General features: G+C 54.7%; 221 protein-coding genes, 1 tRNA gene, 1 other RNA gene and 1 other annotated feature (2 of these 224 cut by a window edge). Of the genes, 114 read left to right on the top strand and 109 right to left on the bottom strand.

Annotated elements, in window-relative coordinates:
* Window positions 1-1,125 carry the 5' portion of an ATP-dependent RNA helicase DbpA gene (gene dbpA, locus WFL93_RS04915; protein WP_008105991.1) on the bottom strand. It extends 255 nt beyond the left edge of the window, so only the first 1,125 of its 1,380 coding nucleotides appear in the window; the start codon lies at window positions 1,123-1,125; its stop codon lies off the left edge, out of view.
* 388 nt (window positions 1,126-1,513) lie between these two features.
* On the opposite strand from dbpA, the gene WFL93_RS04910 reads away from it, so the two are divergent.
* Window positions 1,514-1,792: a hypothetical protein gene (locus WFL93_RS04910; RefSeq protein WP_336777369.1), complete on the top strand. Its 279-nt coding sequence runs from the start codon at window positions 1,514-1,516 to the stop codon at window positions 1,790-1,792.
* Between the two features lie 174 nt (window positions 1,793-1,966).
* On the opposite strand, the gene WFL93_RS04905 is transcribed toward WFL93_RS04910, so the two are convergent.
* Both WFL93_RS04905 and WFL93_RS04900 read right to left on the bottom strand, forming a co-directional pair.
* Window positions 1,967-3,328 carry an amidohydrolase family protein gene (locus WFL93_RS04905; RefSeq protein ID WP_336777368.1) on the bottom strand — a complete coding sequence of 454 codons (1,362 nt, stop codon included), beginning with the start codon at window positions 3,326-3,328 and terminating at the stop codon, window positions 1,967-1,969.
* An 88-nt stretch (window positions 3,329-3,416) separates the two neighbouring features.
* Complete coding sequence (locus tag WFL93_RS04900; RefSeq protein ID WP_007887097.1) at window positions 3,417-4,277, bottom strand: LysR substrate-binding domain-containing protein; 861 nt, start codon at window positions 4,275-4,277, stop codon at window positions 3,417-3,419.
* Window positions 4,278-4,364: 87 nt separating this feature from the next.
* Here WFL93_RS04900 and WFL93_RS04895 point away from each other — a divergent pair, with 87 nt between their 5' ends.
* The 5 genes from WFL93_RS04895 (at window position 4,365) to yniD (ending at window position 8,345) form a co-directional block, all read left to right on the top strand.
* On the top strand, window positions 4,365-5,537 hold the full coding sequence (locus WFL93_RS04895; protein WP_336777367.1) for a cyanate transporter: 1,173 nt from the start codon (window positions 4,365-4,367) through the stop codon (window positions 5,535-5,537).
* 153 nt (window positions 5,538-5,690) lie between these two features.
* Window positions 5,691-6,479: a transcriptional regulator LldR gene (gene lldR / locus WFL93_RS04890; RefSeq protein ID WP_336777366.1), complete on the top strand. Its 789-nt coding sequence runs from the start codon at window positions 5,691-5,693 to the stop codon at window positions 6,477-6,479.
* The gene (gene lldD / locus WFL93_RS04885; protein ID WP_336777365.1) at window positions 6,476-7,666 is read left to right on the top strand and encodes an FMN-dependent L-lactate dehydrogenase LldD; all 1,191 of its coding nucleotides are present in this window, start codon (window positions 6,476-6,478) and stop codon (window positions 7,664-7,666) included. The genes lldR and lldD overlap by 4 nt, the downstream gene beginning before the upstream one ends.
* Window positions 7,667-7,729: 63 nt before the next feature.
* On the top strand, window positions 7,730-8,158 hold the full coding sequence (locus tag WFL93_RS04880; protein ID WP_049850782.1) for an OsmC family protein: 429 nt from the start codon (window positions 7,730-7,732) through the stop codon (window positions 8,156-8,158).
* Window positions 8,159-8,237: 79 nt separating this feature from the next.
* Window positions 8,238-8,345 carry a small membrane protein YniD gene (yniD, locus tag WFL93_RS04875; protein WP_021507251.1) on the top strand — a complete coding sequence of 36 codons (108 nt, stop codon included), beginning with the start codon at window positions 8,238-8,240 and terminating at the stop codon, window positions 8,343-8,345.
* Between the two features lie 114 nt (window positions 8,346-8,459).
* Here yniD and WFL93_RS04870 read toward each other — a convergent pair whose 3' ends face one another.
* Window positions 8,460-8,693, bottom strand: coding sequence for a hypothetical protein (locus WFL93_RS04870; protein ID WP_007887092.1), 234 nt, complete (start codon window positions 8,691-8,693; stop codon window positions 8,460-8,462).
* Window positions 8,694-8,804: 111 nt separating this feature from the next.
* Window positions 8,805-8,975, bottom strand: coding sequence for a hypothetical protein (locus WFL93_RS04865; protein ID WP_007887091.1), 171 nt, complete (start codon window positions 8,973-8,975; stop codon window positions 8,805-8,807).
* 198 nt (window positions 8,976-9,173) lie between these two features.
* Between WFL93_RS04865 and WFL93_RS04860 the strand changes: the two genes are divergently transcribed.
* Entirely contained in the window at window positions 9,174-9,356 is a 183-nt protein-coding gene (locus WFL93_RS04860) for a hypothetical protein (protein WP_036620354.1), read from the top strand.
* Between the two features lie 33 nt (window positions 9,357-9,389).
* Here WFL93_RS04860 and WFL93_RS04855 read toward each other — a convergent pair whose 3' ends face one another.
* Window positions 9,390-9,770 (bottom strand): winged helix-turn-helix transcriptional regulator, encoded by a 381-nt coding sequence (locus WFL93_RS04855; protein WP_336777364.1) that lies wholly within the window; start codon window positions 9,768-9,770, stop codon window positions 9,390-9,392.
* 99 nt (window positions 9,771-9,869) lie between these two features.
* On the opposite strand from WFL93_RS04855, the gene WFL93_RS04850 reads away from it, so the two are divergent.
* Entirely contained in the window at window positions 9,870-10,601 is a 732-nt protein-coding gene (locus WFL93_RS04850) for an SDR family NAD(P)-dependent oxidoreductase (protein ID WP_007887085.1), read from the top strand.
* A gap of 50 nt (window positions 10,602-10,651) precedes the next feature.
* Here WFL93_RS04850 and WFL93_RS04845 read toward each other — a convergent pair whose 3' ends face one another.
* The gene (locus WFL93_RS04845) at window positions 10,652-11,299 is read right to left on the bottom strand and encodes a CPBP family intramembrane glutamic endopeptidase (protein ID WP_049851201.1); all 648 of its coding nucleotides are present in this window, start codon (window positions 11,297-11,299) and stop codon (window positions 10,652-10,654) included.
* 218 nt (window positions 11,300-11,517) lie between these two features.
* Between WFL93_RS04845 and WFL93_RS04840 the strand changes: the two genes are divergently transcribed.
* The 3 genes from WFL93_RS04840 (at window position 11,518) to WFL93_RS04830 (ending at window position 15,231) form a co-directional block, all read left to right on the top strand.
* The gene (locus tag WFL93_RS04840) at window positions 11,518-14,106 is read left to right on the top strand and encodes a bifunctional diguanylate cyclase/phosphodiesterase (protein ID WP_336777363.1); all 2,589 of its coding nucleotides are present in this window, start codon (window positions 11,518-11,520) and stop codon (window positions 14,104-14,106) included.
* Window positions 14,107-14,442: 336 nt separating this feature from the next.
* The gene (locus WFL93_RS04835) at window positions 14,443-14,742 is read left to right on the top strand and encodes an I78 family peptidase inhibitor (protein ID WP_007887079.1); all 300 of its coding nucleotides are present in this window, start codon (window positions 14,443-14,445) and stop codon (window positions 14,740-14,742) included.
* A gap of 171 nt (window positions 14,743-14,913) precedes the next feature.
* Complete coding sequence (locus WFL93_RS04830; RefSeq protein WP_336777362.1) at window positions 14,914-15,231, top strand: hypothetical protein; 318 nt, start codon at window positions 14,914-14,916, stop codon at window positions 15,229-15,231.
* A 12-nt stretch (window positions 15,232-15,243) separates the two neighbouring features.
* On the opposite strand, the gene WFL93_RS04825 is transcribed toward WFL93_RS04830, so the two are convergent.
* Window positions 15,244-15,495 (bottom strand): biofilm development regulator YmgB/AriR family protein, encoded by a 252-nt coding sequence (locus WFL93_RS04825; protein WP_007887077.1) that lies wholly within the window; start codon window positions 15,493-15,495, stop codon window positions 15,244-15,246.
* A 392-nt stretch (window positions 15,496-15,887) separates the two neighbouring features.
* Here WFL93_RS04825 and WFL93_RS04820 point away from each other — a divergent pair, with 392 nt between their 5' ends.
* Complete coding sequence (locus tag WFL93_RS04820; protein ID WP_049850786.1) at window positions 15,888-17,192, top strand: multidrug efflux MFS transporter; 1,305 nt, start codon at window positions 15,888-15,890, stop codon at window positions 17,190-17,192.
* Here WFL93_RS04820 and WFL93_RS04815 read toward each other — a convergent pair.
* Window positions 17,131-20,211, bottom strand: coding sequence for a beta-galactosidase (locus tag WFL93_RS04815; RefSeq protein ID WP_336777361.1), 3,081 nt, complete (start codon window positions 20,209-20,211; stop codon window positions 17,131-17,133). The two genes, WFL93_RS04820 and WFL93_RS04815, sit on opposite strands and share 62 nt — an antisense overlap.
* A gap of 252 nt (window positions 20,212-20,463) precedes the next feature.
* On the opposite strand from WFL93_RS04815, the gene WFL93_RS04810 reads away from it, so the two are divergent.
* The 7 genes from WFL93_RS04810 (at window position 20,464) to WFL93_RS04780 (ending at window position 26,899) form a co-directional block, all read left to right on the top strand.
* Window positions 20,464-20,610: a hypothetical protein gene (locus tag WFL93_RS04810; RefSeq protein ID WP_162838734.1), complete on the top strand. Its 147-nt coding sequence runs from the start codon at window positions 20,464-20,466 to the stop codon at window positions 20,608-20,610.
* Between the two features lie 209 nt (window positions 20,611-20,819).
* The gene (gene iraP / locus WFL93_RS04805; protein WP_007887073.1) at window positions 20,820-21,074 is read left to right on the top strand and encodes an anti-adapter protein IraP; all 255 of its coding nucleotides are present in this window, start codon (window positions 20,820-20,822) and stop codon (window positions 21,072-21,074) included.
* Between the two features lie 102 nt (window positions 21,075-21,176).
* The gene (locus WFL93_RS04800; protein WP_007887071.1) at window positions 21,177-21,479 is read left to right on the top strand and encodes a PsiF family protein; all 303 of its coding nucleotides are present in this window, start codon (window positions 21,177-21,179) and stop codon (window positions 21,477-21,479) included.
* A gap of 290 nt (window positions 21,480-21,769) precedes the next feature.
* Window positions 21,770-23,293, top strand: a complete 1,524-nt coding sequence (locus WFL93_RS04795) for a sodium:solute symporter family protein (RefSeq protein WP_336777360.1) — start codon at window positions 21,770-21,772, stop codon at window positions 23,291-23,293.
* A gap of 1 nt (window position 23,294) precedes the next feature.
* Window positions 23,295-24,068: a glucosamine-6-phosphate deaminase gene (locus tag WFL93_RS04790; RefSeq protein ID WP_336777359.1), complete on the top strand. Its 774-nt coding sequence runs from the start codon at window positions 23,295-23,297 to the stop codon at window positions 24,066-24,068.
* Window positions 24,061-25,227, top strand: coding sequence for an N-acetylglucosamine-6-phosphate deacetylase (locus tag WFL93_RS04785; protein WP_336777358.1), 1,167 nt, complete (start codon window positions 24,061-24,063; stop codon window positions 25,225-25,227). The genes WFL93_RS04790 and WFL93_RS04785 overlap by 8 nt, the downstream gene beginning before the upstream one ends.
* Before the next feature lie 145 nt (window positions 25,228-25,372).
* Window positions 25,373-26,899: an FAD-dependent oxidoreductase gene (locus WFL93_RS04780; RefSeq protein WP_336777357.1), complete on the top strand. Its 1,527-nt coding sequence runs from the start codon at window positions 25,373-25,375 to the stop codon at window positions 26,897-26,899.
* A 172-nt stretch (window positions 26,900-27,071) separates the two neighbouring features.
* On the opposite strand, the gene proC is transcribed toward WFL93_RS04780, so the two are convergent.
* Window positions 27,072-27,884 (bottom strand): pyrroline-5-carboxylate reductase, encoded by an 813-nt coding sequence (gene proC, locus WFL93_RS04775; RefSeq protein WP_336777356.1) that lies wholly within the window; start codon window positions 27,882-27,884, stop codon window positions 27,072-27,074.
* Between the two features lie 147 nt (window positions 27,885-28,031).
* On the opposite strand from proC, the gene WFL93_RS04770 reads away from it, so the two are divergent.
* The gene (locus WFL93_RS04770) at window positions 28,032-28,475 is read left to right on the top strand and encodes a YaiI/YqxD family protein (RefSeq protein WP_007887063.1); all 444 of its coding nucleotides are present in this window, start codon (window positions 28,032-28,034) and stop codon (window positions 28,473-28,475) included.
* Here the strand turns inward: WFL93_RS04770 and WFL93_RS04765 are convergent, their stop codons facing one another.
* Window positions 28,476-29,174 (bottom strand): DUF2076 domain-containing protein, encoded by a 699-nt coding sequence (locus WFL93_RS04765; RefSeq protein ID WP_336777355.1) that lies wholly within the window; start codon window positions 29,172-29,174, stop codon window positions 28,476-28,478.
* Between the two features lie 284 nt (window positions 29,175-29,458).
* On the opposite strand from WFL93_RS04765, the gene aroL reads away from it, so the two are divergent.
* The 7 genes from aroL (at window position 29,459) to ppnP (ending at window position 35,159) form a co-directional block, all read left to right on the top strand.
* A complete protein-coding gene (aroL, locus tag WFL93_RS04760; protein ID WP_007887061.1) occupies window positions 29,459-29,983 on the top strand; it encodes a shikimate kinase AroL in 525 nt (174 codons plus the stop codon).
* A 108-nt stretch (window positions 29,984-30,091) separates the two neighbouring features.
* Window positions 30,092-30,283, top strand: a complete 192-nt coding sequence (locus WFL93_RS04755) for a YaiA family protein (RefSeq protein WP_007887060.1) — start codon at window positions 30,092-30,094, stop codon at window positions 30,281-30,283.
* 356 nt (window positions 30,284-30,639) lie between these two features.
* Window positions 30,640-31,392, top strand: coding sequence for an IclR family transcriptional regulator (locus WFL93_RS04750; protein WP_049850794.1), 753 nt, complete (start codon window positions 30,640-30,642; stop codon window positions 31,390-31,392).
* Between the two features lie 190 nt (window positions 31,393-31,582).
* Window positions 31,583-33,142 carry an OPT/YSL family transporter gene (locus tag WFL93_RS04745; protein ID WP_049850795.1) on the top strand — a complete coding sequence of 520 codons (1,560 nt, stop codon included), beginning with the start codon at window positions 31,583-31,585 and terminating at the stop codon, window positions 33,140-33,142.
* 15 nt (window positions 33,143-33,157) lie between these two features.
* A complete protein-coding gene (locus WFL93_RS04740; protein ID WP_336777354.1) occupies window positions 33,158-34,090 on the top strand; it encodes a DUF1177 domain-containing protein in 933 nt (310 codons plus the stop codon).
* Between the two features lie 2 nt (window positions 34,091-34,092).
* Window positions 34,093-34,770 (top strand): AroM family protein, encoded by a 678-nt coding sequence (locus WFL93_RS04735; RefSeq protein ID WP_036620377.1) that lies wholly within the window; start codon window positions 34,093-34,095, stop codon window positions 34,768-34,770.
* A 104-nt stretch (window positions 34,771-34,874) separates the two neighbouring features.
* Window positions 34,875-35,159, top strand: a complete 285-nt coding sequence (gene ppnP / locus WFL93_RS04730; RefSeq protein WP_007887052.1) for a pyrimidine/purine nucleoside phosphorylase — start codon at window positions 34,875-34,877, stop codon at window positions 35,157-35,159.
* A 203-nt stretch (window positions 35,160-35,362) separates the two neighbouring features.
* On the opposite strand, the gene rdgC is transcribed toward ppnP, so the two are convergent.
* Window positions 35,363-36,274, bottom strand: coding sequence for a recombination-associated protein RdgC (gene rdgC / locus WFL93_RS04725; protein WP_049850796.1), 912 nt, complete (start codon window positions 36,272-36,274; stop codon window positions 35,363-35,365).
* Between the two features lie 145 nt (window positions 36,275-36,419).
* Here rdgC and mak point away from each other — a divergent pair, with 145 nt between their 5' ends.
* The gene (gene mak / locus WFL93_RS04720; RefSeq protein ID WP_336777353.1) at window positions 36,420-37,331 is read left to right on the top strand and encodes a fructokinase; all 912 of its coding nucleotides are present in this window, start codon (window positions 36,420-36,422) and stop codon (window positions 37,329-37,331) included.
* Window positions 37,332-37,510: 179 nt separating this feature from the next.
* Here the strand turns inward: mak and eat are convergent, their stop codons facing one another.
* Window positions 37,511-38,875: an ethanolamine permease gene (gene eat / locus WFL93_RS04715; protein ID WP_336777404.1), complete on the bottom strand. Its 1,365-nt coding sequence runs from the start codon at window positions 38,873-38,875 to the stop codon at window positions 37,511-37,513.
* Window positions 38,876-39,134: 259 nt separating this feature from the next.
* On the opposite strand from eat, the gene WFL93_RS04710 reads away from it, so the two are divergent.
* Window positions 39,135-40,139: a phosphotransferase enzyme family protein gene (locus WFL93_RS04710; protein ID WP_007887045.1), complete on the top strand. Its 1,005-nt coding sequence runs from the start codon at window positions 39,135-39,137 to the stop codon at window positions 40,137-40,139.
* Window positions 40,140-40,705: 566 nt separating this feature from the next.
* Entirely contained in the window at window positions 40,706-41,803 is a 1,098-nt protein-coding gene (gene qhpR / locus WFL93_RS04705; RefSeq protein WP_082204263.1) for an AraC-like transcriptional regulator QhpR, read from the top strand.
* Here the strand turns inward: qhpR and WFL93_RS04700 are convergent.
* From WFL93_RS04700 to sbcD, 3 genes are all read right to left on the bottom strand, one after another.
* Window positions 41,727-42,137, bottom strand: a complete 411-nt coding sequence (locus WFL93_RS04700; RefSeq protein WP_161804870.1) for a cell envelope integrity TolA C-terminal domain-containing protein — start codon at window positions 42,135-42,137, stop codon at window positions 41,727-41,729. The genes qhpR and WFL93_RS04700 overlap by 77 nt on opposite strands.
* A 111-nt stretch (window positions 42,138-42,248) precedes the next feature.
* Entirely contained in the window at window positions 42,249-45,929 is a 3,681-nt protein-coding gene (locus WFL93_RS04695) for an AAA family ATPase (protein ID WP_336777352.1), read from the bottom strand.
* A complete protein-coding gene (gene sbcD, locus WFL93_RS04690; RefSeq protein ID WP_336777351.1) occupies window positions 45,926-47,143 on the bottom strand; it encodes an exonuclease subunit SbcD in 1,218 nt (405 codons plus the stop codon). Before sbcD ends, WFL93_RS04695 begins: the two co-directional genes overlap by 4 nt.
* Window positions 47,144-47,340: 197 nt before the next feature.
* Here sbcD and phoB point away from each other — a divergent pair, with 197 nt between their 5' ends.
* The 6 genes from phoB to proY all read left to right on the top strand — a co-directional run bounded on the left by phoB (window position 47,341) and on the right by proY (window position 54,790).
* Entirely contained in the window at window positions 47,341-48,030 is a 690-nt protein-coding gene (gene phoB / locus WFL93_RS04685; RefSeq protein WP_007887040.1) for a phosphate response regulator transcription factor PhoB, read from the top strand.
* 20 nt (window positions 48,031-48,050) lie between these two features.
* Window positions 48,051-49,361: a phosphate regulon sensor histidine kinase PhoR gene (gene phoR / locus WFL93_RS04680; RefSeq protein ID WP_336777350.1), complete on the top strand. Its 1,311-nt coding sequence runs from the start codon at window positions 48,051-48,053 to the stop codon at window positions 49,359-49,361.
* A gap of 86 nt (window positions 49,362-49,447) precedes the next feature.
* The gene (locus WFL93_RS04675) at window positions 49,448-50,374 is read left to right on the top strand and encodes a PstS family phosphate ABC transporter substrate-binding protein (protein ID WP_007887037.1); all 927 of its coding nucleotides are present in this window, start codon (window positions 49,448-49,450) and stop codon (window positions 50,372-50,374) included.
* Window positions 50,375-50,541: 167 nt separating this feature from the next.
* Window positions 50,542-51,645: a cobalamin-independent methionine synthase II family protein gene (locus WFL93_RS04670; protein WP_007887036.1), complete on the top strand. Its 1,104-nt coding sequence runs from the start codon at window positions 50,542-50,544 to the stop codon at window positions 51,643-51,645.
* A 402-nt stretch (window positions 51,646-52,047) separates the two neighbouring features.
* Window positions 52,048-53,367 (top strand): branched-chain amino acid transporter carrier protein BrnQ, encoded by a 1,320-nt coding sequence (brnQ, locus tag WFL93_RS04665; protein ID WP_007887035.1) that lies wholly within the window; start codon window positions 52,048-52,050, stop codon window positions 53,365-53,367.
* A gap of 67 nt (window positions 53,368-53,434) precedes the next feature.
* On the top strand, window positions 53,435-54,790 hold the full coding sequence (proY, locus tag WFL93_RS04660) for a proline-specific permease ProY (protein WP_007887034.1): 1,356 nt from the start codon (window positions 53,435-53,437) through the stop codon (window positions 54,788-54,790).
* An 83-nt stretch (window positions 54,791-54,873) separates the two neighbouring features.
* On the opposite strand, the gene WFL93_RS04655 is transcribed toward proY, so the two are convergent.
* The 5 genes from WFL93_RS04655 to WFL93_RS04635 form a co-directional block, all read right to left on the bottom strand.
* Complete coding sequence (locus tag WFL93_RS04655; protein WP_336777349.1) at window positions 54,874-56,826, bottom strand: acyltransferase family protein; 1,953 nt, start codon at window positions 56,824-56,826, stop codon at window positions 54,874-54,876.
* 292 nt (window positions 56,827-57,118) lie between these two features.
* The gene (locus WFL93_RS04650) at window positions 57,119-58,363 is read right to left on the bottom strand and encodes a histidine-type phosphatase (protein WP_336777348.1); all 1,245 of its coding nucleotides are present in this window, start codon (window positions 58,361-58,363) and stop codon (window positions 57,119-57,121) included.
* Window positions 58,360-59,169 (bottom strand): inositol monophosphatase family protein, encoded by an 810-nt coding sequence (locus tag WFL93_RS04645; RefSeq protein WP_007887028.1) that lies wholly within the window; start codon window positions 59,167-59,169, stop codon window positions 58,360-58,362. The genes WFL93_RS04650 and WFL93_RS04645 overlap by 4 nt, the downstream gene beginning before the upstream one ends.
* A gap of 190 nt (window positions 59,170-59,359) precedes the next feature.
* Window positions 59,360-60,610 (bottom strand): mechanosensitive ion channel family protein, encoded by a 1,251-nt coding sequence (locus WFL93_RS04640; protein WP_336777347.1) that lies wholly within the window; start codon window positions 60,608-60,610, stop codon window positions 59,360-59,362.
* Between the two features lie 92 nt (window positions 60,611-60,702).
* Window positions 60,703-61,284, bottom strand: a complete 582-nt coding sequence (locus tag WFL93_RS04635; RefSeq protein WP_007887024.1) for an ACP phosphodiesterase — start codon at window positions 61,282-61,284, stop codon at window positions 60,703-60,705.
* Window positions 61,285-61,511: 227 nt separating this feature from the next.
* Here WFL93_RS04635 and queA point away from each other — a divergent pair, with 227 nt between their 5' ends.
* The 5 genes from queA to secF are packed head-to-tail and all read left to right on the top strand — an operon-like array spanning window position 61,512 to window position 66,948.
* Complete coding sequence (gene queA, locus WFL93_RS04630) at window positions 61,512-62,582, top strand: tRNA preQ1(34) S-adenosylmethionine ribosyltransferase-isomerase QueA (RefSeq protein WP_049850805.1); 1,071 nt, start codon at window positions 61,512-61,514, stop codon at window positions 62,580-62,582.
* 32 nt (window positions 62,583-62,614) lie between these two features.
* Window positions 62,615-63,739 (top strand): tRNA guanosine(34) transglycosylase Tgt, encoded by a 1,125-nt coding sequence (gene tgt, locus WFL93_RS04625; protein WP_007887022.1) that lies wholly within the window; start codon window positions 62,615-62,617, stop codon window positions 63,737-63,739.
* A 24-nt stretch (window positions 63,740-63,763) separates the two neighbouring features.
* Window positions 63,764-64,096, top strand: a complete 333-nt coding sequence (yajC, locus tag WFL93_RS04620) for a preprotein translocase subunit YajC (RefSeq protein ID WP_007887021.1) — start codon at window positions 63,764-63,766, stop codon at window positions 64,094-64,096.
* A 25-nt stretch (window positions 64,097-64,121) separates the two neighbouring features.
* Complete coding sequence (gene secD / locus WFL93_RS04615; RefSeq protein WP_180823165.1) at window positions 64,122-65,969, top strand: protein translocase subunit SecD; 1,848 nt, start codon at window positions 64,122-64,124, stop codon at window positions 65,967-65,969.
* 10 nt (window positions 65,970-65,979) lie between these two features.
* A complete protein-coding gene (gene secF / locus WFL93_RS04610; RefSeq protein ID WP_007887019.1) occupies window positions 65,980-66,948 on the top strand; it encodes a protein translocase subunit SecF in 969 nt (322 codons plus the stop codon).
* Between the two features lie 58 nt (window positions 66,949-67,006).
* On the opposite strand, the gene WFL93_RS04605 is transcribed toward secF, so the two are convergent.
* A complete protein-coding gene (locus WFL93_RS04605; RefSeq protein WP_336777346.1) occupies window positions 67,007-67,570 on the bottom strand; it encodes a DUF3251 domain-containing protein in 564 nt (187 codons plus the stop codon).
* A gap of 14 nt (window positions 67,571-67,584) precedes the next feature.
* A complete protein-coding gene (gene lysM, locus WFL93_RS04600) occupies window positions 67,585-68,022 on the bottom strand; it encodes a peptidoglycan-binding protein LysM (RefSeq protein WP_007887016.1) in 438 nt (145 codons plus the stop codon).
* A gap of 203 nt (window positions 68,023-68,225) precedes the next feature.
* Between lysM and nrdR the strand changes: the two genes are divergently transcribed.
* The 5 genes from nrdR to thiL all read left to right on the top strand — a co-directional run bounded on the left by nrdR (window position 68,226) and on the right by thiL (window position 71,806).
* Window positions 68,226-68,675, top strand: coding sequence for a transcriptional regulator NrdR (gene nrdR, locus WFL93_RS04595; protein ID WP_007887015.1), 450 nt, complete (start codon window positions 68,226-68,228; stop codon window positions 68,673-68,675).
* A 3-nt stretch (window positions 68,676-68,678) separates the two neighbouring features.
* Window positions 68,679-69,782, top strand: coding sequence for a bifunctional diaminohydroxyphosphoribosylaminopyrimidine deaminase/5-amino-6-(5-phosphoribosylamino)uracil reductase RibD (gene ribD, locus WFL93_RS04590; protein WP_007887009.1), 1,104 nt, complete (start codon window positions 68,679-68,681; stop codon window positions 69,780-69,782).
* 90 nt (window positions 69,783-69,872) lie between these two features.
* On the top strand, window positions 69,873-70,343 hold the full coding sequence (gene ribH / locus WFL93_RS04585) for a 6,7-dimethyl-8-ribityllumazine synthase (protein WP_007887008.1): 471 nt from the start codon (window positions 69,873-69,875) through the stop codon (window positions 70,341-70,343).
* Window positions 70,344-70,362: 19 nt separating this feature from the next.
* Entirely contained in the window at window positions 70,363-70,782 is a 420-nt protein-coding gene (nusB, locus tag WFL93_RS04580) for a transcription antitermination factor NusB (protein ID WP_007887007.1), read from the top strand.
* A gap of 46 nt (window positions 70,783-70,828) precedes the next feature.
* Entirely contained in the window at window positions 70,829-71,806 is a 978-nt protein-coding gene (gene thiL, locus WFL93_RS04575) for a thiamine-phosphate kinase (protein ID WP_049850807.1), read from the top strand.
* A 72-nt stretch (window positions 71,807-71,878) separates the two neighbouring features.
* Here thiL and WFL93_RS04570 read toward each other — a convergent pair whose 3' ends face one another.
* The 4 genes from WFL93_RS04570 to xseB all read right to left on the bottom strand — a co-directional run bounded on the left by WFL93_RS04570 (window position 71,879) and on the right by xseB (window position 75,967).
* Complete coding sequence (locus WFL93_RS04570; protein ID WP_007887004.1) at window positions 71,879-72,853, bottom strand: aldo/keto reductase; 975 nt, start codon at window positions 72,851-72,853, stop codon at window positions 71,879-71,881.
* 87 nt (window positions 72,854-72,940) lie between these two features.
* Entirely contained in the window at window positions 72,941-74,806 is a 1,866-nt protein-coding gene (gene dxs / locus WFL93_RS04565; RefSeq protein WP_049850809.1) for a 1-deoxy-D-xylulose-5-phosphate synthase, read from the bottom strand.
* A 19-nt stretch (window positions 74,807-74,825) separates the two neighbouring features.
* The gene (gene ispA / locus WFL93_RS04560) at window positions 74,826-75,725 is read right to left on the bottom strand and encodes a (2E,6E)-farnesyl diphosphate synthase (protein ID WP_007887002.1); all 900 of its coding nucleotides are present in this window, start codon (window positions 75,723-75,725) and stop codon (window positions 74,826-74,828) included.
* The gene (xseB, locus tag WFL93_RS04555; protein WP_007887001.1) at window positions 75,725-75,967 is read right to left on the bottom strand and encodes an exodeoxyribonuclease VII small subunit; all 243 of its coding nucleotides are present in this window, start codon (window positions 75,965-75,967) and stop codon (window positions 75,725-75,727) included. The genes ispA and xseB overlap by 1 nt, the downstream gene beginning before the upstream one ends.
* A gap of 236 nt (window positions 75,968-76,203) precedes the next feature.
* Between xseB and thiI the strand changes: the two genes are divergently transcribed.
* Window positions 76,204-77,652, top strand: a complete 1,449-nt coding sequence (gene thiI, locus WFL93_RS04550; protein WP_336777345.1) for a tRNA uracil 4-sulfurtransferase ThiI — start codon at window positions 76,204-76,206, stop codon at window positions 77,650-77,652.
* Window positions 77,653-77,720: 68 nt separating this feature from the next.
* Here thiI and yajL read toward each other — a convergent pair whose 3' ends face one another.
* Together yajL and panE are read right to left on the bottom strand one after the other, a co-directional pair.
* A complete protein-coding gene (gene yajL, locus WFL93_RS04545; protein WP_180823170.1) occupies window positions 77,721-78,329 on the bottom strand; it encodes a protein deglycase YajL in 609 nt (202 codons plus the stop codon).
* The gene (gene panE / locus WFL93_RS04540; RefSeq protein WP_336777344.1) at window positions 78,283-79,203 is read right to left on the bottom strand and encodes a 2-dehydropantoate 2-reductase; all 921 of its coding nucleotides are present in this window, start codon (window positions 79,201-79,203) and stop codon (window positions 78,283-78,285) included. The genes yajL and panE overlap by 47 nt, the downstream gene beginning before the upstream one ends.
* Window positions 79,204-79,328: 125 nt before the next feature.
* On the opposite strand from panE, the gene WFL93_RS04535 reads away from it, so the two are divergent.
* A complete protein-coding gene (locus WFL93_RS04535) occupies window positions 79,329-79,820 on the top strand; it encodes a YajQ family cyclic di-GMP-binding protein (protein ID WP_007886994.1) in 492 nt (163 codons plus the stop codon).
* Here WFL93_RS04535 and WFL93_RS04530 read toward each other — a convergent pair.
* Complete coding sequence (locus WFL93_RS04530; protein ID WP_336777343.1) at window positions 79,817-81,589, bottom strand: sigma-54-dependent Fis family transcriptional regulator; 1,773 nt, start codon at window positions 81,587-81,589, stop codon at window positions 79,817-79,819. The two genes, WFL93_RS04535 and WFL93_RS04530, sit on opposite strands and share 4 nt — an antisense overlap.
* Before the next feature lie 289 nt (window positions 81,590-81,878).
* Here WFL93_RS04530 and exaC point away from each other — a divergent pair, with 289 nt between their 5' ends.
* Together exaC and adhP are read left to right on the top strand one after the other, a co-directional pair.
* Entirely contained in the window at window positions 81,879-83,399 is a 1,521-nt protein-coding gene (gene exaC / locus WFL93_RS04525; RefSeq protein ID WP_336777342.1) for an acetaldehyde dehydrogenase ExaC, read from the top strand.
* 30 nt (window positions 83,400-83,429) lie between these two features.
* A complete protein-coding gene (gene adhP, locus WFL93_RS04520) occupies window positions 83,430-84,470 on the top strand; it encodes an alcohol dehydrogenase AdhP (protein ID WP_007886989.1) in 1,041 nt (346 codons plus the stop codon).
* Window positions 84,471-84,503: 33 nt separating this feature from the next.
* Here adhP and WFL93_RS04515 read toward each other — a convergent pair whose 3' ends face one another.
* From WFL93_RS04515 to WFL93_RS04480, 8 genes are all read right to left on the bottom strand, one after another.
* Entirely contained in the window at window positions 84,504-85,868 is a 1,365-nt protein-coding gene (locus WFL93_RS04515; protein ID WP_007886988.1) for an MFS transporter, read from the bottom strand.
* A gap of 130 nt (window positions 85,869-85,998) precedes the next feature.
* Entirely contained in the window at window positions 85,999-86,886 is an 888-nt protein-coding gene (gene cyoE, locus WFL93_RS04510; RefSeq protein ID WP_007886987.1) for a heme o synthase, read from the bottom strand.
* Between the two features lie 11 nt (window positions 86,887-86,897).
* Window positions 86,898-87,227 carry a cytochrome o ubiquinol oxidase subunit IV gene (locus WFL93_RS04505; RefSeq protein ID WP_007886986.1) on the bottom strand — a complete coding sequence of 110 codons (330 nt, stop codon included), beginning with the start codon at window positions 87,225-87,227 and terminating at the stop codon, window positions 86,898-86,900.
* Window positions 87,227-87,841: a cytochrome o ubiquinol oxidase subunit III gene (locus tag WFL93_RS04500; protein ID WP_007886985.1), complete on the bottom strand. Its 615-nt coding sequence runs from the start codon at window positions 87,839-87,841 to the stop codon at window positions 87,227-87,229. Before WFL93_RS04500 ends, WFL93_RS04505 begins: the two co-directional genes overlap by 1 nt.
* The gene (gene cyoB / locus WFL93_RS04495) at window positions 87,841-89,823 is read right to left on the bottom strand and encodes a cytochrome o ubiquinol oxidase subunit I (RefSeq protein WP_007886984.1); all 1,983 of its coding nucleotides are present in this window, start codon (window positions 89,821-89,823) and stop codon (window positions 87,841-87,843) included. The genes WFL93_RS04500 and cyoB overlap by 1 nt, the downstream gene beginning before the upstream one ends.
* 4 nt (window positions 89,824-89,827) lie before the next feature.
* Window positions 89,828-90,754 carry a cytochrome o ubiquinol oxidase subunit II gene (cyoA, locus tag WFL93_RS04490; RefSeq protein WP_007886978.1) on the bottom strand — a complete coding sequence of 309 codons (927 nt, stop codon included), beginning with the start codon at window positions 90,752-90,754 and terminating at the stop codon, window positions 89,828-89,830.
* A 438-nt stretch (window positions 90,755-91,192) separates the two neighbouring features.
* The gene (gene ampG / locus WFL93_RS04485; protein WP_336777341.1) at window positions 91,193-92,680 is read right to left on the bottom strand and encodes a muropeptide MFS transporter AmpG; all 1,488 of its coding nucleotides are present in this window, start codon (window positions 92,678-92,680) and stop codon (window positions 91,193-91,195) included.
* A 54-nt stretch (window positions 92,681-92,734) separates the two neighbouring features.
* Window positions 92,735-93,313, bottom strand: a complete 579-nt coding sequence (locus WFL93_RS04480; RefSeq protein ID WP_007886975.1) for a lipoprotein — start codon at window positions 93,311-93,313, stop codon at window positions 92,735-92,737.
* Between the two features lie 264 nt (window positions 93,314-93,577).
* On the opposite strand from WFL93_RS04480, the gene bolA reads away from it, so the two are divergent.
* The 9 genes from bolA (at window position 93,578) to WFL93_RS04435 (ending at window position 103,967) form a co-directional block, all read left to right on the top strand.
* Complete coding sequence (gene bolA, locus WFL93_RS04475; protein ID WP_176519194.1) at window positions 93,578-93,895, top strand: transcriptional regulator BolA; 318 nt, start codon at window positions 93,578-93,580, stop codon at window positions 93,893-93,895.
* Between the two features lie 300 nt (window positions 93,896-94,195).
* Window positions 94,196-95,500: a trigger factor gene (gene tig, locus WFL93_RS04470; protein ID WP_007886973.1), complete on the top strand. Its 1,305-nt coding sequence runs from the start codon at window positions 94,196-94,198 to the stop codon at window positions 95,498-95,500.
* A gap of 335 nt (window positions 95,501-95,835) precedes the next feature.
* Window positions 95,836-96,459 carry an ATP-dependent Clp endopeptidase proteolytic subunit ClpP gene (gene clpP, locus WFL93_RS04465; RefSeq protein ID WP_007886971.1) on the top strand — a complete coding sequence of 208 codons (624 nt, stop codon included), beginning with the start codon at window positions 95,836-95,838 and terminating at the stop codon, window positions 96,457-96,459.
* A gap of 129 nt (window positions 96,460-96,588) precedes the next feature.
* Window positions 96,589-97,860 (top strand): ATP-dependent protease ATP-binding subunit ClpX, encoded by a 1,272-nt coding sequence (gene clpX / locus WFL93_RS04460; RefSeq protein ID WP_007886970.1) that lies wholly within the window; start codon window positions 96,589-96,591, stop codon window positions 97,858-97,860.
* Window positions 97,861-98,048: 188 nt separating this feature from the next.
* Window positions 98,049-100,403 (top strand): endopeptidase La, encoded by a 2,355-nt coding sequence (gene lon, locus WFL93_RS04455; RefSeq protein WP_007886968.1) that lies wholly within the window; start codon window positions 98,049-98,051, stop codon window positions 100,401-100,403.
* 213 nt (window positions 100,404-100,616) lie between these two features.
* The gene (gene hupB / locus WFL93_RS04450) at window positions 100,617-100,889 is read left to right on the top strand and encodes a nucleoid-associated protein HU-beta (RefSeq protein ID WP_036620343.1); all 273 of its coding nucleotides are present in this window, start codon (window positions 100,617-100,619) and stop codon (window positions 100,887-100,889) included.
* A gap of 237 nt (window positions 100,890-101,126) precedes the next feature.
* Entirely contained in the window at window positions 101,127-102,995 is a 1,869-nt protein-coding gene (gene ppiD / locus WFL93_RS04445; protein ID WP_336777340.1) for a peptidylprolyl isomerase, read from the top strand.
* Window positions 102,996-103,134: 139 nt separating this feature from the next.
* Window positions 103,135-103,458 (top strand): ComEA family DNA-binding protein, encoded by a 324-nt coding sequence (locus WFL93_RS04440; RefSeq protein WP_007886961.1) that lies wholly within the window; start codon window positions 103,135-103,137, stop codon window positions 103,456-103,458.
* Window positions 103,459-103,559: 101 nt separating this feature from the next.
* The gene (locus tag WFL93_RS04435) at window positions 103,560-103,967 is read left to right on the top strand and encodes a YbgC/FadM family acyl-CoA thioesterase (RefSeq protein ID WP_007886959.1); all 408 of its coding nucleotides are present in this window, start codon (window positions 103,560-103,562) and stop codon (window positions 103,965-103,967) included.
* A 37-nt stretch (window positions 103,968-104,004) separates the two neighbouring features.
* Here the strand turns inward: WFL93_RS04435 and queC are convergent, their stop codons facing one another.
* Both queC and WFL93_RS04425 read right to left on the bottom strand, forming a co-directional pair.
* Window positions 104,005-104,700, bottom strand: coding sequence for a 7-cyano-7-deazaguanine synthase QueC (gene queC, locus WFL93_RS04430; RefSeq protein ID WP_180823175.1), 696 nt, complete (start codon window positions 104,698-104,700; stop codon window positions 104,005-104,007).
* Between the two features lie 196 nt (window positions 104,701-104,896).
* On the bottom strand, window positions 104,897-106,591 hold the full coding sequence (locus WFL93_RS04425; RefSeq protein WP_336777339.1) for an SgrR family transcriptional regulator: 1,695 nt from the start codon (window positions 106,589-106,591) through the stop codon (window positions 104,897-104,899).
* Between the two features lie 93 nt (window positions 106,592-106,684).
* Here WFL93_RS04425 and cof point away from each other — a divergent pair, with 93 nt between their 5' ends.
* Complete coding sequence (gene cof, locus WFL93_RS04420) at window positions 106,685-107,506, top strand: HMP-PP phosphatase (protein WP_336777338.1); 822 nt, start codon at window positions 106,685-106,687, stop codon at window positions 107,504-107,506.
* Window positions 107,507-107,540: 34 nt separating this feature from the next.
* Here cof and WFL93_RS04415 read toward each other — a convergent pair whose 3' ends face one another.
* Window positions 107,541-108,575 (bottom strand): PLP-dependent cysteine synthase family protein, encoded by a 1,035-nt coding sequence (locus WFL93_RS04415; protein ID WP_049850818.1) that lies wholly within the window; start codon window positions 108,573-108,575, stop codon window positions 107,541-107,543.
* 115 nt (window positions 108,576-108,690) lie between these two features.
* Between WFL93_RS04415 and WFL93_RS04410 the strand changes: the two genes are divergently transcribed.
* The 5 genes from WFL93_RS04410 (at window position 108,691) to amtB (ending at window position 114,634) form a co-directional block, all read left to right on the top strand.
* A complete protein-coding gene (locus WFL93_RS04410) occupies window positions 108,691-109,152 on the top strand; it encodes an Lrp/AsnC family transcriptional regulator (RefSeq protein WP_336777337.1) in 462 nt (153 codons plus the stop codon).
* A gap of 23 nt (window positions 109,153-109,175) precedes the next feature.
* The gene (locus tag WFL93_RS04405; RefSeq protein ID WP_049850819.1) at window positions 109,176-110,945 is read left to right on the top strand and encodes a SmdA family multidrug ABC transporter permease/ATP-binding protein; all 1,770 of its coding nucleotides are present in this window, start codon (window positions 109,176-109,178) and stop codon (window positions 110,943-110,945) included.
* Window positions 110,938-112,713, top strand: a complete 1,776-nt coding sequence (locus WFL93_RS04400; protein WP_336777336.1) for a SmdB family multidrug efflux ABC transporter permease/ATP-binding protein — start codon at window positions 110,938-110,940, stop codon at window positions 112,711-112,713. The genes WFL93_RS04405 and WFL93_RS04400 overlap by 8 nt, the downstream gene beginning before the upstream one ends.
* A gap of 259 nt (window positions 112,714-112,972) precedes the next feature.
* Window positions 112,973-113,311, top strand: a complete 339-nt coding sequence (gene glnK, locus WFL93_RS04395; protein WP_007886947.1) for a P-II family nitrogen regulator — start codon at window positions 112,973-112,975, stop codon at window positions 113,309-113,311.
* Between the two features lie 33 nt (window positions 113,312-113,344).
* Entirely contained in the window at window positions 113,345-114,634 is a 1,290-nt protein-coding gene (gene amtB / locus WFL93_RS04390) for an ammonium transporter AmtB (protein WP_007886945.1), read from the top strand.
* Between the two features lie 71 nt (window positions 114,635-114,705).
* Here amtB and tesB read toward each other — a convergent pair whose 3' ends face one another.
* A complete protein-coding gene (tesB, locus tag WFL93_RS04385) occupies window positions 114,706-115,569 on the bottom strand; it encodes an acyl-CoA thioesterase II (RefSeq protein ID WP_180823179.1) in 864 nt (287 codons plus the stop codon).
* Window positions 115,570-115,774: 205 nt separating this feature from the next.
* Here tesB and WFL93_RS04380 point away from each other — a divergent pair, with 205 nt between their 5' ends.
* Window positions 115,775-116,332, top strand: coding sequence for a YbaY family lipoprotein (locus WFL93_RS04380; RefSeq protein ID WP_007886942.1), 558 nt, complete (start codon window positions 115,775-115,777; stop codon window positions 116,330-116,332).
* Window positions 116,333-116,512: 180 nt separating this feature from the next.
* Here WFL93_RS04380 and WFL93_RS04375 read toward each other — a convergent pair whose 3' ends face one another.
* On the bottom strand, window positions 116,513-116,824 hold the full coding sequence (locus WFL93_RS04375; RefSeq protein WP_180823180.1) for an MGMT family protein: 312 nt from the start codon (window positions 116,822-116,824) through the stop codon (window positions 116,513-116,515).
* Window positions 116,825-117,002: 178 nt separating this feature from the next.
* Between WFL93_RS04375 and ffs the strand changes: the two genes are divergently transcribed.
* Window positions 117,003-117,099, top strand: an RNA gene (gene ffs / locus WFL93_RS04370) — signal recognition particle sRNA small type.
* A 130-nt stretch (window positions 117,100-117,229) separates the two neighbouring features.
* On the opposite strand, the gene WFL93_RS04365 is transcribed toward ffs, so the two are convergent.
* The 3 genes from WFL93_RS04365 to WFL93_RS04355 all read right to left on the bottom strand — a co-directional run bounded on the left by WFL93_RS04365 (window position 117,230) and on the right by WFL93_RS04355 (window position 118,350).
* Window positions 117,230-117,448 carry an HHA domain-containing protein gene (locus WFL93_RS04365; RefSeq protein WP_007886938.1) on the bottom strand — a complete coding sequence of 73 codons (219 nt, stop codon included), beginning with the start codon at window positions 117,446-117,448 and terminating at the stop codon, window positions 117,230-117,232.
* Window positions 117,449-117,472: 24 nt separating this feature from the next.
* A complete protein-coding gene (gene tomB, locus WFL93_RS04360) occupies window positions 117,473-117,850 on the bottom strand; it encodes an Hha toxicity modulator TomB (RefSeq protein WP_007886936.1) in 378 nt (125 codons plus the stop codon).
* A 146-nt stretch (window positions 117,851-117,996) separates the two neighbouring features.
* Window positions 117,997-118,350: a hypothetical protein gene (locus tag WFL93_RS04355; RefSeq protein WP_336777335.1), complete on the bottom strand. Its 354-nt coding sequence runs from the start codon at window positions 118,348-118,350 to the stop codon at window positions 117,997-117,999.
* 340 nt (window positions 118,351-118,690) lie between these two features.
* Here WFL93_RS04355 and WFL93_RS04350 point away from each other — a divergent pair, with 340 nt between their 5' ends.
* From WFL93_RS04350 to WFL93_RS04340, 3 genes are read left to right on the top strand one after another with little or no spacing between them, the layout of a single operon-like run.
* The gene (locus WFL93_RS04350; protein ID WP_336777334.1) at window positions 118,691-119,347 is read left to right on the top strand and encodes a metal ABC transporter ATP-binding protein; all 657 of its coding nucleotides are present in this window, start codon (window positions 118,691-118,693) and stop codon (window positions 119,345-119,347) included.
* The gene (locus WFL93_RS04345) at window positions 119,344-120,183 is read left to right on the top strand and encodes a metal ABC transporter permease (RefSeq protein WP_336777333.1); all 840 of its coding nucleotides are present in this window, start codon (window positions 119,344-119,346) and stop codon (window positions 120,181-120,183) included. The genes WFL93_RS04350 and WFL93_RS04345 overlap by 4 nt, the downstream gene beginning before the upstream one ends.
* 23 nt (window positions 120,184-120,206) lie before the next feature.
* Complete coding sequence (locus tag WFL93_RS04340; RefSeq protein WP_336777332.1) at window positions 120,207-121,085, top strand: metal ABC transporter substrate-binding protein; 879 nt, start codon at window positions 120,207-120,209, stop codon at window positions 121,083-121,085.
* Window positions 121,086-121,129: 44 nt separating this feature from the next.
* Here WFL93_RS04340 and ykgO read toward each other — a convergent pair whose 3' ends face one another.
* From ykgO to WFL93_RS04320, 4 genes are all read right to left on the bottom strand, one after another.
* Entirely contained in the window at window positions 121,130-121,270 is a 141-nt protein-coding gene (gene ykgO / locus WFL93_RS04335; protein WP_007886922.1) for a type B 50S ribosomal protein L36, read from the bottom strand.
* Between the two features lie 15 nt (window positions 121,271-121,285).
* Window positions 121,286-121,543 carry a type B 50S ribosomal protein L31 gene (locus WFL93_RS04330; protein WP_007886920.1) on the bottom strand — a complete coding sequence of 86 codons (258 nt, stop codon included), beginning with the start codon at window positions 121,541-121,543 and terminating at the stop codon, window positions 121,286-121,288.
* Between the two features lie 149 nt (window positions 121,544-121,692).
* The gene (locus WFL93_RS04325; RefSeq protein WP_007886918.1) at window positions 121,693-124,842 is read right to left on the bottom strand and encodes a multidrug efflux RND transporter permease subunit AcrB; all 3,150 of its coding nucleotides are present in this window, start codon (window positions 124,840-124,842) and stop codon (window positions 121,693-121,695) included.
* 17 nt (window positions 124,843-124,859) lie between these two features.
* The gene (locus WFL93_RS04320; protein WP_049850825.1) at window positions 124,860-126,050 is read right to left on the bottom strand and encodes an efflux RND transporter periplasmic adaptor subunit; all 1,191 of its coding nucleotides are present in this window, start codon (window positions 126,048-126,050) and stop codon (window positions 124,860-124,862) included.
* Between the two features lie 142 nt (window positions 126,051-126,192).
* On the opposite strand from WFL93_RS04320, the gene acrR reads away from it, so the two are divergent.
* A complete protein-coding gene (acrR, locus tag WFL93_RS04315; protein WP_336777331.1) occupies window positions 126,193-126,831 on the top strand; it encodes a multidrug efflux transporter transcriptional repressor AcrR in 639 nt (212 codons plus the stop codon).
* On the opposite strand, the gene rsmS is transcribed toward acrR, so the two are convergent.
* From rsmS to priC, 3 genes are read right to left on the bottom strand one after another with little or no spacing between them, the layout of a single operon-like run.
* A complete protein-coding gene (gene rsmS / locus WFL93_RS04310) occupies window positions 126,818-126,976 on the bottom strand; it encodes a pleiotropic regulatory protein RsmS (protein WP_007886913.1) in 159 nt (52 codons plus the stop codon). The two genes, acrR and rsmS, sit on opposite strands and share 14 nt — an antisense overlap.
* 8 nt (window positions 126,977-126,984) lie before the next feature.
* Entirely contained in the window at window positions 126,985-127,230 is a 246-nt protein-coding gene (locus WFL93_RS04305; RefSeq protein ID WP_336777330.1) for a GlsB/YeaQ/YmgE family stress response membrane protein, read from the bottom strand.
* Between the two features lie 51 nt (window positions 127,231-127,281).
* Window positions 127,282-127,794 carry a primosomal replication protein PriC gene (gene priC / locus WFL93_RS04300; protein WP_180823183.1) on the bottom strand — a complete coding sequence of 171 codons (513 nt, stop codon included), beginning with the start codon at window positions 127,792-127,794 and terminating at the stop codon, window positions 127,282-127,284.
* Between the two features lie 57 nt (window positions 127,795-127,851).
* On the opposite strand from priC, the gene WFL93_RS04295 reads away from it, so the two are divergent.
* From WFL93_RS04295 to htpG, 6 genes are all read left to right on the top strand, one after another.
* Complete coding sequence (locus WFL93_RS04295; RefSeq protein ID WP_336777329.1) at window positions 127,852-128,241, top strand: DUF454 family protein; 390 nt, start codon at window positions 127,852-127,854, stop codon at window positions 128,239-128,241.
* A gap of 143 nt (window positions 128,242-128,384) precedes the next feature.
* Window positions 128,385-128,936, top strand: a complete 552-nt coding sequence (gene apt / locus WFL93_RS04290; RefSeq protein ID WP_049850827.1) for an adenine phosphoribosyltransferase — start codon at window positions 128,385-128,387, stop codon at window positions 128,934-128,936.
* A 151-nt stretch (window positions 128,937-129,087) separates the two neighbouring features.
* Window positions 129,088-131,094 carry a DNA polymerase III subunit gamma/tau gene (gene dnaX, locus WFL93_RS04285; RefSeq protein ID WP_336777328.1) on the top strand — a complete coding sequence of 669 codons (2,007 nt, stop codon included), beginning with the start codon at window positions 129,088-129,090 and terminating at the stop codon, window positions 131,092-131,094.
* Window positions 130,436-130,497 (top strand) — a sequence feature (DnaX frameshifting element). Its footprint overlaps the gene before it by 62 nt.
* Before the next feature lie 50 nt (window positions 131,095-131,144).
* On the top strand, window positions 131,145-131,474 hold the full coding sequence (locus tag WFL93_RS04280; RefSeq protein WP_007886899.1) for a YbaB/EbfC family nucleoid-associated protein: 330 nt from the start codon (window positions 131,145-131,147) through the stop codon (window positions 131,472-131,474).
* A complete protein-coding gene (gene recR, locus WFL93_RS04275) occupies window positions 131,474-132,079 on the top strand; it encodes a recombination mediator RecR (RefSeq protein ID WP_007886897.1) in 606 nt (201 codons plus the stop codon). The genes WFL93_RS04280 and recR overlap by 1 nt, the downstream gene beginning before the upstream one ends.
* Before the next feature lie 99 nt (window positions 132,080-132,178).
* A complete protein-coding gene (htpG, locus tag WFL93_RS04270; RefSeq protein WP_049850829.1) occupies window positions 132,179-134,053 on the top strand; it encodes a molecular chaperone HtpG in 1,875 nt (624 codons plus the stop codon).
* Between the two features lie 41 nt (window positions 134,054-134,094).
* On the opposite strand, the gene WFL93_RS04265 is transcribed toward htpG, so the two are convergent.
* Window positions 134,095-134,964 (bottom strand): LysR substrate-binding domain-containing protein, encoded by an 870-nt coding sequence (locus tag WFL93_RS04265; RefSeq protein WP_007886894.1) that lies wholly within the window; start codon window positions 134,962-134,964, stop codon window positions 134,095-134,097.
* A 188-nt stretch (window positions 134,965-135,152) separates the two neighbouring features.
* Between WFL93_RS04265 and WFL93_RS04260 the strand changes: the two genes are divergently transcribed.
* The 4 genes from WFL93_RS04260 to WFL93_RS04245 all read left to right on the top strand — a co-directional run bounded on the left by WFL93_RS04260 (window position 135,153) and on the right by WFL93_RS04245 (window position 139,220).
* The gene (locus WFL93_RS04260; protein ID WP_336777327.1) at window positions 135,153-135,983 is read left to right on the top strand and encodes a DUF6024 family protein; all 831 of its coding nucleotides are present in this window, start codon (window positions 135,153-135,155) and stop codon (window positions 135,981-135,983) included.
* A gap of 151 nt (window positions 135,984-136,134) precedes the next feature.
* A complete protein-coding gene (adk, locus tag WFL93_RS04255) occupies window positions 136,135-136,779 on the top strand; it encodes an adenylate kinase (protein WP_336777326.1) in 645 nt (214 codons plus the stop codon).
* Between the two features lie 121 nt (window positions 136,780-136,900).
* Entirely contained in the window at window positions 136,901-137,860 is a 960-nt protein-coding gene (hemH, locus tag WFL93_RS04250; protein WP_007886891.1) for a ferrochelatase, read from the top strand.
* 58 nt (window positions 137,861-137,918) lie between these two features.
* The gene (locus WFL93_RS04245) at window positions 137,919-139,220 is read left to right on the top strand and encodes an inosine/guanosine kinase (protein WP_007886890.1); all 1,302 of its coding nucleotides are present in this window, start codon (window positions 137,919-137,921) and stop codon (window positions 139,218-139,220) included.
* Between the two features lie 81 nt (window positions 139,221-139,301).
* Here WFL93_RS04245 and ybaL read toward each other — a convergent pair whose 3' ends face one another.
* A complete protein-coding gene (gene ybaL, locus WFL93_RS04240; protein ID WP_336777325.1) occupies window positions 139,302-140,990 on the bottom strand; it encodes a YbaL family putative K(+) efflux transporter in 1,689 nt (562 codons plus the stop codon).
* Between the two features lie 458 nt (window positions 140,991-141,448).
* On the opposite strand from ybaL, the gene ushA reads away from it, so the two are divergent.
* Window positions 141,449-143,203 carry a bifunctional UDP-sugar hydrolase/5'-nucleotidase UshA gene (ushA, locus tag WFL93_RS04235; protein WP_336777324.1) on the top strand — a complete coding sequence of 585 codons (1,755 nt, stop codon included), beginning with the start codon at window positions 141,449-141,451 and terminating at the stop codon, window positions 143,201-143,203.
* Window positions 143,204-143,282: 79 nt separating this feature from the next.
* On the opposite strand, the gene WFL93_RS04230 is transcribed toward ushA, so the two are convergent.
* Window positions 143,283-143,714: a multidrug/biocide efflux PACE transporter gene (locus WFL93_RS04230; RefSeq protein ID WP_007886887.1), complete on the bottom strand. Its 432-nt coding sequence runs from the start codon at window positions 143,712-143,714 to the stop codon at window positions 143,283-143,285.
* Between the two features lie 90 nt (window positions 143,715-143,804).
* Here WFL93_RS04230 and WFL93_RS04225 point away from each other — a divergent pair, with 90 nt between their 5' ends.
* Window positions 143,805-144,674, top strand: coding sequence for a LysR family transcriptional regulator (locus tag WFL93_RS04225; protein WP_007886886.1), 870 nt, complete (start codon window positions 143,805-143,807; stop codon window positions 144,672-144,674).
* Here the strand turns inward: WFL93_RS04225 and ybaK are convergent.
* The 3 genes from ybaK to copA form a co-directional block, all read right to left on the bottom strand.
* A complete protein-coding gene (ybaK, locus tag WFL93_RS04220) occupies window positions 144,671-145,150 on the bottom strand; it encodes a Cys-tRNA(Pro)/Cys-tRNA(Cys) deacylase YbaK (protein ID WP_049850832.1) in 480 nt (159 codons plus the stop codon). The two genes, WFL93_RS04225 and ybaK, sit on opposite strands and share 4 nt — an antisense overlap.
* 297 nt (window positions 145,151-145,447) lie before the next feature.
* Window positions 145,448-146,248 carry a TraB/GumN family protein gene (locus tag WFL93_RS04215; RefSeq protein ID WP_336777323.1) on the bottom strand — a complete coding sequence of 267 codons (801 nt, stop codon included), beginning with the start codon at window positions 146,246-146,248 and terminating at the stop codon, window positions 145,448-145,450.
* 73 nt (window positions 146,249-146,321) lie between these two features.
* A complete protein-coding gene (gene copA, locus WFL93_RS04210; RefSeq protein ID WP_336777322.1) occupies window positions 146,322-148,841 on the bottom strand; it encodes a copper-exporting P-type ATPase CopA in 2,520 nt (839 codons plus the stop codon).
* 89 nt (window positions 148,842-148,930) lie between these two features.
* On the opposite strand from copA, the gene cueR reads away from it, so the two are divergent.
* Window positions 148,931-149,359 (top strand): Cu(I)-responsive transcriptional regulator, encoded by a 429-nt coding sequence (gene cueR, locus WFL93_RS04205; RefSeq protein ID WP_180823193.1) that lies wholly within the window; start codon window positions 148,931-148,933, stop codon window positions 149,357-149,359.
* On the opposite strand, the gene WFL93_RS04200 is transcribed toward cueR, so the two are convergent.
* From WFL93_RS04200 to tesA, 6 genes are all read right to left on the bottom strand, one after another.
* Window positions 149,356-150,219: a hypothetical protein gene (locus tag WFL93_RS04200; RefSeq protein ID WP_336777321.1), complete on the bottom strand. Its 864-nt coding sequence runs from the start codon at window positions 150,217-150,219 to the stop codon at window positions 149,356-149,358. The genes cueR and WFL93_RS04200 overlap by 4 nt on opposite strands.
* A 282-nt stretch (window positions 150,220-150,501) precedes the next feature.
* Window positions 150,502-150,720, bottom strand: coding sequence for a hypothetical protein (locus WFL93_RS04195; RefSeq protein ID WP_336777320.1), 219 nt, complete (start codon window positions 150,718-150,720; stop codon window positions 150,502-150,504).
* A 123-nt stretch (window positions 150,721-150,843) separates the two neighbouring features.
* The gene (locus WFL93_RS04190) at window positions 150,844-152,445 is read right to left on the bottom strand and encodes a hypothetical protein (protein WP_336777319.1); all 1,602 of its coding nucleotides are present in this window, start codon (window positions 152,443-152,445) and stop codon (window positions 150,844-150,846) included.
* 485 nt (window positions 152,446-152,930) lie between these two features.
* Window positions 152,931-153,785, bottom strand: coding sequence for a co-chaperone YbbN (locus WFL93_RS04185; protein ID WP_007890783.1), 855 nt, complete (start codon window positions 153,783-153,785; stop codon window positions 152,931-152,933).
* A gap of 79 nt (window positions 153,786-153,864) precedes the next feature.
* Window positions 153,865-154,638 (bottom strand): SDR family oxidoreductase, encoded by a 774-nt coding sequence (locus WFL93_RS04180; RefSeq protein WP_336777318.1) that lies wholly within the window; start codon window positions 154,636-154,638, stop codon window positions 153,865-153,867.
* Between the two features lie 31 nt (window positions 154,639-154,669).
* Window positions 154,670-155,296 carry a multifunctional acyl-CoA thioesterase I/protease I/lysophospholipase L1 gene (gene tesA, locus WFL93_RS04175; protein WP_180823199.1) on the bottom strand — a complete coding sequence of 209 codons (627 nt, stop codon included), beginning with the start codon at window positions 155,294-155,296 and terminating at the stop codon, window positions 154,670-154,672.
* Here tesA and ybbA point away from each other — a divergent pair.
* The 3 genes from ybbA (at window position 155,264) to WFL93_RS04160 (ending at window position 159,179) form a co-directional block, all read left to right on the top strand.
* Window positions 155,264-155,950 (top strand): putative ABC transporter ATP-binding protein YbbA, encoded by a 687-nt coding sequence (gene ybbA / locus WFL93_RS04170; protein ID WP_336777317.1) that lies wholly within the window; start codon window positions 155,264-155,266, stop codon window positions 155,948-155,950. The genes tesA and ybbA overlap by 33 nt on opposite strands.
* On the top strand, window positions 155,947-158,364 hold the full coding sequence (gene ybbP / locus WFL93_RS04165) for a putative ABC transporter permease subunit YbbP (RefSeq protein WP_336777316.1): 2,418 nt from the start codon (window positions 155,947-155,949) through the stop codon (window positions 158,362-158,364). The genes ybbA and ybbP overlap by 4 nt, the downstream gene beginning before the upstream one ends.
* Window positions 158,365-158,435: 71 nt before the next feature.
* On the top strand, window positions 158,436-159,179 hold the full coding sequence (locus WFL93_RS04160) for a class I SAM-dependent methyltransferase (protein ID WP_336777315.1): 744 nt from the start codon (window positions 158,436-158,438) through the stop codon (window positions 159,177-159,179).
* Window positions 159,180-159,277: 98 nt separating this feature from the next.
* Here the strand turns inward: WFL93_RS04160 and purK are convergent, their stop codons facing one another.
* The 4 genes from purK to ppiB all read right to left on the bottom strand — a co-directional run bounded on the left by purK (window position 159,278) and on the right by ppiB (window position 162,190).
* Window positions 159,278-160,342 (bottom strand): 5-(carboxyamino)imidazole ribonucleotide synthase, encoded by a 1,065-nt coding sequence (purK, locus tag WFL93_RS04155; protein WP_336777314.1) that lies wholly within the window; start codon window positions 160,340-160,342, stop codon window positions 159,278-159,280.
* Window positions 160,339-160,848: a 5-(carboxyamino)imidazole ribonucleotide mutase gene (purE, locus tag WFL93_RS04150; RefSeq protein ID WP_007890776.1), complete on the bottom strand. Its 510-nt coding sequence runs from the start codon at window positions 160,846-160,848 to the stop codon at window positions 160,339-160,341. The genes purK and purE overlap by 4 nt, the downstream gene beginning before the upstream one ends.
* Window positions 160,849-160,979: 131 nt before the next feature.
* The gene (lpxH, locus tag WFL93_RS04145) at window positions 160,980-161,696 is read right to left on the bottom strand and encodes a UDP-2,3-diacylglucosamine diphosphatase (RefSeq protein WP_336777313.1); all 717 of its coding nucleotides are present in this window, start codon (window positions 161,694-161,696) and stop codon (window positions 160,980-160,982) included.
* Window positions 161,696-162,190, bottom strand: a complete 495-nt coding sequence (gene ppiB / locus WFL93_RS04140) for a peptidylprolyl isomerase B (protein ID WP_049850842.1) — start codon at window positions 162,188-162,190, stop codon at window positions 161,696-161,698. Before ppiB ends, lpxH begins: the two co-directional genes overlap by 1 nt.
* Window positions 162,191-162,525: 335 nt before the next feature.
* Between ppiB and cysS the strand changes: the two genes are divergently transcribed.
* Together cysS and WFL93_RS04130 are read left to right on the top strand one after the other, a co-directional pair.
* Window positions 162,526-163,911, top strand: a complete 1,386-nt coding sequence (gene cysS / locus WFL93_RS04135) for a cysteine--tRNA ligase (protein ID WP_336777312.1) — start codon at window positions 162,526-162,528, stop codon at window positions 163,909-163,911.
* Window positions 163,912-163,943: 32 nt separating this feature from the next.
* A complete protein-coding gene (locus WFL93_RS04130; protein ID WP_336777311.1) occupies window positions 163,944-165,053 on the top strand; it encodes an AAA family ATPase in 1,110 nt (369 codons plus the stop codon).
* Window positions 165,054-165,127: 74 nt separating this feature from the next.
* Here WFL93_RS04130 and ybcJ read toward each other — a convergent pair whose 3' ends face one another.
* Window positions 165,128-165,340, bottom strand: coding sequence for a ribosome-associated protein YbcJ (ybcJ, locus tag WFL93_RS04125; protein ID WP_007890771.1), 213 nt, complete (start codon window positions 165,338-165,340; stop codon window positions 165,128-165,130).
* Window positions 165,340-166,206: a bifunctional methylenetetrahydrofolate dehydrogenase/methenyltetrahydrofolate cyclohydrolase FolD gene (gene folD / locus WFL93_RS04120; protein ID WP_336777310.1), complete on the bottom strand. Its 867-nt coding sequence runs from the start codon at window positions 166,204-166,206 to the stop codon at window positions 165,340-165,342. Before folD ends, ybcJ begins: the two co-directional genes overlap by 1 nt.
* 175 nt (window positions 166,207-166,381) lie before the next feature.
* On the opposite strand from folD, the gene WFL93_RS04115 reads away from it, so the two are divergent.
* From WFL93_RS04115 to WFL93_RS04100, 4 genes are all read left to right on the top strand, one after another.
* Window positions 166,382-166,885 carry a DUF1198 family protein gene (locus WFL93_RS04115; protein WP_336777309.1) on the top strand — a complete coding sequence of 168 codons (504 nt, stop codon included), beginning with the start codon at window positions 166,382-166,384 and terminating at the stop codon, window positions 166,883-166,885.
* A gap of 95 nt (window positions 166,886-166,980) precedes the next feature.
* A tRNA-Arg gene (locus WFL93_RS04110) sits at window positions 166,981-167,057 on the top strand.
* 292 nt (window positions 167,058-167,349) lie between these two features.
* Window positions 167,350-168,480 carry a DNA cytosine methyltransferase gene (locus tag WFL93_RS04105; protein WP_336777308.1) on the top strand — a complete coding sequence of 377 codons (1,131 nt, stop codon included), beginning with the start codon at window positions 167,350-167,352 and terminating at the stop codon, window positions 168,478-168,480.
* Window positions 168,437-169,417, top strand: coding sequence for an HNH endonuclease (locus WFL93_RS04100; protein ID WP_336777307.1), 981 nt, complete (start codon window positions 168,437-168,439; stop codon window positions 169,415-169,417). Before WFL93_RS04105 ends, WFL93_RS04100 begins: the two co-directional genes overlap by 44 nt.
* Before the next feature lie 310 nt (window positions 169,418-169,727).
* On the opposite strand, the gene WFL93_RS04095 is transcribed toward WFL93_RS04100, so the two are convergent.
* The 26 genes from WFL93_RS04095 to WFL93_RS03970 form a co-directional block, all read right to left on the bottom strand.
* The gene (locus WFL93_RS04095; protein WP_336777306.1) at window positions 169,728-170,441 is read right to left on the bottom strand and encodes a hypothetical protein; all 714 of its coding nucleotides are present in this window, start codon (window positions 170,439-170,441) and stop codon (window positions 169,728-169,730) included.
* A gap of 637 nt (window positions 170,442-171,078) precedes the next feature.
* Window positions 171,079-171,438, bottom strand: a complete 360-nt coding sequence (locus WFL93_RS04090; protein WP_336777305.1) for a hypothetical protein — start codon at window positions 171,436-171,438, stop codon at window positions 171,079-171,081.
* 223 nt (window positions 171,439-171,661) lie between these two features.
* Window positions 171,662-172,702 (bottom strand): type VI secretion system baseplate subunit TssG, encoded by a 1,041-nt coding sequence (tssG, locus tag WFL93_RS04085; protein ID WP_336777304.1) that lies wholly within the window; start codon window positions 172,700-172,702, stop codon window positions 171,662-171,664.
* Window positions 172,699-174,483: a type VI secretion system baseplate subunit TssF gene (tssF, locus tag WFL93_RS04080; protein WP_336777303.1), complete on the bottom strand. Its 1,785-nt coding sequence runs from the start codon at window positions 174,481-174,483 to the stop codon at window positions 172,699-172,701. Before tssF ends, tssG begins: the two co-directional genes overlap by 4 nt.
* Before the next feature lie 7 nt (window positions 174,484-174,490).
* Window positions 174,491-174,892 carry a hypothetical protein gene (locus WFL93_RS04075; protein WP_336777302.1) on the bottom strand — a complete coding sequence of 134 codons (402 nt, stop codon included), beginning with the start codon at window positions 174,890-174,892 and terminating at the stop codon, window positions 174,491-174,493.
* Complete coding sequence (locus tag WFL93_RS04070; RefSeq protein WP_336777301.1) at window positions 174,874-176,196, bottom strand: phosphatase PAP2/dual specificity phosphatase family protein; 1,323 nt, start codon at window positions 176,194-176,196, stop codon at window positions 174,874-174,876. The genes WFL93_RS04075 and WFL93_RS04070 overlap by 19 nt, the downstream gene beginning before the upstream one ends.
* Window positions 176,189-177,952 (bottom strand): bifunctional alpha/beta hydrolase/class I SAM-dependent methyltransferase, encoded by a 1,764-nt coding sequence (locus WFL93_RS04065; RefSeq protein WP_336777300.1) that lies wholly within the window; start codon window positions 177,950-177,952, stop codon window positions 176,189-176,191. The genes WFL93_RS04070 and WFL93_RS04065 overlap by 8 nt, the downstream gene beginning before the upstream one ends.
* Window positions 177,953-177,954: 2 nt before the next feature.
* Window positions 177,955-178,581, bottom strand: a complete 627-nt coding sequence (locus WFL93_RS04060; RefSeq protein ID WP_336777299.1) for a lysophospholipid acyltransferase family protein — start codon at window positions 178,579-178,581, stop codon at window positions 177,955-177,957.
* A 9-nt stretch (window positions 178,582-178,590) separates the two neighbouring features.
* Complete coding sequence (locus WFL93_RS04055; protein ID WP_336777298.1) at window positions 178,591-179,520, bottom strand: phosphatidate cytidylyltransferase; 930 nt, start codon at window positions 179,518-179,520, stop codon at window positions 178,591-178,593.
* Complete coding sequence (locus WFL93_RS04050; RefSeq protein WP_336777297.1) at window positions 179,513-180,115, bottom strand: CDP-alcohol phosphatidyltransferase family protein; 603 nt, start codon at window positions 180,113-180,115, stop codon at window positions 179,513-179,515. Before WFL93_RS04050 ends, WFL93_RS04055 begins: the two co-directional genes overlap by 8 nt.
* A gap of 31 nt (window positions 180,116-180,146) precedes the next feature.
* Window positions 180,147-180,668 carry a type VI secretion system lipoprotein TssJ gene (gene tssJ, locus WFL93_RS04045; RefSeq protein ID WP_336777296.1) on the bottom strand — a complete coding sequence of 174 codons (522 nt, stop codon included), beginning with the start codon at window positions 180,666-180,668 and terminating at the stop codon, window positions 180,147-180,149.
* Window positions 180,665-184,000 carry an ImcF-related family protein gene (locus tag WFL93_RS04040; RefSeq protein ID WP_336777295.1) on the bottom strand — a complete coding sequence of 1,112 codons (3,336 nt, stop codon included), beginning with the start codon at window positions 183,998-184,000 and terminating at the stop codon, window positions 180,665-180,667. The genes tssJ and WFL93_RS04040 overlap by 4 nt, the downstream gene beginning before the upstream one ends.
* The gene (locus WFL93_RS04035; RefSeq protein ID WP_336777294.1) at window positions 183,981-185,117 is read right to left on the bottom strand and encodes a hypothetical protein; all 1,137 of its coding nucleotides are present in this window, start codon (window positions 185,115-185,117) and stop codon (window positions 183,981-183,983) included. The genes WFL93_RS04040 and WFL93_RS04035 overlap by 20 nt, the downstream gene beginning before the upstream one ends.
* The gene (locus tag WFL93_RS04030; protein ID WP_336777293.1) at window positions 185,114-185,377 is read right to left on the bottom strand and encodes a PAAR domain-containing protein; all 264 of its coding nucleotides are present in this window, start codon (window positions 185,375-185,377) and stop codon (window positions 185,114-185,116) included. Before WFL93_RS04030 ends, WFL93_RS04035 begins: the two co-directional genes overlap by 4 nt.
* Window positions 185,374-187,686, bottom strand: a complete 2,313-nt coding sequence (locus WFL93_RS04025; RefSeq protein WP_336777292.1) for a T6SS phospholipase effector Tle1-like catalytic domain-containing protein — start codon at window positions 187,684-187,686, stop codon at window positions 185,374-185,376. Before WFL93_RS04025 ends, WFL93_RS04030 begins: the two co-directional genes overlap by 4 nt.
* Window positions 187,671-188,192, bottom strand: a complete 522-nt coding sequence (locus tag WFL93_RS04020) for a DUF3304 domain-containing protein (protein ID WP_336777291.1) — start codon at window positions 188,190-188,192, stop codon at window positions 187,671-187,673. The genes WFL93_RS04025 and WFL93_RS04020 overlap by 16 nt, the downstream gene beginning before the upstream one ends.
* Window positions 188,189-188,974 (bottom strand): YceK/YidQ family lipoprotein, encoded by a 786-nt coding sequence (locus WFL93_RS04015; RefSeq protein ID WP_336777290.1) that lies wholly within the window; start codon window positions 188,972-188,974, stop codon window positions 188,189-188,191. Before WFL93_RS04015 ends, WFL93_RS04020 begins: the two co-directional genes overlap by 4 nt.
* 5 nt (window positions 188,975-188,979) lie before the next feature.
* Window positions 188,980-189,723: a DUF4123 domain-containing protein gene (locus WFL93_RS04010; RefSeq protein WP_336777289.1), complete on the bottom strand. Its 744-nt coding sequence runs from the start codon at window positions 189,721-189,723 to the stop codon at window positions 188,980-188,982.
* A gap of 2 nt (window positions 189,724-189,725) precedes the next feature.
* Window positions 189,726-192,110, bottom strand: a complete 2,385-nt coding sequence (locus WFL93_RS04005; RefSeq protein ID WP_336777288.1) for a type VI secretion system Vgr family protein — start codon at window positions 192,108-192,110, stop codon at window positions 189,726-189,728.
* A gap of 38 nt (window positions 192,111-192,148) precedes the next feature.
* Complete coding sequence (gene tssL / locus WFL93_RS04000; protein ID WP_336777287.1) at window positions 192,149-192,805, bottom strand: type VI secretion system protein TssL, short form; 657 nt, start codon at window positions 192,803-192,805, stop codon at window positions 192,149-192,151.
* A gap of 574 nt (window positions 192,806-193,379) precedes the next feature.
* A complete protein-coding gene (locus WFL93_RS03995; RefSeq protein ID WP_007890739.1) occupies window positions 193,380-193,847 on the bottom strand; it encodes a hypothetical protein in 468 nt (155 codons plus the stop codon).
* Window positions 193,848-193,934: 87 nt separating this feature from the next.
* Entirely contained in the window at window positions 193,935-194,888 is a 954-nt protein-coding gene (locus WFL93_RS03990; protein ID WP_336777286.1) for an HpcH/HpaI aldolase/citrate lyase family protein, read from the bottom strand.
* Complete coding sequence (locus WFL93_RS03985) at window positions 194,888-195,967, bottom strand: cysteine protease StiP family protein (protein WP_336777285.1); 1,080 nt, start codon at window positions 195,965-195,967, stop codon at window positions 194,888-194,890. The genes WFL93_RS03990 and WFL93_RS03985 overlap by 1 nt, the downstream gene beginning before the upstream one ends.
* Window position 195,968: 1 nt before the next feature.
* The gene (locus WFL93_RS03980; protein WP_336777284.1) at window positions 195,969-196,742 is read right to left on the bottom strand and encodes a hypothetical protein; all 774 of its coding nucleotides are present in this window, start codon (window positions 196,740-196,742) and stop codon (window positions 195,969-195,971) included.
* A complete protein-coding gene (locus WFL93_RS03975) occupies window positions 196,735-197,862 on the bottom strand; it encodes a phosphoribosyltransferase domain-containing protein (RefSeq protein WP_336777283.1) in 1,128 nt (375 codons plus the stop codon). Before WFL93_RS03975 ends, WFL93_RS03980 begins: the two co-directional genes overlap by 8 nt.
* A gap of 10 nt (window positions 197,863-197,872) precedes the next feature.
* Window positions 197,873-198,931, bottom strand: a complete 1,059-nt coding sequence (locus WFL93_RS03970; RefSeq protein WP_336777282.1) for an ATP-grasp domain-containing protein — start codon at window positions 198,929-198,931, stop codon at window positions 197,873-197,875.
* A 320-nt stretch (window positions 198,932-199,251) separates the two neighbouring features.
* Here WFL93_RS03970 and WFL93_RS03965 point away from each other — a divergent pair, with 320 nt between their 5' ends.
* The 7 genes from WFL93_RS03965 (at window position 199,252) to WFL93_RS03935 (ending at window position 205,153) form a co-directional block, all read left to right on the top strand.
* On the top strand, window positions 199,252-199,836 hold the full coding sequence (locus WFL93_RS03965; RefSeq protein WP_007890733.1) for a TerD family protein: 585 nt from the start codon (window positions 199,252-199,254) through the stop codon (window positions 199,834-199,836).
* The gene (locus WFL93_RS03960) at window positions 199,836-201,017 is read left to right on the top strand and encodes a TerD family protein (protein WP_336777281.1); all 1,182 of its coding nucleotides are present in this window, start codon (window positions 199,836-199,838) and stop codon (window positions 201,015-201,017) included. The genes WFL93_RS03965 and WFL93_RS03960 overlap by 1 nt, the downstream gene beginning before the upstream one ends.
* Window positions 201,018-201,037: 20 nt before the next feature.
* Entirely contained in the window at window positions 201,038-201,493 is a 456-nt protein-coding gene (locus tag WFL93_RS03955) for a tellurite resistance TerB family protein (RefSeq protein ID WP_007890731.1), read from the top strand.
* 23 nt (window positions 201,494-201,516) lie between these two features.
* Window positions 201,517-202,554 (top strand): TerC/Alx family metal homeostasis membrane protein, encoded by a 1,038-nt coding sequence (locus tag WFL93_RS03950; protein WP_336777280.1) that lies wholly within the window; start codon window positions 201,517-201,519, stop codon window positions 202,552-202,554.
* Window positions 202,555-202,604: 50 nt separating this feature from the next.
* Window positions 202,605-203,183: a TerD family protein gene (locus WFL93_RS03945; protein WP_137385348.1), complete on the top strand. Its 579-nt coding sequence runs from the start codon at window positions 202,605-202,607 to the stop codon at window positions 203,181-203,183.
* A gap of 69 nt (window positions 203,184-203,252) precedes the next feature.
* On the top strand, window positions 203,253-203,828 hold the full coding sequence (locus WFL93_RS03940; RefSeq protein ID WP_049850873.1) for a TerD family protein: 576 nt from the start codon (window positions 203,253-203,255) through the stop codon (window positions 203,826-203,828).
* Window positions 203,829-203,911: 83 nt separating this feature from the next.
* Window positions 203,912-205,153, top strand: coding sequence for a vWA domain-containing protein (locus WFL93_RS03935; RefSeq protein ID WP_336777279.1), 1,242 nt, complete (start codon window positions 203,912-203,914; stop codon window positions 205,151-205,153).
* A gap of 18 nt (window positions 205,154-205,171) precedes the next feature.
* Here the strand turns inward: WFL93_RS03935 and WFL93_RS03930 are convergent, their stop codons facing one another.
* Both WFL93_RS03930 and WFL93_RS03925 read right to left on the bottom strand, forming a co-directional pair.
* The gene (locus WFL93_RS03930) at window positions 205,172-205,852 is read right to left on the bottom strand and encodes an HAD family hydrolase (RefSeq protein WP_007890726.1); all 681 of its coding nucleotides are present in this window, start codon (window positions 205,850-205,852) and stop codon (window positions 205,172-205,174) included.
* A gap of 111 nt (window positions 205,853-205,963) precedes the next feature.
* Window positions 205,964-207,088: an AI-2E family transporter gene (locus WFL93_RS03925; RefSeq protein WP_007890725.1), complete on the bottom strand. Its 1,125-nt coding sequence runs from the start codon at window positions 207,086-207,088 to the stop codon at window positions 205,964-205,966.
* A gap of 281 nt (window positions 207,089-207,369) precedes the next feature.
* Between WFL93_RS03925 and WFL93_RS03920 the strand changes: the two genes are divergently transcribed.
* A complete protein-coding gene (locus WFL93_RS03920) occupies window positions 207,370-207,609 on the top strand; it encodes a DUF1272 domain-containing protein (RefSeq protein WP_336777278.1) in 240 nt (79 codons plus the stop codon).
* Here WFL93_RS03920 and WFL93_RS03915 read toward each other — a convergent pair.
* Window positions 207,561-208,073 carry a DUF523 domain-containing protein gene (locus WFL93_RS03915; protein ID WP_180823238.1) on the bottom strand — a complete coding sequence of 171 codons (513 nt, stop codon included), beginning with the start codon at window positions 208,071-208,073 and terminating at the stop codon, window positions 207,561-207,563. The genes WFL93_RS03920 and WFL93_RS03915 overlap by 49 nt on opposite strands.
* 765 nt (window positions 208,074-208,838) lie before the next feature.
* Here WFL93_RS03915 and WFL93_RS03910 point away from each other — a divergent pair.
* On the top strand, window positions 208,839-209,330 hold the full coding sequence (locus WFL93_RS03910) for an RcnB family protein (RefSeq protein WP_336777277.1): 492 nt from the start codon (window positions 208,839-208,841) through the stop codon (window positions 209,328-209,330).
* 109 nt (window positions 209,331-209,439) lie between these two features.
* Entirely contained in the window at window positions 209,440-210,273 is an 834-nt protein-coding gene (locus tag WFL93_RS03905) for a Cof-type HAD-IIB family hydrolase (protein WP_049850878.1), read from the top strand.
* A gap of 42 nt (window positions 210,274-210,315) precedes the next feature.
* Here WFL93_RS03905 and WFL93_RS03900 read toward each other — a convergent pair whose 3' ends face one another.
* Window positions 210,316-211,461 (bottom strand): iron-containing alcohol dehydrogenase, encoded by a 1,146-nt coding sequence (locus tag WFL93_RS03900; protein ID WP_336777276.1) that lies wholly within the window; start codon window positions 211,459-211,461, stop codon window positions 210,316-210,318.
* A gap of 290 nt (window positions 211,462-211,751) precedes the next feature.
* Between WFL93_RS03900 and gntT the strand changes: the two genes are divergently transcribed.
* Complete coding sequence (gene gntT, locus WFL93_RS03895) at window positions 211,752-213,068, top strand: gluconate transporter (protein ID WP_049850880.1); 1,317 nt, start codon at window positions 211,752-211,754, stop codon at window positions 213,066-213,068.
* Window positions 213,069-213,107: 39 nt separating this feature from the next.
* Here gntT and WFL93_RS03890 read toward each other — a convergent pair whose 3' ends face one another.
* Window positions 213,108-214,190 carry a malate/lactate/ureidoglycolate dehydrogenase gene (locus WFL93_RS03890; RefSeq protein WP_336777275.1) on the bottom strand — a complete coding sequence of 361 codons (1,083 nt, stop codon included), beginning with the start codon at window positions 214,188-214,190 and terminating at the stop codon, window positions 213,108-213,110.
* Window positions 214,191-214,297: 107 nt separating this feature from the next.
* Window positions 214,298-214,543 carry a hypothetical protein gene (locus WFL93_RS03885; RefSeq protein WP_007890717.1) on the bottom strand — a complete coding sequence of 82 codons (246 nt, stop codon included), beginning with the start codon at window positions 214,541-214,543 and terminating at the stop codon, window positions 214,298-214,300.
* A 141-nt stretch (window positions 214,544-214,684) separates the two neighbouring features.
* Here WFL93_RS03885 and WFL93_RS03880 point away from each other — a divergent pair, with 141 nt between their 5' ends.
* The 4 genes from WFL93_RS03880 (at window position 214,685) to WFL93_RS03865 (ending at window position 217,218) form a co-directional block, all read left to right on the top strand.
* On the top strand, window positions 214,685-214,885 hold the full coding sequence (locus tag WFL93_RS03880; protein ID WP_336777274.1) for a hypothetical protein: 201 nt from the start codon (window positions 214,685-214,687) through the stop codon (window positions 214,883-214,885).
* A 601-nt stretch (window positions 214,886-215,486) separates the two neighbouring features.
* Window positions 215,487-216,074: a lipid IV(A) palmitoyltransferase PagP gene (pagP, locus tag WFL93_RS03875; protein ID WP_180823242.1), complete on the top strand. Its 588-nt coding sequence runs from the start codon at window positions 215,487-215,489 to the stop codon at window positions 216,072-216,074.
* Between the two features lie 150 nt (window positions 216,075-216,224).
* Complete coding sequence (gene cspE / locus WFL93_RS03870) at window positions 216,225-216,434, top strand: transcription antiterminator/RNA stability regulator CspE (protein WP_007890714.1); 210 nt, start codon at window positions 216,225-216,227, stop codon at window positions 216,432-216,434.
* A gap of 358 nt (window positions 216,435-216,792) precedes the next feature.
* On the top strand, window positions 216,793-217,218 hold the full coding sequence (locus tag WFL93_RS03865; RefSeq protein ID WP_336777273.1) for a GNAT family N-acetyltransferase: 426 nt from the start codon (window positions 216,793-216,795) through the stop codon (window positions 217,216-217,218).
* Here the strand turns inward: WFL93_RS03865 and WFL93_RS03860 are convergent.
* Window positions 217,202-218,557: an aminotransferase-like domain-containing protein gene (locus WFL93_RS03860; RefSeq protein ID WP_336777272.1), complete on the bottom strand. Its 1,356-nt coding sequence runs from the start codon at window positions 218,555-218,557 to the stop codon at window positions 217,202-217,204. The two genes, WFL93_RS03865 and WFL93_RS03860, sit on opposite strands and share 17 nt — an antisense overlap.
* Before the next feature lie 137 nt (window positions 218,558-218,694).
* On the opposite strand from WFL93_RS03860, the gene WFL93_RS03855 reads away from it, so the two are divergent.
* The 6 genes from WFL93_RS03855 to tatE all read left to right on the top strand — a co-directional run bounded on the left by WFL93_RS03855 (window position 218,695) and on the right by tatE (window position 223,384).
* Window positions 218,695-219,654 (top strand): ABC transporter substrate-binding protein, encoded by a 960-nt coding sequence (locus WFL93_RS03855; protein WP_180823243.1) that lies wholly within the window; start codon window positions 218,695-218,697, stop codon window positions 219,652-219,654.
* 3 nt (window positions 219,655-219,657) lie between these two features.
* A complete protein-coding gene (locus WFL93_RS03850; protein ID WP_049850886.1) occupies window positions 219,658-220,452 on the top strand; it encodes a deaminated glutathione amidase in 795 nt (264 codons plus the stop codon).
* 19 nt (window positions 220,453-220,471) lie between these two features.
* Window positions 220,472-221,359: an ABC transporter substrate-binding protein gene (locus WFL93_RS03845; RefSeq protein WP_336777271.1), complete on the top strand. Its 888-nt coding sequence runs from the start codon at window positions 220,472-220,474 to the stop codon at window positions 221,357-221,359.
* On the top strand, window positions 221,356-222,315 hold the full coding sequence (locus tag WFL93_RS03840; RefSeq protein ID WP_007890708.1) for an amino acid ABC transporter permease: 960 nt from the start codon (window positions 221,356-221,358) through the stop codon (window positions 222,313-222,315). Before WFL93_RS03845 ends, WFL93_RS03840 begins: the two co-directional genes overlap by 4 nt.
* Window positions 222,312-223,082 carry an amino acid ABC transporter ATP-binding protein gene (locus tag WFL93_RS03835; protein ID WP_007890707.1) on the top strand — a complete coding sequence of 257 codons (771 nt, stop codon included), beginning with the start codon at window positions 222,312-222,314 and terminating at the stop codon, window positions 223,080-223,082. Before WFL93_RS03840 ends, WFL93_RS03835 begins: the two co-directional genes overlap by 4 nt.
* Before the next feature lie 98 nt (window positions 223,083-223,180).
* Complete coding sequence (gene tatE, locus WFL93_RS03830; RefSeq protein WP_007890706.1) at window positions 223,181-223,384, top strand: twin-arginine translocase subunit TatE; 204 nt, start codon at window positions 223,181-223,183, stop codon at window positions 223,382-223,384.
* An 84-nt stretch (window positions 223,385-223,468) separates the two neighbouring features.
* Here tatE and WFL93_RS03825 read toward each other — a convergent pair whose 3' ends face one another.
* The 5 genes from WFL93_RS03825 to dacA all read right to left on the bottom strand — a co-directional run.
* Window positions 223,469-224,449 carry a hypothetical protein gene (locus tag WFL93_RS03825; RefSeq protein WP_336777270.1) on the bottom strand — a complete coding sequence of 327 codons (981 nt, stop codon included), beginning with the start codon at window positions 224,447-224,449 and terminating at the stop codon, window positions 223,469-223,471.
* A gap of 198 nt (window positions 224,450-224,647) precedes the next feature.
* Window positions 224,648-225,613 carry a lipoyl synthase gene (gene lipA / locus WFL93_RS03820; RefSeq protein WP_007890704.1) on the bottom strand — a complete coding sequence of 322 codons (966 nt, stop codon included), beginning with the start codon at window positions 225,611-225,613 and terminating at the stop codon, window positions 224,648-224,650.
* A 176-nt stretch (window positions 225,614-225,789) separates the two neighbouring features.
* On the bottom strand, window positions 225,790-226,440 hold the full coding sequence (lipB, locus tag WFL93_RS03815; protein WP_336777269.1) for a lipoyl(octanoyl) transferase LipB: 651 nt from the start codon (window positions 226,438-226,440) through the stop codon (window positions 225,790-225,792).
* Between the two features lie 69 nt (window positions 226,441-226,509).
* The gene (ybeD, locus tag WFL93_RS03810; protein ID WP_007890702.1) at window positions 226,510-226,773 is read right to left on the bottom strand and encodes a DUF493 family protein YbeD; all 264 of its coding nucleotides are present in this window, start codon (window positions 226,771-226,773) and stop codon (window positions 226,510-226,512) included.
* Window positions 226,774-226,869: 96 nt separating this feature from the next.
* Window positions 226,870-227,073 carry the 3' portion of a D-alanyl-D-alanine carboxypeptidase DacA gene (dacA, locus tag WFL93_RS03805; RefSeq protein WP_007890701.1) on the bottom strand. The gene runs 1,008 nt beyond the window's last position, so 204 of the gene's 1,212 nt are visible here — the last part of the coding sequence; the start codon falls outside the window, past its right edge; its stop codon occupies window positions 226,870-226,872.

The following is a 227,073-nucleotide window of genomic DNA, read 5'->3' as shown; positions in this document are numbered from 1 at the left end:
GGTGCCTTTCAGCGTGCTGGAGGAGACCCAGTTGAGCTTCTGCTGCAGATACTCTTCCAGCGCATTGGCGCGCACCATTTCGTCTGGGGCGACAAAGCTCACCGCCAGACCTTTCTCACCGGCGCGACCGGTACGGCCGATGCGGTGGATGTGCACTTCCGGATCCCACGCCAGCTGAAAGTTCACCACCAGCGCCAGCGATTTGATATCCAGGCCGCGCGCCGCCACATCGGTGGCGATCAACACGCGGATGCTGCCGTTGGCGAAGCGAATCAGCACGCGCTCGCGATCGCGTTGTTCCAGATCGCCATGCAGGGCTAACGCACTGATATCCCGTTCGTTCAGCGCGGCGGCCACGTCGTCACATTCGCGTTTGGTGTTGCAGAACACCACGCAGGAGGCCGGTTGCTGCTGGCTGAGCAGGGCACCGAGCAGGCTGTGACGCTCTTTGGCGCTGGCTTCAATAAACTGCTGCTCGATGGTCGGTAATTCAGTTTTATCTTCGGTGGCAACCGCCAGCGCATCACGCTGAAAACGCTGGCTGAGGCTGGCGATGGTGTCCGGCCAGGTAGCAGAGAACAGCAGCGTCTGGCGCGTCTCTGGCGTAAAGCCAATGATTGCTTCCATATCGTCGCGGAAGCCCATCTCCAGCATGCGATCCGCTTCATCCAGCACCAGCGTTTGCAGCTGGCTAAGATCGAGGTTGTCGCGCTTGAGGTGATCGAGCAAACGACCCGGCGTGCCGACCACGATGTGCGGTGCATGCACCAGTGAATCTCGCTGCGCGCTCATCGGTTGGCCACCGCACAGCGTCAGAATTTTGATATTGCGGGTAAAGCGCGCCAGCTGGCGCAGCACATTGCTGACCTGATCGGCCAGTTCGCGCGTTGGGCACAGAATCAGCGCCTGCGTATGGAACTGGCTGTTATCAATACGGTTCAGCAAACCCACGCCAAACGCGGCGGTTTTGCCACTGCCGGTTTTTGCCTGCGCACGCACGTCGCGCCCTTCCAGAATAGCGGGCAGGGATGCGGCCTGAATCGGCGTCATGGCGTCGAAACCCATCTCGCGCAGGTTATCGAGTTGGCTGGCAGGCAGTTGCGTCAGGGTAGAAAAAGCAGTCACGGGAATGTCTCTAATTGCGGGTAGGATTGCGGCGGTCAGTCTGGCAGAAAGGGCCGGGATCGGCAATGGCAAAAGCGTGGTTGGTTTAGGCGTGAAATCAGTTAGCAATGCGATCGTTTTGTTCATTTTATCAGCGAGAACTATCGCATAGTTCTAATGCTTTTCCGGTTGCTTTTACGCTAGCGCGTTGCGGGAAAAACAGACATCTTTAATGAAAAGGTGGGATTACCCTTGATAAATAAGCCTTATCGCATCTTTTCGTCGCCTTTTAGCGGGGGTAACGCTTATGTGTCGCTCCGGTTGGGTAAAATTCTGATTAAAAAACACCGTCGATTTGCTTTATATTTAGCGCGCCATTTGGCTAATTATAAAGTACCCGAAATAATTCATGATGCAGGAAGGCGGCAAACGAGAGCAGCCAAGGCACCTGCAGCGTGAAGGAGGAAGGGTAAATTCAGAGGTCATTTCATTGAGTCATCATGTCCAGGGACAAAACGAAGACATTCTGAAGATCGTCGGCCGCGCCGTGTTAACGCTGCATCTGCATGGGGAAACTTTGTCATCGGATAAAGTCAGCTCCATGATTGCCTGTTACGCGGAAGAAGAGCCTGTCAGCGACGATGAAAACCAGCGGCTGTATGCGCTGGCGATTCAGATGCTTTCGTAAATCCAGCACTCATCGGGTGTGCGCATGCCGCCCTTTTTATGTCGTACGTAAAGCCTCCTTGCGGAGGCTTTTTTGTTTATGGCGTCAATATGATTCGCGCATTGAGTGGGACGGTCGCCATAAATGGCGATCCTACAACAGCGGAGGGTGCGCATTCATGCGCACCTGAGAACATCAGGCGCTGAACACCGGCAATCCGCGGTGGAAGGTAGCGCGTACCGGGGAAATGCGCGCCACGGCTTCGGCGGAACAGCTGGCCTCAACCAGCATCATGCTGGCTTCATCCGCCACCTGCGGCCATTGGCGCTCGCCCTGATTCGATAGCGGTAAAATGCCGCCGGTGGCGATATGCAGCGCACGGCTTAAACCAAACTCATCGGAACCGCGATACAGCTGCGCGTACAGATTGGCTTTTTCCAGCATGCTGCCGGTGCCAAACGGCGACCAGTGATCGATCACGCTATCGGTCCCGGTCATCACCGTGATGCCCGCCGCTTGCAGCTGCGGCAGTGGCATGGTCAGTTTGCCAATCGGAATGGTCGAGGCCACGCTCATCTGCTGCTCCGCCATGCCGGCAATCATCTGATCCAGCGCCTTGCCTTCCAGCGTAGCGAGCGCAAAGCCGTGGCTCAGCGTCACTTTACCTTTCAGCTGTGGATTTTTTGCAATGGTATCAACCATGTACTGAATCGCCGCCACGCCAGCGGGCGAGGTTTCATGCAGGTGGATATCCACGCCGCGCTGGAAATCGATAGCGATCTGGAACATGGCATCCAGCGACGCCTGCATCGCGCCATCCACGTTGGTCGGATCGAGTCCGCCAACGAACTCCACGCCCATTTGCATCGCTTCACGCATCAAACCATCGACTTTCGAGTGCAGCAAACCGTGCTGCGGGAACGCGACAATTTCACAGGGAAATTCCGGGTGATCGGCCAGCGCCAGCTTCAGATGCTCAAGACTTTTCAGGCCGCTAACCGGATCGATATTGCAGTGGCTGCGCGCTTCGGTGGTGCCTTTACTGTGCAACAGGCCAATGATCGCTGCAGCACGCGCCTGCGAGGTCGGCAGCAGCTGCGGGATCAGCACCTGCTCACGCGCAATCATATCCATGATGGTTTTGCCCTGACGCGGACGCGGCGCTTGCCACGGGCCACCATAGAAGGTTTTGTCGAGATGAATGTGCATATCGCGGGTGCGGGGCAGCAGCAGGGCGCCGTTGGCATCCCACTGCGTGAGCGCGGCATTGCGCGCTTTGCCAGCAGCATCAATTGCAGCGAAAGCGCCATCTCTGATCGTGATGTCGTACAGCGCGGTGCGCGTAGCGATGATTTCACTGCCGTCGCGCTCAAAGCCCTCTTCGAGACGCACGTTAAGCAGTTGGTAGTGGGCGACGCGCGGCGGTGGCGTGTGCGGTTGCGTGCTGTTTGACAGCAGCGGAGAGGCTTGTCCGGCATAGCTCATACCGGCTGCCATCAGGCTGCCAGCAGCGGTCAGGCTAAGAAATTCGCGACGGCTGGGAGAAGTGAGTTGCATCAGAGGTTCCATCAAATGAGAAACGCTTAATCTGGCAAAACCTGACGCGGCGCGCTGCGATATTTTCCACTGATGAGCAGTGGAAAAATCACTGCCACTGCAACTGGCAAAACGTCACGAGCGCGGCGGCCAGCGCCTGCTGCAACGCATCCTGCGGCGTACGACAAAACAGCGCCAGTTCAAAATGGCTGATGCTCGGCAACCCGTCGGCTTCGCTTAGTACGCGATGCTCCGGCAGGCGGCAGCTGGCGGGCAGCAGCGTCACACCTAATCCGGCGGCGCTGGCGCTGGCAAGGGCCACTAAACTGGCGCTGCTATAGCTGATGCGCCAGCTGCGGCCGAGGCTATCCAGCGTCTGCGCCATCTCTTCGCGGTACAAACCGAGCTGTGGAAACACCACCAACGGCACCGGCGTTTGCTCAAAGCAGGGATGGGCGGCACTATCCAGCCACAGCAGCGGCTCCGGACGTGAAGCCAGCGGGCGCTCGCCGCCGGGCTGTTTAATCAGCAGGATATCCAGCTCTTCGCGCTGCCATGCGCGATGCAGATCGACATACATGCCGCTCATCACGTCAAGGCGCAGCTGCGGGTGTTCGCGGCTGAATTCCGCCAGCAAACCGGCGGTCGGCGCGGCGAAATCTTCCGGCACGCCGAGGCGTAAAACGCCGTCACGCCATTTGTCGCTCAGCACGTCGTGTGCTTCGCCGTTCAGCGCGATAATACGGCGCGCATAGCCGAGCAGTTTTTCGCCCTCTTCGGTTAACGCGACCTGATGCGAAGTGCGCTCCAGCAGCGCTTTGCCAATCATCTCTTCCAGCCGACGTACCTGCTGGCTGACGGTAGATTGCGACAGATGCACGCGATCGGCGGCGCGCGTAAAGCTGGCGGTTTCGCATACCGCGACGAAGCTCAGCAGCTGCTGCGGGGTGAACATCGGCTGACGATTCATTATTCCACTGGTCACTATGGTGTTATTTCATTTCCAAATAGTAACCACTGCTGCGATGCTGGCAACTCTTTTACAGCAGGATTGTGTATGAATCGACATTATAACGGACTAACACTCGGCGCTTTGGTGCTGGCTGGGCTGAATATGCGTCCGTTTCTCACTTCTATTAGTCCATTACTCGGCCAGCTGCGCCAGGCGATGGGACTCTCTTCACTGGCGGCCTCGCTGCTTCCCGCGGTACCGATGGTGATGATGGGCGCGGTGGCGCTGCTAAGCGCTTCATTGATGCAACGCGTGCCGCTGCAACGCTTGCTGCTGGCCGGATTAATGCTGCTACTGCTGGCGCTGGCCGCGCGCGGCATTATCCATGACGGCAGCTGGCTGGTGGTGAGTGCTCTCTTTGGCGGCCTTGGCGTGGGCGTGGTGCAGATGGCGATGCCAGGCTTGATTCGTCAGCGGTTTGCCCAGCGCAGCGCGGCAGTGACCGGACTGTGGGCGGGTGCGCTCATGGGCGGTGGCGGCTTGGGCGCCGCACTGTCACCGTGGCTGAGCGAGCATTATGGTTGGTCGCTGGCGTTGACCGGCTGGACGCTGCCGGTGCTGCTGGCGATTGGCCTGTGGCTCTACGTGCGCGTGCCGACTGCCGCAAGCACGAAAAACATTGCGCTGCCGTCGCTGTGGCGCAAACCGCGTGCCTGGACGCTGGCGCTGAGTTTTGGCCTGGTGAACGGCGGTTATGCCACCTGTGTCGCCTGGCTACCGGATGCTTATCAGCAACTGGGCTGGTCAGCGCAGGCCGGCGGTTCGCTGCTGGGCGTGATGATTCTGTGCCAGGTGGCGGGCGCGCTGCTGATGCCGCTGCTGGCGCGCAAGGCCGATCGCCGTCCGCAGCTGATTATTAGCCTGGTTTGTCAGTTGATCGGCATGAGCGGTTTTCTGCTGGCACCGCAGTTGGCACCGTGGCTGTGGGCGGCGATTGCCGGTTTTGGCCTCGGCGCGGCGTTCCCATTGGCGATGGTGCTGGCGCTCGACCATCTGCCCCATCCGCAGGCCGGTGCGCGGCTGGTGGCGTTCATGCAGGGCGCGGGGTTTATCATCGCTGGCAGCATGCCGTTTATCGCCGGTCAGCTGCAGGCGTTGACCCACACTTTTAGCAGCGTCTGGCTAATGCAAGCGGCGGTGACCGTCGGGCTAATCGTGCTTAATCTGCGCTTTCATCCTCACAGCTACCGTCGCGCCTTTGGTCAGACATCGGTGTGATTGGTCCTACCAAATGAGTGAAATTGCACCGCATTATCACATAACGGGAAAAATCACGCGCCTTTCGTTGCGTTGAGTTAACAATGCATTAACTATCTGGAACCTGAAATCCCGACCAAACGAATATTGGTCCTACCAATGGTGGAGGGTTCCATGAATGATAACTCGCCGCGCTTAGCGGATACGCTGCGCGCGCGGCTCTGCACGTGGATCAGTGAACATCAGCTGGAGCCGGGCATGCGTTTGCCCTCCGAACGCGCGCTGGCGGCGGAATTTGGTGCCTCACGTTCATCGCTGCGTGAGGCAATTCAGCAGTTGATCAGCAGCGGCGTGCTCGTTAGCAAACGCGGAGGCGGCACCTGGTTACGCCAGCCGCAGGCGCCGTGGTCGGAACAGCGTATCGTTGAGCCGATTCGTCAGCTGCTGGCCGCCGATCCCGACTATCGCTATGACATCCTGGAAGCGCGTCATGCCATTGAGGCCAGCACCGCCTGGCACGCGGCGTTACGCGCCACCGAATCCGATAAAGAGCGGTTGCGCTACGCCTTCGATGCGCTGTTGAAGATGAACGAGAGCGACGATCCCGATCTCGCGGCGCAGGCCGATCTGCGCTTCCATCTCGCCATCGCCGAAGCCTCGCACAATGTGGTGTTGCTGCAAACCATGCGCGGCTTCTTCGATCTGCTGCAATCCTCGGTGCTGCACAGCCGCCAGCGCATGTATACCCATCCGGTGATTTTCAATCGCTTGCACGAACAGCATCAGGCGATGTTTGAGGCGGTGATGAGCGGTGACGCGGAAGCGGCGCGCCAGGCGGCGATGGATCACCTCGGCTTCGTGCATACCACCATGAAAACCCTGCATGAAGATGAAGCGCGTCAGGCGCGGATTACGCGTCTGCCGGGCCACGATTTACCTCAGCATAAGGAAAACAACGGATGATCATCTCTGCTGCCAGTGACTATCGCGCCGCGGCGCAACGCATCTTGCCGCCGTTCTTGTTTCATTATCTGGATGGCGGCGCCTATGCCGAGCACACGCTGAAGCGCAATGTCGCCGATCTCTCCGACGTGGCGCTGCGCCAGCGCGTGCTGAAAAACATGTCGGAATTGAGTCTTGAGACAAAGTTGTTCAACGAAACCTTATCGATGCCGGTCGCGCTGGCACCGGTGGGCTTGTGCGGCATGTACGCGCGCCGCGGTGAAGTGCAGGCGGCACGCGCAGCGGCACTGAAAGGCATTCCGTTTACGCTCTCTACCGTGTCGGTTTGCCCGATAGAAGAAGTTGCGCCGGCAATTAATCGCCCCATGTGGTTCCAGCTCTACGTGCTGCGCGATCGCGGCTTTATGCGCAATGCGCTGGAGCGCGCCAAGGCTGCCGGTTGCACCACGCTGGTGTTCACCGTCGATATGCCAACGCCGGGCGCGCGTTATCGCGATGCGCATTCGGGCATGAGCGGCCCGAATGCGGCACTGCGCCGTTATTGGCAGGCGGCAACACATCCACAATGGGCATGGGATGTCGGGCTACATGGCCGTCCGCACGATCTCGGCAATATCTCCACCTATCTTGGCAAACCGACCGGGCTGGAAGATTACATTGGCTGGCTGGCGAACAACTTCGATCCCTCCATTTCATGGCAGGATCTGGAGTGGATTCGCGAATTCTGGGATGGCCCGATGGTGATCAAAGGCATTCTCGATGCGGAAGATGCGCGTGATGCGGTGCGGTTTGGCGCCGATGGCATTGTGGTATCCAATCACGGCGGTCGTCAGCTGGATGGCGTGCTCTCCTCGGCGCGTGCGTTACCGGCGATTGCCGATGCGGTAAAAGGCGATATCACCATTCTGGCCGACAGCGGTATTCGTAGCGGTTTGGATGTGGTGCGCATGATCGCGCTCGGCGCCGACAGCGTGCTGCTGGGGCGCGCGTTTGTCTATGCGCTGGCCACGCACGGCCAGCGCGGCGTCGAGAACCTGCTCAATCTGATTGAGAAAGAGATGAAAGTGGCGATGACGCTGACCGGTGCGAAATCCATTAAAGAGATTACTCAGGCTTCGCTGGTGCAGGCCAATGCGCTGCTGAGCGAGGCAGGATTAAGCCCGGCACGTCCACGCGTGGTGAGCTGAGAAAAGCAAAATCAGTCACGTTGTCTATACTCATTACCTGTCGAACTAAACAGGAGGAATGACATGACCATTCATAAGAAAGGATCGGCCCATTGGGAAGGCGACATTAAAGGCAAAGGAACGGTAAGCACTGAAAGCGGTGTGTTGAGCAATCAACCATACGGTTTCAATACCCGTTTTGAAGGGCAGAAAGGCACCAACCCGGAAGAGCTGATTGGTGCAGCACATGCTGCTTGCTTCTCCATGGCGTTGTCGCTGATGTTGGGCAATGAAGGGCATAAAGCGACCAGCATCGATACCACTGCGGATGTGTCGCTGGATAAAAAGGGCGACGGTTTTGCCATCACCAAAATCGCGCTGACCAGCGCCATTGTGCTGCCAGGCATTGATGATGCCAGGTTCGATGAGATTATCCAGAAAGCCAAAGCGGGCTGCCCGGTGTCTCAGGTACTGAACGCTGAAATCACGCTCGACTACACGCTGAATAAATAATCGCCCTATTGGGTGACCAGCGTTAGAATTAACGGTGCGCCTGAGGGCGCATCGTTGCTTTCTGTCGTCTGGAGGATGCGTGGCAAAAAAACTGGCTGCAACTAAACACTGGAAAATGATTGTGGTGCTGTTGTGCATCTGCGGTGCGCTAATGCTGATTCGCTGGGCTGCGATGATATGGGGATGAAGGACTGGATTGGCAGTCACAAGCTCGGCGTGCTGGTGATGGTGATTTTGGTACTGGAGTTACTGCATTATCTGCTCACGGCGTCATGGTTGCCGTGGCAGCTTGGCTAATCAATCAGGCGTATTCGCCATCGGTATGACGAACGTTACGCACACTGCTGCGCGCAATGCGATAGGCCTTGCGCGGATCGCCCGCCACGAACTCAAACGTGGGCGAGAAGTAGAACGGCAGCCAGCCGCCGAAGCCGCTTTCCCACTCCCAGCGCACGGGGCAGGGCCACAGGATGCCATCATACAAAATGTAGTAAACCCAGCGTCCGTTTGGACGACGGGGGCGAGATGTTTTCATTGGATTCACAACGATAATAGTGAAAAGCAGCTTATATTTTGAACGCTACAACCCATTCTTGCAATGCCGTCTGGCTGTTTTTTGCGCGACTGTAATAAAACTGGCACCGAATTAACGGTGCACTTCGCCACAAAGTAAGACCACGTTTGGCCGGACTTTATGGATGCGATCGGCCATCTGCTCACAGGCCACTTTGGTCGGATAGATGCGCTCCGAAACCGGCAAGGCGTCACAGGCATCATGCCCACACGCGCTCACTAACAAAACAAAACCAATCAGCATAATCAGACTCCTTTAACACCTTCTCGCTGGTACGGAATGTGTGGCTGGTCGTTCCCTTTTTTGATCCAGTATAGCTAAACGCGTCGGGAGTCAATTATCACCCTGAGCGGCTTTCTTGTCCGGTCGGCAAGATTATACGCTGCGCGGCGCGCATCCGTAGCGTAATCTGGGCTAAACTGTGCGGCCCTGATAAAAACGATGAGTGAGTTAACCATGTCGAACGAAATTGCCCATCCGGCCAGCAGCCCAAAACAAGCCGCCCTGCAGCTGGTGATTGAACTGGTCCGTGCAGGAAAGCTGAGCCCGCTGCACGGCGATGCTTCCAATATGATCTCTATCTACGAGCAGTTTAAAAACCATTTCGAAGCGGAAAAAGAGTAGCTCTTGCGCCTGCGGTCGCCATCATTGGCGGCCCTACGCTAGCTCATCCGTATGGGTGCGATCGTACTCTTCCTGCGCACGCTCCAGTGATGGACCATGTTCCAGCGCCCAATCATACAGGGCGATAAACGGCTGCTGCAGCGTCTGCGCCAGCGGCGTCAGGCTGTATTCCACACCGATTGGCGCCGTGTTCAACACTTCACGATTCACCAGCCCATTGCGCTCCAGCCGCTTTAACGCATCCGCCAACGCTTTGTGGGTGATGCCGTCCAGCCGACGACGAATCTCGTTGAAACGCGACGGCTTAGTACAGAGCACGGTGAGAATTAAAATCGACCATTTATTGGTGATGTGCTCCAGCACCGGACGAGTTTTTCCTACATCTCTCAAGCTGTTACCGTCGATCTCTGCCATGGCGATATACTCCGCGATATCTGGTATAAACAAAGTGCGTAATTGTTATTAAGTATAAAATATATACCATCTGTTTTCTACCCAAACAGGAGAGTGCAGATGAGCAGACTGGAAAACAAAGTAGCGGTGGTGCTGGGCGGTGCGAAGGGGATTGGACTGGCAATTAGTCAGCGGTTTGCCCGCGAAGGCGCCACGACCTGGTTTACATCGCGTCGTGATGAAGAATTACAGGCCGCCAGCAGCACCATTACCGGCAATGCGCACCCGTTGCGTGCCGATGTGAGCCAGCAGAGTGAACTGATCCGTGTTATTGAGACGATTAAGCGTGAGTCCGACCAGATTGATGTGCTGGTGATTAACGCCGGAATGGCCGAGTACGCCACCATTGATGAGATTGGCGCGGAGCATTTCGACCAGATCTTCGGCCTCAACGTGCGCTCGCCGGTGTTTGCGCTGCAGGCGGCGCTGCCGCTGCTGAAGCCCGGCGCCAGCGTGGTGCTGATAGGGTCGATCGCTGATGTCATTGGCACCCAAGGGTATGGCGTTTACAGCGCCAGCAAAGCCGCGCTGCGCTCCTTTGCCCGCACCTGGACGCGCGAGCTTTCGGCGCGCGGCATCCGCATTAATGTGGTGGCGCCGGGCCCGATCGATACCGAGATGATGCAGGCGGCGTCCGAAGAGGTGCGCATTGGCATCACCAGCACCATTCCGCTCAGTCGCATGGGCCAGCCGGAAGAGGTGGCCAACGTGGCGCTGTTCCTCGCCAGCGATGAGAGCAGCTACATTGCCGGTGCCGAGATTTGTGTGGATGGCGGGCTGACGCAGGTGTGAGGGAATTGAGGCAACTCAACGGCCATCGCAGGATGGCTGTTTTTTGGGTATCAGGCGAAATACCAGGCGGGCAGGATAGCGATCAGGTTATTTAGCGTATGCAGGAAAATTGGCAGCGCCAGGCTGTTACTGCGTAGGCGTGCATAACACAGCAGCAGTGAAAACAGCGTTAACGCAACCAGCGTTTCCCAATGCACATATTGGGTATGCATGGCGGCGAACAGCAGAGAAGTGAGCAGCATGCAGGCAAAGCGGCTTCGCGGCGCCCACAGCAGAAAACCTTGCAGCAGGAATCCCCGGAACAACACCTCTTCAAACACCGGCGCCAGTAATACCGCAGTGAGCAGCAGAATCAGCATTGAGCTGCGTCCCTGCTGCGACTGGGCGATCAGCCAGCCTTCCGGCTGCAAAAACTGAGTCTGCGCCACCATCAAAGCGAACAGCAGGCCGATAAACAGCAGCCCCTGCATCGGGCGCACAAATCCAAGCGGAATATCACTACGACGCTGGCAGTAAAAGCGGTATAGCGGATAGATCACTGCAAACTCTACCAGGCAGAGCACCGGCATCAGCAAGCCATTGGTGCGCAGCATCCCATAATTGGGAAACAGCGTAACCAGCATGGTCACGAGGTAATAGACCACAAAGCTACCCACGTAAAACAGCGTTAACGTAACTTTGTCGGATTGGGTGTCCATAGGCGACTCAGCGAGCAGAGGAGAGCGCATAGTAGCAACGCCGATCACCGCTGTCGAGGTGGTGTGCTGCACATTTGCGCTGCTCAAATATTCCACCAGCAAGACTAAATCTGCGGCGCGCCGGGCCGATAACCGATCAAACCCTTACAGGGTGGAGATGTGCGCCGTGTTCGTCATCATCCGCCTTTTTTGCTGCCTGTATTCTACGAGCATTACGCATGAATTCTGAGTTTCACCGTCACGCGGGCCTGGCCGCCAGGGCTAATATGGAAGCACACACGGTTAAGGTGACGCGGCGCAGCCTACGCACCTTATCCTCGCTGCTGTTTGGCGTGCTGCTGCTGTCGGTGATGATGGTGCTGGTTATCGCGCATCGCCAAAACCGCGACTCCATTCAGCAGGACGCCAATCTAATGCGTCAGGCGTGGCAGCAGCAACAGCAGGAGATGATTGTCGATGCGCGTGATTACGCTAACTGGGGCGAAGGCTGGAAAAACCTGCATCTGACGGTCAATAAAGTCTGGGCGTGGGACGAAGAGAACTTTGGTCCTGGGCTTTATAATGAGTATCACTACGACGGCGTGTTTGTGGTCGATGGCAGCGGGAAAACCCGCTATGCGGTGATTCGCGGTAAATTATCTGATGCTTCTCTCGAGAGTTGGTTAGGCGGGCAAAGTTCGCTGTTGCTGAACACGGCGCGCACGCAACGCGATGGTATCGCGCGCAATGCGATCGTTGAGAATAACCCGGCGATTATCGTCGCCGCGCCAATTACACCGGGCAAAGTGCCCGATCTTCCTACTATTGCTGGCCCCGCGTCGGTGATGATTTTCGTCAATATTTTTACCCCGGATAAACTGCAAGCGTTAGGCAAATCTCTTAACGTGATTGAACCGCGCATTGCCAGCGGTTTAAACGATGCCCTGTTTGAGCCACGTCTGGTTGAACCGGTGCTGCAGGGCGAATCATTGGTACTGCGCTGGAAGCCGAAAGATCCCGGATTTGGCGTGATCTGGATGATGATGCCGCTGTTGCTGTTTACGGCGCTGGCCGTGACGCTGGTGACGCGCCGCGTGATCCGTCACGCGTTACACAACGCGGTCATTTCCGATCGTCGTTTTGAAATGCTGGCTGTCAGCCAAAGTGAACTCGCTGATAGCGAAGAACGTTTTCGCGATTTGGCGGAAGCGGCATCGGACTGGATTTGGGAGATCGACGACCAGGGCCGCTTGCGCTATCTCTCGTCACGCTTTACTGCGGTTACTGGCCATCAGGTAAAGAGTTGGATGGGACGCTCACTTGATCAACTCATCAGCCATCCCAGCCATTCGTTGGTGTCATGGTTGATGCATCAAGAGGAAGAAGTGCAGCGCGTGCCGTTGCGCTGCCAGTTTATGTCGGCCAGCGGTGAACGGCGCATTGGGCAATTAATGGCGAAAACAATTCGTCGTAATGGCCTGCGTGCCGGTTTCCGCGGCACGGTTTCAGATATCACTCATGAAGTGGATGCCGAAGCGCGAATTCAATTCCTGTCACGTCACGATATGCTGACGGGATTGGCCAATCGCGTTCAGCTGCAGGAGTATTTGACCACTTATCTGGAGAGCGTTAGCGAAGAGGATCCGCTGTTTGTCATCAGCTTTGACCTCGATGAGTTCAAACCGATTAACGATACCTGGGGCCACTCGGTGGGCGATGCGGTGCTGAATGAGATCTCACAGCGGTTGAAAAATCTGCTGGCGCCGAATGAGCTGGCGGCCCGGCTTGGCGGCGATGCCTTTATTCTGCTGCTGCGCGAAACTACCCGTGCTGGCGTTGAGTACCGCTGTCGTGCATTGCAACGCACCGTTCATCAACCGATTATCAGCGGATCGCATCAGATCAATTTAACCGCCAGCATGGGTATCGTCTCTGCGCCGCAAGATGCAGCACAACCGGAAGCGCTATTGCGACTGGCAGACATCGCGCTCAGCCAGGCACGCAGTGCCGGGCGCAATCAATGGATGTGGTATTCCAGCGATATGGCAAATCACCTGCAATCGAAGCGTGACATGGCACAGGCAATAGAAGCGGCATTGAAAAATAAAGCTTTTTCACTGCACTATCAGCCGCGCTATCAGCTGCAGAGCGGAAAGCTGGCTGGCGCGGAAGCGCTGATTCGCTGGCAGCTGGAAGATGGTCAATGGATCACGCCGGATCGCTTTATTCCGTTGGCGGAAGAAAAAGGATTAATAACTGCGATTAGCGATTGGGTGCTGATGCGTGCCTGCCTCGATGCCTACCATTGGGGTGAACAACGTTACGTCTCAGTTAACATTTCACCGGTTGAGTTCCGAGCCAACGATCTGGTGCAGCGCGTGGCGCATGCACTGCGTATCAGCGGATTACCCGCCACGCGGCTGGAACTGGAGATTACCGAAAACGTCACCTTCGAGAATCCGGATCGCGCGCTGGAGATCATGCAAGGTTTACGTGCGCTTGGCGTGCGGCTAACGGTGGATGATTTTGGCACCGGCTATGCGGCATTGGGTTATCTGAAAACCTTTCCGTTCAATGGGCTGAAAATCGATCGCTCCTGGATGAAGGAGTTCCCGGAATCGCAGCAGGCGCAATCAGTGGTGGCGGGGATTGTTGGATTGGCGCGCGCGTTTGCACTCACCATCACGGCAGAAGGCATTGAAACTGAAGCGCAGTTAAAAGCGCTCAAAGCGCTCTCTTGCGAAGAAGGGCAGGGATATTTTCTGGGACGGCCTATGCCGTTAGCCGCGTTTAATGCCCGGCTCAGGGAAGAAGTTTTAATCAATTAATGTTGCACATCGTAGCTACCGTCTTGAACGTCAACCGGTAGCTACAAATGTGCCTTACGACTAACGCACTCTAATGGCAACAAAAGTCATCAGCGCGGCGAAGCCGACAAAAATAACCAGTTCCATAATCGCCTCCAACTCAGAAAATTCTTAGTTAATTGTAGTGTCTGGCAGATTGATTTTTAGACAGCTTGTGCGATTAATCCTAATTTATGCGAAGAAGATCGCGCTTTTTCCCTCATTTCTGCGACCAATCTGCTGTAAAAGTTTCCGTTTCACGGTCACGCTTTGCTACTCTCAGAAACCGGTTGTCTATTAATCCAGGAGGAGAAACTTGTGACCCATTATGGAAAAGCGCTACTGGTTACGGCCTTTTTTGCCCTGACCGCTTGCCAGTCTGCCAGCAAACCTGACACCAGCGCGGCGGCCAGCCACGATCCCGAAACCGATCAGTGCGGCGCATCGCAATATCAAAACTATGTAGGGCAGCCGCTATCGGCGCTCGACAATAAGCGCTTCGAAGTCCCGGTGCGTGCTATACCGTGGAATTCAGCGGTCACGATGGATTTCAATCTGCGTCGGGTAAATTTCGCGGCGGATCAGAGCGGTAAGATTTCCCGGGTGTACTGCGGTTAACACCAAAACGACATTGCATTGTCATCTGGCTGTCACAGCGCCGGGCGAGGATAGCTGCGCACTACGGAGATTTCCTCGTCACTCTCGAATATGCAATGCTCGTCTTATTTCTTCCCGCTACGGCGGGAATTTTTTTATCTTTCGGCCTGCAAAGCTGATTGAGGAGTGATGATGAAAAAGAGCGGAACGTTGCTGCTGTTAACGCTGTTATTAAGCCCGCTGGCGAATGCCTCGAGCGAAGCGGCGTGGCAGCAAAACGACAAAAATATGCAGCAAAGCTGCCTCAAGGCCAGTGGCCTGAAGACAGCTAAAGTGGTGGGTAAGCCGATTCATTATGATGACCGCGTGGGTTTTGATGCGCTGCTGCTGGAGGGTCGCTATCCGCAAAAGCACATGAAAAACCAGCTCGGCCGCGAACTGTGCCTGTACCAGCGTCAGAGCGGCAAAGCGTTTGTCAGCGAAGCCGACCATCTGCGTGCGGTAAAATAGTGCCGTGGGCCGCTACTTCTGCGGCCCCGATTCCAGCAGTTTCGCCAGCAGATTGCGATAGCTCTGCAGCTGCTGTTCATCCCCTTCAAATTCCAGCTTGTCGATCACCCGCGCAATAATCGCTTTGCTGGTGGCAGGCTGCCCGTCATCCATCAGTTCGCGCATGATCGCCGCCAACACATCGCTTTCATGCGGTGCATGCCAGGCGGGGCTATTGAAGTAGTCGGTAATCGCCCGACTGGCGCTGTTTGGCTGGGTTCTCATAGCTGACCTCCGCAGAGACAACGATGCCCGCCGCCAGATAATGGCAGCATGGGTAAATATGGGTTAATCATGCGGACTGTCCAGAACGGGCAGCACGTCGCCAGTGATCACTGGTGGTTTTTTAAACATAGATGCGGTGATGAATAATGTCAGTAACGAGTAGACATATTTTTTCACGTTTGCCGGGCGTTGCGATGCGCTTATCTTGCGGCAGGCATTGTTTCAGCACATAAAGACACTAAAAAACGGGCTTCTGGCATGATTTGCTGTGAGCAGAATCACGCTCAACAGCGGAAAACTGCGTTTTTTACCCCATGCCATGTTTTGCCGTCCGGTAATGTTACGAGATTGTTAGACTTAAGCCTCGTTCTATTCTGCTGATGCTCACGCCCATGTTACGCTCCATCGAGTCCTGGAAAGTTAATCTGATATCAGTCTGGTTTGGCTGCTTTTTCACCGGCCTCGCCATCAGTCAGATCATTCCCTTCCTGCCGCTGTATGTTGAAGAACTCGGGATTCGTGGCGGTAACGCGCTGAGCGTATGGTCAGGACTCACCTTCAGCGTCACCTTCATTGTTTCTGCCGCCGTGGCGCCATTATGGGGCAGCCTTGCCGACCGCAAAGGGCGCAAGCTGATGCTGCTGCGCGCGTCATTCGGCATGGGCGCGGTGATTCTGTTGCAGGCGTTTGTTACGCAGGCGTGGCAACTGCTGCTACTGCGTGCGCTGATGGGACTCACTTCTGGCTATATCCCCAATGCGATGGCGCTGGTGGCGGCGCAGGTGCCGCGCGAGCGCAGCGGCTGGGCGCTGAGCTGCGTCTCTACCGGGCAAATCAGTGGCGTGATCCTTGGACCGATGATTGGCGGGTTGCTGGCTGACTGGCTCGGTTTGCGCATGGTGTTTATCGTCACCGCGGTGTTGCTGATGGTGAGCTTCCTCGTCACGCTATTCCTGATTAAAGAGACCGGTTATACACCGGTGAGCAAGAAGGACAAACTGAGCGGCCGCGAGGTGTTTCGTAGCCTCGATAACCCGCGCCTGATGATGTGCCTGTTTGTTACCACCATGGTGATTCAGATGTGCAACGGCTCGGTAAATCCGATTTTGACGCTGTTTGTACGCGAGCTGGCGCCGAATGCGCAAAACATCGCCTTTCTCAGTGGCGTGATTGCCGCGCTGCCGGGCGTGTCGGCGCTGATCTCCGCGCCACGGCTCGGCAAGCTCGGCGATCGCATTGGTACGCAACGTATTCTGATCGCCACCATGATCGTTTCGCTGGTGCTGCTGGTGGCGATGTCCTTTGTCACCAGCGCCACGCAACTTGGCGTGCTGCGTTTCCTGCTCGGTTTTGCCGATGGCGCCATGATGCCCGCGGTGCAGACGCTGCTGGTGCGTCATTCGCGCGATAACATCACCGGCCGCATCTTCGGCTATAACCAATCGTTTATGTACCTGGGAAATGTTGCGGGGCCGCTGCTGGGCGCGGCGGTATCAGCGGCCACCGGATATCGCTGGGTGTTCTTCGCCACGGCGATGGTGGTGTTAGTGAACGTGGTGTTGCTGCGTCGCTTCTATCGCCGCCCGAAAACCACGCTGACTCCACCGCGGAGCCAGCGTGATGCGGCGGAAAAACCTACTGACGCAACTTCAGCGCGTAGTGCCAGCGCTGCTGAGAAAGCAAAAACTCCGGGCTGACGCTCGGGCTCCAGGAGTCGTCACCGCCGACGCCCATATGGAAGCCGTCGAGGTGCAGCCAGCAGCCATCCTCTTCCTGTAATAAGTGGCGATGCGAGGTTGCACTCAGCTGTTCAAGGCTGTAACGACTGAGCGAGAAAGCGAAGTCGCCGCTGACCTGCAAGTCACCGCTCTGCAACTGACGCGTGCCGCAGCGCAAGCCATTTTCACCCGGGAATACGTAGGCGGTGCTCAGCGCGGCCAGCGGCAACTGCCAGCGCGAGAACTGCGCTGCTAGCTGGCGATCTGGATAGTTCTCGTGCGGGCCTAAGCCGAGCCAGCTCACCTGCTGTGGTGCTTTCACCCACTGACAACGTAGACCGATGCGGGCCGGTGGCGGCAAGCCGGGCGCCTGCTCCACGCTCACGCTTACCGACAACTCCCCGTTGCTGCCGATTTGATAACGTTTGTGACTGGTGAAGATCAGTTGCCCGTTGGCCTGCCACTGATGCCAGGTTTCAATCAGCACGCTGTGTTTCAGGCTATCGACCTGCATATCCACCAGCACCGCTTCCAGCTGATCATATCCCGCGCGTTTCCAGCGCTCGATCCACGCATTGGGATCAACGTTGGCGGCTTCGCTGGTACCAATGTCGTTATCAATTGGCGCACGTATAAAGCACTCTTGCAGCGGCGTTAACAGCGTTTCGGCATCATCAACAAACCATTGCACCAGCTCGCCGCTGCGGCGGGAGAAGTGCCAGCGCTGCTGCGGCAGCACCACCGCGACCAGATCGTGATTAGCGATCAGCTCGGGCGCGGTGGTGCTAATTTCAGCTACGCGCTCAGGTAACGCGGCGGGCAGCGGCCACTGATCCCAGGCGACGCGCGCCTCGGCCTCAGACCACGGCGTGGCGTTGAGCTGATAAACCGCCAGGTTCAGCCAGGCGTTGCCCTGCAGGTTCTCACTGGCTGGCAGCGTAAACGACTGGCTACCTTGTGGCGCGAGGTCGAGCGGCAATTCACCGCTGGCGAGGGCGACGCCATCTTGCTCAATCGACCAGCGCAGCACTTCATTATCGCTACGACGGAACAGATATTCGCTGGTGACGGTAAAGCGCCAGGCATCCTGGCTATCGCGTTGAAACTGGAAGAATTGCTGTGCGCGTTGGGCTTCAAACAGCGCCGGATGTGGTGAGCGATCGGCAAACACCAGGCCATTCATGCAGAACTGGCGATCGTTCGGCGTGTCGCCAAAATCGCCGCCGTAGGCTTGCCATGGCTCGCCATTATCGTCGTATCGCGTCAGGCTTTGATCGACCCAGTCCCAGACGAAGCCGCCTTGCAGGCGCGGGAACTGACGGAAAGCCTGCCAGTATTTGGCGAAACCACCCAAACTGTTGCCCATCGCATGCGCATATTCACACAGAATCAGCGGGCGCGTTTCGCCCGGCAGGCCAATCCATTTTTTCAGTGACCACTTCGGCACGGCCGGGAAGGGCTGATCCTGATCGACGCGCGCGTACATCGGACAGACGATATCAGTGGCTGCGGTATTCGCACCGCCGCCTTCGTACTGCACCGGACGTGTAGGATCGCTGCTTTTCACCCACTGGTAGAGCGCATCGTGCGTGCTACCGTGCCCGGATTCATTGCCCAGCGACCAGATAATGATGCAGGCGTGATTGCGATCGCGCTGCACCATGCGCGTCACGCGCTCGCTGTAGGCCGCGAACCAACGCGGATCGCTCGAGAGCCGGTTCATCGGCTGCATGCCGTGCGTTTCAATATTGGCTTCATCCACCACGTACAAACCGTACTCATCGCACAGCCGATACCACAGCGGATGATTAGGATAGTGAGCGCAGCGCACCGCGTTGAAGTTGTGGCGCTTCATCAGTTCGATATCGCGCCGCATGCTGGCTTCATCCACTACCTGCCCATTTTCCGGATGATGTTCGTGGCGGTTCACGCCGCGAATCAGCAGCGGTTTGCCGTTCAGGCACAGCTGGCCGTTCTCAATGCTGACGCGACGGAAGCCAACGTCATACGCTTCGGCTTCCAGCAACGCGCCATTTTCATCCAGCAGGGCAACCACCGCGCGATAAAGATGCGGCGTTTCGGCGCTCCACAGCAGCGGCTGAGTGATGGGCAGCACTAGCAACGCACGTTCGGGATAATGACCGCGCTCATCAATGATGTCGCTGCCCGGCGCCTGCTCCTGCTCAGCAACGCATTTTTCACCGAGCCACAAACTGACGCGTAATCGACACTGCGCAGGCTGACGTGTGCCCGGCTGGATCCTGACGTTCACACGCAGGTCACCGCGCAGATATTCCGGGCTAAGTGCGGTTTCAAGCTGCACATCGGCGAGCTGGGTTGCTGGTTTATGCAACAGGCTGACGTCACGGAAGATGCCGCTCATGCGCCACATATCCTGATCTTCCAGATAGCTGCCATCGCTCCAGCGCAGCACCATCACCGCTAAGCGATTCTGACCTGGCTGCAGCGCGCGGCTGAGGTCAAATTCAGCGGGCAGGCGGCTGTCCTGCGAATAGCCGATCCATTGTCCGTTGCACCACAGGAAGAAAGCTGAATTCACGCCATCAAAGATAATGCGCGTCTGGCCCTGCTGCAGCCAGTTATCATCCACTTTGAATGTGAGCGAATAACATCCGGTGGGATTTTCTTTCGGCACAAAAGGCGGTGTCACCGGAATCGGATATTGCACATTGGTATAAATGGGGGCGTCGAAGCCGTGTAGCTGCCAGTTAGCGGGCACCGGCAACGTTTGCGCGTCCGGCAGATTCTGCAGCAGCCAGCTTTGCGGCACCGCTTCAGGTTGGGTGAAGTAGCTAAAGGTCCATTGGCCATTCAGCATCAGCCGCGAGGGAGAAGGACGATCGTCACGCGCCTGGGTTTCATCGCGCCAACTGGCAAACGGGGGATGCGCATCCAGCCGGTTTAGGCTGGTGATCACCGGATTTTCCCAGTCACGGCGCGCCAGAATTTCGCTGAGGGACACAGCAGATAAGGTCATGATGAGATCTCATATTTTGTAATGCGCTCACATTGCGTGAAATTGCCTCGGCTGTAAAGCCATCTGCCGCGATTTTGCGCGCTGAGTGGCAGGCCGTGATGGCGCCTCTGTGATGTTTTAGCCGCTTTAGTGCCAGTAAATTGTTAAGCGTGGTGAGCGGAGATGAATAGCGCCGGGTTGCGGAGAATTCTGTATTGTCGCGCCCGGTGCGGCCTCATACACTCAGCCCGATTTCACCATTCCGAGGTAATTATGGTTCGTATTATTAAATTCGCCGCAGTTGCGGCACTGGTCACCGCGCTGAGCGGTTGCATTTTCCCCCCTCCGGGCGGCGGCTGGGGCGGCGGTCATGGGCATGGCGGTGGCGGGCCGGGACGTGGCTTTATGGGGCCGCAATAATGAGCGCCAGGGTTAATTAATCTAGCCAGCGAAACGTTTCAATAAATAAAGGACTCGCCAGTGAAACGTTTCGCCGTTACATATTGATATTGCATCTCTTTTTTCGCGCTGCGGCTAATCTATTTTTTACGCAAAATACCGAATAATTGTTGTTGTTTTATTCCGCTCAATGCTAACGTCTGTTTTTCTTCTCTCATTGAGCTTGTCGCATGAAAAACCTGATTGCGGAACTCCTTCTAAAGCTGGCTGAAAAAGAAGAAGAGTCTAAAGAATTAGTGGTTCAGGTAGAGGCGTTAGAGATCGTGGTCACCGCGATGCTGCGCAAACTGAACTCCGAACAATTCCATGAAATTGCCACCGGTATTAAATTAGCGATGCCGCCCGTGGCGCCTGCCGCTGAAACGCCTGATACCACCCTGCTGCGTAATTATGTTGAGAAGCTGCTGGACCATCCGCGGGTATAAAGATTTTCGCCTGTTTTTACCGGCGAATGTCGTTATCGATTTCTCGTATTGACTTATTCCGTGCCATGCTTAGTGGGCAATAATGCTATGGAGAATCCGGTAATGAAATCGTGTCTTTTGGCAATAATGACAGCAGGCTTGCTGATTGCAGGCGGAGCGAGCGCGGCAGAGAAAACCGCGCAGCAGGAAAAAATGACCACGTGTAACCAAAGTGCCGGTACACAAAATCTGAAAGGCGATGCGCGTAAAAGCTTTATGAGTGACTGTCTGAAAAAAGACAGCAAAATGGGCAATATGACGCCGCAACAAATGAAGATGAAAACCTGTAATGCTGATGCGGGCGATAAAAAGCTCACTGGCGATGCGCGTAAAACCTTTATGAGTTCATGTCTGAAGAAGAGCTGATTTAATTATTGGCTGAAGTGTGCGATGCCTTTAGATAACGGCAGCTTAAATATATTAAGGGTTCATGTTTATCATGAACCCTTTCTTATTGCAGTTAACCGCAGCGTAGATATATTCAGGTTTACTTATCACGTCAGAGGAAAAACTCATACCAGGATGTTCATCACAAAAACGCCGCCACAACGCTGGCAGGATGCATTAGTCCTAAGTGATGACTAATTCAGTCAAACCCGCTCAATCCCTGCGAAGCCAGACCGTTCGTTGGGCAGCCTTTATCTGTGGAGTCTGCTATGAATGTGCTTGATTATGCTGTGATGGCGCTGTACGCGCTGATGATTGTGGCTATTACCCTGTGGGCGATGCGCAAGGTGGGCAGCACGCGCGATTTTTTTGCCGCCGGCGGAAAAATGCCGTGGTGGTTGTCGGGCGTGTCGCATCACATGTCGGGCTACAGCGCTGCGGTATTTGTGGCTTACGCGGCGGTAGCTTACAACATGGGCATCACCATCTATTTCTGGTGGGCCTTTCCGATAGCCATCGCCGTGTTGATTGGCTCGCGTCTCTTTGCCCCGCGCTGGGCGCGACTGCGCATTTATATGAATATCGAATCGCCGATGGAATATCTCGCCACGCGCTATAACCTGCCAACGCAGATGGTGCTGGCGTGGAGCGGGGTGCTGCTGAAAACCTTCGATGTCGGCGCGAAGTGGGCGGCGATTGCGGTGATTATCAACGTCTTCACCGGGCTCGATCCGCTGATAGGTATTTGTGTTTCCGGGGCGCTCAGCTTGTTTTACACCGTGATGGGCGGCTTGTGGGCCGATGCCTGCAACGATTTCGGTCAGTTTGTGGTGCAGTTTGTCGCCGCCATTGTGATGGTGGTGGCGGTGGCGATGCATCTTGGCGGTTTTGGCGAGCTGTTCACCATTTGGCAGCGGCTGCCGCCAACCCATACGCAGATCATTCAGGAACCCTATACCCTCGGCTTTGTGCTCGCCTATTTTGTCATCTATACCCTGAGTTACAACGGCGGTACCTGGAATCTGGCACAGCGTTTTATTGCTGCGCCCGCCGGCCGCGATGCCCGCAAAGCGGCGCTGCTCTCCTCGGCACTCTATCTTATCTGGCCGTTAATTCTGTTCTGGCCGATGTGGGCAGCGCCGCTGCTGTTTCCTGGCCTGAGCGATCCGTCGCGCTCTTATTCGATGATGGCGATGGAACTGCTGCCGAATGGCTTAGTAGGGCTGGTGCTGGTGGCGATGTTCACGCATACGCTATCGATGACCTCCTCTGATGCCAACGCCATTACTGCCGTCGTCACGCGCGATATTCTGCCGGGCATGCTGCCGAGGCGCTTTCAGCGCGGTAAAAGTTCGCTGCTGGTGGCGCGACTCACCGCCTTTCTGTTCATTATCACCACGCTGGTGATTGCCATGAACGCCAGCCATTTCGGCGGCGTGCTGTCACTGCTGATCGTCTGGTTTGGTGGTCTGGTCGGTCCGATATCAATCCCGATGCTGCTCGGGCTGCTACCAGCCTTTCGTCGCAGCGGTAGCGCCGCCGCGCTGGTGAGTTGGGCGGTGGGGGTTGGCACCTTCTTCTGCGTGAAATTTATCTTTACCGATGTCAGCACCGCAACGGTGGTCGCTGCGCCGGTGATGTCATCGCTGGTGCTGTTTATCGCCATGGGTTGGCTGCGCCGTGCGCCGGTTCGCCCGGAAGTGGATCAACTGCTGAACGCCCTGAATCAGGATCAGGATGCGACCGCCGATAAGCGCTGGCCGCAGAAAACCAATGTTTCTCAGGAGGGATAACATGACGCTATTACAACAGGGAAAAAAGGAGCGTTTGGAGGTCAAACGCTTCGCCAGTCGCGCTGCGCTAGGCGCTGAGGCAGCCCAGGACGTGGCGATGTATCTGCGCCAGCGGCTGAGTGCACAACCGCTGGTGCGTATGGTGTTTGCCGCTGCGCCGTCGCAAAACGAGTTTCTTGCCGCGCTGGCTGCGGCGCCGGACATCGACTGGTCACGCATTCACGCCTTCCACATGGATGAATACATCGGACTTGATCCCGCTGCGCCGCAGCGTTTCAGCCAGTTTCTGCGTCAGCACCTGTTTGATGTGGTGCGGCCGGGCGAAGTCCATCTGATTCCCTCCAGCGGCGATCCGGCGGCAATCTGTTCTGCATATAGTCAACAGCTTAACGCCGCGCCTATTGATGTGGTGTGTCTGGGGATTGGCGAGAACGGCCACTTAGCCTTTAACGATCCGCCGGTGGCAGACTTCAGCGATCCTTACAGCGTTAAGGTGGTGCAACTGGATGATGCCTGCCGCCAGCAGCAGGTCAACGATGGCTGTTTTGCCACCTTCGCAGCGGTGCCGACGCATGCGGTGACGCTGACCATTCCGGCCTTGATGAGCGGGGGGCGCCTGTTCTGCATAGTGCCGGGCGCCAGCAAACGTGCGGCGGTGCAGGCAACGCTCAATGACGCTATCTCCACGGCTTGTCCGGCAACCCGGCTGCGCCAGCATCCGCACTGCACGCTGTATACCGATAGCGCTGCCTGCCCGGAGGTGACATTTGACTAACGCCATTTTGCGCGGCCGTGATTACCGCACGTTGCAACCCATCGAGCTGGAGATTCAGCACGGCAGCATTGCTAAGGTGCGCGCGCTGAACGCACTCGATGACGATATTATCCTCGCGCCGGGTTTTGTCGACCTGCAGGTCAACGGTTTTCAGGGCGTCGATTTCAACCACTTTCCTTTTAGTGAGCAAGATGTACTGCACGCCACGCGCGCGCTGTGGCAGCAGGGCGTGACCAGCTATTTGCCGACGGTAATCACTGCCAGTCCGCTAGAGATTACGCACGCGATGCAGCGGCTGGCCAGCGCTTGCCAGCAGCATCCTGAGGTGGCGCGTGCGGTGCCGGGTTTTCATCTGGAAGGTCCGTTTCTGTCGCCAGAAGATGGGCCGCGTGGTGCGCACCCGCGCGAGGCGATTCGCGCGCCGGATATCGCGCTGTTCGATAGTTGGCAGCAGGCGGCGCAGCGGCGCATCCGGCTGTTAACGCTGTCGCCGGAGTGGCCGCAAAGCGACGCGCTGATCCGGCATTGCGTGGCGCAGCAGGTGCGCGTTGCGATTGGTCATACTGCGGCAACCTCTGAGCAGATTCACGCAGCGGTAACTGCCGGCGCTACGCTTTCCACCCATCTCGGCAACGGCGCGCATCTGCAGCTGCCGCGTCATCCAAATTACATCTGGCAGCAGCTGGCCGAAGATGCGCTGACGGCCACGCTGATTGCCGATGGCGACCATCTGCCGCCGGACGTGCTGAAAGTGTTTTTGCGCGCCAAAGGCGAGCAGGCGCTGCTGGTCAGTGACGTGACGTCCTTCGCTGGGCAGCCACCGGGCATTTATCACACTGCCATCGGTGGCCGCGTGCAGCTTAGCGCCAGCGGTCGTTTGAGTCTGGCGGATGCGCCGCAGTTGCTGGCGGGTTCTGCGCGCGGGCTACTGGACGGGGTCAACTTCCTGCTGCGCGAGAAGTTGGTTCCGCTGGCGCAAGCCATTGAGATGGCATCGATACGACCAGCGTGCCAACTCGATCTGCCGCAGCAACAGGGTTTGGCTGCCGGAGCGCCCGCCGATCTGCTGCTGCTGGCACCGCAAACGGATGGCAGCGTGCAGCTGCGCGGCTGTGTAAAACAGGGCGAGTGCGTGTGGCGACATGACGCAGCGGCCTGACAATCGCAGATTATCTTTTACTATTTAACAACCAGTTAGCTACCGTTGCGCTTTGCTATTGCGGACAAATCACCACGCTTTGCCAGGCTTACTCTTTGTAGGGATTTGCTGTCTACATCAAAAACCAGAAGAAAGGAGGCCTATCGTGAGCTATCAAACCGTCGTGGAACTCAAGTCGCTGGCGCAGCGCAAACCCACCAAATTTACCGTTGGCGACACCGATGTGGTGTTGATTCGTGACGATGAGCGCGTGCAGGCATTTCAGGCCAAATGCCCGCATGCCGGTGCGCCGTTAGAGCAGGGCGCGGTATGTGGTGACAAGCTAATCTGTCCGTGGCACAAAGCAGTGTTTCAGCTGCAGGATGGCCAGATGTGTGAGCCGCTGGCATTAGCCAATTTGAAACGTTATCCGGTGCGGGTTGAACAGGGCAAAGTGCTGGTCAATCCGCAGGCGATGGCGCCCGCCAGTGCACCATCCGCCCAGGGAACTTCGCCAGTGTGCGTGATTTTAGGTTCGGGCGCGGCGGGCAGCGCGGCGATCTGGACGCTGCGTGATGAAGGTTTTAGCGGGCAGATTGTGTTGATCGAGCGTGAATCAGAGGCACCTTACGATCGCACGGCGCTAAGCAAGTTTGTGCCGTCCGGCAAAATGGCAATTGAAGAGGTGCCGAAACTCCTCAAGCAAGATGTCCTGGGCGCGGTACAGCGCATTCAGGGGGATGTGGAGCAGCTGAAAGCGCTGGAGCAGACGCTGATCCTTAAGGGCGGTCAGCAGGTGAAGTTCGATCAACTGCTGATTGCCAGCGGCGGCGTGCCGCAACCGCTGGACATTGCAGGCAAGGATCTGGACGGCGTGCATCTGCTGCGCTCTCTCAATCAGGCCGATGAACTGCTGAAAGAGGTGGATAAAACCGAACAGCTGGTGATTATCGGCAACAGCTTTATTGGCATGGAGATGGCCGGATCGCTACGTAATCGTGATGTTGAGGTCACGGTGATTGCGCGTCATCCGCTGCCGTTTGCCAAACAGTTTGGCGAAGAGATTGGCCGTCACTTTTACGATCTGCACCGCAGCAACGGGGTGAAATTTGTTGAGGGCGATCCAGTGGCGCTGGAAGGCGAGGGCAAAGTCAGCGCTGTGCGCCTGAAAAGTGGCAAGACGGTAGAGGCCAGCCTGGTGCTGTTCGGTACCGGCGTGGTGCCCGCAACCCAATTCATTCACGACCTGCCGCTCGAAGAGGATGGCAGCTTACTGACGGACAGTCAGCTACGCGTGGCGGATAACATTTGGGTGGCCGGTGATATCGCCAGCTACCCTTCGGTGCGTGGCCCGCAACGTATTGAGCACTATCGCGTGGCACATCAGCAGGGGCGTATCGCGGCACTGAATATGTTGGGTAAACAGATATTGTATGACCGCGTGCCATTCTTCTGGACCGCGCACTACGGTACCCGTTATGAGTATTTGGGGCATGCGGAGGAGTGGGATGATTATCGCCTGCTGGGATCGCTGCAGGATAAGCGCTTTATCGCTTTCTATTGCCGCGAAGGGATGATTGCGGCGGTGTGTTCTGCCGGGCTGTATACGTTGACGGCAGCGCTGGTGCACGAGATGCAGCACCCGATGACGCTGGCGCAGGGGATTGCGCTGTATGAGGCGTATCAGGGGTAGAGTGCAGCGCGCGCTGCCCCTCATCCAACCTTCTCCCGCCAGCGGGAGAAGGGGCCGCCCGAGCTCACTATTTCCTCTCCCGCTGGCGGGAGAGATAGATGCGGCAACATGCTCGATCGGTTCCCTCTCCCGCCTGCGGGAGAGGGTTAGGGTGAGGGGCAAACCGCTCCGATCACTGCTTACTCAACGCCTCTGACTTCGCCATGCAAGCCTGCATCGCGTTAATCACTGCGGCGCGGAAGCCTTTCTCTTCCAGCACTTTTACCGCTTCAATGGTGGTGCCGCCTGGCGAACACACCCGATCTTTCAGCACGCCCGGATGCTCGCCGGTTTCCAGCACCATCTGCGCTGAGCCTTTTACTGCCTGCGCCGCGAACTGATACGCCTGTGCACGCGGCATGCCGCCGAGCACCGCGGCATCCGCCATCGCTTCAATAAACATAAACACATACGCCGGTGCCGAACCGCTTACGCCAACTACCGCGTGAATCAGATATTCATTCACCACCGCCGCTTTGCCGAAGCTCTCGAAAATGGCGACCACTTCATCCACTTCATGCGCTTCCACCAGCACGTTAGGCGTCACCGACGTCATGCCTTCATTCACCAGCGACGGCGTATTGGGCATCACGCGAATGATTTTGCGATCGTGGCCTAAAACAGAAGCCAATGAATCGAGCGTCACACCCGCCGCAATCGATACCACCAGCACATCTTTTTTCAGTTGACCGGCAACATCTTTCAGCACTTTGAGAATCACATTGGGTTTCACCGCGCCAAACAGGATATCGACTTCACGCGCCAGGCTTTCAACGCTCTCTGCGGCGGTGATGCCGTACTGTTGCGCCATCGCCTGATTGGTGGCCGGTTTGCGGTCAAATACCAGGATATTGGCCGGGGCGATCTGCCCGCTGTTCACCAGTCCGCTGATGATAGCTTTCGCCATATTGCCGCAGCCGACAAACCCGATTTTTTTCTCCAGCATCGCTTTATCCTCTAAGTGGTTCATTTTCTGTGGGGCTAAGCTTACGTCAGCGAGGATTAATAACAAGGCAGGCAGACAGCAAAAACAGTTGCCATTCTGCCGCAGCACGGCAAGATCAGCCTCATTGTCTGCGAAAAAGGAGTCATCATGTCGATTTGGGTTGATGCGGATGCCTGTCCCAATGTCATCAAAGAGGTGTTGTACCGCGCTGCGGAGCGCACCAAAGTCACCGTGACGTTTGTCGCTAACCAGCCGCTGCGCGTGCCGCCTTCGCCGTGGCTGAAAACGCTGCAGGTGGCTGCCGGTTTTGACGTGGCCGATAATGAGATTGTGAAACGCGTGCAGCCTGGTGAGCTGGTGATTACCGGCGATATTCCGCTGGCAGCGGAAGTGCTGGAGAAAGGCGCTGCGGCGTTGAATCCGCGCGGTGAACGCTATTCGCCGGATACCATCCGTCAGCGCTTAACCATGCGTGACTTTATGGAAACGATGCGTGCCAGCGGGATTCAGAGTGGCGGTCCGTCGACGTTGAGCCAACGCGACCGCCAACTGTTTGCTAATGAACTGGATAAGTGGTTACGCCAGCGCTAATCAGACGAAGCTGTCATCGTCGTCAAAGTCGCCACCGCTGCTAAAATCGCCGAAATCATTGTTATCCGCCAGGTTGTTATCCCAACCCGAATTATCATTGAGAAACGCGTTGTTACTGTCGTTGCCGTTGAAGGTATCGAGGCTGTTATCGACCTGCGGCAGCGCCGGTTCGTTAATGATGTTAACGATCTCTTCCGGTTGCGAATGGTGGAACATGCTGGTCAGCATATCCGCCATCACCACGCCACCCGCCACGCCAACTGCCGTTTGCAATGCGCCGCCGAGGAAGCCGGTGCCGCGCGCCGGCGCTGCACCGTATTGCTGCTGTGGCGGGGGCGCATACTGCTGCTGAGGCTGCGGCGGTGGCGTGCCCCAGGCTGGTGGTTGCTGAGAGGCTGCTGGACGCGAACCGCCGCCAAACAGGCTTGAAAGAAAACCGCCGCTGCTCTGCTGTGGCGCCTGTTGCTGTTGCGCCTGCGCCAGACGATTTTCCAGATCCGTGACCTGTGCATTGAGCTTTTTCAGCGCCGCTTCCTGAATCAGGATCGCCTGCGACATGTAGTAAGGCGCGCCAGGCTGATTCTGTAAATGCTGTTTGATCAACTGCTCTGCGCCTGCATCACGCGGGCCGCTTTGGCTTTCAGCCTGTTTCAGTCGGCTGAACAGGCTTTCAATCAATTGTTGTTCTTCGTTTTTCATGGGAAACCTCCATTTACGGTATGACTCAATATATGAGGGCGCGACCCAGGAAAGTAAATCAGCGGCCTGGTAAGGAAATGTTGCCCGCTCTTACATTTTCGGCGATGCACGATTCATGCATTGTTTTCCGCTGGTTAATCAATCGAATAGCCCAGGATGTGACTGAAATACGCGTAAATCGTGCCTCGCGGGTGGCTGATAAAATAAAATCCAGGTATTATGCGACGCATTATTGACCTGATGACGTTGCCCGTGCGGCACATTACGGCGGAGGATGAGCCTGGATGTCATTACCCATCTATCTGATCGGCGCACGCGGTTGCGGTAAAACCACGGTGGGCCAGGCGCTGTCGCAAGCGCTGGGCTATGCCTTCAACGATACCGATCACCATCTGCAACTCACCACCCAGCGAAGCGTGGCCGAGATTGTGGCATCTGAAGGGTGGGAGAGCTTTCGCGCCCGTGAGACCGAATCGCTGCGTGCGGTTACCGCGCCAAATACGGTTATTGCCACCGGCGGCGGCATGGTGTTGGCCGAAGCCAACTGTCGCTTTATGCGTGAACATGGTCAGGTGATTTGGCTCAATGCGCCATCGGACGTCTTAGCGCAACGTCTCGAACATCAGCCGGAAGCGGCGCAGCGTCCGACGTTAACCGGCCGTCCGATTGCCGAAGAGATGGGCGATATCCTGCGTGAACGCGCGCATCTGTATCGTCAAACCGCGCACCATGAAGTGAATGCGATGCAATCACCCGAGCGCGTGGTTGAGCAAATTTTGCAGTCGCTGTCACTGGCGCGCGCCAGCTAAACCCTCAGATTTTTCTCTCTTTTTTTGCAGCGATCCTCCGTTGTCTATACTTCACGGTAGGCAGAGGATCACGGCTGCCCGTGGACAACTGAGAGAAGAGGGAAAATTATGCCAACGAAACCACCCTATCCGCGTGAAGCGCGCATCGTCACTGTTGAAAAAGGCTCGTCAGATCAAACCGTGACCTGGTATGAATTACGTGCCGACCATCCCAAACCCGATACGTTAATTAGTGAACATAAATCTCAGGCCGAAGCGCAGGATGCTAAAGAGCGCTACGAGGATGCCGAAAAAGATTAACGTTATCCGTCATATTTCAAGCTGTAGATACGTTGGCTTGATGTGTTCTCCCCAGTCACTGACTAAAGTAAGCGCCTGGGGATTTACACATTTGCCGCCTTTCTGCAGCTTGAACTATTCAGGATAAAGAAACTCAACCAAATACTGCGCATTACCCAATAAGCTCTATCCCTTCCTGCTAAATATCTTTCTCGCCTGATAACGTCATTCAATTCTGTTTTTCTGCCGTATTTTCTCCTGCCTTAAATTCCATAAGTATTGTCCGGCTAAAAATTTGCGCTTGACGCATAAAGCCACGCGTTTTACTTTCGGGGTCTTGATAAAGGAACTCGGTTCCACATAGTGAAACAGGCGCCATGACCACACTCGAAAATGCCTCTGCCGTACTGAAGCTGTTCCAGCGCTTTGGCGTGGCGCAGGGCCATCCGGGCTTAACGTTTACCGAGGTGGTGGATGCGTTGGGGTTGCCGAAAAGCACCGTATCGCGCCTGTTAGCGACGATGGAAAGTGAAGGCTTACTTGAGCGTGATGCCGAGAGCCGCTGCTTCCAGATTGGCCGCGTGCTGCTGTCGGTTGCTGGTCACTATCTCTCGACGCCGTTGGTTGATAGCGCCTCGGCGCCGATGGCGCGTCTGGCGGCCAGCAGCGGTTGCATGGGCTACATCTCGGTGCTGGACGGTGACGATGTGCTGGTGATGCGGATGTATCACGGTCGCTTCTTCACCCAGCTCGTTACGCCGCCGGGCACACGCGTTTCATTAACCGGCACTTCGACCGGACGCGTGCTGTTAGCGCAGTTAAGCGATGAAGAGGTTCGCGATCGTTTTGCCAGTAACTGGCAGGCGGCTTCGCTGAACTCACCGCTAACGCTGGATGATTTGTGCAAAGAGTTAGCCGTGATTCGACAGCAGGGCTGGGCAATGGCGCGCAATGAGACGCTGCCGGGCATCAGCTCACTGGCGGTCGCCGTGACCAATAAACATCGCGGTGAAAGTGCCGCGCTTTGTCTCTCGTTTTTATCGCAAGAAGCGGCGCCCGGTTACCCGGAAGCACTGCTCAGCGAACTACGTGCCACCGCCGCCCTAATGGCGGAAAAGTACGGCGCGTAACCCTGAATCAATCAGGGAAACCCTCTTAACGATTTTAAGGCGTAATACTTCGCGCCACACCAGGGAAATAGCAGGTCTTCGGACCTGCTTATTTCAATAATCAGGGAACGATTAAATAAATATGTGGATGTCCCGCGTGTCGGGCATTGCATTTTAAGGCGTTTCTACAGGGTGAAAATACGGGGATCTCATGCGTCAAAATAATCCAATAAAAAGTGTTGGCGTTGCCTTAATGCTGGTTCTGCTATCCGTTGCAGGCGCCATTATTGGGGTACAGCTTATTACCACCATTGGGGTGACACCCAATACCTCTATTATCGGCGCGCTGTTTGCCATGCTGCTGGCGCGCATTCCACTGCAATGGTTTCGTCGCTACCGTTCGATTGAAGTACAAAACCTCGCGCAAACCGCTATCTCTTCTGCCACCTTTGGCGCCGCCAACAGCCTGCTGATGCCGATTGCGGTGCCGTGGGCGCTGGGTGAACCGCAGCTGGTGCTGCCGCTGTTTGTTGGCGTCAGCGCGGCGATGCTGCTTGATGCTTATCTGCTCTATCGTCTGTTCGATACGCGCGTGTTCCCCGCCAGCAATGCGTGGCCGCCGGGCGTGGCGGCAGCGGAAGCGATTAAAGCCGGGGATAAAGGCGGTCGTCAGGCGTGGCTGCTGGTGGTGGGGATTGTCGGCGGCATTGTCGGTTCGATGCTGAAGATTCCGATGTCGGCGTTTGGTACCGCGTTTATCGGCAATATCTGGGCGCTGAGTATGCTGGGTATCGGTTTTCTGCTGCGCGCGTATGCGCAACCGGTTGCTGGTATTGATATCAACGCCCTTTATATTCCGCACGGCGTGATGGTCGGTGCCGGTTTAGTCGCGCTGATTCAGGTGGTGCAGGTGATTCGCAGTCGCCGTAATGACCAGATCAACGTCAGCCGCAGCGATAGCGAAGTGAAGCGCTCGCTTGGCTTTGGCACCGTGGGTTATATCGTTATCTCCACGCTGCTGGCGCTGGCAGGTGGCTTGTGGAGCCAGATGGGCCTGCCGATGCTGGTGTTGTTTATTGTTTACGCCGCCTTTGCTGCCTTTGTACATGAACTGATTGTCGGCATCGCCGCCATGCACTCCGGCTGGTTCCCGGCCTTTGCGGTGGCACTGATTACGCTGATTCTCGGCATTCTGCTCGGCTTCCCGCCGCTGGCGCTGTGCCTGCTGTGTGGTTTCACCGCCGCAACTGGCCCGGCATTTGCCGACATGGGCTATGACCTGAAAGCCGGCTTTATCCTGCGCGGTAATGGCGCAGATATGCAGCAGGAGCTGTGGGGCCGCCGCATCCAGCTGATCGCCGCCATGATCGCCTTTGTCATCTGTATTCCGGTGGTGTGGTATGCGCATACTATTTTCTTTGCCGAAAATCTGCTGCCGCCGGTGGCGCGTGTGTACGCGAAAACCATTCAGGCCGGGGCGGAGCCGGGTATCGCCGGTAACCTGCTGATGTGGGCAATTCCGGGCGCCATCATCCAGTTAATCGGCGGACCCAAACGTCAGCTCGGCGTGCTGCTGGCGACCGGTTTGCTCATCAATAACGCCGCCGCCGGTTGGGCGGTGATGATCGGTATCGCGCTGCGAATCATCATTTTGCGTGTATGGGGCGAACGTGGACGTTCACCGATGGAGGTGATGGCCGCTGGATTTATCGCCGGCGACGCGCTCTACAGTTTCTTCCATTCACTCTTTGCCAGTAGCACTAAGAAATAATCCAGGGAATTCATTATGAGTTTACAGCAGACACTGCAGGTCTTTGAGTTACTCGATAGCGCCTACATTGATGGCCAACAGGTGGTGGATTTGTTCGCTGCTTATCCGGGCGTTAGCGCCAGCACTACCCGCGTCAGTGGGCCAAAAGGGCGTACCGATTTCGTCCGCATCGATATTCCCGGCGCGCAGGGCAAGCGCAACGGCGGCAATGCGCCAACGCTGGGGATTATTGGTCGTCTTGGCGGCATCGGTGCGCGTCCAACGCGGATTGGTATGGTGTCTGACGCGGATGGTGCCGTGGCGGCAGTCAGCAGTGCGCTGAAGCTGGCGCAGATGCAAACCAAAGGCGATGTGCTGGCGGGCGACGTGATCATCACCACCCACATCTGCCCGGATGCGCCCACTCGTCCGCACGAACCGGTCGATTTCATGGATTCGCCGTGCGACGACATCACCATGAATGACAATGAGGTGATCGCTGGCGTTGATGCGATTCTGTCGATCGACACCACCAAAGGTAACCGCATCCTTAATCACAAAGGCTACGCGCTGTCGCCTACGGTGAAAGAGGGCTACATCCTGCGCGTGTCGGAAGATTTACTGCGCATCATGGAGATGACCAGCGGCAAACCGGCGGTCACGTTCCCGATTACCACGCAGGACATCACGCCCTACGGCAACGGGGTTTATCACCTCAATAGCATTCTGCAGCCCTCCACCGCCACCGATGTGCCGGTCGTGGGCGTGGCGATCTGCGCGGAATCGGTGGTGCCGGGCTGTGGTACCGGCGCCAGCCACGAAGTGGATATCGCCGCTGCGGTGAAGTTTGCGGTGGAAGTGGCGAAAGAGTTCGGACGCGAAACCTGCCAGTTCTATGACGCGCAAGAGTACGCTGTGCTGCTATCTTTGTATGGTAGTCTCAGCCACTTGCGTAACCGGAAAGTCTGATGATGAATACCTCCCTGGTCACACTTACCATTGGTCAATCACCGCGCAGCGACATCTTGCCGCTGCTGCAGGAACATCTGCCCGCCGATCAGATAGCACATGCCGGGCTACTCGACGGCCTGACGCTGGCCGAGGTCGAGCAGCAGTATGCACCCGCGCCGGGCGATAAAGTGCTGGTCTCGCGCATGACCAGCGGCGAGCAGGTGCGTCTGTCGGGACCAAAAGTGGAGCAGGGACTGCAGCGTAAAATCACCGCGTTGGAACAACAGGGCTACGACACCATTCTGCTGCTGTGCACCGGCGAGTTCGGCACGCTGAAAACGCAATCCGCTTTATTGCTGGAGCCGGATCGCATCATCCCGCCGCTGGTGCGCGCGATTGTGCAAGAGCATAAAGTCGGCATCGTGGTGCCGGTCGAAGAGCAGATTGCCGAGCAGGCCAACAAGTGGCGCAACCTGACGAGCCCACCGTGCTTTGCCGTGGCCAGCCCGTATCTGGCCGAGCAGGCCGATTTGGTAGAAGCCGGGTTGTCGTTGCAGGAGCAGGGCGCGGATGTGGTGGTGCTGGATTGCATCGGTTATCACCAGAAGCATCGGGATTTCCTGCAAAAAATGTTGGGCATTCCGGTACTGCTGTCGAACGTGCTGGTGGCCAAGCTGGCGGCAGAGTTGATCGTCTAAGGCGGATAGATCACAACTTACGATCGGTGGCGCTATTTCGCGTGACAGATCAGCGAGTTCCTTAGTAATCTGCCAGTCACGATAATGTGCTGTGAGGAAGTAATATGCTCAATACGAGTGAGTATTTCGACGGAAAAGTGAAATCCATTGGTTTCGACAGCGTGACCATTGGCCGTGCCAGCGTTGGCGTGATGGCGGAAGGTGAATACACCTTCGGTACCGCTCAGCCGGAAGAGATGACGGTAGTCAGCGGCGCACTGAAAGTGCTGCTGCCGGGCGAAACCGAGTGGAAATGGTACGAAGCCGGTTCCGTCTTCAGCGTTCCGGGCCAGAGCGAATTCCATCTGCAGGTAGCCGAGCCTTCTTCTTATCTGTGCCGCTACCTCTGATTTACCCGTCATACTTCGCGCTGCAGATGCGTTGGCTGCGTGTGCTCACCCCAGTCACTTACTTTAGTAAGCTCCTGGGGATTCTCACCCTTGCTGCCTTCCTGCAACGCGAATTATTTAGGGTAAAATTCTGTGCGCTAGATGGTTTTAAACCTGCGATTCTGTTTTGGATTGCAGGTTTTTTGCTTTAATTATGCACCGTTTTAACGCTTCGCTTCGCCGCCTAACGCTTCTACCAGGTTAGCGATCAGCGCGGCCAGTTCGCTGCTCATCAGAATGAAATCAGCATCGAAACGTTGAGCGAAATCGTCGCGATCGATGTCATCATTCTGCTCACGCAGCGTGTCGCTAAACTTCAGGCGTTTCACCGAAGCATCGTCGGCAATGACAAACTGAATGCGCTCCTGCCAGTCGAGCGCCAGCTTGGTGACCACTTTACCGGCTTCAATATGCGTGGCGATTTCATCGGAGATCAGATCCTGTTTCTTGCAGCGGATCACGCCGCCATCTTCCAGCATCGCTTTCAGCTCGGCTTCATCCATCAAGGCAAAACCAGCCGGCAATTCACCGGAACGCACCCATTCGGTCAGCGTCAGCTCGATCGGATTCTCCAGCGTCAGCGGCACCACCGGCAATGAACCGAGGCTTTTACGCAGCAGTGCCAGCGTATCTTCGGCTTTTTTGGCGCTGGCGCAGTCAACGATGATCAGATTGTTTACGGTGTCGATCCACATAAAGGTCTGGCTGAAGCGGCTAAATGCGCGCGGCAGCAGGCTATGCAGCACTTCATCTTTCAGCGAGTCTTTCTCCGTCTTCTTCAGCTTGCGGCTCTGTTCCGCCTCAAGCTTGTCGATTTTGGCTTCCAGCGCCTGTTTCACCACCGGCGATGGCAGGATCTTTTGTTCGGTGCGCGCACAGATTACGATCTGACCGTTAATCTCATGCGTCAGCGCTTCGCTGCGGTTGCCCATCGGTGATACCCAACCGGTTTTCGCCATATCCTGGCTGCCGCACGGTGAAAAGGTGAAGGCGTCGAGCTGCTTTTCCAAATCGTCTGCGGACAGCGGGATGTCACGATTCAGACGATAAACCATCATATTTTTAAACCACAACATCGGGATTCCTTACCGTGGGTGCGATCGGGCGCACAAGTCTCAAAGTCAGCGCGCATGATAGCGAAACATCGGATTCGTTTCATTGCCTTTCCCGATTCAGCCTTCTACTGTATTTGTCACCAGAACGAATAATGAGGAATAAATCGTGCGTATTGGGATTGATTTAGGCGGCACTAAAATTGAAGTGATTGCCCTGTCCGATCAGGGACAAGAGTTGTTCCGTCACCGCGTCAATACGCCGCGTGATGACTACGCTGCCACGGTTCAGGCGATTGTCGATTTGGTGTTGCTGGCGGAGGAGAAGACCGGACAGCAGGGCACGGTGGGCATTGGCATTCCCGGCACCCTTTCGCCTTATACGCAGCGGGTGAAAAATGCTAACTCCACCTGGCTGAACGGACAGCCGCTGGATAAGGATTTGGCGCAGGCGCTGAATCGTGACGTGCGCATCGCCAATGACGCGAATTGTCTGGCGGTTTCCGAAGCGGTGGATGGTGCAGGTGCGGGCCAGCCGCTGGTGTTTGCAGTGATCATCGGCACCGGTTCAGGCGCGGGCGTGGCGATTAGCGGCGAGTCACGCATCGGCGGTAACGGTAACGCCGGCGAATGGGGCCATAATCCGCTGCCGTGGATGGACGAAGATGAATTGCGTCACCGCGCGGAAGTGCCATGTTATTGCGGGTTGCAGGGCTGTATCGAGACATTTGTTTCGGGCACCGGCTTTGCCATCGATTATCAGCGTTTGAGCGGTAAGGCATTGAAAGGCGCCGAAATCATTAAGCTGATTGAGCAGCAGGATCCCGTGGCGGAGCTGGCGATGAATCGCTACGAAATGCGTCTGGCGAAATCGCTGGCGCAGGTGGTGAATTTGCTTGATCCGGATGTGATTGTGCTGGGCGGCGGGATGAGTAATAACGATCGGCTGTATCAAACCGTGCCGGCGCTGATGAAACAGTGGGTGTTTGGCCGTGAGTGTGAAACGCCGGTATTGAAGGCGGTGCACGGTGATTCAAGCGGTGTGCGCGGGGCCGCATGGCTGTGGCCGGTGAAGGGTTAGGATTCTGTGTGTGCTGGCTGTCCCCCTCTTCGTACCGTGCTGGTTGCCCCCCACCTCGGTCCTCCCCCATAAATGGGGGAGGAAGATGCTGCTATATGTGAGTTAAGAAGCTGCATATGGCAGCGTCTCCTTCCCCCGCTTGCGGGGGAAGGCCGGGATGGGGGAAAGCCAGCACATACTCACTCACCCACTAACATCGAATCCTGCGGCGCGTTGTCGCGCTGTGATTTAGTTGCCAGGAAGTAGACATACCCCACCGCCATAATCGCCACAAACAATCCGCCAATCACCGGGTTAAACCACAGCATCGCCACCAGACACACCAGCGACAGCACCAGCGCAATACCCGGCACAATCGGATAGCCCGGCGCGCGGAAGCTGCGTTCCATCTCTGGAGCGGTGCGGCGCAGTTTAAACAGGCTCAGCATGCTCATCAGATACATCACAATCGCGCCGAACACCGCCATGGTGATCATCGCGGCGGTCAAGGTCATGCCCTGCAAATTGATGAAGCCATCGCTGTAAATCGCGGCGATACCAATCAAACCACCGGCGATAATCGCGCGGTGCGGCGTCTGGAAGCGTGACAGTTTCGCCAGACTTTGTGGCAGATAACCGGCGCGGGCGAGAGCGAAGAACTGGCGTGAATAGCCAAGAATAATGCCGTGGAAGCTGGCAATCAGACCAAACAAACCGATCCACACCAGCATGTGCATCCAGTTGGAGTTCTCACCAACAATCATCTTCATCGCCTGCGGCAGCGGATCGTTGATATCCGACAGCTTGCGCCAGTCACCTGCGCCACCGGCCAGCAGCATCACGCCAATCGCCAGTACCACCAGCGTGATAATGCCGGTGATATAGGCCTTGGGAATGGTGCGCTTCGGATCTTTGGCTTCTTCGGCCGCCATCGCAGCGCCTTCAATCGCCAGGAAGAACCAGATGGCGAACGGAATGGCGGCAAAAATGCCCGACATCGCTGGCATACCGAAGCTATCGCTACCCGCCCAGCCATTAGCGGCAAAGTTGGCAAGGCTGAAGCCCGGCGACACCACGCCCATAAACACCAGCAGCTCGAGCACCGCCAGCACGGTGACCACCAGTTCAAACATCGCTGCCAGCTTTACGCCAAGAATGTTCAAGGTCATAAAGACGATATAAGCACCTACCGCTGCCGTTTTCGGATTGAGGTCGGGATATTGCACGTTAAGGTAGGCGCCAATCGCCATGGCGATGGCGGGCGGCGCGAACACGAACTCAATCAGCGTCGCCAGGCCGGCAATCAACCCACCAGTTTCGCCGAACGCTCGGCGGCTATAAGCAAACGGGCCGCCCGCATGCGGAATCGCCGTGGTCAGTTCGGTAAAGCTGAAAATGAAGCAGGTATACAGGGTGGCGATCATCGCGGTGGTGATCAGAAATCCCAGCGTGCCCGCCACGCCCCAGCCGTAACTCCAGCCGAAATACTCACCGGAAATCACTAGTCCAACCGCGATGCCCCACAAATGCAGGGTGCCCAGCGTGGGTTTGAGCTTATTCGTCATCATCTTCTCCCCGTCGTCGTTGTTGGTGCGGCAGCTTCACCGCGCTTTTTTATCTTTGCGCTACAGTGAAGTGATAATGCCGCTGCCGTACGCGGGAAAACTTGACGCGGGCGCAGTGAGTTTTGTCCTCCACGGTCAACTCGCCAGCAAGAAAAGTGCCAGATGCACGCTGCGGTCAACTTTGACTGGTCTGCGGTCAAGCAGTCAGGACGACGTCATCCCATGCTGATAACACCTGCTTGATGCTGGAGACTGATGAATGAGTGCCGAACAATCCGATAGCTTAACCGATGCTGAAATCACCCGGCTGGCGCATCAGGCGCTGGCCGCTTATCCCGCCGCGCTGCGTGGCGACCTGAAGCTGCTGTGCCGCTCGGAAAATGCCACTTTTCTGTTGCAGGCGGCGGGCAAGCGTTATGCGCTGCGTTTGCATCGCCCCAACTATCACAGCAAAGCAGACATTCAAAGCGAACTGCTGTGGCTGGATGCGCTGCGCGATATCGGCATCATGGTGCCGCAGGCGATTGCGGCCAGCGATGGCGAAACCGTGTTGACGTTAGCGATGGCCAACGGCGCCGAGCGCTACGCGGTGCTGTTCCACTGGATCGAGGGCGAGATGCCAACCACGGATGTCGATCCCAAAGCCTTTCAGCAGCTCGGTCACATCACCGCGCGCCTGCACCAGCACAGCCGCAGCTGGCAGAAACCGGCCGGTTTCCAGCGCATCATCTGGGATCATCACACCATGGTCAGCGATCGCAGCCATTGGGGGCGCTGGCAGGACGCGCCGAATCTCAATCCGGCCGATCATGGCATCGTCGCTGCCGCGGTGGCGCGCGTGGGACAGGAGCTGCAAGGCTTTGGCAAAGGCGCGGATCGTTATGGTTTGATCCACGCCGATCTGCGTCTGACCAATCTGCTGCTGCACAAAGGCGAAACGCGGGTGATCGATTTCGATGACTGCGGGCTCGGCTGGTATCTGCACGATCTGGCGGCAGCGATCAGTTTCGTGGAGCATCATCCGCGCGCCGCCGAATGGGTGGATAACTGGATCCTCGGTTACGAAAAAGTGGCGCACATCAGCGATGAAGAGATGGCGCTGGTGCCGACGCTGTTGATCCAGCGCCGTATTCAGATGACGGCGTGGATGGGATCGCACGCGGAAACGGAGATGGCGCTCAGTCTGGGGCCGCAGTGGGCCGATCATTCCGTGCGTCTCTGTCGTCGTTATCTGGAAACCAATCAGCTGCCGGTCGGCGTCTGATGCACCAGCAGTGAGCAGCGCTGCGTCGTTGCGGCGCACGGAAGGCCGCCATTTATCGCGTAATGCTCGTCAGTTAAGCAGCGCACTGGCTCAGTTGGGGTTCCCTGGTCGCCATGAATGGCGACCCTACAGGCGTTATAGCGATGACGAGTCAGTAAGACGCATTGATGCTGCAGCGTGGGGTTGAGGCGACATCCCAGCCCGCTGAGCGAGTGAGGGATTCCAGGGCGAGCCGCAGGGATGCGGCGAGAGGCGGCGCTGAGCAGGAGCGAATCGCCGCCGGTCCGTCAGGAATCGTGAGGGAGCGAAGGCACCGCGAAGCGGCGGGATGGGCTGGCGCAAGGCCCGGGAGTGAAGAGGGCGTGGCGCAAGGCCCTCTTCTCGGTCGCCGCACGGCGTAGATGAAACTGCCTCAGCCGATAGCGAACGAAAGTCGCTCAGCGCTTAACTGATCGGCATTACGCCATTTATGGCGGCCTCACATCAGAATCCACCGATTACCCGCCTGGTACGAAAATTGCTGGAATCCTCTGCCTGTTTCACTCGCGCCATCCTGAGAGGTTCCGATGCCATCACTGATAACCCCCACCGAAGCCTTTAGCGCCTTGTCCATCAACGCCAGTAATCGTGGCGTGCTGGCGGCGGCCGCTACCGGCCTGAGCGCATTTATTACTGACAAGGGCGGTGATGTCGATCGCATCTTCGGCATCAGCGGAATCAACTCGGAGCTGCTGGCGAGCCCAACCTTAAGTCTGGGCTTGGTGAATTATTGTCGCGTGATGGAAGAGGCGGCGCGCCACGCCGATTTTGATAACTTCGGTTTGCACTACGGCAAGCAGTTCAAACCGCAGTCATTAGGCTTGATTGGCTACATTGGCCTGTGTTCGCCGACGCTGGAGCAGGCGCTGCACAACGTGGTGAATGCCTTTCCGTGGCACCAGCACGATACGCTGACGCGGCTGGTGGATAAAGGGGATTGCTGGCGGCTCGATTATCAGGTGCGCCACGGTGCCATCCTGTCGCGTCGCCAGGATGCGGAGCTGACGCTCGGCATGTTCCTCAATTTAATTCGCCACGTTGCCGGCAAGAATTGGGCGCCGCGCGAAGTGCATTTTGAGCATCCGCGCCCTGAGCAGTGGCACGAGCACTGCAAAGTGTTTGATGCGCCGGTCTGGTTCGATCAACCGTTTAACTCGTTACTGATCCCGAAACGCGATCTGCTGCGCAGCATGCCGGAGCACGATCCGATGCTGCTGATGGTGATGCAGGATGCCATTCGCCGCCTCAACAGCGCCGCCAGCCTGCAAAGCGTGGTGGAACAGGCACGATCACAGGTCAATCTGTCGCTGATGCAGGGCGAACCGGTGCTGGAAGAGATTGCCGAAAAAATGGGGTTGTCGAGCTGGTCACTGCAGCGGCGACTGCGCGAAGAGGGCATTAGCTTCACGGCGCTGGTAGACAAGGTGCGTTGCGAAATGGCTACGCATTATCTGCAACAGAAACAGCTACCGATCTCGGAAATGGCGCTGCTGCTCGGTTATTCCGAGGTCAGCGCCTTCTCACGTGCGTTCCGCCGCTGGTTTGGCATCAGCCCGCGCCAGTGGCGCCAGCATGGACTGGCGAACCCGGTGCAAAACCAAACCATGCGGGTTGGCCAGGATTAGGCGGCTGAGGTAAATCTTTGGTTTGCCCAATCAATTGCCAGGCGCGCAGGCACAAGCTTTCATCGCCTTGCGTCTGCGTGACCGCGTAGCGCCCGCTGGGCTGCCACTCCAGTCGCACCAGACATTGCTGACCGGCATAACGCTTAGCATCGCGGAAATGCTGGTTAAGCTGGTGCTGCATGCCATCGGCCCATTTGCAGGATGCGCTGCCCGGCGCACTCTGCGGCTGGCACAGATTGGCGATGCTATCCTGCTGTTTTGGCTGAGCCTGCTGGCAGGCGCTGAGCGCTAAAATAATCACTGCGCCGCTCAGCAACGCGATAATTCTGTTCATCAAATTGCCTAGAGTATTCTCGATTATTAGCCACAGTCTACAGGCCGCATTCAGCATTGCTATGGCATTACTCCGACTGTTGGCAGAACCAGAATTTGCCGCCGCCGCAAGCTACTCTTCGCCGGGCAACTCCAGCTTGCTGTAACCCAATCCGTTCATCTTCCGCACCCGAATCTGCACCGGAATGCGCTCCTTCATCGCTTCCACGTGGCTGATTACGCCGATGGTTTTGCCGCTGGCGTTCAGCGCATCCAGGGCATCCAGCGCGGTATCCAGCGTCTCCGCATCCAGCGTGCCGAAACCTTCGTCGAGAAACAGCGATTCGACACGCGTTTTATGGCTCACCAAATCGGACAGGGCTAACGCCAGCGCCAGGCTGACAAGGAAACTCTCACCGCCCGACAGCGTGCGGGTATCGCGCGTGGCGTCTGCCTGCCAGGTATCAACCACTTCCAGCTCCAGCTCTTCGCTGACGCGACGCTGCAGCAGGTAGCGACCGTGCAGACGATCGAGCTGGCGATTCGCCAGCCATACCAGATGATCGAGCGTCAGTCCCTGGGCGAAGCGGCGGAATTTATCCCCTTTGGCGGAACCCACCAGATCGTTCAGACGGCCCAGCTGGGCCAGCTCCACTTCATCAGCGGCGATTTGCGTCAGCAACGACTGCTGCTGCAGACGCAGCGCGGCATCGCTGTGCAATTGCTGCTGCGCTTCGCCCTGCTGGCGCGCGTTGTCGCGTAGCGTCATGCGCAGCTGCTCCAGCTGTTGCTGGATGTTGGCGGCGCTGTCATCGCTGAGCTCCGCCGGACGCTGCTGCTGATGTGCAGCCTGTCGCTGGCTGAGCTGCTCGTGTAGCGTGAGCTGCTGCTGACGCTGCTGCTCACGCGTTTGCAGCCGCTGGCGCAGCTGCTGCACCTCGCTTTCCTCCAGCAGTGCGGCACGCAGCGCGGCTTCATCAGCAAAATCACTCTGCTGCAGTGCGGCAAGCAGGGCGGCTTCCGCCGCGGCTAGGCGATCGTGCAACGTCTGCTGCTGCGCGGTGATTTGCTCACACTGACCATTCAGGCTGTGCAGCGCGCTTTGCGCCTGTTGCCACTGTTGCAACTGCTGCGCCAGCGCCTGTTCACACTGTTGCAGGGCGGCGTGCTGCTGCTGGCGCGCTGTCGCCACTGACTGCTCGCCAAACAGCTGCTGACGCTGCTGCTGCTGTTGCTGGAGCTGTTGCTGCAGGGCGCTGAGCGAGTGCTGCAGTTCATCGAGACGCTGCTGCTCGCGCAGCTGGTTCTGTTGCAGGCTGTTGCGCTCACTCTCGGCTTTGGCCAGCTGCGGCTGCAATTCCGCGAGTAATCGCTCACTTTCCTGCCATTTGCTCCAGCGTTGCTGCAAGGCGCTAAGCCAGTTTTCGCGTGCCGCCGGTTCCGGCAGATGAAGCTGGTGCTGTGCTAACTGCTGCTCGAGCTGCTGCGCCAGTTGCTGCCTGGCGCTGCGTTCGCTGGCTTCGCGATGGCTAAGTTCGCCCAGTGTTTGCTGCGTGCTGGCGATCTGCTGCTGCGCCAGCTGCTGCTGGTTTTGCTGCTGCTGCCACAGCTGCTGCTGGTGCAGATGGGCATCCTTCGCCTGCTGCACGGCGCGCGCGGCGTTTTCCCGTGCCTGAAGCTGCTGCTGCTGGCTGCTTTCCTGCGCATCCTGCTGCTGCAGCCACTGCGCGAATGCGTCCTGCTGCTCCAGCGCGCAGGACAGGGCAAGCGGGTCGCACAGCGTTTGCCACTGCGTTTGCGCCGTCGCCAGCTGCTGGTCGAATTCGTCAATCTCCTGCTGCAAGGCCTGCTGCTGTAGCAGCGACAGCTTCTGCTGCTCGCCTTTGGCGGTGCCGGACTCTTTTAACTGCGCCACACGGGTTTCTAGCGCGGCCAGTCGCTGCTGGTTTGCGCCGGGTTCAAGCTGCTGATATTGCGCAATGGCGGGATGCTGGCACGAGCCGCACAGCGGGCAGGGCTGATCCGGCTGTAACTTCGCGCGTTCGTCAGCCAGCTGCGCGATGGTGCGCTCCAGCTCGCAAATTTTGCGCACATCCAGCAGCGCTTGATGTTCGCGTTTGTACTCTTCGCGCAGCGCCTGCAACGCCTGTTCAGCGTCCTGATGCTGTTGCTGCAGCTGCGTTAATTTCTGCTGACGCTGCAACCGCTGCGGCTGCAGCGAGCGCCACTGCGCGGCTAATAGGCTGAGCTGCTGACGCGCTGCGCGCTGCGTTTGATGCTGAGCCAGCGCGCTACGCAGCTGAGTCGTGCTGACTTCGGTCTCGAGCGAAGTTAGTACTTGCTCCGCTTGCAGGCGCTGCTGAGCAGCGTGAGCTTCGGCCTGCTGCAGCGGCTGCGCCGCCTGTTCACGCTCAGCCTGCGCCTGTTGATGCTGCGCAAGCTGGCTGCGCTGCTGCTGTTGCTGCGCATTCAGCTGCGTCAGCGTCTGTTCGCGCTCATCGAGCCGCGCGATCTCCGCCTGCCAGCGCGTCAGTTCTGCGCCCCAATCGGCGACAGCGGCTTCGCGGGTACGGAATTCCTGCTGCTGGGTGAGCTGCTGCTGTAAACGTTCACTTACCTGCTGTTGCTGACTCAGAGCAGCTTGGCTGTTGTGCAGCGCCTGCTGCTGCTGAACGTGTAGCCGTTGTTGCTCGCTGAGCTGCTGGGCGTTATTGGTGATGCTGTGATCCAGCGGGATAACCTGTTCGGTCAGCAGCGTTTCCAACTGCTGCTGTTGCTGGATAGCCTGCTCACGCGCCTGCTGTGCCGCTTGATAGTGGCTTTCGCCCTGCTGCAGAGCGGTTTTCGCCTGCTGCTGTTGGCTGTGAAGCTGCTGTGACTGATGCTCCAGCGCCAGCCGATCGCGTTGCAACTGTTCGCGCTGCTGCAACTTATCGCGCAGTTTTTCTGCCGGTTCGGCACGCGCCAGCCGTTGACGATCGCCATCGGCCTGCTGCCAGGCCTGTTGTGCAGCGAGCAGCGTCTGTTCTGCCTGCTGCTGTTCCTGGGTGAGCTGCTGCGCTTGCGTCAGCCAGTGCTGTTGCTGCTGCGCCTGCGTCAGCTGTTGGTTGAGGATTTGCTCCTGCGTGCCGAGTTCCGCCAGCTGTTGTGTCAGTTCTGCGCGCCGCGCCTCGTCCAGCAGCGACATGCCGCCTGCGCGCGCGCGCAGGGTATCCAGCTCGCTGCGGGCGCTGCGCCAGCGCTCGTAGATCTGAATCGAAATTTGCCCGTAGATCTCGGTGCCGGTCAGCTCTTCCAGCAGCTCGGCGCGTTCGCCGGGTTTGGCATTAAGAAAGGCGGCAAACTGGCCCTGCGACAGCATCATGGAGCGGGTAAAGCGCGCGAAATCGAGTCCGGACAGGGTTTCGATCGCTTTTAGCTTGTCACCGACTTTATCCGCGACGATCTGATTATCGGCGACGCGCGCCAGCTCGACGCGCGGTGCCTGTAGCTTGCCGTCGGCCTGACCGCGGGCGCGATTCTGGCTCCAGAAGGCGCGCCAGGCTTCACCTTTGATTTCAAACTCAACTTCTGCCAGACATTCGGCTGTGTCGCGGGTGATCAGCTCATTTTGCGTTTGCGACAGCGTGCCTAGGCGCGGCGTCTGGTGATAGAGCGCCAGACAAATGGCATCAAGCAGGGTGGTTTTGCCCGCGCCGGTGGCGCCGGTAATGGCAAACAATCCGTTACTGGCAAAGGGCTCGCGGCGGAAGTCGATAAACCATTCGCCGCGCAGTGCATTGAGGTTTTTAAAACGGAGCGTCAAAATTTTCATACTAACGGATTCTCCAGCGCGGCCAACTGGCTGCGGAACAGCAGCGTCAACTGCTCGGCCTGGTCGGCGTCCAGCTGATCATCCTGCGCCAGCCGGCGGGCAAACACCTCTTCCACTTTTAGTTCACTCAGGGTTTCGTTATCCAGTCGCTCCAGGCTGCGCTGTCGCTGTTCACGGCTGCGGCGCACCAGCAGCACTTCAACCGGCAAATTTTCCGTCAAGGCTTCGATGCGGCGCTGCAAGTCGCTGAGATACTCCTGGGTGGTGATTTCGATGTCCAGCCAGGTTGGCTGCTCGCCTGCACTTGCGCTGAACTGAGCCAGCTGATGTTCGATCTCCGCCATGGAGCCTTTGAGCATCTGCATCGGCTGGAAGTGGGGAATGGGCAACGGCGTGACGGCATCGAGCGTCGCGCTGAACTCCAGCAGGAACACGCTTTTCTCGCGGCCGAGTTCATCAAAGCTGAGTGGAATCGGCGAGCCGCTGTAGCGAATATGGTCGCTATCGGCGATGCGCTGAGGACGATGAATATGGCCCAGCGCGATGTAATCGGCGGGCGGGAACGCCTGCGCCGGGAAGGCATCCAGCGTGCCGATATAGATGTCGCGTACGGAATCGCTTTTCGTAACGCCAACGGTGGTGAGATGGCCGGTGGCAATAATCGGTAGCGTGCTTTCCAACGCATCGCGCTGCGCCTGCGCGGCGGCGAAGCACTGCTGATAGTGCTGCGCGATGGCTTCCAGCAGGGAAATCTGCTTCTCGCGCCCGGATTGGCCGGCCTGGCTGCGCAAAATATCGCGCGGACGCAGATAAGGAATGGCGCACAGCAGCGCCCCCGGCGCGCCATCGCGCTGCTTCAGGGTTAATACCTGCTGCTCGCCGTGGGGCGTCGCGCTGGTAATCACCTGGGTATTCAGGCAGGCCAGCAGCTCGCGCGATTCATTCAGCGTGGCGACCGAATCGTGATTACCGGCCAGCACCACCAGTTGACAGCCGCTGGGCTGCAGCGCCACCACAAAACGGTTAAACATTTCGCGCGCGTAGCTCGGCGGCGATCCGGTATCAAACAGATCGCCGGCGATGATCAGCGCATCCACCTGATGCTGCACAATCTGATCCAGCAGCCAGTCGAGAAACGCCTGATGTTCTCTGGCCCGACTTTTGCTGTAAAAGAACTGGCCGAGATGCCAGTCAGCGGTGTGAATGATGCGCATGTTTGCTCCGTGCTGAGTTTAGCGAAGGCGAATTATAACCACTTAAGATCACAAAGAAAAAAAGCAGATTTTTATTGTGACATTTCCGTTTTTTATCTATCTATCTTAAGGCGGTGTTTTCATAAAAGTGTCATAAAACTGACGCATAATGGCGCCGCAAATCCCAGTGACACGGTGTCACACTAGCAGGAGTTACAATGGCTAAGCGCATTTTGGTTGTGGAAGACGAAGCTCCCATCCGTGAAATGTTATGTTTCGTGCTGGAACAGAATGATTACCAGCCTATTGAGGCGGAAGATTATGACAGCGCGATTGGTAAGCTGATCGAACCCTGGCCTGATTTAATTCTGCTGGACTGGATGTTGCCCGGTGGCAGCGGGATTCAGTTTATCAAGCATTTGAAGCGCGAAGCCATGACGCGCGACATCCCGGTGATGATGCTGACGGCGCGCGGTGAAGAAGAGGATCGCGTACGCGGTCTGGAAGTGGGCGCGGATGATTACATTACCAAGCCATTTTCGCCAAAAGAGCTGATGGCACGCATTAAAGCGGTGATGCGCCGTATTTCACCGATGGCGGTGGAAGAGGTGATTGAGATGCAGGGTTTGAGCCTCGATCCTTCGTCGCATCGCGTTATGTCCGAAACCACACCGCTGGAGATGGGGCCGACCGAATATAAATTGCTGCACTTCTTTATGACGCATCCGGAACGTGTTTACAGCCGCGAGCAGCTGCTGAACCACGTCTGGGGCACCAATGTGTATGTCGAAGATCGCACCGTTGACGTGCATATTCGCCGTTTACGCAAAGCGCTGGAGCTGACCGGCCACGATCGCATGGTTCAAACCGTTCGCGGAACAGGGTATCGTTTCTCTGCCCGCTACTAATCGTAAACGGAGTTTTTACCGTGCTGGAACGACTCTCCTGGAAGAGACTGTTGACCGAGCTGGCGCTGGTCTGTTTACTTGCGCTGGTGCTCGGTATGTTGTTCGGCTATCTGCCGTGGTTGCTGCTGATTGCGGTGACCGGTGTGATGTTTTGGCACTTCAAAAACCTGATGCGTCTGTCGCACTGGCTGTGGGTCGATCGTTCGATGACGCCGCCAACCGGACGCGGCAGCTGGGAACCGCTGTTTTACGGTTTGTATCAGATGCAGCTGCGCAATCGGCGCCGTCGCCGGGAGCTGGGCAATCTGATCAAACGTTTCCGCAGCGGCGCTGAATCGCTGCCGGATGCGGTGGTGCTGACCACCGAAGAGGGCACCATTTTCTGGTGTAATGGTTTGGCGCAGCAGCATCTCGGCTTGCGCTGGCCGGAGGATAACGGCCAGAACATCCTGAACTTACTGCGTTATCCTGAATTCTCCCGCTATATCCGCCAGCGTAAATTTGATACGCCGCTAACGCAGATCCTCAATAATCAGCATCATATGGAATTCCGCGTCATGCCTTACAGCGAAGGGCAGTGGCTGATGGTGGCGCGTGATGTCACCCAGATGCACCAGCTAGAAGGCGCGCGACGTAATTTCTTCGCCAACGTCAGTCATGAACTGCGCACGCCGCTCACCGTGCTGCAGGGTTATCTGGAAATGATGGATGATTCGGTGATGAACGAGCGCACGCGCAGTAAAGCGTTGCACACCATGCAGGAGCAGACGCGGCGCATGGACAGCCTGGTGAAGCAACTGCTGACTTTGTCGCGTATCGAAGCGGCACCGGCCATCGACCTGAAAGAGACGGTGGATGTACCGGGCATGCTGCTGCTGCTGCAGCGTGAAGCGGAAACCCTGAGCCAGGGACGCCACACCATCCATTTCCATACCGATCCGCATCTCAAAGTGTTCGGCAATGATGAACAGCTGCGCAGCGCCATTTCCAACCTGGTTTACAACGCGGTGAATCACACGCCGGAGGGCACGCGCATCGACATCAGCTGGCTGCGCACCCAACAAGGCGCGCAGTTTAAAGTGTGTGATGACGGACCCGGCATCAGCGAGCAGCACTTGCCGCGCCTGACCGAACGCTTCTATCGGGTAGATAAAGCGCGCTCACGCGCCACCGGCGGCAGCGGATTGGGGCTGGCGATTGTGAAGCATGCGCTTGGCCATCACAACGCGCGGTTGGAGATCACCAGCGTGCCGCATCAGGAAACCTGTTTCAGTTTTCTTCTGCCGCCACGGTTGATTGTGGCTAATGTGATTCAAGAGCGAGTTAACTAAGGTTTGCACGACGTAGCGGCGCAATTTATTGCGCGATAAATCGTGCCGCGACAGAATAGACGTCTTAATGAATTGCGGAATCACTGATGAAATCGCTGTTGCTCTCCTGCTTGCTGCTTTGCTCTGCTCTAGCGCACGGCCAACAAACTATGCTGACCGGCAATTTGAGCAGCGTCGGCTCGGATACGCTGGGTTATTTGATGACCTTGTGGGGCGAGGATTTCAGCCGCCAGTCACCGGGCGTTAATGTTCAGGTACAGGCGGCGGGATCCTCAACCGCACCCACCGCACTGGCGGCCGGTGCCGCGCAACTGGGCGCGATGAGCCGCCCGATGCAGATCGACGAACGTCAACTCTTTATCGCCCGCTACGGCTATCCGCCGCTGGCGGTGCCGGTGGCGATGGATGCGCTGGTGGTGGTGGTCAATCAGGACAATCCGCTGCCGCGCATCGCGCCGCAACAACTCGATGCTCTGTTTTCCATTACCCGGCTGTGTGGCGCGCAGCAGGTGCCGCAGCATTGGGGCGATCTTGGCCTGAAGGCTAGCCAGTGGGCGACGCGCAGCATTCAGCGCTATGGCCGCAACTCGGCGTCGGGAACATGGGGCTTCTTTAAGCAGCAGGCGCTGTGTAAAGGCGATTTCCGTGCCGACGTCGCCGAATTCCCAGGTTCTGCTGCGGTGGTACAAGCGGTTGCCGCCACGCCTAACAGCATCGGTTACGCCAGTTTTGGCTTTCATCTCAGCGGGGTGAAGATGCTGCCGGTGGTGACAGCAGACGGCGACAGCGTGATGCCGGATGCCGAATCGATCCGCAGTGGCCGCTATCCCTGGTCGCGTCCACTCTATATCTACGTCAACAAAGCGCCCGGCAAACCGTTGCCGCCGCTGGTCAGTGCTTTCCTGCATCAGGTGCTGTCGCCTCAGGGACAGCGACGGGTGAGCGAAGCCGGTTATCTCCCGTTATCGGATAACCAGATGGCACAAGCGCGTGCCGCCATTGAGGGAAATTGAAGAACGTGCATCTGATCATGAAATTCCTTCATGTGAGCTGAATTTTCTTCTATTGCCGAAGAGGTAACAGCGTGGCATTCTTCTCGGACATATAGCCATCCAGATGGCTAAAAATAACCAGCCGAAATTATACCCTGACGCAACTATGCGCTCAGCCAGGAGAGAAGATGTCACGTCATTCCCCATTCCGTGCCGATACCGTTGGCAGTTTCCTGCGTCCCGCCGCCATTAAACAGGCGCGCGAGCAGTTCGCGAAAGGCGATATCAATGCTGACCAGCTGCGTCAGGTTGAAGATCGCGAAATCCGTCACGTTGTCGAGCAGCAGCGCGCCAACGGTCTGCAGATCGTTACCGATGGTGAGTTCCGTCGTGCCTGGTGGCACTTCGATTTCTTCGGCGATCTGCATGGCGTAGAGCTGTTCGAAGCCGATCAGGGCATTCAGTTCAACGGCGTACAGACCAAAGCGCACGGCGTGAAAGTCACGGGTAAAGTGGCCTTCAACCCGAATCACCCGATGCTCGATCACTTCCGCTTCCTGCAAAGCATTGCCGGTGATGCGGTGGCGAAGATGACGATTCCAAGCCCAAGCGTGCTGCACTTCCGCGGTGGCCGTAAGGTGATTGATGCGACGGTTTATCCCGATCTGAAAGCGTATTTTGCCGATCTGGCGCAAACCTATAAAGACGCCATCAAGGCGTTTTATGATGCGGGCTGCCGCTATCTGCAACTGGATGACACGGTGTGGGCCTACCTGTGCTCAAGCGATCAGCAGCAGCAGATCCGCGAGCGTGGCGAAGATCCGCAGGAACTGGCGCGCATCTATGCTGAGGTGCTGAATACGGCGCTGGAGGGGAAACCTGCCGATCTGACCGTGGGTCTGCATGTGTGTCGCGGTAACTTCCGTTCTACCTGGATTTCCGAAGGTGGCTATGAGCCGGTTGCGGAAGTGCTGTTTGGCGGCGTGAATATCGACGCCTTCTACCTTGAGTACGACAACGAGCGCTCAGGTGGCTTCGAGCCGCTGCGCTTCCTTAAGCCGGGTCATCAGCAGGTGGTGCTGGGTCTGATCACCACTAAAACCGGTGAGCTGGAAGATGCGGAGCAGGTTAAAGCTCGTCTGCAGGAAGCTGCGCAGTACGTGAGTCTCGATCAAATTTGCCTGAGCCCGCAGTGTGGCTTTGCCTCCACCGAAGAGGGCAACAGCCTGAGCGAAGAGCAGCAGTGGCAGAAGATTCGTCTGGTGGTAGAGATAGCAAGAACCGTCTGGTAATGCTGTAAACCTGAACAAACAGGCGCGTAAATCGCGCCTTTTGTGCATCTTCAGGCCAGATCATGCAAAGAGATCTCTCGTGCTGAGGAAACTTTTAGCAAATCATCTGAGGTGTTTGCCCGCTATTCCGCCGTGATTCACTGCTTTATCCCGCTATCCTGTTATATCCTTCTGGTTTTCCGATCCTGTATTGCCTTTCTTCGCTATAAACGTTCTAATTTGCGCCGTTGTCGATTTATCCCTCTGCGAACAGAAGAAAAGTAGTTTAAATCACCTGCGCTTTAGCGATTTGGCCCGCATAACCCGCTGGGCTTGCCTGATAAGCCCTTGTTTTAGCGCATCCAGAGGACAACACGAACCCAACTTCCACCGCAACATCAGCTACAGGCAGTACAGAAGTTTATGACACATCGTTTAACCTCGAAGGATATCCTGGCGCTGGGCTTTATGACGTTTGCCCTGTTCGTTGGCGCAGGAAACATTATCTTCCCACCGATGGTGGGCATTCAGTCTGGCGAACACGTTTGGGTGGCTGCATTCGGCTTCCTGATTACGGCTGTTGGTCTGCCGGTGATCACCGTTATCGCGCTGGCACGCGTCGGCGGCGGTATTGATGCGTTGAGCTCACCGATTGGCAAAGCCGCCGGTTTGCTACTGGCAACCGTCTGCTACCTGGCTGTTGGCCCGCTGTTTGCCACGCCGCGTACCGCAACCGTCTCCTTCGCCGTGGGCATTGCCCCGCTGACCGGTGATGGCGCGCTGCCGCTGTTTATCTACAGCCTGATTTACTTCGCGCTGGTGATCGGCATCTCCCTTTATCCGGGCAAACTGCTGGATACCGTAGGCCATTTCCTCGCACCGCTGAAAATTTTTGCGCTGATTGTGCTCGGCGTGGCCGTGCTGATCTGGCCGGCTGGCGGCGTGTCGCCGGCAACCGATGAGTATCAGCGTGCGGCCTTCTCTAGCGGTTTCGTCAATGGTTACTTAACCATGGATACGCTGGGTGCCCTGGTGTTCGGTATCGTCATCGTTAACGCAGCGCGTTCACGCGGTGTGGAAGATGCGAAATTGCTGACGCGCTACACCATGCTGGCCGGTATCATCGCCGGAGTGGGCTTGACGCTGATCTACCTGACGTTGTTCAAACTGGGCAATGACAGCGGTGCATTGGTGGCACAGAGCGCCAACGGTGCCGAGATTCTGCATGCTTATGTGCAGCAGACCTTCGGCGGCATGGGCAGCTTCTTCCTTGCGGCGCTGATTTTTGTGGCCTGCATGGTGACAGCGGTTGGCCTGACCTGCGCCTGTGCGGAATTCTTTGCGCAATACCTGCCGCTGTCGTATAAAGCGCTGGTGTTTATTCTGGGTCTGTTCTCAATGGTGGTGTCGAATCTCGGCCTGAGCCATCTGATTCAGATCTCGATTCCAGTGCTGACGGCGATTTATCCGCCGTGCATCGTGCTGGTGGTGCTGAGCTTTACCCTGAAGTTCTGGAACAAAAGCTCGCGTATCATCGCGCCAACCATGCTGGTTAGCCTGCTGTTTGGTATCGTAGACGCCATCAAAACCACCAGCTTTAAAGATGTGCTGCCGCTGTTCAGTCAGCATCTGCCGCTGGCCGATCAGGGACTCTCCTGGTTGCCGCCATCGCTGGCGATGCTGGTGATTGCCGCGGTGGTGGATCGGGCAAAAGGACGTGAACAGGTCGCTGTGCATCAGTAAGCGATACTGCTGTTAATTCCGACCACGGGCTTGCCCGTGGTTTTTCATTTTCAAGGTACTGAGTGTTATGCAAGAAACCAATAAGCTCAAACGCGGACTGAGCACGCGCCACATCCGTTTTATGGCGCTGGGATCGGCGATTGGAACCGGGCTGTTTTATGGCTCAGCCGATGCCATTAGAATGGCAGGCCCCAGCGTGCTGCTGGCGTACATCATCGGCGGTGCGGTGGCATACATCATCATGCGTGCGCTGGGTGAGATGTCGGTTAACAATCCACAGGCCAGCTCATTCTCGCGCTATGCGCAGGATTATCTCGGCCCGCTGGCAGGTTACATCACCGGCTGGACCTACTGTTTTGAAATCCTGATTGTGGCCATTGCCGACGTGACGGCGTTTGGTATCTATATGGGTGTGTGGTTCCCTGAGGTGCCGCACTGGATTTGGGTGCTGAGCGTGGTGCTGATAATCGGTGCCATCAACCTGATGAGCGTGAAGGTGTTTGGCGAAGTGGAGTTTTGGTTCTCCTTCTTCAAAGTCGCCACCATCATCATCATGATCATCGCCGGCTTCGGCATGATTTTCTGGGGCATCGGCAACGGTGGACAACCGACGGGCATTCACAATCTGTGGACCAACGGTGGCTTCTTCGCGCACGGCATTGTCGGCATGCTGCTTTCGCTGCAGATGGTGATGTTTGCCTATGGCGGCATTGAGATTATCGGTATTACTGCCGGTGAAGCCGAAGATCCGAAGACCTCCATTCCGCGTGCTATCAACTCAGTGCCGATGCGTATTCTGGTGTTCTACGTCGGTACGCTGTTCGTGATTATGTCGATCTATCCGTGGAACCAGGTGGGGACGTCCGGCAGCCCGTTCGTACTCACTTTCCAGCATTTAGGCATTGCCGCGGCGGCATCGATCCTTAACTTCGTGGTGCTGACGGCTTCGTTGTCGGCGATTAACAGCGATGTGTTTGGTGTGGGCCGTATGTTGCACGGTATGGCGCAGCAGGGCCATGCGCCGAAAGTGTTCCAGAAGGTATCCAATCGCGGCATTCCGTGGGTGACGGTTTTAGTGATGATGCTGGCGATGCTGATCGCGGTATATCTCAACTACCTGATGCCGGAAAAAGTGTTCCTGGTCATCGCCTCATTGGCCACCTTTGCCACCGTTTGGGTGTGGATCATGATTCTGCTGTCGCAGATTGCGTTCCGCCGCAAGATTGGCAAACAGGAAGCCGGTAAGTTGCAGTTTGCTATGCCGGGCGGCAGCGCGACCGCGTGGTTCGGCGTGCTGTTCCTGGCGTTCATCATCGGATTGATTGGTTACTTCCCGGATACCCGCGTGTCGCTGTACGTGGGCTTTGCGTGGATTGCGCTGCTGTTGCTGGCGTGGCCGCTGGTGAAAAAGCGTAACAGCTGATGCAGCTGATGCAGCTAATGCAGGTGCGCGCTTATGCGCACCTGCAACCCGGCGAAGCTGGCTGGCATCACGTCATGCATGTGTTACCAACTCTTCCCTAGCGCAATCTCGCCACCAAATGGGCTTAGGTGATTATTGTCGTAATAGAGCGGCAGGCCTTCGCTGGTGATCATACAACCTTGTTGATTGCACAGATTGTCGCGCAGCGACAGTACGCGCACGCCTTGCTGCTGATAGCTTTTCAACAACGTCTCAACCGCTTCTTCCGGGAACTGGAACAGTTTGGTGCGTTCGCTCAATAGCGGCGGCGCCTCCCATTTCCCGAGCCAGGCACTCAGCTCACGACGAATCGGCATATTACGGTTATTGCTGAAGCGTAATGGATCGACATCTACCGATGGCGCATCTTCAATCACCGTAACCTTTTTTCCTGCCTGACGCAGCTGTGCCAGCACCTGATCCATACCAAATTTGAGCGCTTCCAGATTGCTTTTCTCTGGATGATCGAGCGCGGTAAAGCCGGCGCCGGGTAACAGACTCATGCCAGAAGCCCAATAGGCGCTGATCACCACCTCATCAATCTTGTCGCTCAGCACCATCTTCAGCACCTGCTGGTTAAAGTTGATGCACTGCTGCGTATGTTTGGGCATTTGGCTCACCACGCGCGTGGCGCCAATCAGGAATGGGCATGAGGCTTTGGTAAGTTGAAACAGCGGCTTGTGTTGTCGCAGCGCGTATCCTGCCACTGAGGTACGTAACGCGGCGGCGTGGCTATCGCCAATCAACGCGATACCGGGACGATCGGTTACGGGATGGCACTCTGCATTCAGCGACGGGAAATTGGCACCGTAATCCAGCAGACACGGATTGCGTTGTGCCGAAATCTTCCATGATTCGCCATTCACCACCATCTCACTCACTCGTGATTTCATGCCGCCGGTTTGCCATAGCAGCACCATCGCGCCGGCAGCAACGACAGAGGAGGCGCAATAACCCGGAATCACCCAGCGCGTGCGGTTGCCAGCCTGACGGAATGGCTGCTCGACGAACCGCCATGACAGCCAGGCAATCGCCAATGCCACGCCGCTGATGGTCAATCCCTGCCACGCGGTGAGCGGGTGATCGCTACAGATGCGTGCCAGGCTGAGCAGTGGCCAATGCCACAGATACCATGAGTAGGAGATCTTGCCGATAAAGCGCATCGGCGCGTTTTCCAGCAGCCGCTGGTTCAGTTCACCGCGTGCGCCAATCATTAAACACGCTGCGATGACTGGAATAAGCGCCAGCCAGCCGGGAAAGCTATCTTCTTTGCTCAGCAGTAGGCTGGCGGCAACGATCAGCTGCCAGCCGATCACATTGAGCCAATTGGCGCAGCGTCCTTCGAGGGGCTGCGGTTTCCATAACGCCAGCAGCACGCCAGCCCCCAATTCCCAGGCACGTGTCGGCAGCAGATAGAAGGCATGCGTGCTGGCAAAAGGCGTCAGCCAGATGCAGGCCGCCAGTGAAATAAGGCTCAATACCAGCACCACACCCGCCATGGAGCGTTTCAGGCGAGCTGCCAGCAGCAGAATAAACGGCAGCACGATATAGAACTGTTCTTCGATGCCGAGCGACCAGGTCATCAACAGCGGGTTGAGATCGGAATCACTGCTAAAATAGTCACCGCTTTTCAGCAATAACATATTGGGAACCGAGATAAATACCGCCACGCTGTATTTCGCCAGCTGGCTGAACTCCAGCGGTGAAAGCAGAATAAAGCCAAGCAGCAGTAATATCGCCATCATAAAAAACAGCGCTGGTGCAATGCGGCGAATACGGCGTAAATAGAATTGATAAAACGAGAAGCGTCCTTCAGATATTTCCTTGCTAATGATGCCGCCAATTAAAAAACCAGAAATAACAAAAAACAGATCGACGCCAATAAAGCCGCCATGCAGCGTAGTGATGCCAGAGTGGAACAGAACAACCAATATAATAGCGACGGCGCGCAGGCCGTCAATATCCGCACGATAGCGGTGAGAGGTAGTCGCAGTCATAATACGAATCCACGTTAGTATTAATATTTAGGTTTAGAAGAATGAAGTTCGTTTAAAAATAAATCGGCGCGTCCTGTCGCCGAAAAAAACTGCAAAAAGGAGAAAATGAGTATTACTAAGGGATGTTTGACGGATGCAGCATATCCCATTTCTAACCGATTCGGGATGTTGATTGAAAAAAGGAGACAAGTCTCAGCTTGCAATAGGTTATTACTCAAGAACGACGTAAGTAATTTTACCTGAAAGTTAAGCCCGCATTACTTATCGAGCTTAACCTCAGGTGCAATAATTCTTAGAATTGGGGATACGTTATTGAGGTTAACGCGTGATGATCGATAGACTGATTAAACTGCTGTAGCGTCGATTGATAAGGACACAGCGTGCCAACATCGGTTACGCGACAATTTTGCTGATGCCACTCTTCACGCAATAGCGCATGGGTTTGATCGATCGGTGTGAGATGGCGCAGATCATCCAGGCTTTGTGCCTGGAAATAGACGCGCAGGAAGCGCGCGTTGCTGGTGGTATCGCGCCAGCGTTCAAACACCAGACTGCTGCCGGGTGGAATATTGCCGCGGGCATAGCCCGGCAACTGCCAGCTAAAATTGATCAGCGTGCGTAGCATGGCGATATTGGTGTCGTGTGCCACCAGCAGTAGCCAGCGCGCGTCGGGTGAGTCAGCGCTGTTGTCTAAACCTTTAACTACCGCATCCAGCAGTATTGAACCGCGCCTTTGCGCAATATAAGCAACATCATTACTGAGATCGTAGTTGGCGGTGAGCAGCGGCAGCAGGGCGCTAATCTGTTGTGCGGAGGTAATATTTCCCCATGCCAGCTGGCTAAGCGGCAGGTTTTCGCTCCAGCCAAGCCGCAGCGTTTCTACCATGCTGGCCAGCACGCTCAGGCCCTGCACATAGGTATGGCCGCTTTTAGTCTGCTTGAGCTGCCACGGACGATCGAAAAAGGCGCAGTCGGCAGTGCACACCGCTTGCTTCAACTGCTGAATTTCCGGCTGTAAATCATGTTGTAGCTCAGCCAGATTGCCCGCTTTGGCAGATATGGCCGCGTTTTCCTGCGCCGGATCGAGCTGCGCAAACGGCAGTTTGTCACTCTGGAACAACGGATCGACATCGCCCTCAACCGAGTGGACCTGCACACCGCAGCCGGGGAAGGCGCCGTCCACCAGCGCTGCGGCGGTGGCACGCGTGCGCTGTAGCGGGCTGGCGCGCACGTAAATCTCTCCGGCAGTGGGGCAACCGGCGCGTAACAGACCGAGCTGGCGATAATGTTCGCCTTGCCAGCGGCCTTTATTGACCACCGCCGCATAACCGTGGCCGGTCAACTCACCATCGGCGGTATTCCAGCGCGGCCAGGCGCGTTCCGTCGCCGCTTCGATCTCTTTACGATTACCCGGCGTTGGCGGACGCACGCCGTGGCGGCTAATCTCCACCACTTTTTCCAGCTGATAGCGATCTTCGGCGTGAACCGGTGCGTTTAGCAGCCACAGCAGGCTAGCGATAAACAGGCGAGCAATCATAACGGCAGGTGCGCGGGCAGCAGCGCTTTCAATTGTGGATAAATCACGGCATTCGCCAGCAGCACTGGATTACCGTTCTGCAGGCCGTGATGGGTGAGATAATCGTTAGTGATGCCGCCTGCTTCGCGCATCAGTACAATGCCCGGCAAGCCATCCCACGGATTCATATGCGCTTCGTAATAACCGATCAGTCGACCGGCGGCCGCCCAGGCGCTCATTAAGGCACCCGAACCATTGCGAATAAACATGCCGCCCTGCGCCAGTAACGCGCCAATAAAGGCGGTAAGTGGCTCAATAGGTTGGCTATTGGAACTGCTGAGGCCGAGCACGCCTTGATCGAGCTGCTGTGCGCTATGCGCCTGGATGCGTTTGTCATTGACCCACGCACCTTTGCCGCGGCAGGCGTGGAAGGTTTCATGGTGGTTGGGATCGCATACCACACCAATCACCGCTTCGTTTTCACAGACAATTGCCAGCGAAACGCACCAGGTGTGCAGGCCATTAATAAAGCTGCTGGTGCCATCGATCGGATCGATCACCCAGATAAAACGCGCGCCGCTGGTCGCGCCGCCGCTCTCTTCGCCCAGCACCGCATCATCAGGAAAGCGCTCATGGATCAGATGTTTGACTAACTGCTCAACGTTGCGATCCGCCTCGCTAACCACATCCTGCAGATCCTTTTTATGCTCAATGACTAACTGATGGCGTTGCTGGTACCAGGATAGCGCGCGGCTGGCGGCGGTTTTCGCGACATCGCAGGCGAAGTGATAGCGTGCGTCGAGTTCGGTTAGCGTGGCTGATGACATCTTTCCCTCTTATGATTTTCCGACCGTAGAAGCAACAACAGACGCCCAAAATGGCGCATTGGCTGTGTGACAGACTTAACAAAAGTTAAGAAAGGCTTCATTAAGCCGCAGATGACTGCGGCTGACAAGAGGAGGAGAAGGCCAGCCAGCGAATTTTTATGTTCACTGGCGGCTAAAGCGGCAAGGAGGATTAGCGGCGGGTTCTCACGCCGATTTGGCGCATATCATTGCCGGTTGGCGATTGATGGACGCGCAGACCAAAGGTTGGCAGTACGGCGTAAATATGGTCGAAGATATCTGACTGAATATTTTCATACTCTTTCCACACCGTGGTGCTAGTGAAAACATACACTTCCAGCGGCAGGCCGTTTTCACCCGGCGCTAATTGACGCACCATCAACGTCATCTCCTTATGAATGCGCGGATGTTGCTCCAGCCAGCTTTGTAACCAGACGCGGAAGGTGCCGACGTTGGTTAAGCGGCGGCCATTGAGTGGTGAATCCAAATCACAGCCCAGCTGTGCATTCCATGCGGCAACTTCCTCGCTTTTGCTGTTCAGATACGGCGTCAGTAAATGGGCACTTTTCAACTGCTGCATCATGGCATCGTCGAGGAAGGTGATGCTGGTGGTATCGATATGAATGCTGCGTTTGATGCGGCGTCCGCCGGATTCTGACATCCCACGCCAGTTTTTAAACGAGTCTGAAATCAGCGCGTAAGCGGGAATGGTGACGATGGTGTTATCCCAGTTGCGTACTTTTACCGTAGTCAGCGAAATGTCGATCACCGCACCGTCAGCGCCATATTTCGGCATCTCCAGCCAGTCATTCATCTTCAGCATATTATTGGCAGCCAGCTGGATGCCGGCCACCAGACCGAGAATCGGATCTTTGAATACCAGCATCAGCACCGCAGTCATCGCGCCGAGTCCGGTTATCAGGACGCCGGGCGATTTGCCCAATAGCAGCGAGATAATCATGATCACCATTAAAATGGCGGCGATCAATTTCACGCTTTGAATGATACCGCGCAACGGCAATTGCTGTGCCAGCACGCTGTTTACACTGAGCTGCTGTAACAAATCCAGCAGAGAAAACAGCATCAGCAGGGTAAACACCATCATCCACAGCTGCGCGAAAATCAGCAGTGCGCTGTAGAGCTGGCTGCTGTCATGCAGGAATAATTCGGTTTGTAATTTAAATAACACGCCCTGCATTAACCACACGCTACGGCTAAACAGGCGGCTATTAATCAGCGCCTTCGGCCACTGGCGACTGCCGTTTGCGCTGTAACGACGCAATAGCGGCAAAATGGCGCGATGCAGAATTGCATGGGTGAGAAGCGAGATGGTAAAGATAATCGCAATCACGATGCCCAAAGCCATGATGTGCGTGTAATTAAGACCGGCTTCTGCGAGCCAGTTGGCAATAAAATGCTGCATGAGATTTCCCTGGTGTGAACGAAGTGTAAGGTCACGCAGGGTAGGGGATGGGAATTTTCCCGTCCAACAGACGGGTCTTGAAATCTCTGAGACTAAAGTTGTTGCGCGCGCGCGTCGGCCATCAGACGTGGATAGAACTGGAAGAACAGCGGTTCTAGCCGATCATAGTGATCAACAAAATCCTGATAGGAATCGCGTAACGCGACCAGACGCGGACGACGATGCGCCATGCCGCTTAGCACGCGCGCCAGCCGGGTGGGTTCGGCGTAATGCTCAAACCAGCGCTCGCGCCACATCACCGCATTCAGCTCAATAAAGCCTTCCGGCGTGCCCGCCAGCTGCGGCACGATGTCGCGTTCGGCTGCGGCAGTGAACGCCACCAGCGATTGCGTCGGGTGGAATTTTTCCCAGTGCAGCGCGAGGAAGTGATCCCAAATCACATCAAGGGTGATGGGCGCCACGCGGCGCGTTTCGGGGCGAAACAGTTCACGTGCAATACGCACTTCGGGCAGATTATCGGTCAGGACGTCGATGCGGCGATGCATCGCAATGCCCTCCACCACCGGCGCGGGCCATTGCGACTGCACGTTGCCGCGCACGAAGTCGGCCATAAGATTGCCCAGCAGAGAGCTGTTAGCCAGCTGCGCCAGGTGAAGATGAGCGAGAAAGTTCATGGCGCATTATATACACGTCAACCTTCAAGTTACAGGTGCGTTGGCTGCTTTCGCTCACCCTAATCACTAACTAAAGCAAGCTCATCGGGCTTCTCTCGTGTGCCGCCTGGCATAGCTCGAATTATTTTGTGTATAAGCAGCATCACAGAAGCGCAGCCAGTTGTTCAGAATTTGCCGCTTTTCCGCTAGACTATGCCGCCTGTTTTTAAGTCCTGAAGAAGTGAAGCATGCGCGTAGCCGATTTTACCTTTGAGTTGCCAGAATCCTTAATCGCCCACTATCCGCAGGCGCAGCGAAGCGGTTGTCGCTTGCTGTCGCTGGATGGTCCAAGCGGCGCATTAAGCCACGGCGTATTTACTGACGTGATGGATAAGCTCAATCCGGGCGATCTGCTGGTGTTCAACAACACCCGTGTCATTCCTGCGCGCGTTTTTGGCCGTAAAGCCAGCGGCGGGAAAATTGAGATGCTGGTTGAGCGCATGCTGGACGATAAACGCGTGCTGGCGCACGTGCGCGCCTCTAAAGCGCCAAAGCCGGGCGCAGAGCTGCTGCTGGGCGATGACGAAAGCGTTAAAGCCACCATGGTGGCGCGTCATGACACGCTGTTTGAAATTGCCTTCGCAGACGATCGCGCGGTGCTGGATATCCTTAACAGCGTCGGCCACATGCCGCTGCCGCCATATATCGATCGTCCGGATGAAGATGCCGATCGTGAGCTGTACCAAACCGTGTATGGCGTGCGTCCTGGCGCGGTGGCTGCGCCAACCGCCGGTCTGCACTTTGACGAACCGCTGCTGGAGGCGCTAAAAGCCAAAGGCGTTGAGATGGCGTTTGTCACGCTGCACGTCGGTGCTGGCACCTTCCAGCCGGTGCGCGTGGAAACCATCGAAGATCACATCATGCATGCTGAATACGCCGAAGTGCCGCAGGATGTGGTGGATGCCGTGCTGGCGTGTAAAGCGCGCGGCAACAAAGTGGTCGCCGTCGGCACCACTTCAGTGCGTTCGCTGGAGAGCGCCGCAAAGGCCAGCCAGGACGCGCTGATTGCGCCATTCTTCGATGACACACAGATTTTCATCTATCCCGGCTATCACTATCAGGTGATCGATGCGCTGATCACCAATTTCCACCTGCCAGAATCGACCCTGATTATGCTGGTCTCGGCTTTTGCCGGTTATCAGCACACCATGGCGGCTTATCGCAGCGCGGTGGCAGAGCAGTACCGTTTCTTTAGCTACGGGGATGCGATGTACATCACCCGTAATCCACAAGCGCCTGACGAAAGCGTCGGTGCATAAAAAAGTCAGACTGTCTTTCTGATGAGGTTAATGTGAAATTTGAATTAGATACTACCGACGGGCGCGCGCGCCGTGGGCGTCTGGTCTTTGATCGTGGCGTAGTGGAAACCCCGGCGTTTATGCCGGTAGGCACCTACGGCACCGTTAAAGGCATGACGCCGGAAGAAGTGAAAGAGACCGGTGCGCAGATCCTGCTCGGCAACACCTTCCACCTGTGGCTGCGCCCGGGTCAGGAGATCATGAAGCTGCACGGCGATCTGCATGATTTCATGAACTGGCAGGGACCGATCCTAACCGATTCCGGCGGCTTCCAGGTGTTCAGCCTTGGCGACATCCGCAAGATCACCGAAGCGGGCGTGCATTTCCGTAACCCAATCAACGGCGATCCGATCTTCCTCGATCCGGAAAAATCGATGGAGATTCAGTTCGATCTCGGCTCTGACGTGGTGATGATTTTCGACGAATGTACGCCCTATCCCGCCGATTGGGATTACGCCAAGCGTTCAATGGAGATGTCTCTGCGCTGGGCAAAACGCAGCCGCGATCGTTTTGATGAGCTGGGTAATAAAAATGCGCTGTTCGGTATTATTCAGGGCGGTGTTTACGAAGATTTACGAGATGTCTCCGTTAAAGGTCTGGTAGAGATTGGCTTTGATGGGTACGCTGTGGGCGGCCTGGCGGTGGGTGAACCTAAAGAGGACATGCACCGAATCCTGGAGCACGTCTGTCCGCAAATTCCGCAAGACAAACCGCGTTATTTGATGGGCGTCGGCAAGCCAGAAGATCTGGTGGAAGGCGTTCGCCGCGGTATCGATATGTTTGACTGCGTTATGCCTACGCGCAATGCGCGTAACGGTCATCTGTTTGTTACCGATGGCGTGGTGAAAATCCGTAATGCCCGGTATAAAGATGACACCGCAACGCTGGATGCTGAGTGTGATTGTTACACCTGTCGCAATTATAGCCGCGCCTACTTGCATCATCTTGATCGCTGTAACGAAATACTGGGCGCACGCCTGAATACAATTCACAATCTGCGCTATTACCAGCGTTTGATGGCAGGTTTACGCAATGCCATTGAAGAGGGTAAATTAGAGCACTTTGTTAGCGAGTTCTACCAACGGACGGGGAAGGCGGTTCCTCCGCTGAACGTCTGATAATTCATCAATGAGGGAAATTTAATGAGCTTTTTCATTTCTGACGCCGTAGCCGCAGCAGGCGCACCGTCTCAGGGAAGTCCGTATTCTCTGGTGATCATGCTGGTGGTATTTGGTCTGATCTTCTACTTCATGATTCTGCGTCCGCAGCAGAAGCGTACCAAAGATCACAAGAAGCTGATGGATTCCATCTCTAAAGGTGATGAAGTGCTGACCAGCGGTGGCTTAGTTGGACGTGTGACCAAAGTGTCAGAAACTGGCTATGTTTCTATTGCCCTGAACGACACCACTGAAGTAGTTGTTAAACGTGATTTCGTGGCCGCCGTTCTGCCGAAAGGTACTTTGAAGGCGCTGTAATTTTTTCTTCCCGAAGGGAACTGCCGTGTTAAACCGTTATCCTTTGTGGAAGTACATCATGCTGGTCGTCGTGATTCTCGTCGGCCTGCTCTATGCGCTTCCTAACCTTTATGGTGAGGATCCGGCCGTTCAGATCACTGGTGCGCGCGGTGGCGCCGCCAGTGAGCAAACGTTGGATCAGATCCAGACCGTATTAAAACAAGACAATATCGAGAGCAAATCCCTCGCTCTGGAAAATGGTGCCATCCTGGCCCGCTTTGCGACGCAGGATGTGCAGCTGCGCGCCCGTGATGCCATCACGACGGCACTGGGCGAAGATTACGTTGTGGCACTTAACCTTGCGCCGGCAACGCCACGCTGGTTGAGCATGCTGGCCGCGGAACCGATGAAACTCGGTCTTGATCTGCGCGGCGGCGTTCACTTCCTGATGGAAGTCGACATGGATACCGCGCTGGGCAAACTGCAAGAGCAGAATGCCGACAGCCTGCGCAGCGACCTGCGCGACAAAAGCATTCCGTATACCACCGTTAATAAAATCGCGAACTATGGCGTAGAAGTGCGTTTCCGTGACGGCGCCAGCCGTGACGCGGCAATCAGCTACTTGTCTACTCGCCATCGCGATCTGGTGATCTCAAGCCAGGGCAGCGATGCGCTGCGTGCGGTCATGAGCGATGCACGCCTGAGCGAAGCGCGTGAATATGCGGTGCAGCAAAACATCACCATTCTGCGTAACCGTGTGAACCAGCTTGGCGTGGCCGAACCGTTGGTGCAGCGTCAGGGTTCTGACCGCATCGTGGTAGAGCTGCCGGGTATTCAGGACACCGCGCGCGCCAAAGAGATTTTGGGCGCAACCGCAACGCTGGAGTTCCGTCTGGTTAACACCAGCGTGGATCCAACCGCTGCGGCCAGCGGCCGTGTTCCGGGCGATTCGGAAGTGAAGAAAACGCGCGAAGGGCAGCCCGTGGTGCTGTACAAGCGTGTGATTCTGACCGGTGACCACATCACCGATTCCACCTCCAGCATGGATGAGTACAACCAGCCGCAGGTGAACATTTCACTGGATGGTGCTGGTGGCAACATGATGTCGAACTTCACCAAGGACAACATCGGTAAGCCGATGGCGACCCTGTTTGTGGAGTACAAAGACAGCGGTAAGAAAGATGCCAACGGCCGTTCGATTCTGGTGAAACAGGAAGAAGTGATTAACGTGGCGAACATTCAGTCGCGCCTCGGTAACAGCTTCCGTATCACCGGCATCAACAATCCAAACGAAGCACGTCAGCTGTCGCTGCTGCTGCGCGCGGGTGCGTTGATTGCGCCAATCCAGATTGTTGAAGAGCGCACCATCGGCCCAACCATGGGTCAGCAGAACATCACACAAGGCCTCGAAGCCTGCCTGTGGGGTTTGATTGCGTCGATCATCTTTATGGTGGTGTTCTACAAGAAGTTTGGTCTTATCGCTACCAGCGCACTGCTGTGTAACCTGGTGCTGATTGTCGGCATCATGTCACTGCTGCCAGGCGCGACGCTCACCATGCCGGGTATTGCCGGTATTGTGTTGACGCTGGCGGTTGCGGTCGATGCTAACGTGTTGATTAACGAACGTATTAAAGAAGAGTTGCGTAACGGACGCTCGGTACAGCAGGCGATTCATGAAGGCTATAAAGGCGCCTTCTCCAGTATCGTCGACGCCAACGTCACCACGCTGATTAAAGTAATCATTCTTTATGCGGTCGGTACCGGTTCAATCAAAGGCTTTGCGATTACTACGGCTATCGGTATCGCAACCTCAATGTTTACCGCTATCGTCGGCACCCGTGCCATCGTTAACCTGGTGTACGGCGGCAAACGCATCAACAAGCTGTCTATCTGAGGAGTGCGTTGTGGCACAGGAATATAGTATTGAGCAGCTAAACCACGGGCGTAAAGTCGTCGACTTTATGCGCTGGGATCGGCTGGCTTTCATCATCTCCGGTCTGCTGATTGTGGCATCTATCGCCATTATCGGTGTGCGAGGCTTCAACTGGGGCCTCGACTTTACCGGCGGAACGGTGATTGAGATTAACCTGGAAAAACCGGCGGATCTCGATGCGCTGCGCGAAGGTTTAGTGAAGGCGGGCTTTGAAGAGCCGCTGGTGCAGAACTTTGGTAGCAGCCGCGATGTAATGGTGCGTATGCCACCGGCCACCGGCAATGCAGGCACGGAGCTGGGCAACAAAGTTGTGGCATCCATCAGCCAGACCACCCAGCAGAACGCCACCGTGAAGCGTATTGAGTTCGTTGGCCCAAGCGTGGGAAGCGATCTGGCGCAGGCGGGTGCGATGGCACTGCTGTCGGCGCTGATTGCGATTCTGATCTACATCGGCTTCCGCTTTGAGTGGCGTCTGGCGCTCGGTACCGTACTGGCGCTGGCGCACGATGTGATTATCACCTGCGGCATTCTGTCGCTGGCACATGTCGAAATCGATCTGACCATTGTCGCTTCACTGATGTCGGTAATTGGTTACTCGCTTAACGATAAGATCGTAGTATCCGACCGTATTCGTGAGAACTTCCGCAAGATTCGCCGCGGTTCCTCTTACGACATCACTAACGTGTCGCTGACTCAAACGCTGAGCCGTACGTTGATCACCTCCATCACTACGCTGGCGATGATCATGATTCTGTTCGTGTTTGGTGGTGCGTTGCTGAAAGGCTTCTCACTGACCATGCTGATCGGTGTCACCATCGGTACCATTTCATCAATTTATGTCTCTTCAGCGCTGGCGCTGAAACTCGGCATGAAGCGTGAACATATGCTGGTGCAGAAAGTGGAAAAAGAGGGCGCAGATCAGCCTTCGATTCTGCCGTAATGCTTCGTTAGAAAGTAAACGGGCTGCCAATGGCAGCCCGTTTTTTTATGCCTGTCGATCAGGGCGTGGTTTTGTGGGTAGCGGGACTCTCAACATCGTGCACGCGCACGTAGCCGAGCTGTTCTGGCGCTAAGCCGCTCAGTCGCAGCGGCACGGTCACCGTACTGCGTGGCATTAAGCTGGCAGGCACCTCGATGGTCTGGCTCAGGCTTCCCGCATTAAGCGGTTTGCCGCTGGACGGATCCATCTCGCCCCAGACTACGGTGGCACTCAGCGCCGGAATCGGCTGATCATCGGTGGAACGGATATTCAGATTGGCGCGACTGCCGCCCGCTTCACCCGCCACCTGCGAGAGCGACAAACGCACTTTACCCAGCTGCGTCTGAAGCTCCACCGGCGTATTGGCTTGTGGCAACAACCACGCGCCTTGGGTGGACTGGCTGTTCAGCTGTCCCTGAATTTCCAGCGCCGTTGCCTGATTCGTCAGCTTACGCATCTGCTGATTAAGCTGACTCACTTCCTGGTGCAACTCTTTGACCTGCGGTGAAACCGGCGTTGAACTGCAACCACTGAGAACCAGCAAAGAGAGTGCTGCTGGTGCCCAAAACGTCCTGATCGTCATGCAATGTCCTTTCTTTATTCGGGAATACGTAAAACCTGGCCAGGGTAAATCTTATCAGGATGCGTCAGCATTGGCTTGTTCGCCTCGAAAATCTTGTTGTATTGATTGGGATTTCCGTAGACCTCTTTCGATACCGCACTCAGGGTATCGCCTTTTTTTACGGTGTAGAACTTCGCGGGCGTGGCGGAATCGCTGGTGGTGACCTTGTCATCCACTTTGGTGATCCCCGCGACGTTACCCGCAGCCACCAGGATTTTCTCCTTCAGCTCCTGAGAAATGCCGTCGCCGGTAACCGTAACGGTATCGCCTTTAACATCCACCTTCACCTTATCGCTGTCAGGCAAGCCGAGCTTGTTGATGTGATCCTGCAATTTCTTACTGGCATCGTCGCCGCCACTCACGGCATCCCACAGTTTTTCTCCAGCTTCTTTCACGAAATCGAACAGACCCATACATCCTCCAGATAATTATGGTGTGCCGCCTTGCTGACGGCTCTCTAAGCGTAGTGGTTTTTTGCGTGCGGGCATGTAGGGGATGTCTTGCATTTGGCTTAACGTCACAAAGTGCGATTCACACATTATGTGCCACACACATACATTTTGTGTCGTGATCGCGCTACACTGTGTGGCCTATTTATCTCGCATCAGGAAGCCTCATGCATTGCCCATTCTGCTCCGCTGTGGACACCAAAGTGATTGATTCTCGTCTGGTTAGTGAAGGATCGTCGGTGCGTCGCCGTCGTCAGTGTTTGGACTGTCATGAGCGTTTTACCACCTTTGAAGTGGCCGAACTGGTGATGCCGCGCGTGGTGAAAAGCAACGATGTGCGCGAACCCTTCAATGAAGATAAGCTCAGCAGCGGCATGATCAAGGCTCTCGAAAAACGCCCAGTGAGCGCTGATGCGGTGGAAAGTGCGGTAAATCACATAAAAACCCAGCTGCGTGCCACCGGCGAGCGTGAAGTGCCGAGCGCGCTAATCGGTAATCTGGTGATGGATGAGCTGAAAAAGCTCGATAAAGTGGCCTACATTCGCTTTGCTTCGGTTTATCGCAGCTTTGAAGATATTCGCGATTTTGGTGAAGAGATCGCCCGCTTACAGGACTAATCCATGACTGACGAACGCTACATGGCGCGCGCGCTGGAACTGGCGCGCCGCGGACGCTTTACCACTACACCGAACCCCAACGTTGGCTGTGTGATTGTGCGCGAGGGCGAGATTGTCGGCGAAGGCTGGCATCAGCGCGCGGGCGAACCGCATGCTGAAGTGCACGCGCTGCGTATGGCGGGTGAACGCGCCAGAGGCGCAACCGCCTATGTCACGCTCGAACCCTGCAGTCATCATGGACGCACACCGCCGTGTTGCGATGCGCTGATTGCTGCCGGCGTGACGCGCGTGGTTGCCGCGATGCAGGATCCCAATCCGCAGGTGGCGGGACGTGGTCTGTATCGTTTACAGCAGGCGGGTATCGAGGTGAGTCACGGCCTGATGATGAGCGAAGCGGAGGCGTTGAATCGCGGTTTTCTAAAACGCATGCGTACCGGATTCCCGTGGATCCAGCTGAAACTCGGCGCATCACTTGATGGACGTACCGCGATGGCGAACGGCGAAAGTCAGTGGATCACCTCGGCAGCCGCAAGGCGCGATGTGCAACGTCTGCGCGCCCAGAGTTCAGCTATCCTTAGCACCAGTGCCACCGTATTAGCGGATAATCCGTCGCTGACGGTGCGCTGGGGGGAACTGAGCGCCGATGTGCGTGCGCAACTTGATGAAGCCCAGTTGCGTCAGCCGGTACGCGTAGTGATTGATAGCCAACAGCGCGTCACGCCGCAGCATAGTTTGATCGGCCAGCCAGGCGAAACCTGGTTGATGCGCAGTGAACCCGATCAGCAAGCGTGGCCCGCCAGCGTCACACAAATTGCGGTACCGCAGCGTGGTGAACAGCTCGACCTGGTGGCGATGATGATGTTGCTCGGCCAGCGACAGATCAACAGCGTTTGGGTGGAAGCGGGCGCCAGTTTAGCGGGCGCACTGCTGCAAGCCGGGCTGGTGGATGAGCTGATCGTCTACATGGCGCCGAAGCTGCTGGGAAACACCGCGCGCGGCCTGTGCGCGCTGCCGGGATTAGAACAACTGGCAGATGCGCCCGCCCTGAATTTTAGCGACGTCCGCCTGGTTGGCGAAGACCTGCGCCTGACGCTGACTCCGCGTTGAAAACGCGCGGAAAAGCCTGAGCGCGTCGCCAAAGAGTATGATAGAATCCGCCCCCTTCTGCGGGGCCATAAAACAACCCAAAGGATATGTATGAAAGTTATCGAAGCTCCTGTTGCCACGCCTGATGCAAACATTGCCATCGTAATTGCGCGTTTTAACAACTTCATTAATGACAGCCTGCTGGACGGCGCGATTGACGCTTTGAAGCGCATCGGCCAGGTGAAAGCAGATAACATCACCGTTGTCTGGGTTCCAGGTGCATACGAACTGCCGCTGGCAGCACGCGCACTGGCGAAAGCCGGTAAGCACGACGCCATTGTCGCGTTGGGCACTGTCATCCGTGGCGGCACCGCACACTTCGAATATGTGGCCGGTGAAGCCAGCTCGGGCATTGCGCACGTCGCCATGACCAGCGAAATCCCGGTGACCTTCGGCGTGTTGACCACTGAAAATATCGAGCAGGCGATTGAACGCGCCGGCACCAAAGCAGGTAATAAAGGTGCCGAAGCGGCCCTGACTGCACTCGAAATGATCAACGTATTGAAAGCCATCAAAGCCTGATTTTTGTAAGGGGAATTTTGTGAAACCTGCTGCTCGTCGTCGCGCCCGTGAGTGCGCTGTTCAGGCGCTTTACTCCTGGCAGCTGTCTAAGAACGACATTGCCGATGTGGAATACCAGTTTCTGGCGGAACAAGACGTCAAAGACGTCGATATTAGCTATTTCCGCGAATTGCTGGCCGGTGTGGCGACTAACAGCGCGTACCTGGACGGTCTGATGAAGCCTTACCTGTCGCGTCAGCTCGAAGAGCTGGGCCAGGTGGAAAAAGCCATCCTGCGTATTTCGCTGTATGAGCTGAGCAAGCGTTCGGATGTGCCGTATAAAGTGGCCATCAACGAAGGCATTGAGTTGGCAAAAGTGTTTGGTGCTGAAGACAGCCACAAATTCGTCAACGGTGTCCTCGACAAAGCTGCCCCGCAAATTCGACCCAATAAAAAATAGTATTAAAGGCCGGTTTACCGGCCTTTTTCTCATTGAGACCTGACTTATGTCTTGTGGTGAATTCGAACTGATCGCACGTTACTTTAACCGCGTCACCAGCTCCCGCCGCGATGTGGAGAAAGGAATTGGTGACGACTGCGCGTTGCTCAACGTGCCAGAAAAACAAACCCTCGCCATCAGCACCGATACGCTGGTTGCGGGCGTCCACTTCTTGCGTGATATCCATCCTGCCGATTTGGGTTACAAAGCGGTTGCCGTTAATCTCAGTGATTTAGCCGCGATGGGCGCCGATCCTGCCTGGCTGACGCTGGCATTGACGCTGCCCGAGATCGATGAAGATTGGGTAGCGGCTTTCAGCGATAGCCTGTTTGAGCTGCTGGATTACTACGATATGCAGTTGATTGGCGGCGATACCACGCGTGGACCGCTAAGCATGACGCTCGGCATTCACGGATTGGTGCCGGTGGGAAGGGCGCTGAAACGTTCGGGTGCTAAGCCAGGCGACTGGATTTTTGTCACCGGTACGCTGGGTGACAGCGCCGCCGGTTTGTCGCTGCTGCAGCATCGACACCGTCTGAATGATCCGGCGGTGCACGAAGCATTGATTAAACGCCATTTGCGTCCGATGCCGCGCGTACTGCAAGGCCAGGCGTTGCGTGGTTTGGCAACCTCGGCAATTGATATTTCAGATGGTCTGATTTCCGATCTTGGCCATGTGCTCACTGCCAGCCGCGTCGGTGCACGCCTCAATCTCGACGCGTTACCGCTTTCACCGGCGCTGCGCGATCACTTCGAACCTGAGCTGGTGCTGCAATGGGCGCTAAGCGGTGGCGAAGATTACGAGCTGTGCTTTACCGTGCCGGAAGTTAACCGTGGCGCGCTGGACGTGGCGCTCGGCAATTTTGGCGTGCCTTATACCTGCATTGGCCAGATTGCTCCGGAATCGGAAGGGCTGACACTGCTGGAGAACGGCAAGCCGCGTAGCGTAAATCTGAAAGGGTTTGATCACTTCGGCAGCAAGTGAAAGTGGTGACCATGAATGGCCACCCGACAAAATCAGCGTAGGGTCGCCATTTATGGCGACCTGTTTCAAAAACTACTCAAATCCTACCACCGGATGCGGTTGATACACCGTCTCCAGCTCTGCAATATCTGTCGAACTCAACTCCACATCGACCGCCTTCACCAGCTCAGCAAACTGCTGCTCACGCGAGGCGCCAATGATCGGCGCTGTAACCGCCGGCTTGTGTAACAGCCACGCCAGCGCCACCTGGGCACGCGTCACGCCTTTATCCGCCGCAACATTAGCCAGACGCTCGGCAATCGCCGCATCGTTCTCTTCGGTACCGGTATAGAGCTTCTCCATCACGTTATCCGAGACCGAACGCGCGGTGGTTTCGCCCCATGGACGCGTTAACTTACCGCGCGCCAGCGGACTCCACGGCAGCACGGCAATGCCTTCACGCTGGCACAGTGGATGCATTTCGTTCTCTTCTTCGCGCTGAATCAGATTGTACTGATCCTGCATGCTAACAAACCGCGCCCAGTTGTTTTGCTTTTGCAGGTCCAGCGCCTGAGCAAACTGCGATGCGTGCATCGACGATGCGCCGATGTGGCGCGCCTTACCGGATTTCACCACCTCATGCAGCGCCTCCAGCGTCTCTTCAATTGGCGTATCGTAATCCCAGCGGTGAATCTGCAGCAGATCGACATATTCCATGCCAAGACGCGTCAGGCTGTCATCGATAGACTGCAGGATATTCTTGCGTGATAGGCCTTGTGACAGATTGCTGAGCGGGAAATAGACCTTGGTGGCGACCACAACCTGATCGCGGCGGGCAAAATCTTTCAGCGCGCGGCCCACGATCTCTTCGCTGCTGCCGTCGGAATAGCTGTTGGCGGTATCGAAGAAGTTAATGCCGGCCTCCAGCGCTTGTTTGATCAGCGGTCGGCTGCTCTCTTCCGGCAACGTCCATGCGTGATTACCGCGCGTGGGATCGCCGTAGGTCATGCAGCCTAAACAGAGACGCGAAACCTGTAAGTCGGTTTGGCCTAAGGGAATAGTTTTCATTTGGGCTCCTGCTCTTATGCTTGAGGGAAATCGTTCCCTAAGCATAGCAGCAGGCTCGCTCACCGGGCGGTGAGCGAGTCGGGCAGTTTACTGGGCGAGCCAGTCAGCGATTTGCTGCTGAATACCGGCGGCATCCAGCTGGTAATCCTGGCGCACCTCTTCCTGCGTGCCTTGCGGGATGAACTCATCCGGCAGGCCGAGGTTAAGCACCGGCACGCGCAGGCGTTTTGCCATCACATACTCGTTGACGCCGCTACCGGCACCGCCTTTGATCGCGCCTTCTTCCAGCGTGATCAGCGAATCGTGACTGGCCGCCAGCTCGGTAATCAGTGCTTCGTCGAGCGGCTTCACAAAGCGCATATCCACCAGCGTCGCATTCAGCGCTTCAGCGGCCGCCGCCGCTTCTGGCAACAAGGTGCCGAAGTTGAGGATTGCCAGCTTTTCACCGCGACGCTTCACGATACCTTTACCCAGCGGCAAACTGGCCAGCGGTTCCAGCACCGCACCGGTGCCGGTACCACGCGGATAACGCACCGCGCTTGGGCCATCCTGATAGTGATAACCGGTGTAAAGCATCAGACGGCATTCGTTTTCGTCGCTTGGCGTCATGATCACCATCTCTGGCACACAGCGCAAAAACGCGATATCAAACGCGCCCTGGTGGGTTTGACCATCGGCGCCGACAATGCCGCCGCGATCGATAGCAAACAGCACCGGCAGTTTCTGAATGGCAACGTCATGGATCAGCTGATCGTAGGCGCGCTGCAGGAAGGTCGAATAGATTGCCACAATCGGCTTATAGCCGCCGATCGCCATACCGGCTGCGAAAGTGACGGCATGCTGCTCGGCAATCGCCACATCAAAATATTGCTGCGGGTAATCACGCGAATAACTCACCATGCCGGAACCTTCGCGCATCGCTGGCGTCACCGCCATCAGGCGCGGATCGTCGGCGGCCATTTCGCTCAGCCAGTTGCCGAAGATTTTTGAGTAGCTTGGCAGTCCCGGCACGCTTTTCGGCAGCGCTAAGCTGGCGGGATCGAATTTCGGTACCGCATGCCAGGTGATGGGATCTTCTTCCGCCGGGGCATAACCTTTGCCCTTTTTGGTCATGATGTGCAGGAACTGCGGACCTTTCAGATCGCGCATGTTCTTCAGTGTGCTTACCAGCGTCAGCACGTCGTGACCATCGACCGGGCCAATGTAGTTAAAGCCCAGCTCCTCAAACAGCGTGCCCGGCACCACCATGCCTTTCAGGTGCTCTTCGGTGCGTTTTACCAGCTCTTTAATCGGCGGTAAACCGCCCAGCACGCGCTTGCCGCCTTCGCGCAGGCGTGAATAGGTTTTTCCGGAGAGAATCTGTGCCAGGCGATTGTTGAGCGCGCCGACGTTTTCGGAGATCGACATTTCGTTATCGTTGAGGATCACCAGCATATCCGGCTTGATATCACCGGCGTGGTTCATCGCTTCAAACGCCATGCCTGCGGTAATGGCGCCATCACCGATAATACAGGCGGTGCGACGGCCTTTACCTTCACGATCGGCGGCAACCGCCATGCCGAGGCCCGCGCTGATCGAAGTGGACGAGTGGCCGACGCTCAGCACGTCGTATTCACTCTCACCGCGCCACGGGAACGGATGCAGGCCATTTTTCTGCCGGATAGTGCCGATGCGATCGCGGCGTCCGGTCAGAATCTTGTGTGGATAAGCCTGATGGCCAACGTCCCACACCAGATGATCAAACGGGGTGTTATAAACATAATGCAGCGCCACTGTTAGCTCGACGACGCCCAGACCCGAAGCAAAGTGGCCGGATGAACGGCTTACGCTATCCAGCAGATACTGACGCAGCTCGTCACACAGTTCCGGAAGTTTTTCTTTCGGTAATAAACGTAATTCCTGAACCGTGTTTGCTAACGCCAGTGTCGGGTATTTTGCAATATCAAAACTCATCAGAGACTCATTATGAAAGTTATTTATCGCGTTCAATTATGAAGCTTGCCAGCGCTTGTAAGGCGATTGTGTTGTAAGACTGTGCAGCCAGAATATCGAGCGCGCCAAGCGCCTCTTGATAGAGATCCCAGGCTTTGCTGCGAGCATTTTCCAGCCCCATCAAGGCAGGATAGGTGCTTTTTCCTAACGCCTGATCCGAGCCCTGCGTTTTCCCTAACACCGCAGTATCGCCGACCACATCAAGGATGTCGTCCTGCACCTGAAACGCCAGTCCGATGGCGTTGGCGTAGGTATCCAGTACCGGCAAGGCGGCACGGCCACGTTCTCCGGCGGCTAATGCGCCAAGACGCACCGCTGCACGAATTAACGCGCCGGTTTTATGACGGTGAATCTGTTCCAGCTGCGCCAGGTCGATACGTTTGCCTTCAGCCGCTAAATCCAACGCCTGTCCGCCGCACATGCCCGCTACGCCGCTGGCCTGCGCCAGTTCGGAAATCATCGCAATGCGCGCTTCGGCGCTGACGCCAGGCATCGGCTGATCGGCCAGAATCGAAAAGGCCAGAGTTTGCAAAGCATCGCCGGCGAGAATCGCCGTGTCTTCGCCATATTTAATATGGCAGGTTGGCTGCCCGCGGCGTAACGCATCGTCATCCATCGCCGGCAGATCGTCATGAATCAGGGAATAAGCATGGATGCATTCAACGGCGGCAGCCGGCACATCCAGGCTGGCCGCGTCGGCCTTCAGCATTTCGCCTGTGGCGTACACCAGAAAGGGACGCAGACGTTTACCGCCTAATAATGCCCCATACTCCATGGCATTCACCAGAGGAGAACTCTGAAAAGGAAGTGGATCTATTAAGCGCGTCAACGCCTGATTGACGCGTTGATGGTACGCGCTCAGCAGTTTAGCGAAATCCATTACTCATTATCCGGCGTAAAAGGGGCGAGGGCGGCATCTTTCTCATCGCTGAGCAGGATTTGCACCCGTTGCTCTGCCTGTTGCAGGGTTTGCTGACCGGTACGTGCCAATTGTACACCGCGTTCAAATTCGTTTAGCGCCTGTTCCAGCGGCAACTCACCACTTTCCAGACGGCTAACAATCTGTTCCAGCTGCTGTAATGCGCTTTCAAAACTGGCTGGCGCTTCGGCTTTTTTCGGCATAATCAGTGTCGACTCACAGGTTAGGACATTATGTTGCAATCGGTCATGGTAGCCGACGAGGATTAATTAGCAAAATAATGAATGTGACTGCGGTAGCAGAAGCAGTCACCCCTCAAAGGTGATATACTTTTGCGCCTCGGATGCGGGGGCTCCTGAATCAACCCGCAATTATATGATTTTAACAGCTAAGTGCCGATGCTTTTAGCACTTATTTGCCCAAACGAACCCCTGTCGCCATGAAGTTTATCATCAAGCTGTTCCCAGAAATCACCATCAAAAGTCAGTCGGTGCGTCTGCGCTTTATCAAAATTCTTACCAGCAGCATTCGTAATATCCTGCGTACCGTCGATGAAGACATCAAGGTCGTGCGCCATTGGGATCACGTTGAAGTGCGTTCCAAAAATGAGTTGCTGCGTGAAACCATCGTCACCGAACTGACGCGTATTCCCGGCATTCACCACGTGCTGGCGGTGGAAGATCGCGCCTATACCGACATGCACGATATCTTCGAGCAGACGCTGGTGCTTAATCGCGAGCGTCTGGAAGGCAAAAGCTTCTGTGTGCGCGTGAAGCGCCGCGGAACGCACAGCTTCAGCTCGCAGGATGTTGAGCGCTACGTTGGCGGCGGTCTTAATCAGCACATCGCCAGCGCGCGGGTGCAGCTTAATCGTCCGGATGAAACGGTGAACCTGGAGATCGAAGACGATCGCCTGTTACTGATCACCGCACGTTATGAAGGTCTGGGCGGTTTCCCGATAGGGACGCAGGAAGATGTACTGTCGCTGATTTCCGGAGGTTTCGACTCCGGAGTTTCCAGCTACATGCTGATGCGTCGCGGTTGCCGCGTGCATTACTGCTTCTTTAACCTTGGCGGTGCGGCACATGAGATTGGTGTACGTCAGGTCGCGCATTATCTCTGGCAGCGTTTTGGTCGTTCGCATCGCGTACGTTTTGTGGCGATCAACTTCGAGCCGGTAGTCGGTGAGATTCTGGAGAAGGTTGACGACGGCCAGATGGGCGTGGTGCTGAAGCGCATGATGGTGCGTGCGGCGTCAATGGTGGCAGAACGTTACGGCGTGCAAGCGCTGGTCACCGGCGAAGCGCTCGGTCAGGTGTCCAGCCAGACGCTGACCAACCTGCGTTTGATCGATAATGCCTCTGATACGCTGATTTTGCGTCCGCTGATTTCACACGATAAAGAGCACATCATCGATGTGGCGCGTAAGATCGGCACCGAAGATTTTGCCCGCACCATGCCGGAATATTGCGGTGTGATTTCGAAAAGCCCGACCGTGAAGGCGGTGAAAGCGAAGATCGAAGCGGAAGAGCTGAATTTCGATTTCGAGATTCTGAATCGTGTCGTGCAGGAAGCCAGCAACGTCGATATCCGTGAAATCGCTGAACAGACCGAAGAAGAAGTGGTGGAAGTGGAAACCGTCGACTCCTTCACCAGCAACGATGTGGTGCTGGATATTCGTTCGGCGGATGAGCAGGACGCGAAGCCGTTGGCACTTGAAGGCGTTGAGGTCAAACCTCTAGCGTTCTACAAACTCAGCACCCAATTCGGCGATCTGGACCAGAGTAAAACCTGGCTGCTGTATTGCGATCGCGGTGTGATGAGTCGCTTGCAGGCGCTGTATCTGCATGAGCAGGGCTTCAAAAATGTGAAGGTTTATCGTCCTTAAGCTCCAGGTGCGCATGAATGCGCACCTTACCGTTTTTGTTGGGGCGTCTTGATGGCGACCCCAGTAAATTAACGCTCTTCAAACTCCTGATAGTTATAAATCCCCGCCGCCAGCACCAGCTGCGCAGCGACTTCGCGCGCCTTCTCTTTATCCACCAGCAAATCAATCAGCTTCAAAGCAAAGTCCATCGCAGTGCCCGGTCCCTGACTGGTCAGCAGATTTACGCGCGGGTCCCATACCACGCGACGCTCCATCCATTTGCTGTCTGGAATGGTGTCACGCAAGCCGGGAAAACCGGTCATATTGCCCACCGGGAACAGATCGTGCGGGACCAAAACGGTGCCCGGCGCGGCACAGATTGCCGCCACAATCTTGCCTGAAACATGGAACTGGCGCACGGTCTCGACCAGTAGCGGGCTGTCGCGGAAGGTTTCTGCGCCTTTTAAACCGCCAGGCAGCACAATCGCGTCGTAATCATTGTCGGCGACCTCTACTAACGGCGCGTCCGCCAGCAGGCGCACGCCGCGCGAACAGACGATCTCGCGCGTGCCGTCACTCTCGACGCTGGCAGTGGTGACACTTATTCCGCCGCGCACCAGCAAATCGATAGTGGTGACCGCTTCGGTCTCCTCACTGCCATGTGCCAGGCAAACCAGAACCGATGCGTTCGCGCTCATAGTGGGACTCCTTACGTTTAATCAGATCGTACAAACGGGTGTTCTCCGGCAGCGAAATACCCTGCGCGCGGGCGCGGCGCAACAGGTAGCCAGTGATGTAATCAATTTCGGTCAGACGCTGCGCCCGCACATCCTGCAGCATCGATGAGGTGTTGGCGGCGGTGCTATCAATCACGTCGTAAATAATGCCGCGCAGATTATCCACCGCCATATGCTGGCCTTCGCGCTCCATCACCCAGGCGATCTCTTCACACAAAGTGGCGATTTGCTCTGGCCAGGTTCGCAACGCGCCGTTCTGGCAGTCGTGCTCGACGGTTAGCGGATTGATCACGCAGTTGATCGCCAGCTTGCGCCAGCTGGCGGCGGCGATGTTGTCATGCCAGGCCACATCCGGCAGCGCCTGATGCAGAATATCAGCGATATCGCTCAGGGCCGCGCTCTCGCGATTAGCCGGACCGATATGTGTCATACCCTGGGCGACATGTTTGATCACCGTGCCATCACGCATCGCGGCGTGGGTGGTGATACCGCGCAGCAGCGGCTGACGCACATCTTTTAGCTCATCCAGCGTGCCCATACCATTGTGCAGTAGCAAAATGGGGGCATGCGCAGGCAGCACGCTTTGCAGGTTTTTCACCGCAGGCGAAACCTGTGGCGCTTTTAGCGTCACCAGTAACAGCTGGCTTTCGGCGAGGAACAGCGGATCGTTAGCAATAAATCTGTGATTGCTCACCTTGCCTTGGGGATCGATGACATTCGCTGAGCAGTAAGGCTGTGGCACACGCAGCCAACCCTGTACCTCATGTCCCTGACGGGCGAGCGCGGCGAGCCAAATTTGACCTAAGGCGCCACATCCCAACACGGTAATTTTCATTTTGCCTCCCGTGGGCGGGTTCCTGTTTTCACGATATGGGTAAGTATAGCTTTCCGCGTATCGTGTTTTATTAGCGCCACAAGACGCGTATTATGCATGTCACTTTAGTATCAGGAGAAGAAAAGATGCCATCTTTCGATATCGTTTCCGAAGTCGAATTGTCGGAAGTGCGAAATGCCGTGGAGAATGCGAGCCGCGAGATCTCAACCCGTTTCGATTTCCGTAACGTGAGTGCAACCATTGAGCTCAACGAAAAGAGTGAGACCATCAAAATCAGCAGCGAATCTGATTTCCAGGTAAAACAACTGGTGGATATTCTGCGCGAAAAGCTGCTGAAGCGTGGCATTGAAGGCGCGGCAATTGAAGTGCCGGAAGAGATTGTGCACAGCGGTAAAAGCTGGTCGGTTGAAGCCAAGCTGAAAAAGGGTATCGAAAGCGATATCGCCAAAAAGCTGGTGAAACTGATCAAAGACAGCAAGCTGAAAGTACAGACGCAGATTCAGGGCGAAGAACTGCGCGTAACCGGTAAGTCACGCGACGATCTACAGGGTGCGATGGCGCTGGTGCGCGGTGGTAACCTCGGCCAGCCTTTCCAGTTCAAAAACTTCCGCGACTAATCGCGTTTGTCGCGCGCTGCACGACGATAAAGCGTGCTGCGCGCGACGCCCAATGCCTGCGCCGTTTTACTGATATTGCCATTGAAGCGCTGCAGCGTTTCGCTAATTAAGCGTTCATCATGACTCTGCCGATCTTCCTGCATGGGTAGTGCTGCGCGGCGATATTCGGCAGGTAAATGCACTTCGGTCACTTCCTCACCTTCATCCGCCAGCGCCAGCAGCACGCGTAACAGGCTGCGTAATTGCCGCACATTACCGGGCCACGGCAGCTGTGCCAGCGCGGTCAGCAGCGCAGGCGACAGCTGAATGTCACGTTCTGCGCCGCCCAGCTCGCGCCATAAACGGCAGATAAACCCTTCGATATCCGGCCAGTCGCGCAGCGGCGGAATGGTCATAGAAAATTCCTGCAGGCGATAAAGTAAATCTTCGCGGAATTCACCTTCTGCCACGCGCTGTGCCAAATCCCGGTGCGTGGCGCAGATAACGGCAAAATTTACCGGCCAGCTGCGACTGGAACCGAGCGGCGCCACTTCTTTCTCCTGCAACACCCGTAGCAAGCGAGTTTGCAGCGCCAGCGGCATATCGCCGATCTCATCAAGGAACAGCACGCCGCCGTCCGCTTCGCGTATTTTGCCGATATAGCCAGTCTTGTTGGCGCCGGTAAAGGCGCCGGGCTGGTAGCCAAACAGCTCGGATTCAATCAGCGCTTCCGGGATTGCCGCGCAGTTAATCGCCACAAACTTGCCTTCACGCCAGCGGCTCTGCTGATGCAGTGCACGACTTACAAACTCTTTGCCGCTGCCGGTTTCGCCGTGAATGCAGAGTGACACCCCGGCGTTGAGCAGTCGCACCATCTTTTCGCCATCGCGATGCAGCGAGAAGGGCAGATCGCGGGTAGGTTCGCTCGGTGCGGCGAAATGGCTGCGCTGTGGCGCGCGCAGGCGGAAATAGTAGCGCTGGGTGGCGTAATCGAGCGGCACGGGAAGGGTATTGGCGTGTTGCTGCTGCTGCGGAAACAGCTGCTGGAAAGTCACGCTGCCGAGTTGATCGCTACTCAATGCCAGCTCGCGCATCGCCAGACGATTCGCGGCGGTCAACACGTTATCTGAAAATACCAGCAGCAGCTCATCGCTGGTATCGATGCCTTGTGGCTGAAGGTGCAGACTCATCAACCACTGCTGCGGATGCAGGCTCTGCTTCACCCACAAATACTCAATCTGTTTCGCTGCGGCTTTGACCCAGCTAAAGGTTTGCGGATGTGGGAAGTGCGCCGGACCGGAGATGTCCAGCACGCCAGCAATCTGACCGTTCGGCATTTGCAACGGCATCGCCGCGCAGTACAGCCCTTGATTAAGCGTCAGGAAGTGCTGATGGCCGGCAATTTCGCAGCCATCATCAATCGCCAGCGCGGTGCCAATCGCATTGGTGCCACGCCCGCATTCACTCCACAAATTGCCGGGTGCTAGCGCATAACGCTGAGCTTTTTCCATCGAGGGCATATCGCCAAAGGTATTGAGTACCAAACCGGTGGCATCCGAGAGAATGACCACCGATTGCTTCTCAGCCAGTTTTTGCGCCAGCTGGTTAATCACCGGCTGGGCGAACTGCTGCAGTCCGGCATTGCTGGCGAGCAGGTCTGCCAGCTCACCCTGGCGAACGCGAGGAAAATCGTCGGCGGTGCGATCGAGGCCATACAGCTGGCTACGAAACCAGGAGTCGCTTAACAGCGGATTGGCGGTAACGGCAGACGCGGATGAATTTCCCTGCATTGATGACCTCGTACCCAAGCGAAAGTGTTGCGGCATTGTAGCGGCTTGGTTTCCGTACTGTTGCGATACGCAACACAGATGACGATTTTTTCTCCATCTGCTCGCGCAGAAAATGGAAATGTGATTTGTTAATTTTCTGATTTATTTGGTTATTTATGCATTTTTTGTTGGGTTGGTAAAACTGGCACGCGCGCTGCAATTGCTTATCCAGCAGCGTGTTATTCAATGAAGTCATACAACGTTGCCGCTGTCCGTTCAGATTATCTGACCCTACATTAAGGAGTTTGCGATGCGTTATGCACATCCCGGCACGCCCGGCGCTTTAGTTTCATATCAGGCGACCTACGGCAACTACATTGCGGGCAAATTCGTCGAGCCGCTCAGCGGCCAATACTTCACCAATACTTCACCGGTAAATGGCAGCGATATTGCGCAATTCCCACGTTCAGACGCGCGGGATATCGATTTAGCACTGGACGCTGCTCATCAGGCCGCTGACGCCTGGGGGAAAACCAGTGTGCAGCAGCGTGCCAATATCCTGCTGCAGGTAGCGGATCGCATTGAGGCGAATCTTGAGAAACTGGCGGTGGCGGAGAGTTGGGATAACGGTAAGCCGATCCGTGAAACATTGAATGCCGATCTACCGCTGGCGGTGGATCACTTCCGCTACTTCGCCGGTTGTCTGCGCGCGCAAGAGGGCAGCACCGCGGAGATCGATGAAACTACCGTGGCCTATCACTTCCATGAACCGCTCGGTGTGGTAGGGCAAATCATCCCATGGAACTTCCCGCTGTTGATGGCAGCGTGGAAACTGGCGCCGGCATTAGCGGCAGGTAACTGCGTGGTGTTGAAACCTGCCGAGCAGACGCCGCTGGGGATTACGCTGCTGATGGAAGTGATTGGCGATCTGTTCCCGGCGGGCGTGCTGAATGTGGTGCAGGGATTTGGCCGTGAAGCGGGGGAAGCGCTGGCGACCAGCAAGCGCATCGCCAAAATCGCCTTCACCGGTTCAACCCCGGTTGGGCGTCACATCATGGCCTGTGCCGCTGAAAATATCATTCCCTGCACCGTGGAGCTGGGTGGCAAGTCGCCGAACATCTACTTCGCTGATGTGATGGATGGTGAGGACGAGTTTATAGAGAAAGCGGTAGAAGGCTTAGTACTCGGCTTCTTCAATCAGGGGGAAGTTTGTACCTGTCCTTCGCGCGCGCTGATCCATGAATCGATCTATCAAGCCTTTATGGATCGCGTAATGGCGAAGGTGGCAAATATCCGCCGTGGCGATCCGCTTGATACTGACACCATGATCGGCGCGCAGGCCTCGCGCCAGCAATTCGACAAAATCCTGTCATATATCAACATCGCACGTGACGAAGGCGGGCAAATTCTGACCGGTGGCGAACGCGCGAGCGTGGCCGCTGAGCTGAATGATGGATTCTACATTCAGCCAACCTTAATCAAAGGAACTAACCAGATGCGCTGTTTCCAGGAGGAGATTTTTGGGCCGGTGATTGGCGTTACCACCTTTAAGGATGAGGCTGAAGCGCTGGCGATTGCCAACGAAACGCAGTTTGGTCTTGGGGCTGGCGTGTGGACGCGTGATACCAATCTGGCGTATCGCATGGGACGCGGCATTAAAGCGGGGCGCGTCTGGACCAACTGCTATCACATCTATCCCGCTCATGCGGCATTCGGCGGCTATAAGCAATCGGGTGTTGGCCGTGAGACGCACAAAATGGCGCTGAGCGCTTATCAACAAACCAAAAATCTGCTGGTCAGCTATGGCACCGCGCCGTTAGGCCTGTTCTGAGTCCGCATCCGATCAAATGGAGAGTGAAAGATGAATATGCAAATCAAAACCACCATGAAAGCCGCCGTGGTGAAGTCTTTTGGTGAACCGTTAGTGATTGAGCAGGTACCGGTGCCGCAGGTGGGACCGGGGCAGATTTTGGTGAAGATCGCCGCCACCGGCGTGTGTCACACCGATTTACACGCCGCGGAAGGCGACTGGCCGATCAAGCCGAATCCGCCGTTTATTCCGGGTCATGAAGGTGTCGGCCAGGTTGTGGCGCTGGGCGCAGGCGTTAAACATTTGAAACTGGGCGATCGCGTGGGCGTGCCGTGGCTCTATTCGGCCTGCGGTCACTGCGAGCATTGCCTTGATAGCTGGGAAACGCTGTGTTTGTCGCAGCAAAACGCCGGCTACTCGGTAAACGGCAGTTTCGCCGAGTATTGCCTCGCTGATGCTAACTATGTCGGCATCATTCCAGATAACGTTGATTACAATGAAATCGCACCGATTCTCTGTGCGGGCGTCACCGTCTACAAAGGGCTGAAGATGACCGACACCAAACCCGGCGATTGGGTGGTGATTTCGGGCATCGGCGGCCTGGGTCATATGGCGGTGCAATATGCGGTAGCGATGGGATTGAACGTGGCGGCTGTAGATATTGATGATGAAAAGCTGGAATTTGCTAAACGCTTAGGTGCCAGCGTGGTGGCTAATGCGAAAAATGTCGATCCGACCAAAGTGTTTCAGGAGAGCTTCGGTGGCGCGCATGGCGTGCTGGTGACGGCGGTTTCACCGAAAGCCTTCGAGCAGGCGATTGGCACGCTGCGTCGTGGCGGTACCATGGTGCTGAACGGTTTGCCGCCGGGAAAATTTGATTTGTCGATCTTCAATATGGTGCTGGATGGCATCACGGTGCGCGGCTCCATCGTCGGGACGCGTAAAGATCTGCAGGAGGCGTTGGATTTCGCCGGTCGTCATAAAGTGAAAGCCACCGTTGCGGTGGAACCGCTAACCAACATCAACGATATTTTCGCGCGCATGCACGCCGGCAAGATTGAAGGGCGTATCGTGGTGGATCTGTCGCTGTAAGAAAAAGCCCGACACGGAGGTCGGGCTGATGATTTAGCAGCTGGCGAGCAGCGCTTCGAGTTCTACGCGGCTCGTCACTTTGCTGTCTATTTTGATATAAGCACTTTTCTCTTCCGGCACGATAAACACTGACGCCACGCCGGGTTGTGCTTTCAAACGTTTCTCAAGGTTTGGCACCGCCAGCACCGCATCGCTGAGCATGATACGCAGGCTGCTGACGTAAGGCGGTTCCTGCATCGACATCGCCACAAATAGCCACGCTGCCGCGACAATGGCGCCAACCAGGAATACGGTTTGTGCATCAACATGACCAAAGATCCAGCCGCCCATGCTGCCGCCAATCGCCACGCCAATGAACTGGCTGGTGGAGTAAATGCCCATCGCGGTGCCTTTGTAGCCTGGCGGCGACTCTTTGCTGATCAGGGAAGGCAGAATGGCTTCCATCAGGTTGAAGGCGAGGAAGAACAGCTGCACGCCAATCACCAGCGTCCAGAAGTGACCTGCCGCGCCCCACAGCACGATTTCCGCAACGATGATCGTCGCCACACAGCCAACGAACACGCGCTTCATGCGGCGTTTAACTTCGGCGTAGATGATGAAGGGCACCACGGCAACAAACGCGACTAACATGGTGACCAGATAGACTTTCCAATGTTCTGCTGCTGGCAATCCAGCCTGTTCAAACTGCCCTGGCAGCGCCACGAAACTCGACATCAGCAGAATATGCAGACAGAGAATGCCGATATTCAATTTTAATAATCTTGGGTTGGCCAGCACCGTGCGGATGCTGCCTTTTACCATGCCCGATTCACGATTGAGCACGTGGTTTGGTGCATTCGGCACCACTAACAGGGTGATGACGATGCCAAGCGTCGCGAGGATAGCAATCATCCAGAACAGCGCGTGCAAGCCCAGCGCATGCGTCACGATGGGACCGACCACCATCGCAATGGCAAAGGTGACGCCGAAGCTGATGCCAATAAATGCCATGGCTTTCGTACGGTTCTGTTCGCGGGTTAAATCCGACAGCAATGCCATCACCGCTGCAGCAATCGCGCCAGAGCCCTGTAATGCACGGCCTAAGATCACGCCCCATATGGAGTCGGAGGTTGCGGCAATGATGCTGCCGAAGACAAACAGCATCAGTCCGCCGACGATCAACGGCTTACGGCCGACACGATCGGAGAGCAGACCGAAAGGAATCTGGAAGATGGCTTGCGCCAAACCATAGATGCCGATTGCGAGACCAATCAGCGTTTCACTGGCGCCCTGTAACGCCATGCCGTACGTGGTGAGTACCGGCAAGACCATAAACATTCCCAGCATGCGCAGGGAAAAAACCGTACCTAAACCCCATGTAGCGCGAAGCTCTACTGGCGTCATTTTATTGTCGTTCATGTTTACCTCAAAATTATACTGCGCCCATTTTAGGCAGCAGGGCAGGGCGGGTAAAACATTTGTTCTTAAGCAGTGGTAACAAAAAGAAAGGGCGCGAAATTCGCGCCCTTTCTGGTTTTGCGGAGCTGAATTACCAGACGTAAGTCAGCAAGTCTTTCGACGCCGGCGTCATGAAATCAACTGACATCATCACGCTGAGGGCAGTGATAGCGATAATCGAGAACACAAACAGTTTACGCGCCCAAACTTTATCGTTTGAGGTTTTGTAACCTGAAAGCGCCATCCCGAGCCACCACACGCTAACGGCCGCGGCCACCACCAGATATTTGTAGCCCGCGTAACCGCCAAGGGTCAGCATCAGCGTGGCAATCATGAACGCCAGGATATACAGCGTAATATGATTTTTCGCCACCGAGATGCCTTTTACTACCGGTAGAACCGGAATGTTGGCAGCCTGGTAATCTTTAAAGCGGAAGATGGCAATCGCATAGGAGTGCGGCATCTGCCACAGGCTAAAGATAGCCAGTAAAATCAACGCGCCAGCGTCAAACTGGTTGGTTACCGCGCAGTAGCCAATCACCGGCGGCGCAGCGCCAGAGAGACTACCAATCAGCGTGCCGTAGACAGAGTTACGCTTCATATAGAGGCTGTAAACGCCTACGTAGACCACGAAGCCCATCACCGCCAGCCACATGGCCAGCGGGTTAGCGCCGAAATACAGCAACGCAAAGCCAGCAATACCCAATGCGGTTGCATAAACCAGGCTTACTTTCGCCGAGATCAGGCCTTTGACCAGAACACGGTTCCGCGTTCTCTCCATTTTGATGTCGATATCGCGGTCAATCACATTGTTGAATACACAACCTGATGCGACGACCAGCGACACCCCCACCAGCGAGGCGAGAAACAGGGTGTAATCAATGCTGCCTTTCGAAGCCAGCAGGAATCCACCGATCACAGAAATTAAATTGCCGAAAATAATTCCTGGTTTTGTTACTTGCAGGTATTGCTTAATCATTACACGACTCTTTAGTGGGCCATCATGTTGTAGTTGAGGTTCCACATAATCCACAGTGAGCCTACGACAACAATCAAGATGATGAGTGCTGAGAAGACAATGGCCACCATGTTCCAGCCACCTTCTGATTTGCTGTCTAAGTGCAGGAAGTAGACCAGGTGAACCAGCACCTGAACCACCGCACACACCAGAACCACACCCAGAATAGTGCCGTGTGAAGCGCCGCCATCCATTACCATCCAGAACGGAATACCGGTCAGGATGATCGAGAGGACGAAGCCGATCATGTAAGACTTCACGCTACCGTGCGAAGCGCCATGTTCGTTAACAGAATGACTCATTACATGGCTCCCATCAGGTAGACAACGGTGAATACGCAGATCCAAACCACATCCAGGAAGTGCCAGAACAAGCTAAGGCACATGATACGGGTGCGGTTGGTTGCAGTCAGACCACGTTTAGAAATCTGGAACATCATCACTGCCATCCAGATCAGACCAGAGGTCACGTGCAGACCGTGCGTGCCGACCAGCGTAAAGAACGCTGACAGGAAGCCGCTGCGGTCAGGACCGAAGCCTTCCTTGATCAGGTGATGGAATTCATAGATTTCCATCCCGATGAAGCCCGCACCGAACAGGAAGGTCAGGGCTAACCAGCTGATGACCGAACCCTTGTTCTGGTTGTTCATCGCGATCACTGCCATACCATAGGTAATGGAGCTGAGCAGCAGCAGCGCGGTTTCGACCAGTACGAACGGCAGTTCGAAGATGTCTTTACCTGCCGGGCCACCGGCAGTGTTATTGACCATAACTGCATAGGTCGCAAACAGGGTTGCGAAGATAATGCAGTCACTCATCAGGTAGATCCAGAAGCCAAAGACTTTATTGGCTCCTGCATCGTGATGCCCATGCTCCGCATGGGCGTCGTGGTGGTGTTTTGCAGTTTCAGTTGACATTATTTCAGACCTGCTTTGCTGATTTCGTCAAAGTGCTTCTTCTCGATCTGCTCGACTTCGGCAACCGGTACGTAGTAATCCACGTCTTCATCGAAGCTCTTCACAATCCAGGTCACGATAGTACCTACGAATGTGAGGCCAGCCAGCCACCAGATATGCCAGATCATTGCGAAACCGAACACAGTCATCAGGGCCGCGATAACAACAGCTGCGCCGCTGTTTTTCGGCATATGAATTTCTTCATATTTTTCTGGCTGCTTGTACGCTTCGCCTTTCTCTTTCATTTCCCAGAACGCATCACGCTCGTGGATATGTGGGATAACGGCAAAGTTGTAGAACGGCGGCGGTGAAGAGGTTGCCCACTCCAGCGTACGTCCACCCCACGGGTCACCGGTCAGGTCACGGTTCTGGTCGCGGTCACGCACAGAAACGTAGAACTGGGTCAGCTGGCACAGAATACCGCAAGCGATCAGCGCCGCACCGCCTGCTGCAACAACCAGCAGTGAGTGGAACTGTGGATCGATGTCCTGGCTGATACGACGCGTCATACCCATGAAGCCCAGCGCATACAGCGGCATAAATGCCACGAAGAAGCCGATGATCCAGAACCAGAACGCGCGGATACCCCATTTTTCATTCAGCGTGAAGCCGAATGCTTTCGGGAACCAGTAGGTCACGCCAGCCATACAACCGAACACCACACCACCGATAATAACGTTATGGAAGTGCGCGATCAGGAACAGGCTGTTGTGCAGAATGAAGTCCGCACCCGGAACCGCCAGCAGAACACCTGTCATACCACCAATAGAGAAGGTAACCAGGAAGCCGATGGTCCACAGCATCGCTGAGTGGAACTCAACGCGACCCTGATACATGGTGAACAGCCAGTTGAAGATTTTCACGCCGGTCGGGATAGCGATGATCATCGTCATGATACCGAAGAAGGCGTTTACGTTTGCACCCGCACCCATGGTGAAGAAGTGGTGCAGCCAAACGATGAACGACAGTACGGTAATCGCGATGGTCGCCCACACCAGAGAGGTGTAACCGAACAGACGCTTTTTAGAGAAGGTCGCAGTGACTTCAGCGAAGACACCAAACACCGGCAGAACCAGGATGTACACTTCCGGGTGACCCCAGACCCAAATCAGGTTGACGTACATCATCATGTTACCGCCCATTTCATTGGTGAAGAAATGGAAGCCAAGGTAACGGTCAAGTGTCAACAGTGCCAGCGTAACGGTCAGTACCGGGAACGCAGCGATGATCAGGACGTTAGTACACAGTGATGCCCAGGTGAATACCGGCATTTTGAACAGGTCCATGCCCGGTGCACGCATCTTCAGAATGGTAACGAAGAAGTTGATACCGGTCAGTGTGGTACCGATACCGGACAGCTGGAGACTCCAGATCCAGTAATCGACCCCGACGCCAGGACTGTACTCCACCCCCGAAAGCGGCGGATAAGCCAACCAGCCGGTCTGTGCGAACTCGCCCACACCCAGAGAGATGTTCACCAGGATCACACCGATCGCGGTAAACCAGAAGCTCAGGTTGTTCAGGAACGGGAAGGCAACGTCACGTGCACCGATTTGCAGCGGTACCGCGATGTTCATCAGACCTACCACGAATGGCATCGCCACGAAGAAGATCATGATCACGCCGTGAGCGGTGAAGATCTGGTCGTAGTGGTGCGGCGGTAGAATGCCGGCTTCCCCAGCGGAAGCCATCACTTGTTGGGTACGCATCATTACCGCATCGGCAAAGCCGCGCAGCAACATGACGAATGCCATGATGATGTACATGATACCCAGTTTTTTGTGGTCAATGGAGGTGAACCATTCAGACCACAGGTACTGCCACTTACCAAAATAGGTGATGGCCGCAACCAGCGCCAGACCACCTAAGATGATAGCGGCGACCGTAACCACGATAATGGGTTCGTGGTATGGCACTGCATCCAGTGTTAATTTTCCGAACATCGTATTATTCCTCGGCTCCCGCGGAAGCGGCGTGACTCATGTCCATACCTTCATGCTGTGGCATGTCCATCTTCCCGTGGCTCATCTTGAACTTATCAATAACTTGCTTGAACAGTTCTGGATTCGTCGTAGAGAAATATTCCACCGGGTGATTTTCGCTTGGCGTAGCCAGTTTCTCGAAATCATCCATGGTGTTCAGCGCGTTAGGTGCCGCTTTAACTTTGGCAACCCACTGCTGGAATTCCGCATCGTCTTTAGTTGCAATGGCTTTGAATTTCATACCAGAGAAACCACGACCACTGAAGTTCGCAGAGATACCGTCAAATGTTCCTGGCTCGTTGGCGATCAGATGCAGTTTGGTCTGCATACCGGCCATTGCATAAATCTGGCTGCCGAGAGTAGGAATAAAGAAGGAGTTCATCACGGAGTTGGAGGTGATCTTGAAGTTCACCGGAGTATTTGCCGGGAAGGCAATCTGGTTAACGGTGGCAATACCCTGTTCCGGGTAAATGAACAGCCATTTCCAGTCCAGCGCCACTACATCAATCTCAACCGGTTTAACGTCAGAAACCAGCGGTTTGCTCGGCTCCAGCGCGTGGGTTGATTTCCAGGTCAAAACGCCGAGGAAGATAATGATCAGGATCGGAATGGTCCAGACCACGGCTTCCACTTTGTTCGAGTGTGACCAGTTAGGGCTATAGGTTGCATTAGTATTGGTTGCCCGATATTTCCAGGCAAAAAATACTGCCATGAAGACTGCCGGGATAACGACGATCATCATCAAGCCAAAAGCTGTCAGAATCAACGAACGTTGCTCCAGTGCAATCTGTCCTTTGGGATTTAACAACGCACTATCGCAGCCACTGAGTAATACAGCGCCTGCAATTAATGACAAAATCCCCAAACTTTTATTGTATTTACTGAGTCTCATTTAACGACCTCAATGACAAAGGGCTCTATTGTCGTTTAAGTGTGCGCGCATTTTACGGGAAGGTTTATGCAGTGTAAACCAGCATAAGGATGTGTCAGAAGGCTGTTGACACCTTTTGCTAAGGGTGTCACAGATGTTACGCAGGGTGACAAATTATTAACTGCGACAAGCAGTTGGCGTTAATATAACAAAAAACAATGGTAGAAACCGCAGAAAAATCAGGGAAAGTATAAACCGTACTCTTAATGCTCATTTATTTAACATTTCTGTATCATTTTTGCGATGAGTTTAATACAAACTAATTGCTCACCGGATTTAAATATTACCGCGAAGTTGTTAATTTAATGTTTCTAATTCGCGTTAAAAAAAATGCTATTGGTAAAATCAGTTCCTGATATTTTTTGCGCCATTTATTTGTCATTCACAAATAGCGATGAGTTAACGGTGATTGCCCGGCGACATTTTTCTTAATGCCAAACTGTCCAAAATTACGCCGAGTGCAACGGCCAACAGGGCAAATGCCATGCCGGCTTCAAACATCGGCGTAAGCAGCGCGTTGATTGGCAAAACTCCGCTGGCATTAAGCGCCAACGCCAGCAGCCATAACGCCAGCAGGCCACAGCCAACACTAAATAGACGTACTGTCCAGCGGTAGCCTTGCGGCCATAAGCTGCGCATCACAAACTCACCACTTTGCTGGATGCTATTTAACGTGCCGCGACATAGCCACAACAGCAGCAAACCCGGCACACCGGCAAATACCGTAAAGGCATAAAAAGCTGGCCATCCCCAAAGCTCAACCAGCCAACCGGCTGCGGGGCCAACGTAAACGCGTCCTACCGCCGAAAGGGCCGAGAGCAGCGCGAACTGGGTGGCGGAGAAGGATTTATTACACAGTGTCATTAACAAGGCGACAAAAGCCGCTGTGCCCATACCGCCGCACAGGTTTTCAATGAAGACCGCGCTGGCCATACTCCCAAGATGCGGAGGCGTCACGGCCAATAGCCAGTAAGCAAAGTTTGAGACAGCTTGTAGCACGCCGAAAATCATTAATGCACGGAACAGACTTAAGCGCTGCATCAGCACGCCGCCATATAGCGCGCCAATAATCGTAGCAAGCAAGCCGAGCGTTTTGTTGACCAGTCCGACGTCGCCGGCGCTGAAACCTACGCCGCGAATCAGGAATGTGGTGGTGAGCGAAGCGGCAAACGCATCGCCGAGCTTATAAAGGATAATCAGGGTGATCAGCAGCCAGGCATTGTTACGCTGGAAGAAGTCTTTAAGCGGGAACGTTACTGCCTGACGTAATGAATGTGGTTCACGCGCTGGCATTGTCGGCTCTTTAGCCAGTAATGTCGCGATCAGCCCTGGCACCATCAACAGCGCCATCAGCCAGTACGTGGCTTGCCAGCCGAGATAGCGATCCGCTAACCAAAGCGCGAGTCCGCCCGAAATCAGCATCGCCAGACGATAACCCAGCACGGTGATGGCCGCGCCGCTGCCGCGCTCTTCCGGCGGTAGCACGTCGGTTTTCCAGGCATCAAACACGATATCCTGCGAAGCCGAACAGAACGCCACCAAAACCGCCAACGCCGCCAGCAGCGTTAAGTCACGCGAGGGTTGCATAAAGCCCATGGCAATAATGCCGCCAATCAGTGCCAGCTGGGTGACCAGCAGCCAGCCGCGACGCCGGCCAAGAAACGGCGGCGTATAGCGATCCATCATCGGCGACCACAGAAACTTAAATACGTAAGCCTGGCCGACAAGGGAGAAGAAACCAATCGTTTTCAGGTCAACGTTCTCAACCGTCATCCACGCCTGTAACGTCCCGGCGGTTAACGCCAGTGGTAAGCCAGAGGCAAAACCGAGCAGCAGCAACACCGCCGCATTACGTTGGGTAAAAATACGCAGATAATGAGATGTCATAGCCAACCTGAAATGAAGCCCGGCCAGAAGTGACCGGGCAAATTACTGCGGAAATTAGCGGGCGTTCTGCTTAATGAAGTTGTGAACGCTGGTGTCCTGCGCCATATCAGCAATCACGTCACTCAGCGTTGAGTTAACCGCGTTGGTGATCTTCGCGTTGGTAGCGGTAAACGCACCTTCTACGCTGTAAGTCTGGCGATAGTTTTTCACCTGCTTGTTGCCGTTTTTCGCGGTAGCGATGATGGAGATATCGGCTTTGGTCGTAATGCTGTAGCGCACGTTGCCCTGTGTAACATCAGCATATAGACCGTTCACCACAATTTGCAGATCTACCGCACCGCTTGGGCCGATCATATAACCGCGTGACGTCATCTGCTTCTCCAACACTTCCTGCAGCAGGAAGCGCAGATCGCGTGAAGGCGTCAGCGTAATCAGTTGACCATCGCGGTTGACTTTCGCCAGCGCCTGATCGGAACGTTGATCGGCACCGTTAACACTGATGGTAACGCCCATCAGACTTGGATCTTGCTGCGGCAGTTGAATCTTCGGTTGAATATCCAACGTGGTGTTGTTGCTGGCACAGCCGGCCAAAATAAAAGCAGCCAGCAGAGGGAATAACAGTTTTTTCAACATACTCATTCTCGTTAGCATATAGGTTGGTTTGCAAAACTGCGGCCATCATAGCATTGCGCAGCGGTGAAAAAAGCCCCGGGCTAATGGAAATTGATTGTAAAGGCTTTTTTCAGACGGGCAGAAACCCCACCCGGTTGACCTGAAGCATAAGCGGGTTACTATGCGCAGCGTCGAGGGATTTATTTGCGGCTAACCCACGGAAGCGGTGAAAAACCTACTAATATTTAAACAGATGGGCACAGCGCTCGCCGGAGAGGAGTGTTAATCATGATTCGCGAACAAATAGAAGAAAAGTTGCGTAACGCTTTCGAGCCTGCACATCTTGAAGTGCATGATGAAAGCTACCGTCATAACGTGCCCGCCGGTTCTGAAAGTCACTTTAAAGTGGTGATTGTCAGCGATCGATTTACCGGTCAGCGCTTTCTGCAACGCCATCGCGCCATTTATGGTGAACTGGCAGCCGAGTTAGCGGGCAGCGTACACGCGCTGGCACTGCATACTTACACGCAAAAAGAGTGGGATGGATTGCAGGATACGGTTCTGGCCTCACCCAATTGTCGCGGTGCAGGAACCCTTGCCTGAATTCATTTCATCACCTTCCTCAAAACGGCCTGCGGGCCGTTTTCTTTTCATTTATTCCCTCCAAACGCGATCTACGGCGCAAAAAAGCAGCAAAACCGCCAAAAAGTGGTGAGTTTGCAGCCTCGACTCATTCCAGCGATGCCGCTATAATGCGGCGTCTATTTTTCCGGAATGTCTTCGGGACGCTTCTGGTAACAGGGATTAGGTTCTGCCTGCAGAGGCCGTCCCGGTTGTTGGATACGGCGCATTTATGTGTGGTGTCTGAAGTTGACCGAGCACGTGATTTTTTGAGGTAACAAGATGACAGTTTCAGTAGAAACCACTCAGGGTCTGGGCCGTCGCATTTCGATTACTGTTGCAGCTGACAGCATCGAGAGCGCAGTGAAGAAAGAACTGGTGGAAGTGGCTAAGAAAGTCCGTATCGACGGTTTCCGTAAAGGCAAAGTGCCGGCACACATCATTTCTCAGCGCTACGGTGCTTCTGTTCGCCAGGACGTGCTGGGCGAGTTGATGACGCGCAACTTCGTTGACGCCATCATCAAAGAGAAAATCAATCCGGCTGGCGCACCAAACTATGTGCCGGGCGAATATAAAGAAGGCGAAGATTTCACCTACGCGGTTGAGTTCGAAGTGTATCCAGAAGTTGAGCTGAAAGGCCTGGATGCTATCGAAGTCGAGAAGCCAGTAGTAGAAGTGACTGACGCTGACGTTGATACCATGCTGGAAACCCTGCAGAAGCAGCAGGCGACCTGGAAAGAGAGCGATGCTGCAGCGACTGCAGAAGATCGCGCAACCATCGACTTTAGCGGTTCTGTTGACGGCGAAGAGTTTGAAGGCGGCAAAGCCTCTGACTTCGTGCTGGCAATGGGCCAGGGTCGTATGATTCCAGGCTTCGAAGAGGGCGTTGTTGGCCATAAAGCCGGCGAAACCTTCACTATCGACGTGAAATTCCCAGACGATTACCACGCTGAAAACCTGAAAGGGAAAGACGCGAAGTTCGAAATCGTGCTGAAGAAAGTTGAAACCCGTGAGCTGCCAGAGCTGACAGAAGAGTTCATCAAGCGCTTTGGCGTGGAAGATGGTTCAATTGCCGGTCTGCGTGCTGAAGTGCGTAAGAACATGGATCGCGAGCTGAAAGGTGCTATCCGCAATCGCGTGAAGACTCAGGCAATCGACGGTCTGGTTAACGCCAACGACATCGATGTTCCGGTTGCGCTGATCGACAGCGAAATCGACGTTCTGCGCCGTCAGGCAGCACAGCGTTTTGGTGGCAACGAGAAGCAAGCGCTGGAACTGCCACGTGAACTGTTCGAAGAGCAGGCTAAACGTCGCGTAGTTGTTGGTCTGCTGTTGGGCGAAGTGATTCGCATCAACGAACTGCAGGCTGATGAAGATCGCGTTAAAACGCTGATCGAAGAGATGGCTTCTGCGTATGAAGATCCGCAGGAAGTGATTGAGTTCTACAGCAAAAACAGCGAGCTGATGAACAACATGCGCAACGTGGCTCTGGAAGAGCAAGCGGTTGAAGCAGTTCTGGCCAAAGCCAAAGTTACTGACAAAGCCACTAACTTCCAGGAACTGATGAACCAGACCTCAGCGGCCTGATTCGTAAGTTAACCGTAAGTGCTAAGCCCGTGACTGAAAAGTCGCGGGCTTTTTCGTTTCTGGCCTGATGTGCGCAGATTTGTCCTCTATTTGCTTAATTAATCGGCAAATTATCCGCTAAGCTCTTTTTCCGTGTTAGCGAATGGGCAAAAGGTTGTTATGCTTGAAACAACTGGGCAGCATCCCCAGATACAGGGAGAATGCATGAAAACAGTGAGACTGACTGATTAACCGTGTCGATATCTCGGTTTGAGACCGTGGCACGTAGTGTTCCTGCCGCGGCTTACGTAAAATCGGTACAGAATGTTGCCAATGAAATTTATCAGGAGACGGTAATGTCATACAGTGGCGATCGTGAATTTACTGCACCGCACATGGCGCTGGTGCCAATGGTGGTCGAACAAACCTCGCGCGGCGAGCGTTCTTACGACATCTACTCTCGCCTGCTCAAAGAGCGTGTGATCTTCCTGACCGGTCAGGTTGAAGATCATATGGCTAACCTGATCGTGGCGCAGATGCTGTTTCTGGAAGCTGAGAATCCTGAAAAAGACATTTACCTCTACATTAACTCGCCTGGCGGCGTGATTACTGCTGGGATGTCGATTTATGACACCATGAAATTTATCAAGCCCGACGTTAGTACCATCTGTATGGGTCAGGCTTGTTCAATGGGTGCGTTCCTGCTGACTGCGGGCACCAAAGGCAAACGTTTCTGCCTACCTAATTCACGTGTGATGATTCATCAGCCATTAGGCGGTTATCAGGGCCAGGCGACGGATATCGAAATCCATGCGCGCGAAATTTTGAAAGTGAAGCAGCGTATGAATGAGTTAATGGCTGAGCATACCGGCAAGTCGCTGGAAGAGATCGAACGCGACACCGAGCGCGATCGTTTCCTCTCTGCGGGCGAAGCGGTAGAGTATGGCTTAGTCGATTCTATCCTGACGCATCGCCAATAAGACACATCTGTCTGCCCCTTACGCTATAGTTAACGGGAAGCAGGCAGATGGGTTGAATGCATATCGGCCGTTGATGTACGGCCAGCGCCGTACAACAAATTTGGTCTGAGAAAGAAAAGAGGTTAGCTGATGACAGATAAGCGCAAAGACGGTTCAGGTAAGTTGCTGTACTGCTCTTTCTGCGGCAAAAGCCAGCATGAAGTCCGTAAGCTAATTGCCGGGCCGTCAGTGTACATTTGCGATGAGTGCGTTGATCTCTGCAACGACATCATTCGTGAAGAGATTAAGGAAGTAGCGCCGCATCGCGAGCGCAGTTCACTGCCGACGCCGCACGAAATCCGCCATCATCTTGATGATTATGTAATTGGTCAGGAAAGGGCGAAGAAAGTGTTGGCTGTAGCGGTGTATAACCACTACAAACGCCTGCGCAATGGCGATACCAGTAATGGCATCGAACTGGGCAAAAGTAACATTTTGCTGATCGGTCCAACCGGTAGCGGTAAAACATTGCTGGCAGAAACGCTGGCGCGTTTACTGGATGTGCCATTTACCATGGCCGATGCCACCACGCTGACCGAAGCCGGTTATGTGGGTGAAGATGTAGAGAACATCATCCAGAAGCTGCTGCAGAAGTGTGATTACGACGTGCAGAAAGCGCAGCGCGGTATTGTCTACATTGATGAAATCGATAAGATTTCTCGTAAGTCGGACAACCCATCGATCACCCGTGACGTATCGGGCGAAGGCGTGCAGCAAGCGCTGCTGAAATTGATTGAAGGCACCGTGGCTGCTGTACCGCCGCAGGGCGGACGCAAACATCCACAGCAGGAATTCTTGCAGGTTGATACCTCTAAGATTCTGTTCATATGTGGTGGCGCATTTGCCGGTCTCGACAAAGTGATTTCTCAGCGTGTTGAAACCGGATCCGGTATCGGCTTCGGCGCAACCGTGAAGGGCAAATCTCAGAAGGCGAGCGAAGGCGAATTGTTGTCGCAGGTTGAGCCAGAAGATCTGATTAAGTTTGGCCTGATTCCTGAATTCATTGGTCGTCTGCCCGTCGTGGCAACGCTGAGCGAGTTGAGTGAAGAGGCGCTGATTCAGATTCTGCGTGAGCCGAAGAATGCGCTGACCAAACAGTATCAGGCGTTGTTCAATCTGGAAGGTGTAGAGCTGGAATTCCGTGACGAAGCTTTAACGGCAATTGCTAAAAAAGCGATGTCACGTAAAACCGGTGCACGTGGTCTGCGTTCCATCGTGGAAGGTGCGTTACTCGAAACCATGTATGACTTGCCATCGATGGATGACGTTGAAAAAGTGGTGATTGATGAGTCAGTAATTGATGGTCAATCCGAGCCGATGTTGATTTATGGAAAGCACGAAGCCCAGGCTTCTGGCGAATAAATAAACAATCGCACCGCGTTGTTATCTTAAAAAAGGGGAAAAATCTTTCCCCTTTTGTTTTTCTCTCGCCAGTGACATTGAATGTCGTACAAGCATCCCCATATACTCAATATCCTGTGGGTTTAACTGCAAAACCTCTATTGCGCGGTACCCATCACCTGGCGGACATTAAACTAAGAGAGAGCTCTATGAATCCTGAGCGTTCTGAACGCATTGAAATCCCCGTGTTGCCGTTGCGCGACGTGGTGGTTTATCCGCACATGGTAATTCCGTTGTTTGTTGGCCGGGAAAAATCGATTCGGTGCCTCGAAGCCGCGATGGATCATGATAAAAAGATCATGCTGGTTGCACAGAAAGAGGCTTCAACGGATGAACCTGGCATTAACGATCTCTTCTCAGTAGGGACCGTCGCTTCTGTATTGCAGATGCTGAAACTTCCAGACGGCACGGTAAAAGTGCTGGTTGAAGGTTTACAGCGCGCACACATCACCACGTTGGCTGATAATGGCGACCATTTTGTTGCCCAGGCTGAATATCTGGTCTCGCCGGAAATTGAAGAGCGCGAACAGGAAGTGCTGGTGCGCACGGCCATCAACCAGTTTGAAGGCTATATCAAGCTGAATAAAAAAATCCCGCCTGAGGTATTAACTTCCCTCAACAGCATTGACGATGCGGCCCGATTGGCCGACACCGTAGCAGCGCATATGCCGCTGAAACTGGCTGATAAACAGTCGGTGCTGGAGATGTCCGACGTGAATGAACGTCTGGAATATCTGATGGCGATGATGGAATCAGAAATCGATCTGCTGCAGGTTGAGAAGCGTATTCGCAACCGCGTTAAAAAGCAGATGGAGAAAAGCCAGCGTGAGTACTATCTGAATGAGCAAATGAAAGCCATTCAGAAAGAGCTGGGCGAAATGGATGACGCGCCCGATGAATACGAGGCGCTGAAACGTAAGATTGAAGCGGCTAAAATGCCGACCGAAGCGCGTGAAAAAGCTGAAGCTGAGTTACAAAAGCTGAAGATGATGTCGCCGATGTCAGCAGAAGCGACCGTGGTTCGTGGCTATATTGACTGGATGGTTCAGGTTCCATGGGTCGCGCGCAGCAAGGTGAAAAAAGACCTGCGTAAAGCGCAAGAGACGCTGGATATTGACCATTATGGTCTGGAGCGTGTTAAAGACCGCATCCTTGAGTATCTTGCGGTGCAGAGTCGCGTCAGCAAAATCAAAGGACCGATTCTGTGTCTCGTTGGACCGCCAGGCGTAGGTAAAACCTCGCTGGGCCAGTCGATTGCAAAGGCAACCGGACGCAAATATGTGCGTATGGCGCTGGGTGGCGTACGCGATGAAGCGGAAATTCGCGGACATCGTCGTACCTACATTGGCTCTATGCCCGGTAAGCTGATCCAGAAAATGGCGAAAGTTGGCGTGAAGAACCCGCTGTTCCTGTTGGATGAGATCGACAAAATGTCGTCCGACATGCGCGGCGATCCGGCTTCAGCGCTGCTTGAGGTGCTGGATCCCGAGCAGAACATCGCGTTCAACGATCACTATCTGGAAGTCGATTATGATCTTTCTGACGTGATGTTCGTGGCGACCTCCAACTCCATGAACATCCCAGCGCCGCTGCTTGACCGTATGGAAGTGATTCGTCTTTCGGGTTATACCGAAGATGAAAAGCTGAATATCGCTAAGCAACATTTGCTACCGAAACAGATTGAACGTAATGCGCTGAAAGACAAAGAGATCACCGTCGACGACAGCGCCATTGTAGGTATCATTCGCTATTACACCCGTGAAGCGGGCGTGCGTAGTCTGGAGCGCGAACTCTCCAAGCTGTGCCGTAAAGCGGTGAAAACGCTACTGATGGACAAATCGAAAAAACACATCGTGATCAACGGTGATAATCTCAAGGATTTCCTTGGCGTTCAGCGCTTTGATTATGGTCGTGCAGAGAGCGAAAGCCGTGTTGGTCAGGTGACCGGTCTGGCGTGGACGGAAGTGGGCGGCGATCTGCTTACCATCGAAACTGCCTGCGTACCTGGCAAAGGTAAGCTGACTTACACCGGTTCGCTGGGCGAAGTGATGCAGGAATCGATTCAGGCGGCGCTGACTGTGGTGCGTGCGCGTGCGGAGAAACTGGGCATCAATGCTGATTTCTACGAGAAACGTGACATTCACGTCCACGTGCCAGAAGGTGCGACGCCGAAAGATGGCCCAAGCGCCGGTATCGCCATGTGCACCGCGCTGGTCTCATGCTTAACCGGTAACCCGGTGCGTTCTGACGTGGCGATGACGGGCGAAATCACCCTGCGTGGCTTGGTTCTGCCGATTGGCGGACTGAAAGAGAAGTTGCTCGCAGCGCATCGTGGTGGCATTAAAACGGTACTGATTCCCGATGAAAACAAGCGCGATCTGGAAGATATTCCTCAGAACGTAATTGCCGATCTGGAGATTCATCCGGTGAAGCGTATTGAAGAGGTGCTGAACCTGGCACTGGAAAATGCGCCTTATGGTATGCAGGTTGCGACCGCAAAATAGTGATTAGCGACATAAACCGCTAAAAAGCGAAGCTGGCAGGCAAATTGTTGCTTGCCAGCTTTTTTTTGTGCCGCTAACTTAGTGGGCTGCTGGATCAACGATTAAGATGAATACCGTTGTTTCGGCTCCACAGGCTTGATATAACTTGCTGCGCGTTCGCACCGGGCGGGAAGCGCGGGTGCGATGTGAATAATAAAAGAGGGGATGAAGAGAGTGAATAAGTCACAGTTGATCGACAAAATTGCTGCAGACGCTGACATTTCTAAAGCAGCAGCGGGACGTGTATTAGATGCATTCATGGAATCCGTTACCGAAGCTCTGAAAGGCGGTGATGAAGTGGCACTGGTTGGTTTCGGTACTTTCTCTGTACGTGAGCGTGCAGCTCGTACAGGCCGTAACCCACAAACGGGTAAAGAACTCACCATCCCGGCTGGTAAAGTTCCGGGCTTCCGTGCAGGTAAAGCACTGAAAGATTCCGTCAATTAATGACCGCTGATCTATCCATTGAAGCAATTTCTTCCATGGATTGAGGACGCAAAAGCCGTTCTCATGTAACATACGGGCACATCATTTTTGATGTGCCTTTTTTATTCTTGATGCGCGGCGATGGCCTTTGGTTGTTGTCTCCGCATGGTTGCCAACTGCCAGCCTGAACAGCAGTTGCACGATGATGACATCGTGTTAAAGCTTTACATTCACACTACAGCGGAGTGTTGTCATACCATGATGGACAATTTACGCGCGGCGTCGAATCATGTCGTGCTCAAGATTATTCTGGGATTGATCATCCTGTCTTTTGTACTCACCGGGGTGGGCAACTACCTGATTGGCGGCGGCAGCGATTATGCCGCGAAAGTTAACGGCCATGAGATCAGCCGTGCGGAGCTGGAGCAGGGTTATAACAATGAGCGCAATCGTCAGCAGCAGATGCTGGGCGATCAGTTCTCACAGCTAGCCAGCAACGAAGGCTATATGCAGCAGATGCGTCAGCAGGCGCTGTCGCAGCTGATTGATCAGGCACTGCTCGATCAATACATCAAAGATCTGCACATTGGCATCAGCGATGATCAGGTGAAACAGGCAATTTTCAATCAAAAAGCCTTCCAGACCAACGGTAAGTTCGACAACGCCAAATACAGCGGCCTGATCACCAGCATGGGCTTCACCGCTGACCAGTATGCGGAAGCGCTGCGCAAGCAGCTGGCGACGCAGCAGCTGATTAACGCCATTACCAATACCGATTTCATGCTGAAAGGCGAAACCAGCAAGCTGGTAGATCTGGTGTCACAGCAGCGTGAAGTGCGCCAGGCGGTGATTGATGTCAACGCGTTGGCGGCTAAACAGACCGTCAGTGACGATGAAATCAGTCAGTATTATCAGCAACATCAAAACAGCTTTATGGCGCCTGAGCAGTTCCGCGTGAGCTACATCAAGATGGATGCCGCTAGCATGACGGAAACGGCCAGCGAAGCAGATATTCAGAGCTGGTACGACCAACATAAAGCGGATTATTCACAGCCGCAGCGCAATCGCTATAGCGTGATTCAGACCAAAACTGAAGCCGATGCCAACGCCGTGGTTGATGCCCTGAAGAAAGGTGAAGATTTCGCTGCACTGGCAAAAAGCAAATCAATTGACCCAATCTCAGCGCGTAAAGGTGGCGATATGGGGTGGCTGGAGCCGAGCACTACGCCAGACGAGCTGAAAAATGCCAATCTGACGCAGAAAGGCCAGCTGTCGGGTGCTATTAAGTCTTCTGTTGGCTACCTCGTGGTGCGTCTGGACGATATTCAGCCGGAGCAGGTTAAGCCGCTGGCCGAAGTGCATGACGCCGTTGCGGACAAAGTGAAGCAAGAGAAAGCGGTGGATGCCTTCTACAAAATTCAGCAGAAAGTGAGCGAAGCGGCCAGCAATGATAATGAATCGCTGGCTGGCGCAGCACAGGCTTCGGGTCTGAAAGTGGTCGAAACCAATTGGATCACCCGCGATAACTTGCCAGATGAGCTGAATTTCGATGCGGTTAAGCAGGCGATCTTCAACGGTGGTTTAGTCGGTCAGAATGGTGCGCCGGGTAACAACTCCGACATCATTTCTGTGGATGGCGATCGCGCCTTCGTCTTGCGTATCAGCGAGCATAAACCGGAAGCGGTGAAGCCGTTGGATCAGGTTAAAGCGCAGATTGTGGATACCCTGAAGCATGATAAAGCGACGCAGCAGGCAAAAGCGCAGGCCGACAAATTGCTGGCCGATCTGAAAGCCGGTAAAGCAGATGCGCTGCAAGCTGCGGGCTTGACGCTCAGCGCCAGCAAATCATTCGACCGCAATGCACAGGATCCGGTTGCGCAGTCAGCCTTCAATCTGCCACAACCTGCCGACAATAAGCCGTCGTGGGGCGTGAGCGAAGATATGCAAGGCAATGTGGTGCTGGTCGCGCTGGATAAAGTCAGCGCGGGCAATATGCCGCAGGCACAGACCGATGAGATGGTGAAAGGTGTGACGCAGAATAATGCGCAGATCGCCTTTGAAGCGCTGCTGGAAAACCTGCGTAAAGAGGCGAAGATTAAGTACGGCGCCGCTGCACAAAACCAGTAAGCCTCACAAAAAAAGTTAAATCACTGCAATACCGAAAGGCCGCTTATGCGGCCTTTTCCATTTCTGGAATTGCCCTTTTGAGCGTTGATTTTAGCTGTGACACCCTGCTGTTGCTGTCAAACACAAGGAGAAACACAGCATGGTTAAATCAACGTTTCATGCCCTCTGTATTGCGCTGGCGCTGGGCGGCGCAGTTTATACCACTGGGCTCGCGGCCGCCGAGAGCCCCAGCGAAACGCAGGCAACGCAAGTTTCCACGCCACAGGAAGGGCAGGTCAGCATTAATTCAGCCACAGCTGAGCAGCTCGCTGCTGGCATGAATGGCATAGGACTAAAGAAAGCGCAGGCGATAGTGAGTTATCGCGAGCAATACGGTCCCTTTACTGCCATTGAGCAACTCAAGGAGGTGCCGGGCATCGGCAGTGCATTGATAGAGCGTAACAGCGCTCGGCTTAAACTGTGAGGCGACTCGCGACTTTGAAGGATTGAAAAAGCCCCTATTCAGGCTGTGCTATGCTCAACAGGTCTTACCAGTTGTCATTCTCAGCCTGAACAGGAGCAACAATGCAAACCACAATTAAAGTGCGCGGGTATCATCTGGATGTTTATCAGCACGTGAATAACGCGCGCTATTTGGAGTTTCTTGAAGAGGCGCGCTGGCAGTGGTTGGAGGATGTCGATGCCTTTCATTGGCTGATGGCGCAACAGCTGGCGTTTGTGGTGGTGAATATCAACATTAACTATCGTCGTCCGGCAGTGCTGGGCGACGTGCTGAATATTGAAAGTGAAGTATCTCAGCTAAGCGGTAAAAGTGGTGTGATCACGCAGCGCGTATTATTGGCGAAAGATAATTCGGTGGTGGCTGACGCAGCGCTAACCTTTGTTTGTATCGATTTACGCACGCAAAAAGCGGTGCCGATGGAGGGGGAGTTGCGCGATCGTATGGCGGCGTTGATGCTTGAGAGTCATTAGCTGGCATCAATGACGCCAGCTTACAGCGCAATCTGAATCAGCTGAGGCCGCTTTTCTGTTTCATCGCGGCCATCACGGCTGACGTGTTTTCCTGATACTCGGCTAAGCCGCGGGCACGTAAATGACAGGCTGCGCATTCGCCACATCCATCGCCCTTAATGCCGTTATAGCAGGTGAGGGTTTCGGCGCGTACCAGCGGCAACTGCTGCCAGTAATCTGCCAGCGCCCAAGTCTCCGCTTTGTTCAGCCACATTAGCGGCGTTTCAAAGCGAATATTGCGCGCCATCCCCAGACTTACGGCGTTATTCAGGGCTTTAACAAACTCATCGCGGCAATCCGGATAACCGGAGAAATCGGTCTCACATACGCCGGTGATGACTGCCTCAGCTTCAACCTGATAGGCATAAATTGAGGCCAGCGTCAGGAATAGAATATTGCGGCCCGGCACAAAGGTACTCGGTAAACCGCTGGCGTTAGGATCATACGTCGGTACGGGAATATTATCGCGCGTCAGGCTGCTGACGGCTAATTCGTTGAGCAGCGTCACATCCAGCACTTTGTGCGCGCGGGCGCCGAGCTTTTGTGACAGCTCAGCCGCAACCTCAATCTCTTCGCGATGACGCTGGCCGTAATCAAAGGTGACGCAATGCACTTCATCATAATGTTGCAGCGCCTGAATTAAACAGGTGGTGGAGTCTTGTCCGCCACTAAATACCACAACGGCTCTTTTCATTTTTTCTTCCCCAAAAATCAGTGCGCCTATGGTACTGGCTCAGACGCGGACTGAACAGTATACCCGTCATACTTCAAGTCCCTTCATGGCGCCTACTCTTGGATAGATGCGTTGGCTGCGCGTGTTCATCCCGGTCACTTACTTCTGTAATCTCCTGGAATTCACCCACTTGCCGCCTTTCTGCAACTCGAATTTTTTAGGATGTAACGCTGGCTGTGGTTGGCGGCGGAATCCAGGCGCGGGTGAAATCAAACCAGCCCAAACTGTTGAGTTGAATGCCCTCAACGCCAGGCGGAGCAAAAACCTGATAGCGATAGTTAAACAGTGGCAGAAGATGACCTGCGCGCATCAGATGCTGGAACAGTTGATGGGTTTGCTCGCCACGCAGCGCCGCGCTGGGTTGCTGGGCGATGGCGCTAAGCGGTTGTTGCAGCACGTCTTCGCGCAGCGGTTGCCATACCGCATCGTTCTCCAGCCAATTCACTAGCGTGAACAGCGGCGCATCGCCGATCAGCCGATCGCCCATCACGACATCAGCTTGACTGAGATCGATATCGTCGCGCCAGCTTTTTACGTCGTGAAAAAAGCAGGTCAGGGTGCAGCCGTATTGCGCCAGTAGGGGGATCAGCGCCTGCGCCATGACATGCAACTCGACCGGTAAATGGTAATGCAGCGTCAGAGCCGGCGGCAGTGCAATGTTGTCGCACTCTGCAAACGGCACGGGCCAGCCGGGGAGCAGTTCGTGACTTGGGGTGATCAAGCCTTCATCCAGCGGCAACTGCTTAATCACGCCGCTACGCTGAATCAGCGCAATCAGCGATTTGGCCTGGTCGGCACTGAAGTGCGAAGAGATACGCGGTGCGAGATAGCAAAATCCGAGGCTTATGCTGCGATCTACTGAGCGCAGCGTATCCAGTTCATCAGGATCGCCAATCGCGATTTGCACCGGGTGGCTACAGCTGGTGCCGAGATCACGATCAAACAGCTGTGGCGTGATCCAGTATTCCATCCGCTGGATCAGCGGGCGCTGCAAATGCCAGCGCGCATGGCTCTCCAGCCGCACCAGATCAGCGGTGAAGTGCGTCAGTTTCCATGCTCCGCTGCCAATATCAGCGAATTCAGGATGAGGTAACAAACAGAACTGATGCGCCAGCCTCTGCGGCAGCCAGTAATCGCTCTCGCGCAGTTGAATATGCACCGCCAGCGGATGCGGGGCTTCAATTTGCTCAATTGCCGCGAGCAGGCGCGAACCGCGCGGCGATTGCATGATCTCTTGCAGCTGCTCGACCAGTTGCGCCGCTTGCACCGGCTCATCGTTATGCCAGCTGAGCTGTGGGCGGAGCCAGAAGTACCATTCACGGCCGCTGGCATCGTGCTGCCAATGGTGAGCGATATCGCCTTCAACATCATTATCGCGAAAGCGCGTTAGCCCGGAGAAAACCTGGCGCGCCAGATGTTGCTCGGCGCGCCCGGTCAGCTGCAGCGGACGCAGCGGTTCCATCGCGCGGTAATAGGGGATGCGCAAAACCGGCGACTGGTTTTGCCATTGGCCGCCCATCAGCGGCCGCAGCATTTTCACCAGTCGATCGGGATGCAGATCCAGCACTTGCAAGGCTTGTACCGCTTCACCGGCATCAAGTTGCCGTGTTAACAACTGCTGCCGCAGCTGCTCCGGCGACAGCAGAAAAGTCAGCTTGCCCTGTTTGCCGCGTCCGGATTCAGCGCGCCAGCGCAGCCAACCCGCGTCCTGCCATTGGCGTAGCAGCGTACGCGCGTGGCGTTCACTGCAAAAACAGTGCTGTGCCATCACAGCGACGCTGAGACGTTGTGTTTCACCGTGGCTGAGTTGCCACAGACGCTGAAATTGGTTGACCCGATGCAGTTCGCGCATAGCTAAACCCGGAACAGTTTTTAAAAAGTATTCACTATTAGTTCCGTAATTACCAGGCGATAGTAGCCACCTCATTCAGACAGGAGAATTCGCATGGCTCGTCTCGCGGCATTTGATATGGACGGTACGCTGCTGCTGCCCACCCATCGGTTAGGTAATGAGACGCTGGCAAGCCTGCAGGCGTTGCATCAGCGCGGGGTAACTCTGGCTTTTGCCACCGGCCGCCATCTGATGGATATGCAGCGAGTCCGCGAGCAAATCACCTTGCCAGCATGGCTGATCACCGGCAACGGCACGCGTATTCATGATCTGGAAGGCAACCCGCTTTACGGCTGTGATTTGAGCTCATCAGTGGCTGAAGAGGTGATTCACACCCATTGGCAAACGCCGGCGTCGATTCATATTTTCAATGATGAAGGCTGGTTTACTGATAAGCCCATGCTTGGTGCGCTGGAAGCTCATGCGATGAGCGGCTTCCATTACCAACTGCGTGACTTGCGCCAGATGTCGGCGCATGAAGTGACTAAGATCTGTTTTATTGCGCCGCATGAAATGTTGCAGGCGTTAAGAAGTGAACTGCAGGCCGCATTAGGCGAGCGGGCCAATATTTGTTTTTCCGCGTGGGATTGCCTGGAGGTATTGCCGGTCGACTGCCATAAAGGCGCGGCGTTGGGACGTCTGTGTCAGCATCTTTCGCTGTCGCTCTCCGACTGCATGGCGTTTGGCGATGCGATGAACGATCGTGAAATGCTGGAGAGCGTGGGCAACGGATTTATTATGGGCAATGCAATGAATCAACTGAAGACGTCATTGCCGCATTTACCGATTATTGGTCATTGCGAGACACAGGCGGTGTCTCACTACTTAAATCACTGGATGACCACACCACACCTCGATTATTCCCCCGAATGCTGAGGCTTACAGTGAACCGGACAGGACGTCCGGTTTTTTATTGCAGCTCATGCACCCACGGCGTAATGTCGCCGATATTCTGCTTCACCCACTCTGCATTGTAATAGGTATCGGGATAGCGCTCGCCGCTGTCGCATAGCAGCGTCACCAGTGAACCTTGCTCGCCATTTTCCCGCATGCGTTTTGCTACCTGCAACATGCCCCAGAAGTTAGTGCCGGTTGAAGCGCCAGGACGACGTCCGAGGATCTGCTCCAACTGCAGCATCGCAGCGACGGTCGCCCCATCCGGCACCTTCATCATTTCGTCAATCACGTCCGGTAAAAACGACGGTTCCACGCGTGGACGGCCAATGCCCTCAATCAAACTGCCGCGTTCGCTGCGCAGCGTACTATCGTGGCTGTGCCAGTAATCAAAGAACACAGAATGCTGCGGGTCGACCACCAGCAGGCGGGTATCGTGGCCCTGATAGCGGATGTAACGGCCTAAGGTGGCTGAGGTCCCGCCGGTGCCGGCGCTCATGATGACGGTATGCGGTACCGGAAAAGGTTCATGCGACATCTGACGGAAAATGCTTTCGGCGATATTGTTGTTGCCGCGCCAGTCCGTCGCGCGCTCAGCGTAAGTGAACTGGTCCATAAAGTGGCCTTTTAATTCACGCGCTAAACGCTCTGACTCGCTATACAGCTGGCAGGGATCGGCGACGAAATGGCACTCGCCGCCATAAAAACGAATCATCTCGATTTTACGTTTGGCGGTACTGGCGGGCATCACCGCGATAAATGGCAGGCCAAGCAGCTGCGCGAAATAAGCTTCTGATACGGCGGTGCTGCCAGAAGAGGCTTCAATGATCGGCGTATTTTCACCGATCCAGCCATTAACCAAACCGTAGAGAAACAGGGAGCGCGCCAGGCGATGTTTCAGGCTGCCACTAGGATGGGTGCTTTCATCCTTTAGATAGCAGTGAATACCGGGGAAATCGTCCAGTTTGAAGCGGATGAGATGCGTATCCGCTGAACGCTGAAAATCGGCGTTAATTTCATTGATGGCGTGGCGAACCCAGAGCGTTTGCATGTTGCTTTTCCGTGATCATTATTGCGCACATTGTAAGGCACTGGCAGGAAAAAGAGGTTGCTTTAATCGGGGTATAATGGTGCGCTTAGAGAAAATTTTTCTCCGGGAGTGGTAAATGTTAGATAAAACTGACCGTACTTTGCTGGCAATGCTGCAGCAGGATTGCACGCTGTCGCTGCAGACGTTGGCCGAAGCTGTGAATCTCACCACCACGCCGTGCTGGAAACGCCTGAAAAAACTGGAAGATGATGGCATTATTCGTGCGCGTGTGGCGCTGGTGGACGGCGAAAAAATCGGTCTATCGCTCACCGCTTTTATGTTTGTCAAAACTCAACAGCACAGTAGCGAGTGGTTTAAGCAATTTGTCGCCGTGGTGCAGCAAATGCCGGAAGTGATGGCGTTTTACCGCATGGCGGGTGAGTACGATTATTTGCTGCGTATTCAGGTGGCGGACATGAAGAGCTATGACAACTTTTATAAGCGTCTGGTGAATGGTGTGCCGGGCCTGATGGATGTGACCTCCAGTTTTGCCATGGAAGAGATTAAATACACCACCGCATTGCCGGTAGCGCCCTAACGGGCAGAGAAAGAGACACGCTTGTGCGATTATTCAGCCAGTTAAGTTGGTATTTTTTGCGCGAGTGGCGGCGATATTTGGGTGCCGTCAGCTTGCTGATTGTTATTGCGCTGCTGCAGTTGCTGCCCCCGCACGTGGTCGGCGTGATTGTCGACGGCGTCACCCAGCATAACCTGAGCGCAGGGCAAATCTTCATGTGGATTGGCGTGATGCTGCTGACCGCGGTGATTGTCTATCTGCTGCGTTACGTCTGGCGCGTGCTGCTGTTCGGCGCCTCCTACCAATTGGCCGTTGAGCTGCGAGAAGATTTTTACCGTCAGCTCAGTCGCCAGCATCCTGCCTTCTATCTGCGTCATCGCACGGGCGATCTTATCGCCCGTGCCACCAATGACGTCGATCGCGTAGTGTTTGCCGCCGGTGAAGGCGTGCTGACGCTGGTGGATTCGCTGGTAATGGGATTGGTAGTGCTGATCGTGATGAGCACACAAATCAGCTGGGAGCTGACGTTACTGGCGCTAATACCGATGCCAATTATGGCATTCGCTATTCAAAAAGATGGCGCACGCTTGCATCAGCGTTTCAAAGTGGCGCAGGCGGCCTTCTCCAGCCTTAACGATCAAACTCAGGAAAGCCTGACCAGCATTCGCATGATTAAGGCGTTTGGCCTTGAAGATCACCAGTCGCAACAGTTTGCGGGCATCGCCGCAGATACCGGCAAGAAAAATCTGCACGTGGCACGCGTTGACGCGCGTTTCGATCCGATCATTTATATCGCCGTCGGCTTCTCCAATCTGTTGGCGATTGCCGGTGGTGGCTGGATGGTGTGGAACGGCAGCTTAACGCTCGGTCAACTCACCAGTTTTGTGATGTATCTCGGTTTGATGATTTGGCCGATGCTCGCGCTGGCATGGATGATCAATATCGTCGAGCGTGGGAGCGCGGCGTGGAGCCGTATTCGCTCACTGCTGACAGAAGCGCCTGCGGTCGAAGATGGACAGAAAGTGTTACCACCTGAACCGGGCGTGCTGCAGGTTGCGATCCGTGAATTCCGCTATCCGGCCAGTTCCGGCGCGGTGCTCAGTCACCTCAATTTTCAGTTAAAACCGGGCCAGATGCTGGGATTATGTGGACCGACTGGCTGCGGTAAGAGCACATTGCTCAGCCTGATTCAGCGCCATTTCGATGTTGATCAGGGCGATATCCGCTATCACAACACGCCGCTGCCGCAGCTGCGGCTCGATAGCTGGCGCAGTCGGCTGGCGGTAGTGAGTCAGACGCCGTTCCTGTTCTCCGATACCATCGCTAATAATCTGGCGCTCGGCTGTCCGAATGCCACGCAACAAGAGTTGGAGCAGGTGGCGAAGATGGCCTGCGTGCACGACGACATTCTGCGCCTGCCGCAGGGCTATGAAACCGAAGTCGGCGAGCGCGGCGTGATGCTGTCCGGTGGACAGAAACAGCGCATCTCTATTGCACGCGCGCTGCTGCTGAATGCGGAAATCCTGATTCTGGATGATGCGCTGTCGGCGGTAGATGGCCGTACCGAGCATGACATACTGCATAACCTGCGTCAGTGGGGCAAAGGGCGCACGTTAATTATCAGTGCGCATCGTTTGTCAGCGCTCACTGAGGCCAGCGAAATTCTGGTGCTGCAGCAGGGCGCAGTGGCGCAGCGTGGCGATCATGACACCTTAGCGGCAAAAGAGGGCTGGTATCGCGACATGTACCGTTATCAGCAGTTGGAAGCGGCATTGGATGACGATGAAGTGGCAGAAGGAGCAAGCCGTGGCTAAATCACAACGTCTGTGGCCGACGCTGAAACGTCTGCTGGCGTACGGCAAACCGTGGCGTAAATCGCTGTGGCTGGCGGTCGGTATGCTGTGGATTGCTGCCGCAGCTGAAGTTACCGGGCCGGTTCTGGTGAGCTATTTCATCGATAATTTGGTAGCGAAGCATCAGATGCCGTGGGGCATTGCCGCTGGCTTGCTGGTGAGCTTTGTTTTGCTGCAATTGCTGGCGGCGGGATTGCACTATTTTCAAGCGTTGCTGTTTAACCGCGCGGCAATTGGCGTGGTGCAGCAACTGCGCGTTGATGTGATGAACGCGGCGCTACGCCAGCCGCTGAGCGCCTTCGACACGCAACCGGTGGGGCAGATTATCTCCCGCGTCACCAACGACACCGAAGTGATCAAAGATCTCTACGTCACCGTGGTAGCCACCGTATTGCGTGCTGCTGCGCTGATTGGTGCGATGCTGGTGGCGATGTTCTCACTGGATTGGCGCATGGCGCTGGTCGCGCTGGTGATTTTCCCGTTGGTGCTGACGGTAATGTTGATATATCAACGCTTCAGCACGCCGATTGCACGTCGCGTACGCAGTTATCTGGCGGATATCAACAACGGCTTTAACGAAGTCATCAACGGCATGAGTGTGATCCAGCAGTTCCGCCAGCAGGCGCGCTTTGGTGAGCGCATGGGCGAAGCCAGCCGTTCACACTATCTGGCACGGATGGAAACGCTGCGGCTGGATGGCTTTTTATTGCGCCCGCTGCTGAGCCTGTTTTCCGCCATGATTCTTTGCGGTTTGCTGATGCTGTTTAGCTTTGCCACGCCGGGCGTGTTTGAAGTCGGCGTACTCTATGCCTTTATTACCTATCTTGGCCGGCTTAACGAGCCGCTGATTGAGCTGACCACGCAGCAGTCAATGCTGCAGCAAGCGGTAGTGTCTGGCGAACGTATCTTCGAACTAATGGATGCCGAACAGCAAGGTTACGGCGGTGATATTCAGCCGCTGGCCTCCGGCAGTATCTCGCTGCGTGATGTGAGCTTTGCCTATCGCGATAATCGCGATGTGTTGAGCAATATTAACCTTGAAGTGCCGGCGCGTAATTTTGTTGCGCTGGTCGGTCATACCGGCAGCGGTAAAAGCACCTTAGCCAATTTGCTGATGGGCTATTATCCGGTAACACGCGGTAGCATCGAACTGGATGGTCGCCCGCTGCCGCAGTTGTCGCATGCCGCCTTGCGTCAAAGTATTGCGATGGTGCAGCAGGACCCGGTGGTACTGGCAGATTCGCTGCTGGCCAACGTGCGTTTGGGCCGCGATATCCCGGAAGAGATGGTGTGGCAGGCGCTGGAAACGGTGCAGCTGGCACCACTGGCACGCAGCATGGCTGAAGGGATTCACACGCGGCTGGGCGAGCAGGGTAACAATCTGTCGGTTGGGCAGAAACAGCTACTGGCGCTGGCTCGCGTGCTGGTTTCACTGCCGCAGATTTTAATCCTCGACGAAGCCACGGCCAATATAGACTCTGGTACGGAGCAGGCCATTCAGCATGCGTTACGGGCGCTGCGCCAGCACAGTACACTTGTGGTCATCGCGCATCGGCTTTCCACCATCACGGAAGCCGATCAGATTTTAGTGCTGCATCGCGGTCAGGTGGTTGAGCGCGGAACGCATGCTGAACTGCTGTCTGAGCAGGGCCGTTACTGGCAAATGTATCAGCTACAGCAGGCGGGCGATGAACTCGCGGCGGGCATCCCCGTACAAGCTGAAGGGTGAATTGCACCTTTTTTGCACAGTTTTATCGGAATGTTCTGTATTGATGCACCCCTTTGAGGCCTGAAGCACCAAAGGGGTGCAACATTGCAACACCACTCTTGCCACCACTCCCCAATTAGCGCCATACCTCACATAACGAAGCGCCATGCAGCGCGCCCAGGCTACTGACATTCCCCTTTTTTTATTTATGGCACAGCCTTTGCTTATATCCCTACGTGTCCGCGAAGACTCACTCAATTTCTTATCCGGAGGGGAACGTATGAAGCTGGTTACCGTGGTAATCAAACCATTTAAGCTGGAGGACGTGCGTGAAGCCTTATCCTCTATTGGCATTCAGGGACTGACAGTTACCGAGGTGAAAGGTTTCGGTCGCCAGAAAGGTCACGCAGAGCTTTATCGCGGTGCCGAGTACAGCGTTAACTTCCTGCCAAAAGTAAAAATTGATATCGCTATTGCGGACGACCAGCTTGATGAAGTGGTCGATGTCATCAGCAAGGCCGCTTATACCGGCAAAATTGGCGACGGCAAGATTTTCGTCGCAGAACTGCAGCGCGTCATTCGTATTCGTACCGGCGAGACCGACGAAGCAGCACTGTAACTGGGGCTCTGAATTGTGATGGGATGGAAAGAAATGAATAAACTGATAACGAAGTTGGGCCTCACCAGCCTCGCGCTGTTACCTTCTCTGGCGATGGCGGCAGCACCTGCGGTGGCAGATAAAGCTGATAACGCCTTTATGATGATCTGTACCGCGCTGGTACTGTTTATGTCAATTCCAGGCATTGCGCTGTTCTACGGTGGTTTGATCCGCGGGAAGAACGTGCTGTCAATGCTGACTCAGGTTGCGGTGACGTTTTCACTGGTTTGTGTGCTGTGGGTCATCTATGGCTACTCGCTGGCGTTCAGCGAAGGTAACGCCTTCTTTGGTAGCTTCCAGTGGGCCATGCTGAAAAATATTGAGCTGAAAGCCTTGATGGGCAGCTTCTATCAGTACATCCATGTCGCGTTCCAGGCTTCCTTCGCCTGTATCACCGTTGGCCTGATTGTGGGTGCGTTAGCTGAGCGTATTCGCTTCTCTGCGGTACTGATTTTCGTGGTGGTGTGGCTGACGCTGGCCTATCTGCCAATCGCACACATGGTTTGGGCGGGCGGCTTGCTGGCGCAAGATGGCGCGCTCGACTTCGCAGGCGGTACCGTAGTGCACATCAACGCCGCTGTTGCCGGTCTGGTCGGTGCTTACCTGGTGGGTAAACGTGCTGGTTTCGGTAAAGAAGCGTTCAAACCGCACAACCTGCCAATGGTATTCCTTGGTACGGCGATTCTGTATGTGGGCTGGTTCGGCTTCAACGCCGGTTCTGCATCTTCTGCTAACGAAATCGCTGCGTTGGCCTTCCTGAATACCGTTGTAGCAACGGCGGGTGCTGTTCTGTCCTGGGTGTTTGGCGAGTGGGCGGTACGTGGTAAGCCTTCTCTGCTGGGTGCTTGCTCGGGCTTCATTGCGGGTCTGGTGGCGATTACCCCAGCCTGTGGTTACGTGGGTGTTGGCGGCGCGCTGATCATCGGTCTGGCGGGTGGCTTAGCCGGTCTGTGGGGTGTGACAACGCTGAAGAAATGGCTGCGCGTTGATGACCCATGCGATGTATTCGGTGTGCACGGCGTGTGTGGCATCCTCGGCTGCATTCTGACCGGTGTGTTCGCTTCATCTTCACTGGGCGGCGTTGGCTACGCAGAAGGCGTGACTATGGGCCATCAGGTGTGGATTCAGCTGTTCAGCGTGGGTGTGACTATCGTCTGGACTGCCGTGGTTGCCTTCATCGGCTTTAAACTGGCGGATATGATTGTTGGCCTGCGTGTTCCGGAAGATCAGGAACGTGAAGGTCTGGATGTGAATAGCCACGGCGAGAACGCTTACAACCAGTAATCGTCGGGTTAAAGAAGAGCAGTGCGCTAAAATTATAAGAAAACAGAGGGGCGATGATTTCGCCCCTTTTTTTATGCCTCGCGCTGACGCATTACGCCTTCCTGCACGGTGGTGGCCACCAGCCGGCCATCTTGCGTATAAAACTCACCACGCACAAATCCGCGTGCACCTGATGCAGATGTACTCACCACGCTGTACAGCAGCCACTGTGACAAGTCGAATGGGCGATGGAACCACATAGAGTGATCGATGGTGGCAACCTGCATATCAGCCTCAAGGAAGCCTTTACCGTGCGGCTGTAGCGCGACTGGCAAGAAGTTGAGATCCGAGGCATAACCGAGCAGATACTGATGAATGCGGCGATCGTCCGGCAGCTCGCCGTTAGCGCGAATCCACACCTGGCGCAGCGGTTCGTCGACGTGACCTTTCAACGGGTTATGAATCTGCACCGGGCGGATATCCAGAGGACGTTCGGCGAGGAATTTCTCTTTTAATTTCAGCGGCAAATGTGCGGCCAGCTTTTTTGCCAAATCCTGCTCCGATGGCAGATTATCCGGGCCTGGCACCTGCGGCATGCTGTTTTGATGTTCGAAGCCACTTTCTGGCGCCTGGAACGATGCCGTCATGTAGAAAATCGGCTGGCCATTCTGCACGGCGCTGACGCGGCGCGCGCTAAAGCTTTTGCCATCTCGCAGTGTTTCGACATCATAAATAATGGCTTTCTGGCTATCACCTGGACGCAGAAAGTAGCTGTGGAAGGAGTGAATAATGCGTTCTTCCGGCACCGTTTGTTTCGCGGCGTATAGCGCCTGTCCCACTACCTGACCACCAAACACCTGGCGCAGGCCAAGGTCTTCGCTCTGACCGCGAAACAGCCCTTCTTCCAGTTTTTCCAGATTTAATAAATTAAGCAGGTTGTGCAGTGCCTGACTCATAGCGGATTCCTCAGTGTGACTTATCGCGCCAGTGTGAAAGATCCGACCAGTTTCCGTCAATGATTTTGCCGTACTTTCAGCAAGCTGGCTGATGCTTTAGGCGCAATCCCGATATTTGTGCCAGAATTAAGGGCATTCGGCGGTAGAAAATCCAGGTATTAAATTTACCGCCGACAATCATAGTGTTCATAAGGAGACGACATCGATGAAACTCTGGCAAGTTATTAGCGGTATGACCCTGGCCGCAGCGATTACAGGTTGTGCCGACCACAGTAAACCGGTAGCTACCCCAACGCTCGGCTCAGCGGTAGCAGGGCAGCAGGCCGCCATCGCGCAGCCAAATGTCAGTGGCTCGGTGTATATTCGCCAGCGCATTGCGCTGCCGCCGGATTCCGTGCTGACTGTCACGCTCTCTGATGCGTCGCTGGCCGATGCGCCATCGAAGGTGCTGTCGCAGCGCGTAGTGCGTACTGAAGGGAAACAGGCGCCGTTCCAGTTTGTCTTGCCGTTTAATCCGGCAGACATTCAACCCAACGCGCGCATTCTGTTAAGTGCGGCCATTTCAATTGATGGCAAGCTGGCGTTTATCACCGATACCGTGAAACCGGTGATTAATCAGGGCGGAACCAAAGCAGAACTGCTGCTAGTGCCGGTGACTAACGTCGCGATGCAAACCCAACCGGGCGCAGCGACTACGGTGCCTTCGACATCACCGACGCAGGTTACGCCATCGGCTTCGGTACCCGCTCCGACGAGTCTCTAAATCGATCAATGGGGCGAGAGAGCGCCGGAAGTCAACATTGTTCCGTAAAGCCGCTGTCTCGTCCCTGATCGCTCGGCACACGCCATCCATGGCGTGTGCCGCTTTACTCCACAACGATGACTTCCGGCGTATTAAGTTGAGTGCGGTTTGTGGCCTGTCTGAGCGCGACACATAGCACCGCTAAATTTGCCAGCGATATTTTTCCAACTCAATCTCCCCAGCATCACTCACTTCAATTCCTTCCGCTTCTAACGCATCACGCTGACGAAACAGATCGTCGCCCTGCAGAGAAATACGACCATGGCGATTGATGACGCGAAACCAGGGCAATTTGCTGCCTTCTGGCAAACGGCGTAATACGCCACCCACCTGACGAGCTGCACGTGGCGAACCTGCCAGCTGGGCCACATCACCGTAAGTGATGACTTTTCCTGGCGGAATGGCCGCAATAATCTGCCAGACGCGCTGAGAGAAATTGTTCTGGTCGCTCATGTGCGCACCTATTTTTATTGAAGAAAGGGCAAACTTTAGCATGCAGAAGGGTAGACAGCAGCGCTTAGCTGTGTGCTTGTGCAAGAAACCAACGGTTGTCTGGCCTACGCTTGCAATTGCCAGGGGGTTACTTGATAATGCCTGCGCTCTCGAAATGAGGGCTCGTCAATGGGGGCCCTGTTGGTTCTCCCGCAACGCTAACTTGTGAACTCGGTCAGATCCGGAAGGAAGCAGCCGCAGCAGGCGACGCGTGTGCCGGGATGTAGCTGGCAGGGCCCCCACCCATTTTATCTCCCTTCAGAAATCCCACAGAATTTAACCCATATAGAAATCTGGCACTCCTTTGCCGGTGAATCACTCCTTGATAAAACGATGACGTTGCAGAATGGCTGTTAGAGGAAAATCTTAGCGGACGAACTTCCAGACAGAAACCGGTACTTTATCGTAAAGCTTATTCATGGTCAGTTCAGCCAGACGGTGATCGGCTGCCGAATAGAATACCGCGAGTTCATTATCAGGTAATTCGTACTTGTTTTTTTCGATCACCCGTTCAAGGGTATCGATTGAGCGACAGCGGCGCAGTCGCATCAAATAATCTGTTTTGGTTAAGGCTTGGTTGCTCATAAATAAACCGGTCTCAGTCTGGTGCTAAAAGGAATGGCTAGGTTGTTGGAGATAAGCACACTCTTCGGCAAACAGATTAAATAAGCGTTTTGCTGAACGCTGCCACCGTTGTAGATCCTGAGTATTGATTCCATAGCTGCTGAACAGCATAAAGGTATCGTCAAGATATTCATCGATTTGCGTAATCAGGGCTTCATCTTCAACGTGCTTAATTTTGTAATTCATCGTGAAAGAAGCGATATGCTCAATCAAATCGTTGAGCTGTAAATTGCTTTCAGAAGTAGGATCATTAACCCAGCCATGATGGCTATCAGTCAATGTCGCCATACTTTCATCGAACAAGTTCTCACACAGGTATTTAAGCTGGGCAATATCATGCCGTTTCGGTGAGTATTCGTCCATCTTTTTCCCCTCCATAGCTAGCACAGTTACCGCAGCGCGGCGAGATTAGGAAAAGCTACCAGGAAGCGATCACGAATAAAGCGTATTCAGCGACTCCTTAAATGTAATCCACAATCATTAGCTTTGCTCACCTCAATTACCAAATATTACAATTCGTCGGCAGGAGAGGGGCGGGTATTGTCAATCACTTCAAACACCAGTGCGCCGGGGTTTACCTGGAACATCACTTCTTCACGACGCGTAAACGTTTCATTTAAATCCAGGCAAGGATTAAATAAATTCCAGTTGAAATCGTAAAGCATTTTAAATCGATTATTGTCGGTTGGTTGAATAGAAATAATCTGGAAGCTGTCGGGAACTAATTGCGCGTTTTGAGAATACCACTGTAAATCACCGGCTAATGCCTCGGCTATTTTGAGAATATTCCCCTGGATAATTCTTACTAACTTTTCGCAATCGTCCTCATCCACAGCAATATCATAATGAATAATAGACGGCATTTTGTATCCAGTAAAAGAATGATGTTTCTATCATTGAGCTTCTTGCCCGACATTGCAAGTCGCTAATAAACAGAAAGAGTAATCGTTGTGATGGGTTTCATAACTCAATCAAGTAAAAACGGTGAATTACCGGGAATATCTTCGCCAGCGGTCAACTTTTGAAACACTTTTACTCAGGCGCAATGAAGGCGGAATCGGGTACTATTATTGTTATGTTATAACATTATTGGTTATTGAGTATGAATCACAGCGGTTTACTTCTATCCCTTGGCGGCCGGTTACTGGTCGCGCTGGCGTTGATTGCCTTTCTGGCGCTGGCATTATGGTGGGGAATGCAGAAATGATGCATTTCAACCGCTTACAGGCAGGTTATCAGGGGCGGGCGGTAACGCCAGTTATTAACGGCGAGCTGACAAAGGGCAGCATGACGGCGCTGATTGGCGCTAATGGCAGCGGAAAATCGACCTTATTGAAAACCATTGCCGGTTTATTGCCGCCAATTTCCGGTCACTGTGAATTGCAGATTCCGCGCAAAGCGCTGGGGTGGCTACCGCAGCGCAGCGAACTTGAAACGCGTTTTCCTCTTACGGCTTATGAACTGGTGGCGATGGGGTGCTGGCCGCGCTGCGGCTGGTTCGGCAGTATCAATCGGTCCTTATGCAAAGAAATTGACGCAGCGCTGGATGCGGTCCAGATGCGTGAGTTTGCTGATGCTCAACCTTCTACCTTATCCGGTGGACAACTGCAGCGCGTGCTGTTCGCGCGTCTGATGCTGCAGCGCAGCCAGCTCTGGCTGCTGGATGAACCCTTCAACGGTATTGATACGCAAACCGTCATGCTGCTGATGTCCATTCTCGAACAGCAGCAGCGAGCGGGAACCACATTATTGGTGGTACTGCACGATCGCCCGCTGGTGGCGCGTTATTTTCAGGATGTGTTGTCACTGGATGACGCTGACTCTGCACACGCTCCGCAATTGCGCAAGGTGGCGTCGTGACATTAATTCAACCCTTCATCGAATTTGGTTTCATGCGCCGTGCGCTAGTCGCCTGCGTGGCACTGGCGATCAGCGCAACTCCGCTGGGCGTGTTCCTTTCACTGCGCCGCATGAGTTTGGTGGGCGATGCGCTATCACATGCCGTATTGCCCGGCGCGGCGATGGGTTATCTGGTATCGGGATTATCGCTGGTGGCGATGGGCATTGGCGGCCTGATTGCCGGTTTGGCAGTGGCGCTGCTCTCCGGCGCGGTTAGCCGTTATACGCACTTGAAAGAGGATGCCAGCTTTTCTGGCTTCTACCTCGGTTCGCTCGCGCTCGGTGTCACGCTGGTGTCGCTACGGGGTTCCAGCGTCGATCTTCTGCACGTGTTATTTGGATCGCTGCTGGCGGTGGATAACGCGGCGATTCTGCTGGTCGGCGGCATTGCGGCTTTCACTTTGCTGCTGCTGGCGGTGATCTTCCGTCCGCTGGTGATAGATGCATTCGATCCCGATTTCCTGCGCGCCCAGGGCAAATGGAGCGCGCCGCTGGTGCACGGGTTGTTCCTGATGCTGGTGGTGCTCAATCTGGTGGCAGGCTTTCAGGTGCTGGGCACGCTGATGTCAGTGGGATTGATGATGTTACCTGCAACCAGCGCGCGCTTTTGGAGCCGCCATCTCGCCTACATGCTCGGCATCGCCATGCTGCTGGCGATCGTCTCTGCGTTTATCGGCCTGATTCTATCGTGGCATTTCTCGCTGCCGGCTGGACCTGCGGTAGTGCTGAGTGCTGCGGTGCTCTTTCTACTTTCTGTTTTGACAGGACCATGTGGCGGCCTGTTGCGCCGCCGATAACGAAACCAATAAAGGGGATATGAATGAAAAAGTTACCGCTGAGTTTGGCGATTAGCGCCATGCTGATTAGCCCGCTGGCGCTGGCCAAAAGCGTTGATGTTGTGGCGAGCTTTACCGTGCTGGCAGATATCGTGAAGCAGGTAGGTGGCGAGCACGTTAATGTGAAATCGTTAGTTGGCCCAAATGGCGATCCGCACACCTTCGAACCCACGCCGCAGGATAGCCAGGCGCTGTCGCAGGCTGATGTGGTGTTCGTTAGTGGTTTAGGCATGGAAGGGTGGATGGATCGCCTGATCAGCGCTTCAGGCTACAAAGGCACGATTGTGGTGGCATCGAATGGCGTGAACACGCGCAAGATGGAAGAGGACGGTAAAAGCATCACCGATCCGCACGCGTGGAACAGTATGCAAAACGGTGTGATTTACGCCACGAATGTGATGAATGCGCTGATCAAAGCAGATCCTGAAGATGCAGCGGATATTCGCAAAAGCGGTGAAAGCTACATTCAGCAATTGCAGAAGCTGGATAGCTGGGCGAAAACCGCGTTTGCTGAAGTGCCGAAGAACAAACGTAAAGTGCTGACCAGCCACGATGCCTTTGGCTATTTCGGCCAACGTTACGGTGTTAGCTTCCTTGCGCCCGTAGGCTATTCAACCGAAGCAGAAGCCAGCGCCAGCGACGTGGCCTCGATCATCAAACAGCTAAAGGCCGAGCACATTAATACCTACTTTATGGAGAATCAAACCGATCCGCATCTGGTAAAACAGATCGCCAGCGAAACGGGGGCAAAGCCGGGCGGGGAACTCTATCCGGAAGCGTTGTCTGAGGCTGATGGTCCCGCGGCGACCTATGTGGCCGCGTTCAAACACAATGTTGACGCCATTCTGCATAGCATGAAGTAAAAAAAAGGCCGGGGAGCATCCCGGCCAATTATCACGACACATTCCTACCTTTTTTTCTTTCTTCCCTGAACCGCCTTAAAGCGCGGATTGGTTTTGCAAATTACATAGATGCGACCTTTGCGACGCACCACTTTGCAATCTTTATGGCGCGACTTCGCAGAGCGCAATGAACTCAATACCTGCATGCCTAATCCCCCGTGTTACTTGTTACGCGTCAGGAAGCTGCCAAAACGCTGATTGAAGCGCGCGGTGCTGCCCTCTTTGGCGAAATCTTTTTGTTTACCGGTGTAGAACACGTGGGATTTTGAGGAAACATCCAGCGTGACATACGGCAGCACTTCACCTTCATACTCGATGGTGCGCTCGGTTTTGATGGTGGAGCCAACTTTGAAGTATTCGTTAGCTGACGTGTCGTGAAACACCACAGCGCGATAATGGGGATGAATATCCGGTTTCATAGTAACCTCGTTATGTAATGTTATACTATAACAATAGTATGAACCCGAAGCATGATGAATGCAACCGCGTTAAACACAGGTGTTTTTGCAGGGTGGTGAAGGGGTAATAAAAAAGGCCGCATCAGCGGCCTTTTCGGGAAGGGTAATACTTAGTGTTTATGCTCGACAGGATGACCCTGTTCAATATCACCTTTGTTCTTACTGAAGCGGCGGCGAACCACCACGAAGAACACCGGAACGAAGAAGATAGCCAGCGCAGTTGCTGTTACCATCCCGCCCATAACGCCAGTACCTACCGCATTCTGCGCGCCAGAACCCGCACCAGTACTGATCGCCAGCGGCATTACGCCGAGGATAAAGGCGAGTGAGGTCATCAGAATCGGACGCAGACGCATACGGGATGCTTCCAGCGTTGATTCAACCAACCCTTTGCCTTCCTTCTCCATCAAATCCTTAGCAAATTCGACAATCAGGATGGCGTTCTTCGCCGACAATCCTATGGTGGTCAACAAGCCCACCACAAAGTAGACGTCGTTGCTCAGGCCACGCAGCGTAGTAAACAGCAGTGCGCCGACGACACCCAGCGGTACGACTAACATGACCGAGAATGGAATCGACCAGCTCTCATACAGCGCCGCCAGACACAAGAACACCACAATCAGCGAGATGGCATACAGCGCCGGTGCCTGGTTGCCAGACAAGCGTTCCTGATAGGACATGCCGGTCCAGTCATAACCGATACCTGCAGGCAGTTTTCCGGCCAACTCTTCCATCAGGTTCATGGCATCACCGGAGCTCTTGCCTGGCGCTGCCTGACCAAGGATCTCCATCGATGGCAAGCCGTTATAACGCTCCAGACGCGGTGAACCGTACTGCCACTTCGCCGAGGAGAAGGCGGAGAACGGAACCATGGTGCCGCCACTGTTGCGCACGAACCACTTACTGATATCGTCTGGCAACATGCGCGAATCGGCCTCGCCCATGACGTACACTTTCTTCACGCGACCACGATCGATGAAGTCGTTGACGTAAGAACCACCCCATGCTGAACCCAGCGTGGTATTGATGTCAGACAACGACACACCCAGTGCCTGCGCTTTTTCCTGATCGATAATCAGTTTGTACTGTGGCGTATCTTCCATACCATTTGGACGTACGCCAACCAGCGTATCCGGATGCTGGGCAATCATGCCAAACAGCTGATTACGCGCGGCGGTCAGCTTCTCGTGACCCAGGTTACCCTGATCGGTCAGCATGAAGTCAAAGCCGGTGGCGTTACCCAGTTCGATAATCGCTGGCAGGTTGAACGGGAATACCATTGCATCTTTGATCTGACCGAGCGCCTGCATGGCACGTCCGGCAATCGCAGGTACTTTCAGGTTAGCATCGCCACGCTCATCCCACGGCTTGAGGCTGACGAACGCAATACCGGTATTTTGTCCACGACCGGCAAAGCCGAAGCCGTTAACGGTAAACACCGAATTCACGCTGTCTTTCTCTTTGGTCAGGAAGTAATCGGTTACCTGATCCAATACCTTCTGGGTACGTTCCTGGGTTGCACCGGCCGGCAGCTGCGCCTGCGCCAGTAACAGACCCTGATCCTCTTCCGGCAGGAACGAGGTAGGCAGTTTCAGGAACATGTAGGCCATGCCGACAACGATAATGAGATAAATCAGCAGGTAGCGACCGGTACTGCGCACGATATGACCGACACTATCGACATAGTGGTTGGTGCTCTTATCGAACATACGGTTAAACCAGCCGAAGAAACCGGTGGTTTTACCGTGGTTGCCTTTTGCCACTGGCTTCAGCAGGGTGGCACACAGCGCTGGCGTCAGAATCAACGCCACCAGTACCGACAGCGCCATCGCGGAAACGATGGTGATCGAGAACTGGCGATAGATTACGCCGGTTGAACCGCCGAAGAACGCCATTGGAATAAACACCGCAGACAGCACCAGTGCGATACCCACCAGCGCGCCCTGGATCTGCTCCATCGAACGCTTCGTGGCCTCTTTAGGCGGTAAGCCCTCTTCGGCCATCACACGTTCAACGTTCTCTACTACCACGATGGCGTCATCTACCAGCAGGCCGATAGCGAGCACCATCCCGAACATCGTCAGGGTGTTTATCGAGTAGCCAAAGGCGCTGATAACCGCAAAGGTACCGAGCAAGACGACCGGAACGGCGATGGTTGGAATCAGCGTTGCACGGAAGTTCTGCAGGAACAGATACATCACCAGGAACACCAGCACGATCGCTTCAAACAGCGTTTTCACCACTTCGAAAATCGAAATTTTAACGAACGGCGTGGTGTCGTACGGATAAACGGTTTTCATGCCTTCCGGGAAGAACGGCTCCAGCTTCTTCAGTTCGCCTTTAACCGCATCGGCGGTATCCAGCGCGTTAGCACCGGTTGCCAATTTGATCCCGATACCTGAAGCCGGTTTGCCATTGTAACGCGCGATGATCTCGTAGTTTTCACCACCCAATTCAATCTTCGCTACATCACGCAAGCGCACCTGCGAACCATCCTGATTCACTTTCAGCAAGATATTGCCAAACTCGTCTGTTGATGTCAGACGGGTTTGCGCAATGATCGAGGCATTCAGCTGCTGGCCTGGTACCGGTGGCGTACCACCTAACTGACCTGCGGCAATCTGGGTGTTCTGCACTTGCAGCGCGCTGATCACATCCACCGGTGTCAGCTGATAGTTATTCAGCTTGTGGGGATCGAGCCAGATACGCATCGCATACTGCGCACCAAACACCTGGGTATCACCCACGCCCGGCATACGGCTGACCGGATCTTTGATGTTAGAAGCGACATAGTCAGAAATATCATTCTGCGTCATGGTGCCGTCATCACTGACGAAACCGGCCACCATCAGGAAGCTACTGGAAGATTTCTTAACCTGAATCCCCTGTTGCTGCACCTCTTGTGGCAATAACGGCGTGGCCAGCTGCAGTTTGTTCTGCACCTGAACCTGCGCAATATCGGCATCAGTACCAGACTGGAAGGTTAGCGTCAGCGTCAACGTACCTGACGAGTCGCTGCTCGAGGACATATACATCAGTCCATCGATACCGTTCATGTTTTGCTCGATGACCTGGGTCACCGAATCTTGCAGCGTTTTCGCATCAGCACCCGGGTAGGTCGCCTGGATTTCAACCGCCGGCGGCGCAACATTGGGATATTGCTCAATCGGCAGGCTGATAATCGATAGCACACCGGCCAGCATAATGATGATGGCGAGCACCCACGCAAAAATGGGGCGATCAATAAAGAACTTAGCCATGTATCAGTGGCTCCTGTTTATGACGATGATTTAGCAGACGGTGATTCTGGCGCAGCTTTGGCATCGTCGGAGACTTCTTGTGGCGTCACCTGCGCACCCGGTTTGGCACGCTGGATACCGGTGGTGATCACCCGATCGCCTTCTTTCAGACCTTCCGTCACCAGCCATTTGTCGCCAAATGCCTGATTAGCGGTGATGTTACGTGATTCCACTTTGTTATCTGCGCCAACTACCATTGCCGTAGCCTGACCGGTTGGAGTGCGGGTTACGCCCTGTTGCGGTACCAGCAATGCGGTTGGGTTGGTGCCTTCATCCAGACGTGCGCGAACAAACATACCTGGCAGCAGGCGATTGTCCGGATTCGGGAAGATGGCGCGCAGCGTAATAGAACCGGTGGTTTCATCCACGCTGACATCAGAGAATTCCAATGTGCCTGACTGGCTATATGCGCTACCGTTTTGCATCAGCAGGGTGACGTTGGCCTTACCGTCATTCTGTTTCAGCTGACCGGATTCCAGCTCTGCGCGCAAACGCAGGAAATCATCGCTGGATTGGGTCACGTCAACATACATAGGATCGAGCTGCTGTACGGTTGCTAACGCGGTGGTTTGCCCATTTGAAACCAGTGCACCTTCGGTCACTGACGATTTACCAATACGACCGCTGATTGGCGAGGTCACTTTGGTATAGGCCAGATTGATGCGTGCGGTTTCCACATTGGCACGCGCCGCCTGAGCGGCTGCCGCAGTCTGCGCTGCAGTGCCTGCTGCGGTGTCATAATCCTGCTGACTAATGTACTTGGTACCCAGCAGCGGCTTATAACGCGTAATGGTTAACTGCGCGACGCGGGCATTGGCTTCTGCCTGCGCTAAATCGGCTTTGGCACTGTCATAGGCTGCCTGATAGGTGGCGGGATCGATTTGATACAGCGATTGACCGGCCTTTACATCACTACCTTCAACAAAATTACGCTTGAGAATTATACCTGACACCTGAGGGCGAACTTCCGCAACGCGGAAGGCCGAGGTACGGCCCGGCAGCTCAGTAGTAATTTTCAAGGGTTCGTTTTTTAACGTCACAACACCCACTTCTGGGGGCTGCTGCTGGGCGGCTTGCTGGGATTTATTATCATCACATCCTGTTAACACAAAGCTGCCTGAAAGCATCAGGACGGCCGCCAGAGGCGCTAATCCTCTGTTTTTATTCATAAATAAACCTCTAGTGTCCGATATCAAATGATCAATGGATCACAAACCGATAAACCCATTGCTGCGTTAAAACACGGGTCGTGCTATGGTACATACATTCACAAATGTATGTAAACTTACAAGTTTGTAAAAAAAGCCCAGCATGGCACGAAAAACCAAAGCGCAAGCTCTTGAAACACGGCATCAAATTCTTGACGCCGCATTAGCACACTTTTCCGAACACGGTGTGGCCGCCACGTCTCTGGCGGATATCGCAACAGCGGCCGGCGTCACGCGCGGTGCTATTTACTGGCATTTCAAAAATAAAGCAGATCTATTACATGAGATCTGGCTACGTTGTGACGCTGGGCTGGACGATGTGGAACTTGAGTATCAGACAAAATACCCTGGCGATCCACTTTCTGTTGTCCGTTCGATGTTGATCTATATCCTTGACGCCACAGCAAAGGATCCGCAAAGACGCGCATTAATGGAGATTATCTTTCATAAATGTGAATTTGTTGGCGAAATGTCGACCTTACAGGATATGCAGCAGAGCTTACTGCAAGAGTGTTACGATCGAATTGAAACCGTGCTACGTCTCTGTATTGATGCCGGTCAGTTGCCTGCGGGCCTCAATACACGCCAGGCCGCGCTACTGATGCGGGGCTATATCAATGGCATGATGGAAAGCTGGCTGTTCAACCCGCAAAGCTTTGATCTGGCAGAAGATGCACCGCAGCTGGTGGATGCCTTTCTCGATATGCTAAGGCTGAGTCCAACGCTGCTTAGTCCGCCTTAACTTCCGCCGCTTGTTTTTGCTCATAATCATGTTGAACGATCGCCAACGCCGCCAGTACGGTAGCGGTGGGGACGTTATTCTCTTCAAGCAGTTGAATCAAATCGACGGCAAGCTTGATTTCGTCCGGTGCGCTGTCCAGTGACATTTTTTCTCCTAAATACGTAATTTCGCCGCGACCAGCAGCATTAACAGTGCGCCGAGCAGCGCTGCGGCGAAACCGGCCGGATGCAAGGTGGCGAGATCGCCGGTAGTAAAGTAAGTAGCGATATAGCCACCAATGAGTGCGCCAATCACTGCCAGCACCAGCGTAGGCACGAATCCTCCCGGACGACCGGGAAAAATAACCCGCTTGAGCCAACCCGCGGCTAATCCCATCACAATCCAACAAACCAGCGTCATGATTTTCTCCTCCTGCGCATCGCAACGAGTATAGAGGAAAAAGCGCCGTGCTTAGCGCGAGGTAAACTGTAATTCCAGTTTGTAGATGGCGGCACGACAGCGCGCCAGACGCTCCTGTAACTGATCAACTTCACGGATCAGTTGCTGCTGAACGCTCAGGGTTTCAGCCCGCGCCAGATGCTGTTCACGTTGCTGAATCATCGCCAACAGTCGCTGTTCAAAGCCTTGGTACTCTTCGCGTTTTTTTTGACGTGAATCGATGCGCGGACGCTCACGCTTGACCCGCAGCTGTTGGCTATCGCATTCGCGTTGCAAGGCGGCGATCTGATCCAGTACTTTCTCTGCCAGCCACTGACGGCGCGCCACATCGCTATCGGCTGCGGTTAGTTGTGAAACATTGCTTTCCAACTCGCGCAGATAATCCGCCAGGCGCGTGCCGCTGGTGCGAAATAGCTGAGTGTCAAAACGTGGCTGACGACAGGCACCATCCGGCTGCTGCGCAATCTGCTGGCGCAGTAAATCTAACATGGCATGAAGACGCTGTTGTGCGGGCGGTTGGGGCATCACTCGGTTTCCGACTGTGTTAACGTAACGCTGTTTTGACTCTTTCAGGCATCAGGCATGCAGCGTATTTTACTACTGAGCCTTGGCTGGCTGGCGATTGTGCTAGGTACGCTGGGCATTGTATTACCTTTATTACCCACCACGCCATTTGTGTTGCTGGCGGCCTGGTGTTTTGCGCGCTCGTCGCCACGTTTCCACCACTGGTTGCTGTGGCGATCGCCGTTTGGTCGCTATATTCGCCACTGGCAACAGCATCGCGCCATGCCGCCCGGGGCTAAATGGCGCGCTATCCTGATGATTGTGGCCACCTTTTCCGTCTCAATCTATCTGGTGAATTTGCTGTGGGTACGCATTCTGCTGGGCGTAATGCTCGCTCTGCTAGTGCTGTTTATGTGGCGCATTCCGGTTGTGGCAGAGAACGCCGACCCGCCGCAACAGTCGCGTTAGGGTTGCATTTAGCTGGGTATTTGCATAGATTTGGGCATCTTCGTGCGTGGCTTCCCTTATAAACGACTTCGCTTGAGCCGGTTTCCGGTTATTGGCGCTAGAGAAGCTGCGCGTATTAGATATTTTCTCCAGGCGTAACATTTATGACCGCAACTGCGCAGCAGCTTGAACTCATCAAAAACAGCATCAAAAGCATTCCTGACTATCCTAAGCCGGGCATTCTGTTCCGTGACGTGACCAGTCTGATGGAAGATCCGCAGGCTTATGCCGCGTCGATCGCCATTCTGGTTGAGCGTTATCGTGACAAAGGCATCACCAAGGTGGTGGGGACTGAGGCGCGTGGCTTCCTGTTTGGTGCGCCTGTCGCGTTGGGTTTGGGCGTGGGTTTTGTGCCGGTGCGTAAGCCAGGCAAACTGCCGCGTGAAACCTTCAGTGAAAGTTATGAGTTGGAGTACGGCACCGACGCGCTCGAGCTGCATAAAGATGCAATCAAGCCGGGCGATGTGGTGCTGGTTGTCGACGATCTGCTGGCAACGGGCGGCACCCTTGAAGCGACAGTAAAATTGATCCGCCGCGCTGGTGGTGAAGTGAAAGACGCCGCCTTCGTGATTAATTTGTTTGACCTAACCGGCGAAGCCCGTCTCACCGCCATGGGCGTTGAGTGCTTTAGCCTGGTCAATTTCCCCGGCCACTAAGGCCTGTGCGCTCCGCTTCGCGGCGGGGCGCAACCTCCGCAAAGTTATCGGTTGCTGATCCGCTTGTGGCTGTTAAACTACTGCCAAAATAAACAGGGTTTGCGAAACCGCATTTTCTCCCTTCTCCCTAAAATCCAGTGATTGAATCCACATGAGCTATCAGGTACTTGCGCGAAAATGGCGTCCCCAGGCTTTCGCTGACGTAGTCGGTCAGGAACATGTGCTGACTGCGCTGGCCAACGGGTTGTCACTGGGACGAATCCATCATGCTTATCTCTTTTCCGGCACCCGCGGCGTAGGGAAAACCTCGATCGCGCGTCTGTTGGCGAAGGGACTTAACTGCGAAACCGGTATCACCTCGACGCCGTGCGGACAATGCGATAACTGCCGCGAAATCGAGCAGGGACGTTTTGTCGATCTGATTGAGATCGATGCCGCATCGCGCACCAAAGTTGAAGACACGCGCGATCTGCTCGATAACGTGCAGTACGCACCGGCGCGTGGGCGCTTCAAGGTCTACCTGATCGATGAAGTGCACATGCTGTCGCGTCACAGCTTTAACGCGCTGCTGAAAACCCTTGAAGAGCCGCCATCACACGTTAAATTCCTGCTGGCGACCACCGATCCGCAGAAGCTGCCGGTAACAATCCTATCGCGTTGCCTGCAATTCCATCTCAAAGCGCTCGACGTTGAGCAAATCCAGCAACAGCTGGCGCATGTATTACAGCAAGAGCAAATCGCCGCCGAACCGCGCGCGCTGCATCTGCTGGCCCGCGCCGCTGACGGCAGTATGCGCGATGCGCTCAGCCTGACCGATCAGGCGATTGCGATGGGGCAGGGCAGCGTAATGCGCGATAGCGTGGCGCAAATGCTCGGCACGCTCGACGATGAACAGCCGCTGGCGCTGATTGAAGCGCTGGTGGATGGGCAGGGCGAGCAGGTGATGGCGCTGCTGAACCAGGCGGCCTCACGCGGGGTTGAGTGGGAAGCGCTATTGGTAGAGATGCTGCGTTTACTGCACCGCATAGCGATGGTGCAGCTGTTGCCGAGTTCGCTCAGCGAGGACGATCTCAGCCAGGCCGATCGCCTGCGCGAGTTAGCGCGCGTGCTGCCTCCAGCGGACGTGCAGCTCTACTACCAAACGCTGTTGATGGGACGGAAAGATCTGCCGCTGGCACCGGATCGTCGCTTAGGCGTAGAAATGACGCTGCTGCGTGCCCTGGCATTTCATCCGCAGGCGGCAATTGCTGAGCCGGTAGCGCGTCCAACTTTGACGCCACAAGCCGCGCCACAAGCTGCGTCGCAGGTTGCGGCCCCCGCAGCAGCGTCCGCGCCTGTCGCGTCTGCGCCGAAAGCGGCACCGGCTGCACAGCCGCATATGGCGCCGCCGGATAATGAGGCGCCGCCGATGTCAGATGATTATCCTGACCTGCAATCTGCGCCCGATCCGCTACCCGACTCCTCCAGCCAGTTGTTACAGGCGCGAACGCAGCTGCTGCGTCAGGGAGCCGGCAAAGCAAAAAAGAGTGAGCCGGCAGCGCGTTCCGCGCGGCCGGCGAATCCGGCGCTGGAACGTCTCGCTAGCGTCACTGAACGCGTACAACAACGTGCGGCTGAACCTGCGGTAAAAGCACCGGCTAAACCGGAAGCCTATCGCTGGAAAACCCAGTTGCCGGTTGAGGCGAAGCCTGAACCCGTGGCGACGCCAAAAGCCTTGCGTTCTGCACTTGAGCATGAGAAAACCCCTGAGCTGGCGCTACGTCTGGCGGAAGAGGCTCAGCAGCGCGATGCATGGGCGGCTGAGATTGCCGCGCTGACGCTGCCGAAACTGGTGCAGCAGGTGGCGCTCAACGCGTGGAAAGAGGTGGCGGAAAATGGCATTACGCTGCATCTGCGCAGCAGCCAGCGCCATCTCAATTCTGCTGCTGCTAAGCAGGCGCTCACGGAAGCGTTGAGTCAGTCTGCCGGTCAGCCGGTTGAATTGACTATTATTGAAGACGATAATCCTACGGTATTGACGCCACTGGAGTGGCGTCAGGCCATTTACGAAGAGAAGCTGTCGCAAGCGCGGCAGTCGATCGAAAGCGATACCCACATTCAGACACTGCGTCGCTTCTTCGATGCCGATTTGGATGAAGAGAGTATTCGACCGGTGTGAACATGCTGCCGCGCGTTGATTGCGCGCAGCCCCAGCAGAGAGAGAAAACTATGTTTGGTAAAGGCGGATTGGGCAACCTGATGAAACAGGCCCAGCAGATGCAAGACAAAATGGCCAAAGTTCAGGAAGAGATTGCCGCGATCGAAGTGACCGGTGAATCAGGTGCTGGCTTAGTCAAAGTAACCATCAACGGTGCGCACAACTGCCGTCGTGTCGAAGTCGATCCAAGCTTGCTGGAAGATGACAAAGACATGCTGGAAGATTTGATTGCGGCGGCGTTCAACGATGCAGCGCGTCGCATCGACGAAACGCAGAAAGAGAAAATGGCTTCAGTTTCTAACGGTATGCAGCTGCCACCTGGCTTCAAGATGCCGTTCTAATGCAAACCAGTCCACTGCTTGAATCTTTGATGGAGTCGTTGCGCTGCCTGCCGGGCGTTGGCCCGAAGTCGGCGCAGCGCATGGCTTTTCAGCTGTTGCAACGCGATCGTAGCGGTGGCATGCGTCTGGCGCAGGCTCTGACCCGCGCCATGTCGGAAATCGGCCACTGCGCCGATTGCCGTACCTTCACCGAGCAGGAGATCTGCACCATCTGCGCCAATCCACGCCGTCAACAAAACGGTCAGATTTGCGTGGTGGAGAGCCCGGCGGATATTCACGCCATTGAGCAGACCGGCCAGTTTGGCGGCCGCTACTTTGTGCTAATGGGCCACTTGTCACCGCTGGATGGCATTGGCCCGCAGGATATCGGCTTAGATCGGCTGGAGCAGCGTCTGGAGCGTGAAACCTTAACCGAAGTGATCCTCGCTACCAATCCCACGGTGGAAGGGGAAGCCACCGCCAACTACATCGCCGAGCTGTGCGGACAATATGGCGTTGATGCCAGCCGCATTGCGCACGGTGTGCCGGTTGGCGGCGAGCTGGAAATGGTCGATGGCACCACGCTGTCGCACTCGCTCGCCGGACGCCACAAGATTAAATTCTAATCACTTGCCGATGTCTTCGCGGACATCGGCTTGAAATCCTGCCCTTCACCCCCATTTCTCTCTCAACGTATCATCAACCCCGATTCAGTTGAGGTAGCAATGACCATGAAAGGACAAGAGACGCGTGGCTTCCAGTCAGAGGTAAAACAACTTCTGCACCTGATGATCCATTCGCTCTATTCAAACAAAGAGATTTTCCTGCGCGAGCTGATTTCAAACGCCTCTGATGCCGCCGATAAGCTGCGCTTCCGCGCGCTGTCGACGCCCGATCTGTACGAAGGCGACGGCGACCTGCGCGTGCGCATCTCGGTCAATCCGGAAAACCGCACCCTGACGCTCAGCGACAACGGCATCGGTATGCGTCGTGATGAGGTGATTGAGAACCTCGGCACCATCGCCAAATCCGGTACCAAATCTTTCCTCGAATCCATGGGTTCCGACCAGGCAAAAGATAGCCAGCTGATCGGCCAGTTTGGCGTCGGCTTCTATTCTGCCTTTATCGTGGCCGACAAAGTCACCGTGCGTACCCGCGCGGCGGGTGCAAAAGCCGATGAAGCGGTGTTCTGGGAATCAGCCGGTGAAGGTGAGTACACGCTGGCGGAGATTGAGAAGGCCGATCGCGGTACCGAGATCACCCTGCACTTGCGCGAAGGCGAGGACGATTTCCTTGATGCATGGCGCGTGCGTAACGTCATCAGTAAATATTCCGATCACATTGCGCTGCCGGTTGAGATCGAAACTAAAGATGAAGAGAGCGGCGAAAGCAGCTGGGAAAAGATCAACAAAGCGCAGGCGCTGTGGACGCGTAATAAGTCAGAGATCAGCGACGACGAATACAACGAGTTCTACAAACATATCGCCCATGATTTTAGCGATCCGGCGATCTGGAGCCACAACCGCGTGGAGGGTAAGCAGGAGTATACCAGCCTGCTGTATATCCCGGCGCGCGCGCCGTTTGACATGTGGAATCGCGACAGCAAGCACGGCCTGAAACTTTACGTGCAGCGCGTGTTTATCATGGACGACGCCGAGCAGTTCATGCCGAACTACCTGCGCTTTGTCCGTGGTCTGATAGATTCCAACGATCTGCCGCTCAATGTGTCACGTGAAATCCTGCAGGACAGCCGCGTTACCCAAAGCCTGCGCGCCGCGCTGACCAAGCGTAGCCTGCAGATGCTGGAAAAATTGGCGAAAGACGACGCGGAAAAATATCAGCAGTTCTGGAAAGAGTTCGGTCTGGTGCTGAAAGAAGGTCCAGCCGAAGACAACGCCAACCAGCAGACGATTGCTAAACTGCTGCGCTTTGCCACCAGCCAGAGCGAAGGCGCCGAGCAGACCATTTCGCTCGACGATTACCTGAGCCGCATGGTGGAAGGTCAGGATAAGATTTACTACATCACCGCCGACAGCTATGCCGCCGCGAAGAGCAGCCCGCATCTGGAACTGTTCCGCAAGAAAGGCATTGAGGTGCTACTGCTCTCCGATCGTATCGATGAATGGATGATGAGCTACCTCACCGAATTCGACGGCAAAACCTTCCAGTCAGTCAGCAAAGCGGATGATTCGCTGAGCAAGCTGGCCGATGAAGAGACTGAAGAGCAGAAAGAAGCGGAAAAAGCGCTGGAGCCCTTTGTTGAGCGCGTGAAAACTCTGCTGGGCGAGCGCGTAAAAGAGGTGCGTCTGACGCATCGTCTCACCGACACGCCAGCAATCGTCACCACCGATGCTAACGAAATGACCACGCAGATGGCGAAGCTGTTTGCTGCGGCCGGTCAGGACGTGCCGGAGGTGAAGTACATCTTCGAGATCAATCCGGAGCATACGCTGGTGAAACGCGTGGCGGATACCCAGGACGAAACGCGCTTTGCCGAGTGGGTTGAGCTGCTGCTGGATCAGGCGTTGCTGGCCGAGCGCGGTACGCTCGACGATCCGAACCAGTTTATCCGTCGTATGAATCAGCTGCTGACGGCGTAATCGCACCAAACTCGTAAGGTCGCCATTCCTGGCGACCTTTTTTATATCTGCGCCTGATCGCGTAACCAATCGCGAAACAGCGTAATCTCCGCATCGTGCTGGCGTGAAATCTTGGTCATCATCAAGGTGGCGCGATCGACGCGCACAAAGCCCAACGGCGCAATCAAGGTGCCGTCACTCAACTCCTTACGCACCAACAGACGTGGTGCCATGATCACGCCTAAGCCGTTTTTTGCCGCCTGAATCCCTAACGTCAAATTATCGAAATGCTTGCCGATCCAGAAATTGCCGCGCGCGCCGCTGGTTTTCGCCCATTCAGCCCAGGCATGCAGACGCGTATCGGCGTGCAGCAGCGGCAGCGAGGCGAGGTCCTGTTCACTTTGAAAACGCGCCGCAAACAGCGGAGCGCACAGCGGGCCGATATAATCATCGCTAATCAAGGTGGCATCAATATCGTCATCGGGTGATTGCTCAGCGCTGAGGATCAGCACATCGGTGTGCTCACTTCGCAGCTGGTCAATCTCCACCAGCGGCTGAAACTGCACTTCAATATCGGGATAGCGCTGATAGAAGCTGGCGATGCGTGGAATCAGCCATTGCGCCAGAAAGCTGGGCGCGCAGGAGACGCTGAGGTGATGACGCATGCCGGTGCGGATGCTTTCGCAGGTGGTAGAGAGTTCGCTGAACGCTTTCTGACAACTCACCAGCAAACGCTCACCGTGTGAGGTTAATTTGACGCGTCCGCTGGCCCGCACAAACAGCGGCTTGCCCATCCAGCTTTCCAGTTGACGCACCTGATGGCTGATGGCGCTGTGGGTGACATGTAGACGTTCGGCCGCCACGCTAAAACTGCTATACAGTGCCGCCTGGTGGAAATATTGCAGAGCACGTAATGATGGAAGCGCGGTCATACTCGTCCCTTGTGTAAAAACCTAACAGGGATTGTCAGTTTATATCATTTTAATGTCCAGCCGCATTGGCCTAACCTTTCACCCAGATTATGGCGGGTTGACGGCTGAGCTTCTCTGTGTTTTACGCCGAAATCACCGCCACGCTTCACTTCCCGCACACAGCACAATAACCAGAGAAATGTCACGCGATGGCTCCACAACTTGCTACTGCCAGGGCGGCGGCGGCGCGCGATAAGCTTCGCGGCTTGCTGTCTCGTCATTACCGGCTTGAAAACTACGATATCTTCTTCGCCCCCTCTTTGCATATTGCACGGGTGCTGCTTTCCCAACTCTTTCTTCGTCAGGAGCAGGCGCGTAATCAAACCCGCTATGCCTCGCAATATCCGGTCAGTGAACTCAGCGTGTTGCCCACCTTGCCGATGATGGCGGGCAATATTGCGCTGGTGGAGCACGTTGATATGCAGCAGGGCCGGGTACGCGCACTGAGCGAATGCCAAAGCCAGGGCGTTACCGATGCGTCGGAGTCGTTTGCTACGCAGCTGCATAAGCGCTTAATTAGCGATGCGCGGCTGTTTGTTGCGCGCCTCGACAGGCATGCTGCGCTTTGTGGTGATCTGGTGATGATCGCGCTGCGCACCGCGGATTTCAGTACGCTGGTACGCAGCGAGCTGCGGCTGTTTGAGCAGGGATTAGCGCTAGGCGCGGCGCCGGAACAGGCACTTGAATTAATGGATGATAGCGAGTGGCGGCCCTTCAACATTGCTATGGTGGAGAATATCGCGCTCGACTCGCCCTTTATATTGCACTCTATTCAGCAACCGGGTTTACCCTTTGCGCTTTTTCCGCTGCCGAGCGGTCTCAATGCTCATGCATTACCGCAGGATATTCAGGTTCTGCCACAGCAGGGTCGTTTGCGGCTACGGGCCAATGTGCGCGGCGGCGTAAACAAACATCTCAATGTCACGCCGACCTTAAAAAAGCGCCTGAAGGACGTGCTGATGCTTAGCCGTAATTCTTAAAAACAGGCACTCTGCTGGTATTCGCTGACAAAGCAGGTCAAAGTAGACCTTTCATGGCAAGCACGCCCGTTTCCTTGTGGTGCGCGGGTCATAATGGTATGTTCTTCGCCTTCTCAGATTGAACAATGCAATTCGCAAGGGGAATTACGCAATGCGTATTATTCTGCTCGGAGCTCCGGGCGCAGGTAAAGGCACTCAGGCTCAATTTATCATGGAGAAGTACGGTATTCCGCAAATCTCCACGGGTGACATGCTGCGTGCGGCAGTGAAAGCAGGCACCGAACTGGGCCAACAGGCTAAAGCGATCATGGATGCCGGTAAACTGGTGACTGACGAGTTAGTGATTGCGCTGGTTAAAGAGCGTATCGCGCAGGAAGACTGCAAAAACGGTTTCCTGCTCGATGGCTTCCCACGCACTATCCCGCAGGCTGATGCCATGAAAGAAGCGGGCATCAAGGTTGACTACGTGCTGGAGTTTGCTGTTCCGGACGAGCTGATTGTGGATCGTATTGTCGGTCGTCGCGTCCATACGGCATCCGGCCGCGTTTATCACGTCACCTACAATCCACCGAAAGTGGCAGGTAAAGATGACCTGACCGGCGAAGAGCTGACCACGCGTAAAGATGACCAGGAAGAGACCGTGCGTAAGCGTCTGGTGGAGTACCATCAGCTGACCGCGCCGCTGATTGCCTACTACGGCAAAGAAGCGCAGGACGGCAACACCGAATATCACAAAATCGACGGCACCCGCCCGGTCGCTGAAGTGAGCACGCAATTGGCCACGATCCTCGGCTAAGGCGTTCTGGGGCCGGTTGTCCGGCCCTTTTGCAGCAATTGCTTTCCCCTCCCACGATTTCCGCTACAATTTCCCCCTGATTTTGCATTTGACCCATTCGTTTCGACATCAAGGAAATACAATGAGGCAAGAAAAGCCCGGGGTTTTGCTGGTTAATTTAGGCACGCCAGACGCACCCACCACACCTGCGGTTAAGCGCTATCTGAAACAGTTCCTCGGCGATCCACGTGTGGTCGATACGCCACGCTTATTGTGGTGGCCGATTCTCAATTTCATCATTGTGCCATTCCGATCGCCGCGCGTTTCGAAACTCTATGCCTCGGTGTGGATGGAGGAAGGCTCGCCGCTGATGGTGTTCAGCAAGCGTCAGCGTGAAGCCTTAGCGCAGCGTTTAGATATGCCGGTTGAACTTGGCATGAGCTACGGCCAGCCCAGCCTGGATAGCGCCCTGCAGCGTCTGCTGGCGCAGGGCGTCAATAAACTCATCGTGCTGCCGCTCTATCCACAGTTCTCCTGCTCGACGGTTGCGGCGGTGTGGGATGGATTAGCCACCAGTTTCAAACCGTTGCGTTCACTGCCCGAAGTGGCGTTTATTCGCGATTATGCGGAACATCCGGCCTATATCGCCGCGTTGAAAGCCTCGGTGGAGCGCTCCTTCGCGCAGCATGGCGAACCGGATCTGCTGGTGCTGTCGTATCACGGCATTCCGCAACGTTTCGCCAATGAAGGCGATGATTATCCGCAGCGCTGCAAAGACACCACTGCTGCGCTGGCGGCGGCCTTAGGCATTGCACCGCATAAGATCATGATGACCTTCCAGTCGCGCTTTGGCCGCGAGCCGTGGCTGACGCCGTATACCGACGAAACCATGAAGAGTTTGCCGGCGAAGGGCATCAAGCACGTGCAGGTGATGAGTCCAGGCTTTGCCGCAGATTGCCTCGAAACGCTGGAGGAGATTAGCGGGGAGAACTGCGAGATCTTCCTGCATGCCGGCGGCGAAAAGTTTGAGTATATTCCGGCGCTCAACGACGATGCTGAACATATTGAAATGATGGTGCAGCTGGTCAACGCGCGCCGTTAAGGGTGTGGCAGAGAGTGTGATATCATTCTCTGCCTGATTTTCCCTGACGGCACTCTCGATGAAATTTCCCGGCAAACGCAAATCCAAACACTATTTCCCCGTCAACGCGCGCGATCCGCTGCTGCAAGCTACGCAGCAAGAGCAGGAAGAGGGCAGTTGGGTGGTGGGTATCGACCAGACGCTGGTGGATATCGAAGCCAAAGTCGACGATGACTTTTTGCAACGTTACGGTCTCAGTGCCGGTCACTCGCTGGTGATCGACGATGCCACCGCTGAGGCCCTCTACAACGAACTGATGCGTGAAGAGCTCATCAGCCATCAGTTTGCTGGCGGCACCATCGGCAATACCTTACACAACTACTCCGTTCTTGCCGATGATCGCTCTGTACTGCTGGGAGTAATGTGTAACAACATCCAGATCGGCGGCTACGCCTATCGCTATCTGTGCAATACCTCCAGCCGCATGGATCTCAACTTCCTGCAGGGCGTTGATGGCGCCATTGGCCGCTGCTTCACGCTGATTGGCGAGCAGGGCGAACGCACCTTTGCCATCAGCCCTGGTTTAATGAATCAGCTGCATGCTAACAACATCCCGGAAGAGGTGATTGCGGGGGCGTCGGCGCTGGTGTTGACCTCTTATCTGGTGCGCTGCCAGCCGGGCGAACCGATGCCGGAAGCGACCTTGCGCGCCATCGAATACGCGAAGAAACACAATGTGCCAGTGGTGCTGACGCTCGGTACTAAATATGTGATTCAGGACAACCCGCAGTTCTGGCGCGATTTCCTGCGCGATCACGTCTCGATCGTCGCGATGAATGAAGAAGAGGCTTTCGCGCTGACCGGTGAGCAAGACCCGTTGCTGGCATCGAACATGGCGCTGGATTGGGTGGATTTAGTGCTGTGCACCGCTGGGCCGACCGGTTTGTACATGGCCGGATTCACCGAAGACGAGTTCAAACGCAAAACCAATCATCCGCTGCTGCCAGGCGCGCTGGCCGAATTCAACCAGTATGAATTTAGTCGCGCGATGCGCCATAAAGATTGTCAGCAGCCGCTGCGCATCTTCTCGCATATCGCGCCGTATATGGGCGGGCCGGAGAAGATCATGAACACCAACGGCGCGGGCGATGGCGCACTGGCAGCGCTGCTGCATGACATCACCGCCAACAACTTCCATCGCCAGAAGGTGCCTAACTCTAGCAAACATGGCCGTGAGTACCTGACGTATTCGTCGCTGGCACAAGTGTGTAAATATGCGAACCGGGTGAGTTATCAGGTGTTGAACCAGCATTCACCGCGTCTGACGCGCGGTCTGCCGGAGCGGGAAGACAGTTTAGAAGAGTCGTATTGGGATCGTTGATGGTGGCATCGGTGCGCATTACTGCGCACCTGACGCCGTAGGGTCGCCATTTATGGCGACCTGGCCTAAGACCGCACAAATTTAAATCGGGCACTCACGCACAATCGGGTTCTGCGCAATCTCTTCTTCCAGCACGTGCAACATGCTGTTAGCGATTTCACGTTCGCCCATCACCACACGATTGGCGCCGCGCTCCATAATGTAGGTCACCTCATCGTCATAATGCGCACGTGCGATGATCTCAATGTCCGGACGCTTCTCACGTGCGGCGGTCACCACTTCACCGGCTTCATAGCCATTCGGAATGGTCAGCAGCAGCCAGCGGGCGCAGTCTAGGCGCGCTAACTCCATGGTATCGACGCGTGCTGCATTGCCCAGTACCGCTTTGATGCCTTGCTCGCGCAGCGCTTCAACGCGTGGACGGGAGTTTTCCACCACCACCAGCGGCACATCCGCTTCCATCAGCTTTTGTCCCAGTAGGCTGCCAACGCGGCCATAGCCGACCAGCACGGCGTGGTTACAGATATCCACCGGAATTTGCTTCTCCTCTTCAATGGCTTCTTCCAGCGTCTGCTCTTCCATAGTCTCGGTTTTATCGAGATAGCGTTCCAGAAGGGTAAACAGAATCGGGTTAAGCATGATGGAGAGAATCGCCGCCGCCAGCACCAGATTGCGACCTTCGTCGCTCAGCATACCCAGCGAGATACCGAGACCGGCGAGGATAAAGGCGAATTCACCAATCTGCGCCAGGCTCACCGAAATGGTCATTGCGGTACGACGGGAATGACCCAGCAGCGTCACCAGCAGCCAGGCAGCAATCGATTTGCCCAGCACAATAATCGCCAGCGCGCCAAGTACCGCCAGCGGCTGCTCAATCAGGATCATCGGATCAAACAGCATGCCGACCGAAACAAAGAACAGCACGGCGAAGGCGTCGCGCAGCGGCAAGGTATCGTGGGCGGCGCGGTGGCTGAGTTCAGATTCGTTCAGCACCATGCCGGCAAAGAAGGCGCCAAGCGCGAAGGAGACATCAAAGAATTCGACCGCACCAAAGGCGATACCAAGCGCCAGCGCCAGTACCGCAAGGGTAAATAGCTCACGCGAACCGGTAGCGGCACTCTTGGCGAGAATCCATGGCACGACGCGGCGGCCTACCACCATCATCAGCACCATAAAGGCGACGACTTTGCCGATGGTCAGCAGCAGATCCCACAGCAGCAGAGTTGGGCTGGCGTTGCCCTGTTCCAGCATGCCGGCGATGGCGGGCAGCAGCACCAGCGTTAGCACCATCACTAAATCTTCTACGATTAACCAGCCAATGGCGATTTGTCCGCGCTGGCTATCAATCAGTTGTCGTTCTTCAAGCGCCCGCAGCAGCACCACGGTACTGGCGGTAGAAAGACACAGGCCAAATACCAGGCCGGTCATCCACGACCAGCCCATGGCCCAGGAAAGTCCCATTCCCAGCAGCGTCGCCACGGCGATTTGCGCGATGGCGCCAGGAATGGCGATGGACTTTACCGACATCAAATCCTTCAGCGAGAAGTGCAAACCGACGCCAAACATCAGCAGAATCACGCCGAGTTCAGCCAGTTCTGGTGCAAGGTTAGTATCTGCGACAAAGCCTGGCGTGAAAGGACCGGCCAGCACGCCAGCCAATAAGTAACCGACCAGCGGTGAGATGCGCAGGCGGTTTGCCAGCATACCAAGGAGAAATGCGAGGACCAGCCCCCCGACAATGGTAGTGATCAACGGTGTGGTGTGATGCATGCCTGTCTCCTTGTGTGCAAATGTATCCGCTTGTAACAACCTAGTGTAATGCACAATCGCTTACCGCGTTTAAACATTTGAGCGGTAAAAGACCAGTAAATTGAAAAAATGAGACAAAAATGCAGCTGAAGCTTCATTTTCATCAGTTATCTCACTATATCGGCTGCAAATACGCAGAATGAAGGGCGATGAGGAAAAATAGTTGCCCTGTGAAAGGGGCTTAGGGAAAGTGGTTATCACAGATAAAGCCGTCATAAAGGGGATAACGGGTGACCAGGCCAGGATTTGGACGGTGGATGGCAGATTCGATTCTGGTGATGAGCAGCAGATCGTTGCAAGCTAATCCACGTAAAACGTCTTTCATCTTGAGTTAATAAGTCATCTGTGCGACACAGAAGGGCGAAAACGCAGATTAAGTCCACCGCTCAGTGGAAAAACGCAGAATAAGGAGATCGGCTTTGTTTTTATCACCGCGAAAAGGGCGCTGGCTGGCGCTGTTAGTGTTACTGCTGCCGATGCTGGCGCAGGCGTGGCAAACGGATCGCAGTTATCGTTTCAGCATTTTGCACACCAACGATCATCACGGTCGTTACTGGACTAACGCTCAGGGCGAATATGGCCTGGCGGCACAGAAAACCTTGATGGATCAACAGCGTTATGATGTGCAGGCTAAAGGCGGTGGTGCGCTGATTCTCTCAGCGGGCGATGTGAACACCGGCGTGCCAGAGTCAGATATGCTGGATGCGGAGCCGGATATTCGCGGCATGAATCTGGTCGGCTATGACGCCATGGCGTTGGGCAACCACGAATTTGATAAACCACTTAGCGTGCTGCAGAAGCAGCAGAAGTGGGCCAAGTTTCCGTTCCTTTCGGCCAACATCTATCAAAAAGGCACCGACACGCGCTTATTTAAGCCGTGGGCGACGTTTAATCGCATGGGGCTAAAGATCGCGGTAATCGGCCTGACCACCACCGACACGCTGCGCATCTCCAATCCGGAGAATATCGCCGCTATCGATATCCGCGATCCGGTGAAAGAGACCGAGAAAGCGGTGGCGGAACTGCGCGCCAGTGAAAAACCTGACGTCATTATCGCACTAACGCATATGGGTCATTACGACGACGGTCAGCACGGTAGCAATGCGCCAGGCGACGTTGAGCTGGCACGCAGCCTGCCGCCCGGCACCCTCAATGTGATCATCGGCGGCCATTCGCAGGATGCGGTGTGCATGGAGAAAGAGAACGTCAGCGTAAAAGATTATCAGCCGGGCCAACCGTGCCAGCCGGATCGCCAGAATGGCGTGTGGATCATGCAGGCGAAGGAGTGGGGCAAATTCGTTGGACGTGGTGACTTCACCTTTCGTAATGGCGAGCTGACGCTGGAGAATTACCAGCTGATCCCGGTGAATCTGAAACACAAAGTGAAGAACCTCGACGGCAGCGAATCCTGGCTCACCTGGCAGGAGGAGATCCCGAAAAATAGCGCGATGATGAAGCTGTTAACCCCTTATCAACTGCGTGCCGGCAAGAAGCTGGATGTGAAAGTCGGCAGCAGCGATGGCGTATTCGTTGGCGAACGCGACAAGGTGCGATTTGAACAAACCAACCTCGGTCAGCTGATTTTGCGCGCGCAGATGGATGCGACCAAAGCGGACTTTGCCGTGATGAGCGGTGGCGGCATTCGCACTTCGCTGGCGCAGGGCAATCTGAGCTGGCGCGATCTGCTGCAGGTGCAGCCGTTCGGCAATCAGGTGGTATCGGTCACGCTGACCGGCAATGAGTTGCTGAACTATCTGGCGACAGTGGCCAATATCAAAGTGGACTCAGGTGGCTTCGCGCAGTTCACCAACATCAGTTTGGTAGCGGATGGCAAAGGCGTGAGCGATGTGAAGATTAACGGCGAGGCGCTGCAAAAGGATAAAACTTATCGCATGGCGACCAACAGCTTCAACGCCAGCGGCGGCGACGGTTATCCGAACATCGAAACCCATGCCGGTTTCAGCAATAGCGGGCTGCGAGATGCCGATGTGCTGCGCGAATTTGTTAGCCAGCATTCTCCGTTGAAGATTGCCGACTTTGTGCCAACCGGCATCGTGCATCTGACGGAAGCGCAGATTGAGGAGCGCAACAAAGCGCAGGAGAAGCAGCGGAAACCAAGCTATCCGCAGATGATTCTGGCGTGGATTTGGCCGCGCGCCGCGCAGCAACATTGAACGTTGATGGCCAGGTGCGCATGATTGCGCACCTGGGCCGTAGGGTCGGCCTTCATGGCGACCGGTTTTCAGAGAGGCATCAAGCCTGACAGGATTTCTGCGTCACCCAACGGTGGCGCAATTTATCCCACACCCAGTTGTAGAGCATGGTATAGGGCAGGAAGAACAGAAAGAACGCCACTTCCAGCACGAAGGCTTCCAGCAGCGAAATATTCAGCATCCAGGCGGCAATCGGCAAGCCGATCAGGATAAAACCACCTTCAAAGCCCAGCGCGTGCATAGCGCGCAGACCGAAGCCGCGTTTAACCTGCGGCGGCCAGATGCGATCAAAACCGGTGTTATAGATCATGTTCCACAGCATGGCGACGGTCGACAGCATGATCGCCAGCGCGCCCATCTGAAACAGCGGTTTCTCCATGATCCAGGCAGCCAGCGGCGCAACGGTGATAAGTGCCAACCCTTCAAAGCCTGCGGCATGACAAAAACGTTCTTTCAGCGAACGGGTACGCATAGAAACCTCCTGATTAGTGATGTCGCGTATTTTCGCACCCTAAAATGCTAAGATAAAATGATCACCTATCGATAAAAGCGATGGTTCACCATGAAGTACTCCCCGGAATCTCTTGAAGCTTTTGTGCAAACCGTCGCCAGCGGATCGTTTTCAGCGGCAGCGCGCGCGTTGGCAAAAAGCCAGTCCACCATCAGCAGCGCGGTAGCTAATCTGGAAGATGATCTGGGCTTCACGCTGTTTGATCGCAGCGGACGCCAGCCGGTGCTCACCGAACATGGACAGCGTGCGTTTGCGCAGGTGCAGCAGATTCTGGCCGCCAGCCAGCGGCTGGATGAACTGGCGGTGCGCCTGTCGCAGGGGGTTGAGCCGCGCCTTAGCCTGGCGATCTCTGATTTCTGGCAGGCCGATCATCATCAAAATTTGCTCAATCGTTTTGATCAACGTTATCCGGATATCGAGTTCGAGTGCATGATCGCGGAGGATGCGGATGCTTTAGATCTGTTGCAGGCCGGTCGTGTGCATCTCGGCGTGGTACGGGCGCAGCCACAGTTGCCGCCGGATTTGGCGGTGGCGCGCCTGCAGGTTGGCGCGCAGATGGCGATCTATCTGCATCAGGATCATGCCTTGTCGCAGTTGCAGCAGGTGAGTGAAGGGCAGTTAGGTGAGCTGCGGCATCTACGGCTCAACACGTGGGTGCAAAATCGTGAGCCGCTGCCCGCCGGACGCGTGTGGTCAGCGCCATCCTATCTGTTACTGCTGGAGATGGCGGAGCAGGGTTTCGGCTGGAGCGTGTTGCCGCGCTGGCTAGTGGAGCAGTTTGGTCATCAGGTGCTAAAAGAGCTGCCGGTGCCGGGCTGGCCACAGCGTATTGCGGTAGATGTGGTGTGGTCACGACGCAATCCACCGGGACCGGCCGGGCGCTGGATGATCGATCAACTCTGCGCCCAGCAGCCCGATTAATCGCGTCTGGCGACATCGGCCAGCGGCGCATCCAGCAGGCGCGACAAATCCTGCGCCGCCAGTTCGATATCCAGCCCGCGCTTGCCGCCAGAGATGAAAATGGTGGCGAACTCCGCCGCCTGCCGATCGATCACCGTTGGCAGACGTTTTTTCTGTCCCAGCGGGCTAATGCCGCCCACCAGATAACCGGTTACGCGCTGTGCCAGCTGCGGATCGGCCATATCGGCTTTCTTGGCGCCCAGCGCTTTGGCGACCTTTTTTAGGTCCAGCTGAGTTGAGACCGGCGTCACCGCCACGGCCAGCGCTTTGGCATCGCCGTTGAGCGACACCAGCAAAGTTTTGAACACCTGGCGCGCATCAAGATTGAGCTTACGCACCGCTTCATCACCAAAATTAGTTTCATGGCTGTCGTGGTCATACGGATGCAGGGTAAAGGTGACGTTTTGTTTTTCCAGAAGTTTTACCGCGGGCGTCATGATTGGTCCTTGTTAGGAATATTCTTATTTCAGTTTTGATGGAAAAACAGTGGCGAAATTCTGAACTTTGCGCGAGAATTGGCCCGCGCCAGCAAGAGATTGCTGGTGATAACCAAAATCATAAACAAATTCCTCTTTGACGGGCCAATATTATTATTGGCCTTCTTTTTTTCTGAATTTTTCCATTGTTATCACTCGCACATACTTGTAGCGGCGCGATTTATCGCGCGCTTTTCAGCGACATTCGTAAGCTCAATTGAGCGCAATAAATTGCGCCGCTACGGATAGGTGCAGAATTTATTTCTTCAGCAACCCCGGCAAATTATCGTCGCCATACAGATGCAGCGCGCCCACCGCCACCACATATCGCCCTTTAGGTAATGCCAGCAACAGTTCGCGCCAGTGCTGATTACGATTACGCATCAGCGTGTCGTTAAGCTCGCTGCTAAAAGTGCTGGGCAACGCCACGGGTTGCTGCGTTGGCGGCGCATCCAGCCACCAGCTAATCATGGTTTGCAGCAGACGTGCGTTGGTATGCCAATGCTCAAGCGTATCCAGCAACAGCGGCAAACCATCTTGCGGCAGCGATTTCAGCAGGGCGATCTGGGTTGCCGGACCTTCCAGTTCAATAATGCGTTTATTCGCCGCTTTTGCCGCCTGCAACAGCTGATAATCGATGCCAAACTGCGGACGTAAGCCGAGTCGCTGCGCCTGTTGTGCCTGTAACATCAACGCGATTTGCCAGAACGGCAGCGTGTCGAACACGCTCAGTGAAAGTGACAGCTCATCACACAGGGCTTGCAGCCGTTGCAGGACGTCAGCTGCAAGGCGCATTGCAAGCGGCGGATGCGCATCATCGTTGCTAAACGGCGATGCGCCTTGCGTGATATCGGCTTCAACAATCAGCGCGTCGGCTTTATTAAGCTGACGCAGCAAACCGGCGGGCAGCGGCTGCATGTCGCGCGTGCCCATATGAATGCTGCCCGCCAGATGAAGGCGTCGGTCACCCAGCTGAATATCCATGGCCGGCCAGCTGTAACTGGCCGGGAAAAGGGTCGCGATCCGTTGTTGGATGCTGTGCCACAGACCGTGTCTCATTCCCTGTCCTGTCCTTTTTAATGCAAAAATCCATGCTAGCGATTTCATCCACGGAAGAACAGGGCTGGAGTGGCTATTCCCGCTGCGCGGGCTTGAAGCGCAGCAAACGGTTAGCGTTACTCACCACGGTAATTGACGATAGCGCCATCGCCGCGCCCGCCACAATTGGGCTCAGCAGCAGGCCGGTAAACGGATAGAGCACGCCCGCGGCAATCGGAATGCCCAAACTGTTGTAAATGAAGGCGCCTAATAGGTTCTGACGCATATTGCGCAGCGTGGCGCTGGCTATCGACAACGCATCGGCGACGCAGTGCAGATCGTTGCGCATCAGCGTCATTGCTGCGGTTTCAACCGCCACGTCGCTGCCGCCGCCCATCGCGATACCGACATCTGCCTGCGCCAGCGCCGGTGCATCATTAATGCCGTCGCCCACCATCACCACTTTGCGACCTTGCTGCTGCAGCTGAGTAATGGCCTGCGCTTTGCCCTCCGGCAGTACGCCGGCAATCACTTCATCAATTCCGGCTTCGGCGGCAATTGCCTGCGCGGTTTTCTGGTGATCGCCGGTCAACATAATCAAGCGATAACCCAGCTGATGCAGACGCTGCAGCGCCTCTTTGCTCTCAGGACGTAGGCTGTCACGCAGCGCGATTAATCCCAGTAGCTGATGACTATCGGCCAGCAGCACCGGCGTAGCGCCTTGTGCGGCAAAGTGCTCGATATCCGCCTGCGCGGCGCGGTAATCAATCTGATGTGCATCCAGCAGCGCCTGATTACCCAACAGCAGCGTTCTGTCGTCAACTTTAGCGCTGATGCCTTTGCCGCGTATTGTACGAAATTGCTTAACCGCTTCGCCGCTGACATCAGGCGCGGCAGCGAGAATTGCTTTAGCCAGCGGATGGCTGGATCCATGCTCCATCTGCGCCGCCGCGCTGAGCACCTGCTGGCGATTCCAGTCGCTGTAAAGCAACACATCGCTGACCTGCGGCGTGCCGCGCGTCAGGGTGCCGGTTTTATCGAACACGATGGTATCGACTTCGCTGGCACGTTGCAGCGCATCGGCGTCACGCACCAGCACGCCCAGTTCTGCCGCGCGTCCCACGCCAGCAATCACCGACATCGGCGTGGCTAAACCCAAGGCGCAAGGACAGGCGATGATTAGCACCGTGGTGACAATCACTAAGGTATAAGCCAGCTGCGGCTGCGGACCAACCAGATACCAAATCAGGCCGCTCAGCAGCGCAATCGCGACCACCACCGGGACAAAAACGGCGGAGATGCGATCGGCCAGACGCCCGATGTCAGGCTTGCTGCTTTGCGCCTGTCGCACCAGATTAATGATGCGCGACAGCGTGGTATGGCTGCCGGTGGCGCGCGCGACAAAGTGCAGCGTGCCGTCTTGCACCAGCGTACCGGCAAAGATTTTGTCGCCTGACTGTTTGGCCTGCGGTACGGCTTCGCCGGTCAGCATGGCTTCATCAAACCAGGCTTCGCCGCTGATGACGTCACCATCTACCGGCACGCGATCGCCGGTCACCAGTTTAAGCGTCATGCCCGGCTGAACCTCGCTCAGCGGCAGCAAGGTTTCACCGTGATCGCTGACGACGCGCGCCTGCGCGGGCGTTAAATCCAGCAGGCGTTCCAGTGCTTTTGAGGCACGCTGGCGTGCGCGCTGCTCCAGCGCGTGGCCGAGATTGATTAAGCCCACGATCATCACGCTGGCTTCAAAATAGAGATGGCGTGCCTGATGCGGAAAGAATTCTGGCCATAGCGCCACACTCATTGAATAGAGCCACGCTGCGCCGGTTCCCAGCGCCACCAGCGTATCCATGGTGGCGGTGCCGTGACGCAAACTGCGCCACGCGCTGCGATAGAAATGGCCACCGGCAATCAACATCACCAGCAAGGTGATCACGCCCAGCGTGCGCCACAGGGTTTGGTTATCGGCGCTCAGCATCATGTTGTCGCCGAGCATGCCCCAAATCATCATCGGCACGCCGAGCAGCAAGGCCAGCGCTGATTGCCAGCTAAAGCGCCGCATGGCTTGCCGTGCGCTGACCTGCTGGCGTTCGCGCCGCGTTTGTTCATCATCGATCACTTCGGCGGAATAGCCCGCCTGATCGACCGCGCTAACCAGCGCGTCGGCTGGTGCATCGCCGAGGATCAGCGCGCTGCGCTCGCCGAGATTGACGCGTGCCTGGCTGACGCCGGGCACGTTTTGTAGCGCCTGCTCCACGCGACTCACGCAGCTGGCGCAGCTCATGCCGCCAATCAGTAAGTGATGCACGGGAAGATCTTTGGTAAGCGATTCTGCCGGTTGCGACTCCGTTGTCAGCGCCTCCGGCGGCGGCTCTGTAGCTGTCAACGGTTTAGGCTTTGGGCTGGCTGCGCCGTCTTTCAGCACCGCGTGATAACCGGCTTGTTCCACCGTGGCGATCAGATCGCTGGCACTGGCGGCGCCCGTTACGCGCGCTTCTTCCTGCGTGACGTCGGCCTGTTCGACATCGCTGCGCTGCTCCAGCGCTTCTTTTACGCGTTTAACACAGTGGCCGCAGGACAAGCCGTCCAACGCCAGCAGTTGAGTATGTGACATGGTTTACTCCTCAGGTTTTGACTGCATGCAAAATTTGCATTAGAGATGTACCCTAAACCTTCCATTCAGGGGAAGGTCAAGAGGTGAATATGAACATCAGCGATGTGGCAAAAAAAACCGGACTCACTAGCAAAGCGATTCGTTTCTATGAAGAGAAAGGCGTGGTGACGCCGCCATCACGCAGTGATAATGGTTATCGCTATTACGCGGCGCATCATATTGATGAACTGAATCTGCTGCGCCAGGCGCGTCAGGTGGGTTTTACGCTGGAAGAGTGTCGGGAACTGGTGACGCTGTTCAACAATCCTGCACGGCACAGCGCGGATGTTAAAGCGCGCACCTTGCAGAAAGCCGATGAGATTGCCGCACATATCGAAGAGTTACACGTAATGCGTGCGCGCTTGCTGGAACTGGCAGAAGCCTGCCCAGGCGATGACAGCGCGGAGTGCCCAATCATCAATCACCTGGCCGGATGCTGCCATCACGCGGATGGCAAGCGCGACTCAGGGAAAAATTAAACCGGGTAGGCAAAAGAGAAATCACGAATAAAGGCGCCATTCGCAGCGGCTATTGCTTTCACCATCTCGGCATAATAGTTTTCAACACCGATTTCATGCACCGCGGCGATCATCGGTTTAAGACGATCACAATAAATGTCTGGATTGAGCGAAGATGCGCGGTTTACATTGGGAACGTTCTCGCCACAAATGGCCTGATAATAGGTGCGTGTTGCACCTTTCACTTCGGCTGAAACGGCTTTCATATCGTCTTCAGCGGTAAGGATTTGCAGCGTCGGAATTTGATGCGCATCGATGGCGTTCTGCAGGCGATCAACAAACTGCTTAAAGAACTCAATTGAACCCAGGTCCATGACGCGCGGCGCGGTAGTGCGGCCCTGCGTGTTGCCAAGCGGTTTGCTGTGCTCTTTATGCGAATTAGCTGTTGTGGATGAAGATAATTTTTTCAGATCGAGATCAAACAACAGATCCGCCAGCTCGCGGCGCTGTGCCAGATCCATATCCTTAATCTCTTTTACCAGATGGGCGACCTCATCTGACTTGTACTGGAAGTTCTGTAGCCAGATAGACCAGTACTCATTTTTCGCAACGAACCAGGCAGGTCGATTATCGGCGGAGTAACGCTTAATCTTCGCGCTTTTTTTGTCATATTCGATCGCTGTTCCATCGGCAAACTGGAACTGGCAACCGGCGAATAACGGATTCACGTCAACTTCCGCACCTTGCTTTACCCACTCTTCAACCTCACTTGACATAAGGTAGGTGAGAGGAGGCTTATCATTTTGGACACACTCAACCAGAGATTTTAAGTCAGGGATTTTACGTTTAAAATTATACCCATAGTAAATAAAGCGTTTCATGGCTGGCTATCCCTCTAACAGTGTGCAGGTGAATTTACCACATTGTTAGAAGCTTATCTTAACGACGTCGTATCAGTTTGTTCAAAGTGTGTTCTATGTCCTCAAAAATAGCCCCCTCCTCATAAAGCAAGGCTGCCGCTTGTTCAATCTCGCGATCGGTTGGCTTATATTCCCGAATGAATCTCGCATGTGAAATGACTAACTCGGGTGATTCCGCACAGATATCGATTTTGTAGAGCGCTATCAGACAGGAAACAATATGTTCTCTCAATGCGCACATCCCTACTGACAGTGAAACTTAGCGAAAACAACATTCTGATAGGCTAATGCTGCTGCATTTTTCGCCCTTAGCGGGTGAAGCGCCGAGTCTTGCTTAGCCTCGCGGATCAATTGGCGTATATAGGGTTGCGAGAGGCCAAATTCCTGCGCGATATCTGCCGCTGTATTTCCTGCCACATGTGCCATATAGATTTGCTGATTGCGTTGTGTGTGATCTGACATCTAAAGTTCCCCGATAGTCTTTAGCTGATTAAAGTGAGAGTTAAGTTAATACTGAGTGTTGTGGTCTTGTTTATACGCTGAGAAAAGGGCCATCAGACGACAGCCCCGTGAAACACTTTGCTGTTAGTAATGGAAACCACCGCCTTGATGACCGCCACCCGCAGCAGCGTGGGCACCATTACCGAAGCCATGCGCTTCGGCGCTGTGTGTTCCTTCGGAATTGCTACCGCCATTGCCATGATCGTTATTCGCATGGCCATGCATCGCCCGTCCATTTGCCCCACCTTTCAGCGGATTACGCTCAAAGGCAGCGATGTGTGGCACCGCAACTTGTAATGAAGGAGTCACCGCAGCCAGCTCCGCCGCTGTGGTGGTGGTGCTGACACCGTTTACCGTCAGGCTAACCGGTGTCTTACCTGGCAGACTTGCCGCACTTACGTTGATTGAACCCACCATCATTTGCTGGCGCTGCATCTCGCCGAGCTTGTAGCTGGTGGCACTGACCTGCGGAGCCTGGGCAGGAGCAACACCCATCATCATTTGCTGACGTTGCATCTCACCGAGTTTGTAGCTGGTGGCGCTGAGCTGAGGAGCCTGGGCAGGAGCAACACCCCTCATCATTTGCTGACGTTGCATCTCACCGAGTTTGTAGCTGGTGGCGCTGAGCTGCGGAGCCTGAGAAGGCGCCACGCCCGCACTTTTCTGCTGGCGCTGCATCTCGCCGAGCTTGAAGCTGGTGGCGCTGAGCTGCGGAGCCTGAGAAGGCGCGACGCCCGCACTTTTCTGCTGACGCTGCATCTCACCGAGCCTGTAGCTGGTGGCACTGACCTGCGGAGCCTGAGAAGGCGCTACGCCCGCGCTGTTCTGCTGGCGCTGCATTTCGCCGAGCTTATAGCTGGTGGCGCTGACCTGCGGAGCCTGAGAAGGCGCGACGCCCGCGCTCTTCTGCTGGCGCTGCATCTCGCCGAGCTTATAGCTGGTGGCGCTGAGCTGTTTAGCCTGACGATCGGCATCGGCCTGGCGGGCGTCAGCCAGGGCTACCGCCATGTCCGAGTTTTTGCGGACGTTAACCTGCGGGCCCATTGGGCGTTCCACGCCCGCACTTTTTTGCTGGCGTTGCATCTCGCCGAGCTTATAGCTGGTGGCGCTGAGCTGTTTAGCCTGACGATCGGCCTCGGCCTGACGGGCGTCAGCCAGCGCCACCGCCATGTCCGAGTTTTTGCGGACGTTGACCTGCGGGCCCATCGGGCGTTCCACGCCCGCACTTTTTTGCTGGCGCTGCATCTCGCCGAGCTTGTAGCTGGTGGCACTGAGCTGTTTAGCCTGACGATCGGCATCGGCCTGACGGGCGTCAGCCAGCGCCACCGCCATGTCCGAGTTTTTGCGGACGTTGACTTGATGCGGCAGGTTATAACCACCCGCTACAGCGCCGGCTAACTGATTCCTGGCACCCGCCATTTGTGCATTGGCATTGGCCCGGGCGGTCGCGGCTTGGCTCATGGCATCACGATCCACTTGCATAGCCTCAACGCCTTTCAGGCCACTACCTTGGTGAGTGAAGCGTCCAGCATAAGCTGCGGCAACGCGTGCATCCGCAGCAGACTGCATGCGGCTGGCATGGCTTACCGCTTCCTGACCACGACTAATAGCAGCCGTATCGGCTAAAGCAGAAAGCGAAGAAGAAGTAACAACAACAGCGACCAGAGTTTTAGTAAAATTTCCCATGATTAGTTTCCTAGAAGTTAGATTGAACTTTGCCTTAAGTTTTGACTTAATTCCTAATGGTGCGGATATTACGCTCGCTAAAAACTGCGGCAACACTTAATTTGCGCAGTGCATTAAGTTTTGAGTTATCTCTATGAAACTAAATGCAAACTTTTTTAGTGTTTATGTAGTTTGTTGTGGTGCCATTAAGTGTTGGGTTTGTTTGGGCGTTGAAGTTTGGTGTTTATGTTTTCAGGTTTGGGAGCATTAAGGGGGAGATGATGAAAGCGAGTGATGAAATGCTGGGCGGATATCAATGATTTGCAATGCTAGTAGGGTGAGGCGAATCAGGCCGCCATCGTTAGACCGTGCAGCTTGAGTGAATACGGGAAAGTAAGGTTATCAGGAAGGGGGAATTACAGGACGAACAGCGTAAGCACTGCGATAACCTGCCGCAGATTGATTATCGGGCCGAGTCGTTCGGCCCGTTTAACGCGCGGTACCGATCAGTACAGCAGCGAGTAAAGCTGGCGGCGATAGCGGGCGGCGAGGGTATCGCCAGTGCCGAGTGCGGCCAAAATCTCCTGGAACATCTTGCGCACCTGGCCATCACCCGCACTGAGATCGCTTTTCAGGAAACCGAACAACAGCTCTAACGCTTCTTCGTTGCGGCCAACCTGATGCAGCTGTAAGGCAAGTTTTGCCGCCAGCTCGGCATTCGCGGCATCGCCGGCCAGTTGTTCCTGCAACAGCTGAATTTCTGGCGTATCGGCGGCCTGTTTCAGCAGTTCGATTTGCGAGATCAGGCTTTGATAGCGCGTGTCCTGATCCTGCAACGGCACCTTATCCAACACCGTTTCCGCTTCGTCGCTGCGATTAAGGGTGATCAGCACTTCCGCCAGCAGGAAACCGATTTCGCTGTTTTGATTGCTCAGCTGCCAGGCATCTTTCAGCAGCGGCAGAGCGTCAAGCGGTTTGCCTTCGTGCATCAGCTGCATGGCTTGCTGCGCCTTTACTTCTTCTTCACGCGGCAACACCTTTTGCAGCAGGGCGCGAATCGCCTCTTCAGGTTGCGGGCCCTGGAAGCCGTCCACCGGCTGACCGTTCTGGAAAAGATAAACGGTTGGGATGGAACGCAGACCAAACTGCGAGGCCACCATCTGCTCTTTATCACAATCCAGCTTCGCCAAAATAAACTGACCGGCATACTCCTGCGCCAGGCGATCCAGCACCGGCGTCAATTCCTGACAATGCTGACTGCGTTCGGACCAGAAATAGAACAGCACCGGCAGCTGCATCGACTGCTCTAAGGTCTGTTGCAGATTGGATTCGTTGATGTCGATAATCAAAGCGTGTGACATGAATACGTCTCTTTGCAGAAAGTGTGTTGAGGATATGGGGGCAAGCTGCCCAGGTTCAAGCTCGATTCTGACTTGCAGCTTAGTTGCTGCGCAAAATGCGATCCAGTATCCAACCTGGCAGCAGGCGTTTCAGCAGGCTCATCGTCCAGGCGACCAGCGTCACCGGATAACGCAACCGCGGATGTTTGCTCTCTAACGCGTGACGCAGTTTCGGCAGAATCGCTTCCGGCGGCAGAGTAAAACGCGCGGCGATACCGGGATTGCGCACCGGTTTATCCTGTTCACCCTGATGCACGTTATCGGTGAAACGCGTGCTGATGGGGCCCGGCTCGAGCAAGCTGACGCGAACGCCAGACTCGCGCACTTCAAGACGTAGCGCATCGCTCCAGGCTTCCAGTGCCCATTTGCTGGCGGCATACGCGCCACGGCCTGGCGTAGAGATCAATCCCAGCACCGAACTGGTATTGACGATGCGGCCATTGCCGCTGGCCTGCAGCGCCGGTAGCAGGCGCATCGTCAGTTGATGGGTGCCAAACAGATTGGTGGAAAACTGCTTTTCCAGCTGCTGACGCGACACGCTGCTCAGCGGCCCATATTGACCAAAACCGCCGTTATTAAACAGCGCGTGCAGGCGATGCTCGGTGAGCTCCAGCACGCGGTCGGCGGCGGCATCGACGCTGGCGGCATCATCGAGATCCAGCTGCACGCCAATAAATCCCAGCGCTTCCATGCGCGCCACATCGTCCGCGCGACGACAAGCGGCCAGCACGCGATAGCCGCGTGATAAAAGATCGTTAGCGGCGACCAAACCAATGCCGCTGGAGCAGCCGGTGATGAGAATTGTTTTTTGCATTTCTTTACCCGTTAAAAATCACACGCCTGCATTAATCATGCTTTACTAGCGGAGCCAGTTCGGTCGCCATCAGGTTGGCGATAAACGGCTGAGCATCCGGATTGGGGTGAATTCCATCCTGCTGCATCCACTCCGGCTTCAGGTAGACCTGCTCCATAAAGAAGGGCACCAGAGGAATGTCGTACTGCTGTGCCAGGCGCGGATAGATAGCGCTAAACGCCTCCGTATAACGACGCCCATAATTGGCGGGCAGACGAATCTGCATCAGCAGCGGCTGCGCTTTAGCGGCTTTCACTTCGTCGATCACTTTGGTTAGATCGTCAGCGATGTTCTGCGGTGGAAAGCCGCGCAGGCCATCGTTACCGCCCAATTCGATTAACACCCAGCGGGGCTGATGCTGTTTTAATAGGCTCGGTAAACGCGCCAGCCCTTGTCCTGCGGTATCACCGCTGATGCTGGCGTTGACGACTTTGGGCTGCTGTTGCCACTCTTTATTCAGCAAACTTGGCCACGCCGCCGTAGCCGACATGCGATACCCGGCGCTCAGGCTGTCGCCCAACACCAGCAACGTGTCGGCGGCGGCAAATCGGGACACCAGCAGAAGCAATAACAACAGGAAGGGATAATGCCAGCGGAAAACATTGTTGCAGTTCATCATCTTACTAAGTCCGTCGGTCAGGGGGAGCATCAGCTGACCATCCTTACCGGAGTTGAGCTGGTTGTCAAACCAGCGGAGACCATCGCCTTGATTGGCGAGTCCGGCTCGGGCAAGTCCACGCTGCTCGGCATTCTGGCGGGCCTGGACGATGGCAGCAGCGGCGAAGTGCATCTGCTCGGTCAGCCGCTGCACACGATGAATGAGGAGCAACGAGCTGCGCTGCGCGCGCGTGAGGTCGGCTTTGTTTTTCAATCCTTTATGCTGGTGCCAACGCTCAACGCGCTGGAAAATGTGCAGCTGCCCGCGCTGCTGCGCGGCGACAGCGATCGCGATAGCCGCAGCCAGGCGGTGGAGCTGCTGACGGTGCTGGGCCTGAAAGATCGTCTGCACCATCTGCCTGCGCAACTCTCCGGTGGCGAGCAGCAGCGTGTGGCGTTGGCACGCGCCTTTAGCGGTCGTCCTGGCCTGCTGTTTGCCGATGAGCCGACGGGCAACCTCGACCGCAAAACCGGCGATCGCATCGCCGATCTACTGTTCTCACTCAACCGCGATTTTGCCACCACGCTGATTTTGGTGACGCACGATGAGCAACTGGCGGCGCGCTGCGACCGCCGCTTGCGGCTGCGTGACGGCAAGCTGTGGGAGGAGACATGATTTGGCGCTGGTTCTGGCGCGAGTGGCGCTCGCCCTCGCTGCTGATTGTCTGGCTGGCGCTGACCTTAGCGGTGGCGTGCGTGCTGGCGCTAGGTTCGATCAGCGATCGCATGGAAAAAGGCTTAAGCCAGCAGAGCCGCGACTTTATGGCCGGCGATCGTACGCTGCGCACCACCTCGCCTGCACCGGACGCATGGCTGAATAAAGCGCGCGACGAGGGGCTATCGGTGAGTCGTCAGCTGAGCTTTATGACCATGACGTTTGCCCAAGAGACGCCGCAGTTGGCGGATGTAAAAGCCGTGGATGATGCCTATCCGATGTTTGGCACACTGCAAACCCATCCGCCCGGCTTACGCCCGCAAGCGGGAACGGTGCTGGCCGCGCCGCGTTTGCTGGCGTTGCTGAACCTGAAAGTGGGCGACAACGTAGACGTTGGTGATACTACGCTGCGTATTGCCGGTGAAGTGATTCAGGAGCCGGATGGCGGTTTCAATCCGTTCCAGACCGCGCCGCGTCTGCTGATGAACCTGGCCGACGTGGAGAAAACCGGCGCGGTGCAGCCGGGCAGTCGCCTGAGCTGGCGCTATAAATTCTCCGGCGAACCGGCACCGCTGGCGCGCTACGACAGCTGGATCGAGCCGCAGCTAAAAGCCGATCAGCGCTGGATTAGCGTCGAGAACTCCGAAGATGCGCTAGGCCGATCCATGCAGCGTGCGCAGCAATTTTTACTGCTCTCCGCGCTGTTGACGCTGATGCTGGCGATTGCCGCGGTGGCGGTGGCGATGAGCCATTACTGTCGCAGCCGCTACGATTTAGTCGCGGTGCTGAAAACCCTCGGCGCAACGCGCAAGGCGCTACAGCGGCTGATCATCGGCCAGTGGCTGGCAGTGCTGCTGCTGGCGGCAATAGTCGGGAGCGCATTAGGGCAGGGGATTGAAGTGATTCTGCTGCTGATGCTGAAACCGGTGCTGCCGGGCGCGCTGCCTGCGGCGAGCTTCTGGCCGTGGCTGTGGGCGATTGGCGCGATGTTTGTGATTTCGCTGCTGGTCGGTTTACGTCCTTACCGCTTGCTGATGGCGACGCAACCGCTGCGCGTATTGCGTCGGGATGCCGTGGCCAACGTTTGGCCGCTGCGCGTCTATCTGCCTGCGATGGCGCTGGTGGTAATGGGGTTGCTGGCGCTGCTAATGGGCGGCAGCAAAATGCTGTGGGCGCTGCTGGCCGGCGTGGTGATGCTGGCGCTGCTTCTGGCACTTCTCGGCTGGGGCACGCTGCTGCTGCTGCGTAAGCTGGTGGTGCGCAATCTGGCACTGCGCCTGGCGATCAACCGTCTGCTGCGCCAACCGGCGATGACGCTCAGCCAGCTGGCGGCGTTTTCGCTCTCATTCATGCTGCTGGCGCTGCTGCTGGTGATGCGCGGCGATCTGCTCGATCGCTGGCAACAGCAACTGCCGCCGGATAGCCCAAACTATTTCCTGCTGAACATCACCAAAGAGCAGGTGCCACAGGTAAGTGATTTTCTGACCGGGCATCACCTCAAGCCGGAAACGTTCTACCCGATCGTGCGCGCACGTCTGACCGAGCTGAACGGCAAGGAGGCCGATCCGAAGCTGGATAACGCGCTCAATCGCGAGCTCAATCTAACGTGGCAGGCGGAGCGTCCGGATCACAATCCGCTGATTGCCGGCAGCTGGCCGCCAAAAGCCGGTGAAGTCTCAATGGAAGTGGAGCTGGCGGATCGTCTCGGCGTGAAGCTCGGCGATAGCTTAACTTTCAGCGGCGATACTCAGCAGTTCAGCGCCAAAATCACCAGCTTGCGTAAGGTCGATTGGGAAAGTTTGCGTCCGAACTTCTTCTTTATCTTCCCGCCGGGCGCGCTCGATCAACAGCCGCAAACCTGGCTGACCAGCTTCCGCATGGAGAGCAATCCTGCGTTACTGGCGCAGCTTAATCGCGCGTTTCCGACGCTGAGCCTGCTGGATATTGGCAGCATGATGCGCCAAATCGGTCAGGTGTTGACGCAGGTAAGCCAGGCGCTGGAAGTGATGGTGGTGCTGGTCACGGTGTGCGGCGTGCTGCTATTGCTGGCACAGATTCAGGTCGGTATGCGTCAGCGCCGCCAGGAGCTGGTGGTGTATCGCACGCTCGGCGCCAGCAAACGGCTGCTGCGCGGCACGCTGTGGTGCGAGTTTGCGCTGCTTGGCGTGGTGTCGGGGATTGCGGCGGCCCTTGGCGCTGAAGCGGCGCTGTGGGGATTGCAGCGCAAGATCTTTGATTTCCCCTGGCAGCCGGACTGGACGCTGTGGATGGTGTTGCCGATCGGTGGCGCATTGTTGCTCTCGTTGTGCGGCGGTTGGTTAGGTACCAGGCTATTAAATCAGAAGGCGTTGTTTAGAAGTTTTAATGCCGGTTGAGTCTTAGATTTAAGTTCTGGTCTGCATGTGTCGACTCACAGCAGCAGATCAGACTTATTTAAGGCTCAAACATGTCGTCTCAACTCATCGTTAAATCCGTCGTTGAAATCGGGTGCTGTAAAGTGTGTCAGGGCGAAGCCTCGCTGTATGGTGTCACCGATTTCAATACTGCCTGTTATGCGCAAAATGCCAGTCGTTACGTGTATCCACTAACTGGTGTGCCGATTTATTACCATCAGTGCCAGAGCTGTGGTTTGGTGTATACCCACGCGTTTGATGACTGGACGCCGGAAGATTATGCGCAGCATGTGTACAACGAAGGCTATGCTGAGTTTGATCCCAATTATGAGATCGAACGCCCGCGCAAAAACCGCGATCTAATTTTGGCTCTATTTAAAAAGTTTCATGGCAAAAAGATGCTGGATTACGGCGGCGGTACTGGCACGCTGGCGCGCTTAATGCAGGAAGTGGGCATTGATATGGTTGCCTGGGATCCGTTTGTGCCTGGTGACTATCCGCAATTAAACTCGTTTGAATTTATAACCTGTTTTGAAGTGTTTGAGCACACGCCTGAGCCGCATAAAACGCTGGGGGAAGTGTCAGGCTTTTTGAAAAAGGGCGGGGTGTTTTTCTTCAGCACAGGCACCACGAATGAAGTGAGCCATTTGGGAATGAATGATTGGTATATCGCGCCACGCAATGGGCACATCACGATTTATTCGGAAGCGTCGCTCAATGCGCTGTTTGAGGCGCATGGTTTCCAGATTACGCATCTCAATCGCTGGAGCCATGTGGCGATGAAGATGGTGGCGTAACGCTCGTCAGTTAAGCGAGAATCGGTCACCATGAATGGCGACCTTACATTTACAAAGCTGGGTTTTCGTAGGATCGCCATTTATGGCGACCTGGTTACTCAAAGCTTCTCCACCGCCCACGTAATCCCGCTCGCATACTCTGCCGGTAGCAGCGGCACCAGCGCATTTAAGGCTTCCGCCAACCGCGCGTGATCGCTATCGGTCAGATTCAGATGCCCCACCTTACGACCGGCGCGCACCTCTTTGTCATACCAATGCAGATGCACCAGCGGTTGTTGCAGCCACGCCAGATTCACATCGGTACCGATCAGGTTCACCATCACCGACGGCGCAAACACCACCGGTTGCGGCAGCGGCAAGCCGAGCACGGCGCGCAGATGCAGCTCAAACTGGCTGATGGACGCGCCATTTTGCGTCCAGTGACCGCTGTTGTGCACGCGCGGGGCCAGTTCGTTGATCAGCAAACCGGCTGGCGTAATGAAACACTCCATCGCCATCACGCCGACGTAGTTCAGCTCATGCATGATGGCGCTGAGCATCGCTTCCGCCTGCTGTTGCTGCGCGGCATCAGCCTGCGGGAAGGCAACGCTGGTGCGCAGAATGCCATCCTGATGCAGGTTGTGCGTCAGCGGATAAAACACCGTGCTGCCATCGTGGCCGCGCGCACCGACCAGCGACACTTCACCGCTGAAGTTAATGCCTTGCTCAACGATGCATTCGCCGTAGCACTCATCCGGCAGCGCATCGGTTTCATTGGCGCGCAACCGCCACTGTCCGCGGCCGTCATAGCCGCCGGTACGACGCTTCACAATCCCCAGCTCGCCCAGCGAGCTGAACACCTGCGGCCACTCGGCTTTATCCGCCAGCAGCTGCCACGGCGCGGTGGCGAGGTTTAACTGATCCAGCAGCTGTTTTTGCGTCAGACGATCGGCCAGACGCGGGAAAATATCGCGATTCACAAACGCCGGATGGCTCGCCAGTTCGCGGGTTAACGCGGTTTCTGGCCAGCGTTCGATCTCGGCGGTAATCACGCTTTCGGCGATCGGCAGCGCAGAGGGTTCTGCATCCAACCCGACCGGATAGACCGCGATGCCGAGCGGTTCACCCGCCTGGCGCAGCATGCGGCCTAACTGACCGTTTCCTAATACGCAAACCGGCTTCATGCGTCCTCCCGCGGATCCGGGTTGTTCAGCACTTCATCGGTCTGCGTTTGACGCCAGTTGGCGATGCGCGCGGACAGCGCGCTGTCGTGAATCGCCAGAATCTGCGCCGCCAGCAGGGCAGCGTTGGCGGCACCGGCTTTACCAATCGCCAGTGTTCCCACTGGAATGCCGCGCGGCATCTGCACGATGGAGTAGAGGCTATCGACGCCGCTCAGCGCGGCGCTTTGCACCGGCACGCCCAGCACCGGCACCAGCGTTTTGGCGGCCAGCATGCCCGGCAAATGGGCTGCACCGCCGGCACCGGCGATAATCACCTGAAAACCATTGTCGGCGGCGGTTTCCGCGAAGCTGAACAGTTTGTCGGGTGTACGGTGAGCTGAGACCACTTCAACGTGGAAGGGCACATCCAGGCTGTTAAGAATTTCCTCGGCGAACTGCATGGTAGCCCAGTCACTTTTAGAACCCATGACAATGGCGATACGGGCCGGGGTGGCGTTGGATGACATGCGGTCAACTCCTGTGAATATGCAAACGAACCTGGCCGGGCGGGCAGGCGAAGAAGGGCACAGAGAATAGCATGAGATGGCAGCAAGGAAAACGGTTGCGTAGGCGGAAAACGGGCATTTACGCCCGGATGTCAGAAGGGAAATTCGATCAGGCTTACGCCGCTGGCATCAAGCTGAATCATCGAGCCATGCTCATGCCAGGCACCGAGCACCGCGCGCTGAGCGTTTTCGCCGTGCAGCGAGAACTGATGAATCGCCGGGCGATGCGTGTGGCCGTGAATCAGTATCTGCAGCTTATGGCGCGTCATCGCTTCCTCAACGGCGTGCTGATTGACATCCATAATGCTGACCGACTTGTGCTGATTGGCCTGTTTGCTGCCATTACGCATGCGCGCGGCAATGCGCATGCGCAGGCGCAGCGGCAACGCAAGGAACAGACGCTGCAACCAGCGCTGATGCACTTTGGCGCGAAAACGCTGATAACCTTCATCGTCGGTACACAGGGTGTCGCCGTGCATGATTAATACGCGATGTCCGTACAGCTCCAACACCTGCTCTTCCGGCAGCAGCGTCATGCCAGAAGCCCGCGCGAAGCGCTGACCGAGCAGGAAGTCGCGATTACCGTGAATGAAGAATTTCGGCACCGGCAGCGCCTTGAGCGCCGCAGCAATTTGCTGATGCAGTGGATTCGGATCGTCGTCGCCGATCCAGGCTTCAAACAGATCGCCAAGGATATAAAGCGCATCGCACGAACGCGCTTCACCCTGCAAAAAATGCAGAAAACCGGCAGTAATTGCCGGTTCTTCATTGCACAGATGCAGATCTGCGATAAACAGCGTGCGCGACATTACTCGCTAACAGTCACTTTCTGGATGACAACGTCTTCAACCGGAACGTCCTGATGCATACCGCTGCGGCCAGTTTTCACCGCTTTGATTTTCTCAACCACGTCCATGCCTTCAACCACTTCAGCGAACACGCAGTAACCCCAGCCTTGCAGGCTTTCGTCACGGAAGTTCAGGAAGTCGTTGTCTGCTACGTTGATAAAGAACTGCGCAGTGGCCGAGTGTGGAGCCTGCGTACGCGCCATCGCCAGCGTACCTTTGGTGTTTTTCAGGCCGTTGTTCGCTTCGTTGCGGATATCGGCTTTGGTGTCTTTCTGCTTCATGCCAGGCTCAAAACCGCCGCCCTGAACCATGAAACCGTTGATTACGCGATGGAAGATAGTGTTATCGTAAAAACCTTCCGCGCAGTATTCCAGGAAGTTCTTCACGGTAGCCGGCGCTTTGTCATCGAAGGTTTTAATTACGATATCGCCATGGTTCGTCTGGAAAGTGACCATTATTTTCTTCCTGTCAGGTTTGTCGTCAGTGTCGTCTGCCGCGCCTGCAAGGCGGCGGGGCATTTTTGTAGACGCTTCTTATATCACAATTTCCAATAACGCGTCAGTAACCGGACGGCAGTTGGCAACCGAGCGATGCACAACTGAGAAAAATACGGCACAATAACCGGCTTGATGCCGTGCAGTTGGGCAACGTAGTTTCGGTCGCCATGAATGGCGACCCTACAGCGTACCGGTGCGATTTTGTAGGGTCGCCATTCATGGCGACCGCGATGCACTTAACTGACTTTTTTAACGTTCGAATCCCGCACACGTAAAACAAACGGAACCGTTCAATGCTAAAGATTTATAACACCCTGAGTCGACAGAAAGAGGAATTCAAACCCATCCATGCCGGTGAAATCGGTATGTACGTGTGTGGTATTACGGTTTACGACCTCTGTCATATCGGCCATGGGCGTACCTTTGTGGCATTCGACGTGGTGGCGCGTTATCTGCGTTACGTGGGCTATCAGCTGAAGTATGTGCGTAACATCACCGATATCGATGACAAAATCATCAAACGTGCCAATCAAAATGGTGAAAGCATTGAAACGCTGACCAACCGTATGATCGCTGAAATGCATAACGATTTCGCCGCACTCGGCATTCTGCCGCCGGATCTGGAGCCGCGCGCCACGCGCCATATCGATGAGATCATCGAGCTGGTCGGTACGCTGATTGAACGTAATCACGCTTACGTCGCTGACAATGGCGACGTGATGTTCGACGTGCTGAGCGACAAAGCTTACGGCGTGCTGTCGCGTCAGGATCTGGAACAGCTGCAGGCCGGTGCGCGCGTAGAAGTGGCGGACGTGAAGCGCAATCCAATGGACTTCGTGCTGTGGAAAATGTCCAAAGCCGACGAACCGGCGTGGAATTCGCCGTGGGGCAATGGCCGTCCAGGCTGGCACATCGAATGTTCGGCGATGAATTGCAAACAGCTCGGCACCCATTTCGACATTCACGGCGGCGGCTCGGATCTGATGTTCCCGCACCATGAAAACGAAGTGGCGCAATCTACCTGTGCGCACGATGGTCCGTATGTGAATTACTGGATGCACTCCGGCATGGTGATGGTTGATCGCGAGAAGATGTCGAAATCGCTGGATAACTTCTTCACCGTGCGCGATGTGTTGCAGCATTTCGATGCCGAAACCGTGCGTTACTTCCTGATGTCGGGCCACTATCGCAGCCAGCTCAACTACGGCGAAGATAACCTCAATCAGGCGCGTGCGGCGCTCGAGCGTTTGTACACTGCGCTGCGTCACACCGATGCCAATGCGACGGCGGCGGGTGGCGAAGAGTTTGAAGCGCGTTTCCGTACCGCGATGGATGACGACTTCAACACGCCGGAAGCCTATTCGGTGTTGTTCGATATGGCGCGTGAAGTGAATCGCCTGAAAAGCGAAGATAAAGCGGCGGCCGATGCGCTGGCGGCGAAACTGCGCCAGATTGCCAACGTGCTCGGCATTCTGCAGCAGGATCCGGAGCAGTTCCTGCAGAGCGGTGCGCAGGTCAATGACGACGAAGTGGCGGAAATCGAGCATTGGGTGAAAGCCCGTTCCGACGCGCGTGCAGCCAAAGATTGGGCGCAGGCGGATGTGGCGCGCGATAAGCTTAACGAGTTGGGCGTGATTGTTGAGGATGGGCCACAAGGCTCCAGCTGGCGACGCAAATAACCGGAGAGGGCGAGAAATCGCCCTTTTTTATTATGGCGATTGAACAGATTCAGATTCACGGCTTCCGCTCGGTGCGCGATCTCACGCTACCGCTACAACAGCTCAACGTGGTGAGCGGACCCAACGGCTGCGGCAAATCCAATTTGTATAAAGCGGTGCGGCTGCTGCACGAAGCGGCTAGCGGGCGCCTAGCGCTGGCGCTGGCGGAAGAGGGCGGTATCCAGAAAGCGATGTGGGCGGGCGGCTTGCGGCGCGGCGATCGGCGCCACGATCCCAAACGTCTTTCATTGGCGGTGGTAATGGACGACATGGATTACCAGATCGATGTCGGTTTTCCTGAGCCTTTAGCCACCAGCATGTTCAACCTCGATCCGCTGGTGAAAGAGGAACGCTTGTGGATGAGCGGCCAGCGGCGACGTCCCTCCTCCTGCATCCTGCAACGCACTAATCAAACAGCTTTTCTGCATAACGTTGATGGTGAACGCGTGAGTTATCCGGGGGTGCTGCATCCGGAAGAGTCGCTGTTTGGGCAACTGGGCGAACCGCATCTCTATCCCGAGCTTTCGCAGGTGCGCGAACGGCTGCGCCAGTGGCGTTTTTATCATGAGTTTGCCGTGTGGCCCGGTTCGCCGATTCGTGCGCCGCAGATTGGCGTGCGTGCGCCGGTGCTGAGCCACGATGGCAGCAATCTGGCGGCGGCGTGGGCTACCATCGTCGAGCGCGGTCATCACGAGCTGTTGTTTCAGGTGATGGATGACGCTTTCCCGGATACCGAATTTCACGTGGATGTGCAGAACGGGCGCTTTCAGATGCTGATGTCGCGGCGCGGGATTTTGCGTCCGCTGGAGAGCGCTGAGTTCTCTGATGGCACGCTGCGTTTTCTCTGCTTAGTGGTGGCGCTGCTCAGCCCGCGTCCGCCAGCGTTTATGGCGCTGAATGAACCGGAAAACAGCCTGCATGAAGATCTGCTGCCCGCCTTGGCGCGCCTGATCGCCGAAGCCAGCCAGTTCAGCCAACTGTGGATCACCAGCCATTCACCAAAACTGGCGACGCTGATTGCCGAACATACGGCGGTGAATCATATCGAGCTGGAGCAAATAGAAGGGGAAACGCGCGTGGTGGGGGAAGAACGTCTTTTGTAGGGTCGCCATTCATGGCGACCGTATCAATTACTGCACCTTACGTGATGACGCCATTCACGGCGACCATCACCTCATTACGCGACAACCGTAATCTTAAAGCCAGCAAACTCAACTTTCTGGCCTTCTACAATCTTGCAGCGCTTACGCGTTTCCACTGCGCCATCTACGCGTACTTCGCCTTCTGCAATCACCGCTTTCGCCTGCGCACCGCTCTGCACCCAACCTTCGAGTTTCAGCAGGTCGCACAAATCAACGTGGGCATGTTTACCGAGAGAAAAACTGGCCATTATGCCTCCTCAATGTCGTGAAATTCTTCACACGCGGTCAGCGTGTTTTGGATCAATGTAGCGACCGTCATCGGACCGACTCCGCCTGGAACTGGCGTGATGTACGAGGCGCGCTCAGATGCCGCGTCGAACTCCACATCACCGACAACTTTACCGCTGTCGAGACGGTTGATACCGACATCAATCACCACCGCGCCCGGCTTGATCCAGTCGCCCGGAATAAAGCCCGGCTTGCCGACCGCGACTACCAGCAGATCGGCGTGCTCAACGTGATGACGCAGATCTTTGGTGAAACGGTGCGTGACGGTGGTGGTGCAACCGGCAAGCAGCAGCTCCATGCTCATCGGACGGCCAACAATATTCGATGCGCCCACCACCACGGCGTTCAGGCCGTAAGTATCGATATTGTAGCGCTCCAGCAAGGTGACGATGCCGCGCGGCGTACATGGACGCAGCTTTGGCGCGCGCTGGCACAGACGACCGACGTTGTACGGATGGAAGCCATCCACATCTTTGTCCGGCACGATGCGCTCCAGCACTTTGACGTTATCGATGCCGGCTGGCAGCGGCAGCTGCACCAGAATGCCATCGATCTCGTTGTCGTTATTCAGCTTATCAATCAGCTCCAGCAGCTCTGCTTCGCTGGTGGTGGCCGGCAGATCGTAGGAGCGGGAGATGAAGCCCACTTCATCACAAGCACGACGTTTGCTGGCGACATAGATCTGCGAAGCCGGGTTTTCACCCACCAGCACAACTGCCAAACCCGGCGCACGTTTACCGGCCGCCAGACGCTGCTGTACTTTTTCGGCAACCTCAAGGCGCACCTGCTGCGCAATCGTTTTACCGTCAATAATTTTTGCTGCCATCAGAGAGGAAATCCATCTGTAGAGGGTTAAATCGGGGATGGCGCCTATTCTGTCAGAAGCGCGTGCGGCTGTCAGGTAGAGATTCGCCCTCTACGCCGCTTTCCCGATTTTTCGCCGTGGCGCCAACCCGCGTTAGCGCTTATGATGCCCGGCAGTGAATGAGATGGATGACGTGATGATTTGGTTAATTCTCGCCACGCTGGCGGTGGTGTTCGTGGTCGGTTTTCAGCTGCTGACGGCCAGCTCGCGCCATGCGGTGCAGGCGCTCAATAAACGGTTGCAGTTGCCGCCGGTGCATATCGAATCGATGCTATCGCTGATGGGCAAAGAGGCGGCAAAAGAGTTCACCGACTACATCGCGGGCGATAACGACACGCATCTGCACAATGGCGCGGCGGTGCTGCTGATTTGGCAGGTGCTGATTGTCGATGGCAGCGACGAAAATATGCAGCGCTGGCATAGCATTTTGAGCCGAGCGGGGTTTCAAGCGTTGATTTCAAGGCAGCAGTTGTTGCTGGCGTTGGGGTTCTTGCGCCAGCTGGAACCGGATAGCCAGGAACTGCATGCGCTGCGCGACCACTACAATGCGCACTTCACCCAGCAAGGGATTGAGCTGGAAGGCGAAACGGAGCAGGGCGGCAATCTGGTGTCGTTGAGCGACTGGCGCAAGCGGCATTAAGGGATTTTGGTTAATCTGGCAGCACTCCGCTGCTCGGGGGAGGCAAAAACGTTGACGCGCGAGCCGCTGGACGTATAATCCGACCCAATCACTATGCGCCCTTAGCTCAGTTGGATAGAGCACCGGCCTTCTAAGCCGTAGGTCACAGGTTCGAATCCTGTAGGGCGTACCAAATTCTTTCTTCAGCTTTACTCTGAATCCAGCTAATTCCTTAATTTACACGAATACTTAAGTCATCTTAAACTTGCCATTTATTAAAAGACGCTAAAGATGTCATGTCATTTTTGACTGGATATTTCGGCTGAATGCTTACATGAAAAATTCATACTTTTGCAGACTCATCTTCTAATGAAAAGTTTGAAGCACTGCGTTACATTTTGAATCTCATACTGTACATTCATACAGTTGGACATTATGATAGACTCATACTATGTTATCAATATCAAAGCTAGGATAGAACTTTTATGAGTAAAATCAATAAGTTAAAAGTCATTGACTTGTTTTGTGGAGCTGGTGGCTTATCTTATGGCTTCATGAAAAATGGAAATGGTGCTCATTTTGAAAGCGTCTTAGCCCTTGATAACGATAGCGCTGCTATCAAAACTTATAATGCTAATTTTGGTGATCATGGCGTAGTTGCGAATATTGAGGACTGGATTACTAATAACCCTATCCCCGAGGCTGATATTGTTATTGGTGGTCCGCCATGCCAAGGTTTTAGTTTATTAAATAAAAACCGAGAAGGTGACCGTCGTAGGGCCTTATGGGAACCATACATGGATATTATCGAAAGATCGTCTGCCTCGATTTTTGTAATGGAAAATGTACCCGGCCTCTTGTCGAGCGATGAATTTCAGGATATTAGTGCGCGTGCTGAAAGCATGGGATTCATGCTTCTTAATCCTTCTATACTAAATACCGCGGATTACGGCGCACCTCAGACACGAAAGCGTGCAATTGCTATCGGTATAAAAAAAGAGCGTTTTGAATTGGATGGTATTCCAGCATTCCCTCCTTCCCCCTCTCATCAAAATCCGGATAAACCTGGCTCTCTCCCTTCATGGCTGACAGTAAAACAATTTATCTATGATCTACCGGAACCAGTAGGTACTGAGATTCGTAATGTTGCGCCTCCGTTGGATCTTCACTTCGGTCGAAATCCAACTGCCCTTTCTAAAGAGCGTTATCGTGCCGTTCCAGTTGGTGGTAACCGTTTTGATTTACAAAGAAATAGACTAGATATTACACCTGCGTGTTGGGTTAAAAAAACCTCTGGTGGTACAGACTTATTTGGACGCTTATGGTGGGAGCGACCATCCGTAACTATCCGTACAGAATTCTTTAAGCCTGAAAAGGGACGTTATCTTCATCCTGAAGATCATCGCCCAATTACACATCGTGAAGCTGCACGTTTAATGAGCTTTTCTGATGACTTTGTTTTTTTGGGGACAAAAACAGAAATAGCTCGTCAAATCGGTAATGCTGTACCCCCTGTATTTGCAGAAAAAATTGCCTCTTATGTTATTAATTTAATGGAATGCAGAATTCAAAATGGCCAGAAGAACGAAGAAGAGCGAACCGGAAGCGCTGCGTAAAAAGCTTTTAGCATTAATAGCTGATTTTGAACATAAGCTGTTAGAGGATTCATTGCGGGATCAGGTTCTTACTCTTGTTCCGGCAAATCATCTATTGCGTGATTTGGGGAGTTCTCTGTTAAATAATGATAATTGTAGTTCAGCCCGTGAGCGCATCCTTGCCTATTTAATTAAATACCCCCGAATAATTATTCATGGCGACGAATTAATGGTTGTCGCAGGTATCAGTGAATACGCACGTAGAATTCGTGAACTAAGAGTTCAATTTGGTTGGTCACTCCTGAGTGGGACGACTCTCAAAGAGATGGTCGAGCAGAATGAGGTTTCTTTAGAAGAGCTTAATGCGACTTCTATTAAATGCCTCAAAACCGATGTGTATGCTCTCATGACCATAGAGCAGGATAGGGAAGCTGCGCTTCGTTGGAATGAAGCGAATTTACTTCGTCGTAGCAAAATATCAACCAAAGATAAAATTCTTTCTTATCTTCGGAAAAATGTTGGCCGTCCTGTTACAGGTGAAGAGCTAAGATACTTAGCAAATGATAGTAAGGAATGGGCTCGCCGTACACGTGAGTTGCGCACTGAAGATGGTTGGCCAATTGCAACAAAAAATTCGGGACGTCCTGAATTAGATGTTGGAGCGTATCTACTTGAAGAAGACCGTCAGGCAGAAGTTCACGATAGAAAAATACCTGATCCTGTAAGAGTTAATGTTCTTGAAAGAGATAACCACTCTTGTAGAAACTGCAATTGGTCTCACGAAAAAAAGAAATCGAATGATCCGCGCACGTTTCTAGAATTACACCATATTGAATATCATGCAAATGGTGGAGCAAATACGATTGCTAACCTCATTACGCTTTGTAATGTTTGTCATGATGATGTTCACAGAAAAAATATACCTAATGAGTATCTGATTAAACTTTTAGGGCGATAATTAAAAACGAAATTTAAATTTCTAACGTTTCACATTTGTGTATTTCAACGTGAGCGGGTGATGACTGTCATTTTTTGTTTCATTTAAGAGTGGGATCAGTTTTGATTTTTTATTTTTTTTCATAGTAATCGCTGAGCATCTATGATTTTGTTATCAATTTATGTGGGTTTGCTTTTATTTTTTAATAATATAAGTCTTGGATGTTTTTTAATGGATTTTCTTAAGTGGCTGCCTATTTTTAATGGTAATTAATGTTAGGGGGGGCTGTTAAGGAAAAGATAAGTTTGATATTTGAAGTTTAAACATTCTCTTAAGATGAATTGTTTATTAATTTTAAATTTAAAGTGATTTTTGTTATATCGCGCAGGTATTCGAAATGATTGGCAATGTATTTTAAAGCTATAGCTCCAATCGATAATCCAAATAAAAAAGCTAATCCGAATGCAATTAAAGTGTTGATAATTCCAGAGTGAAAAATTCCTTTAGACATTGTCTCACTAAATTTTGTAAGTCCTCCTGTTGCTTGCAATGCAGAATATGCCAAACCGCAAATTGATATTATTGCGGTTTTTTCACCAAAAAAATTATTTAATCGATTGTTAATCCTATTGATTTTCAAGTTGAGCCATTCTATGGCATATTTGAGTTCTGATTCTGTATATCTTTCTAATTCCATGATGTGGTTTTCTGCAAAATAAATTTCACAAACAAGATCATTCATTACTTCTTTTTTTAGGTTAATAAATGATTTTAATTCATTTATTGGTGGAATTAAAAGAAAGGTGATGCTACTCAGCGAGTTGACTAAAAATAAAGATAGAGCAATTATTTTTGTCGTCTCTTTAGAAAGGAAGGATAAATTAATTGCTAAAACTAACGCTCCTAATAAAAATAATGAACCTAAACTTATAACAAAAAGAGTTGCCTGCGTTTTCCATAATGATTTAAGTTTGTTATTTTTTTTAAAGGTAGGGAAGGGCTTCATTCGACTGTAAATAGCAATTATTTGATTTATTCTTTGCATAGCTCTCACATAAGTTAATGGTTTTGTTATGCTAATATATAATAGATTTTTATTTTTGTAAAGATTAATTCTACTGTGACTATTATAGGGGGGGGAATTATGTTGATAATGGATCTTTCTGTGAAATAGATGGTGATGACATTTTTATTTATAATGATTAAAGGTGGCTTTTTATGCGATTTTTTAGGTGGAAATTTCTATAAGCTTATTAATTTAATTGTTATTGTTATGTTTTTCAATTAACTCTTCTTTTAAATCCACTTTTCGCCTCACTAATATCTGCAGTAATCGCGCAATCGACTCATCCATTCCGCACTTTACAAGCATATGAATCGCATCATTATTTATCATTTAACTAAATCTCACAATTTGTTGGGTTTTGTTAATATCGGCATAATCAACGATAGTCATACATTTTTAATTAATGTTTTATTAAGAGTTTCTGGGCTGGTGCTTTCTAACTGTCGTCGCTAAAAAATTATTTATAATGCTGGCTTTTAGCTGTAAAATAGTTAGTTGGTGTTTTTTTATCAGGTTAATTTAGTGGGGGTTATCCTTAAAAAATATTCAGTCACCCTTTTCCTAAGGCTATCATCATGGATGGATTGGGTTTTTCGTGAATATATAATAGCTACTCCTAATTAAAGTTCTCACAGTTCCGTAATTTGTAAAAAAAACCAGATTTAGTGTTCTCGATGATAAACCTGTCATCATAATTAGCACGTCTGAAAAAAGTTACTCCATTTGATGTCGCTTGCTGCTTTACTCCATCCATAACGGTTTCAAGTTGTGGCGAAGTGACGGTATTATCCAGCATGTGCGCAGTAAACTTATCACCTTCATCAAGCACCTCGGCTGCTTTCTTCATAAGCACGGTTTCGGTATGAGAGCTAGTAATTCTAATGTCACAAACATACGTTCCGGGGCCTCTATCTTCAGCAGCAAGAGCTGAACCTGTTGCCATTAGAATCGATGCTGTCAGGATTATCTTTTTCATATTGCCTCATCAGTAATTATGGTTTTATTTATTGAAAATTTTATCGGCATCATTGAGTAAAACTAAAATGATTTACTGTCTTAAAAAATAATGATGAAGATAGTTTGGAATCACACTGGCTGAAGTTTTCCCCTACACATTCTCTATTTTTCTCATCACATCTGGCCTATCATCAAGATTACTTTCAGCGCGAAAATTTGATTTGAGGCTATCCTTATCCCATTCATCCAATCACCCCATTTTCCTCACGTAACCGTCCTGTCATGATGCGCACAATTTCCGGCATTGCATGCAGATTATCCTCCCTCAACCCCAGCATCATGTTGTACCCATTAAATAATCCATCAGCCCCCAACCTTGGCAACGGCAGCAGTTTAGTAGGCATCGTAAGCCAAAACCGCAGATCATAATCGCACCCCAAATACGTCCGCAGTAGTGTCATCACGTCCTGCCTGAGTTGCCCATTAGGCATCCAGCCCTTCACTTCATCAAGATCGTCGGTCAAAAGCTCGACCCTCGAGCAATACCCGGTCACACAGATCTCATCCCCCAGTACCGGGTTCTGATCAAGCGACAAACCGCCGCGCAGTTCAAGCTGGGCGCTTTTCGCCACCGGCATTCTCAACGCATGATGCGCAAAAACTTCAACATGAGTATTAGGTGCCTGGCTGCGAATCACCGCCGCAATTCCTTCAGCGGTGTGCGTCGGGTGCAGCAGCGGCTGCAGTATCGCCAGTAAGCGCGAAGATGGCAGCTCGCGGCTATGGGCATTGCCCGTCAGCGCCATCAGGCTTTGTGAAATGGCATCATTGCCGCCGGCCGCAAAAGTGGCCGGATAGTTGTATTTGCGCCAGATGCGATAAAACTGCGTTATCAGCCGGTGATTGAATATATCCAGAAACGCGGCCATTGCGTCGGCGCCGTCACGGGCCTGATTAATATCATCAATGATGGTGGTGGGCAGCGGCGAATCCACGCCGTACAAGCCGAGGAAATGTGTTCTAACGGTGGGCGGCGCATCTGGATTATCGGCATCGATTTCGGTGCGCTTCAGCTCACTGGCGGGAAAGCCCAGGCGTGGGTTGGGGCGAAGGCGCACTGCATCACATTCCGGCGTACGGCCCGTGCCCAGGCGGCTATGGGTTGTCTGTTCTAGCAGCTGGCAGAAGCGATAAAAGTTAAACCGCGCCGTCTGATCATCGCCGTTGGCGTCCAGCCAGAACGGCGGCAGAGGTGAACGGTTTTGTTTATTGTCGTCTGTCACATCAATACCCTGTTAATGCGCCGTTCCGGCCAGGCCCATTCGGTGCCCGAGGCGATCAGCAGCACCGTCAGCTGGGTAAAGCGGATAACGCTGGCGTACTGGGTGAAGAACTGCTCCAGCAGTTCGCAGAACAATCGGGCATCGCCGGTGCCGCTAAACATTGTTTCATCCAGCAGCACGCGGATGCGCACGCCGTGCCAGTGATATGAGGCGTTATAGTCCTGCTGCCAGCTAACGTGACGGATACCGCTGATGCGTCGGCGGTTGTTCTCTTCGTCGCTCCAGTTAAATAGCGACATCACGGCCCGCAGGTTTTCGGCATTGCTAATCATCTGGCTCAGGGCGCGGGGATGCAGCAGCGATATCAGGTGCCACTGATAAAGTTGCGTGGTTGGCGGGTAATAGGGCATGGAAGGGGGCTGTCGTGTTTTGCACCGCACAGCCAGGTTGCCGATCACTGCGCTGCCATCAAATACCGCTTTCTCCAGCGCCATACGGGGATAATTGCCGTTGGTGCAGGTGATGTTCATAAACAGCGTGGCATCTTCCTGAGTTCGGTCAGCTTCGCTGGCATCGCCACCCAGCATCAGTAGGGTTTCATAAAGACCGCTGACGCCACGCCAGATGCGCGTATGGAAATAACGCTCCGGCCACGACGCTTTGTGTTGCAGCATGCCGCCTTTTTGCCGGAAGTGTCGATACGGCACATAACGCCGCTTATCCAGTTTTTCACTGGCGGCCACCGCATCCACGTTGTAGATCTCCATATGCTGATCGCCCAGCCGGCGTGGTCGCAGGCGATAATCCAGCACCGTGGGCTGCACTTTCAGCGGCTCTGCGTTGAGAGAAAACAGGTTGATAACCGGAGCGCAGTGAATGCGCAGCACATCTTGCGGCAGCGAAATGTCGCGCGGAAGTGGCTGTCTCAAATGGATTTCGAGCATCGCCTCCCTGCAGCTTTCACTAAAGGGCAGCGTGTTAAGCCCGGAAAGGGTAAAGAACGCATAGCGCGCGGGAAAATTGAAATATTCCAGCAGCGGACGCACTTCGCCGCACAAGGCTGGGCTGTCGCTTTCCGGCCACACCGAGCGCCAGTGCTGCTGCCAGCGGGCGCGGATGTTGCCAGTAAAGGGTTGTGGATCGCAGTTATCACTCTGCGGCAGGCGAACCGTGATTCGTTCAATATCGTTGCTCAGAGCCTGATACATCAGCGACTGCACCGGGCGATCTCCGTGGATATAAAGCGGGATATCGCTGAGATCGATCTGGCTTGGATCCGCCTGGGAACTGAGAGCAAACCGCAGGCAGATCATCTGGTGCCCATCGGGATGGAAGGGCGCCGTTATCTCGCCCAGCGTCAGCGGATGCAGCTTGAGCGCATCGGTGGTGCGATAGGGGCAGCGCAGGCCGGTTATATCCATCGGGCGGGTCAACAGCGTAGTGCCTTCCGGCAGCACGGCATCACGTACCTGGGCGATGGTATCTGGCGTGAGTTCAACGATCGCCATCGATGGCAGCGTGCGGTTTACCACTGGCAGCAGATGCCCAAGCAGTGGCTCCGTCAGTTCAGGGATATCATCTTCAATCTTGCGGCGCATCTGCGCCACCAGTAGCGAAAATCCCTGGAAGAGCTGCTCTACAGACTCATCCATCTTCAGCGACGTTCCGTCGATGCCGAGGCGACGAGCCGCCTGCGGATGCTGTTCAGCAAACTCTTGCGCCGCCGATTTCAGATAGCGCATTTCACTGTCGAAATAGTTGAGAAAGTCGTGTTCGTTCATGGCTCACCTAATCAACCGGCATCAATGTCAGATAAAGCACTGAGCAGAGTGAAATCAGCCACAGCAGCAACAGAGAGAGCAGGGTTCGATAAAACAAGGTGCGCGTTCCCCGCCAGCGATCCGGCAGAGAGCGGGTGTCAGAAGTTTTTTGCCGCCACAGATGCGCCATGCCTTGATCAAATTCGGCAAGATCCTTGTCGTCGTTGAGCAGTGAGAAAAGCCGCTCATCCAGCCATAAGCGCCAGCAGTAATAGTGCGTAATTAAAAACAGCACCATTAACGGTACGCTAAGCACGGAGGTGAGGAGGTGAAACATCATCGCCAGCGGTGGCAGCGTTAAGGCGGCGACGTAGCGCCAGCTGGCGAGATGGATGTGCATAATCCGGTTCGTCATGCTGTTGTCTGACATAACTGCTCCTTGCTAAATGCTTCCAGAGCCTTGATGTGGGCAGGCGTGAGGACAATCTGCGGGCGTCTCGACTGAATCAACTCAACAGCCTGAGCAACTGACGCAACGTGCCCCTCAGCCAGCAGCCAGGCTGCAACTACCGTCGCACTGCGCGATAAACCCAGGGCACAGCAAACCAGCACTTTGTCATGTGTCTGGCACAGCAGGCGGAGTTGCCTTACCGCATGGCGCATATCCTCAATCTCTGGCACCAGCAGATCCATCAGCGGGTACGCTTGCCAGCGCTGTGCCATGCGGTTGCCTTGGTGGAATTCGGCTGTCAGGTCGAAAACTGCGATATGCCGTTCCGCCTTACCGGGAAATCTGCCCAGCGCTACGCCGGTGAAAATGACACTGCTTTTAGCCATGTGGCGGGAGAACCAGCAGCGGGAGATCGCTGCGCCTGTCAGATAAGGTAACAGCAGTAAGCGCGCGGAAAGAGACAGGCTGCCGCTGCTGTTTTTCTGGAATATCGTCACGCCCACTCCCGCGTAGCCCGCCGCTACTATCAGTAGTGCGATGCCGGGCCACAGCAGCAGATAGCCATAGGGAATGGCCATTCCCGCCAGTAAAAACAGTAATCCGCCGAGGCAGTATTTAACGGCGAGACGCTGAGCGTGCGGTGAAGGAGGCTGCCAGCGCCATCGGCCTTCAATCGGGATGGCGTAGCTGATGATGACCGCAACCCCATATCCACTGATCACATCGATAACATGGTGCTGCCAGGTCGTGAGCACCGAGATGGCAATCAGCACAAACCAGCTGCCTGCGACAACTCTCGCCTTGCGATTCAGGTGCTGGCGGAAGCGTAACCAGAGCAGCCAGGTCAGAATGATGTGCAGCGATGGCGCCTGGTTGTAGGGCAGGTCAAACTGCTCCAGCTGATGGAACAGCCAGCCAAAGGCGCCCAGTATTTCCGGGCGCGTAAAGGTGAATTTCAGCGGAAACAGTAAGAACGCTGCGCACGCCACCAGCGATGCCGTAAGCAGGCGATAGCCGTGGCGCATCAGCTCCTGTTTTGAGGTGCAGATAAACAGTGAAATGCCGTACAGCAGGTCAATGCTCCAGTAGGGCACGATGGTCCAGGGAACAAACGGTATCGCCCGCTCCCAGCTCAATACCAGGCTGCCGATATCCTCCCGGGTGGCAGTGAAGGTATTGACCTGGCCGTAACTGAGAAAAAACAGCGGGCCCAGCAGCAGTAGCCAGCCAAGCCCCTGTTTCCAGAGGCTATGTGGGCGCTGAGTCAGCGACGATTCAGTCATGCTGCTCTCTTACCGCCAGCGACACGGTGAAGATGCCAAACTCATCAATAAGCTGGTGGCACTTCTCGAATCCGGCTTGTTCAACCAGCGTGTCCATCTCTAGCTGGCTACGCACGCGCATCAGCCAGGGAATGCCGTTCTGATGGCTGGTTAAGGTCCAGGCAATCGTTTTGAGCTGCGGGTGCCACGGCTGCCCGGTATAAACCAGCACGCCGCCAGGAGGAATGGCTGCCGCAAGCCCCGCTAACGACGTTTTGATTAACGCATTGCTCGGGAACAGTTCATAAAGCCCGGAAACAATACCCAGCGTTGGAGCCGGGGCGAGAGTGGCGAGCGAGTCGTAATCAAAAGCATTGCCTTTTTTGAACTGTGCGAGATGGCCTAAGTTGCGCTCATCGATCAGCGCCTGCCCTTTTTCCACGTTCAGTTCGCTGTAGTCGCGCAGCAAAATGCTTTCAATATCAGGCTGCTTCTCCAGCGCATCAAGCACGTAGCGGCCATGCCCGGCGGCAATATCTACCACGTGAACCGGCATGTTGCTCTCATGCAGTTTCGCCACCGCCAGGGCAATTACCTGCTGGATATTTTCCTTACGCGCTCGAATGCCACGCCAGCCGATGCTGTTGAGATAATGGCGATCGATGATGCGACCGAGCACACCCGTTCCTTCGGCGGAATTACGGTAGACATAGTCAAGCGTGCTGCCGGAATCAAAGCCGGTTTCATATCCCAGCCGCATGCCTTTAGATAACCTGCCGAAGGTTTTCATGCCGGAGCTCAACGAGGCGTAAAACAGGCCTTGCAGCGAGCGGCGATGAGGCGGTGCCTGTAGTTCACGATAGGCATCAGCGCCCGGACTCCATTGGTCTTCATGGCTGTAATCGAACGCGTAAGGTGCGCTGCTGTAGAGCGTTTCGATAAACGACTTCATTTTATCGAAGGCAAGTTGGCGATCTTTTTCACCCAGCGTGTCGTGATAAAAGCCCGGCAAAATATGTTGCTCTTTAACCGCGCTGCGCAAACCCCGGAAGAATTTTTTCTGCGGCTCGGCATGCACCACAAAGTCATCGCCGGAGATCAGCAACTGCGTGGGTACGGTGATAGCGGCAGAGTCAGACACGATACGCTCAGCCGTTCTATACAGATCCAGCAGGAAATTCACCGCGATCTGACGGGTAATAAGCTTATCCTGCTCAAAGCTGGCGATGCGTTCAGCATCGTGACTGAGGAATTTACCTTTGACGTAGGAGTTAACGTAGAACAGGCCGCGCATGCGTTGCTGCAGACGTAAACCAGAGCGGGCAAAAGGAACGTACAGCTTCACCTTAAACGCGGGTGAAGCCAGCACCATGCCGCGAATTTTCGGCGCGTAATCATGTACCCAGGTAGCGACCAGCACGGCACCGACGCTTTGCGCGATGACGACGATGTCCTCCATGCTGACCTGCGCTGACTCCGCCACAAAGCGCACGAACTCATCCACATCCTGCACTGAACGGGCAAGGCTTGGGCTATAACCGCGCGCGCCTGGCGACTGGCCGTGGCCGCGCGCATCCCAGGCGTAAAAATGGGTGTCAGGCATGACTAACTCATCGACAACATGCTGTAAGCGCCCTGAGTGCTCGTGTCCGCGATGAAATAGCACTATTACTTTTTTGCTCTGGCTATCTTGCGCAGGCCAGTGTCGAAAAAAGAGTGATGCACCATCGCTGGTTAAAAACGAACTCTCTACAAATAAGCGTGCTTCCTGGCTCATGATCATTTCCTTGTTGCTTGCAGTTGTAATTCGACGAAACGGTTTAATAACGCGGCTTTAAACGCATCTTTGTTGTCCTGAAAACGAAGCGGATCATCGATATAGATATCGATAAAGAACGGCACCGGGATTTTTTGGCCTTTACCCATTGAGCGATCGAGCCCGTGCATATAGACCGGAATAATCGGCACATCTGGGCATTGCTGGCTGAGATGCCAGATGCCGGATTTGATTTCAGAGAATTTGCCCGGCTCTCCGCGCGTACCTTCCGGGAAAATAATGACAATTTTCTTTTCAGCCAGGGCATCAATGCAGGCCTGCAGCGGATTGGCCTGATGCGACCCGCGATAAACCGGGATGATGCCAATCACCTTAAGGGCAAACCAGCCAATCACTTTGTTTTTCAGGAAGTAATCGGCCGCTGCCACGGGCTGCACGTTCACCAACGTTGAGAGGGGGAAAAGGGTGAATAGCGTCAGCACATCGAGGTGGCTATTGTGGTTTGCCACGATGATCGCCGGGCCTGTTTTGGGTAATTTTCTGCGATTGGCCACCGCCACACCCAGCCAAATCCACATCAGCGGGTAGGCGATGCAAAGTGTAAAAATCCAGCGCAACATAGCGTTCATGTGCGCCCCTTACAGGTAGAAGTAGTAATAGAAGTGGAAGAACAGCGGCGCGGTGTAGATGAGGGAATCCAGCCGATCCAGAATGCCGCCGTGTCCGGGCAATAACTTACCGGAGTCTTTGACCCCGAAATCGCGCTTGATGGCCGACATCACTACATCACCGCAGAATCCGCTCATAGCCAAAATCAGCCCAGCCGCCAGGGAATGCAGGTGATCCATCTGCGTCATGAGCGGACCGAAAATGACAGCCAGTAACGTGGTGGTGAATAGGCCACCGAGCAGTCCGGCGAGGGTCTTGTTCGGGCTGACGTTGGGAGTCACCCTGATCCTGCCCAGCGATTTCCCCCACAGATACTGCGCAATATCATTCAGCTCAGTCAGGGCAACGAGGAAAATAACCAGCAGCGCACCGGCGCTGGCATCCGCGCCGGGTAAGGTCATCAGGTAGGCAACGTGGCTCAGAGCGAACACCGTGGTCATCATGCCCCAGTGCATTACCGATGCGGAGTGCAGAAAACCTTTGGTATCTCCGGCGATCACCATACGCGCCGGCAGGAACAGAAAGACGTAGACCGGAATAAAGATAATGAACATGCCGTACCAGGCCATGTCGACCCAGAGATATTGCAGCGGGATGGCAGCGTACATCCAGAGCAGGGGCATGCTGTCCGAACGCCGCGTTGGCGCCAGCGTCAGATACTCTTTCAACGCGAGGAAGCTGATAAAGCCAAAGAAAAACAGCGCCAGCCATTTTGGTGACAGCATCGCCAATGCAAACAGGCAAATAATCACCCACCAGCTGTGGACGCGCTGCTGCAATTCCAGCCAGTTGCGTTGTGGACGGCATTTTTTCAGCACATAAGTCACGCATGTTGCCAGCATGAGCACGGCGAAAATGCCGCCCAGGCAGTAGTAGAGAAGGCGTGTAGATTCAGACATTTTTTGCCTCCGTCGCACTGCGGCAGCGATTGAGGCAAGTCCAGCACAGCAGCATGGCTGAGAGGGCAAAGACCGCATTTACCCATTCGAGATACTGCGGCCACAGCGCAATAACCAAGGCAACTGCACCGAAGATAAACGCACGATCGCTTTTGCCCAGCGGTCCCCGGTAGCTGCGGGTGCCGTTCAGCGTCTGGCTAATCACTCCACAGAATTCTGTGAGCCAGGCGAGCAATACCACCAGCACCACTAACCCGGGTGAGATGCCGGGAATAAAGGCAAATGCCAGATAGAGTGCGGCGTCAGAGATAACGTCACCCACTTCATTGAGGATTGCGCCTGCAGTGGATTGCTGGTGGAACTCCCTGGCTAACATGCCATCAATGGCGTTTAACGCCATGCGGACCAACAGGAAGATTGGCAGAGTGATAAACCAGCGAGGATCGGGGAAACAGATCAGTAATGCACCTAACGCCACCGAGGTAAGCATGGCAAATAGCGTCACCTGGTTGGCAGTGATGCCCCGGGCATGTAACTTCACCACTGTGGGTCTTAACAGATTCTGAAATTTAGGTTTTATATCGTATAGCGTCACGTTATGGCTCCTGCCTTGTGAAATTGAAGTGTTACTTCAATGAATCCAAATTTAGGGTGTTATCCCTTACTTCAATCGTGCGCGGTGTATCCGCATCAAGATCATCGCGGCTTAATACCCGCTTCCATGTACCACGCTCTCTGTCAGGCTGGCGGAACAGGCCAACTATCGCCACGAACTGCGCCTGTTGCTCCATCGGCATAGCCATAGTGATGCTTTGCCCTGGCATTACGCTGAGTTGTCGCTGCGCGACCAGGCTCTCTTTCAGCACAATGTCTGGCTGCGTGAGCAGATCGTGGTATTCGGTGTTATCGAAAGTCTGACGTTCGCTGAGCTGGAAAATACCTAAACGCAGTGGCATGGCGTGGTGAGCATCATCCTGATTGATCGCGGCGCGGGCGTTGAAAGTCAGATGCAACCTGTTCACCTGACGATAAAACACCGCTTTTGCCACACTCGCCGTTCCCTGTTTAGTTTTTTGCCAGGCACCGCAACTACTCAGCAGAATGGTCGCAAAGCAGAGCGGCAGCATGTTTAAGAAACGGCGGGTCATGGTTCATCTCCCTGATAAGCGGCGTCATCTGGCGTGGCAGAAACAAAGATGCGCGTCGGCAACCTGAACCCGCGCAGATCGAGCAGCGCCAGCGGGCCGTTACCCAGCTCCGTGCGAATTTGATAGTTAAGTGCCAGTCCATCCGGCGTTGGCCACACCACCCGGTAAATATTGCCGCCCAACCCGGTAATACGTGCTTTATCCAGCAGGCGGATCAGTCCCCAGCTTCCCGGATGATCGGCATAAATGCGGGTTCCCGCTTTGGCGCTGCGCCAGGTGAGCGTCGTTTGTGGCTGCCAGCGGTTGTCAGGCCAGTTCAGCGTTTGCCAGCTCTCTTGCTGGTTAAAATATTCAAGCTTCTGGCGATCCACCGTCAGCGCAGACTCCACCACCTCACGGGAAGGTTTTGCCATCATCTGGAAATGCAGCGCCACGTCTCCCCGGACAAAGGCGACGTTGGCGATGCGCGTCAGCTTGTTTAGCGCATTGAGAAAAGCGGGATCGAATGTCAGTCCCTGACTGTGCATGGCATCCGGCACCCAGCGATCACCCTCCAGACGCAGCAGGCCACCTAAACGGTGGTTAACAAACTGCGCAATGCGTCCGGTATCGGTGCGCAAAAATTGCGCCAGATGTGGCAAGGAGACGTCGCTTTCTCGATGAGCAAACGGATAGCGGTCGGCGAACGCTTCATCCCAGGGAGTAACAATGTCGTTCTGCCACTGATGGTTAATGCTCTCTGCGGTTGGGCTAAGCACATGCTCCCAGGCCTGTACCATCGGCTCCACAAACACCGCCTGACCCAATCCGCTCCACTCCTGACCGAGACTGGCAGCAATCAGGCTGCCGTAATCGCGGGTATCGGTAAGATCGACCGCTTTGCCCTGAAAAACCGTTAGCGCCAGCGACTGCATCATGGCCTGCGGATCCGGGGCGTTGGTCACCTGCTGCAGACGCAGACGCACGCGGGTGATGCGGGTCAGAAACGTTTGCAGACTGAGGCTCTCTGTTGCCGCTGCGCCACTCGCGGTTAGCGACAGTAGCGGCCCAAAAGTGGCATCCAGCGGACCACGCGCGCCCTGTGGCTGAGCAATCCCTTTTGCTTTATCGCTAGTGAGTAGGTGCTTTGCTGAGCTCACCAGCGAATCGGTAAGATCGCCGCCGGTTTGTCCGGTGCGGCCCTGAACATTTAGCGTGTTCATTAGCGCAATCAACGGTGATTGACGTATATCCGCCAGCAGGGTGAGCTGTTCAATCGATTCGGATAGGCTCTCTGCCCGCTGCCATTGCAGGCTGTTAAGGAATTTCAGCCAGGCGCCGGCGTAATCGGAGAAGTAGCGCTCGGTCAGCCGCGTCTTAAGCGTTTCCGCAGAGACTTCATTGTTGCTGGCCGGTTTACCGTCGCTCAGTACCCAATCGATCTCGTCCCGGCGCACCTTCGCCGCTTTCTCAATTGCGGGCTGAATGTCCTCCTCCCACGCTTTGCGGGTGAAGACGCCGGGCACGGTTTCATCGGTGTTGAACAGCATGCGGCTGTCGGTGCCGCTGACCATTTCGCTCAGCGTCATGTCGGCATAGTCGCGGGCCACGTGTTCAAGCAGCTTCTGGTAGCGATTGGCTTCGGCATTGCTGGCACCCATCTGGCGCAGCAGGGCCGAACGCATACTGCTGACCAGTTGCATATCTGGCTCCAGTCGCCATGCCGGATGCGCAGGCAGATTGGTCATCATAAAGGCCAGCATGTCGCCGCCACTGTTTTGCCAGCTGGCGTCCATAATGCCATCGCGCTGCTGCCAGATTGTCATCAACGTGGTACTGAAAAATGCCGGATCGGCTTGGTCGGGATGCGCCAGCATCAGGTAAGCCTTCAGCAGGTCATACATCTGTTTGGCATCATCTGCCCGCCGCGGACTGTCCGGCGGCAGGTTGCGCCAGTCGCTCATTAGCGTGGAAAGGCGCTGAGCGGAGGCGTCACGCAACAGCGGCATGGCTGCCTGCTGCCACGGTTGCCACAGGAAATGCAGCAACGCATCGTTCTGGCTAAGGCCAAAACGCAGGTACCAGGGCGCACCGTACAGCTGACGGTGCTGCAGACGCTCGATCTCTTTCTGCAATTCCCGCAGCGCGAACAGCTGCTGATGCAGCGGCTGGCGGGTATCCGTTGCCGCAGCTGCAAGATGCTGATCCGCCTGCAGCAAACGAAGGTTAGCAATATAGGAAAACACCAGGCACGCCATCCACACTGCCAGCAGGCAGGAGCAGAGCATTAGCAACGTTTTTTGCCATGAAGCGCCGTTAGTCACCGGTTTACGCCAGCGCAGCGCCAGCAAATCCCGCCATGCTTTTCCCGGCTGCCAGGCATGAAGCAGGGAAGCACTGCCGGATGTGAGCGATGGGCTGAGCACCAGGCCCGCCAGCGGCAGCGCCCGTGCGCCTTCTGAGAGTTGCGACAGTGTCTTTGTCAGGCGCGTGGAGCCGCCGTTGCGCAATGTGCGCGCCAGCTCCAGCAGAAAACTGTGCTGGCGATTAAGGTCGGTTTGTTGCATACCACGCTGGACCAGCTGGTGCTCAAGCTCATCAAGCGACTGGCGATAATCGTCTGCACTCTCATCGGGGGCAATAATAAATCCTATGCCTTGCTCGGGAGATGTTGATAGCGACGGCGCATGGCATTCCCACAGCCACAGCGGGATATCCTGGCCCAACAGGCTGTAGCGTTTTTGCATCTGGCGGGCCGTGGTATCCAGCAGATCCTGCGTCATTTCTGCTTCGGCATTGACCACCCAGACCACCGCATCAGCCAGCTGGCGGCGGATTTTACGCAACGCCCGAAGCTGCGCGGGCTGCGGATCCGCCTGTGCGCTACCGTGCCACAGCAGCAAGGTATTGTGTCCCTCCAGCCAGTGCTGGGTTGTCAGCCCCGGAATACTCTGTTCGACCAGATGCTCATCCCCGACTACCAGCAGAATGCGCACCCGGCTGCGCCAGCGCCATCGATACTGGAAACGCATCTGGCTGATAATATCCTGCGCCCTCTGATTGTCTGCTGGCCGCGGCTTCTGCGTTCCCGTTGCGCCTGTTACCTCGCATGCCTGCAGCCGCACCAGCCAACGCCAGGCGAGCATAAACAGCGGGCAGAACCACACCAGCGTCAGCCAGACGATCAGCGACCAGAAGGCAATCTGACGCGGCAGAGCTTCAGGCAGATCAAGGCTGCTGCCAGCAAAGTAATACAGTCCGGCGCCGATCAGTACCAGCAGGGTAATGGCGATCAGATAGCCACAAATCAGCCTGAACAGCGAATATCGCGGGTTAGTGCGTGAGGTTTCCACGGGGAACACAAACTCCTGTAATGTATCGAGATTCCCGATCTGCGGCGATCCAGCCGCAGGACTGACCGTTGAGCGCAGAGAGCAGCGCCAGCGACCGTAAGGTAAAAGGTGTGATTTGCCCGGCGTTGCCAAGCCACGGAGCAAGCACATGCTCCAGAGCAGACCAGCCGCCATCCAGCAGCGCTTCCATCTCTGGAACATCCGCCGCAAGGATCCGATCCGGCACATCAGCCAGCCCGGCGTAGCGGGATAGCTGCGACACGGTCTGCGCAGCCGTTTCACCTGGCACAGGCTGCCAACACTCTGAACGGTGCAGCAGCGCCGAGCCTCGCGTTGAGCAGAGCCAGGCAAAGGCGGCTTCTCCGGTGACCTGGTCGTAAGCAGGCACGCCTTCGCCACTCCCAGCACAAAGCAGCAGGGCTGGGGGAGTTTCAGCGATAAGATCGATAACGGTGTCAGTGCCAGTCCGTGACGTAAGCCGGAGAATTTCTTCGGGCAAAACCATGCCCTCGGCCAGCAGCGTTTCTCTAAAGGTGGCCAGGCTTTCATCACCACCGAGCCAGCAGAAGTGGGTGACAAGGCGTGTTTCAACTGCCTGACGAAAATGGGCTGCTAAGCGGTTAGCGAGATAAGCCGCCAGCATCGCAGAGCGATCGCGTGTGCCGTTCAGCACCAGCGGGCAGCGCAGCACGGCGTAACCTTCAGCATTGATACCCGGCTGCGATGCGTCCGGCGGTTGCGACAACAGCGCCAGATGTTCGGCAATGTCATCCCCGACGGGCGTCACCAGCAGTACGGTTTCAACCGGTAATGCCTGGCTACGCTTGCGCCACCAGGCATCCAGCGCCAGCGACGTTTCGGCTTGGTGCGTCCGACTGTTATCAGTGTTTTGCAGCCATATAAGCCAGCGCAATGCCACCGCCAGCAACCAGCACAGCAATGGCAGCACCAGCGCCCAGAACCAGAATAGCGGCGAGCGGGTCGGTTTCCCTTCTGGCCACAGCAGGATGGTAGTGATTGCTGTGATAAACAACAGCACGGGCAGCGTCACCCGCCAGCGCCGCCAGCGGACAGGTTGAACGGCGGCATAGTCAGCATAGACCGGAGGTTGATTCATCCGCAGATATCCATATCAGGCAGTGAGCTGACCAGCATGCAACCGCAGGCGCACCGGTGGCCATCCAGCGCCACGGGCTTACCGTTTACGGTGCTGTTAGGCGCTCCCTGCATGATGGTGGTCATGCCGTGCTCGTTACATTTCGCTTTATCGTTAACACAGGCCACTGACTTGCCGAAAGCATCGAAACTGCCGCTGAGCACTTCGCCGCCGTAGGGTTTGAGCGTATCGCCAACGCGCACCAATTTTTTGAGCGTCATACTACTTTCGCTCCTGATGATTTCAGCATGTCGATGGCAGAGGTCATCATGGCTTGGTGCTGTGATGTCACAACATCGGAGCGGGCAAGGGCTACAGCGGTCCCTGGTTGCGTGGTGGCTGCCGGCGGATTCAGCGTCTGAATCACGCCGGTTGCCGTATCCTTCACTTTATAAGTGGCGCTGTTATAGGCCGTTTTGGGTTCGATAAAATAGATGACGTTGTTGGATGTTGGCGCGGCGTTGATTACTTTGCCTTCGACAGATATCAGGCGAAGATTTTTATTGGTCTGGTTACCACAGTAAATCATGCGGTAGCGGAAATAACCGCCCCAGGGCTCGCGTCCACCCAATGCACTTTGCATAAACCAGGCGCGGGAATCGTGAATTTGCTCATCATAGAGCGCAAGCAGGTCGGCACGTGGTTGCGTGCGGATCCCGGTGCCTAGCTTATCGATAAACAGTTGGGGATAGCGTCGATTGCCATCGGCTTTCATCTGCTGGTATTCAGCGTCTTCATCATCACCATTGATCAGGAAGACGGCATGCTTGGGGATCACATCCAGGACAATTTGTGTGGTTTGAGCTTTCCAGTCACCATTAATATCGCGTCGCCACAGCTTGTAATCATGCTGAAATTCCCGGGCAGCTTCGCGTAACTGATACTGTGCGTTGGTTGGATCGAGATCGGGTTTGCCCTGTAAGCTTTCATCGAGCGGTTTGCGATTCTTTTTCGCTTCGGCGCGACGAGCGTTAAGTTCACTTACCGCTGTTTTATGATCTTCCGCTTCTTTTTTAAGTTCGTCAGGTTTTAACTGCGGTGCCTTGTTGAAGAAACTGTCAGCAAACTTCTCCCCTTGCGGAAGCATACTGCCATGAGCATAGCGGCCAATGCGCCAGGCGGTGATCCAGCCAATCTGATCGATTAGGGCTGTTTCAAGCGCCTGAGAAAGCTGGTAAGGACGATAGCCTTCTTGCTTATCATCAATTTCTTCGTTGCCTTGTAGGGTGGTGTTCAGCAGGGTTTGACGCCAAATGTTGAAGCGTTTGATTAGTGATTTACTGAAGTCGAATTCTCCTTGTGATTCGGGAGACATCATTCGAGAAGGTGAAATGTCCTTTATAAGTGCAGAGATACTTTTAGGCAGAACTGCTAATGGCGCTCCCGCCTCAAAGGCCGCAGCATACATATCATGAAGAACGATTTGCGAAAGAATTTCACCTGTGCCATTGCATGATTTTCCCTGATCCCCCGGAGGATAGCCGCCGCCAACATCTGAGTGCATTCCGGGGTAAATAACCTCCTGAGTGTTGGCCGGATAGCTGCCGTCTGGGCGACGGACTGAGTCAAGGGGGAAGCATAAACGCTGCTCGTGCGCGGCAACGAAATGACGACAACACTTTATCAATCCCGGAAATTTATGTTCATCAGGTAATTGCTGACTATTATCCGCCCAGCCCATATGACCTGCGGCACCTGGCAGAATGTGAGCAGCACCAACAGATGCTACCGTATCCAGTAATCCCAGAAACTCAATACTGATCGGCAAACCAGCAAGTATAAGATGTTCGTTTTTAAATTTGGGTTCGGGTATCTGAGTTAACCAATTAACAAAAGTCCGCGCTTCGGCAGCTCCGCGAGAAAATCCGTAGATAAATAGCTTAACTCCCAGAATATGTGGCTGCTGGATTTCCACTACCTGGCTATTTAACGCTTTTACTAAAGTGTTAATCACATTACGTCGGTTCACTTCTCCTGAAAAAGATCCGCGAGCCTGCATGCTGGACAGCATACCTTTCGCTACTTCATCATTAAGGCGTTTGGATCCTTTAGAAATGGCATAAGTTAATGCATCCACCAATCTTAATAACGCCCAGTTAATTCGATTTTCTCCCCCAGCGGCGAAAGCAAGCCCATCGTTGCTGTAATCCATTTCACCAATTTTAGGGAATGGTGTGCCAACACCTGGAATGTAATAGGCGAAATATCCATCGGGTTCGGCTGTTTTGGCATATGTAGCATGAAATAATTTGGCGATATTGGTTGGATGAGGCGGTTTCGATACGCGAGTATCGTTCTCTTCATTATTTCCCGTACCATCGAAAAAAAAACTGATATGTAGGCTCCGGCAGCAGGGTATGATGCCTTTCTTACTTGTTTCTTCGGCCAGGCTGGCTCGATAATGATTTTCTTCGCGAATCTGTTTTTTATAATTGGCATTAACCTGCGCTTCGCTAAGCAGCAGGCGACCACTGTCAGGGAACAGCGGTGGTGCAAAACAAGGCAGCGCTAAATTCATTTCACGGGACATGTCGCAGGCTCCTTCATGTTAAGAGGCTCTTTAATCGGGTAGCCCGATGTACCGTATCCAGAGCACGCGGTTGCCACTTTCACCTGATTACAAGCCAGGAAATGCACCGTTAATCCACAGCGCTCCTTGCCATACTGTGGAATATTAATGATGGCGCTGTGTTGCTGGTATTTTGTTCTATGTTGTTTATATGCTTTACGGAACTCATCAGTCCCTAATGGAGGCAAAATTACATCAGGATTAGGGTCAACTTCCCATTCAATCCGAGCTTTAATTTCGGGCGTCCATTTTTCAGGAAGCATGATGCAGCATGTGTTACCAGTCAGCCTCCCGCCATATCCATTAACCGAAAACGAATTAACACCACTGTCAGCCATATGGTTGATACCGCTCAAATCCCCAGCGGTATAACCATCGTCATTTTTTGCTTGCGAGCACCCTGAAGTCATTACAGTAATAAAAAATAATAATCCATTTTTTAGCCAATTTGATAATCCTTCATTCATTGCCAAACTCCTTCCATTGAGAGTTTTACCTGCCCTGAAGCTGAACATTGAGATTGTTCGGCTAGAAAGTTCAATTGTTGGAAAAGTTCCTTTACAGGTTTTTGCTCAACAAACTCAGAGTGGTAGTATCCAGATTTATTATTAATAAGCATCACTCGGTTACAGGGCATAAACAGTACAATGACACTTGCTGCCTCACGCAGATAATTATCGGGGGTAAATGACTTAACCATACTGCGTGTATCCGTTGATTTTGCTATCGGGAGCTCTTTTACATTATTCCAGCTAATCGTCACGGATTCTGGGGAAAGCAATGGATTGTTTTCAGTCAGTAGGGAACGAGTATCAATTTTACCTGATGCGCTACCAGCCTGAGGAATAATTCTGCTCCGTGACTGCGTAAGTATTTCTCCAGTACTTTTCTTTCGGATGATATAATTAACATCTGGTTGGCTCGTCATATTGACGGCAAATATTGGAATGAAATTGGTAGCAGGTTGCCTATTTACCGTCGGTGATTTGCTAACAGCAAGATCTACAGGCAGCAAAACCGTATCTATCACTGCATCAAAAGGTAACGAGATAACTGAAAAAACAGGTAAAACACCGACAGAGAAAAGCCACATATAAGCATTTGAGGCATTTTTAATATCGGTATCTACCCCGCGATATATCCTTTCGCTACTTTCACTACGTAACAAAGTTCCACATCCAGCTAGCTGCACAAATAAAACTGCGCAGATTACCTGCTTAGCGAACGTACTTAATATCCGTTTTTTCATTCGGTTTATTCCTTATAGTCCAGAAGATCGCCCACATAACCCGCCCGGCTTGCCTTTAATGCGATGGCGAAACAGTGTGCAAAGTCTGCTTCTCGAGAGCCAGACGTAGTCGCCCGCTCTTTCATCAGCGCCTCGGCATCGCTGATACATCCCATCAACTCCACCTGTGCATCACTAATGCGATTCATCGCCGGAGCATCAGTAAGCTGTCGCTCCGGGTGCCATGTGCCGGTTTTCCACACTAGCTCGCCATCCCGATCTCGCCAGCTCCAGAACAGCGCGATATCGGTGAACGCCGCCTGCTGTTCTGGGGTCAGGACGTGTTCCAGCAAAGAGGGAAACACGCGGTTGTCGTAGTAACGCAGTAAGCCGGTTTGCTCTTCCCAGTGAACCTGAGAGAGTGCCTGCAGATGGCTGCTCTGCAGATCGAACGCCAGCGGTGAAAGCAGTAACGTCAGGCGTGGCGAGCCGGTGAAATGCTCCACCAGCTGTTCCAGCCAGCGCTGGTGGCTGCCGGCGCTCCAGTGCAGTCGCATTACCAGCGGCGAATATTCTGCCGTTGCAGCTTCCGGCGTACCTTCGAATAGCGCGAACCAGCGTAATGGCGGGGTTATCTGGTTCAGCGCCTGCTGCAGCGGCTGCGCGCTACCGGCCTGATCTACCAGCACATCGATATAATCCTGCCCGGCTGCAGTGCAGAGGGCAGTAGCCTGCTTCAGCCATGCTTTGCCGTTATCTTTATTTGTCATCGTTAGCCCCGCGGCGCAAAAGCCAGCGCCGCCTCCTGCGCTTTTTTCAGGCACGCTTTGCACACCGATTTAGGCAGTTCTGGCAAGTGAGTTTCTTCGCTGGCGGGAGTATCCCAGGCATGCGCGCCACGGATGCTGGTTTTACCCGGCGAATGGATCTGTATATCGCCTTGCGGCGTGATCCGGATGGTTGCGCCACCGCAGCCCAGCACGATGCCGTTTTTCGCGGTCAGCCGCAGCTCCCCCTGCACGGTCTGTACGCTGATATCTTTCATCGCCGTCAGTCCCAACGTGTCAGCATGGGATTCCACCGTCAGCGGTCCTTTGCCTGACACCATGCGGATTCCCTCCTGCTGCGACAGCAAAGAAATCGCCTGACGGGCGTTGACCTGAATACGTTTGTAGCTGGCAATACTGGTTTCCGTCTGGCTTTGCAGGTGCAGAGTGGTGCCTGAGTTAAGAAGGATGCTTTTAGGGCTAACTGCACCGATACCTTCCGGTGCGCTCAGCAGCATTGCCGGGGATTTCAGCTGATCGACAGCTGCCAGATAAGCCTTGAGATGGGCGGCATCGGGCTGGAAATTGTGGTGAGACTGCGTGATGGTTTGCCAGTCGCTAATCTGGCTGAGCGCACCTTTGATAAGGCATAGCGCTGGGGCCATCTCCAGCACCTTACCGGTTGCGGTAATTTGCGCATCTGCAGTAAGGAAAAGACCTTTACCGGCACGCAGCGTACCCGTGCTGTCCGTGCGCAGTTCAAAACCTTCACCGCGCTTAGTGCGGGCATTATCAACGATATGACCGAGCGATAGCTGGCTCTTACCGCCAAATTCCGTCGAGAGTTTGACATGCTCATAGCCCCGACGATCCTCAAACCTGAGTTTGTTGTTTGCCGGCGTCCTCAATACATTGCGTTGATAATTATAGAGATTAACCGGGTCCTCATGACGCGAGTCATGCATCGAGCAGAGGATGTACGGCCTGTCGGGATCGCCGTTGGTGAAGGCAATCATTACCTGCGTTCCGGCTATCAGCGGGAAGTGCCAGCCGTAGACATTCCCTGCATAGGGCTTCGCTAGCCGCACCGGCACGCTTTCAAAACCGGATTGCCATGACGCATTCACATCGAACTGGAACCGCACCCGATAACGTCCATGTTCATCAAGTTCGGCATACTGCGCATTGTCAACCGGGCTGCTTACGCGTGCCAGCAGTGTTCCCGCGATGTGCGGCCAGGTTTTCAGCGGTGGGCGATAGGGACTGTGGGAGCGTACCGGTACGGCGGTGAAACGAATAACGTAGGCAGTATCACGTGAAATTCGTGTTGAAAAGGTTGCAATGACCAGCAGACCATCCGGCGCATCCGGCCACGCTTTGCCTTGTGGCGAGATGACCATGCCCGGACGAATCTCCATGGCATTGGTGCTGCCTGCAAAGGTGATTTGCTCGGTGATCAGGCGTTCCTGGCGACGCCGGGCAAACCACTGGCCCTGTTCCGGCAGCGCTTGAAATTCTTTACCTCGCTCCTGATAGTTCTCACCGTAGCGGTAAAGCGTTCCAGTGAGTGCCGGTTTATCGGGATCGGTTTCAACCTCGGCCTGCATGTCATCCTGCGCATGGCGGTAATACTCATCATTGAGTTTTGTGCTTGCTGCAACCGACTGATGGTTAATGGATATATTCCACAGTGACTCCTGTCCACCATCAAACAGGCCTGACGGATGACGAAATGCAATAGGCATTTCTGAGGCGTATGCCTGCGCGCTATCCCCCAGCACCAGCACATCACGGTGATTTTCCTCATCCCAGCTGAAGTAATAAAACACGCCAATACGTGCGAGGTGGCGCTCAATAAATGCAAGATCGCTTTCGGCGTAAGAGATATAGAAATCGCGCACCGGATACTGCGTGCTTAACTGGAAGTGATAATCGAGTGAAGAGAATTCCCAGCGTTTCAGAATGTCTTCTACTACACCCGGCACGCTCATGTGTTGATAAACGGCATACGTGAGGCTGGATCGTAGCAGTGCCAGGCGAGACTCCAGCGTCACCACATACCGCGTTTCATCAGCAGAGGACTCACACTGCTGAAAAGCAGTAATTACGCCGCGCAGAATGCGTGGCTCTACCGATTGCCAGGGTTGACCGTCGGGATAAAACAGCAATTGAGCCGCGCTGTTAATTAAAATCTCAGCCGGAATATTGCGGGTAGCACTGGTTATCTCAATGGTGTAGCGCCAGGGCGTATTTAACGCCTCCTCACCACTAAAGCGTAGCACCGATAACTGAATATCCGGATGCTGGTTTTTCAGCGCAGAGATGTTTAGCTGATAGTGGTTATAAACCGGCGTAGTTCCGCCCTGAAGAACAAAATCCTTTCTGCCCATTAACAGATTCCTTCCTGAAATATGTATTGGTCTGGCGTTTACCCTTTGCCAGTCAGATATTGCAGATGACCGTTCATGATGAATGTGGCAATAGCAATGGCAACGATAATACCGCTACGAATAAGCCAGGGAGCGCGCTGCCAGAACGATGATTTATAGGGTGAACGCTGAATAAAAATCGGTTTGTCGGGTGATTCAGCCTGCTCAGGTAATAAGGCTTTTAGCTTCTGCATCAGCGAAATACGCTCTTCGTTATCTTCCGTCAGACACTTTCCGATATAGCCGAAGCGCAACATGCGGTAATAGCAGGCCACAAGAGTTTCCGCAGGCGCGGGTTCATGCAGCAACGTTCTGATGCGTTCGTAGAAGATTTCACCCCCATTAAGATGAGCGAGAAAATATCCTTGTAGCGGCGAGCGTTTCCACCAGACAGAGATGTCTGTATCCGGGATCGTCATGATCAGTTCATCAAGAAATACGCTATGCGCGAACGTGATTTCCTCGCAGAAAATAGGGGGCGCACCAGCGGCGAGGAGTTTATCCTGGACCTGCTCGATCAGGGTGAAACAGCGCTGGTAGAGCGCATCATCAATGGTGATGGTTTGTCCGTTTCGTATGGCGAGAGACAGCAGCCAGGTTTCCTGCATCAGAGTGTCGAGGGTATTAATTGAGATGTTGTGATCTGCAGAGGTCATGAGCACCATCCTGGTAACTACTGAGTAATGTTAATCCCTTAACCCGATAAAAAATTAAATCGAGTGCATTGCCAATGCTTATTACGAGTGCAGTTAAAAAGCTGGACTCTGTGCTTTTCGCGCAATGTTTAAACTTCAGTGGCGATGAAGGTATTACATTGAGTGATAGTTTATCAAGCTGGAAATTCAAATTTTGGAATGCGGCTCTATTTACGAACTGATTTTAACGATGCTGTTAAAAGTAACTTTAACGTTATCTATTAACAGGTGCTAATAGGTTATTATCGTTGATTTAATTGGGTTTTAATTTTTTGGCTTGGTTTGCAGCATACGATGTCATAAAACCGCAGGGCTGCAGCCTGATGGAGATAGTAAGGCTATATTTATCCGGCGAGTAGTATGTATGCGCGAAAATGAATGGAGTTACGGTGGCGTTAATAATGAGAGTAAAAAAATTATATTGTTTTGGCTTTAATGAGTTTTGCAGTTTTATGTTCTCATGGAAGTTTTTAATTAACGTTAATGCATATATTTATCAGCCTATTTTAAGGTCGTTTTTAGATATTATTAACTTTTACTTTTTTACCTGCCGCAACCGCGCAATCAACTCATCCAGCCCGCTCTCCACCAGCATCTCTACCGCATCGCTCCGTGTGGTTTCACTCAACCGTACAACCTGATCGATTTTCCTCAAAACAGACATGCGTAATGACAGCGACACCGCTTTCTTTTTCTCTTTGTCGAGAAATACCCGGCTGACTGTTTCGCTCTGCTGCAGTTCAGCGTTGAGCTTGAGTGCTTCATTAATATGACGCAGGCTTTTTTTGTCGAGTTTGCCAGCGTCAGTCAACTGATAGCAGTGGGTGAGGCGGCTGTACTTGATCTCCGCAGACCAGGATTCACGCAGTTCTTTTAGCGCGCGCGTCAGCGTGGGTTCGGAGCAGTCGAGCGAGGCTAAAATGCGGCTGGACGCTATCGGTTTGCCGCTGCTGAGCAGTGAGGCCAGCATAAATACGCGTGTCTGTCGGGTACTGAGTTGCATGGTCGATTGAGGCCTGCGTTAAAGTTCAATGGTCTGTATCGCCCTCCTGGCAAACGGTTTTCGACAGTATCAGAGGGTGTTTAAATATCAGGTAAATAGGTTCCGAAAAACCGGCGCATCCTCAGATCGGGTATCCGGTGCAATGCCATATTCCTGCGCGCGCGCCAGGATCGCGGCGGCCCAGCGGCGATGCGTCGCCGGTTCGCACATCGCGCCCTGCGATTTGAAAACCGCCTGGCTGGAGTTGAGGATGCGGAACGCGTCAGCCTGATCGCTGGCCGAAACCATCAGCATCTCCTGAATCTTGCCGATCTGGCTGGGATGGATGGCGGTTTTGCCCACTAAACCGTGCGCAATATCCAGCGCCAGTTCCTGATCCATAGTCTGCTGATCGTCGATGTGCTCGCACACCGGTGCGGTCAGCGCAAAATCACGCGAAGCAAACACCGCCACCAGCATTTTAATGGTGTAACCCATCGGACTGTCATACAGCGTGAATTGACGCGAGCGGCGCAAAGAGAGCACATTCATCAAGTCGTTACCGCCAATGCGCAGGGCGATCACCCGCTGGCGGCAGGGATGGTTCTGCAGCGTGAGAGCCAGCTCGCGCATCGCCACCACGTCAAACACCTCTTCGGTTTCCAGCGTCGGCATCATGCATAGATGGCTCGGTTCGAGAATCTGCCACCATACCGGCAAAGAATCGGCGGTGAATTTCGGCAGCACAAAACCATCGATCGCGCTGAGGTTGAGGTTTTTCACCAGCCATGCGCCCATCTCGCTGTTGCGTGGACGGACAAAAACCAGCGGCCACTGCGCGTTGCCATTAGCGCGCTGTTCGGCATTCAACACCTGCAAAATTTGCTGCAGATTGTGCAGCGCCTGCGGCAGATCGGCATCACTCACCGCATCTTCCAGGCAGATCACCAGCGAGCGCAGGCCGCTGATTTTATTGTGCAGAATGGCATCGACGATATCGCTGCGCACCGCCGGCATATATAGCGTTGCGCCCAAACGCCACGGAGAGAGACGGTCGTTCATCACAGCACCTTTTTGATTATCGTCACGGCGCGGTATTGCCCAAGATCGGCTCCCGCTTCTGTGATGGTTAGCCCTTTTTGTTGGGCCAGATAGACCAGCAGCGCCACGTCGGGATCGTCCACCGAACGCACCAGCACCTGATCCGGCACACGACGCAGCACGGCGCGCGTGGCTTCGGCGATGCCCGGCTTGATGCGATTAATGCTGTTCACCTGATAACGTGCCGCCAGCATGGCGATCACCGCTTCACTTTGCGCGACTAGCCGTTGCTGATGTTGTGGATCCTGCTGGCAAGCGGGCAGGGTGCTGATATCCAGCGCGCGCGCGTATTCCGCCACGGTGTTCACCAACTGCTGACTGCAATCGTATTGCTCCAAATGGTCGCACTGCACGCAGCCGTGCAAGCCCTCTTCAGACCACAACGAGCGCGAGATCAAGCCCGACACCGGCGCGCCCATAATGCCAAACGGGATCAGCCAGTCATCATCGCTGGCCGAAAGCCACGCCCGACCACAAGGATCGGCCAGCACCACTAAACGTGGTTGCACCGGATAGCCGGGACGCTGTTCCAGGCTGCGGATTAGCTCACCGGTGATGGCGCCTTTGCCGGTCCAGCCATCGACGAACACAATGCCTTCGCTGCCGTGGCGCGCTTCAATGATGTCCAGCGCCGCGCTATCAATGCCGCGATCGCGGATGATGCTGATGCCGTAATGGTGCGATTCGCGGCCCATCGCGCGCAGCGCCTGTTGCAGCATTACGCCGAGCGGCACGCCCGCGCGCACCAGGCTTACCAGCACAATCGGCGTGTCGCCAAACTGCTGTGCCAGCGTCCGCGCGAGCATGGTGACCTCTTTCGCCAGCCGGCCCGCGCCCTGATCCAGCGCGCGGGAAAACAGCTCGAGGTGCCAGCGCGTCGGTTCCGGTTCCTGGCTCAGCATCTCGGAGTAGTGACGCGCGCCGGATTGGATCAGCTGCTCTTTTTGCTCGACCGGCGTCATGTCGATTTCGACCGGTTTCAGCAAAAATTCGACGTCGCCGGGTTGGTAGGATCCAGAGAAAGGCAGGTTATTCACCATCTCATTGTTCTCCGAATAGGGATTGGTTGATGCGCTCGGCAAACTGGCTTTGACGTGGAATGCCGTACCAGCTGCACAGCTTCATAAAGCGGTGATCGCTAAGGCTGTCGCCAAGGCCAATCACCGGGAACACGCCGCGTTCTCTACGCAGTTTTTCCAGCAGAAAGCTGACGGCTAAGCCTTTTTCCACCACGTTCGGCAGCCAGGCCACATTGTTACTGTTGCGATGGATGTAGTAGCCGGCAGTCGGGAAGCGTTGCTCGATTTCATCGGCGATGGCGTAAAGCTCTGCGAGCCGCGTGCTGTCGCGATGCTTCATCACCAGATAGATCGGCGTCACGCCATATTCATAGTTGATGCGCGCCCACCCATTGATGTCGCGTTCTGCCATCAGGTCGGTAATCGCCTGCTGCATGGAGAGCAGCGCTGGACCGTAAGGCGTGAGTTGTTCCAGCATGTGCGCGCGCCATTCGGCATCTTCCTCACCTTGCGGATTGAGGATCACTGCGCCGTGCGTGGTCACTGCCCAGGAACGGAAAGGGACTTGCACGCGGGCAATCTCTTCGGTGCCGCGTGCGGTGACCGGGATCAAATCGGCTTGCTCAATCATCCAGTCGACGAGCATCGACTGCTCCTCAGTCATAAAGCTGCGAGGCTGCAGGCTGAGATCGAGCGCGCCGGTGCGGAACGGCTCGAGATCCAGCTCGTCCACCATTTTGCGGCGCGTTTGAAATAGCGTGTCGTCAAGGTCGGAAAAAATCACCGGCTTATTCATAGCTAATCACCTCAACCTGGGGCGCAACCTTGGCCAGTGCCGCGGTTAACAGCGGATCCACGCTGTCGACGGGCGTTTCGATGCACAACAAAATGCGGTCAAACTGCTGATGCGCCACGTTATAAACGAAGTTAGCGATGCCGAGGCCGTAGTTATCGCCGAAGGCAATCGCCGATTCGATGGCAAAACCGGTGGCGATCGGTGAACGCGTGGTGGAGCTGTATTTCACCTGCGCGCCCTGCGCCGCCAGCCGTTCGGCCAGCAGGAAGGGTTCCCAGACAAATTCACTGCTGCCGAGCACGAGAATTTTCTCTCCCGGCTGCGCCTGAATGGCTGTACCGAGATCGGCGGTGGGGGCTGCCATGCCGAGTCGGCCCCAGCTCTGTTTACCGGTAATTGGCACGGTGGCAGCATCGTTGAGTGCGACGGCGGGCAGCGGCGGCAGCGCGGCATCCGGGTCCTGCTGCCAGTGCCAGTCACCTTGCACCAGCGATATGCTGCGCAGCGCAACCGGACAGCGCGCGGCTAGCGCCTCGCCGCTCCAGTCGGTGAGGGTGACGGCGATAACCTGCTCGATCTGCTTTAAGCCGCCGTCGTTGCGCAGCGCTTCGAGCAGATTGATAAAGGTGTTGCCGGTGGTGGCTTCGTCATCAATCATCACCAGCGTGCGCGCATTCAGCACCCGATGGCGCAGCTGCGCGTCATCGGGCAAATAGATCAGATGATCGGTGGCGTGGCTATGATTCTCTTTAAACTCGCACAGTAAATCGGCCTGCTGCGCATGGCGCGTCGAGGTGAGATACACCGCTTCGCCTGCGCGCTGGCGCACTTCATCGAATACGCCTGCGCCCAAGCCAACGGCGGTTTCAGCCATGCCGATAAACAGCACCGGGCCCTCAGCGAAAGGCGGAAACTGCTCGGCCAGTTGGCGATAAACAGCGCGCATTTTTTCCGGCTCAACTGGAATATGGCGGCCGAGCACTTTACTGACGAACAGGAAAGCGCGCTTGGGATTGCGACGTTCGGCGATCTCAAACAGGTCGTCGATGGCGCTAATGCCGCCGGTGGGCGTGACGGTCAGCGTGCCGCATGAAAGCGTCCTGCTCCAAAGTGTGGTCATGGAATGTTCCTCATTGAACCTGGTTGGACAGGACGGAGTTGTAAGCGACCACGTCGCTCAGCGCGCGGACGGTGGCTGGCGCGAAGGCGCTGCGGGATTCGTCGATTGCCTGCTGCTGACTGATCAAGCCTAGCTGGCGTAGCGCAAACAAGCCGGGAAGATTTACGCCGCTGAAGCGCGTGTAACCAATGCCGCCGGAAGGACGCATATTGATCTCCAGTAATAACGGTTTGCCGCTGGCATCATTGCGCGTCTGCACGTTGATCAATCCATCGGCGCCCATGGCTGCAGCACAAGCTTGTGCCAGCTCGAAGGCTTCGCCGCTGTGCTCGAGATACTGCAACGCACCTTCTTTGCGACGCGCCACGGCGGCCAGCACTTTGCCGTTTTCCGCCAGCATATCGACGGAATATTCCGGCCCCGGCAGCCACGGCATTAATACCAGCGGTTCCATGCTGTCGGCGGCTTCCAGCGCCTGAAGGTAATATTTTGCATTAACCCGGCGTGCATCCGGATGAGTAAACGCCGCCATCGGCGAGACGCTTTCATCAAACTGCCAGAATCCCATGCCATAAATGCCTTTAACCGGTTTTACGCACAGCGGCAGATCGCCAAACGGCTGGCTGGCGATCAGCTCACGTAACTGAGCCGGTGAGTCGACGCGCAGCGAAGGCACCACCGGCAGGTTGAGGCTCTCCATGCGCTGGGCAAACGCGACTTTATCGTCAGCCAGATCCAGCATGGCGAGATCGCGCGCGCCCGTGGTTAAGCGTGCGCCGCTGGCTTCAATGGCAGCGCGATGTGCCTCAAACCAATGGGCATGGCGGCCAGTATGAATCGCCTGAATGGCGTATTTTTCTACGGTAGAAAGAATAAATTCGAGGCGCTGATTAACATCGTTGGGTTCTATTAATGCATGATCCGCCAAAGAAAGTATTTCATTACGCTGTTGGCGATGCGATGCATAAATCGACACATTGTAGTTATTTTTTTTAGCTGTAGACGTAATGCCAGTAATTATATCGCGCTGGGAGGATAAACCTTCCATTAGCCAAATTTTGTGAGACATTTCTAATTATTTCCGCAGGAGGCTTGCCGGTGGGTTATGGATTGCGAGTGTATTTATCACGCCGTAACTAGTCAATCATAATATGATTTTTTACCCTAACGTAACCTTATGAATTTTAATGTAAAGAATTGTCATGTTTAGTGCGTGGGTTGAACCACGGTGATTTGCTTAAGTTGTTCTTATAAAACGATTTATTTTGTTTCATGAAATTGCTGTGAAAATTAATGCCGCTCATCAATATCATCATGATATGATTTTGGCCTCATGGAATTTGAAACAAATATAAAACCCTTTTCAAACCTGTTTGAAGGAATTATGACATGGTTTCATTAAGCAAGAATCAGACGGTCTCACTCAGCAAACAAACCGCTTCGCTGAATAAACTCCATTTCGGCTTAGGCTGGGATCCAATTAAAAAGAAAGGCTTCATGGGCAAGCTTTTCGGTGGCGGCAGTGATTCAATTGATCTCGATGCCAGCTGCGTATTACTGGATCAAGCCGGTAATGCCATTGATACCATCTGGTTCCGCGCATTGACCTCGAAATGCGGTGCCGTTAAGCACAGCGGCGATAACCGGACCGGCGAAGGCGATGGCGACGATGAAGTGATCAACGTCGAATTATCACGTCTGCCGGCCAACGTTGAGTATCTGGCGTTTACGGTGAACAGCTTCCAAGGCCAGACCTTCAACGAAGTGGAAAATGCTTTCTGCCGCGTCGTCGATCAAAACGGTAAAGAGCTGGCGCGCTATGAACTGACCGAGCAAGGCAGCCACACCGGCATCGTGATTGCTTCCCTGCACCGCAACGGCGGACTGTGGGACTTCACGGCGCATGGCCGCGCGAGCGCGGGTCGTACCATCGACGCGATGCAAAACGACATCGTTGCCGCAGTGGTGCGCTAATGAATATGACGCCGGGGAGCAATGCTCCCGTTCCCGCAAATCTGCTGACGGTGCGCGTGCTGTCTGGCGGCGCCGTTGATGCTTCGGCATTTCGTCTGTTTGCCAGCGGCAAAGTGAATGGCGATGCCGACATGGTGTTCTACGGTCAGCCGGATAACGATGACCGTACCATCAGCCTGAAAAGCGAAGGGCACAATTCTGCCTTTGCTGTCGATCTCAACCGCTTGCGTCCGGAGGTACAGAAAGTTGCCTTCACCGTCACCTGTGACGGCGGCCGCAACGTGTCGGGTTTGCAACGCCTGGCAATTCAGGTGGAGCAGGGCGGCGAAGTGCTGCTGAACGGCAGCGTGGAGCTGGTGGGACGTCAGGAAGCGGCGTTGATCCTCGGCGAACTGTACCGTCGCAATAATGACTGGAAATTCCGCTTTATTGCACAGGGTTTCAACGGCGGCCTGCAGCCGCTGGCGGAACATTTTGGTGTCGATGTGGCTGAGCCGGCACCAACGCCTGCTCCAGCGCCGCAGGCGGCTCCAGCACCAGCTCCAGCACCAACGCCTGCACCGGCAAAAATCAATCTGAGCAAAGTTTCTCTCACCAAAGAGAAACCAGCCATCAGCCTGACCAAGCGCGATAACTTCGGTGAAATCCGCATTAACCTCAACTGGCATCGTGAGACAAACAGCGGTGGCGGCGGATTGCGCTCCTTCTTCGGCGGCAACAAAGGCGTGGATCTCGATCTCGGCGCCTTCGTTGAGCTGCAAGACGGTTCGCGCGGCGTGATTCAGGCACTCGGCGGCAACTTTGGCGCCATGCATGCCAAACCTTTCGTACACTTGCAGGGCGACGATCGCACTGGCGAGGTTACCGATGGTGAATGGCTGCACATTAACGGTCGCGAGTGGAGCCAGATTCGTGAAGTGCTGATTTTTGCCTTCATCTACCAAGGCGCGGCCAGCTGGGACAAAACGGATGGCGTAGTGACGCTGCACATCCCAGACCAGCCACCGATTGAAACGCGTATGACGGAAGGGGAGAACCGCCGCAACATGTGTGCGATTGCTCGCCTCGTCAATGAGAACGGCAGTATCCGCGTCGAGCGTATCAATCAGTTCTTTAACGGGCATTCCGATATGGACAAAGCTTTCGGTTGGGGATTCAACTGGCGAGCCGGTTCTAAATAATTACAGACAGAGGATCTACTATGAGCTTTTTCAACAAGGTCAAAGGGGCATTTAACTCCGGCCGCGATGAGCTGACCAAACAGGTTAGCCGCTTTAAAAATAAGAAATTTATGCAGGGTACAGTTGCAGTCTGCGCGCGCATTGCGGTTGCAGATGGCGGCGTGAGCGCAGAAGAGAAGCAGAAGATGATCGGTTTTCTGCGTGCGTCTGAAGAATTGAAAGTTTTTGATACCACGGAAGTGATTGAGTTCTTCAACAAGCTGGTAAGCAGCTTCGATTTCGATCTGGAAATCGGCAAGGGCGAAACCATGAAGTACATCCTGGCATTAAAAGATCAGCCGGAAGCCGCGCAGTTGGCGATCCGTGTAGGTATTGCTGTCGGTAAAAGTGATGGTGATTTTGATGCTGACGAGCAAAAAGCGGTGCGCGAAATCGCCGTGGCTTTGGGCTTCGATCCAGCAATATTTGGGCTTTAAGTTTCGTCCTTTAAGGGTTAATCATGGTATCTACACACATTGGCTTTCCAGCTGAAACCGTCGCGGTGTTCATCGCGCTGTCAGTGGGGGCTATTTTTATCGACCTGTTCATGCACCGTGGCGACAAGCCAATTTCGCTGAAAAGCGCGGCGTTATGGTCGGTGTTCTGGGTTGCAGTGGCGATGGGTTTCGCCGGCTTCCTCTATATCCATCACGGCGCTGAAGTTGCCAGCCTGTTCGTGACCGGTTACGCGCTGGAGAAAGTTCTTTCCGTCGATAACCTGTTCGTGATGATGGCGATCTTCTCGTGGTTTGCCGTTCCGGACCGCTATCGTCACCGCGTGCTCTACTGGGGCATCATCGGTGCTATCGTCTTCAGGGGCATCTTCGTGGCGATCGGTACCGGCTTGCTGAGCCTCGGTCCGTACGTCGAAATCGTGTTTGCGCTGATCGTTGCGTGGACGGCGGTGATGATGCTGAAAAGCGGCGAAGACAGCGACGAGATCGAAGACTACTCGCAGCATCTTGCCTATCGCGGCGTGAAGCGCTTCTTCCCGATCTGGCCAAAAATGCGTGGCAACGCTTTCCTGCTGAATCAGAAGGAAGTCGATGAAGAGCTGCAGAAGCCAGAAAACAAAGATGTGACGGTCGGTCGCGGCAAGAAAGCGGCGCTGTATGCCACGCCGTTGATGCTGTGTGTGGCGGTGGTTGAACTCTCTGACGTGATGTTCGCCTTTGACTCGGTACCGGCGATTATCGCGGTGAGCCGTGAACCGCTGATCGTCTATAGCGCCATGATGTTCGCCATCCTCGGCTTGCGTACTCTGTATTTCGTCCTTGAAGCATTGAAGCAGTATCTGGTTCACCTGGAGAAAGCCGTTATCGTGCTGCTGTTCTTCATCGCGGTGAAACTGGGTCTGAATGCTACCGATCATATCTGGCATCACGGCTACAGCATCTCTGCTAGCGCCAGCCTGTTTGTGGTACTCGGCGTGTTAGCGGTCGGTATTGTGCTCAGCGTGATGTTCCCCGGGAAACCCGAGGAAAAAGAAGAGAGCTGATCTTCAACCAGTAATGAGTCTGAAAAATCATTAACCAAGAGGTAATTACAATGAGCGTTTCTCTTTCTAAAGGCGGTAACGTTTCGCTAAGCAAAGCGGCACCAACCATGAAAAACGTCCTCGTTGGCCTTGGCTGGGATGCACGTTCCACCGATGGTCAGGACTTTGACCTTGATGCGTCAGCGTTCTTGCTGTCCGCCAGCGGCAAAGTGCGCGGCGATGCTGACTTTATTTTCTATAACAACCTGGTCTCTTCTGACGGTTCCGTTTCGCACACCGGTGACAACCGTACCGGTGAAGGCGATGGCGATGATGAATCGCTGAAAATCAAATTGGACCTGATTCCCGCTGACGTCGACAAAATTGTATTTGTGGTCACCATCCACGATGCACAGACCCGTCGTCAGAGCTTTGGCCAGGTTTCAGGCGCGTTTATCCGCCTGGTTAACGATGACGACCGCAGTGAAGTGGCGCGTTACGATTTGACCGAAGATGCGTCAACCGAAACCGCCATGCTGTTTGGCGAGCTGTACCGCAACGGTGCCGAGTGGAAATTCCGTGCGGTTGGCCAGGGTTATGCCGGTGGTTTGGCCTCGGTATGTGCTCAGTACGGTATCAACGCGTCTTAATCGCTGACTTAACTCTCACGGGCAGCCGCGCGCTGCCCGCATCATCCAATTAAAAGCAGGAGCTTTAAAATGGCAGTTTCTCTGGTAAAAGGCGGTAACGTTTCCCTGACTAAAGAAGCACCAACCATGAATGTTGCCATGGCGGGTCTGGGTTGGGATGCACGTGTAACCGATGGTCAGGACTTTGACCTTGATGCTTCAGTGTTTATGGTTGGCGACGACGGTAAAGTGCTGAGCGACAGCGGCTTTATCTTCTTCAACAATAAGCTGAGCGCTTGTGGTTCCGTTGAGCATCAGGGCGATAACCGCACCGGTGCCGGCGATGGCGATGACGAGCAGGTGAAAATTACCCTGTCTCAAGTGCCGGCTGATGTGAAGAAGCTGGTGTTTGCGGTCACCATTTATGATGCAGAAGCGCGTAAGCAGAACTTCGGCATGGTGAGCAACAGCTTTATGCGTATCTTCAACAATGATAACGGCGCCGAAATCGCCCGTTTTGACCTGTCTGAAGATGCTTCGACCGAAACCGCAATGGTGTTTGGCGAGCTGTATCGCAACGGCACTGAATGGAAATTCAAAGCCGTTGGTCAAGGCTTCGCAGGCGGCCTGGCTGCACTGGCTTCGCAGCACGGCGTGAGCGTCTGATTTAAAATAGTGTTATTAAAGCCCCGGCTGGTCCGGGGCTTTTTACTATCTAAAGGACGCATCCTTAACAGGAGGTTAAAAGTATGATGTTACAACCGGGCCAGAATCTCCCGCTGCAAAGTATGCAGCTGACGCTTCACCTGCACTATGCCGCCACATCCACCTTCAGCGGTGAGGTGGATTGCAGCGTTTTCCTGCTCAATGCCAACGGCAAAGTGCGGGGTGATGACGACTTCATCTTCTTCAATCAGCCCTCCACAGCCAATCGCAGCGTGGTGATGCAAAACACGCCGCAGGGCAGCAGCCTCACGTTGGATCTGAATAAAATCGCTGCAGACGTAAGCAAGATTGCCATCACCTTAGTGATTGACGGCAATGAGATGCTGACCGCGCTCAACACGTTGACTCTGACAGCAGAGAATATTGCTCACTTCAGCCCGGAAACGCAGGGGCGCAGCGAGAAAGCGCTGATCCTGGCAGAAGTTTATCGTCACAACGGCGGCTGGAAACTGCGAGCATTAGGGCAGGGATTCAACGGTGGACTTGAACCTCTGGCACGCAATTTTGGCGTCGATATCGCGCAACCCACGGCGCAACCCGCTGCGCCAACGGTGGTTAGCCTGGAGAAAAAACTGCAGGAGAAAGCGCCGCGGTTAGTGAGCCTGGCAAAAAATGCCACCGTTAGCCTGAGCAAATATCAGCTGCAGACGGTAAAAGCGAGAGTGGCATTTGTGCTGGATGCTTCAGGATCGATGAAAGGGCAGTTTAGTAAGGGCAACGTGCAGGCGGTACTGGATCGTATTGCAGTGCTGGCGGCGCAGTTTGATGATGACGGTTCGATGGATGTCTGGGGCTTTGGTCAGCAACACGCAAAATATCCCGATGTCACGCTGGACAATCTTGATGGCTATATCGCTATGATTCAGCGTGGTGGCAAGCAGTCAGCGTGGGAGATTTTACCCGGACTGGGCGGCACCAATAACGAGCCGCCGGTAATGGAAGAGTTGAATGATACCTTCCGCCACAGTGACTTACCGGTATACGTAGTGTTTATTACCGATGGCGGCATCAGCAAAACGCGCGCCATTAAAGAGGCGATTCGCCGCTCGGCAAATTATCCGATCTTCTGGAAGTTCGTCGGGCTTGGCGGCAGTAACTACGGTATTCTGCAGGATCTGGATAACTTCAACGATCGCCGCATCGACAACACCCATTTCTTTGCCATCGATAATTTCGCCAGTCTGGCTGAGGATCGTTTGTATGATTTGCTGTTGGAGGAGTTTAAACCCTGGCTGGATGCGGCAAAGGCTGACCGGATTTACTGATCAGCCGATATAGCGCTGCTAAGGATCAAGACGCAACATGCGCAGTTTTTCCATCGGCACGCGGCGTTTTTTCCACGTTGGATGGAAATGACGCCAGTGCGGGTCCTGCGCGGCGGCCAGTAATTCAAAATCACCGCGCGTATCGCCCCAGGCGCGCAGGTGATAGTTATGCAGCGGACCGTAGACGCTTTCCAGTCGCTTGACCTTTTGCCCGCAGCGGCAGTTGTGACCGGTAATCTTGCCAGTGAGAATGCCGTCCACCACCTCTAATTGGGTGCCGATCAGATTGATGCCCAAACGCTCAGCAAACGGCTCTAACACCATCGCAGGCGAGGCGGAACAGATGGTCACTTGCGCGCTGGAGTTCACCTCAGCAGCCACCGCCAACAGGCCTGCCGGGCGCATCAACTTGTTCCAGTTTGCCGCGCAGAATAGCTGCGCCTGCTGACGAATCCACTTCTCCTCGACGCCGGTCAAAAAGGTTTTAATCAGCACTTCTTTCAGCTCATCACGCGTCAGCTTTTTCCGCATGCAGTGCAGCGTGGGCAGCGCTAACCTGGCAATTTTGCGCGCAAAAGCGCGTTTGCCAAAACTGAAGCGCAGAAACGGGATGAAGCTATCGTGAATGGTCAACGTGCCGTCAAAATCAAACACTGACAGCACCTGATTTTCACGCGCTAAGGAGGATTCCATGGACATGTTGTTCTCTTTTCGTGCAAGCCGTAATGAATGCAACGATGATAGCAAATGGTGAGACGATATTCTCATGCAGGATTGCGGCTACCGATAAACGGTAGCCGTTTGAAATGCTTACTCGTGAATCTTTCCCTCTTCCTCGCGGGTTTTACCTTCCTCGATAAACTCTTCGTCGATCTCTTCTGAGTTCTCACGGTTATCGCGACCGGAGAGCAGATTCCAGCAGGCAATAAACAGCGCGGCAATGAGCGGTCCAATCACAAAACCGTTGATGCCGTACACTTCCATGCCGCCCAACGTAGAGATCAAAATCAGGTAGTCAGGCATTTTGGTGTCTTTACCCACCAGCAGCGGACGCAGGATGTTATCCACCAGACCCACCACCACCACGAAGAAACCAATCAGGAACAGGGCTTTCCAGATGGCGCTAGTGGCGAAGAAGAAGATGGTCGCTGGCACCCAAACAATCGCCGAGCCCACCGCTGGAATCAGCGACAGGAACGCCATCAAGGTGCCCCATAACAAGCTGCCATCAATGCCGGTGATCCAGAAGGCGATGCCGCCAAGCACCCCTTGCACCACTGCAACCACCACCGTGCCTTTTACTGTGGCACGCGATACCGCCGCAAACTTCATCATCAGATGATGTTTAACGTAGGTTGAAAGCGGCAGCGCTTCCAGCATCAGATTGACCAGCCAGGCGCCGTCTTTCAACAGGAAGAACAGCAGGTAAAGCATCACGCCAAAACCAACGGTAAAGGTGAAGGTGCCTTTCCCGATCAGGAACACGCTGCCGGCCATGTACTGGCCGCCTTTCAGCGCAAAGCCAGAAAGCTTTTGCTGAATCTCTTGTGCGTTGTTCAGGTTGTTTTCAGCGAGATAGTTGCGCGCCCAGGAAGGCAGATGCTGCAGCAAATCAGCAAACACCGCCGGGAACTGTGCGGAGTTGTTTTGCAGCTTGGTGTACACCGTGTTGACTTCAACCACCATCGAAGAGGTGATCAGCGCCAGCGGGGTGAATACAATCAGGCAGATAATCAGTAACGTCGCAAACGACGCCAGGCCGTTACGATCGCCCATTTTGCGGCGCAGCAGCGACTTTAAGGGATGGAAGATCACCGCCAGAATCGCGGCCCAGAAAATGGCAGAGAAATAAGGTGTCAGCACATCAAAAAAGGCGAAGGTAACGATCGCCAAAATAACGATAAAAAAGCCTAAATTAAGTCCTTTAATACGCATTACATAGTCTCGTCAGTAGATATCGCGACTGAACTATAGAACGCCTGACGGGGATTGTAATGTTTTTAGCAAAGATGGTTCGCTTATAGCCGTCATCAATCAATCTGTAGGTGTGTGGGTTCGCAAGTCAAACGCTGGCGATTCATACAGTTGCCGTCTTTTTACTTTACATGGCCTCAAACACACTCTGTCCCAATTTGTCCGCTTGATGTCTGTTCATTGGCTGGTGCAGCGTCACGATTACGGTAATGATGGTGGCTGTAAATCTCAGGAGGAAAATCATGCTGGAACTACGTCCCAACTGCGAATGCTGCGACAAAGATTTGCCGCCGGAGTCGCCCGATGCGCGCATTTGCTCATTCGAATGCACCTTCTGTGTCACTTGTGCGGAAGGCTCGCTGGCGCAGCGCTGTCCGAACTGCAGCGGTGAACTGGTGCGACGACCGATTCGACCGGCGGCGGCGTTAGCGCGTCATCCCGCATCAACCACGCGACATTTATCCGCCTCCGCCACACGTTGAATCAACGCGGTCAGCTGTGATTCGGCAAACACTTCGATGCCGTGCTGCAGGAGCAATGCGGCAGCAACGCCTCGACCGGATTGCCGTTGGCCGCTAAAACTGCCGTTATAAACCTGCTGACTGCCGCAGGTTGGGCTGCCATCGGTGAGCAGAGCAAAACGGCAGTGTGCCTCTTGCGCCGCGCGCAGCGCTAACCATGCGGCTAATACGTAATGCTGCGTGACATCCCGGCCATCGGATTCAATGATGCGCGCCGCGCCGGTAAGCACCTGTTCCGCGCTGCCACCGGCAATTTCGGCCGGTAAACGTGGCGTGTGTAAACCGGCCGCCAACTCCGGACAGTGAATTACCAGCCGCTGTTCGCTGCGCCAGCGCGCTAACGTTGCTGAGACCAGCGCTTTATCGCTGGCGTTATAGCGCACTGCATACCCCATAAGACAGGCGCTAACTAATATTTTTTCCATGTAAACGTTTTCCTTAAATAACGGCGCTGGCAAAACCGTAGTATTAAAGCGTTACGTAACAAACGTAATATTGAGCGCAGTATTAATCACTGTCGTGTATTAATGGGGCGCGCAGGTGATGTTATCGTATTAATAGCGGGGGGAATGGTGAATAACGCTGAACTCTGATCGGTAAATCAACGTTTTTAACATGAGTATTCTGTTCATTTTATTGATAATTATGATTTTTATTGATTGGGGTGATGGTCTCTATGTCATCTTATAGCGCGATTTTTTATCTGCGTTGCGTTCTGGTCAGAGCACAGACCTTATTTATATTGAAACAACGTTGCGAAAAATTTTATTTTTTCCTGACGATTAATTTTTGCGTATTTTTCTGAAAAACAGCGCTTTTCCAAAGAAAGTTTCACATTTAAATGGTATTGTTTATCGGCAATGCTAGTGATGTGGCGTTGTGTGCTTCAGTTTTACCCTCAACTTTGTAGGGTTTACCCTCTTGATGTTATTTATGGAAATTGAATTATCCTCCCGATCCTGGCGATCGGGTTTTTCTTTTATTTCCTGGCCTGCCACCAATAAACGCTGTCACGTGCCTTCGATCCCGTTAATGTCAGAAAATACACAATCGTTAAGAAAGTGATAATTTGGCGTAATTTCCTGTAAGTATCGGGTTTTTAAGAGTTTTGGAAATGCTTTTCTGTCTCCATTTAATCAATAGTAATGCTCAACGGCAGCGTAACCGCCGTTATCATTGGAGGCAACACCATGAAAAAAACAACGCTCACTCTTATTGCGTCACTTATTGCATGCAGCACACTGTTTTCAGGCACCTCGTGGGCGGATGGCCCGGGGGATCAGCGCTGGCAGTCGCACGGCGGCGATCAGCATCAGGATCATGGACGCGGCCCGGATCATGGCGGTGACCGTGGACCGGATCGCGGCAATAATCACGACCGCGGCGACCGTCACGATCGCGGACCTGGCCCGGATCGTCACGACCGTTATGCCGACCACCGTATGCCGGAAGGTCATCATGGCGGCGATCGTTTCGCCTGGGGCGGCCATGATTTCCGCCGCGGCTATCCGGCACCGCCGGAGTTTCGTGGCCCGCACTATCGCGTAGATGACTGGCGCGATCGCGGTTTATATGAACCACCACGTGGTGAGCATTGGGCCAACATTGACGGTAATTATGTGCTGGTGGCCGCAGCAACCGGTATCGTCACGGCGATTCTGCTCAACGGCGGCTTTAACTAATTTCCCCTCACGGATGGCAGCGGCCATCCGTGTTTCTCTCCGCTTTATCCGCTCACCAGGTTATCCTCACTACGACCCGTTTTTCCTTTCAATACGTTAAGGAGTGATGATGACCGTGGTAAAAATGGTGGCGGTGGATAAAGACGGCACCTTCCTCGACGACAAAAAACAGTTTAATCGCGCGCGTTTTCACGCCTGCTATCAGCAAATGAAACAGCGTGGCATCAAATTTGTGGTAGCCAGCGGTAACCAATATTACCAACTCAAATCCTTCTTCCCCGATATCGCCAGCGAGATTGCCTTCGTGGCGGAAAATGGCGCATGGATTATCGATCGCGATGAAGAGTTGTTCTGTGGTTCGTTCTCTCGCCAGGACATTGATGCGGTGCTGGATACGTTACACAACGGCAATTATCCCGAGTTGCGCTACATTCTGTGCGGACGCGAAAGTGCCTACTACTTCGAAGGCCTCGATGAAAAATGGCTGGTGAAGATGCGTCACTATTGCCATCGCCTGAAGGCTATCCGCAGCCTGGATGAGGTGGCAGACGATAAGCTGTTTAAGTTCGCGCTCAATCTGTCGGATGATTATGTTGAACCGCTGATGGCGGACATCGAACGGCTGCATCACGGCGCCGCAGCGGCAACCTCCAGCGGTCACGGTTCAGTGGATTTGATTGTGCCGGGCAACCATAAAGGTCACGGCCTCGACCTGCTGGGCCAACGCTGGGGCATCGATCGCAGTGAAATTCTGGTGTTTGGCGACGGCGGAAACGATCTCGAAATGTTGCAGCAGTCCGGCTTTAGTTTTGCCATGGCCAACGCGCCGCAAAAGGTGAAAGACGCCGCACGCTTTGCAGCGCCCAGCAACAATGAAGAGGGTGTGTTACAGGTGATTGAGCAGATGCTGGCCGGTAAACCGCCGTTCAATATCTCAGCGTAGCGGCTTATCGCGCAGCGGGCGGCTTAGGCTGCCCGCTCACACTTAAACGATGCGCCAGGCGGCGGTGATCATCTCGGTTAACGTTGGTGCATCGTAGCTAACCCAACCGTTTTTGCTGTTGGCGCGTGCGACAATCCAGTCAACGTCGGTGGCTGACAGCGTGGGACCGTCCAGCCAGAAGGGCACAATGGCGTGCTGCTGGATCCACGCTTTCAGCGCTAAGGCAGGCGGGGCGGGATCGTCCGGCAGCAGCTGTTGACCGAGTTGTGCCATCAAACGTTGCTGCTCGGCATGTTCGGTTTCTGCCAGCACATCGAGGAACGGGAACAGCAAACGGCCACACACTTCACCGTGATGGAAGGGTTTGATAGCCCCCAGTTCGCCGGCAATTCCGTGGATCACGCCTAATCCGGCGCTGCTTAGACATACGCCGCCTAACCAGGATGCCATCATCATCGCTTCGCGCGCGGCATCACCACGCCCATCTTCACAATTTAAATCCGGCCACGCTTTGAAGAACAGCTGCAGACCGTTGAGCGCGGTTTGCTGAGTGAACAGGTTGCCTTTGCGCGACAGGTAAGCTTCGAATAAGTGGGTGAAGGCATCGATCGCGCAGGTTGCCAGCACGCTGTCCGGCGCGCCTTTCAGCAGGTCGGGATCGAGAATCGCCACCTGCGGCACAAATACCGGATGGCGCAGCGAAGCTTTGACCTGAATGTGTTGCTGATCGGTCACCACCGCGTTTTGCGTGGCTTCGCTACCGGTGCCTGCCGTGGTGGGGATGGCGATCAGCGGCAGGGTCACGGCTTGTACCGGCGTATCGCCCACTTTCTCCAGATAGCGTGCGGTGCTGAGCGGATGCTGCATCATGGCGCTGAAAGCTTTGGCGGCATCCAGTACGCTGCCGCCGCCAATCGCTACCACACGATCAACATGGCCGCGCCAGCGCCGCACCCAGCCATCGATCTCATCCGGCGAGGCTTCATGGCTGACGATCTCATAACCGATGATCTGATCGTTGAGCGCGTTCCCTAAACGCGCCCAGGCAGGACCATTCAGAAATGAGCGGCCACAAAACAGTAGCGTCGGCTGGGTATTGGCCGCCAGCAGCGGAATTAACTGGTCAATACTGCCGCGACCAAACAGGGTTTGTTGATTACTGTACAACTCGATCAGATTCTCACTCACCTGCACATCCTTCTTGTTTGGCGTAAAGACCTTAGTGTAACCAAAAGCCGTGACACTCCTGCTGCAAACATTCTGATAACCCTCAGGCAAAAAGTTGATCACCTTCGCAAAACAGAAATTCCGCCGCTGCGCCAGGTGCTTTATGCCCAATGTTACCCTTAACATGATACCCGTAACATCGTCGGAATGGGGAGGTTCCTGTTCCGCATGCTGCTGAATCTTATGTCCTCTGGGATAACCATAACAAACCGCTGCCGGTATCTCACCGCGCGCAAAAGTGGAGAAAAATTATGCCATTACTCTATGTGGCGATTGGCGTAGCGTTACTGCTGCTGCTGATGATCCGTTTCAAACTGAACGGATTTATTGCGCTGATTCTGGTAGCGCTGGCCGTGGGCGTGATGCAGGGCATGCCGGTCAATAAAGTTATCATCTCGATTAAAACCGGTGTTGGCGGCACGCTGGGCAGCCTCGCGCTGATCATGGGTTTCGGCGCGATGCTGGGTAAATTGCTGGCGGATTGTGGCGGGGCGCAGCGTATTGCTACCACGCTGATCGCGAAATTTGGCGAGAAGCATATTCAGTGGGCGCTGGTATTGACCGGTTTCACCGTGGGCTTTGCGCTGTTCTATGAAGTGGGCTTTGTCCTGATGCTGCCGCTGGTATTCAGTATCGCCGCCTCCGCACGGGTGCCACTGCTGTACGTTGGTGTGCCCATGGCCGCCGCGCTTTCGGTAACGCACGGTTTTCTGCCACCGCATCCGGGCCCAACGGCGATTGCCACCTTGTTCAACGCTGATATGGGTAAAACGCTGCTGTACGGTACGCTGCTGGGCATTCCCACGGTTATTCTCGCTGGTCCGGTTTATGCGCGTTTCCTGAAGAGCATCGATAAGCCGATCCCGGAAGGCTTGTGGAATCCCAAAACCTTTACTGAAGCAGAGATGCCGGGCTTTGGCGTTAGCGTCTGGACCGCATTGGTGCCGGTAGTGCTGATGGCGTTACGCGCGGTGGCAGAGATGCTGCTGCCGAAAGGTCACGTGCTGCTGCCGTACGCGGAGTTCTTTGGTGATCCGATCATGGCCACCCTGATTGCGGTGCTGATTGCTATCTTCACGTTCGGGTTGAACCGTGGACGCAGCATGGATGAGGTGATGGGCACCATTACCGATTCGATTAAAATCATCGCGATGATGCTGCTGATCATTGGCGGCGGCGGGGCGTTTAAGCAGGTGCTGGTGGACAGCGGCGTCGACAAATATATCGCTAATATGATGCATGAAACCAACCTTTCACCAATCTTCATGGCGTGGTCGATTGCTGCCGTGCTGCGTATTGCGTTGGGTTCGGCTACCGTGGCAGCGATTACCGCAGGCGGGATCGTCGCACCGCTGATCGTTACCAGCGGTGCCAGCCCCGAGTTGATGGTGATTGCGGTGGGTTCCGGCAGCGTGATTTTCTCTCACGTTAACGATCCGGGCTTCTGGTTGTTTAAGGAGTACTTCAACCTGACTATCGGCGAAACCTTCCGCTCATGGTCCGCACTGGAAACCATCATTTCAGTGTGCGGGCTGGTGGGGTGTTTGCTGCTCGCCAGCGTTATCTAAATCTTAAGGCTGAGGCGCTCTGCCTCAGCCGTTTGCGGTTTACTGCGTTAGCGCGCGGAACGCCGCAAGTTCTTCGGGCGGCATGCCTGCTTGCCGCGCTGCCTGGCAAATTTGCTCCCAGCTGTTGCTATCCAGTGGAATGCCGTCGCGGCCGCGCGTCACTCTGTTTTGCTCTTCCCACTCGCCCGGTACCTGAATGGGAGCATCGCCGTTTTGCGGTGACTGTTTCACCCAATCAAGGAATGATTCCGCTTCTTCCTGCATCGCCGGCGCGTCAAAAGCATCCGGATTAACAATGATGGTGGTCATGCAGTTAAAAATGGCATCGTGGCTGGTAACCAGTGTTGCATCATGCGTGGTGCGGCCGCCGGACAGCGCTCCGCCAAGAATTTCGCATAGAGTTGCCAGCGCATAGCCTTTGTGCAGCCCAAATGGCATCAGCGAACCGTACGGTTCCTGATGCATCACGCCGGGTTCGGTAGTGGGTTGGCCCTGATGATCAATGAGATAACCTGGCGCAACCTGCTGCTGTTTATTCCACGCCACCCGCGTTTTACCGAAGGCGATACCGCTGGTGGCGAAATCCAGCAGCAGCGGTGTGGCATTACGACGTGGGAAAATGGCACAGAACGGATTGGTGCCAAAACGGCGATCGCTGCCGTTAAACGGTGCCACCATCGGATCGCCCATAACGTTGACGAAGTGAAAAGAGACAAAACCGGCTGCGGCACACTGTTCCGCCCAATGACCGATGCGGCCAATATGGTGGGAATGGTGTAACCCCACCGCTGCAATACCTAACTTAGCGGCTCGTTCGATGCCGAGCTGCATCGCCTCAAAGGCCGCAACCTGGCCAAAACCGTTATGACCGTGCAGCGTTAATACGGCGCCGGCATCTTTTTCGAGGGTGGCATGTTGATTAAGCTGCAGAAAACCTTGTGCCAGTGAATTCATATAGCTGGGAATCATGCCGACGCCGTGTGAATCATGGCCAGCCAGGTTTGCGGCAACTAAGTGATCAGCAACCAATTGCGCTTCTTCCGCGCTGCTGCCTGCATGGAGCCAAATGGCTTGGACAAACTGATGAAGGTGGGAAGGGGGAATACGATGCTGGCTACTCACGCGGTCAATCTCCTTATCATGGTCAATAGCGCATCCTGCGACGAAAACAGTGATAACCGCAAGTCAGCAATGCTTGAGCAAAGGGCCACAAGCTGTGGCCCAAAAACTCAGTGCGGCTGTTCGAAGCCCGCTTTAACCATCTGATCGCGCAACGCACGCGTGATTTCACGGTTCCCGCCCGTGATGGGATAAATGACATTGTTGACGACATCGTCAAGATAGTGCTCTTCAAACTCCTGCATGGTGAGTTGCGTACCCCCTTCATCGTTGATGGCAATGCTGCCACTGATGTGGTTGCCGTAATCCTTTGCCTTTAGGCTATAACGCCCCATGCTGGTATTAATCGTACTCATAAGAATCTCCTTGTTACGTAGGCATTGATAACAATTGAGGCCTCTTCAGGCGCTGTAAGTTTAGACTGCGTACAGCCGCTGAGTGCGTTAACACAGGGGAAGAAAATCGAAGGCTGCGACCCGTCTCGCAGAAATTAATTTGTGGCAAGCGAAACGCAGCAAATGCAAGTGACCATGCTCGCAGTGGGCGGCGAAAGCAGAATAATCATCTATACTGGTTTGCAGACACGTTATTTTTCATACTTGAAGGAGCGAACAATGAAAATAATTCTGTGGGTTATCGCCATCATCTTCATCGTTGGGTTACTGACGCTTACGGGTGTGTTTAAACTGATTTTCTGACAAGTACAGGCACCTGCGGGTGCCTGAATTTTTTATTCGGCATAGGATTTGACCGCCTCCTCAGGAATTGTCTTTTTACGGACAATATCGCGCAGATCAAGCGGCTTATAACACTTCGCGCAGCAGGCACCATGATGGTGTGGTAAATCGACCTTTTCGCTAGCAGACAACGTGTAGAAAAATTTAGCGCAACCGCAGCGGCTACAGCAAATAGTCATCTCAATTCTTTCCTCTCCGTCCTGGAGTAGTGAGATTTATCTTATTCGTGCGGTGAGTTCAATTGATAAATTTTATTAACTTATTCCCTGAGTGAATGATTAGCGCTAAGTCACTGAATGCTATCTTATTGCCAAAAGTTATCATCACTGCATGTTTGCATTTTTTGTATATATCCCTGCGTGACCTACCTGTTTACCCGCCATTTCGAATCCTGTCTGCTGATTGAGGTAAAATTGACCACTCAATCAGTAAACAACCAAGAATCGGCCTGGAGTGATTGCGCCGTTTTTTTAATACACTTTTCGCTAATAACCTTAAAACGCGGGAGTTGATAAGCGTGTAATGATTGCTTATTGCTCACTGTCGTTTTCTGCATGACTTAATGGGAAATATTGTTGTGAATCGGCACTTTTCTGCAGCGTTATTGAGCTGCATTTTGACCTCTTCGGTCACCTTTTCAGCATCAGCGGTAACAGCATCACAAGCCATCAAATCTGGCTGGAATACCTTTAGCGACAACGTTTCTAAAACCTGGTCGCAACCACAGAACTACGATTTTTATCTGCCCGCCATAACCTGGCATAACCGCTGGACTTATGACGATGAGCACATCGACAAGTACAACGAGCGGCCGTGGGGTGCTGGTGCAGGCGTATCGCGCTGGGACGAGAAAGGTAACTGGAACGGCCTGTATCTGATGGCGTTTAAGGACTCATTTAACAAATGGGAGCCGATAGGCGGTTACGGCTGGGAAGCGACCTGGCGACCGTTAAACGATCAGAATTTTCACGTAGGTGCAGGTTATACGGCGGGCGTGACGGCAAGGGACAACTGGCGATATATTCCTGTTCCCTTGATTTTACCTTTAGCATCAATTGGATATGGTCCAGCTACTTTCCAAATGACTTACATTCCCGGTACTTACAATAACGGTAATGTCTATTTTGCCTGGTTGAGATTTGAGTTTTAAGCGTTAGCGCCGTGCAGAAAGTGTGATCAGTATGCAAAAAATCAATATTTATCACTTTTTCATCAAATCGCACTGGACAAATGTCACCGCAATTGCTGTACTAGACGTCGACACAGTTTAGTGTCCTTTTTTCATGTAAAGGTAATATAGATGTCTAAGATCAAAGGTAACGTAAAGTGGTTTAATGAGTCGAAAGGCTTCGGTTTCATTACTCCAGAAGATGGCAGCAAAGATGTATTCGTACATTTCTCTGCAATCAACAGCAACGGTTTCAAAACTCTGGCTGAAGGTCAACGCGTTGAGTTCGAAATCACTGACGGCGCTAAAGGCCCATCAGCTGCTAACGTTATCGCACTGTAATTTAACAGTTCGAATTCTGAAAACCCGCCTTCTGGCGGGTTTTTTTTATTCTTTTTTTAAGCATGCCACCAAACAAGTATCCAGGCGATAACAGCAAACGTGGTTAAACTCATCGCCATCAACTCATCGAATGAACGCGGTATCAAATCTTTCACTTTATCGGCCTCAGAAGTTCATTTTCCTCAGCATGACAACGACAGATTAAGCCCGCCTTAAGCCGCCATGACATTCTCGTGACAAGGCAGATTCTGCGGCATATCTCACAGATAGCTTGCGTAACATCCCTACAACAATCCTTACTTGCAGATTTTTGTCCGGCAACGCTATATAACTGCTCAGGGAAAAGTGAGGAGGCAGGATGAATATACGTCAGGCACAGGCAAAAGACAGTTTTGCCTTGAGTGCGCTGTTAACCGAATTGGGATACAGCGCAATGGAAGGATTTATCGATACGCGTTTGGCTCAGCTTTGTAACCATCCAGATGAAATACTGCTCGTGGCGGAACACGGCAGCCAGGTGCTGGGTTTTCTGTCATTACACTTTATTCCGCAACTGGCATTGGCGGGCGATTTTGCCCGTATCAGCTATTTCTGCATTGCCGAAGGCGAGCGCAGCAAGGGCAGTGGGCAGCAGTTGTTGAATCATGCTGAACAGCTGGCGCGTTCACGCGGGTGTGATCGTATGGAAGTGCACTGCCACTCATCGCGTCTTAAAGCCAACCAGTTTTATGCGCGGGAAGGCTATGTGGAGTCACCGCGCTATCACATCAAAGCTCTGAGCTAAGGTTAAGCTCACGTCCGCTAGCAATCACAATGGCATCGGCGATGCTGTCGAGCTGGGCAAAAGGCAGCAGCGCCGCGCTGACGCGAATGAATTGCCGGCTGTTAATGCTACAGCGTTCTCCTGGCAGCACGGCGATACCGCGCGCGGCTAGCGTGATCATGGCGTATTGCTCGGATTCCACTGGAATCCACACGCTCAATCCATCACGCTCATCTAACTGCAGACCGCGTTTCGCCAGGGCGGCCAGCAACAAATGGCGACGCTGCGCATAAGTCGCTTTGGCGTGCTGAATACGTTGCTGGGTATCTTCATCGTTAAGCATCCACGCCACGGCATCCTGCAAAATACGGCTGGTCCAGCTCACGCCGAAGTTACGCCAGGCTTGCAGGCGTTGAACCATTTCTGAGGTGGCGGATAACACTGCCAGGCGCAAATCCGGGCCATAGGCTTTGGAGAACGAATGCACATGCAGCACACGTTGCGGATAGTGGAAGCCAAGGCTCCATACTGGCCAGCGCGACAAATCGCCAATGCCATCATCCTCGACGATAATGGTGTTGCTGTTGGCCAGCACGCGGGCTAATTCCGCGCTGCGTCGTTGGCTAACGCTGTGGCCGGTGGCTGAATGCGTACGCGGCTGATAGATAAACATCGCCGGTGATTTCTGCATCAGCGTGGCCAGTGCGGTGGGGATCGGGCCTTGTTCATCGCACGGAAGTGGCAAAATCTCGGCACCAATATTGTCCAGAATATCCAGCAGACGCGTGGCCGTCGGATCTTCGATGACGACACGATCGCCTGGCGAAAGCAGGGTTTGCACGATGAGATTCATCGCATCAAACCCGCCGTCGGTGGCTAGCCAGGCTTCGGCAGGATAGGGCCAGCGCGGTGTCAGTGCATCCTGCAATTGAGGTGAAATGGCCTCGCGCTGATAGCTATTCAATTGCGGAGAAGCAATGCCTGCCAGCATCGCCTGGCGCAAATCGGGTAGCAATGACGGATCGGGCGAGGCCATCGCCAGTGATGCCTGAACATTCTCACCGTAATTCCCAATTTTCTCGAAACGAATCGGCCGCGGCATCACGCTATTACCGCTAACCCACACGCCGCTGCGACCTTTTCCCGCCAGCACTTTCTGCTTTTTCAGCTGTGACCAGGCGGCGGAAACGGTGGCCGGACTCACACCTAATCGCTCCGCCAGCTCGCGCACCGCGGGCATTTGCATGCCAACAGCAATCTGTCCGTCGCGAATCAGGGTTGATGCCGCATGCGTGATGCCTTTCACCGAAGCGTCAGTAATTTGCTGACTGAGCCAGTCCAAATCCACACTTTGCGTCATAAGAAAATCCTTTGTTCAGTAACAAATAATAGATTGTTCAGATTAGTATTCGCGTTTTAGACTCAAATTCAAGCACTATTTGCTGCATAAATAATCACAGCCACAGGGCTGGCAGAACAGACGAGGAAGGCATAACTATGATTACCATCAGACTGGCGGTGCGTGACTGGGATTACTTCACCCCGCTGGCGCTTGGCGATATCAAGCCGGAAGGTTTTGCGCTGGAGATCGATCGCGTCGGCACTCTGGTGGATAACCTGGCGACGAGCGAGCAATACGATGCGGGCGAAGTATCGTTTAGTCGATTTGCTCAGGCGCGGGCGAAAGGTGACACCTCGCTGTTAGGCCTGCCACACTTTCTGATGCGCGGTTTCCGTCAGCGCTGCATCATCACCCGCGCCGATAGCCCAATCACTTCACCGGCACAGCTGAAAGGCAAAAAGATTGGCGTGACCGGCTGGCAGGATTCGGGCAATACTTGGACGCGCACCGTGTTACGTGAAGCGGGCGTGGAGATCGATGATGCGTACTGGTTTGCCGGTCGTTTAACCGCGGATCATCCGATTGTTGATCGTTTGGCCGGTTTTGGTCGTCCGGGCCGTATTGAACCGGCGCCAGGTGAACGTCCACTGATCGAACTGCTGAAAGCCGGGGAGCTGGATGCGGTGTTTACGCCATTTATGCCGGAAGGCTTTTTCCTCGCCGATTCTGGATTGCGCCAGCTGCAGGTCGATTTCGCTGGCGCTGAACGCGACTACTTCAATCGCGTCGGTTATGTGCCGGGCATTCATATCCTGGCGATCAAGCCTGCGCTGGCAGAAGCGCATCCGTGGCTGCCGCAGGCGCTAAGCGAAATCATCGATCGTTCCTACCAGATGTGGATGAAGAAGCGCGAGAAATATGCCGACACGACGCCGTGGCTGCTGGATGATTTGCGACGCACCGCGCAGGAATTACCCGCCAACTGGAATCATAACGGCTTTACCGCTAACAAAAAGATGATTGCCGACTTTGCTAATGAGCTGTTCCAGCAAGGTTTAACCCAAACATTGCTGACGCCGGAAGCAATTTTCCCGGCAGCGGCGCAAGGAGAGTAAAAGATGAAAGTAGCAATGGGGCAATTTGCCGTCAGCCGTGAATGGCAGGAAAACACCGATATTTGCATCGGACTGATGCAGCAGGCGCTGTTGGGCGGCGCAGATCTGCTGGTTTTGCCGGAAGGCGTGCTGGCGCGTGATATCGCCGATCCCGATTTAGTACTGAAAGCCGCGCAGCCGCTTGACGGCCCATTCGTCACGCAGCTGCTGGCCGTCAGCAAAGGTAACAACCTGACCACCATGATGAGCGTGCACGTGCCAACTGCAGGCGAGAAGGCGCTCAATGTACTGATCGCCATTCGCAACGGTGAAATCATCGCGGAGTACGTGAAACTGCACCTTTACGATGCCTTCGCCATGCAAGAGTCGCAGCGCGTCAATCCCGGGCATGAGATTCCGCCGCTGGTCGAGGTGGCAGGCATGAAAGTGGGCCTGATGACCTGCTATGACGTGCGCTTCCCGGAGCTGGCGCGTCGTTTAGTGCTGGATGGCGCGGATGTGCTGGTGCTGCCCGCGGCGTGGGTGAAAGGCCCGCTAAAAGAGATGCATTGGGAGCTGCTGACCACGGCGCGCGCGCTGGAAAACACCTGCTATATGGTGGCGGTTGGCGAGTGCGGCCCGCGCAATATTGGTAACAGCTTGGTGATCGATCCGCTGGGCGTAGCGATTGCCAAAGCGCCTGAATCGGCCGCGCTGGTGTTTGCCGATCTCGATCCGCAGCGCATTGCCTATGCGCGCAGCGTGCTGCCGGTGCTGGAAAATCGCTGTTTTGCTCGTCCTGAACTTAAAACACGTTGATTGCTGGGGAATCTAACTGATGAAAACTATTGCTACCGCCATCGCGCTGTCATTGGGCCTGACGGCCTGTTTCGCTCAGGCAGCTGATGCGATTCCCACGCAGAAAGTAGACCAGGCTCTGCACGATCGTCTGCCTGCGGAGATCAAGAGCAGTGGAAAGATGATCTCGGTAAACAATGGATCCTTTCCGCCATATGAGATCGTCAATGGACCGCATTCCATGGATGGCGCCTCTGCCGATCTGACCGAAGCGCTGGCTCAGCTGCTGGGCGTGAAGATTGAACATGCCACCGTCAGCGGCCTATCGGGCGTGTTGACTGGTATCAATTCTGGCCGTTATCAGATGGCGATTGGGCCGATTGGTGATTACCCGGATCGTCAGCAGAAGGTCGATTTTATCGATTTCGTGCAGGAGTTCGTGGTGTTTGGCGTGCAAAAAGGCAATCCGTCAAAGATTAACGGGCTGGAAGATACCTGCGGCAAGCGTATTGCGGTGATGGCGGCGGGATCGGCCGAACAGGTGATTCGCAAGCAGTCGGATGTCTGTGTCGCCGCGGGCAAACCGGCGGTGGTGGTGCAATCTTTTACCGATCAGCCGTCATCGATTTTAGCCGTGCGCTCTAAACGTTCCGATGCCTTCTTCTCCTCACAGGCGCCGCTGACGTACTTTATCGAACAGTCCAATGGACAACTGGAGCTGTCGGGCAAAGGCAAGAAAAACGGCTTTGGTGATATTTTCCAGGGCACCGTGGTGCCGAAAGGATCCGAGCTGGGCAATGTGGTGCTTGATGCCTATAAAGAGCTGTTCAGCAACGGCACTTATACGGCGATCATGAAGAAGTGGAAACTGGACGGCAACGTACTGCAGCAACCGGGACGTAACCTGGCGCAAGGGGCAGCAAAATGAGTTCAGTCACCAACAATTCGCGAGCCAGGGATAAGGCCGACGTGCAGCAGCGCGATGTGGCTTTTGCCCGCAGTGCGCCCACTTATGGACGCTGGATCTCATGGATTGTGGTGCTGGTTATCGCCGCTAACTTTCTTTGGTTGGTGGCGACCAATCCCAATTTTGAGTGGCATGTGGTGCTGCAGTGGTTCACTGAAGGTTCGGTGATGAAGGGCCTGCAGGTCACGCTCGGCTTGACGGTAGTATCGATGATCCTCGGTACGCTGTTGGGGCTTCTGCTTGGCGTGTGGCGGCTGTCTGAAAACAGATTGTTGAGCGGTTTATCATCGCTCTACATCTGGTTTTTCCGTGGCACACCGCTGCTGGTGCAGCTGATCTTTTGGTACAACCTCTCGACGCTGTTTCCAACGCTGTCGATCACCCTTCCGTGGACGGATATCACCTTTGCCAGCTGGAATACCAACGATCTGATTACACCGCTCACCGCTGCAATTGCCGGATTAGCGCTCAATGAAGCCGCCTATATGGCAGAGATTATTCGTGCTGGATTACTGTCAGTGGATAACGGCCAGGTGGAAACCACCCAGGCGTTTGGCATGAGCCGCAGCCGCGCGCTGCGTCGGGTGATTATTCCGCAGGCGATGCGTTCGATCATCCCGCCAACCGGCAATCAGTTGATCAGCATGATCAAGGCCACTTCGCTGGTGAGCGTGATTGCCATGGGCGATCTGTTGTACTCAGTGCAGGCGGTCTATAACCGTACCTTTGAAATTATCCCGATGCTGATGGTCGCGGTGATTTGGTACCTGTTTATCACCTCGATCCTCAACGTTGGCCAGTCCGCGATTGAGCGCTACTACGCGCGCGGTACGACGCGCACGGTGGTGAATAAACGTCGCGTAGCTGCCAACGATCAAGCACCTGCCGTTGCGCACCGTCTGAAGGAGGATGTATGAGTGAGGTTCAGCCGCTGGTACGCGCGCGCAATGTGCAGAAGAGTTACGGCGACAATGAAGTACTAAAAGGTATCGATCTCGATGTGTTTCCCGGTGAAGTGGTGGTGATTTTGGGACCCTCTGGTTCAGGAAAATCGACCTTTCTGCGCTGCATCAATCATCTGGAAGATATGAATGCCGGTTCGATAATGGTCGGCGAGGATCAGATCGGCTACGAACTTAAACGCGGAATTTTACATCGTCTGTCGGCGCGTAAAATTGCGCATCAGCGCCAGAAAATCGGCATGGTGTTCCAACAGTTCAACCTCTATCCGCACATGACGGTGTTGCAAAACATCATCGAAGCGCCGATTGGCGTACACAAATTTCCGCGTCAGGATGCGCTCAGGCATGCGCATGAACTGCTGGCGACCGTCGGACTCAGCGATAAAGCCGATGCCTGGCCGCGTCACCTTTCGGGTGGCCAGCAGCAGCGTGTGGCCATTGCGCGTGCGCTGGCGATAAAACCCGCCCTGATGTTGTTTGACGAACCGACTTCGGCGCTCGACCCTGAATTAGTTGGCGAAGTGCTGGCCACCATGCGCACGCTGGCCGACCAGGGATTGACGATGATTGTGGTGACACACGAAATTGGTTTTGCGCGCGAAGCGGCCGATCGGGTGGTGTTTATGGATGGTGGCGTGGTGGTGGAGCAGGGCAGTCCGGAACAGGTGATTGGTAACCCGCAGCATCCTCGTACGCAGGCGTTTCTTAGCCGCTTTATCTGAGCCAGCGGTCTCACTCTGTTACAGATTGCAGTTGAGGCCGGCTATAAACTGCGCGTTAATAGTCGGGTCCGTTTTTCACAATGGTTGAAAGGTAAATTATGGAAGGTATCAGTATTGCCAAACTGCTGATCATCGGTGCTCTCATCGTACTGCTTTTTGGCACCAATAAGTTACGTTCACTGGGTGGCGATCTGGGTTCCGCAATCAAAGGCTTCAAGAAAGCCATGAAAGATGATGAATCCGGCGCACCTAAAAGCAGCGTTGAAGAAGTGCCTGCTGAACGCGTCAGTCACAAAGAGTAATCTCTGCGCCGAACGTCAATAAATGTAAATATTTATTACGTTAAAAAAACCAGACTGCTATCAGTCTGGTTTTTGTTTTGCGGCTTAATGCCAGATGACGCTGGCATTCCCCAATGCATCTAAATCGAAGATATCCGCATGATGCAAAGGTTCAAACAGATCTAATCCATTCTGCATTTGCCAGTTGTCGAGCAACCCTTCAGTTAATACCAGCGGCGCTAAGGTCACCGGCATTTCATCTAGTTGTGTCACCAACTCGATTAAGGCGTTATCAATCATCTCCAGCTCACTCTCATCGATCGGCATGAGAATCGCCCCGATTTTTGAGCGAATGACAAATGGCACATCGATTTTGTCACCAGGGATGCCTTGCGGACCAATGGGTACTGCACTGAAGATATGCTGAGCGGCAGGAAGTTCGGCCGGCACGGCAAATTGCCACTGGCCTTCGTTATCGATCTCCGTGCTGCCTACCAGCACATCATCAATGTAAAAGTTGAGTAATGTGCCAGCAGGCGCGACACCGCTGAATGTGATCTCATCGTCCTGTTGTTGATACTCGCTATTCAGGATGACTTCACTTACCTCGCTGGTCGTTGCGTCAACTCTCGGCTGCTGTTCAGGCTCACGCACGCTGGGCTCAATCAGATCGATGGCTTCTACGCTGACAATCGGCGGGTTGACATACAGCGGCGAAAGCGTCAGCAGAGGGAGGCTAAACTCGCCTTCCTCTGGATTATCGTTCCAGCGATAGTCAGCCTCATAAGGTAACAACGGCAGCGTAGCGGGCAGAACGTCAGGATGGGTCATTTCTGCCACCATCGCTGCCGTCTGATAAAGTGTTTCGGCAGGAGCGGCATCGGCTGTTTTTACCCTCAATGGCAGCTGCATCTCATCGTAGCGATGTTCAATGCTGATGGCGGTGGCGATAAACGCATTGGCACAAGAGGCGTGAGAAGAAGTATAGGGATTAGTGTTGTCTATCGGCGTAGTTCGCGCTTTTAGCGCTTCCAGGCTCTCACCTGATGCGCTGTAACGCCGCACATCTGAGGGTGGACCTGACACATCCGGTGCTCGGGAAAAATCGAGCCCCTCTGTATGAAAGGATGTTTGCATTATCTGACCTTCAAAAAAATCACACTGAGAAAAAGAATAGGCTCTTATGGCCTCAGCGGTTAAAGCGACAGAGTTAAGACGAGGATTAATAGCGTGGCGGTGATTTTTAGCGATTGCGCCCAGGCAGGGCGCAATCGTGAAAGGAAATTACTTAACTTCCATACCTTTAGCCTGCATGTCGGCATGATAAGAAGAGCGCACGAATGGGCCGCAGGCTGCATGGGTGAAGCCCATCGCCATCGCTTCTTCTTTCATTTCATCAAACTCTGCCGGGCTTACGTAGCGCTGTACGGGCAAGTGGTGACGACTCGGCTGCAGATATTGGCCTAGCGTCAGCATGGTGACGCCATGACGACGCAGATCGCGCATCACTTCAATGATTTCGGCATTGGTTTCACCCAGGCCAACCATCAAACCCGATTTGGTGGGTATTTCCGGATGCGCTTCTTTGAACCGCTCCAGCAGTTTCAGTGACCAATCGTAGTTCGCGCCCGGACGCACCTGACGGTAAACGCGCGGCACGTTCTCCAGGTTGTGGTTAAACACATCCGGCGGCGTGGCATTGAGGATTTCCAGCGCACGATCCATACGACCACGGAAGTCTGGCACCAGCGTTTCAATTTTGATTGTTGGGCTTTTTTCGCGAATCGCGCTGATACAGTCGGCAAAGTGCTGAGCGCCGCCGTCACGCAGATCGTCACGATCCACTGAGGTGATGACCACATAACGCAACGCCATATCGGCGATGGTTTGCGCCAGCTTCAGCGGCTCGTTAGCATCGGGCATGTTCGGACGACCATGTGCCACATCGCAGAATGGGCAGCGACGAGTACAGATTGCACCGAGGATCATAAAGGTTGCCGTGCCGTGGTTAAAACATTCCGCGAGGTTAGGGCAGGAGGCTTCTTCGCACACCGAGTGCAGACCATTTTTACGCATCGCGGCTTTGATGCCCTGAATGCGGCTTGAATCCGCAGGCAGTTTGATCTTCATCCATTCCGGCTTACGCAGAATTTGTTCACGCTCTACCACCACGGTTTTCACCGGGATTAGCGCCATCTTGTCGGCATCGCGATATTTGACGCCACGTTCCATCTGAATTGGTTTACTCATAAATCTGCAGGTTCCGGTCGGGATTGCGATTTGAAAGCTTCCTCACTCAAACTGAGAACCAGGCTTTCAACTTTTTTTGAAAATATGGCAAAAATTATATCATCTCATCTGCCCATAAGCAGCCGATAAGCCGAGGCAAAAGTTACAATTTTGTAAATACGCACGTACAGACAAGGTCAAACGGCGGCATCATTTTGCCATGCCAGTTGGGTAAATCCGGTCAAGCGCGCGAAATGTTGTACCAAACGTGGTTGTACATCTGCGGGGGTTACGCCTGGCTGAAACTGGCTTAACTGCGTCATCTGCATCCCGGCATAACCGCAGGGGTTGATACGCAGAAAAGGGGCTAAATCCATCGACACATTAAGCGCCAGACCGTGAAACGAACAGCCTTTACGGATGCGCAGCCCCAGCGAGCAAATCTTCTCATCACCAACATAAACGCCTGGCGCATCAGGACGTGCACGGGCGCTGATGTCGTAATCGGCTAGCGTGGCAATCACCGTCTCTTCTAAGGCGGTTACCAGCTCACGTACGCCCATTTTGCGGCGCTTAACGTCGATCAGCACATACATTACTTGTTGGCCTGGGCCATGATATGTCACCTGGCCGCCACGATCGCTTTGCACTACCGGAATATCGCCCGGCATCAGCAAATGCTCGGCTTTGCCTGCCTGACCTTGAGTAAATACCGGATGGTGTTCAACCAACCAGATTTCATCGGCAGAGTGGCTGTCACGCTGATCGGTGAATTGATGCATCGCATCGGAGATGGGTTGCCAATCGCGCTGGCCGAGTTGACGAACAAGAAGCGTATTAGCTGACAAAGCGAAGATCCGGTAAAGAGTGGAACGCAGAGTATAACGCTGGCAAAGCGGACTTTGCCAGCGCCAGAATTACAGCACCATACGTACGATTTCGATGTTGCCTAACTCTTCATAGAGCGTTTCAACTTGCTCAATATGCGTCGCGATGATGGTAATTGAAACTGAGTGATAGTTGCCTTTGCTGCTTGGCTTAATATCTGGCTTGTAGTCGCCTGGCGCGTGGCGCTGCACCACTTCAACCACTTGATCAACCAGCTCCGGTTGCGCCAAACCCATCACTTTGTAAGTAAATGGTGTAGGGAATTCGAGCAGTTCATTCAATTTGGTTTTCATACATTGACTCCGGTGCTTAAAAAACAGGCTCCCGCCGAGGCGGGAGCAAAGATAGTAGCTTATTTGGGGGCAAATTGGCGTTTTTTCAAGCGCGCCTTAGCCGAACCAGTGGTGGAACATCAGTTTGATGTAATCAATAATGCGACCGAAGAAACCGCCTTCCTGTACTTCGTTCAGCACCACCAGCGGACGCTGTTCAACCGTTTTACCATCAAGCTGGAAGTTGATGCTGCCAACTACTTGATTTTTCTGAAGCGGCGCGTGCAGTTCAGTGTTGTTCAGCACATAGCTGGCTTTCAG

Source organism: Pantoea sp. USHLN256, from assembly GCF_037149875.1.
Classification (GTDB): domain Bacteria; phylum Pseudomonadota; class Gammaproteobacteria; order Enterobacterales; family Enterobacteriaceae; genus Pantoea; species Pantoea nemavictus.
This window is presented reverse-complemented; position numbering and strand designations above follow the sequence as displayed.

What these genes read in the sequence shown, in the direction of transcription:
- WFL93_RS04650 (WP_336777348.1), bottom strand. Translation starts at nt 58,363, where the DNA reads ATGATTGCTCGCCTGTTTATCGCTAGCCTGCTGTGGCTGCTAAACGCA.
- WFL93_RS04640 (WP_336777347.1), bottom strand. Translation starts at nt 60,610, where the DNA reads ATGCAGCATTTTATTGCCAACTGGCTCGCAGAAGCCGGTCTTAATTAC.
- WFL93_RS04865 (WP_007887091.1), bottom strand. Translation starts at nt 8,975, where the DNA reads ATGCTGATTGGTTTTGTTTTGTTAGTGAGCGCGTGTGGGCATGATGCC.
- WFL93_RS04870 (WP_007887092.1), bottom strand. Translation starts at nt 8,693, where the DNA reads ATGAAAACATCTCGCCCCCGTCGTCCAAACGGACGCTGGGTTTACTAC.
- WFL93_RS04115 (WP_336777309.1), top strand. Translation starts at nt 166,382, where the DNA reads ATGATTTGGTTAATTCTCGCCACGCTGGCGGTGGTGTTCGTGGTCGGT.
- rdgC (WP_049850796.1), bottom strand. Translation starts at nt 36,274, where the DNA reads ATGTTGTGGTTTAAAAATATGATGGTTTATCGTCTGAATCGTGACATC.
- WFL93_RS03845 (WP_336777271.1), top strand. Translation starts at nt 220,472, where the DNA reads ATGAAAACTATTGCTACCGCCATCGCGCTGTCATTGGGCCTGACGGCC.
- WFL93_RS04185 (WP_007890783.1), bottom strand. Translation starts at nt 153,785, where the DNA reads ATGTCACACGCTTTGATTATCGACATCAACGAATCCAATCTGCAACAG.
- ribD (WP_007887009.1), top strand. Translation starts at nt 68,679, where the DNA reads ATGACTGACGAACGCTACATGGCGCGCGCGCTGGAACTGGCGCGCCGC.
- WFL93_RS04130 (WP_336777311.1), top strand. Translation starts at nt 163,944, where the DNA reads ATGGCGATTGAACAGATTCAGATTCACGGCTTCCGCTCGGTGCGCGAT.
- WFL93_RS04700 (WP_161804870.1), bottom strand. Translation starts at nt 42,137, where the DNA reads ATGAACAGAATTATCGCGTTGCTGAGCGGCGCAGTGATTATTTTAGCG.
- WFL93_RS04740 (WP_336777354.1), top strand. Translation starts at nt 33,158, where the DNA reads ATGAGTTTACAGCAGACACTGCAGGTCTTTGAGTTACTCGATAGCGCC.
- WFL93_RS04325 (WP_007886918.1), bottom strand. Translation starts at nt 124,842, where the DNA reads ATGGCTAAGTTCTTTATTGATCGCCCCATTTTTGCGTGGGTGCTCGCC.
- WFL93_RS03850 (WP_049850886.1), top strand. Translation starts at nt 219,658, where the DNA reads ATGAAAGTAGCAATGGGGCAATTTGCCGTCAGCCGTGAATGGCAGGAA.
- xseB (WP_007887001.1), bottom strand. Translation starts at nt 75,967, where the DNA reads ATGCCGAAAAAAGCCGAAGCGCCAGCCAGTTTTGAAAGCGCATTACAG.
- cspE (WP_007890714.1), top strand. Translation starts at nt 216,225, where the DNA reads ATGTCTAAGATCAAAGGTAACGTAAAGTGGTTTAATGAGTCGAAAGGC.
- copA (WP_336777322.1), bottom strand. Translation starts at nt 148,841, where the DNA reads ATGTCACATACTCAACTGCTGGCGTTGGACGGCTTGTCCTGCGGCCAC.
- WFL93_RS03955 (WP_007890731.1), top strand. Translation starts at nt 201,038, where the DNA reads ATGAGCTTTTTCAACAAGGTCAAAGGGGCATTTAACTCCGGCCGCGAT.
- WFL93_RS04830 (WP_336777362.1), top strand. Translation starts at nt 14,914, where the DNA reads ATGAAAAAGAGCGGAACGTTGCTGCTGTTAACGCTGTTATTAAGCCCG.
- WFL93_RS04305 (WP_336777330.1), bottom strand. Translation starts at nt 127,230, where the DNA reads ATGACGCTGGTTTGTTGGATTGTGATGGGATTAGCCGCGGGTTGGCTC.
- WFL93_RS03855 (WP_180823243.1), top strand. Translation starts at nt 218,695, where the DNA reads ATGATTACCATCAGACTGGCGGTGCGTGACTGGGATTACTTCACCCCG.
- WFL93_RS04375 (WP_180823180.1), bottom strand. Translation starts at nt 116,824, where the DNA reads ATGAGCGACCAGAACAATTTCTCTCAGCGCGTCTGGCAGATTATTGCG.
- WFL93_RS04505 (WP_007886986.1), bottom strand. Translation starts at nt 87,227, where the DNA reads ATGAGTCATTCTGTTAACGAACATGGCGCTTCGCACGGTAGCGTGAAG.
- recR (WP_007886897.1), top strand. Translation starts at nt 131,474, where the DNA reads ATGCAAACCAGTCCACTGCTTGAATCTTTGATGGAGTCGTTGCGCTGC.
- WFL93_RS03910 (WP_336777277.1), top strand. Translation starts at nt 208,839, where the DNA reads ATGAAAAAAACAACGCTCACTCTTATTGCGTCACTTATTGCATGCAGC.
- WFL93_RS04535 (WP_007886994.1), top strand. Translation starts at nt 79,329, where the DNA reads ATGCCATCTTTCGATATCGTTTCCGAAGTCGAATTGTCGGAAGTGCGA.
- cyoA (WP_007886978.1), bottom strand. Translation starts at nt 90,754, where the DNA reads ATGAGACTCAGTAAATACAATAAAAGTTTGGGGATTTTGTCATTAATT.
- WFL93_RS04195 (WP_336777320.1), bottom strand. Translation starts at nt 150,720, where the DNA reads ATGTCAGATCACACACAACGCAATCAGCAAATCTATATGGCACATGTG.
- WFL93_RS04090 (WP_336777305.1), bottom strand. Translation starts at nt 171,438, where the DNA reads ATGAAAAAGATAATCCTGACAGCATCGATTCTAATGGCAACAGGTTCA.
- WFL93_RS03985 (WP_336777285.1), bottom strand. Translation starts at nt 195,967, where the DNA reads ATGGTGAATAACCTGCCTTTCTCTGGATCCTACCAACCCGGCGACGTC.
- panE (WP_336777344.1), bottom strand. Translation starts at nt 79,203, where the DNA reads ATGAAAATTACCGTGTTGGGATGTGGCGCCTTAGGTCAAATTTGGCTC.
- ybbP (WP_336777316.1), top strand. Translation starts at nt 155,947, where the DNA reads ATGATTTGGCGCTGGTTCTGGCGCGAGTGGCGCTCGCCCTCGCTGCTG.
- hemH (WP_007886891.1), top strand. Translation starts at nt 136,901, where the DNA reads ATGAGGCAAGAAAAGCCCGGGGTTTTGCTGGTTAATTTAGGCACGCCA.
- priC (WP_180823183.1), bottom strand. Translation starts at nt 127,794, where the DNA reads ATGCCCCAACCGCCCGCACAACAGCGTCTTCATGCCATGTTAGATTTA.
- WFL93_RS04410 (WP_336777337.1), top strand. Translation starts at nt 108,691, where the DNA reads ATGTTAGATAAAACTGACCGTACTTTGCTGGCAATGCTGCAGCAGGAT.
- WFL93_RS04245 (WP_007886890.1), top strand. Translation starts at nt 137,919, where the DNA reads ATGAAATTTCCCGGCAAACGCAAATCCAAACACTATTTCCCCGTCAAC.
- brnQ (WP_007887035.1), top strand. Translation starts at nt 52,048, where the DNA reads ATGACACATCGTTTAACCTCGAAGGATATCCTGGCGCTGGGCTTTATG.
- WFL93_RS04635 (WP_007887024.1), bottom strand. Translation starts at nt 61,284, where the DNA reads ATGAACTTTCTCGCTCATCTTCACCTGGCGCAGCTGGCTAACAGCTCT.
- WFL93_RS04860 (WP_036620354.1), top strand. Translation starts at nt 9,174, where the DNA reads ATGAGTGAGTTAACCATGTCGAACGAAATTGCCCATCCGGCCAGCAGC.
- WFL93_RS04795 (WP_336777360.1), top strand. Translation starts at nt 21,770, where the DNA reads ATGAATGTGCTTGATTATGCTGTGATGGCGCTGTACGCGCTGATGATT.
- WFL93_RS04570 (WP_007887004.1), bottom strand. Translation starts at nt 72,853, where the DNA reads ATGAAAACTATTCCCTTAGGCCAAACCGACTTACAGGTTTCGCGTCTC.
- WFL93_RS03905 (WP_049850878.1), top strand. Translation starts at nt 209,440, where the DNA reads ATGACCGTGGTAAAAATGGTGGCGGTGGATAAAGACGGCACCTTCCTC.
- WFL93_RS03950 (WP_336777280.1), top strand. Translation starts at nt 201,517, where the DNA reads ATGGTATCTACACACATTGGCTTTCCAGCTGAAACCGTCGCGGTGTTC.
- acrR (WP_336777331.1), top strand. Translation starts at nt 126,193, where the DNA reads ATGGCACGAAAAACCAAAGCGCAAGCTCTTGAAACACGGCATCAAATT.
- WFL93_RS04745 (WP_049850795.1), top strand. Translation starts at nt 31,583, where the DNA reads ATGCGTCAAAATAATCCAATAAAAAGTGTTGGCGTTGCCTTAATGCTG.
- WFL93_RS04880 (WP_049850782.1), top strand. Translation starts at nt 7,730, where the DNA reads ATGACCATTCATAAGAAAGGATCGGCCCATTGGGAAGGCGACATTAAA.
- phoB (WP_007887040.1), top strand. Translation starts at nt 47,341, where the DNA reads ATGGCTAAGCGCATTTTGGTTGTGGAAGACGAAGCTCCCATCCGTGAA.
- lon (WP_007886968.1), top strand. Translation starts at nt 98,049, where the DNA reads ATGAATCCTGAGCGTTCTGAACGCATTGAAATCCCCGTGTTGCCGTTG.
- WFL93_RS04810 (WP_162838734.1), top strand. Translation starts at nt 20,464, where the DNA reads ATGGTTCGTATTATTAAATTCGCCGCAGTTGCGGCACTGGTCACCGCG.
- WFL93_RS04280 (WP_007886899.1), top strand. Translation starts at nt 131,145, where the DNA reads ATGTTTGGTAAAGGCGGATTGGGCAACCTGATGAAACAGGCCCAGCAG.
- apt (WP_049850827.1), top strand. Translation starts at nt 128,385, where the DNA reads ATGACCGCAACTGCGCAGCAGCTTGAACTCATCAAAAACAGCATCAAA.
- WFL93_RS04055 (WP_336777298.1), bottom strand. Translation starts at nt 179,520, where the DNA reads ATGTCTGAATCTACACGCCTTCTCTACTACTGCCTGGGCGGCATTTTC.
- WFL93_RS04035 (WP_336777294.1), bottom strand. Translation starts at nt 185,117, where the DNA reads ATGAATCAACCTCCGGTCTATGCTGACTATGCCGCCGTTCAACCTGTC.
- ybeD (WP_007890702.1), bottom strand. Translation starts at nt 226,773, where the DNA reads ATGAAAACCAAATTGAATGAACTGCTCGAATTCCCTACACCATTTACT.
- WFL93_RS03915 (WP_180823238.1), bottom strand. Translation starts at nt 208,073, where the DNA reads ATGGAAAAAATATTAGTTAGCGCCTGTCTTATGGGGTATGCAGTGCGC.
- WFL93_RS03865 (WP_336777273.1), top strand. Translation starts at nt 216,793, where the DNA reads ATGAATATACGTCAGGCACAGGCAAAAGACAGTTTTGCCTTGAGTGCG.
- glnK (WP_007886947.1), top strand. Translation starts at nt 112,973, where the DNA reads ATGAAGCTGGTTACCGTGGTAATCAAACCATTTAAGCTGGAGGACGTG.
- thiI (WP_336777345.1), top strand. Translation starts at nt 76,204, where the DNA reads ATGAAGTTTATCATCAAGCTGTTCCCAGAAATCACCATCAAAAGTCAG.
- WFL93_RS04765 (WP_336777355.1), bottom strand. Translation starts at nt 29,174, where the DNA reads ATGAAAAACGAAGAACAACAATTGATTGAAAGCCTGTTCAGCCGACTG.
- WFL93_RS04095 (WP_336777306.1), bottom strand. Translation starts at nt 170,441, where the DNA reads ATGCAAAGAATAAATCAAATAATTGCTATTTACAGTCGAATGAAGCCC.
- WFL93_RS04755 (WP_007887060.1), top strand. Translation starts at nt 30,092, where the DNA reads ATGCCAACGAAACCACCCTATCCGCGTGAAGCGCGCATCGTCACTGTT.
- tssF (WP_336777303.1), bottom strand. Translation starts at nt 174,483, where the DNA reads ATGAACGAACACGACTTTCTCAACTATTTCGACAGTGAAATGCGCTAT.
- WFL93_RS03990 (WP_336777286.1), bottom strand. Translation starts at nt 194,888, where the DNA reads ATGAACGACCGTCTCTCTCCGTGGCGTTTGGGCGCAACGCTATATATG.
- dnaX (WP_336777328.1), top strand. Translation starts at nt 129,088, where the DNA reads ATGAGCTATCAGGTACTTGCGCGAAAATGGCGTCCCCAGGCTTTCGCT.
- yajL (WP_180823170.1), bottom strand. Translation starts at nt 78,329, where the DNA reads ATGAGCGCGAACGCATCGGTTCTGGTTTGCCTGGCACATGGCAGTGAG.
- tig (WP_007886973.1), top strand. Translation starts at nt 94,196, where the DNA reads ATGACAGTTTCAGTAGAAACCACTCAGGGTCTGGGCCGTCGCATTTCG.
- ppiB (WP_049850842.1), bottom strand. Translation starts at nt 162,190, where the DNA reads ATGGTCACTTTCCAGACGAACCATGGCGATATCGTAATTAAAACCTTC.
- WFL93_RS04230 (WP_007886887.1), bottom strand. Translation starts at nt 143,714, where the DNA reads ATGCGTACCCGTTCGCTGAAAGAACGTTTTTGTCATGCCGCAGGCTTT.
- ybaK (WP_049850832.1), bottom strand. Translation starts at nt 145,150, where the DNA reads ATGACGCCCGCGGTAAAACTTCTGGAAAAACAAAACGTCACCTTTACC.
- WFL93_RS04820 (WP_049850786.1), top strand. Translation starts at nt 15,888, where the DNA reads ATGTTACGCTCCATCGAGTCCTGGAAAGTTAATCTGATATCAGTCTGG.
- WFL93_RS04380 (WP_007886942.1), top strand. Translation starts at nt 115,775, where the DNA reads ATGAAACTCTGGCAAGTTATTAGCGGTATGACCCTGGCCGCAGCGATT.
- tesA (WP_180823199.1), bottom strand. Translation starts at nt 155,296, where the DNA reads ATGATGAACTGCAACAATGTTTTCCGCTGGCATTATCCCTTCCTGTTG.
- ribH (WP_007887008.1), top strand. Translation starts at nt 69,873, where the DNA reads ATGAAAGTTATCGAAGCTCCTGTTGCCACGCCTGATGCAAACATTGCC.
- rsmS (WP_007886913.1), bottom strand. Translation starts at nt 126,976, where the DNA reads ATGTCACTGGACAGCGCACCGGACGAAATCAAGCTTGCCGTCGATTTG.
- folD (WP_336777310.1), bottom strand. Translation starts at nt 166,206, where the DNA reads ATGGCAGCAAAAATTATTGACGGTAAAACGATTGCGCAGCAGGTGCGC.
- tomB (WP_007886936.1), bottom strand. Translation starts at nt 117,850, where the DNA reads ATGGACGAATACTCACCGAAACGGCATGATATTGCCCAGCTTAAATAC.
- WFL93_RS04100 (WP_336777307.1), top strand. Translation starts at nt 168,437, where the DNA reads ATGGCCAGAAGAACGAAGAAGAGCGAACCGGAAGCGCTGCGTAAAAAG.
- iraP (WP_007887073.1), top strand. Translation starts at nt 20,820, where the DNA reads ATGAAAAACCTGATTGCGGAACTCCTTCTAAAGCTGGCTGAAAAAGAA.
- WFL93_RS03945 (WP_137385348.1), top strand. Translation starts at nt 202,605, where the DNA reads ATGAGCGTTTCTCTTTCTAAAGGCGGTAACGTTTCGCTAAGCAAAGCG.
- WFL93_RS04200 (WP_336777321.1), bottom strand. Translation starts at nt 150,219, where the DNA reads ATGAAACGCTTTATTTACTATGGGTATAATTTTAAACGTAAAATCCCT.
- WFL93_RS04710 (WP_007887045.1), top strand. Translation starts at nt 39,135, where the DNA reads ATGAGTGCCGAACAATCCGATAGCTTAACCGATGCTGAAATCACCCGG.
- thiL (WP_049850807.1), top strand. Translation starts at nt 70,829, where the DNA reads ATGTCTTGTGGTGAATTCGAACTGATCGCACGTTACTTTAACCGCGTC.
- WFL93_RS04415 (WP_049850818.1), bottom strand. Translation starts at nt 108,575, where the DNA reads ATGCAAACGCTCTGGGTTCGCCACGCCATCAATGAAATTAACGCCGAT.
- qhpR (WP_082204263.1), top strand. Translation starts at nt 40,706, where the DNA reads ATGCCATCACTGATAACCCCCACCGAAGCCTTTAGCGCCTTGTCCATC.
- WFL93_RS04350 (WP_336777334.1), top strand. Translation starts at nt 118,691, where the DNA reads ATGATGCATTTCAACCGCTTACAGGCAGGTTATCAGGGGCGGGCGGTA.
- WFL93_RS04845 (WP_049851201.1), bottom strand. Translation starts at nt 11,299, where the DNA reads ATGGACACCCAATCCGACAAAGTTACGTTAACGCTGTTTTACGTGGGT.
- WFL93_RS04655 (WP_336777349.1), bottom strand. Translation starts at nt 56,826, where the DNA reads ATGACTGCGACTACCTCTCACCGCTATCGTGCGGATATTGACGGCCTG.
- ppiD (WP_336777340.1), top strand. Translation starts at nt 101,127, where the DNA reads ATGATGGACAATTTACGCGCGGCGTCGAATCATGTCGTGCTCAAGATT.
- WFL93_RS04905 (WP_336777368.1), bottom strand. Translation starts at nt 3,328, where the DNA reads ATGCAACTCACTTCTCCCAGCCGTCGCGAATTTCTTAGCCTGACCGCT.
- clpX (WP_007886970.1), top strand. Translation starts at nt 96,589, where the DNA reads ATGACAGATAAGCGCAAAGACGGTTCAGGTAAGTTGCTGTACTGCTCT.
- WFL93_RS04215 (WP_336777323.1), bottom strand. Translation starts at nt 146,248, where the DNA reads ATGAGACACGGTCTGTGGCACAGCATCCAACAACGGATCGCGACCCTT.
- WFL93_RS03940 (WP_049850873.1), top strand. Translation starts at nt 203,253, where the DNA reads ATGGCAGTTTCTCTGGTAAAAGGCGGTAACGTTTCCCTGACTAAAGAA.
- WFL93_RS03835 (WP_007890707.1), top strand. Translation starts at nt 222,312, where the DNA reads ATGAGTGAGGTTCAGCCGCTGGTACGCGCGCGCAATGTGCAGAAGAGT.
- WFL93_RS04025 (WP_336777292.1), bottom strand. Translation starts at nt 187,686, where the DNA reads ATGTCCCGTGAAATGAATTTAGCGCTGCCTTGTTTTGCACCACCGCTG.
- WFL93_RS04670 (WP_007887036.1), top strand. Translation starts at nt 50,542, where the DNA reads ATGTCACGTCATTCCCCATTCCGTGCCGATACCGTTGGCAGTTTCCTG.
- cueR (WP_180823193.1), top strand. Translation starts at nt 148,931, where the DNA reads ATGAACATCAGCGATGTGGCAAAAAAAACCGGACTCACTAGCAAAGCG.
- WFL93_RS04500 (WP_007886985.1), bottom strand. Translation starts at nt 87,841, where the DNA reads ATGTCAACTGAAACTGCAAAACACCACCACGACGCCCATGCGGAGCAT.
- yajC (WP_007887021.1), top strand. Translation starts at nt 63,764, where the DNA reads ATGAGCTTTTTCATTTCTGACGCCGTAGCCGCAGCAGGCGCACCGTCT.
- WFL93_RS04010 (WP_336777289.1), bottom strand. Translation starts at nt 189,723, where the DNA reads ATGACAAATAAAGATAACGGCAAAGCATGGCTGAAGCAGGCTACTGCC.
- WFL93_RS04815 (WP_336777361.1), bottom strand. Translation starts at nt 20,211, where the DNA reads ATGACCTTATCTGCTGTGTCCCTCAGCGAAATTCTGGCGCGCCGTGAC.
- WFL93_RS04515 (WP_007886988.1), bottom strand. Translation starts at nt 85,868, where the DNA reads ATGAACGACAATAAAATGACGCCAGTAGAGCTTCGCGCTACATGGGGT.
- WFL93_RS04105 (WP_336777308.1), top strand. Translation starts at nt 167,350, where the DNA reads ATGAGTAAAATCAATAAGTTAAAAGTCATTGACTTGTTTTGTGGAGCT.
- proY (WP_007887034.1), top strand. Translation starts at nt 53,435, where the DNA reads ATGCAAGAAACCAATAAGCTCAAACGCGGACTGAGCACGCGCCACATC.
- WFL93_RS04160 (WP_336777315.1), top strand. Translation starts at nt 158,436, where the DNA reads ATGTCGTCTCAACTCATCGTTAAATCCGTCGTTGAAATCGGGTGCTGT.
- WFL93_RS04770 (WP_007887063.1), top strand. Translation starts at nt 28,032, where the DNA reads ATGTCGATTTGGGTTGATGCGGATGCCTGTCCCAATGTCATCAAAGAG.
- adhP (WP_007886989.1), top strand. Translation starts at nt 83,430, where the DNA reads ATGAATATGCAAATCAAAACCACCATGAAAGCCGCCGTGGTGAAGTCT.
- WFL93_RS04180 (WP_336777318.1), bottom strand. Translation starts at nt 154,638, where the DNA reads ATGCAAAAAACAATTCTCATCACCGGCTGCTCCAGCGGCATTGGTTTG.
- sbcD (WP_336777351.1), bottom strand. Translation starts at nt 47,143, where the DNA reads ATGCGCATCATTCACACCGCTGACTGGCATCTCGGCCAGTTCTTTTAC.
- WFL93_RS03930 (WP_007890726.1), bottom strand. Translation starts at nt 205,852, where the DNA reads ATGTCCATGGAATCCTCCTTAGCGCGTGAAAATCAGGTGCTGTCAGTG.
- cysS (WP_336777312.1), top strand. Translation starts at nt 162,526, where the DNA reads ATGCTAAAGATTTATAACACCCTGAGTCGACAGAAAGAGGAATTCAAA.
- WFL93_RS04695 (WP_336777352.1), bottom strand. Translation starts at nt 45,929, where the DNA reads ATGAAAATTTTGACGCTCCGTTTTAAAAACCTCAATGCACTGCGCGGC.
- WFL93_RS04190 (WP_336777319.1), bottom strand. Translation starts at nt 152,445, where the DNA reads ATGGGAAATTTTACTAAAACTCTGGTCGCTGTTGTTGTTACTTCTTCT.
- ykgO (WP_007886922.1), bottom strand. Translation starts at nt 121,270, where the DNA reads ATGCAGGTATTGAGTTCATTGCGCTCTGCGAAGTCGCGCCATAAAGAT.
- WFL93_RS03970 (WP_336777282.1), bottom strand. Translation starts at nt 198,931, where the DNA reads ATGTCTCACAAAATTTGGCTAATGGAAGGTTTATCCTCCCAGCGCGAT.
- purE (WP_007890776.1), bottom strand. Translation starts at nt 160,848, where the DNA reads ATGTCATCCAACGCCACCCCGGCCCGTATCGCCATTGTCATGGGTTCT.
- WFL93_RS03935 (WP_336777279.1), top strand. Translation starts at nt 203,912, where the DNA reads ATGATGTTACAACCGGGCCAGAATCTCCCGCTGCAAAGTATGCAGCTG.
- WFL93_RS04735 (WP_036620377.1), top strand. Translation starts at nt 34,093, where the DNA reads ATGAATACCTCCCTGGTCACACTTACCATTGGTCAATCACCGCGCAGC.
- ybbA (WP_336777317.1), top strand. Translation starts at nt 155,264, where the DNA reads ATGCCAGCGGAAAACATTGTTGCAGTTCATCATCTTACTAAGTCCGTC.
- WFL93_RS03840 (WP_007890708.1), top strand. Translation starts at nt 221,356, where the DNA reads ATGAGTTCAGTCACCAACAATTCGCGAGCCAGGGATAAGGCCGACGTG.
- proC (WP_336777356.1), bottom strand. Translation starts at nt 27,884, where the DNA reads ATGCTGGAGAAAAAAATCGGGTTTGTCGGCTGCGGCAATATGGCGAAA.
- WFL93_RS03925 (WP_007890725.1), bottom strand. Translation starts at nt 207,088, where the DNA reads ATGCGTATTAAAGGACTTAATTTAGGCTTTTTTATCGTTATTTTGGCG.
- WFL93_RS03980 (WP_336777284.1), bottom strand. Translation starts at nt 196,742, where the DNA reads ATGAATAAGCCGGTGATTTTTTCCGACCTTGACGACACGCTATTTCAA.
- nrdR (WP_007887015.1), top strand. Translation starts at nt 68,226, where the DNA reads ATGCATTGCCCATTCTGCTCCGCTGTGGACACCAAAGTGATTGATTCT.
- htpG (WP_049850829.1), top strand. Translation starts at nt 132,179, where the DNA reads ATGACCATGAAAGGACAAGAGACGCGTGGCTTCCAGTCAGAGGTAAAA.
- WFL93_RS04060 (WP_336777299.1), bottom strand. Translation starts at nt 178,581, where the DNA reads ATGAACGCTATGTTGCGCTGGATTTTTACACTTTGCATCGCCTACCCG.
- dxs (WP_049850809.1), bottom strand. Translation starts at nt 74,806, where the DNA reads ATGAGTTTTGATATTGCAAAATACCCGACACTGGCGTTAGCAAACACG.
- WFL93_RS04850 (WP_007887085.1), top strand. Translation starts at nt 9,870, where the DNA reads ATGAGCAGACTGGAAAACAAAGTAGCGGTGGTGCTGGGCGGTGCGAAG.
- lipA (WP_007890704.1), bottom strand. Translation starts at nt 225,613, where the DNA reads ATGAGTAAACCAATTCAGATGGAACGTGGCGTCAAATATCGCGATGCC.
- WFL93_RS04800 (WP_007887071.1), top strand. Translation starts at nt 21,177, where the DNA reads ATGAAATCGTGTCTTTTGGCAATAATGACAGCAGGCTTGCTGATTGCA.
- WFL93_RS03960 (WP_336777281.1), top strand. Translation starts at nt 199,836, where the DNA reads ATGAATATGACGCCGGGGAGCAATGCTCCCGTTCCCGCAAATCTGCTG.
- tesB (WP_180823179.1), bottom strand. Translation starts at nt 115,569, where the DNA reads ATGAGTCAGGCACTGCACAACCTGCTTAATTTATTAAATCTGGAAAAA.
- WFL93_RS04330 (WP_007886920.1), bottom strand. Translation starts at nt 121,543, where the DNA reads ATGAAACCGGATATTCATCCCCATTATCGCGCTGTGGTGTTTCACGAC.
- WFL93_RS04020 (WP_336777291.1), bottom strand. Translation starts at nt 188,192, where the DNA reads ATGAATGAAGGATTATCAAATTGGCTAAAAAATGGATTATTATTTTTT.
- WFL93_RS04355 (WP_336777335.1), bottom strand. Translation starts at nt 118,350, where the DNA reads ATGCCGTCTATTATTCATTATGATATTGCTGTGGATGAGGACGATTGC.
- tssJ (WP_336777296.1), bottom strand. Translation starts at nt 180,668, where the DNA reads ATGACCCGCCGTTTCTTAAACATGCTGCCGCTCTGCTTTGCGACCATT.
- WFL93_RS04440 (WP_007886961.1), top strand. Translation starts at nt 103,135, where the DNA reads ATGGTTAAATCAACGTTTCATGCCCTCTGTATTGCGCTGGCGCTGGGC.
- WFL93_RS04015 (WP_336777290.1), bottom strand. Translation starts at nt 188,974, where the DNA reads ATGAAAAAACGGATATTAAGTACGTTCGCTAAGCAGGTAATCTGCGCA.
- WFL93_RS04075 (WP_336777302.1), bottom strand. Translation starts at nt 174,892, where the DNA reads ATGTCAGACAACAGCATGACGAACCGGATTATGCACATCCATCTCGCC.
- WFL93_RS03920 (WP_336777278.1), top strand. Translation starts at nt 207,370, where the DNA reads ATGCTGGAACTACGTCCCAACTGCGAATGCTGCGACAAAGATTTGCCG.
- WFL93_RS04790 (WP_336777359.1), top strand. Translation starts at nt 23,295, where the DNA reads ATGACGCTATTACAACAGGGAAAAAAGGAGCGTTTGGAGGTCAAACGC.
- WFL93_RS04065 (WP_336777300.1), bottom strand. Translation starts at nt 177,952, where the DNA reads ATGAGCCAGGAAGCACGCTTATTTGTAGAGAGTTCGTTTTTAACCAGC.
- WFL93_RS04675 (WP_007887037.1), top strand. Translation starts at nt 49,448, where the DNA reads ATGAAATCGCTGTTGCTCTCCTGCTTGCTGCTTTGCTCTGCTCTAGCG.
- ispA (WP_007887002.1), bottom strand. Translation starts at nt 75,725, where the DNA reads ATGGATTTCGCTAAACTGCTGAGCGCGTACCATCAACGCGTCAATCAG.
- ybaL (WP_336777325.1), bottom strand. Translation starts at nt 140,990, where the DNA reads ATGCATCACACCACACCGTTGATCACTACCATTGTCGGGGGGCTGGTC.
- queA (WP_049850805.1), top strand. Translation starts at nt 61,512, where the DNA reads ATGCGCGTAGCCGATTTTACCTTTGAGTTGCCAGAATCCTTAATCGCC.
- adk (WP_336777326.1), top strand. Translation starts at nt 136,135, where the DNA reads ATGCGTATTATTCTGCTCGGAGCTCCGGGCGCAGGTAAAGGCACTCAG.
- lysM (WP_007887016.1), bottom strand. Translation starts at nt 68,022, where the DNA reads ATGGGTCTGTTCGATTTCGTGAAAGAAGCTGGAGAAAAACTGTGGGAT.
- WFL93_RS04320 (WP_049850825.1), bottom strand. Translation starts at nt 126,050, where the DNA reads ATGAATAAAAACAGAGGATTAGCGCCTCTGGCGGCCGTCCTGATGCTT.
- WFL93_RS04070 (WP_336777301.1), bottom strand. Translation starts at nt 176,196, where the DNA reads ATGACTGAATCGTCGCTGACTCAGCGCCCACATAGCCTCTGGAAACAG.
- WFL93_RS04225 (WP_007886886.1), top strand. Translation starts at nt 143,805, where the DNA reads ATGAAGTACTCCCCGGAATCTCTTGAAGCTTTTGTGCAAACCGTCGCC.
- pagP (WP_180823242.1), top strand. Translation starts at nt 215,487, where the DNA reads ATGGGAAATATTGTTGTGAATCGGCACTTTTCTGCAGCGTTATTGAGC.
- WFL93_RS04480 (WP_007886975.1), bottom strand. Translation starts at nt 93,313, where the DNA reads ATGTTGAAAAAACTGTTATTCCCTCTGCTGGCTGCTTTTATTTTGGCC.
- WFL93_RS03995 (WP_007890739.1), bottom strand. Translation starts at nt 193,847, where the DNA reads ATGCAACTCAGTACCCGACAGACACGCGTATTTATGCTGGCCTCACTG.
- WFL93_RS03885 (WP_007890717.1), bottom strand. Translation starts at nt 214,543, where the DNA reads ATGAGTACGATTAATACCAGCATGGGGCGTTATAGCCTAAAGGCAAAG.
- WFL93_RS04605 (WP_336777346.1), bottom strand. Translation starts at nt 67,570, where the DNA reads ATGACGATCAGGACGTTTTGGGCACCAGCAGCACTCTCTTTGCTGGTT.
- WFL93_RS04825 (WP_007887077.1), bottom strand. Translation starts at nt 15,495, where the DNA reads ATGAGAACCCAGCCAAACAGCGCCAGTCGGGCGATTACCGACTACTTC.
- WFL93_RS04260 (WP_336777327.1), top strand. Translation starts at nt 135,153, where the DNA reads ATGGCTCCACAACTTGCTACTGCCAGGGCGGCGGCGGCGCGCGATAAG.
- purK (WP_336777314.1), bottom strand. Translation starts at nt 160,342, where the DNA reads ATGAAGCCGGTTTGCGTATTAGGAAACGGTCAGTTAGGCCGCATGCTG.
- WFL93_RS04645 (WP_007887028.1), bottom strand. Translation starts at nt 59,169, where the DNA reads ATGTCATCAGCCACGCTAACCGAACTCGACGCACGCTATCACTTCGCC.
- lpxH (WP_336777313.1), bottom strand. Translation starts at nt 161,696, where the DNA reads ATGTCGCGCACGCTGTTTATCGCAGATCTGCATCTGTGCAATGAAGAA.
- WFL93_RS04340 (WP_336777332.1), top strand. Translation starts at nt 120,207, where the DNA reads ATGAAAAAGTTACCGCTGAGTTTGGCGATTAGCGCCATGCTGATTAGC.
- WFL93_RS04900 (WP_007887097.1), bottom strand. Translation starts at nt 4,277, where the DNA reads ATGAATCGTCAGCCGATGTTCACCCCGCAGCAGCTGCTGAGCTTCGTC.
- WFL93_RS04425 (WP_336777339.1), bottom strand. Translation starts at nt 106,591, where the DNA reads ATGCGCGAACTGCATCGGGTCAACCAATTTCAGCGTCTGTGGCAACTC.
- WFL93_RS04855 (WP_336777364.1), bottom strand. Translation starts at nt 9,770, where the DNA reads ATGGCAGAGATCGACGGTAACAGCTTGAGAGATGTAGGAAAAACTCGT.
- WFL93_RS04435 (WP_007886959.1), top strand. Translation starts at nt 103,560, where the DNA reads ATGCAAACCACAATTAAAGTGCGCGGGTATCATCTGGATGTTTATCAG.
- amtB (WP_007886945.1), top strand. Translation starts at nt 113,345, where the DNA reads ATGAATAAACTGATAACGAAGTTGGGCCTCACCAGCCTCGCGCTGTTA.
- WFL93_RS04895 (WP_336777367.1), top strand. Translation starts at nt 4,365, where the DNA reads ATGAATCGACATTATAACGGACTAACACTCGGCGCTTTGGTGCTGGCT.
- WFL93_RS04750 (WP_049850794.1), top strand. Translation starts at nt 30,640, where the DNA reads ATGACCACACTCGAAAATGCCTCTGCCGTACTGAAGCTGTTCCAGCGC.
- clpP (WP_007886971.1), top strand. Translation starts at nt 95,836, where the DNA reads ATGTCATACAGTGGCGATCGTGAATTTACTGCACCGCACATGGCGCTG.
- WFL93_RS03965 (WP_007890733.1), top strand. Translation starts at nt 199,252, where the DNA reads ATGGTTTCATTAAGCAAGAATCAGACGGTCTCACTCAGCAAACAAACC.
- WFL93_RS04840 (WP_336777363.1), top strand. Translation starts at nt 11,518, where the DNA reads ATGAATTCTGAGTTTCACCGTCACGCGGGCCTGGCCGCCAGGGCTAAT.
- WFL93_RS04365 (WP_007886938.1), bottom strand. Translation starts at nt 117,448, where the DNA reads ATGAGCAACCAAGCCTTAACCAAAACAGATTATTTGATGCGACTGCGC.
- cyoE (WP_007886987.1), bottom strand. Translation starts at nt 86,886, where the DNA reads ATGATTAAGCAATACCTGCAAGTAACAAAACCAGGAATTATTTTCGGC.
- cyoB (WP_007886984.1), bottom strand. Translation starts at nt 89,823, where the DNA reads ATGTTCGGAAAATTAACACTGGATGCAGTGCCATACCACGAACCCATT.
- aroL (WP_007887061.1), top strand. Translation starts at nt 29,459, where the DNA reads ATGTCATTACCCATCTATCTGATCGGCGCACGCGGTTGCGGTAAAACC.
- exaC (WP_336777342.1), top strand. Translation starts at nt 81,879, where the DNA reads ATGCGTTATGCACATCCCGGCACGCCCGGCGCTTTAGTTTCATATCAG.
- WFL93_RS03975 (WP_336777283.1), bottom strand. Translation starts at nt 197,862, where the DNA reads ATGACCACACTTTGGAGCAGGACGCTTTCATGCGGCACGCTGACCGTC.
- ybcJ (WP_007890771.1), bottom strand. Translation starts at nt 165,340, where the DNA reads ATGGCCAGTTTTTCTCTCGGTAAACATGCCCACGTTGATTTGTGCGAC.
- cof (WP_336777338.1), top strand. Translation starts at nt 106,685, where the DNA reads ATGGCTCGTCTCGCGGCATTTGATATGGACGGTACGCTGCTGCTGCCC.
- WFL93_RS04910 (WP_336777369.1), top strand. Translation starts at nt 1,514, where the DNA reads ATGATGCAGGAAGGCGGCAAACGAGAGCAGCCAAGGCACCTGCAGCGT.
- lldR (WP_336777366.1), top strand. Translation starts at nt 5,691, where the DNA reads ATGAATGATAACTCGCCGCGCTTAGCGGATACGCTGCGCGCGCGGCTC.
- WFL93_RS04265 (WP_007886894.1), bottom strand. Translation starts at nt 134,964, where the DNA reads ATGACCGCGCTTCCATCATTACGTGCTCTGCAATATTTCCACCAGGCG.
- eat (WP_336777404.1), bottom strand. Translation starts at nt 38,875, where the DNA reads ATGACGAATAAGCTCAAACCCACGCTGGGCACCCTGCATTTGTGGGGC.
- WFL93_RS04030 (WP_336777293.1), bottom strand. Translation starts at nt 185,377, where the DNA reads ATGACGCTCAAAAAATTGGTGCGCGTTGGCGATACGCTCAAACCCTAC.
- WFL93_RS04295 (WP_336777329.1), top strand. Translation starts at nt 127,852, where the DNA reads ATGCAGCGTATTTTACTACTGAGCCTTGGCTGGCTGGCGATTGTGCTA.
- ppnP (WP_007887052.1), top strand. Translation starts at nt 34,875, where the DNA reads ATGCTCAATACGAGTGAGTATTTCGACGGAAAAGTGAAATCCATTGGT.
- tatE (WP_007890706.1), top strand. Translation starts at nt 223,181, where the DNA reads ATGGAAGGTATCAGTATTGCCAAACTGCTGATCATCGGTGCTCTCATC.
- lldD (WP_336777365.1), top strand. Translation starts at nt 6,476, where the DNA reads ATGATCATCTCTGCTGCCAGTGACTATCGCGCCGCGGCGCAACGCATC.
- gntT (WP_049850880.1), top strand. Translation starts at nt 211,752, where the DNA reads ATGCCATTACTCTATGTGGCGATTGGCGTAGCGTTACTGCTGCTGCTG.
- WFL93_RS03860 (WP_336777272.1), bottom strand. Translation starts at nt 218,557, where the DNA reads ATGACGCAAAGTGTGGATTTGGACTGGCTCAGTCAGCAAATTACTGAC.
- ampG (WP_336777341.1), bottom strand. Translation starts at nt 92,680, where the DNA reads ATGACATCTCATTATCTGCGTATTTTTACCCAACGTAATGCGGCGGTG.
- WFL93_RS04005 (WP_336777288.1), bottom strand. Translation starts at nt 192,110, where the DNA reads ATGGGCAGAAAGGATTTTGTTCTTCAGGGCGGAACTACGCCGGTTTAT.
- WFL93_RS04530 (WP_336777343.1), bottom strand. Translation starts at nt 81,589, where the DNA reads ATGCAGGGAAATTCATCCGCGTCTGCCGTTACCGCCAATCCGCTGTTA.
- tssL (WP_336777287.1), bottom strand. Translation starts at nt 192,805, where the DNA reads ATGACCTCTGCAGATCACAACATCTCAATTAATACCCTCGACACTCTG.
- queC (WP_180823175.1), bottom strand. Translation starts at nt 104,700, where the DNA reads ATGAAAAGAGCCGTTGTGGTATTTAGTGGCGGACAAGACTCCACCACC.